This is a genomic window from Pseudomonas sp. X10 (assembly GCF_054889225.1).
The window spans coordinates 2,568,686-2,795,451 of record NZ_CM142677.1 but is presented as its reverse complement, the minus strand read 5'-3'; the positions used below and the strand labels follow the sequence as shown (position 1 = coordinate 2,795,451).

Annotated in this window: 205 protein-coding genes, 1 tRNA gene, 5 pseudogenes and 2 riboswitches (1 of these 213 cut by a window edge); of the genes and pseudogenes, 114 read left to right on the top strand and 97 right to left on the bottom strand. The window is 63.2% G+C overall.

Annotated elements, in window-relative coordinates; genetic code table 11:
* Positions 1–313: 313 nt before the first annotated feature.
* The 4 genes from ACYU03_RS12845 to ACYU03_RS12830 are packed head-to-tail and all read left to right on the top strand — an operon-like array spanning position 314 to position 3,691.
* Positions 314–1,099, top strand: a complete 786-nt coding sequence (locus tag ACYU03_RS12845) for an endonuclease/exonuclease/phosphatase family protein (RefSeq protein ID WP_461891275.1) — start codon at positions 314–316, stop codon at positions 1,097–1,099.
* On the top strand, positions 1,096–2,298 hold the full coding sequence (gene clsB / locus ACYU03_RS12840) for a cardiolipin synthase ClsB (protein ID WP_461891273.1): 1,203 nt from the start codon (positions 1,096–1,098) through the stop codon (positions 2,296–2,298). The genes ACYU03_RS12845 and clsB overlap by 4 nt, the downstream gene beginning before the upstream one ends.
* Positions 2,298–3,257: a lysylphosphatidylglycerol synthase domain-containing protein gene (locus tag ACYU03_RS12835; protein ID WP_461891271.1), complete on the top strand. Its 960-nt coding sequence runs from the start codon at positions 2,298–2,300 to the stop codon at positions 3,255–3,257. Before clsB ends, ACYU03_RS12835 begins: the two co-directional genes overlap by 1 nt.
* A gap of 56 nt (positions 3,258–3,313) precedes the next feature.
* Positions 3,314–3,691 (top strand): Rho termination factor N-terminal domain-containing protein, encoded by a 378-nt coding sequence (locus ACYU03_RS12830; protein ID WP_461891270.1) that lies wholly within the window; start codon positions 3,314–3,316, stop codon positions 3,689–3,691.
* A 29-nt stretch (positions 3,692–3,720) separates the two neighbouring features.
* On the opposite strand, the gene ACYU03_RS12825 is transcribed toward ACYU03_RS12830, so the two are convergent.
* Positions 3,721–3,951 carry a metallothionein gene (locus ACYU03_RS12825; RefSeq protein WP_461891268.1) on the bottom strand — a complete coding sequence of 77 codons (231 nt, stop codon included), beginning with the start codon at positions 3,949–3,951 and terminating at the stop codon, positions 3,721–3,723.
* A 209-nt stretch (positions 3,952–4,160) separates the two neighbouring features.
* Between ACYU03_RS12825 and ACYU03_RS12820 the strand changes: the two are divergent.
* The 6 genes and pseudogenes from ACYU03_RS12820 to ACYU03_RS12795 form a co-directional block, all read left to right on the top strand.
* A pseudogene (locus ACYU03_RS12820) lies at positions 4,161–4,712 on the top strand (DNA polymerase ligase N-terminal domain-containing protein); the annotation flags it as partial.
* Between the two features lie 17 nt (positions 4,713–4,729).
* Positions 4,730–4,996 carry a hypothetical protein gene (locus tag ACYU03_RS12815; protein WP_461891266.1) on the top strand — a complete coding sequence of 89 codons (267 nt, stop codon included), beginning with the start codon at positions 4,730–4,732 and terminating at the stop codon, positions 4,994–4,996.
* Positions 4,993–6,036, top strand: coding sequence for an acyl-CoA dehydrogenase (locus ACYU03_RS12810; protein WP_461891264.1), 1,044 nt, complete (start codon positions 4,993–4,995; stop codon positions 6,034–6,036). Before ACYU03_RS12815 ends, ACYU03_RS12810 begins: the two co-directional genes overlap by 4 nt.
* Positions 6,033–6,788, top strand: a complete 756-nt coding sequence (locus tag ACYU03_RS12805; protein ID WP_461891262.1) for a PIG-L deacetylase family protein — start codon at positions 6,033–6,035, stop codon at positions 6,786–6,788. The genes ACYU03_RS12810 and ACYU03_RS12805 overlap by 4 nt, the downstream gene beginning before the upstream one ends.
* A complete protein-coding gene (locus ACYU03_RS12800; RefSeq protein WP_461891260.1) occupies positions 6,785–7,384 on the top strand; it encodes a class I SAM-dependent methyltransferase in 600 nt (199 codons plus the stop codon). Before ACYU03_RS12805 ends, ACYU03_RS12800 begins: the two co-directional genes overlap by 4 nt.
* A complete protein-coding gene (locus ACYU03_RS12795) occupies positions 7,381–8,094 on the top strand; it encodes a glycosyltransferase family 2 protein (RefSeq protein ID WP_461891258.1) in 714 nt (237 codons plus the stop codon). The genes ACYU03_RS12800 and ACYU03_RS12795 overlap by 4 nt, the downstream gene beginning before the upstream one ends.
* Positions 8,095–8,114: 20 nt before the next feature.
* On the opposite strand, the gene ACYU03_RS12790 is transcribed toward ACYU03_RS12795, so the two are convergent.
* The 3 genes from ACYU03_RS12790 to ACYU03_RS12780 form a co-directional block, all read right to left on the bottom strand.
* A complete protein-coding gene (locus tag ACYU03_RS12790; protein WP_461891256.1) occupies positions 8,115–9,023 on the bottom strand; it encodes an SDR family oxidoreductase in 909 nt (302 codons plus the stop codon).
* A gap of 149 nt (positions 9,024–9,172) precedes the next feature.
* Positions 9,173–9,373, bottom strand: a complete 201-nt coding sequence (locus ACYU03_RS12785) for a PLD nuclease N-terminal domain-containing protein (RefSeq protein WP_461891456.1) — start codon at positions 9,371–9,373, stop codon at positions 9,173–9,175.
* Positions 9,374–9,513: 140 nt separating this feature from the next.
* On the bottom strand, positions 9,514–10,395 hold the full coding sequence (locus ACYU03_RS12780; protein ID WP_461891254.1) for a LysR substrate-binding domain-containing protein: 882 nt from the start codon (positions 10,393–10,395) through the stop codon (positions 9,514–9,516).
* On the opposite strand from ACYU03_RS12780, the pseudogene ACYU03_RS12775 reads away from it, so the two are divergent.
* The 3 genes and pseudogenes from ACYU03_RS12775 (at position 10,396) to thrH (ending at position 12,565) form a co-directional block, all read left to right on the top strand.
* Positions 10,396–11,297, top strand: a pseudogene (locus ACYU03_RS12775) (2OG-Fe dioxygenase family protein).
* Between the two features lie 45 nt (positions 11,298–11,342).
* The gene (locus tag ACYU03_RS12770) at positions 11,343–11,960 is read left to right on the top strand and encodes a LysE family translocator (protein WP_461891252.1); all 618 of its coding nucleotides are present in this window, start codon (positions 11,343–11,345) and stop codon (positions 11,958–11,960) included.
* Positions 11,960–12,565 (top strand): bifunctional phosphoserine phosphatase/homoserine phosphotransferase ThrH, encoded by a 606-nt coding sequence (gene thrH, locus ACYU03_RS12765; protein WP_461891250.1) that lies wholly within the window; start codon positions 11,960–11,962, stop codon positions 12,563–12,565. Before ACYU03_RS12770 ends, thrH begins: the two co-directional genes overlap by 1 nt.
* 472 nt (positions 12,566–13,037) lie before the next feature.
* On the opposite strand, the gene ACYU03_RS12760 is transcribed toward thrH, so the two are convergent.
* The 4 genes from ACYU03_RS12760 to ACYU03_RS12745 are packed head-to-tail and all read right to left on the bottom strand — an operon-like array spanning position 13,038 to position 16,721.
* A complete protein-coding gene (locus ACYU03_RS12760) occupies positions 13,038–14,201 on the bottom strand; it encodes a carboxylate-amine ligase (RefSeq protein ID WP_461891248.1) in 1,164 nt (387 codons plus the stop codon).
* 5 nt (positions 14,202–14,206) lie between these two features.
* The gene (locus ACYU03_RS12755) at positions 14,207–15,160 is read right to left on the bottom strand and encodes a methyltransferase (protein WP_461891246.1); all 954 of its coding nucleotides are present in this window, start codon (positions 15,158–15,160) and stop codon (positions 14,207–14,209) included.
* Positions 15,160–16,491 (bottom strand): iron-containing redox enzyme family protein, encoded by a 1,332-nt coding sequence (locus tag ACYU03_RS12750; protein WP_461891244.1) that lies wholly within the window; start codon positions 16,489–16,491, stop codon positions 15,160–15,162. Before ACYU03_RS12750 ends, ACYU03_RS12755 begins: the two co-directional genes overlap by 1 nt.
* Before the next feature lie 20 nt (positions 16,492–16,511).
* The gene (locus tag ACYU03_RS12745; RefSeq protein ID WP_461891242.1) at positions 16,512–16,721 is read right to left on the bottom strand and encodes a hypothetical protein; all 210 of its coding nucleotides are present in this window, start codon (positions 16,719–16,721) and stop codon (positions 16,512–16,514) included.
* A gap of 366 nt (positions 16,722–17,087) precedes the next feature.
* On the opposite strand from ACYU03_RS12745, the gene ACYU03_RS12740 reads away from it, so the two are divergent.
* Positions 17,088–17,696: a TetR/AcrR family transcriptional regulator gene (locus tag ACYU03_RS12740; protein WP_461891241.1), complete on the top strand. Its 609-nt coding sequence runs from the start codon at positions 17,088–17,090 to the stop codon at positions 17,694–17,696.
* A 4-nt stretch (positions 17,697–17,700) separates the two neighbouring features.
* Here the strand turns inward: ACYU03_RS12740 and hpaR are convergent, their stop codons facing one another.
* Positions 17,701–18,123: a homoprotocatechuate degradation operon regulator HpaR gene (hpaR, locus tag ACYU03_RS12735; RefSeq protein ID WP_461891239.1), complete on the bottom strand. Its 423-nt coding sequence runs from the start codon at positions 18,121–18,123 to the stop codon at positions 17,701–17,703.
* A 233-nt stretch (positions 18,124–18,356) separates the two neighbouring features.
* The gene (gene hpaA / locus ACYU03_RS12730; protein WP_461891237.1) at positions 18,357–19,259 is read right to left on the bottom strand and encodes a 4-hydroxyphenylacetate catabolism regulatory protein HpaA; all 903 of its coding nucleotides are present in this window, start codon (positions 19,257–19,259) and stop codon (positions 18,357–18,359) included.
* 177 nt (positions 19,260–19,436) lie between these two features.
* Here hpaA and ACYU03_RS12725 point away from each other — a divergent pair, with 177 nt between their 5' ends.
* The 10 genes from ACYU03_RS12725 (at position 19,437) to ACYU03_RS12680 (ending at position 28,635) form a co-directional block, all read left to right on the top strand.
* Complete coding sequence (locus ACYU03_RS12725) at positions 19,437–20,096, top strand: fumarylacetoacetate hydrolase family protein (RefSeq protein WP_461891235.1); 660 nt, start codon at positions 19,437–19,439, stop codon at positions 20,094–20,096.
* A gap of 10 nt (positions 20,097–20,106) precedes the next feature.
* Positions 20,107–20,889, top strand: a complete 783-nt coding sequence (locus tag ACYU03_RS12720) for a fumarylacetoacetate hydrolase family protein (protein WP_461891233.1) — start codon at positions 20,107–20,109, stop codon at positions 20,887–20,889.
* Between the two features lie 5 nt (positions 20,890–20,894).
* Entirely contained in the window at positions 20,895–22,355 is a 1,461-nt protein-coding gene (gene hpaE, locus ACYU03_RS12715; RefSeq protein WP_461891455.1) for a 5-carboxymethyl-2-hydroxymuconate semialdehyde dehydrogenase, read from the top strand.
* A gap of 102 nt (positions 22,356–22,457) precedes the next feature.
* Positions 22,458–23,315, top strand: coding sequence for a 3,4-dihydroxyphenylacetate 2,3-dioxygenase (gene hpaD / locus ACYU03_RS12710; RefSeq protein ID WP_461891231.1), 858 nt, complete (start codon positions 22,458–22,460; stop codon positions 23,313–23,315).
* 23 nt (positions 23,316–23,338) lie between these two features.
* Positions 23,339–23,731: a tautomerase family protein gene (locus tag ACYU03_RS12705; protein ID WP_461891229.1), complete on the top strand. Its 393-nt coding sequence runs from the start codon at positions 23,339–23,341 to the stop codon at positions 23,729–23,731.
* Positions 23,732–23,785: 54 nt separating this feature from the next.
* Entirely contained in the window at positions 23,786–25,090 is a 1,305-nt protein-coding gene (locus ACYU03_RS12700) for an MFS transporter (RefSeq protein WP_461891227.1), read from the top strand.
* A gap of 13 nt (positions 25,091–25,103) precedes the next feature.
* On the top strand, positions 25,104–25,907 hold the full coding sequence (gene hpaH / locus ACYU03_RS12695; protein ID WP_461891225.1) for a 2-oxo-hept-4-ene-1,7-dioate hydratase: 804 nt from the start codon (positions 25,104–25,106) through the stop codon (positions 25,905–25,907).
* Between the two features lie 10 nt (positions 25,908–25,917).
* Positions 25,918–26,721, top strand: a complete 804-nt coding sequence (gene hpaI, locus ACYU03_RS12690; protein WP_461891223.1) for a 4-hydroxy-2-oxoheptanedioate aldolase — start codon at positions 25,918–25,920, stop codon at positions 26,719–26,721.
* A 220-nt stretch (positions 26,722–26,941) separates the two neighbouring features.
* A complete protein-coding gene (locus ACYU03_RS12685) occupies positions 26,942–28,240 on the top strand; it encodes an NAD(P)/FAD-dependent oxidoreductase (protein WP_461891221.1) in 1,299 nt (432 codons plus the stop codon).
* 29 nt (positions 28,241–28,269) lie between these two features.
* Positions 28,270–28,635 carry a cupin domain-containing protein gene (locus tag ACYU03_RS12680; protein WP_461891219.1) on the top strand — a complete coding sequence of 122 codons (366 nt, stop codon included), beginning with the start codon at positions 28,270–28,272 and terminating at the stop codon, positions 28,633–28,635.
* Positions 28,636–28,693: 58 nt separating this feature from the next.
* Here the strand turns inward: ACYU03_RS12680 and feaR are convergent, their stop codons facing one another.
* The 3 genes from feaR to ACYU03_RS12665 all read right to left on the bottom strand — a co-directional run bounded on the left by feaR (position 28,694) and on the right by ACYU03_RS12665 (position 31,823).
* On the bottom strand, positions 28,694–29,644 hold the full coding sequence (gene feaR / locus ACYU03_RS12675) for a transcriptional regulator FeaR (protein ID WP_461891217.1): 951 nt from the start codon (positions 29,642–29,644) through the stop codon (positions 28,694–28,696).
* A gap of 114 nt (positions 29,645–29,758) precedes the next feature.
* The gene (locus ACYU03_RS12670) at positions 29,759–30,343 is read right to left on the bottom strand and encodes a DUF3156 family protein (protein WP_461891215.1); all 585 of its coding nucleotides are present in this window, start codon (positions 30,341–30,343) and stop codon (positions 29,759–29,761) included.
* A complete protein-coding gene (locus ACYU03_RS12665) occupies positions 30,324–31,823 on the bottom strand; it encodes an APC family permease (RefSeq protein ID WP_461891213.1) in 1,500 nt (499 codons plus the stop codon). Before ACYU03_RS12665 ends, ACYU03_RS12670 begins: the two co-directional genes overlap by 20 nt.
* Positions 31,824–32,124: 301 nt before the next feature.
* Here ACYU03_RS12665 and ACYU03_RS12660 point away from each other — a divergent pair, with 301 nt between their 5' ends.
* The 4 genes from ACYU03_RS12660 (at position 32,125) to ACYU03_RS12645 (ending at position 36,395) form a co-directional block, all read left to right on the top strand.
* Positions 32,125–33,084: a helix-turn-helix transcriptional regulator gene (locus ACYU03_RS12660; protein WP_461891211.1), complete on the top strand. Its 960-nt coding sequence runs from the start codon at positions 32,125–32,127 to the stop codon at positions 33,082–33,084.
* Positions 33,085–33,253: 169 nt separating this feature from the next.
* Complete coding sequence (locus ACYU03_RS12655; protein WP_461891454.1) at positions 33,254–34,081, top strand: transporter; 828 nt, start codon at positions 33,254–33,256, stop codon at positions 34,079–34,081.
* A 22-nt stretch (positions 34,082–34,103) separates the two neighbouring features.
* Positions 34,104–35,267 carry an MFS transporter gene (locus ACYU03_RS12650; protein WP_461891209.1) on the top strand — a complete coding sequence of 388 codons (1,164 nt, stop codon included), beginning with the start codon at positions 34,104–34,106 and terminating at the stop codon, positions 35,265–35,267.
* A gap of 18 nt (positions 35,268–35,285) precedes the next feature.
* On the top strand, positions 35,286–36,395 hold the full coding sequence (locus ACYU03_RS12645; protein ID WP_461891207.1) for a class II histone deacetylase: 1,110 nt from the start codon (positions 35,286–35,288) through the stop codon (positions 36,393–36,395).
* Positions 36,396–36,487: 92 nt separating this feature from the next.
* Here the strand turns inward: ACYU03_RS12645 and ACYU03_RS12640 are convergent, their stop codons facing one another.
* Positions 36,488–37,426, bottom strand: coding sequence for a p-hydroxyphenylacetate 3-hydroxylase reductase component (locus ACYU03_RS12640; protein WP_461891206.1), 939 nt, complete (start codon positions 37,424–37,426; stop codon positions 36,488–36,490).
* Between the two features lie 68 nt (positions 37,427–37,494).
* Positions 37,495–38,664: a p-hydroxyphenylacetate 3-hydroxylase oxygenase component gene (locus ACYU03_RS12635; protein ID WP_461891204.1), complete on the bottom strand. Its 1,170-nt coding sequence runs from the start codon at positions 38,662–38,664 to the stop codon at positions 37,495–37,497.
* 328 nt (positions 38,665–38,992) lie between these two features.
* Here ACYU03_RS12635 and ACYU03_RS12630 point away from each other — a divergent pair, with 328 nt between their 5' ends.
* Both ACYU03_RS12630 and ACYU03_RS12625 read left to right on the top strand, forming a co-directional pair.
* Positions 38,993–40,480 carry an aldehyde dehydrogenase family protein gene (locus ACYU03_RS12630; RefSeq protein WP_461891202.1) on the top strand — a complete coding sequence of 496 codons (1,488 nt, stop codon included), beginning with the start codon at positions 38,993–38,995 and terminating at the stop codon, positions 40,478–40,480.
* A 262-nt stretch (positions 40,481–40,742) separates the two neighbouring features.
* On the top strand, positions 40,743–42,065 hold the full coding sequence (locus ACYU03_RS12625) for an alginate export family protein (RefSeq protein ID WP_461891200.1): 1,323 nt from the start codon (positions 40,743–40,745) through the stop codon (positions 42,063–42,065).
* Positions 42,066–42,102: 37 nt separating this feature from the next.
* On the opposite strand, the gene ACYU03_RS12620 is transcribed toward ACYU03_RS12625, so the two are convergent.
* From ACYU03_RS12620 to ACYU03_RS12610, 3 genes are all read right to left on the bottom strand, one after another.
* Entirely contained in the window at positions 42,103–43,389 is a 1,287-nt protein-coding gene (locus tag ACYU03_RS12620) for an NTP/NDP exchange transporter (RefSeq protein ID WP_461891198.1), read from the bottom strand.
* Between the two features lie 4 nt (positions 43,390–43,393).
* A complete protein-coding gene (locus ACYU03_RS12615; protein WP_461891196.1) occupies positions 43,394–44,302 on the bottom strand; it encodes an aldo/keto reductase in 909 nt (302 codons plus the stop codon).
* A gap of 89 nt (positions 44,303–44,391) precedes the next feature.
* The gene (locus ACYU03_RS12610; RefSeq protein WP_461891194.1) at positions 44,392–45,273 is read right to left on the bottom strand and encodes a Dyp-type peroxidase; all 882 of its coding nucleotides are present in this window, start codon (positions 45,271–45,273) and stop codon (positions 44,392–44,394) included.
* Between the two features lie 141 nt (positions 45,274–45,414).
* On the opposite strand from ACYU03_RS12610, the gene ACYU03_RS12605 reads away from it, so the two are divergent.
* Positions 45,415–46,320, top strand: a complete 906-nt coding sequence (locus ACYU03_RS12605; RefSeq protein WP_461891192.1) for a bile acid:sodium symporter family protein — start codon at positions 45,415–45,417, stop codon at positions 46,318–46,320.
* Here ACYU03_RS12605 and ACYU03_RS12600 read toward each other — a convergent pair whose 3' ends face one another.
* Positions 46,321–46,785 carry a sterol desaturase family protein gene (locus ACYU03_RS12600; RefSeq protein WP_461891190.1) on the bottom strand — a complete coding sequence of 155 codons (465 nt, stop codon included), beginning with the start codon at positions 46,783–46,785 and terminating at the stop codon, positions 46,321–46,323.
* Between the two features lie 71 nt (positions 46,786–46,856).
* Between ACYU03_RS12600 and ACYU03_RS12595 the strand changes: the two genes are divergently transcribed.
* Both ACYU03_RS12595 and ACYU03_RS12590 read left to right on the top strand, forming a co-directional pair.
* On the top strand, positions 46,857–47,627 hold the full coding sequence (locus tag ACYU03_RS12595; RefSeq protein ID WP_461891188.1) for a class I SAM-dependent methyltransferase: 771 nt from the start codon (positions 46,857–46,859) through the stop codon (positions 47,625–47,627).
* A gap of 369 nt (positions 47,628–47,996) precedes the next feature.
* On the top strand, positions 47,997–48,704 hold the full coding sequence (locus ACYU03_RS12590; protein WP_461891187.1) for an MgtC/SapB family protein: 708 nt from the start codon (positions 47,997–47,999) through the stop codon (positions 48,702–48,704).
* A gap of 3 nt (positions 48,705–48,707) precedes the next feature.
* On the opposite strand, the pseudogene ACYU03_RS12585 reads toward ACYU03_RS12590, so the two are convergent.
* From ACYU03_RS12585 to ACYU03_RS12565, 5 genes and pseudogenes are all read right to left on the bottom strand, one after another.
* Positions 48,708–48,933, bottom strand: a pseudogene (locus ACYU03_RS12585) (TraR/DksA C4-type zinc finger protein); the annotation flags it as partial.
* A 2-nt stretch (positions 48,934–48,935) separates the two neighbouring features.
* Positions 48,936–49,721 (bottom strand): enoyl-CoA hydratase/isomerase family protein, encoded by a 786-nt coding sequence (locus tag ACYU03_RS12580; protein WP_461891185.1) that lies wholly within the window; start codon positions 49,719–49,721, stop codon positions 48,936–48,938.
* Between the two features lie 21 nt (positions 49,722–49,742).
* Complete coding sequence (locus tag ACYU03_RS12575; RefSeq protein ID WP_461891184.1) at positions 49,743–50,393, bottom strand: flavin reductase family protein; 651 nt, start codon at positions 50,391–50,393, stop codon at positions 49,743–49,745.
* Positions 50,394–50,545: 152 nt separating this feature from the next.
* The gene (locus tag ACYU03_RS12570; RefSeq protein WP_461891182.1) at positions 50,546–51,850 is read right to left on the bottom strand and encodes an MFS transporter; all 1,305 of its coding nucleotides are present in this window, start codon (positions 51,848–51,850) and stop codon (positions 50,546–50,548) included.
* A gap of 123 nt (positions 51,851–51,973) precedes the next feature.
* On the bottom strand, positions 51,974–52,375 hold the full coding sequence (locus tag ACYU03_RS12565) for a RidA family protein (RefSeq protein ID WP_461891180.1): 402 nt from the start codon (positions 52,373–52,375) through the stop codon (positions 51,974–51,976).
* Positions 52,376–52,786: 411 nt separating this feature from the next.
* Between ACYU03_RS12565 and ACYU03_RS12560 the strand changes: the two genes are divergently transcribed.
* Complete coding sequence (locus ACYU03_RS12560; RefSeq protein ID WP_461891178.1) at positions 52,787–53,848, top strand: LacI family DNA-binding transcriptional regulator; 1,062 nt, start codon at positions 52,787–52,789, stop codon at positions 53,846–53,848.
* Positions 53,849–53,860: 12 nt separating this feature from the next.
* On the opposite strand, the gene ACYU03_RS12555 is transcribed toward ACYU03_RS12560, so the two are convergent.
* From ACYU03_RS12555 to ACYU03_RS12520, 8 genes are all read right to left on the bottom strand, one after another.
* Positions 53,861–54,793 carry an electron transfer flavoprotein subunit alpha/FixB family protein gene (locus tag ACYU03_RS12555; RefSeq protein WP_461891176.1) on the bottom strand — a complete coding sequence of 311 codons (933 nt, stop codon included), beginning with the start codon at positions 54,791–54,793 and terminating at the stop codon, positions 53,861–53,863.
* Between the two features lie 12 nt (positions 54,794–54,805).
* Positions 54,806–55,552 (bottom strand): electron transfer flavoprotein subunit beta/FixA family protein, encoded by a 747-nt coding sequence (locus ACYU03_RS12550; protein ID WP_461891174.1) that lies wholly within the window; start codon positions 55,550–55,552, stop codon positions 54,806–54,808.
* A 50-nt stretch (positions 55,553–55,602) separates the two neighbouring features.
* Positions 55,603–56,388 (bottom strand): enoyl-CoA hydratase/isomerase family protein, encoded by a 786-nt coding sequence (locus ACYU03_RS12545; protein ID WP_461891172.1) that lies wholly within the window; start codon positions 56,386–56,388, stop codon positions 55,603–55,605.
* 40 nt (positions 56,389–56,428) lie between these two features.
* Positions 56,429–56,893 carry an acyl-CoA thioesterase gene (locus ACYU03_RS12540; RefSeq protein ID WP_461891170.1) on the bottom strand — a complete coding sequence of 155 codons (465 nt, stop codon included), beginning with the start codon at positions 56,891–56,893 and terminating at the stop codon, positions 56,429–56,431.
* Between the two features lie 5 nt (positions 56,894–56,898).
* Positions 56,899–57,675, bottom strand: a complete 777-nt coding sequence (locus tag ACYU03_RS12535; protein WP_461891168.1) for a citryl-CoA lyase — start codon at positions 57,673–57,675, stop codon at positions 56,899–56,901.
* A gap of 31 nt (positions 57,676–57,706) precedes the next feature.
* Positions 57,707–59,266: an AMP-binding protein gene (locus tag ACYU03_RS12530; RefSeq protein WP_461891166.1), complete on the bottom strand. Its 1,560-nt coding sequence runs from the start codon at positions 59,264–59,266 to the stop codon at positions 57,707–57,709.
* Positions 59,267–59,330: 64 nt separating this feature from the next.
* Positions 59,331–60,467, bottom strand: a complete 1,137-nt coding sequence (locus ACYU03_RS12525; RefSeq protein WP_461891164.1) for an acyl-CoA dehydrogenase family protein — start codon at positions 60,465–60,467, stop codon at positions 59,331–59,333.
* Positions 60,468–60,613: 146 nt separating this feature from the next.
* Positions 60,614–61,666 (bottom strand): LacI family DNA-binding transcriptional regulator, encoded by a 1,053-nt coding sequence (locus ACYU03_RS12520; protein WP_461891162.1) that lies wholly within the window; start codon positions 61,664–61,666, stop codon positions 60,614–60,616.
* A 714-nt stretch (positions 61,667–62,380) separates the two neighbouring features.
* On the opposite strand from ACYU03_RS12520, the gene ACYU03_RS12515 reads away from it, so the two are divergent.
* From ACYU03_RS12515 to ACYU03_RS12505, 3 genes are all read left to right on the top strand, one after another.
* On the top strand, positions 62,381–62,980 hold the full coding sequence (locus tag ACYU03_RS12515) for a TetR/AcrR family transcriptional regulator (RefSeq protein WP_461891160.1): 600 nt from the start codon (positions 62,381–62,383) through the stop codon (positions 62,978–62,980).
* A 185-nt stretch (positions 62,981–63,165) separates the two neighbouring features.
* A complete protein-coding gene (locus ACYU03_RS12510) occupies positions 63,166–63,672 on the top strand; it encodes a GNAT family N-acetyltransferase (RefSeq protein WP_461891158.1) in 507 nt (168 codons plus the stop codon).
* Positions 63,673–63,910: 238 nt separating this feature from the next.
* The gene (locus tag ACYU03_RS12505; protein WP_461891156.1) at positions 63,911–64,162 is read left to right on the top strand and encodes a hypothetical protein; all 252 of its coding nucleotides are present in this window, start codon (positions 63,911–63,913) and stop codon (positions 64,160–64,162) included.
* A gap of 97 nt (positions 64,163–64,259) precedes the next feature.
* Here ACYU03_RS12505 and ACYU03_RS12500 read toward each other — a convergent pair whose 3' ends face one another.
* On the bottom strand, positions 64,260–65,264 hold the full coding sequence (locus ACYU03_RS12500) for a DNA-binding protein (protein WP_461891154.1): 1,005 nt from the start codon (positions 65,262–65,264) through the stop codon (positions 64,260–64,262).
* A gap of 177 nt (positions 65,265–65,441) precedes the next feature.
* On the opposite strand from ACYU03_RS12500, the gene ACYU03_RS12495 reads away from it, so the two are divergent.
* Entirely contained in the window at positions 65,442–66,407 is a 966-nt protein-coding gene (locus ACYU03_RS12495) for a site-specific integrase (RefSeq protein WP_461891152.1), read from the top strand.
* Here the strand turns inward: ACYU03_RS12495 and ACYU03_RS12490 are convergent.
* Positions 66,404–67,546, bottom strand: coding sequence for a glycerate kinase (locus tag ACYU03_RS12490; protein WP_461891150.1), 1,143 nt, complete (start codon positions 67,544–67,546; stop codon positions 66,404–66,406). The two genes, ACYU03_RS12495 and ACYU03_RS12490, sit on opposite strands and share 4 nt — an antisense overlap.
* Before the next feature lie 137 nt (positions 67,547–67,683).
* Entirely contained in the window at positions 67,684–68,781 is a 1,098-nt protein-coding gene (locus ACYU03_RS12485) for a sugar diacid recognition domain-containing protein (protein WP_461891148.1), read from the bottom strand.
* 158 nt (positions 68,782–68,939) lie between these two features.
* On the opposite strand from ACYU03_RS12485, the gene ACYU03_RS12480 reads away from it, so the two are divergent.
* Positions 68,940–70,268, top strand: coding sequence for an MFS transporter (locus ACYU03_RS12480; RefSeq protein ID WP_461891146.1), 1,329 nt, complete (start codon positions 68,940–68,942; stop codon positions 70,266–70,268).
* Between the two features lie 180 nt (positions 70,269–70,448).
* Entirely contained in the window at positions 70,449–71,456 is a 1,008-nt protein-coding gene (locus ACYU03_RS12475) for an aldo/keto reductase (protein WP_461891144.1), read from the top strand.
* Here the strand turns inward: ACYU03_RS12475 and ACYU03_RS12470 are convergent.
* The 3 genes from ACYU03_RS12470 to ACYU03_RS12460 form a co-directional block, all read right to left on the bottom strand.
* Entirely contained in the window at positions 71,434–73,692 is a 2,259-nt protein-coding gene (locus ACYU03_RS12470) for a PAS domain-containing hybrid sensor histidine kinase/response regulator (protein ID WP_461891142.1), read from the bottom strand. The genes ACYU03_RS12475 and ACYU03_RS12470 overlap by 23 nt on opposite strands.
* Positions 73,622–74,773, bottom strand: coding sequence for a nitric oxide-sensing protein NosP (nosP, locus tag ACYU03_RS12465; RefSeq protein ID WP_461891140.1), 1,152 nt, complete (start codon positions 74,771–74,773; stop codon positions 73,622–73,624). Before nosP ends, ACYU03_RS12470 begins: the two co-directional genes overlap by 71 nt.
* A gap of 178 nt (positions 74,774–74,951) precedes the next feature.
* Positions 74,952–75,854 carry a LysR substrate-binding domain-containing protein gene (locus ACYU03_RS12460; protein ID WP_461891138.1) on the bottom strand — a complete coding sequence of 301 codons (903 nt, stop codon included), beginning with the start codon at positions 75,852–75,854 and terminating at the stop codon, positions 74,952–74,954.
* A 106-nt stretch (positions 75,855–75,960) separates the two neighbouring features.
* Between ACYU03_RS12460 and ACYU03_RS12455 the strand changes: the two genes are divergently transcribed.
* Together ACYU03_RS12455 and ACYU03_RS12450 are read left to right on the top strand one after the other, a co-directional pair.
* Complete coding sequence (locus ACYU03_RS12455) at positions 75,961–76,536, top strand: nuclear transport factor 2 family protein (RefSeq protein WP_461891136.1); 576 nt, start codon at positions 75,961–75,963, stop codon at positions 76,534–76,536.
* Positions 76,537–76,590: 54 nt separating this feature from the next.
* Positions 76,591–77,481 (top strand): alpha/beta hydrolase, encoded by an 891-nt coding sequence (locus ACYU03_RS12450; protein ID WP_461891134.1) that lies wholly within the window; start codon positions 76,591–76,593, stop codon positions 77,479–77,481.
* Positions 77,482–77,622: 141 nt separating this feature from the next.
* Here ACYU03_RS12450 and ACYU03_RS12445 read toward each other — a convergent pair whose 3' ends face one another.
* From ACYU03_RS12445 to ACYU03_RS12410, 8 genes are all read right to left on the bottom strand, one after another.
* On the bottom strand, positions 77,623–78,975 hold the full coding sequence (locus ACYU03_RS12445; RefSeq protein WP_461891132.1) for an outer membrane beta-barrel protein: 1,353 nt from the start codon (positions 78,973–78,975) through the stop codon (positions 77,623–77,625).
* Between the two features lie 75 nt (positions 78,976–79,050).
* Positions 79,051–79,428 carry a nuclear transport factor 2 family protein gene (locus ACYU03_RS12440; RefSeq protein ID WP_461891131.1) on the bottom strand — a complete coding sequence of 126 codons (378 nt, stop codon included), beginning with the start codon at positions 79,426–79,428 and terminating at the stop codon, positions 79,051–79,053.
* A 26-nt stretch (positions 79,429–79,454) separates the two neighbouring features.
* On the bottom strand, positions 79,455–80,318 hold the full coding sequence (locus ACYU03_RS12435) for a fumarylacetoacetate hydrolase family protein (protein ID WP_461891129.1): 864 nt from the start codon (positions 80,316–80,318) through the stop codon (positions 79,455–79,457).
* 10 nt (positions 80,319–80,328) lie between these two features.
* Positions 80,329–80,922 (bottom strand): VOC family protein, encoded by a 594-nt coding sequence (locus ACYU03_RS12430; RefSeq protein WP_461891127.1) that lies wholly within the window; start codon positions 80,920–80,922, stop codon positions 80,329–80,331.
* 23 nt (positions 80,923–80,945) lie between these two features.
* On the bottom strand, positions 80,946–82,226 hold the full coding sequence (gene aceF, locus ACYU03_RS12425) for a dihydrolipoyllysine-residue acetyltransferase (RefSeq protein ID WP_461891125.1): 1,281 nt from the start codon (positions 82,224–82,226) through the stop codon (positions 80,946–80,948).
* A 12-nt stretch (positions 82,227–82,238) separates the two neighbouring features.
* Complete coding sequence (mdeB, locus tag ACYU03_RS12420) at positions 82,239–84,899, bottom strand: alpha-ketoglutarate dehydrogenase (protein ID WP_461891123.1); 2,661 nt, start codon at positions 84,897–84,899, stop codon at positions 82,239–82,241.
* A gap of 102 nt (positions 84,900–85,001) precedes the next feature.
* Positions 85,002–85,508 (bottom strand): flavin reductase family protein, encoded by a 507-nt coding sequence (locus ACYU03_RS12415; protein ID WP_461891121.1) that lies wholly within the window; start codon positions 85,506–85,508, stop codon positions 85,002–85,004.
* A gap of 16 nt (positions 85,509–85,524) precedes the next feature.
* On the bottom strand, positions 85,525–86,751 hold the full coding sequence (locus tag ACYU03_RS12410; RefSeq protein ID WP_461891120.1) for an acyl-CoA dehydrogenase family protein: 1,227 nt from the start codon (positions 86,749–86,751) through the stop codon (positions 85,525–85,527).
* A gap of 467 nt (positions 86,752–87,218) precedes the next feature.
* Between ACYU03_RS12410 and ACYU03_RS12405 the strand changes: the two genes are divergently transcribed.
* Positions 87,219–87,980: a TetR/AcrR family transcriptional regulator gene (locus ACYU03_RS12405; RefSeq protein WP_461891119.1), complete on the top strand. Its 762-nt coding sequence runs from the start codon at positions 87,219–87,221 to the stop codon at positions 87,978–87,980.
* On the opposite strand, the gene ACYU03_RS12400 is transcribed toward ACYU03_RS12405, so the two are convergent.
* Both ACYU03_RS12400 and ACYU03_RS12395 read right to left on the bottom strand, forming a co-directional pair.
* On the bottom strand, positions 87,959–88,597 hold the full coding sequence (locus tag ACYU03_RS12400; RefSeq protein ID WP_461891118.1) for a TetR family transcriptional regulator: 639 nt from the start codon (positions 88,595–88,597) through the stop codon (positions 87,959–87,961). The genes ACYU03_RS12405 and ACYU03_RS12400 overlap by 22 nt on opposite strands.
* A gap of 17 nt (positions 88,598–88,614) precedes the next feature.
* The gene (locus ACYU03_RS12395; RefSeq protein WP_461891116.1) at positions 88,615–89,385 is read right to left on the bottom strand and encodes an IclR family transcriptional regulator; all 771 of its coding nucleotides are present in this window, start codon (positions 89,383–89,385) and stop codon (positions 88,615–88,617) included.
* A 207-nt stretch (positions 89,386–89,592) separates the two neighbouring features.
* On the opposite strand from ACYU03_RS12395, the gene ACYU03_RS12390 reads away from it, so the two are divergent.
* From ACYU03_RS12390 to ACYU03_RS12375, 4 genes and pseudogenes are all read left to right on the top strand, one after another.
* The gene (locus ACYU03_RS12390) at positions 89,593–90,714 is read left to right on the top strand and encodes an efflux RND transporter periplasmic adaptor subunit (RefSeq protein WP_461891114.1); all 1,122 of its coding nucleotides are present in this window, start codon (positions 89,593–89,595) and stop codon (positions 90,712–90,714) included.
* A gap of 36 nt (positions 90,715–90,750) precedes the next feature.
* Positions 90,751–93,904, top strand: a pseudogene (locus tag ACYU03_RS12385) (efflux RND transporter permease subunit).
* Positions 93,901–95,307 (top strand): efflux transporter outer membrane subunit, encoded by a 1,407-nt coding sequence (locus ACYU03_RS12380; RefSeq protein WP_461891112.1) that lies wholly within the window; start codon positions 93,901–93,903, stop codon positions 95,305–95,307. The pseudogene ACYU03_RS12385 and the gene ACYU03_RS12380 overlap by 4 nt, the downstream one beginning before the upstream one ends.
* 112 nt (positions 95,308–95,419) lie before the next feature.
* On the top strand, positions 95,420–96,403 hold the full coding sequence (locus tag ACYU03_RS12375; RefSeq protein ID WP_461887441.1) for an IS5 family transposase: 984 nt from the start codon (positions 95,420–95,422) through the stop codon (positions 96,401–96,403).
* A gap of 204 nt (positions 96,404–96,607) precedes the next feature.
* Here ACYU03_RS12375 and ACYU03_RS12370 read toward each other — a convergent pair whose 3' ends face one another.
* Both ACYU03_RS12370 and ACYU03_RS12365 read right to left on the bottom strand, forming a co-directional pair.
* Positions 96,608–97,669, bottom strand: a complete 1,062-nt coding sequence (locus ACYU03_RS12370; RefSeq protein ID WP_461891110.1) for an acyltransferase family protein — start codon at positions 97,667–97,669, stop codon at positions 96,608–96,610.
* A gap of 82 nt (positions 97,670–97,751) precedes the next feature.
* The gene (locus ACYU03_RS12365) at positions 97,752–98,888 is read right to left on the bottom strand and encodes an acyltransferase family protein (protein ID WP_461891108.1); all 1,137 of its coding nucleotides are present in this window, start codon (positions 98,886–98,888) and stop codon (positions 97,752–97,754) included.
* A gap of 429 nt (positions 98,889–99,317) precedes the next feature.
* Between ACYU03_RS12365 and ACYU03_RS12360 the strand changes: the two genes are divergently transcribed.
* Positions 99,318–101,267, top strand: a complete 1,950-nt coding sequence (locus ACYU03_RS12360) for a hypothetical protein (protein ID WP_461891106.1) — start codon at positions 99,318–99,320, stop codon at positions 101,265–101,267.
* A 43-nt stretch (positions 101,268–101,310) separates the two neighbouring features.
* On the opposite strand, the gene ACYU03_RS12355 is transcribed toward ACYU03_RS12360, so the two are convergent.
* Positions 101,311–102,594, bottom strand: coding sequence for a Zn-dependent hydrolase (locus tag ACYU03_RS12355; RefSeq protein ID WP_461891104.1), 1,284 nt, complete (start codon positions 102,592–102,594; stop codon positions 101,311–101,313).
* Positions 102,595–102,638: 44 nt separating this feature from the next.
* Positions 102,639–104,126: an NCS1 family nucleobase:cation symporter-1 gene (locus ACYU03_RS12350; RefSeq protein ID WP_461891102.1), complete on the bottom strand. Its 1,488-nt coding sequence runs from the start codon at positions 104,124–104,126 to the stop codon at positions 102,639–102,641.
* 345 nt (positions 104,127–104,471) lie between these two features.
* Here ACYU03_RS12350 and hydA point away from each other — a divergent pair, with 345 nt between their 5' ends.
* The 3 genes from hydA (at position 104,472) to preA (ending at position 108,637) form a co-directional block, all read left to right on the top strand.
* Positions 104,472–105,911: a dihydropyrimidinase gene (gene hydA / locus ACYU03_RS12345; RefSeq protein ID WP_461891100.1), complete on the top strand. Its 1,440-nt coding sequence runs from the start codon at positions 104,472–104,474 to the stop codon at positions 105,909–105,911.
* Positions 105,912–105,995: 84 nt separating this feature from the next.
* Positions 105,996–107,363, top strand: a complete 1,368-nt coding sequence (locus ACYU03_RS12340) for an NAD(P)-dependent oxidoreductase (protein WP_461891098.1) — start codon at positions 105,996–105,998, stop codon at positions 107,361–107,363.
* The gene (preA, locus tag ACYU03_RS12335; protein WP_461891453.1) at positions 107,360–108,637 is read left to right on the top strand and encodes an NAD-dependent dihydropyrimidine dehydrogenase subunit PreA; all 1,278 of its coding nucleotides are present in this window, start codon (positions 107,360–107,362) and stop codon (positions 108,635–108,637) included. The genes ACYU03_RS12340 and preA overlap by 4 nt, the downstream gene beginning before the upstream one ends.
* 63 nt (positions 108,638–108,700) lie before the next feature.
* Here preA and ACYU03_RS12330 read toward each other — a convergent pair whose 3' ends face one another.
* The 6 genes from ACYU03_RS12330 to ACYU03_RS12305 all read right to left on the bottom strand — a co-directional run bounded on the left by ACYU03_RS12330 (position 108,701) and on the right by ACYU03_RS12305 (position 114,361).
* The gene (locus tag ACYU03_RS12330) at positions 108,701–109,321 is read right to left on the bottom strand and encodes a TetR family transcriptional regulator C-terminal domain-containing protein (protein ID WP_461891096.1); all 621 of its coding nucleotides are present in this window, start codon (positions 109,319–109,321) and stop codon (positions 108,701–108,703) included.
* A gap of 104 nt (positions 109,322–109,425) precedes the next feature.
* A complete protein-coding gene (locus tag ACYU03_RS12325) occupies positions 109,426–110,388 on the bottom strand; it encodes a quinone oxidoreductase family protein (protein ID WP_461891094.1) in 963 nt (320 codons plus the stop codon).
* 180 nt (positions 110,389–110,568) lie between these two features.
* Positions 110,569–110,709 carry a hypothetical protein gene (locus tag ACYU03_RS12320; protein WP_461891092.1) on the bottom strand — a complete coding sequence of 47 codons (141 nt, stop codon included), beginning with the start codon at positions 110,707–110,709 and terminating at the stop codon, positions 110,569–110,571.
* A gap of 89 nt (positions 110,710–110,798) precedes the next feature.
* On the bottom strand, positions 110,799–112,427 hold the full coding sequence (gene mhpA, locus ACYU03_RS12315) for a bifunctional 3-(3-hydroxy-phenyl)propionate/3-hydroxycinnamic acid hydroxylase MhpA (RefSeq protein WP_461891090.1): 1,629 nt from the start codon (positions 112,425–112,427) through the stop codon (positions 110,799–110,801).
* Between the two features lie 102 nt (positions 112,428–112,529).
* A complete protein-coding gene (locus tag ACYU03_RS12310) occupies positions 112,530–113,450 on the bottom strand; it encodes a VOC family protein (protein WP_461891088.1) in 921 nt (306 codons plus the stop codon).
* Between the two features lie 77 nt (positions 113,451–113,527).
* Positions 113,528–114,361 carry a fumarylacetoacetate hydrolase family protein gene (locus ACYU03_RS12305; protein WP_461891087.1) on the bottom strand — a complete coding sequence of 278 codons (834 nt, stop codon included), beginning with the start codon at positions 114,359–114,361 and terminating at the stop codon, positions 113,528–113,530.
* A 173-nt stretch (positions 114,362–114,534) separates the two neighbouring features.
* On the opposite strand from ACYU03_RS12305, the gene ACYU03_RS12300 reads away from it, so the two are divergent.
* The 5 genes from ACYU03_RS12300 (at position 114,535) to ACYU03_RS12280 (ending at position 121,037) form a co-directional block, all read left to right on the top strand.
* Entirely contained in the window at positions 114,535–115,239 is a 705-nt protein-coding gene (locus ACYU03_RS12300) for a GntR family transcriptional regulator (protein ID WP_461891085.1), read from the top strand.
* Between the two features lie 217 nt (positions 115,240–115,456).
* On the top strand, positions 115,457–117,112 hold the full coding sequence (locus ACYU03_RS12295) for an MFS transporter (RefSeq protein ID WP_461891083.1): 1,656 nt from the start codon (positions 115,457–115,459) through the stop codon (positions 117,110–117,112).
* Positions 117,109–118,278 (top strand): HlyD family secretion protein, encoded by a 1,170-nt coding sequence (locus ACYU03_RS12290; RefSeq protein ID WP_461891081.1) that lies wholly within the window; start codon positions 117,109–117,111, stop codon positions 118,276–118,278. The genes ACYU03_RS12295 and ACYU03_RS12290 overlap by 4 nt, the downstream gene beginning before the upstream one ends.
* A 266-nt stretch (positions 118,279–118,544) precedes the next feature.
* Positions 118,545–118,925 (top strand): RidA family protein, encoded by a 381-nt coding sequence (locus tag ACYU03_RS12285; RefSeq protein WP_461891079.1) that lies wholly within the window; start codon positions 118,545–118,547, stop codon positions 118,923–118,925.
* A gap of 123 nt (positions 118,926–119,048) precedes the next feature.
* Positions 119,049–121,037 (top strand): peptidase U32 family protein, encoded by a 1,989-nt coding sequence (locus ACYU03_RS12280; RefSeq protein WP_461891077.1) that lies wholly within the window; start codon positions 119,049–119,051, stop codon positions 121,035–121,037.
* Between the two features lie 238 nt (positions 121,038–121,275).
* On the opposite strand, the gene ACYU03_RS12275 is transcribed toward ACYU03_RS12280, so the two are convergent.
* From ACYU03_RS12275 to ACYU03_RS12255, 5 genes are all read right to left on the bottom strand, one after another.
* A tRNA-Gln gene (locus ACYU03_RS12275) sits at positions 121,276–121,350 on the bottom strand.
* 219 nt (positions 121,351–121,569) lie between these two features.
* A complete protein-coding gene (locus ACYU03_RS12270) occupies positions 121,570–122,901 on the bottom strand; it encodes an MFS transporter (RefSeq protein ID WP_461891075.1) in 1,332 nt (443 codons plus the stop codon).
* Between the two features lie 112 nt (positions 122,902–123,013).
* Positions 123,014–123,937: a hydroxymethylglutaryl-CoA lyase gene (locus ACYU03_RS12265; RefSeq protein WP_461891073.1), complete on the bottom strand. Its 924-nt coding sequence runs from the start codon at positions 123,935–123,937 to the stop codon at positions 123,014–123,016.
* Positions 123,934–125,124 (bottom strand): CaiB/BaiF CoA transferase family protein, encoded by a 1,191-nt coding sequence (locus ACYU03_RS12260; protein ID WP_461891071.1) that lies wholly within the window; start codon positions 125,122–125,124, stop codon positions 123,934–123,936. The genes ACYU03_RS12265 and ACYU03_RS12260 overlap by 4 nt, the downstream gene beginning before the upstream one ends.
* Before the next feature lie 119 nt (positions 125,125–125,243).
* Positions 125,244–126,155, bottom strand: coding sequence for a LysR family transcriptional regulator (locus tag ACYU03_RS12255; RefSeq protein ID WP_461891069.1), 912 nt, complete (start codon positions 126,153–126,155; stop codon positions 125,244–125,246).
* Positions 126,156–126,312: 157 nt separating this feature from the next.
* On the opposite strand from ACYU03_RS12255, the gene ACYU03_RS12250 reads away from it, so the two are divergent.
* The 10 genes from ACYU03_RS12250 (at position 126,313) to ACYU03_RS12205 (ending at position 137,371) form a co-directional block, all read left to right on the top strand.
* A complete protein-coding gene (locus ACYU03_RS12250) occupies positions 126,313–126,594 on the top strand; it encodes a peptidylprolyl isomerase (protein ID WP_260271822.1) in 282 nt (93 codons plus the stop codon).
* Between the two features lie 35 nt (positions 126,595–126,629).
* Positions 126,630–128,543 (top strand): extracellular solute-binding protein, encoded by a 1,914-nt coding sequence (locus ACYU03_RS12245; RefSeq protein WP_461891452.1) that lies wholly within the window; start codon positions 126,630–126,632, stop codon positions 128,541–128,543.
* Positions 128,540–129,598, top strand: a complete 1,059-nt coding sequence (locus ACYU03_RS12240) for a microcin C ABC transporter permease YejB (RefSeq protein WP_461891067.1) — start codon at positions 128,540–128,542, stop codon at positions 129,596–129,598. Before ACYU03_RS12245 ends, ACYU03_RS12240 begins: the two co-directional genes overlap by 4 nt.
* On the top strand, positions 129,598–130,614 hold the full coding sequence (locus ACYU03_RS12235) for an ABC transporter permease (protein ID WP_461891451.1): 1,017 nt from the start codon (positions 129,598–129,600) through the stop codon (positions 130,612–130,614). Before ACYU03_RS12240 ends, ACYU03_RS12235 begins: the two co-directional genes overlap by 1 nt.
* Before the next feature lie 43 nt (positions 130,615–130,657).
* Complete coding sequence (locus tag ACYU03_RS12230) at positions 130,658–132,049, top strand: sigma-54 interaction domain-containing protein (RefSeq protein WP_461891065.1); 1,392 nt, start codon at positions 130,658–130,660, stop codon at positions 132,047–132,049.
* Between the two features lie 316 nt (positions 132,050–132,365).
* A complete protein-coding gene (locus tag ACYU03_RS12225) occupies positions 132,366–133,757 on the top strand; it encodes a GntP family permease (RefSeq protein ID WP_461891063.1) in 1,392 nt (463 codons plus the stop codon).
* 12 nt (positions 133,758–133,769) lie between these two features.
* Positions 133,770–134,540 (top strand): 3-hydroxybutyrate dehydrogenase, encoded by a 771-nt coding sequence (gene hbdH / locus ACYU03_RS12220; RefSeq protein WP_461891061.1) that lies wholly within the window; start codon positions 133,770–133,772, stop codon positions 134,538–134,540.
* Between the two features lie 56 nt (positions 134,541–134,596).
* Positions 134,597–135,076 carry a serine protease inhibitor ecotin gene (eco, locus tag ACYU03_RS12215; protein ID WP_461891059.1) on the top strand — a complete coding sequence of 160 codons (480 nt, stop codon included), beginning with the start codon at positions 134,597–134,599 and terminating at the stop codon, positions 135,074–135,076.
* Positions 135,077–135,104: 28 nt separating this feature from the next.
* Positions 135,105–137,063, top strand: a complete 1,959-nt coding sequence (locus tag ACYU03_RS12210) for an acetoacetate--CoA ligase (protein WP_461891057.1) — start codon at positions 135,105–135,107, stop codon at positions 137,061–137,063.
* 32 nt (positions 137,064–137,095) lie between these two features.
* The gene (locus tag ACYU03_RS12205) at positions 137,096–137,371 is read left to right on the top strand and encodes a peptidylprolyl isomerase (protein ID WP_461891055.1); all 276 of its coding nucleotides are present in this window, start codon (positions 137,096–137,098) and stop codon (positions 137,369–137,371) included.
* 7 nt (positions 137,372–137,378) lie between these two features.
* Here ACYU03_RS12205 and ACYU03_RS12200 read toward each other — a convergent pair whose 3' ends face one another.
* Positions 137,379–138,002, bottom strand: coding sequence for a LysE family translocator (locus ACYU03_RS12200; protein ID WP_461891054.1), 624 nt, complete (start codon positions 138,000–138,002; stop codon positions 137,379–137,381).
* A 316-nt stretch (positions 138,003–138,318) separates the two neighbouring features.
* Here ACYU03_RS12200 and ACYU03_RS12195 point away from each other — a divergent pair, with 316 nt between their 5' ends.
* From ACYU03_RS12195 to ACYU03_RS12185, 3 genes and pseudogenes are all read left to right on the top strand, one after another.
* Complete coding sequence (locus ACYU03_RS12195) at positions 138,319–139,050, top strand: hypothetical protein (protein WP_461891052.1); 732 nt, start codon at positions 138,319–138,321, stop codon at positions 139,048–139,050.
* Positions 139,051–139,506: 456 nt separating this feature from the next.
* Positions 139,507–140,331 carry a helix-turn-helix transcriptional regulator gene (locus tag ACYU03_RS12190; RefSeq protein ID WP_461891050.1) on the top strand — a complete coding sequence of 275 codons (825 nt, stop codon included), beginning with the start codon at positions 139,507–139,509 and terminating at the stop codon, positions 140,329–140,331.
* Positions 140,332–140,439: 108 nt separating this feature from the next.
* Positions 140,440–141,043 (top strand): annotated as a pseudogene (locus ACYU03_RS12185) (LysE family translocator).
* On the opposite strand, the gene ACYU03_RS12180 reads toward ACYU03_RS12185, so the two are convergent.
* Positions 141,021–141,716 (bottom strand): metallophosphoesterase, encoded by a 696-nt coding sequence (locus ACYU03_RS12180; RefSeq protein WP_461891048.1) that lies wholly within the window; start codon positions 141,714–141,716, stop codon positions 141,021–141,023. The pseudogene ACYU03_RS12185 and the gene ACYU03_RS12180 sit on opposite strands and share 23 nt — an antisense overlap.
* 76 nt (positions 141,717–141,792) lie before the next feature.
* On the opposite strand from ACYU03_RS12180, the gene ACYU03_RS12175 reads away from it, so the two are divergent.
* The 3 genes from ACYU03_RS12175 to ACYU03_RS12165 all read left to right on the top strand — a co-directional run bounded on the left by ACYU03_RS12175 (position 141,793) and on the right by ACYU03_RS12165 (position 143,370).
* Positions 141,793–142,305 (top strand): DUF3016 domain-containing protein, encoded by a 513-nt coding sequence (locus ACYU03_RS12175; protein ID WP_461891046.1) that lies wholly within the window; start codon positions 141,793–141,795, stop codon positions 142,303–142,305.
* 82 nt (positions 142,306–142,387) lie between these two features.
* On the top strand, positions 142,388–143,131 hold the full coding sequence (locus ACYU03_RS12170) for a carbon-nitrogen hydrolase family protein (RefSeq protein ID WP_461891044.1): 744 nt from the start codon (positions 142,388–142,390) through the stop codon (positions 143,129–143,131).
* Positions 143,128–143,370, top strand: coding sequence for a hypothetical protein (locus ACYU03_RS12165; RefSeq protein WP_461891042.1), 243 nt, complete (start codon positions 143,128–143,130; stop codon positions 143,368–143,370). Before ACYU03_RS12170 ends, ACYU03_RS12165 begins: the two co-directional genes overlap by 4 nt.
* A 91-nt stretch (positions 143,371–143,461) precedes the next feature.
* Here the strand turns inward: ACYU03_RS12165 and ACYU03_RS12160 are convergent, their stop codons facing one another.
* Both ACYU03_RS12160 and ACYU03_RS12155 read right to left on the bottom strand, forming a co-directional pair.
* Entirely contained in the window at positions 143,462–143,824 is a 363-nt protein-coding gene (locus tag ACYU03_RS12160; RefSeq protein WP_461891040.1) for a hypothetical protein, read from the bottom strand.
* 94 nt (positions 143,825–143,918) lie between these two features.
* Positions 143,919–144,419: a methylated-DNA--[protein]-cysteine S-methyltransferase gene (locus tag ACYU03_RS12155; RefSeq protein ID WP_461891038.1), complete on the bottom strand. Its 501-nt coding sequence runs from the start codon at positions 144,417–144,419 to the stop codon at positions 143,919–143,921.
* A 104-nt stretch (positions 144,420–144,523) separates the two neighbouring features.
* On the opposite strand from ACYU03_RS12155, the gene ACYU03_RS12150 reads away from it, so the two are divergent.
* Positions 144,524–144,835, top strand: a complete 312-nt coding sequence (locus ACYU03_RS12150; RefSeq protein ID WP_461891036.1) for a hypothetical protein — start codon at positions 144,524–144,526, stop codon at positions 144,833–144,835.
* Positions 144,836–145,347: 512 nt separating this feature from the next.
* Here ACYU03_RS12150 and ACYU03_RS12145 read toward each other — a convergent pair.
* Positions 145,348–146,049, bottom strand: a complete 702-nt coding sequence (locus ACYU03_RS12145) for a hypothetical protein (RefSeq protein ID WP_461891035.1) — start codon at positions 146,047–146,049, stop codon at positions 145,348–145,350.
* 508 nt (positions 146,050–146,557) lie between these two features.
* Between ACYU03_RS12145 and ACYU03_RS12140 the strand changes: the two genes are divergently transcribed.
* The 5 genes from ACYU03_RS12140 to ACYU03_RS12120 all read left to right on the top strand — a co-directional run bounded on the left by ACYU03_RS12140 (position 146,558) and on the right by ACYU03_RS12120 (position 151,709).
* Positions 146,558–147,781 carry an SfnB family sulfur acquisition oxidoreductase gene (locus ACYU03_RS12140; protein ID WP_461891033.1) on the top strand — a complete coding sequence of 408 codons (1,224 nt, stop codon included), beginning with the start codon at positions 146,558–146,560 and terminating at the stop codon, positions 147,779–147,781.
* A gap of 9 nt (positions 147,782–147,790) precedes the next feature.
* A complete protein-coding gene (locus tag ACYU03_RS12135) occupies positions 147,791–149,164 on the top strand; it encodes an LLM class flavin-dependent oxidoreductase (protein WP_461891031.1) in 1,374 nt (457 codons plus the stop codon).
* On the top strand, positions 149,161–149,826 hold the full coding sequence (locus ACYU03_RS12130) for a methionine ABC transporter permease (RefSeq protein WP_461891029.1): 666 nt from the start codon (positions 149,161–149,163) through the stop codon (positions 149,824–149,826). The genes ACYU03_RS12135 and ACYU03_RS12130 overlap by 4 nt, the downstream gene beginning before the upstream one ends.
* Positions 149,827–149,848: 22 nt before the next feature.
* Positions 149,849–150,619 (top strand): MetQ/NlpA family ABC transporter substrate-binding protein, encoded by a 771-nt coding sequence (locus ACYU03_RS12125; RefSeq protein WP_461891027.1) that lies wholly within the window; start codon positions 149,849–149,851, stop codon positions 150,617–150,619.
* 67 nt (positions 150,620–150,686) lie between these two features.
* Positions 150,687–151,709, top strand: coding sequence for a methionine ABC transporter ATP-binding protein (locus tag ACYU03_RS12120; RefSeq protein WP_461891025.1), 1,023 nt, complete (start codon positions 150,687–150,689; stop codon positions 151,707–151,709).
* 126 nt (positions 151,710–151,835) lie between these two features.
* Here the strand turns inward: ACYU03_RS12120 and ACYU03_RS12115 are convergent, their stop codons facing one another.
* From ACYU03_RS12115 to ACYU03_RS12105, 3 genes are all read right to left on the bottom strand, one after another.
* On the bottom strand, positions 151,836–152,069 hold the full coding sequence (locus tag ACYU03_RS12115; RefSeq protein ID WP_461891023.1) for a hypothetical protein: 234 nt from the start codon (positions 152,067–152,069) through the stop codon (positions 151,836–151,838).
* Between the two features lie 495 nt (positions 152,070–152,564).
* Positions 152,565–152,855 (bottom strand): hypothetical protein, encoded by a 291-nt coding sequence (locus tag ACYU03_RS12110; protein ID WP_461891021.1) that lies wholly within the window; start codon positions 152,853–152,855, stop codon positions 152,565–152,567.
* 250 nt (positions 152,856–153,105) lie between these two features.
* Positions 153,106–153,288 carry a hypothetical protein gene (locus ACYU03_RS12105; protein WP_461891019.1) on the bottom strand — a complete coding sequence of 61 codons (183 nt, stop codon included), beginning with the start codon at positions 153,286–153,288 and terminating at the stop codon, positions 153,106–153,108.
* Between the two features lie 163 nt (positions 153,289–153,451).
* Between ACYU03_RS12105 and ACYU03_RS12100 the strand changes: the two genes are divergently transcribed.
* From ACYU03_RS12100 to ACYU03_RS12090, 3 genes are read left to right on the top strand one after another with little or no spacing between them, the layout of a single operon-like run.
* The gene (locus ACYU03_RS12100) at positions 153,452–153,820 is read left to right on the top strand and encodes a site-specific integrase (protein WP_461891450.1); all 369 of its coding nucleotides are present in this window, start codon (positions 153,452–153,454) and stop codon (positions 153,818–153,820) included.
* 32 nt (positions 153,821–153,852) lie between these two features.
* Positions 153,853–155,439: an ABC-F family ATPase gene (locus ACYU03_RS12095; RefSeq protein ID WP_461891017.1), complete on the top strand. Its 1,587-nt coding sequence runs from the start codon at positions 153,853–153,855 to the stop codon at positions 155,437–155,439.
* A 2-nt stretch (positions 155,440–155,441) separates the two neighbouring features.
* A complete protein-coding gene (locus tag ACYU03_RS12090) occupies positions 155,442–156,803 on the top strand; it encodes an MFS transporter (protein ID WP_461891449.1) in 1,362 nt (453 codons plus the stop codon).
* A 54-nt stretch (positions 156,804–156,857) separates the two neighbouring features.
* On the opposite strand, the gene ACYU03_RS12085 is transcribed toward ACYU03_RS12090, so the two are convergent.
* Complete coding sequence (locus ACYU03_RS12085) at positions 156,858–157,469, bottom strand: FMN-dependent NADH-azoreductase (protein ID WP_461891015.1); 612 nt, start codon at positions 157,467–157,469, stop codon at positions 156,858–156,860.
* Between the two features lie 132 nt (positions 157,470–157,601).
* Here ACYU03_RS12085 and ACYU03_RS12080 point away from each other — a divergent pair, with 132 nt between their 5' ends.
* Positions 157,602–158,504, top strand: a complete 903-nt coding sequence (locus ACYU03_RS12080) for a LysR substrate-binding domain-containing protein (protein ID WP_461891013.1) — start codon at positions 157,602–157,604, stop codon at positions 158,502–158,504.
* Positions 158,497–158,856, top strand: a complete 360-nt coding sequence (locus ACYU03_RS12075; RefSeq protein ID WP_461891011.1) for an MmcQ/YjbR family DNA-binding protein — start codon at positions 158,497–158,499, stop codon at positions 158,854–158,856. The genes ACYU03_RS12080 and ACYU03_RS12075 overlap by 8 nt, the downstream gene beginning before the upstream one ends.
* Here ACYU03_RS12075 and ACYU03_RS12070 read toward each other — a convergent pair.
* Positions 158,849–159,295: a DUF1294 domain-containing protein gene (locus ACYU03_RS12070; RefSeq protein ID WP_461891009.1), complete on the bottom strand. Its 447-nt coding sequence runs from the start codon at positions 159,293–159,295 to the stop codon at positions 158,849–158,851. The two genes, ACYU03_RS12075 and ACYU03_RS12070, sit on opposite strands and share 8 nt — an antisense overlap.
* A gap of 2 nt (positions 159,296–159,297) precedes the next feature.
* A complete protein-coding gene (locus tag ACYU03_RS12065; RefSeq protein WP_461891007.1) occupies positions 159,298–160,128 on the bottom strand; it encodes an undecaprenyl-diphosphate phosphatase in 831 nt (276 codons plus the stop codon).
* 387 nt (positions 160,129–160,515) lie between these two features.
* Here ACYU03_RS12065 and pnuC point away from each other — a divergent pair, with 387 nt between their 5' ends.
* The 9 genes from pnuC (at position 160,516) to ACYU03_RS12020 (ending at position 169,217) form a co-directional block, all read left to right on the top strand.
* Positions 160,516–161,082, top strand: a complete 567-nt coding sequence (gene pnuC / locus ACYU03_RS12060; RefSeq protein WP_461891005.1) for a nicotinamide riboside transporter PnuC — start codon at positions 160,516–160,518, stop codon at positions 161,080–161,082.
* Positions 161,079–161,630 (top strand): AAA family ATPase, encoded by a 552-nt coding sequence (locus ACYU03_RS12055; protein WP_461891003.1) that lies wholly within the window; start codon positions 161,079–161,081, stop codon positions 161,628–161,630. Before pnuC ends, ACYU03_RS12055 begins: the two co-directional genes overlap by 4 nt.
* 333 nt (positions 161,631–161,963) lie before the next feature.
* Complete coding sequence (locus ACYU03_RS12050) at positions 161,964–162,374, top strand: hypothetical protein (RefSeq protein ID WP_461891448.1); 411 nt, start codon at positions 161,964–161,966, stop codon at positions 162,372–162,374.
* A 1-nt stretch (position 162,375) separates the two neighbouring features.
* Complete coding sequence (locus tag ACYU03_RS12045) at positions 162,376–162,945, top strand: adhesin (protein WP_461891001.1); 570 nt, start codon at positions 162,376–162,378, stop codon at positions 162,943–162,945.
* A gap of 50 nt (positions 162,946–162,995) precedes the next feature.
* Entirely contained in the window at positions 162,996–163,952 is a 957-nt protein-coding gene (locus ACYU03_RS12040; protein ID WP_461890999.1) for a heme utilization protein, read from the top strand.
* 60 nt (positions 163,953–164,012) lie between these two features.
* Positions 164,013–164,693 carry a C39 family peptidase gene (locus tag ACYU03_RS12035; protein ID WP_461890998.1) on the top strand — a complete coding sequence of 227 codons (681 nt, stop codon included), beginning with the start codon at positions 164,013–164,015 and terminating at the stop codon, positions 164,691–164,693.
* A 35-nt stretch (positions 164,694–164,728) separates the two neighbouring features.
* The gene (locus tag ACYU03_RS12030) at positions 164,729–165,472 is read left to right on the top strand and encodes a hypothetical protein (protein WP_461890996.1); all 744 of its coding nucleotides are present in this window, start codon (positions 164,729–164,731) and stop codon (positions 165,470–165,472) included.
* 45 nt (positions 165,473–165,517) lie between these two features.
* A complete protein-coding gene (locus ACYU03_RS12025; RefSeq protein ID WP_461890994.1) occupies positions 165,518–166,807 on the top strand; it encodes a hypothetical protein in 1,290 nt (429 codons plus the stop codon).
* Positions 166,808–166,991: 184 nt separating this feature from the next.
* Positions 166,992–169,217 carry an LTA synthase family protein gene (locus tag ACYU03_RS12020; RefSeq protein WP_461890992.1) on the top strand — a complete coding sequence of 742 codons (2,226 nt, stop codon included), beginning with the start codon at positions 166,992–166,994 and terminating at the stop codon, positions 169,215–169,217.
* Between the two features lie 135 nt (positions 169,218–169,352).
* On the opposite strand, the gene ACYU03_RS12015 is transcribed toward ACYU03_RS12020, so the two are convergent.
* Complete coding sequence (locus tag ACYU03_RS12015; RefSeq protein ID WP_461890990.1) at positions 169,353–170,678, bottom strand: sigma-54 dependent transcriptional regulator; 1,326 nt, start codon at positions 170,676–170,678, stop codon at positions 169,353–169,355.
* Positions 170,679–171,009: 331 nt separating this feature from the next.
* Here ACYU03_RS12015 and ACYU03_RS12010 point away from each other — a divergent pair, with 331 nt between their 5' ends.
* Complete coding sequence (locus ACYU03_RS12010) at positions 171,010–171,276, top strand: hypothetical protein (protein ID WP_461890989.1); 267 nt, start codon at positions 171,010–171,012, stop codon at positions 171,274–171,276.
* Positions 171,277–171,400: 124 nt separating this feature from the next.
* Here ACYU03_RS12010 and ACYU03_RS12005 read toward each other — a convergent pair whose 3' ends face one another.
* The 4 genes from ACYU03_RS12005 to cobW are packed head-to-tail and all read right to left on the bottom strand — an operon-like array spanning position 171,401 to position 177,904.
* Positions 171,401–172,015, bottom strand: coding sequence for a vWA domain-containing protein (locus tag ACYU03_RS12005; protein ID WP_461890987.1), 615 nt, complete (start codon positions 172,013–172,015; stop codon positions 171,401–171,403).
* Positions 172,016–172,068: 53 nt separating this feature from the next.
* Positions 172,069–173,070, bottom strand: a complete 1,002-nt coding sequence (locus ACYU03_RS12000; RefSeq protein ID WP_461890985.1) for an ATP-binding protein — start codon at positions 173,068–173,070, stop codon at positions 172,069–172,071.
* A 1-nt stretch (position 173,071) separates the two neighbouring features.
* A complete protein-coding gene (gene cobN / locus ACYU03_RS11995) occupies positions 173,072–176,833 on the bottom strand; it encodes a cobaltochelatase subunit CobN (protein ID WP_461890983.1) in 3,762 nt (1,253 codons plus the stop codon).
* Between the two features lie 3 nt (positions 176,834–176,836).
* Complete coding sequence (cobW, locus tag ACYU03_RS11990; protein WP_461890981.1) at positions 176,837–177,904, bottom strand: cobalamin biosynthesis protein CobW; 1,068 nt, start codon at positions 177,902–177,904, stop codon at positions 176,837–176,839.
* A gap of 98 nt (positions 177,905–178,002) precedes the next feature.
* Positions 178,003–178,211, bottom strand: a riboswitch (cobalamin riboswitch).
* Positions 178,212–178,271: 60 nt separating this feature from the next.
* A riboswitch (cobalamin riboswitch) is annotated at positions 178,272–178,498 on the top strand.
* Positions 178,499–178,595: 97 nt separating this feature from the next.
* Here cobW and ACYU03_RS11985 point away from each other — a divergent pair.
* The 7 genes from ACYU03_RS11985 (at position 178,596) to ACYU03_RS11955 (ending at position 185,213) form a co-directional block, all read left to right on the top strand.
* Positions 178,596–178,781, top strand: coding sequence for a CbtB domain-containing protein (locus ACYU03_RS11985; protein WP_461890979.1), 186 nt, complete (start codon positions 178,596–178,598; stop codon positions 178,779–178,781).
* A 10-nt stretch (positions 178,782–178,791) separates the two neighbouring features.
* The gene (locus ACYU03_RS11980) at positions 178,792–179,484 is read left to right on the top strand and encodes a CbtA family protein (RefSeq protein ID WP_461890977.1); all 693 of its coding nucleotides are present in this window, start codon (positions 178,792–178,794) and stop codon (positions 179,482–179,484) included.
* Positions 179,484–179,906, top strand: coding sequence for a cobalamin biosynthesis protein (locus tag ACYU03_RS11975; RefSeq protein ID WP_461890975.1), 423 nt, complete (start codon positions 179,484–179,486; stop codon positions 179,904–179,906). Before ACYU03_RS11980 ends, ACYU03_RS11975 begins: the two co-directional genes overlap by 1 nt.
* A 28-nt stretch (positions 179,907–179,934) precedes the next feature.
* Positions 179,935–180,681, top strand: a complete 747-nt coding sequence (gene cobM, locus ACYU03_RS11970) for a precorrin-4 C(11)-methyltransferase (RefSeq protein WP_461890973.1) — start codon at positions 179,935–179,937, stop codon at positions 180,679–180,681.
* A gap of 71 nt (positions 180,682–180,752) precedes the next feature.
* On the top strand, positions 180,753–181,013 hold the full coding sequence (locus ACYU03_RS11965; RefSeq protein WP_461890972.1) for a DUF1272 domain-containing protein: 261 nt from the start codon (positions 180,753–180,755) through the stop codon (positions 181,011–181,013).
* A 293-nt stretch (positions 181,014–181,306) separates the two neighbouring features.
* Complete coding sequence (locus tag ACYU03_RS11960) at positions 181,307–181,927, top strand: response regulator (RefSeq protein ID WP_461890970.1); 621 nt, start codon at positions 181,307–181,309, stop codon at positions 181,925–181,927.
* A 7-nt stretch (positions 181,928–181,934) separates the two neighbouring features.
* Positions 181,935–185,213, top strand: coding sequence for a transporter substrate-binding domain-containing protein (locus tag ACYU03_RS11955; RefSeq protein WP_461890968.1), 3,279 nt, complete (start codon positions 181,935–181,937; stop codon positions 185,211–185,213).
* Between the two features lie 41 nt (positions 185,214–185,254).
* Here the strand turns inward: ACYU03_RS11955 and gntR are convergent, their stop codons facing one another.
* The gene (gntR, locus tag ACYU03_RS11950) at positions 185,255–186,274 is read right to left on the bottom strand and encodes an HTH-type transcriptional regulator GntR (protein ID WP_461890966.1); all 1,020 of its coding nucleotides are present in this window, start codon (positions 186,272–186,274) and stop codon (positions 185,255–185,257) included.
* A 210-nt stretch (positions 186,275–186,484) separates the two neighbouring features.
* Here gntR and ACYU03_RS11945 point away from each other — a divergent pair, with 210 nt between their 5' ends.
* The 3 genes from ACYU03_RS11945 (at position 186,485) to ACYU03_RS11935 (ending at position 188,874) form a co-directional block, all read left to right on the top strand.
* A complete protein-coding gene (locus ACYU03_RS11945; protein WP_461890964.1) occupies positions 186,485–187,024 on the top strand; it encodes a gluconokinase in 540 nt (179 codons plus the stop codon).
* A 94-nt stretch (positions 187,025–187,118) separates the two neighbouring features.
* A complete protein-coding gene (locus ACYU03_RS11940) occupies positions 187,119–188,471 on the top strand; it encodes a GntP family permease (protein WP_461890962.1) in 1,353 nt (450 codons plus the stop codon).
* Between the two features lie 85 nt (positions 188,472–188,556).
* On the top strand, positions 188,557–188,874 hold the full coding sequence (locus ACYU03_RS11935; protein ID WP_461890960.1) for a hypothetical protein: 318 nt from the start codon (positions 188,557–188,559) through the stop codon (positions 188,872–188,874).
* Here ACYU03_RS11935 and ACYU03_RS11930 read toward each other — a convergent pair whose 3' ends face one another.
* The 8 genes from ACYU03_RS11930 to peaA all read right to left on the bottom strand — a co-directional run bounded on the left by ACYU03_RS11930 (position 188,875) and on the right by peaA (position 200,014).
* Positions 188,875–190,299 (bottom strand): sigma-54-dependent transcriptional regulator, encoded by a 1,425-nt coding sequence (locus ACYU03_RS11930; RefSeq protein ID WP_461890958.1) that lies wholly within the window; start codon positions 190,297–190,299, stop codon positions 188,875–188,877.
* Positions 190,268–191,761 carry a sensor histidine kinase gene (locus ACYU03_RS11925; RefSeq protein ID WP_461890956.1) on the bottom strand — a complete coding sequence of 498 codons (1,494 nt, stop codon included), beginning with the start codon at positions 191,759–191,761 and terminating at the stop codon, positions 190,268–190,270. Before ACYU03_RS11925 ends, ACYU03_RS11930 begins: the two co-directional genes overlap by 32 nt.
* 303 nt (positions 191,762–192,064) lie before the next feature.
* Positions 192,065–193,507: a sensor histidine kinase gene (locus ACYU03_RS11920; RefSeq protein WP_461890954.1), complete on the bottom strand. Its 1,443-nt coding sequence runs from the start codon at positions 193,505–193,507 to the stop codon at positions 192,065–192,067.
* Positions 193,508–193,701: 194 nt separating this feature from the next.
* Positions 193,702–195,387: an AMP-binding protein gene (locus ACYU03_RS11915; RefSeq protein ID WP_461890952.1), complete on the bottom strand. Its 1,686-nt coding sequence runs from the start codon at positions 195,385–195,387 to the stop codon at positions 193,702–193,704.
* 60 nt (positions 195,388–195,447) lie between these two features.
* Positions 195,448–196,590 (bottom strand): quinohemoprotein amine dehydrogenase subunit beta, encoded by a 1,143-nt coding sequence (peaD, locus tag ACYU03_RS11910; protein ID WP_461890950.1) that lies wholly within the window; start codon positions 196,588–196,590, stop codon positions 195,448–195,450.
* A gap of 31 nt (positions 196,591–196,621) precedes the next feature.
* Complete coding sequence (gene qhpC, locus ACYU03_RS11905; protein WP_461890948.1) at positions 196,622–196,945, bottom strand: quinohemoprotein amine dehydrogenase subunit gamma; 324 nt, start codon at positions 196,943–196,945, stop codon at positions 196,622–196,624.
* 1 nt (position 196,946) lies between these two features.
* The gene (gene peaB / locus ACYU03_RS11900) at positions 196,947–198,377 is read right to left on the bottom strand and encodes a quinohemoprotein amine dehydrogenase maturation protein (RefSeq protein ID WP_461890946.1); all 1,431 of its coding nucleotides are present in this window, start codon (positions 198,375–198,377) and stop codon (positions 196,947–196,949) included.
* Between the two features lie 71 nt (positions 198,378–198,448).
* Positions 198,449–200,014, bottom strand: a complete 1,566-nt coding sequence (peaA, locus tag ACYU03_RS11895) for a quinohemoprotein amine dehydrogenase subunit alpha (protein ID WP_461890944.1) — start codon at positions 200,012–200,014, stop codon at positions 198,449–198,451.
* A gap of 408 nt (positions 200,015–200,422) precedes the next feature.
* Here peaA and ACYU03_RS11890 point away from each other — a divergent pair, with 408 nt between their 5' ends.
* Both ACYU03_RS11890 and ACYU03_RS11885 read left to right on the top strand, forming a co-directional pair.
* Entirely contained in the window at positions 200,423–201,916 is a 1,494-nt protein-coding gene (locus tag ACYU03_RS11890; RefSeq protein WP_461890942.1) for an aldehyde dehydrogenase family protein, read from the top strand.
* 93 nt (positions 201,917–202,009) lie between these two features.
* On the top strand, positions 202,010–203,323 hold the full coding sequence (locus ACYU03_RS11885; RefSeq protein WP_461890940.1) for an alginate export family protein: 1,314 nt from the start codon (positions 202,010–202,012) through the stop codon (positions 203,321–203,323).
* Between the two features lie 4 nt (positions 203,324–203,327).
* On the opposite strand, the gene qhpG is transcribed toward ACYU03_RS11885, so the two are convergent.
* The 4 genes from qhpG to ACYU03_RS11865 are packed head-to-tail and all read right to left on the bottom strand — an operon-like array spanning position 203,328 to position 208,955.
* Entirely contained in the window at positions 203,328–204,632 is a 1,305-nt protein-coding gene (gene qhpG, locus ACYU03_RS11880; protein WP_461890938.1) for a flavin-dependent monooxygenase QhpG, read from the bottom strand.
* Entirely contained in the window at positions 204,625–205,305 is a 681-nt protein-coding gene (qhpE, locus tag ACYU03_RS11875; protein WP_461890937.1) for a subtilisin-like serine protease QhpE, read from the bottom strand. The genes qhpG and qhpE overlap by 8 nt, the downstream gene beginning before the upstream one ends.
* Positions 205,295–207,028 carry an ABC transporter ATP-binding protein gene (locus tag ACYU03_RS11870; RefSeq protein WP_461890935.1) on the bottom strand — a complete coding sequence of 578 codons (1,734 nt, stop codon included), beginning with the start codon at positions 207,026–207,028 and terminating at the stop codon, positions 205,295–205,297. The genes qhpE and ACYU03_RS11870 overlap by 11 nt, the downstream gene beginning before the upstream one ends.
* A gap of 13 nt (positions 207,029–207,041) precedes the next feature.
* The gene (locus tag ACYU03_RS11865; RefSeq protein ID WP_461890933.1) at positions 207,042–208,955 is read right to left on the bottom strand and encodes a sigma-54-dependent Fis family transcriptional regulator; all 1,914 of its coding nucleotides are present in this window, start codon (positions 208,953–208,955) and stop codon (positions 207,042–207,044) included.
* A 437-nt stretch (positions 208,956–209,392) separates the two neighbouring features.
* On the opposite strand from ACYU03_RS11865, the gene ACYU03_RS11860 reads away from it, so the two are divergent.
* Genes ACYU03_RS11860 through ACYU03_RS11845 form a run of 4 tightly spaced genes read left to right on the top strand, consistent with a single transcriptional unit; the run spans position 209,393 to position 214,954 of the window.
* Positions 209,393–210,739, top strand: a complete 1,347-nt coding sequence (locus ACYU03_RS11860; RefSeq protein WP_461890931.1) for a hypothetical protein — start codon at positions 209,393–209,395, stop codon at positions 210,737–210,739.
* Between the two features lie 32 nt (positions 210,740–210,771).
* Positions 210,772–213,003 carry an Ig-like domain-containing protein gene (locus tag ACYU03_RS11855; RefSeq protein ID WP_461890929.1) on the top strand — a complete coding sequence of 744 codons (2,232 nt, stop codon included), beginning with the start codon at positions 210,772–210,774 and terminating at the stop codon, positions 213,001–213,003.
* Between the two features lie 15 nt (positions 213,004–213,018).
* Positions 213,019–213,492 (top strand): curlin, encoded by a 474-nt coding sequence (locus ACYU03_RS11850; protein WP_461890927.1) that lies wholly within the window; start codon positions 213,019–213,021, stop codon positions 213,490–213,492.
* Between the two features lie 16 nt (positions 213,493–213,508).
* Positions 213,509–214,954 carry a curlin gene (locus tag ACYU03_RS11845; protein ID WP_461890925.1) on the top strand — a complete coding sequence of 482 codons (1,446 nt, stop codon included), beginning with the start codon at positions 213,509–213,511 and terminating at the stop codon, positions 214,952–214,954.
* Positions 214,955–215,067: 113 nt separating this feature from the next.
* Here ACYU03_RS11845 and ilvA read toward each other — a convergent pair whose 3' ends face one another.
* Both ilvA and ACYU03_RS11835 read right to left on the bottom strand, forming a co-directional pair.
* Positions 215,068–216,627, bottom strand: a complete 1,560-nt coding sequence (ilvA, locus tag ACYU03_RS11840; RefSeq protein ID WP_461890923.1) for a threonine ammonia-lyase, biosynthetic — start codon at positions 216,625–216,627, stop codon at positions 215,068–215,070.
* A gap of 182 nt (positions 216,628–216,809) precedes the next feature.
* Entirely contained in the window at positions 216,810–217,262 is a 453-nt protein-coding gene (locus ACYU03_RS11835) for a PACE efflux transporter (protein WP_461890922.1), read from the bottom strand.
* A 422-nt stretch (positions 217,263–217,684) separates the two neighbouring features.
* Here ACYU03_RS11835 and ACYU03_RS11830 point away from each other — a divergent pair, with 422 nt between their 5' ends.
* Complete coding sequence (locus ACYU03_RS11830) at positions 217,685–218,764, top strand: GGDEF domain-containing protein (protein WP_461890920.1); 1,080 nt, start codon at positions 217,685–217,687, stop codon at positions 218,762–218,764.
* Positions 218,765–218,812: 48 nt separating this feature from the next.
* Here the strand turns inward: ACYU03_RS11830 and ACYU03_RS11825 are convergent, their stop codons facing one another.
* Both ACYU03_RS11825 and ACYU03_RS11820 read right to left on the bottom strand, forming a co-directional pair.
* Positions 218,813–220,111: an ATP-binding protein gene (locus ACYU03_RS11825; protein ID WP_461890918.1), complete on the bottom strand. Its 1,299-nt coding sequence runs from the start codon at positions 220,109–220,111 to the stop codon at positions 218,813–218,815.
* Between the two features lie 7 nt (positions 220,112–220,118).
* A complete protein-coding gene (locus ACYU03_RS11820) occupies positions 220,119–220,820 on the bottom strand; it encodes a response regulator (protein ID WP_461890916.1) in 702 nt (233 codons plus the stop codon).
* A 157-nt stretch (positions 220,821–220,977) separates the two neighbouring features.
* On the opposite strand from ACYU03_RS11820, the gene ACYU03_RS11815 reads away from it, so the two are divergent.
* The 3 genes from ACYU03_RS11815 to mobA are packed head-to-tail and all read left to right on the top strand — an operon-like array spanning position 220,978 to position 225,950.
* Complete coding sequence (locus tag ACYU03_RS11815) at positions 220,978–222,153, top strand: efflux RND transporter periplasmic adaptor subunit (RefSeq protein ID WP_461890914.1); 1,176 nt, start codon at positions 220,978–220,980, stop codon at positions 222,151–222,153.
* Between the two features lie 11 nt (positions 222,154–222,164).
* Positions 222,165–225,293 (top strand): multidrug efflux RND transporter permease subunit, encoded by a 3,129-nt coding sequence (locus ACYU03_RS11810; RefSeq protein WP_461890912.1) that lies wholly within the window; start codon positions 222,165–222,167, stop codon positions 225,291–225,293.
* 60 nt (positions 225,294–225,353) lie between these two features.
* Entirely contained in the window at positions 225,354–225,950 is a 597-nt protein-coding gene (mobA, locus tag ACYU03_RS11805) for a molybdenum cofactor guanylyltransferase MobA (protein ID WP_461890910.1), read from the top strand.
* A gap of 3 nt (positions 225,951–225,953) precedes the next feature.
* Here the strand turns inward: mobA and ACYU03_RS11800 are convergent, their stop codons facing one another.
* Positions 225,954–226,550, bottom strand: a complete 597-nt coding sequence (locus tag ACYU03_RS11800) for a lytic transglycosylase domain-containing protein (protein ID WP_461890908.1) — start codon at positions 226,548–226,550, stop codon at positions 225,954–225,956.
* 176 nt (positions 226,551–226,726) lie between these two features.
* On the opposite strand from ACYU03_RS11800, the gene gspG reads away from it, so the two are divergent.
* On the top strand, positions 226,727–226,766 hold the 5' portion of the coding sequence (gspG, locus tag ACYU03_RS11795) for a type II secretion system major pseudopilin GspG (protein ID WP_461890906.1). 386 nt of this gene lie beyond the right edge of the window; only the first 40 of its 426 coding nucleotides appear in the window; it begins with the start codon at positions 226,727–226,729; its stop codon lies off the right edge, out of view.

Sequence of the window (226,766 nt, the reverse complement as noted above, 5' to 3'; positions counted from 1 at the left end):
TGCAACGTGCCATGGCCTGATGGACCGAAGTTTTAGTCTTTGTTTGTATGACAGAGGTATCGAGGTGGGCGCAACAAGCCTCCACACAATCTTTCGCCCAGCACCAAGGCTACTGTGGGAGCGGCCTTGTGTCGCGATGCGCCGCGCGGGCGGCGCGGGGTCTTCAGGGCACCGAAGAACCGCCGACATGCACAGCCCACCCGCCACTCGTCAATCTTCCTGAACCCTCGCCAACGGCCTTCAGTCGCAATTGCATCGGCCGCCTGCCACCCGGTTTATAGAGCAGGCCCGGCGTGAAACCAGGAGTGGAACTGTGACCAAGACCATCCCCGCGCCCACCAGCATCATCGATCGCGTCACCGCCGTGCACCGCTTGAACGTACTCACTATCAACGTGCACAAGGGCTTCACCGCGTTCAACCGGCGCTTCATCCTGCCGGAACTGCGTGATGCCGTGCGCACCACCGGCGCCGATCTGGTGTTCCTCCAGGAGGTGCATGGCAGCCATCAGCAGCATGCCTTGCGTCATCCAGCCTGGCCAGCCACCCCGCAGTACGAGTTCCTGGCCGACAGCATGTGGCCGCAGTTCGCCTATGGGCGCAATGCTGTCTATCCCCATGGCGACCATGGCAATGCACTGCTGTCCAAGTTCCCCATCATCGAGTACGACAACCTCGATGTGTCGATCCGCGGCAATGAGCAGCGCGGCCTGCTGCACTGCCGGCTCGACGTACCGGGCCATGAGCAGGTGCACGCCATCTGCGTGCATCTGGGGCTGCGGGAAGGCCACCGCCAGGAGCAGGTACGCTTGCTGCTCGACCTGCTCGACGCCCTGCCGCCCCAGGCGCCGGTGATCATCGCCGGAGACTTCAACGATTGGCGGTTGAAGGCCGATGCGCTGTTGGCCGAGCGCCTGGTCGAAGCCTTCGGCAAGTGCGGCGGCGCCCCTGCGCGCACCTTTCCGGCGCGTCTGCCGCTGTTGCGCCTGGACCGCATCTACCTGCGCAACGCCACGCCCGGTGATGCCCGGGTGCTGTCCAACTGGCCCTGGTCGCACCTATCCGATCATGCCCCTTTGGCGGCAGAGGTGAGCCTGTGAACAGTCCTTGGGTCGCTGGCAATAGCGTGCAACTGCTGATCAATGGCGAGGACTACTACCCACGGGTATTCGAAGCCATTGGCCAAGCGCGTAAAGAGGTTTTGTTGGAGACCTTCATCATCTTCGACGACAAGGTCGGCCAAGCCCTGCGACAGGCGCTGATCGAGGCGGCGCGGCGTGGAGTCCGGGTCGAGATAGCGGTAGATGGCTACGGCACCGCCGACCTGCCGGAAACCTTCATCAGCGCCATGACCTGCGAAGGCATCAAGGTCCATGTGTTCGACCCGCAACCGCGCCTGATCGGCATGCGCACCAACCTGTTCCGCCGGCTGCACCGCAAGATCGTGGTGATCGATGGCGAACGGGCGTTCATCGGCGGCATCAACTACGGCGCCGACCACTTGGGCGACTATGGCCCGATGGCCAAGCAGGATTACGCGGTCGAAGTCAGCGGCCCGGTGGTGGCCCAGATCCACGCTTCCAGCCGACGCATGCTGGCCCCGGTGCTGGACCCGCCCAGCCAGGTCCATCCCGCCTTGCAAACGAGCGGCGGCGCCAGTGCCGCCCTGGTGGAACGCGACAACCAGCGCCAGCGAACAGCCATCGAGGCCCAGTACCTGGAAGCCCTCCGCTCGGCCCGCAAGCGGGTGGTCGTGGCCAACGCCTACTTCTTTCCCGGCTACCGCCTGCTACGTGAACTGCGCAACGCCGCCCGACGTGGCGTGGAGGTCACGCTGATTCTCCAGGGTCAGCCGGACATGCGCTGGGTCAGGGCCCTGTCCCGGCTGTTGTACAACTACCTGCTGCGCGATGGCGTGACCATCTACGAGTACTGCCAGCGGCCCCTGCACGGCAAGGTCGCGCTGGTGGATGACCAATGGTCGACAGTGGGTTCGAGCAACCTCGACCCCTTGAGCCTGTCGCTGAACCTGGAAGCCAACCTGATGATCCGCGACCGGGCCTTCAACGAGCAGCTCTACCAGCACCTCACCGAGCTGGCCCGCCAGCAATGCAAGCCGGTCACCCTGGAGCGGATGGTTCGCGGCTACTGGTGGCGCGCGCCGTTGATCTTTTTGTGCTTCCACATGACCCGGTATTTCCCGGCCGTTGCTGGTTGGTTTCCGGCACACCGCCAGGTGCTGCAGTCACTGCAACCAGACGCCGAGGCCGATACCCATTACCACGAGGGCAAGACCTGATGGAGCGACAGCGCTGGCAAACCTGGGGCAAGCGGCTGCTGACCGTCTTTTTCCTGCTGCTGGTCCCCACCCTGCTCTATCTCCTGGCCCGCAACCTGGATTGGAACGAGGTCAAGCAATCGCTGCTGGCCTATGGCCCGGGTACCCTGCTTGTCGGACTGGCCCTGGCGCTGGGCAGCTTCGCGGTATTCAGCAGCTTCGACCTGCTCGGCCGTGCCTACACCTGCCATCACCTGCCGGCACGCCAAGTGCTGCCCGTGGCCTTTGTCTGCTACGCCTTCAACCTCAACTTCACCACCTGGGTCGGCGGCGTAGCCCTGCGCTACCGCTTGTACAGCCGCCTGGGCCTGGACACGGCAAGCATCACCCGGATCATCAGCCTCGGCATCCTCACCAATTGGGTCGGCTACATGATGCTGGCTGGCGTGGTGTTCGCCCTGCGCCTGGTGAAACTGCCGGAAAGCTGGGCGGTTGGTGTCACCGGCCTGCAACTGATCGGCTTTCTGCTGCTGGCCCTCGCCGCGGGCTACCTCTATGCCTGTGGCTTTGCCAAACGGCGGACCTGGCGCTGGCGCGAGCACGAGGTCACCCTGCCCTCGCTGCGTCTGGCGCTGCTCCAGGTGGGCCTGGGGGCCAGCAACTGGGCGCTGATGGCCGCGCTGCTGTACTGGTTACTGCCCGATGACCTGTTCTACCCCTCGATCCTCGGCATCCTGCTGATCAGTTGCGTCGCTGGGGTGGTGGCGCACATCCCAGCGGGACTGGGGGTGCTGGAGGCAGTATTCCTCACCCTGCTCCAAGGCCAGACCGGCCAAGGCAGCCTGGTGGCCGCGCTGCTGGGTTACCGCACGCTCTATTACCTGGTCCCGTTGCTGTTGGCGGTGGTCGCCTACCTGATCCTGGAAAAGCGCGCCAGGAGCATGCGCCAAAGCAGCAAGGCGGCGCTGCGCAAGTCTTGATTCAGGGGGCGTTGGCCCCATGCGCAATGCGCTTTCTACCTGACGGAGGAATCACCATGCCACGTGGAAGCAAAGACAAATACACCGATAAGCAGAAATGCAAAGCCGAGCACATCGAGGAAAGCTACGAAGCCAAAGGTGTGTCCAAAGAAGAAGCGGAGTCCCGCGCCTGGGCCACGGTGAACAAGCAATCCGGCGGTGGCGAACGCAGCGGCGGGTCCGGCCAGAAGACCAGCAGCCAAGCCAAGGAAAAAGCCCGCAAATCCTCGGCACGCCACGCAGCCGCGACCCGCAAGGGTGTGCCGCGCCCAGGCAACAAACTGGAAGACATGAGCAAGGCCGAGCTACTGGACCGGGCACGCAAACGCAACATCCCTGGCCGCTCGACCATGCGCAAGGCCGAACTGCTCGAGGCGTTACGGCAGGCTACTTAAACGGCCCGGCTTCGGTAGCGTCACCCTTCTCAAGGGGAGATCGGATCGCTGGCGGGAAATGTCTCATCCAGCGCATTGTCGACGTTGCTTTCCTTCGGCTGGACGTTCTCGCTGCAATGGCAGTCCGGCATGCGGCACGGTTCGCCATTGCGGTGTCCGCTGGCGCAGGCTTCGCAGCAGTAGGCCTTGTCATCCTGCGCTTGCGCATTGGCGTCAACGCTGCAGGAGCAATGGGGGCAGGCACAACGTTGGTCAGTCATGGTCATATCCTCCCGGTTTCGGGGCGTTTGGGTGGCTGCTCATGTCGCTTCTCCATCGTATGGGCTCTGCACAGTCGACTGTCCGCCCCCGGCAATGATTCAGAGTTTTTGCCCAATGGCCGCACGCGCCTGGCGAGCAATAGATTGAACTCTCAAGCCAGCGCCTCCCTCCCATTTCTAGAGAGCCGCGAATCGTCCCGGAGCCCGTCATGGCAAAGCCCCTGCAGGAGTACCAGCGCAAGCGTGATTTCGATGCCACTCCCGAGCCGGCCGGCAAATCCCGGGGCGGCAAGCAGGCCCATGCTTTGCAGTTCTGCATCCAGAAACACGACACCAGCCACCTGCACTACGACTTCCGCCTCGAGCTCGACGGCACCCTCAAGAGCTGGGCCATTCCCAAGGGCCCGTCGCTGGACCCCACGGTCCGCCGCTTGGCCGTGCATGTGGAAGACCACCCCCTGGACTACGCCACCTTCGAGGGGCAGATCCCCGCAGGCCACTATGGCGCAGGCGAGGTGATCGTCTGGGACCGGGGTGTCTGGGAGCCGGAGGGCGACCCGCGCCAGGCCTATGCCAAGGGCAAGCTGCGTTTTCGCCTTCGGGGCGAGAAGCTCGGCGGTATCTGGAACCTGTTCCGTACCCACCTGCCGGGCAAGAAGGAGCAGTGGCTGCTGGTCAAGTCCGATGACGCCGAGGCACGCAGTCAAGCCGACTACGACATCGTCGAAGCGCAACCGGACAGCGTGCTCGGCAAGCGCACGCCGCCAGGATTGGCCTGATGGCGCAACTGATCGACCTGCTGCAGTGGCCAGCCATGTTGATGACGGTGCTGGCTGCCTGGTGCATCGGTTCGCGCCAGCCACGGCGCAGGCGCATCGGCTTTTGCTGTTTCATCGCCAGCAACGTGCTCTGGGTGATCTGGGGCTGGCAGGCGCAGGCCTGGGCACTGATCGTGTTGCAGTTCTGCCTGTGCGCCATGAACCTGCGGGGCTGGAAGAAAAACACCAAGGCGGCCCATGGCGGGCCAGAGGAGTCTACGTCATGAGCATCATTCAGGATTTCGACCTGGGCGACCTCGACCGCTTGCTGCGCAGTTTCACCGAGCGCCCTCAAGCCCTTAACCTCGACACCCAGTTGCCGCTGCTGATGCAGGCGCTGCAAGCGGACCACCTGGACCTGCTGCCTCTACCCGGCCGAGGGCACACCCTGCAGCGTTGGCAGACGCTGGCGCGCATCGCTGGCTGCGACCTGGCCCTGGCCAAGCTCTATGAGGGCCATACCGACGCCCTGGCGATCCTGGCCGAATGCGCGGCTCCACATTTGGTGGGCAACGGTATCTGGGGTGTCTGGGCCGCCGAACCGCCAGCGGCTCGCACCCGTATCCTGGCCCGCGACGGCGACCAAGTCCGCTTGGGTGGGCGCAAGGCCTGGTGCTCCGGCGCATTGCAGATCGACCGCGCGCTGCTCACCGCCTGGGCTGATGACGGCCAGCCGCAACTGGTGGCTATCGAGCTGTCGCATCCCAGCCAACAGATCCTGGTGGACCACTGGCAGGCGGTGGGCATGGGCACCACAACGAGCGTGGAGATCGAGTTCGACGACTCGCCTGGCATTGCGGTCGGTCGGCCAGGACAGTACCTGGCGCGGCCAGGCTTCTGGCATGGCGGTGCCGGCATTGCCGCCTGCTGGTATGGCGCGGCGGAGGCCTTGGCCGATTACCTGCGCGAACATTGCCGGCAACCGCGCCAGGATCCTCATGCCGATGCCCACCTTGGCGCTGTCGATGCCGCGTTGTGCGGCGCCCGAGCAGTCTTGCGCGAATGCGCGGCCTGGATCGACCGCCAGCCCGGTGCCGATGCCAGCTTGGAAGTGCGCCGCGCCCGTGCGCAGGTGGAGCAGGCGGTCGAGCAGGTCATCAGTCATGTCGGGCGGGCTCTGGGCGCCACTCCATTCTGTCGCAGCAGCCACTTCGCCCGGCTCAGCGCCGACCTGCCGGTGTACCTGCGCCAGAGTCACGCCGAACGGGACCTGGCGGCCCTGGGGCAGCAAGTGGCCCAAGTGCCTGCCGGAGCCTGGCAGCTATGACCGAGAACCTCATCCGAAGCAGCGCCGGCACACCCTGGGCCGACTGGCAGCACTCCGCGCACCTGGCCCGGGCCACCTGGATCAGCCCAGAACAACTCTGCCCGCCTGGGCAGCGCCTGATCGTGGTGGCGCCACACCCGGATGACGAGATCTTGGCCTGCGGTGGCCTGCTGTGCAGTTTCCGTGGGCGCGAGCATGAGCTGGTGCTGATCTCGGTCACCGATGGCGAAGGCAGCCACCCGGGGTCCGCCCATTGGACAGCGCACCGCCTGCGCCGAAACCGCCCGCAGGAAAGCCGCCACGCCCTGCAGCGTCTGGAGCTGGCGGTGAACCAGGTGGATTGGCGGCGGCTGAACCTGAAGGACGGCGCCGTAGCGCATGACGAAGCCTTTCTGCTCAACCTCCTGAGCCAGTTGCTCAAGCCGGACGACCTACTGTTGACCACCTGGCGTGGCGATGGCCATGCCGACCATGAAGCCGTGGGCCGTGCCTGTGCCCAGGCCGCCCAGGCATGCCGGGCACGCTTGGTGGAAGTACCGGTGTGGGCCTGGCACTGGGCGAGCCCCGAGGACCCGCGATTACCCTGGCCACGGGCGCACCGGGTCCAGCTCGACGAACAACGCCTGACTTGCAAGCGCCAGGCCATCGCCGCCCACGTCAGCCAGATGACCTCGGACGAGGGGCGTCCCCCGGTACTTGCGCCGGCGCTGCTCGAATGTCTCCTGCAACCTTTCGAACTGGTGTTCCTATGAGGCCTGATCCGCAGTATTTCGCCCAGCTCTACGCGGCCAGCGACGACCCTTGGGCGTTCCGCAGCCGCTGGTACGAACGGCGCAAACGCGAACTGGTGATGGCCAGCCTGCCGCGCCAGTGCTACGGGCGGATCTTCGAGCCGGCTTGCGCCAATGGCGAGCTGAGCGCCGCGTTGGCCGAGCGCTGCGCTCAGCTGTTGTGCCAGGACCTCGACGCCACCGCCGTGCGCCTGGCCCGCGAACGCCTGGGCGATGCTCGCCATGCCCGAGTCGAACAAGGGCGCCTGCCTTCGGACTGGCCGGGCGAACGCTTCGACCTGATCGTACTGAGCGAGATCGGTTACTACCTGACCCCGACCCAGTGGCTGCAGGTGATCGAGCAATCAGTGGCGAGCCTGACCTACGACGGCGGCTTGCTCGCCTGCCATTGGTTGCACCCGATCGAGGGTTGCCCGCAGCATGGCCACGAGGTGCATGCCCTGCTTGCCCGGCATTTGCCGCTGTATCCCGTGTTCCGCCACGAGGAAGCGGACTTCCTGCTGGAATACTGGTGCTGCCAGCCCAGCGTCATCGACCTGGACGAGACCTGCCCATGATCGCTGTCATCATTCCTGCTCACAATGAAGCCCGTCGCCTTGGTCGCTGCCTGGCTGCGGTGAAGCTTGCCGCGCGGCAGGCCGAAGACGCTGGGCACCCGGTCCAGACGCTGGTAGTGCTCGATCAGTGCACTGACAGCAGTGAAGCCATCGCCCTGCGCCATGGCGTTGAAACCCTGGTGGTCGATGCTGGGAACGTTGGCCAGGCCCGCCGCGCCGGTGCGGCGCTGATGCTCGAACGTGGCGCGCGCTGGCTGGCCTGTACCGATGCCGATAGCCGGGTGCCAGCGCACTGGTTGTTGTGGCAGTTGGAGTGTGCCGCCGATGCGGTCTGCGGCACCGTGCATATCGAACACTGGCAATCCTGGCAGGATGCCGGATTGCGCCGACGCTACCGCAATGGCTACCGGGCGTGCGAGGACCACCGGCATATCCATGGCGCCAACCTGGGCGTTTGCGCTCAGGCCTACCAACGCGTCGGCGGCTTCCCGCCCCTGCCGACCCATGAGGACGTGCACTTGGTCAATGCCTTGCAGGCCATCGGCGCCCGCATCGTCTGGACCGCCCGCCATAGCGTGGCGACCAGCAGCCGTGGCGACAGCCGGGCGCGTGGCGGATTCGGGGCTCACCTCAAAGCCTTGGCGGGGCTGTGCATGCAAACGTCGAACGAAGAATCGCCTCAACTCTCGCAGCCGACGCAGGGCCTGTAGGAGCCAGCCCTGCATGTTTCCTATGGCAACGGGTTGCCCCCGGTCACACCGAACACTTCGCCGGTGATGTAGCTCGACTCCTGGGAAGCCAGCAGCACATACAAGGGCGCGCATTCGGCCGGCTGGCCGGGACGCTTCATCGGCGTATGGCCGCCGAAATCCGGGATCTTCTCCGGTGGTTGCCCACCGCTGGGCTGCAGCACGGTCCAGATCGGCCCTGGTGCGACAGCGTTGACCCGGATGCCGCGCTCGATCACCTGCTTGGCCAGGGCTTTGCTGAAGGCGACGATGGCGGCCTTGGTGGTGGCGTAGTCGAGCAAGGTCGCCGAAGGTTGGTAAGACTGGATCGACGCGGTGTTGATGATAGTCGCCCCAGCCGGCATCAAGGGCACCGCCGCCTGGCACAGCCAGAACAGCGCATAGACATTGGTCTTCATCGTGGCATCGAACTGTTCGCTGCTGACATGGCCGATGTCCTTGCGCGCCACCTGCTTGCCAGCCACGTTGACCAGGATATCCAGGCCGCCTAGCTGTTCGTGAGCCTGGTCCACCAGTTGCTTGCAGAAGGCTTCGTCCTTGAGGTCGCCAGGCATGGCGATGGCCGTGCGCCCTTCGGCCTCGATCAGCTTGATGACCTTGCGCGCGTCGGTCTGCTCGATCGGCAGGTAGTTGAGCACGATATCCGCCCCTTCACGGGCGAAGGCAATGGCCACGGCCCGGCCGATCCCGGAGTCGGCGCCGGTGATCAGCGCCTTGCGCCCGGCCAGGCGGCCGAAGCCTTTGTAGGTCTGCTCGCCATGGTCCGGCTCCGGGTGCATGTTGGCATCGAGGCCTGGAGGCGCCTGGGTCTGGCCAGGAAATGGCGGATGCGGGTATTGGGTCAGCGGGTTCTGCATGCTGAACTGGTCGCGGGGTTTGCTGTTGGGCATTGGCCACCTCCTCAAGAATGTTTTTCACCGAACGGCGCATTCCTGATGTTCGAGGCTGCGTATCCGCAGAAGGTTTGCCCGGGTCCTGGTACGCGCCGACCGGTGGTTCTCCAGCAGAACGGATGCGCATGCCATGGATGTCAGCATGCCTAGCCCTTGCTGTGCTCCGGCGAGCTGGAACCGGTGCCAGGCTTGACGCCACGGGGGCCGGCAATGCCCCAGATGACCAGGCCGACCAGCGGCAACATCACCAGCAGCAGCGCCCAGAGGATCTTGGTGGCATCGGACTTCTGGCTGCGGAACACACTGACGATGGCCCATAGATCCACCAGTAGGATGATGACCGCTATTAGATTTTGGGAATTAAACCTGTCGCAGGTGGCCGAGGGTGTCAGCCCCGGCTACCGGCTAACAGTGCTGATACTGGCCAGTACCACTTAGCCTGCCTGCGCAGGTAGACAAACGAAGCTCACCCCGTCGCTGGCTATCATTAATCGCCAGACCATTTAATGGTGTCTGCCATCTGCTTGGTGATCCATTTAAGGAATAACCTGCATTTGGAACTCTCATCGAACGGGCGGGGCGACAGTAAGCAATACTTGGAGCCATCCCGCGTGAAGCCGAATGGGGCTATAAGCTGCCTCGACTTCAGCTCATCCTGGACCATGAGCAAGGACGCCATGCCCACACCCAGCCCTGCAGCCGCTGCTTGTATGCAGAGATAGAAATGCTCGTATTCCACTCTTATCGCCCCCGGCGCCGCGACATCCGCCAGCCGCATCCAGTTGTCCCAGGCCAGAGGGCGAGTCGTACTGCGCAGAAGCGACATGTCGTCCAACTTCTGGCCCTCTGGCCACAAAGCCGGAATGCACACTGGACCGATCCATTCTTCACAAATCGTTTCGCAGTGAATCGACTCGTCCCAGTAGAAGTCGTCCCGACGTAGCGCCACGTCTGCGCCTGAACGGGCGAAGTCGATAGGCCCACCGGCAGCCAGCAGTTGCAACTGCAGGTTCGGGTGTGATGCTTGAAAATCGGGCAGACGGGGTATCAGCCATTTCATCGCGATGGTCGGTTCACAAGACACGACCAGTACTTCTTCGCGCGCATCACGCTGCAACTGGTAAAGAGTTCCTTCGAGCTGTTCGAAGAAAGGACGAGTGACGTTGAAAAGTTGCCTGCCAGCGCTGTTCAGGAAAATTGCCCGATTGCGGCGCTCGAACAGTTCGACGCCAATCGCTTCCTCCAACTGCCTCACCTGGCGGCTGACCGCACCATGGGTGACATGCAGCAAGCGTGCGGCTTGAACAAAGCTCTGGGTTTGCGCTGCGACAGTAAAGAAATGGAAGGAGGTCAGAGCGGGTAATTTCATATGCGCGATGAACTCTCACAGATAAAGGGGACTATAAATCGTTTTTCATCAAGCCAGCAACTTGCCATGCTTCGTCCTGCCTGCACCTCATGTGCAATTTTGGCCAACAGGGAGGAGGAAATAATGAACATAATGGAACGTGCCACTACACAGGTCCAGCAACAGGACGTTTATTTTGCCAGCCAGCACAGCATTCAAAATCTGTGTGAAATCGTAGCGCAAAAAGATTTTGCCCTGGTGTCCTCACGCAAGATCGCGAGCCTACTCAGCGCCATCGAGCCAGGCGCAATGGACGATTGGTCCGAATTCCAACAAAGCTGGAATCGCTTGGAACAGGACATGTACATGAGAGACGGTGGCACTTATCGCTTTCGCCGCCATGCGACCTACAGCTGCTCCCCAGGTAGTATCTGCCCTAGGCACGAGGCACACACCAACCGCATTACCAAATGCCTGGACTACAACTCCCTGAACGGCGACATCGTCCGGCACTTTGCCCCCATCGAGCCCAGCATCACGCAAAACAAGGTAATGACCGCAGCACTGGAATTGTGTTGCACCACATTCAGCCGGCTGGCGCCTTATTACACCTGGCACATCGAGGTGCATCAGTTCCGCATCAATGCCTCGCAGCTGGCGGCTTCGCCTACCCCGGAAGGTGTGCACCGCGACGGTGTCAACTTCGTATTCATGATGATGGTCAATCGGGTCAACGTGGTTAATGGTGAAACCAGCATCTACGACCGCCACAAACGTTGAGCCAGTACACCCTCTCCGAGGCGATGGAGGTAGCCATCGTCAACGATGAGCAGACTCTGCATGGGGTTACCCCCATCATCCAGCTCGACCCACTGCAACCCGCTTACCGGGATGTGCTTGTCATTACCTTCAGCAAACGCTGATCCGCTATAGCGGCATGGCTAGCCCATGCCGCATGGAGTCCTCGGATGAACGAATTAATAGCCGTAGCCGCGATCACTATCCTCGCGGTGATCAGCCCAGGTCCTGACTTCGCGATGGTCACCCGTAATAGTTACGCCTATGGGCGTAGCAGCGGGCTCATGGCTGCTTTCGGCATTGCCTGCGGCGTGCAGGTGCATGTGTTCTATACCGTGCTCGGTATCACTTTGGTCATTACCCATTCGCCAATGCTGTTCATGGCGATGAAAGCCCTCGGTGCGGGTTACTTGATCTATCTGGGCTGGAAATCACTGACCAGCAAGTCATCCCTGCAACTGGGCACTGCCACCGGTCCGCGCCCCTCCGCTGGCAAGGCTTTCGCGATGGGCTTTTTGACCAATGCGCTGAACCCGAAAACCATGCTGTTCGTCGTGGCTACCTATAGCCAAGTCGTGCAAGTCAGCAACAGCCTGGCGATTAACTTCGCTTATGGACTGTTCATGTCGTTCTCGCACTGGCTCTGGTTCAGCTTCGTTGCCCTGTTCTTTTCAGCCGAGGCCCTGCGTCAACGCATGCTGGACAGGCAGCATATCGTCGACAAAGTGATCGGCACCATTCTTATCGGACTAGGCGTAAGCCTGGTGCTGCCTGGGATGGGACGCTGATGAGCAGCTTGAGCAAACTGGCCTGTATCGACCTGGAAGGCGTGCTGGTGCCTGAGCTGTGGCCTGCGATTGCGGCACGTACCGGCATTAGTGAGTTGTTCGCCACAACCAGAGAGATCCCTGACTATGATGTGCTCATGGGCCAGCGCATCGCCCTGCTGCGCGAGCATGGAATTACTTTGAGGGATGTCCAGCGGATCCTCAGAGCGGTTGAGCCATTCGAGGGTGCCCTAGCGTTTCTGCAGGCATTGCAAGGCAGAGGCTATCGAGTAAACATCATCTCCGACTGCTTCCACGAGTTGGCAGACTCATTACTGCTTGCACTGGGCAGGCCAGCGACCTTTTGCCACCGCCTAATGACGGATGACCAAGGGTTTGTCTCGGCCTGTGACTATTACCCACGCCAAGGTAAGGTAGAGCATGTCGATAGAGCGCTTGCCGAGGGCCTGCAAGTACTGGCGGTCGGCGATGCCCTCAACGACATCGACATGCTGCGGCGGGCCAGTCAGGGCTTTCTGGTGAACCCTTCTATTTCTACGCTCAACGCCGCATCGGATCTACGTGCGGTGGAAAGCCTGGGGGAGATTCTTGAGCTGATTGCCTGACCTCGCAGGACCTATCAGAACTTAAGCCCTGCACTGGTTTACGACCTACGCTGCATTGCCCTGGCGTGCCGACTCCTGATGAAGACCGTGAGCAGCTCAGCTTCGCGCCATTGGGTGGAAGCTAAGGTGGTGCGAAGGCAGCACTTCGGCATGCCGAACTGGCCGTAAACCTGGCGGGTTCCATGGCTATGTTCTTGCTTGCGACGTGGGAATCCAGATCTAGCAATAACTGAGGTAGGATCACCGCTCAAAGCCGCGTCTTTACTGGGGGGGGCAGTTTTAATTCTCTAGCGCAATCGCCAGAAGCAGCTTTGAGCGGTCTGCGACAGTTTTGCGCTTTCTCCAATCAAGGTCGCAAGCCCCCCGGAATTCGGGCTCCCGTTGCGACAGTGTTAATTCTCTAACTTCACTACACCGATCCAGAAGTAGAGAGCGAGTTCGTTCATGATCATTTCCTCATATGGTTGAGGGCTCAGGCCTGCTCCTGCGTGGAGGCAGCAGGCGCGGCCGTGGGCGTTTGCTGGCAGCGGGTGTCCTCGATCAGGTGATCGATCACCGCGCGCAGGGCCTGGCGGCTGTCCATTCCGTTGCGGCGGGCGCCTTCATGGCAGGCCAATTGCCGGTCTGCGCTGGTGCCCTCGGCCAGGATGCGCCGGGCATGGTGCAACGAGCGCTCGGCATCCAAGGTGTCGCAGCCGAACCGCGCTTCAGCTTGGGCGAGCCAGCCCAAGGCGCTCACTTGCTGCTGGTCGTGTACGCCAATAAAGGTGCCGTGCCGGCCATAGCGCATGGCCCGCCAGTAGTTTTCCTGGGTGATCCAGCGGGTCTCCCGGCTCACCGGCGCGGCATCGTAGTGCGGCACTGCGCAGCACTCGACCCAGTGCCGGAACAACCCGGCGATGCACAGCGCATCCTCCAGGCGCGGACAGGCATCGCTGATACGCAGCTCCACCGTAGGAAAGCGCCGCGAGGGGCGGACGGCCCACCACAGATCGCCGTCCTCGGCCAGCGAGCCGGTGCGCTGCAATAGCGCCCGGTAGCGTTGATAGGCTGCCCAGTCGGCCAGTGGTTCCGGCAGGCCCATGTGCGGCCACTCGCCGCAGACCACCCGGCGGTAGCTCATGTAGCCGGTCGGCTGACCGCCCCAGAAAGGCGATGACGTGCTCAACACCAGCAGCAGTGGCAGCCAGTACAGCAGGCGGTTGATCAGTTGGATGCGGTCACAGCCCGGGGGCACGCCGACATGCACATGCAGGCCAGATAACAGGCTGCGCCGGGCTACATGCTGGTAGTCGTCGAACACCTGCCGGTAATGCGCCGTGGCCCGGGGACGTTGCAGCAGCCATTGGGCCGTCGGGTGGCTGGCGGCGCAGAACAGGCCCACGCCCTCCTCGGCCAATGCCCGAGCCAGGCGCTGGCGGCTGTCACCGAGGAATTCACGCGCCTGGTGCAGATTGCCGAACACCGGCGAGGCGACCTCGATCTGGCTGCGGAACATCTCTTCGGCAAGGTACTTGCCCATCACCTCCCGGCACAGCCTGGCCACCACCAAGGACGGCCTGGCGAGGACCCGGCCATTGTCCAGGCTCACCAGGAGGTACTCCTCCTCGATGCCGAACTCGCAGGGGGCGCTCATGCGCATCAGCTCCCGCGGGTGACGTTCAAGGCGACAGCGGCGATGCGCTCGACCTGCTCGTAGCCGGGCTCGAGCAATTGTTCGCCGAACACGTCGGGGTCCAGCTCGCGGTAGTACCAGTGCCATTGAGGGCCGGCCAGACGCGGGCGGAAGGCTTCGAGGAAAGGGTCCTGCCCGTCGACCACAGCGACGCCGGTGTAGAGCAACAGGGTTCCGCCCGGGCTCAACCGCGGCAGGGCATGTTCGAGGATGCGCAGCGACAGCGCCGCGCCCAACGGACCACCACCGTGGCGGTACAGGCGCTCATGGGCGTCAAGCATATAGGGTGGGTTGGCAACGATCAGATCGAAGGTCCCGCTGACGCCATCGAGGATATCGCTCTGCTCCACCGAGACATTGCCCAGCCCAGCCAGGGCCGCGTTGATGGCGGTGTAGCGCAGGGCCAAGGGGTTGATGTCGACGGCGCTGACCTGTGCATGGCGGGCCGCACTGGCGATCAACAGCGCGCCGACCCCGCTACCGCAACCGATATCCACCGCGTGCTGGACACTGGCGAAGTTGTGCTGCAGGTGTTCACTGATCACCTGGGCGAAACGGTAGCTGTCGGGGCCGAAGAATACGGCGTCCAGCGCCTCGGTGGGATAGCCCGAATGCACCAGCAGCAGGTCGTTCAGGCTCGACCAACGCACCCGGCTGCGCAGCCATTCGCCCTGCTCGTCCAGCACCTGGGCCTCACGCATCTGTTCCAGCTCGTCCGCCGACAGCAGCGACGCCGGAAACGGCCGGCTCCAGCCGAACACATCGCGCAGGGTACGCGCCCGCTGCGCCGCAGGCCGGGCATTATTGCGGGCGTGGCTGGCGGGGGTCACGCAGATGAACTGGTAACCATCGGCGCGCAGCCGACGGCCCAGTTGCAACAGGGCCTCGTCTGCCACGGCCTGTTCTTCGTTCAGTAGCATCAGCAGGGTCTCCCAGGAGCCAACCCGGTCAGACGGGCATAGGCCTGGGTGGCCCGCAGCCCGTCCGGCAAGGCGTGTCGGTTGCCGGTCATGTGATCGATCAAGGCATCGATATTGGTCGGCAGCGGCTGGCTATCAGTGCTCGGTGGTAGCCTGTCGTCGGTTTCCCAGCGGCCAGGCGGCAGCCGGCGCTGTGGCGGCGCCTGCCAGATGCCTGCGATCCAGTCGTGCCAGAGCTGCCTTTCATAGGGGCTGAATATGCCGAACATGGGCGCGGTCGGTCCTTCGACAAGCGCCCAGAAGCGGCTGTGCGCTGGGTCTTGGTCACGTTTGACCCAACCTTGTGCCTGCAGCGCCTGGAGAAAACCGGCCATGTTGCCGGGCATGGCCAGCCATTGGTTGATGGTGCGCCCTTGCAGACTGCACTGATCGGAGTGCATGCATTGGCCGAAGCTGCGCTTGCGCTCCAAGGTAGCCAGCAACTCGGCCTGCAGATCGAAACCTGCGATCAAGGTCGCGGTAGCGACGCCCAGGTCGTTCAGGCGGTAGCCCCGGGCAACCCGCCGGTAGAAGTCCTGCTCATCAGCGGGTGGACACAGCAGTTGCAGCGCCTGCACCGACTTCTGGGCATGGCCGCTGGCGGCGTTGTCGATGGTCACGTGGAGACGGAAGTAATGGGCATCGATACCCAGCTCCGCCAGTTCATAGGTGGTGACCAGCAGGTGCAGCGGCGGTTGCTCATAACCCAGGTTGTAACCGACCACCTCGGGCAGGAAGGCCTCGGTATTCAGGCCCAGGGCCAGTTGCAGGCACCCCTGCAGGTAACGCTCGTCGGTCAACGGCACAGGTTCCAGGCATCCCAGGCGGCTGAGCAAGCGCTGGTAGACGAGCACATGGTTGCTGCGCGGGTCGCCATCGCCCAGCTCTTCCAGATAGGTACGGATCAGGCCGTGAAAACGCGGATCCCGCCAATGGCGCAAGGTCCCTTGCAACCAGGCACCGTCGACTGCCTTGGTCGGCGCTACCTGCTGCAGGAAGTAGAGAGCCTGGGACCGGTTGGCGAAGAACCGACGTGACTCCCCCTGCCGACGCGCCTCCAAATAAGCGGCATAGTCGTGGGCGGTCCGTGAAGCGGCTTGCGCACTCCAGTGCGCCAGCACCGAGGGTGACGACGGCAGGTCGTCGGACAGGCCATCGGCCCGCTCCAGTTGTTCGGCGAGCCAGTGTGCGCTGTCTGCGCAACGGCCCTCCAGCAGCAAGCGATAGCGGCCCTCCAGACTACCTGCCGGGGGCAAGGTCACAGACGCGGCCTTGGGGGTCAGGAACCTCATGCCTCGACCCTCCGCTGCACTCAGTTGTCTTGCTCAAGCGGCGTCAGTGGCTGCTGCGGTGGCTGCGGCGGCTGCACTGGCTCGGCCGGAATCACCGACTCATCGGGTTTCTGCATCTGCAGCGACGGTTTGCTGGGGTCGGCATCCTTGGCCGGGTGATCATCGCGGTCAAAGCAGCCACCTAGCATCAACAGGCTGCCGAGCAAGCAGAACAAGGGGGCAAGTCTCATAGGTCATCCTCTTGGTCGAGCTGCCGCGCATCTGGCATTACGGGCCGTGGTGACCAACGCCCCCTTGTTGCGCGGCCAGCGTTTCTGTCCCAGTCATTGGCGGGGGCATTACTGATGCCATGCATAGTGTCGAGTGCCCAGACGCTGGTGAGATTCGCTTTATTTCACGCCGTCCGGACCGGTGGCATTAAATAGCCTGGCCAAGGCATTTGGCGCGCCAAGCAATGGTGTTGCAGGAGCGCCGCCAATATTGGCGTGGGCCTTGTGGGCGGCTGTGCGTTGACCCTTTCGGGCAAGGGGCTTATTCTGCGCCACTCGAAGCCTACCTTCCGGTAGGTTATGGTGTAAGCCTGGCATGAGCATGGAGTGACGATCTTGAAAACCCTGACCCCGTCCGCCAGCCGGATTTGCGATGCCGCCGCCGGGCACTTTGCCGAGCACGGCTACGATGCCTCGTCGTTGAGCGAAATCGCGGCCCAGGCCGGTATGCGCAAGGCGTCGTTATACGCGCACTTCGCCAACAAGGATGCCTTGTACCTGCAGACCTTCCAGCGCGCCTTGGCCGAGGAAGGCGCCTACGTCGAGGCCGGTTTGCGCCTGGAAGCGGCCGAGGCTGTACCAGCGGGCCACTGGCATCCGCTGCACCTGGCCGAGCGCTACGCGACGTCAGCCAACCTGCGCTTCATCCTGCGCGCCGCCTTCATGCCGCCGGCAGGGATCAGGCCGGCCATCACACGTGGCTTCGAACATTACCTGGAACAGATTCGCCAGGGCTTCTGCCAGGCCCTGTGCAAGCACTACGCCTGGGCCCGGGACGATGGCACCCGCCTGGAACTGTATGGCGACGCGTACCTGGGGATCATCGACAGCCTGCATGTAGAGTTGATGTACGCCAGCCCTGACGTCTATGCCCGGCGGGCGGCATCGCTGCTGAAGATCCTCGACGACTCGCTACAGGCCACGCAGCAGGCCTGAGCCCTCAGGGCTTGATCTTCTTCAGGTCATTGAGCAGCGCCATGAGTTGCTCGAGCTTGTCTTCGCCGAACTGGCGCTGGATTTCCTGGTAGTTGCGTTCCATTTGCTCGCTCATGGCCAGGAAGCACTGCTGGCCGCGCACGGTCAGGCTGATGAAGACACGCCGCTGATCTTCCGGCGACTTGCGCCGAGCCACCAGGCCATCGCGCTCCAGGCGCTTGAGCACACCGCTCATGCTCGGCTTGAGAATGCAGGCCAGGTGGGCGAGTTGGTGGCTTTCCAGCTCACCTTGCTGGCGCAGGATACGGATCACCCGCCACTGCTGCTCGGTCAGGTCCTGGGCGTTCAAGGAGGGACGGAAGAACGCCATGGTGGCTTCTCGCGCCTGCAGCAGCATGAGGGTCAGGGAAGGTCTTGGAGTTGCCATGGTCATCACGAAAGTCGGAAAGGCCGGGAGTCTAGAGGACAGGCATCGTCGGCGACAAGGCGCCTGCCGGTCGGTTATTAAGATATTAACAAAGTGAAATACATTTCCCCTGCCCTGTCCACCCGCCCCGCTTTGGAAAGTGCAATCGATCGTCCGAAAAGGCCATTTGCCTATGATCCGCCGCGCCGCACCATCGACCAAGAGCCATTCAAAGGGGCGCGAACATGCACGTATCAGCGCGAGATCGCCTGGCGCAGGCGGTATTCACCTGGGGTCATCTGCGCATGGCGCTGGAAGAAACGGCTGAAATAGGCCGGGTCCTTGAAGCCCAGTTGGTAACAGATTTCGTTGGCCGAACCACCGGTGAACAGCAGCAGGCGCTTGGCCTCCTGCATCAGCCGCTCGAACACCAAGCGCTTGGACGGCAGGTCGGCGATGCGCCGGCAAACATCGTTCAGCCGCGCTTCGGTCACACCCAGGGCCGAGGCGTAGGCCGGCAAGGTCCAGTGCTCCAGGTAATGGGCTTCGATCAATTCATTGAAGCGGTGGAACACCTGCAGGTCTTCGTGGCGTGCCGGCGTCGCCTCCAGCGAATTGGCACACAGCCGCAGCAGGCTGATCATCACCAGGCGGGTCAGGCCCAGCAAGGCCGAACCCTGCCCCGGCAGGGCCTGGCTGATCTCGGCACCGAGCATGTCGAACAGTTGCGCCAGGCGCTGCGCCTCCTCGGCGTGGGGCGCTTGCAAGCGACCGAGGGCCACGCAAGCCGGCTGCAGGCGTGGGCCTGGCATCAACGTAGGCTCGGCCTGGAGCAGTTGCCAGACCAGTTGCTGGCGCACGGTCAGCACATGGCCATCGGCATCGGCCTCGGTGACGAAGGCGTGGGCGATGGTCGGCGGCGTGAGGAAGAACATCGGCCCCGACTCCACGTACTGCTGGTCATCCAGGTAAACGCGCACAGTGCCGGTCTTGACGTAATGCACCTGGACGAAACGGTCGTGCCGGTGCACAGGCATGTTGCGCCCGAAGAAACCAGCGAGGTTGCCAAGCCGGTCGTAATGCACCTCGCTGTCGCTGTAGCGCTGGTCGTAGACCTGCCCGATGTTGATGTTGGGAATCGGCTGACGATCTTTCATCGCAATACTCATTCCGGTTGGGATACGGACCGGGCGTTCCATGGTAGCACCGCCTGCTGGCCGGGCTCACACCGGGAGATACCTTGACGGTCGTTAACATATTAATTATAACGTTAACACATTAACGAGTTTCCACGCGCAGCGCCTCCAGCGCTCCGTCACTGCCAGGAGAAAAGCATGAGTCGTGCCTTGCATGAGGTGGCCACCGGCACCTTGTTCGGCGTTGCCCTGAACTACCAGGGCCTGCTGAGCCAACACCTCGAAGCCTTCAATGCGCCGCCCTACAAGCAGCCGCCGGTCAAGCCGGTGCTGTTCATCAAGACCCCGAACACCCGCAACCAGCATGAGCAGGCCGTGGTCTATCCGACCGGTGTCGAGCGCCTGCAGCCCGGCCCGGCCCTGGGCGTGGTGATCGGTAAGGACGCCAGCCGTGTCAGCGCCGAGCAGGCCCTGGCCCATGTGGCGGGCTACACCATCGTCAACGAGTTCAGCCTGCCTGAAGACAGCTACTACCGCCCCGCCGTCAAAGCCAAGTGCCGTGATGGCTTCTGCGCCCTTGGCCCTGAACTGGTGCCCGCTGGGCAAGTCGCCAACCCCCAGGCCCTGGACATCCGCCTCTGGGTCAATGGCGAACTGCGCCAGCAGAACAGCACCGCCAACTGCGTGCGTTCGGTAGCCCAACTGATCGCCGAGATCAGCGAGTTCATGACCCTGCATGCCGGCGACGTGCTGATCACCGGCACCCCGGAAGGTCGTGTCGATGTCCTGCCTGGTGACCGTGTCGCCGTCGAGATCAGTGGCCTGGGTCGCCTGGTCAACCACATCGTGGCCGAGTGAGAGAACCTTTATGAAACACGCCCGTATTCAATTCGATGGCCAGGTCCATGCGGTCACCGTCGAAGACAACCAGCTGCTGCGCCTGGCCGATGGGAGCCTGGTCGGCCAGGACCAGGTGCAATGGCTGCCACCAGCCACCGGAACCATGTTCGCCCTGGGCCTGAACTATGCCGACCACGCCGCTGAGTTGGCCTTCACGCCACCAACCGAGCCGCTGGCCTTCATCAAGTCGCCCGGCACCTACACCGGCCATGAGCAAGTGACCTGGCGCCCGGACAACGTCGCCTACATGCACTACGAGTGCGAGCTGGTGGCGGTGATCGGCAAGCCGGCGCGCAACGTCAAGCGCGAAGACGCGCTCAGCTACCTGGCCGGCTACACCGTCTGCAACGACTACGCCATCCGCGACTACCTGGAGAACTACTACCGCCCCAACCTGCGGGTGAAGAACCGCGATGCCACCACCCCGGTCGGCCCGTGGATCGTCGATGTGGCGGATGTACCCGACCCGTCCAACCTGACCCTGCGTACCTGGATCAACGGTGAGCTGAAGCAGGAAGGCAGCACCCGCGACATGATTTTCGATATCCCCTACCTGATCGAGTACTTCTCCAGCTTCATGACCCTGCAGCCGGGCGACATGATCGCCACCGGCACGCCGGAAGGCCTGGCCGACGTGGTCCCGGGCGATGAAGTGGTGGTCGAGGTCGAGGGCGTCGGGCGCCTGGTCAATCGTATCGTCAGCGAAGCTGCGTTTTTCGAAGAAAAATCGCCCCAGAACAACAAGGCATGAACAGCATGATCAAGCACTGGATCAACGGCCGCGAGGTCGAAAGCAAAGATACCTTCACCAACTACAACCCGGCCACCGGCGAGGCCATCGGCGAAGTGGCCAGCGGTGGCGCCGAGGAAGTCGCCCAGGCCGTGGCCGCAGCCAAGGAAGCCTTCCCAAAATGGGCCAACACCCCGGCCAAGGAGCGTGCCCGGCTGATGCGCAGGCTCGGTGAACTGATCGAGCAGAACGTGCCGCAACTGGCAGAGCTGGAGACCCTCGACACCGGCCTGCCGATCCACCAGACCCGGAACGTGCTGATCCCGCGTGCCTCGCATAATTTCGACTTCTTCGCCGAAGTCTGCACGCGCATGGATGGCCACACCTATCCGGTCGACGACCAGATGCTCAACTACACCCTGTACCAGCCGGTCGGCGTGTGTGGCCTGGTGTCGCCGTGGAACGTACCGTTCATGACCGCCACCTGGAAGACCGCGCCCTGCCTGGCCCTGGGCAACACCGCGGTGCTGAAGATGAGCGAACTGTCACCGCTGACCGCCAACGAGCTTGGCCGCCTGGCCGTCGAAGCCGGCATCCCCAATGGCGTGCTCAATGTCATTCAGGGCTATGGCGCCACTGCGGGCGACGCCTTGGTCCGCCATCCAGACGTGCGTGCGATCTCCTTCACCGGCGGCACCGCCACTGGCCGCAAGATCATGCAGACTGCGGGCCTGAAGAAGTACTCCATGGAGCTGGGCGGCAAGTCGCCGGTACTGATCTTCGAAGACGCCGACCTGGAGCGCGCCCTGGACGCGGCGCTGTTCACCATCTTCTCGCTCAACGGCGAACGCTGCACCGCCGGTAGCCGCATCTTCATCCAGGAGAGCGTCTATCCGCAGTTCGTCACCGAGTTCGCGGCACGGGCCAAGCGCCTGATCGTCGGCGACCCGACCGACCCGAAAACCCAGGTCGGCTCGATGATCACCCAACAGCACTACGACAAAGTCACCGGCTATATCCGCATCGGCATCGAGGAAGGCGCGAGCCTGCTCGCCGGCGGCCTGGAGCGTCCGGCCAACCTGCCGGCGCACCTGGCCAAGGGGCAGTTCATCCAACCGACCGTGTTCGCTGATGTGAACAACAAGATGCGCATCGCCCAGGAAGAAATCTTCGGCCCAGTGGTCTGCCTGATCCCGTTCAAGGACGAAGCCGAGGCCCTGCAACTGGCCAACGACACCGAGTACGGCCTGGCCTCCTATATCTGGACCCAGGACATTGGCAAGGCCCATCGCCTGGCACGTGGCATCGAGGCCGGGATGGTCTTCATCAACAGCCAGAACGTGCGCGACCTGCGCCAGCCGTTCGGTGGCGTGAAAGGCTCGGGCACCGGTCGCGAAGGTGGCCAGTACAGCTTCGAGGTGTTCGCCGAGATCAAGAACGTGTGCGTTTCCATGGGCAGCCACCACATTCCGCGCTGGGGCGTCTGACGCTGCAGTGGCCCTGCTCCTGCCGGCAAGGTGGGAGCGGGTGTGCCCCTCGCTAGCCACACACCTGCAGACCACAAGAACAACAGATCCAGGAGTTTGATCATGGGCGAAGTCGTCCTCGCAGCGAAAGTCTGCCACGTCCCCTCGATGTACCTGTCCGAACTGCCGGGCAAGCACCACGGCTGCCGCGAGGCGGCCATTGCCGGACACAAGGAAATCGGCCGCCGTGCCCGTGCGCTGGGCGCCGATAGCGCAGTGGTGTTCGATGTGCACTGGCTGGTCAACAGCGGTTACCACATCAACTGCGGCGAGCACTTCAAGGGCGTGTACACCAGCAACGAACTGCCGCACTTCATCAAAGACATGCACTTCGAGTACCCCGGCTGCCCTGGATTGGGTGAGCTGATCGGCGTCGAAGCCAACGAAGCTGGGGTGCGTACCCTGGCGCACAACATCCCCAGCCTGGAGTTGGAATACGGCACCCTGGTGCCCATGCGCTACATGCACATGGAGGTGCCAGCCGCCGAGCGCCTGCAGGTGGTGTCGATCGCCGCCTGGTGCGCCTGGCACCGCCTGGAAGACAGCTTCACCTTCGGCGCCGCCGTACGCCGCGCCATCGAGAAGAGCGACCGCAAGGTCCTGGTGCTGGCCTCCGGGTCCCTGTCGCACCGCTTCTCCGACGACCGCAACGCCGAAGCCAACATCCACAACTGGACCCGCGAGTTCGACAAGCAGATGGACCTGCGTGTGGTCGAGCTGTGGCGGCAAGGCCGCTTCAAGGAGTTCTGCGCCATGCTCCCCGACTACGCCGCGCACTGTTACGGCGAAGGCGGCATGCATGACACGGCGATGCTGCTTGGCCTGCTCGGCGGTGCCGAGTACGACAAGCCGGTCGAGGTGCTCACCGAACCTTTCGGCAGCTCCGGCACCGGCCAGATCAACGCTATTTTCCCGCTCTGACCCTGCCCTGCGAGGAATTGCCAATGCCGCATTTCATAGCCGAATACACCGACAACATCGAACAGCAGGCCGACCTGCCCGGCTTGTTCGAGAAAGTCCACGCCTGCCTGGGCGCCACCGGCGTGTTTCCCCTGGGCGGCATCCGCAGCCGTGCCGTGCGCCTGGACACCTGGCGCATGGCCGACGGCAAGCATGACTACGCCTTTGTCCACATGACCCTGAAGGTCGGCCACGGCCGTGACCTGGCGACCCGCCAGCAGGTGGCCGAAACCTTGTTCGAGGTGATCCAGGAGCACTTCGCCGCGCTGCAACGCGAGCGGTTGCTGGCGCTGTCGTTCGAGATGAGCGAGTTGCACGACACCCTGAACTTCAAGGCAAACAACGTGCACGCCTTTCTCGACGCCCAAAGCCGCTGACGCCGCCCTCAGGACGGCCCCGCTGATCACTCACCCAATAAAAAGTACAAGATCATGAGCACAGCCCCCCGCGTACAAGCCATCGCCACTGCCGCCCAGGACCACACCCACGCCAGGGTCACCTGGCGGTTGATGCCCCTGTTGTTGATCTGCTACCTGTTCGCCCACCTGGACCGGATCAACATTGGCTTCGCCAAGGTGCAGATGGCGGCCGACCTCCAGTTCAGCGACACCGTCTACGGCTTTGGCGCCGGCCTGTTCTTCATCGCCTATGCCCTGTTCGGCGTGCCGAGCAACCTGGCCCTGGACCGGGTCGGGCCACGGCGTTGGATCGCCACCTTGATGGTGGTCTGGGGGCTGATGTCGACCAGCATGCTCTGGATCGAAAGCGCCAGCGGCTTCTATGTGTTGCGCTTTCTCCTGGGCGTGGCCGAGGCCGGTTTCTTTCCCGGCATCCTGGTCTACCTCAACCGCTGGTACCCGGCCGGGCGCCGCGCCCAAGTGACCGCGCTGTTCGCCATCGCCGTGCCGATGGCAGGCGTGATCGGCGGGCCATTGTCCGGGCTGATCCTCGAGCGCTTCCATGAGCTGGGCGGGCTGCGCGGCTGGCAGTGGATGTTCCTGCTCGAAGGTGCGCCGGTGGTATTGCTGGGCCTGGTGGTGCTCAAGTGCCTGCCCGATCACTTCGAGACCGTGCACTGGCTCGATGACGCCCAGAAGCGCGGCCTGCGCGAGCAACTGGCGCAGGAAGAGCAACGCAAGGCCATCACCTCTTTCGCCGGCATCCTCGCCGATGCCCAGGTCTGGCTGCTGGTCTCCGTGTATTTCGCGGTGATGCTGGCGGTCAATACCCTGGCGTTCTGGATGCCGACCCTGATCCACGGCGCCGGCATCGCCAGCGACAGCCGCGTCGGCCTGCTCAGCGCCGTGCCCTACCTGGCCGGCTGCCTGTTCATGATCGCTTGCGGGCGTTCCTCCGACCGCCACCGCGAACGCCGCTGGCACCTGTGCGTGCCGCTGCTGATGGCGGCGCTGGGCATCGCCCTGGCCGGCCTGCAACCCGGCAACCCGCTGTTGGTGCTCGGCGGCCTGGTGGTCGCCGGCATGGGGGCCAGCGCGGCGTTGCCGATGTTCTGGCAACTGCCGCCGGCCTTCCTGGCCAACAGCACCCAGGCGGCCGGCATTGCCCTGATCAGCTCGTTCGGCAGCGTCGCCTCGTTCCTCGCGCCTTACCTGATCGGTTGGATGCGCGATGCCACCCACAGCGCCAGCCTGGCGCTGTACGTCCTGGCCCTGCTGATCGCCCTCGGCGGCCTCCTGGTGCTGCGCACCCAAGCCGCCATCGTCAACCCTCACTGAGAGATTCATCGCCATGCTTGACCACAGCCTGATCCTGCAAGCCGCCGCCCGCCTCGACCAGGCCGAGCGCTCGCGCGAACAAGTGCGCCAGTTCTCCCTGGAGCACCCGGCCATCACCCTCGAAGACGCCTATGCCATCCAGCGCGCCTGGGTCGAACAGAAGATCCGCGACGGTCGCAAGCTGGTCGGCCACAAGATCGGCCTGACCTCGCGGGCCATGCAGGTGTCCTCGAACATCACCGAACCGGACTATGGCGCCCTGCTCGACGACATGTTCTTCGACGAGGGTAGCGACATCCCCTTCCAGCGCTTCATCGTGCCACGGGTCGAAGTGGAGCTGGCCTTCATTCTTGGCAAACCGCTCAAGGGGCCGAACGTGAGCCTGTTCGATGTGCTCGATGCCACCGAATGGGTGATCCCCGCGCTGGAGATCATCGATGCACGGATCCAGCAGGTCGACCCTGCCACCCAGGCGACCCGCAAGGTCTTCGACACCATCTCCGACAACGCCGCCAACGCCGGCGTGGTCATGGGCGGACGCGCCGTGCGTCCCCACGATGTCGACCTGCGCAAGGTGCCGGCAGTGTTGTACCGCAACGGTGTGATCGAGGAGTCCGGGGTCTCGGCCGCGGTGCTCAACCATCCGGCCAAGGGCGTGGCCTGGTTGGCCAACAAGCTGGCGGCCTATGACGTCGGCCTGGAAGCCGGTCAGGTGGTCCTTGGCGGCTCATTTACCCGCCCGGTGGCCGCCAGCCCGGGCGATACCTTCCATGTCGACTACGACATGCTCGGTTCCATTGCCTGCCGGTTCGTCTGAGGAGTCGCCCATGGACATGCCTGTCAACCACTTCAAGCAACGCCTGCGCAGCGGCCAGGCGCAGATCGGCCTGTGGCTCGGCCTGGCCGACGCCTACTGCGCGGAGCTGGCCGCCAATGCCGGTTTCGACTGGCTGCTGATCGATGGCGAACACGCGCCAAACGACCTGCGCGGCATGCTCGGCCAACTGCAGGCCATCGCCCCCTACCCTAGCCAGGCGGTGATCCGCCCGGTGACCGGCGATACCGCACTGATCAAGCAGGTGCTGGACATCGGCGCGCAGACGTTGTTGGTGCCCATGGTCGAAAGCGCCGAACAGGCGTGTCAGTTGGTCCGTGCCGTACATTACCCGCCCAGCGGGGTGCGGGGTGTCGGCAGCGCGCTGGCGCGGGCCTCGCGTTGGAACACCATCCCCGGCTACCTCGACCGGGCCGATGAACAGATGTGCCTGCTGGTGCAGATCGAGAACCGCCAAGGCCTGGACAACCTCGACGCCATCACGGCGGTGGACGGTGTCGATGGCGTGTTCATCGGCCCAGCGGACCTCAGTGCTGCCATGGGACACCGGGGCAACCCCGGCCACCCCGAGGTACAGGCGGCCATCGAAGACGCCATCGTGCGCATCCGCCAAGCGGGCAAGGCCGCGGGGATTCTCAGCGCCGATGAGCAACTGGCGCGCCGCTACATCGAACTGGGGGCGGCCTTCGTCGCGGTCGGCGTCGACACCACGGTATTGATGCGTGGCTTGCAGGCGCTGCTGGGCAAGTTCAAGGACGGGGCTGGCGCACCGACCAGCGCCGGCGGCGTCTACTGAGACGGCCGCGGGGTAAGCCTCAACCCTTGGCGACCATCGCCAGCGAGCGCTGCCCCCGACCTCTCGACGCCCCTCCAACCGAGCCAGATGGCAGGCTCGGTCAAAACCAGCGGCACCCTGGGGCAAGACACCTACCGCCCGTTAGGTGCTCAATACGGGCCAAGAGTCAGCGCTTGTGCAAGCCCTGTCGCCTAACAACTCCAACCGTTCAGGCTGCGCCATGATCAACATCGAAACGCCTACCTACTACTCGGCAACCAAGAAGTACAACCTGAGCTTCCCGACGCTGGAAAGCGATATCGAGGCGGACGTCGTCATCATTGGTGGCGGCTTCTCAGGTATCAACACCGCGCTGGAACTGGCTGAAAAAGGCATCACCAACACCGTGGTGCTGGAGGCCCGCTACCTGGGCTTCGGCGGCACCGGGCGCAACGGCGGGCAGATCATGGCCGGTATCGGCCACGACCTGGAAAGGATCAAGGGCAGCGTCGGCGAACAGGGACTGCGCGAGATCTTCGAGATCAGCGAACTGGGCGCCGGCATCATCAAGGACCGCATCGCCAGGTACAACATCGATGCCGACTTCTGCCACGGCTATGGCTACATGGGCTTCAACGCCCGTCAGGAAAAGACCCTGCGTGCCTGGGAGAAAGAGTTCAAGGCGATCAACAGCAAGGACGAAATCCGCTTTCTCGGCGGCTCCGACGTCAAGCAGATCATCGGCTCCGATGCCTACAGCAGCGCTCTGCTGCACATGGGCGGAGGCCACGTGCACTCGCTCAACCTGCTGCTCGGCGAGGCCAAGGCGCTGGTCGGCCACGGTGCCCGCATCTTCGAACACAGCCCGGCGCTGGAGGTCAGCTATGGCGAGCGCATCACCGTGCGCACCGGCCGTGGCTCGGTCAAGGCCAGCAAGCTGCTGTGGGCCTGCGACAGCTTCCTCAACAAGCTCGAACCCGAACTGCATGCCCGCACCATCAACACCTACGCCTTCCAGCTGATGACCGAGCCGCTGGCGGATGAACTCATCCAGCGCATCAGCCCGATCCGCGGGGCCTATAGCGACATACGCCCGGTCATCGACTACTACCGGGTGACCCGCGAGAACCGTCTGCTGTTCGGCGCAGCCACGCCTTTCATCGAGCACATTCCCAAGGACCTCAAGGCCTGGAACCGGGCCCTGATGCTGAAGATCTTCCCCTACCTCAAGGACGTGCGCATCGACCTGGCCTGGGGCGGTCCGATGGCCACCAGTGCCAACCTGTTCCCGCAGATCGGCACCCTGAGCAACCGCCCCAACGCCTTCTATGTCCAGGGTTACTCGGGCTTCGGTGTCACGCCTAGCCACATCATCTGCAAGATCCTCGCCGAAGGCATGCACGAAGGCTCCTCGCGCTACGACCTGATCAGTTCGGTCAAGCATGCCCGCATCCTCGGCAAGGACCACATTCGCCCTCTGCTGCTCAGTGCCGGCAAAACCGTGCACCAGCTGTCCGGTTTCTTCAACGGCCGCCGTTGATTTCCACCCTCACTCACTGGAGAACTGCCATGACCCTCACCGCCGTCAAACACGGTATTCAACTGTCCGAACTCGACGCCTGGGGCACCGTTGCCGACCTGGGCTCGGAAATCCTCGAAGGCGAAGTCAAGGCTTTCGGCAAAATGACCCACGGCGCGCCGACCGACCCGGTCAGCAGCGCCTACTTCGGCACCACCCAGGGCAAGTTCCGCATGGTCTACCCGTTCAGCGAACAGGCGGTGATCGTCACTGGGGAGATCCAGCTGACCGACGAATCCACCGGTCAGGTCACCCGTTACAAGGCCGGCGACAGCTGGTTCGTCACCAAGGGCACAGCGGTGCTGTGGGAAGTGCTGAGCGAGACCTTCGTCAAGCACTACCTTGCCGTGGCCTGAGCCAGCGAGGGAACACCGAGCCACTGGGGCCTCAAGGCTCCAGTGGTTTTTTTTATGGCTAGGCGCTGGCAAGCACCTGGGCGCGGTAATCCTTGGGTGACTGGTCGAACTGCTTCTTGAACGAACGACTGAAGTGCGCCGAGTCGGTGAAGCCCCACTTGTAGGCGATGGCGGTGATGGATTCGCTCTTGAGGAAGGGATTGGCCAGATCATCGGCGCTGCGCTTGAGGCGGGCGCGCTGGATGTAGCGGCAAACGCTGTCGCCGTCTTCTTCGAACAGGCGGTAGAGGTGGCGCACCGAGATGTGCAGGCGGCTGGCCAGGCTGGCGGGGGTCAGCCCGGGCTGGCCAAGGGATTCGTCGATGACCTTTTGTACATAACTGCGCAGGTTGGCGCCGCTGAGGCTCGCCAGATTGCCAGGCAGATCCTCGGCACGCTCGAAACCGGGGCTGAGCAAGGCGATGAAGGCCGCCTGCAGGGCTTCTCCCTGGGTCGAAGCACTGCCACCCTCGTCGCCCTCCCGGCACAACTGGTCCATCAATACGTGCAACATGCGTCCGCAAGCGTTGCTCGCGGAGATCTTGCCGAACACGGCGCCCTGCCCTGGGACGTGCTGGCGCACATGGGCCCGGGAGAGCGACAGCGAGGTGTGCTCGATCAGGCCGAAGGGGGTGATTTCGCAGGGGCCCACCGAATCCATCAGCAGCATGTCACCCGGCGACAATTGGATGCTCACCCCGCCCTGGGTCACCTGGGAGTAGCCCATGCGCTGGCTGACCAGGAAGCAATGTTGGTCGTCGTCGCGGTCGGCGTTGTCGCCCAAGCGCTTGATGTTGCCGGCGTTGGTGCGCAGGTTCGCCAGTGCCAGCCCGGCTCGGGAAAAGGTCGAGATTTCACCGATGAACAGCGAGCGATTGAATGCCAGCTCGGTTTCGAAACGGCCGCAGACCTGTTGCATGGCCGTGGTCCAGCGCTCCAGTCCGTTAGGAATAGCCTGAGGGATCGACATGAGTACCTCCACACGCGAGCATTGTTTTTATGCGCCAATTGTTAACATGTTATCAATGAGCGCACAACTGTCATTCTTCGCGTGTAGAGGGGGCAGTATTCATGCCAGCGTTGCTCAGGCGGCGAGCAAGGCCTGTTCCAGAGCTGCCAGTGAGCGTTGCAGCGAAACCCGCTGGCCAGCACTAAGCGCAATGTAGCGACGAAAGGACGGCACCCGGTTGACCACCTCGCTGCCGCCTATGTGCTCCAGGGTCACCTGCCACTGAGCGTCCCGGCATTCGACCAGCAGCCGCTTGAAGTCCAGCGGCATCAGCGCGGCCTGCAGCGTCGAGTCTTGCAGCAGCCGTGCAGTGACCTGCTCGAACAACGCCCTGTCCCCGCCCCGATAGGCACAGGCCAGGCCGTTGCGCTTGAGTGCGCCGGTATGGCGCACCTCGAACCGTACCCTGCCCTGCTGGCGGGCAGGTACGGTCAGCTGGAACTCGGTCATCACCAAGTGCATCAGCAACTGGGCTTCGGTGCGCTCGCTGACTTGGATGGTGCGGCCACCGGCCTCGAAGACGAGTTCGGCACGGGCGGCGTCCAGCATATGGAAGCGCTCCAGCCCCAGGTTGCGGCGCAGCCGCTGCAACGTCACCCCGGGTCGGTAGCCCGCCGGCGCGCGGCGGGCGCTGAACAGTTCACGCCAGTTTGCCAACATGCGGCACCTGTACGCTGTGTGAGTGACCGGGCTGACTGGCGAACTCTTGCTCCAGCACTGCTTCGACCACGGCAGGCTTGAACGGGTTGACCTTCTGCACGCACAGGGTCCAGAACAATGCGTAGGCCGCAGTGCCGCCGAGCATGATGGCGAACGGCACATAGATGTCGGCCGGGCTCATGCCAGGCGGCGTGATGAACCACATGCCCAGCAGGATGCCGATGCTGGAGACGATCTGCGGCAGTGGAAACAGCGGTGAGCGGTAGGCACGCGGCAGGTCCGGGCGGCGGATGCGCAGGCTGACCACCGATAGGGTCACCAGCAGGTAGGCAGTGCTCCAGGCGCAAACCGCAGCCAGCACCAGGTGCAGGATGTTGTCGGTGTTGCCGCCCAGGTACCAGGCATGCAGGCACGGGATCAGGACGGCGACCAGAATGCACAGCAACGGCGTCTTGAAACGCGGATGCAGGTAGGTGAAGACCTTGGGCAAGGCGCCGTCCACGGCCATACCGTAGAGGATGCGCGGTACCCCGGCCATCAGGGTGTTGATGGTGGCGGCGCCGGCAAAGAGGAAGCCGATGCCCAGCCAGACCGGGCCGATGTCACCCATGACCTGGGTGGCGAACTGCGGGATGGCCATCGGCGTGTCCAGCAGGTGCACGCCGCTGGCCGCGTCCAGCACGACGTTCTCGACCTGGCGCTTCATCGCCGCGCCATAGATGAACATGCAACTGGCGACACCCAGCAGACCGAGGGCCATGGCCCTTGGCATTACCTTGGCCGACTGGCGCAGGTCCGGAGCCAGCGGCGTGACGAACTCGCAGCCAACGAACATGAACATCGCCATGCCGACCAGCGAGAGGATGGTGACCAGGTCGGTGCCGACCATGGACTCGCCGAACAGCCCATCCAACTCCACCGCCGGTGCAGCGATCAGGCCGAGCACGCCGAATACCATCAGGGTGGTCCACATGCCAAAGGTCAGCACCACTTCGGCGCGCCCAAAGGCGCTGACGCCAAAGGCGTTGAGTACGCCGAACACCACCACGAAAGCGACGCCCAGCAGCCAGGAGCCACCGGCGGACTCAGCCAAGGTATTGAGGTGTTCGAAATTCACCAGGGCCATCACACCAGCGAGGATGGTCTCGGCGGTGCCGGCAAAGACATGCACGATCAGGTAGGCCGACAGGGTGCCAGTAATGGCGAAGAAACGGCCCAGGCCGCAGTTGATGTAGTCGTAGACCGAGCCCGTGGTCGGCAGGATCGACGCCGCCTCGGCGAAGGTGGTCGCTTGCGCCAGCATCATCACTGCGGCGATCACCATGGCCACGGCAAAGGCGCTGCCGCCGATGCCGAAGCCCATGGTCGCAGTGAGGATAACCGGGCTTGCCATGATCAGGCCGACGGTACTGGCGAGCGCGGTGGGGAACCCAACGCTGCCACGGTTCAGGTGCTCTGTGAGCTTATTGTTGATTGACATCTGGATCATGCCCTTGGCTTCAGTGTGTGGCGTAGAGGGCAGCAAGCGGACGCGGGCCCGGCGTGCCGCCGTGTAGGCCCACTGTGCGCCCAGCACTGGCCCCCGTCTTGCCAATGGCTGCCGCCTACCTTGTTGCAGGCTGCCACAGCGCCTGAATGCGGGCATCATCCTGCATCTGTAGGATGGTGATCTCGGGAGAGTGCGCGAATACTTCAAACCACAGGCCCTGCCAACGCGACCCCGTCAGGCCCCAACGATTCCGCGTCCAGAACAATAAGAAAGTCGCCTGGAGAGACACCGCATGAGCGATGAGCACAACCGCTTGCTGAGCGTGTTCAGTAATACCGTTCTCGAGATCCAGCGCCTGGCCCAGACCCGGAGCATCGAGCACTTCCACGGCTGCATGATTGAACGCCTTACCGCACTGATCGGCTTCGACAAAGCCTGGTGGGGGCTCGCCGCGCTGATCGATGGCCTGCCGGTCGACCACAGCTCGCAGCTGTTCAAGCTGCCCGGCCAGTACCTGCTGGACTGGCAGTCGATCCGCCATGACGATGTCACCATCGACAGCGTGTACCGCCAGCCTGGCCGTGCGGTCATCATCGACATGGACACCACCGGCGGCCTGGCCTGGCTGGGTCGCCGGCATGGGATCGGGCAACTGATGTGCATCATTGTGACCGACCCGGTCACCCGCCTTTCCGAGCACCTGACGCTGTACCGGAAACCGCAGGCCGAGCCCTTCAGCCAGCAGGATTGCGTGCTCCTGGAAAACGTCATGCCGCACTTATCGGCCGCAGTCGCGGCCAACCGGATCCGCACCCTGATCGCTACCCGCGAGACCTTGAGCAATCCGCACAACCTGGCCCTGGCCGTGTGTGACCATCACGGTACGCTGCACTGCGCCGAGCGCGGCTTCATCGAGTTGCTGCTGAGCAACTGGCCGCGCTGGAGCGGCCCGACCCTGCCCGTGGCCATCGAGCCGGGTGAGCAGGTGTTCGACCGGTTGCACCTGAGCATTTCCAGGGCCAGCGACCTCTACCTGATTGCCGGGCGCCGGCAGAACATCCTGCAAACCCTCAGCCCTCGTGAATATGACGTGGCCCAAGGCTTCGGCGAAGGCAAGACCTACAAAGAGGTCGCCCGCGAGCTGGGGCTGGCCCCCAACACCGTGCGCCACCATATCCGCACGATCTACAGCAAGCTCGGCGTCAGGGACAAGACCGGCATCGCTCAACTGCTGCGCAACGCCTCTGGCTGAGGCTCGCTGAACCTGCATTGACCTTTTATCGCTGCTCGGCTTGAGCGGCCTGGGCACGCTCGTGCCCGAAACCTGCCCTGAACCTCAGTTCCATAACCATAAGAGAACGCACGTGATGAAACAGGCGAATTGGCTGGACAGCGCGCTGAAGCTCACCCTGACCGCCGGGATGGCAACCGGCACTTGCAATGCAGCCGACCTCAATGCGAGGGACTTTTTCAGTGCCCCGGTCGGCACCACTCTCGGCGTGTTCTACCTGCCGATGACACGCAACAACGATTATCACGGCGCTGCCGACACCACTGGCAAGGCAGACCTCAAGGTCAACGCCTTCGCCTGGCGCCAACTGGTTTTCACCGACATCTGCGGCACCCTGTGCACACCCCAATTCATCGTGCCCGTGGTGGATATCGACGCGCGCCTGCCCGGCGCCACTCGGCGCACGGGTGAAAGTGGCGTCGGCGACCCACAGGTCGGTGGCACACTGTTCTTCATCAACGACCCGGCCACCCGCACCTACAGTGGCCTGCTCAGCCTCATCAGCTTGCCGGTGGGTGAGTACCACAGCCACAACCCCGACGTGTCGCCCGGCGCCAACCGCTGGGCAGGACACTTTGTGTACAACTACACCCAAGGCGTCGGCGAGAAATGGGTGCTGGAAGCCAACCTTGAAGCCCAGGTCTACGGCAAGAACGACGACTACTTCGGCGGCGACCTCAAACAAGCCCCCCTCTACCGCCTGCAGGCCTTTGCCTCCTATGACTTCAGCCAGGCGACCTACGCGGCCCTGCGCTTGATCCATGCCGATGGCGGCGAACTGCGGATCAACGGCAAGCGCATCGACGACACCCACAAGCGCGTGAGCCAGGTAGGCGTCGAGGTCGGCCACTGGTTCGACAAACAGAACCAGGCGCTGGTCGCCTTCACCCAAGACGTGGACAGCGACAACAGCTACCACGGCAGCCAGGCATTGCTGCGCCTGGTCCACGTGTTCTGACCCTTGCACCGGAGCCTTGCCCATGACGCTATCACTGGATACGCAAGCCGCCTTACCCGCTAGCACACCCCGGGCGCGGGCACGTTTGGCCGCGATCGTGCTGTTCGCCGCCATCACCCCATCGGTGCTGATGACCGCCCCGGTGGTCGCCGCGCAACTGGCCGGACAGTGGGGCCTGACGCCGACGCAGATCGGCAACCTGTTCATGGTCGAGCTGGGCGCCATGAGCCTGGCGACGTTGCCGGCGGCGTTCTGGCTCAAGCGGGTCGACCTGCGCAAAGCCGCCTTGATTGCCGGACTGATGTTCATCCTCGGCAACCTGCTGTCGACCCGTGTCGACGGCTACAGCCAGTTGATATTGTTGCGCGCCGTCACGGCACTTGGCGGCGGATCGCTGATGATCATCTGCATGAGCAGCGCAGCGCCACTGCCCAACGCCAGCCGTGTTTACGCTCTGTGGGTGTTGGGCCAACTGGTACTGGGCGCCGTCGGCTTGCACGTACTGCCCGGGCTGTTCGCGCAGTACGGCCTGGGCGCGTGCTACCTGACCCTGGCAGGCTTGATGATGCTGGCATTGCCGTTGGCGCGAGCCTTTCCCGCTCACCTCGACCAAGGCACGAGCAACCCCAGCCAGCGGCTACGCACGGGTAAGGCGCTGCTCGGGCTAACGGCGATTTTCTGCTTTTACCTGAGCCTGAGCGGTGTCTGGACCTTCATCGGCTCGCTGGGCGAAGCCGCCTCGATCAGCGCGCAGGACAGCGGGCAAGTCCTGGCCATCGCCACCTTGATGGGCATCCTCGGTGCCGGACTGGCCTCGTTGATCGGCAACCGCCTGCCGCGCAACCTGTTGCTGCTGCTCGGCTATGGCCTGATGGTCACCGCCGTGTTGCTGCTGCAAGACCAACCCGGCCTGCAGCGTTTCGCCCTCGCCGCACTGACCTTCAAGTTCACTTGGACCTTTGTGCTGCCCATGGTCCTGGCCTGCATGGCCGATCTCGACCCCAGCGGTCGCCTGATGAATGTCTCCAACCTGGTGATCGGCGGCGGCCTGGCGGCAGGCCCCGGCATCGCCGGGCAGTTGATCCAGAGCAGCGGCGATTACCAGTCCACCCTCCTCGGTGCAGCCACCCTGACCTTCGTGTCATTGCTGCTTGCCCTGGCCTGCCGTATCCGCAACCCACACTGATCCCTACAGAGAACGATCATGACCCACACCACTGCTTTCTTTTTCGATGAACTGAGCCTTTGGCACAGCGCCGGGCCGCACGCCCTCATCCTGCCGGTCGGCGGCTGGGTGCAACCACCCGCTGCCGCGGGGCACGCCGAATCTCCCGAGACCAAGCGACGCCTGAAAAACCTCATGGACATTTCAGGGCTGACACGACAACTGGACGTCAGGACCGCGACGCCGGCCAGCGAAGAGGACCTGCTCAGGGTGCATACGCCCAGGTACCTGGAGCAGTTCAAAGCGATGAGCGATGCAGGCGGTGGTTTGCTGGGGCCTCACGCCCCGATCGGCCCAGGCAGCTATGAAATCGCCAAGCTCTCGGCCGGCCTTGCGATCGCAGCGGTGGAGGCGGTGCTGCTGGGCGAAGCCAGCAACGCTTACTCGCTGTCGCGTCCGCCGGGGCACCATTGCCTGGCCGACCAGGCGATGGGTTTCTGCTTGCTGGCCAACATCCCCATCGCCATCGAAGCGGCCAAGGCGCGACACGGGCTGGGCAAGGTGGCGGTGCTGGACTGGGATGTCCACCATGGCAACGGTACTCAATCGATCTATGAGCAACGAGGCGACGTCCTCACCCTGTCCTTGCATCAGCAAGGCTGCTTCCCTGCCGGCTACAGCGGCGAGGCGGATCGGGGCCGTGGGGATGGTCAGGGTGCCAACCTGAACATTCCGCTGTTGCCTGGCGCCGGTGACGATGCCTACCTGTATGCGCTCGACACCCTGGTGGTCCCAGCGCTTGAGCGCTTCGAACCGGAACTGATCATCGTCGCCTGTGGCTACGATGCCAACGCCGTCGATCCGTTGGCGCGCATGCTGTTGCACAGTGACTCGTTCCGGGCCATGACCCAGCGCATGCGCGATCTCGCCGAACGCCTGTGCGGTGGCCGGCTGGTATTGGTGCATGAGGGCGGCTACTCGGAGGCCTATGTACCCTTTTGTGGCCTGGCGACACTGGAGGCCCTGTCCGGAGTGCGTACCGAGGTGACCGACCCGATGCTGGAGTTCATCCAGGCGCAGCAACCTGATGCGCGATTGCGCGCATTCCAGCGCGGCCTACTCGACGAACAGGCCCGCTGCCTGGCGTGAGCCCAGCCCTGCGGTCGGCGAATCGAGGCATCGATCGCGCCGGCCGCATGGGGAACAAGCTAGATTGCCAACTGGCGAGTGCAGGCAGGCTCTCAGTTTCTGATGACCGCCTTGAGCACGGTCTTGAAGGTCTCGATCTGCGCTTCGCTGAACTGGCCGAAGACCTTGGCCTGTTGTTCACCGGCTATGCTCCACAAGGCCTCGGTTTCCTCGATGCCCTTGGCGGTCAGGCACACCCGGCCATTGTCATCGGCGACCAACCCCTTGCGCGAGAGGTTGGCGATGGCCTCGACGATTTCCCGTTCGGGCATGGCCACTTCGCGCAGCAGGTCCGGCAGCGCCAGGCCGGCATCGTTCTCCAGCACCATCAGCATGCGCGCTTCACTGGTACGCAGGCCGGTGGACAGTTGGCGTGGCTGGTAGCTGGCCTGGTAGGCCCGCAACGCCTGGGTCATGAGGTAGTAGAGGTTGTGGCTCAAGCGACCCTGGAAGTGGCTGCTCGGGGGCTGGCCTTCCTCGCGCCGGGTCAGGCGCGTGTGCGGCAGTACCATGGAGTAGGCGCCCTGGTGATAGAGCAGTGGCGAGCGACCCAGGTCGTCGAAGGCCAGCACCCTGCCGACGAGTATCCAGTGGTCGCCGCCATCGAGCTGCTGGTACTTCTGGCAGCGAAAGCGCGCCGAGCAGTCGGCCAGCAGAGGCGCCCCGCCCTCGCCTGTCTCGTGCTCGATGCCGGCGAAGCGGTCCTCGCTGGGACGGGCGAAGGTGTTGGACACATCGATCTGGTCGGCCGCCAGAACATTCACCGCGAAATGCCCCGCAGCCTCGAACACTTCAAAGCTGCTCGAACGTTTGTCGATGCTCCAGAGGATCAGCGGCGGGTCGAGGGATACTGAGTTGAAGCTGTTGGCGGTGACACCGACCTTGCGTCCGCTGGCATCAGCGGCGGTGATCACAGTGACGCCAGTGGCGAAGTTGCCCAAGGCACGACGGAAGGCGCGTGCGTCGAATGGGGTTTCAGTTGGGATGGACATGCAAGACTCCCAGGGGCTGCCGCAACGGCAACCCTGTTGTTATGGGGGATGGAGAACGCTGATGCGGCTCAAACCATCGACGGGTCCGGCTCCAGGCCCATCAGCTCACGGCCCAGAATCTGCGCGCAGACGTCATAGTCGGTGTAGGCATGGGCACCGGTCAGGTGCGCGTCGCGGAACAGCCGCTGCATTTCGTTGCTCTCGAACCAGGCTCCGCCACCGGCGGCCTCCATCAAGCGATCGACCGCCTGGATGCACATCTTGGTGGCATAGCCCTGGTTGGTGCGCCAGAACGCCAGTTCCGTGCGAGTCGGGTACTGGTGCAGCGCGCTGTATTCGGCGATCTCTTGCCAGCTCTTCTCCAGCAGAGCCCGGGCGGCGGCCACCTGGTGGGTCGACTCGGCCAGGCGCATCAGCGCCGGAGTCGCGGCGCCGACGGCAGCGCCGGTATAGGCACGTACGCGGTTACGGGTCTTCTCGCGGAATGCCTCGAGCATGCGCTCGGCAATGCCCAGGCTGACAGTGGAAAAACCACTGGCGAAGTACGGACGGTACGGTGCGAAGTAGATCTTGCTGTCCGGATACAGGCCAAACCCGGCGGACTTGCCCTCCATCATGTCCTTAGCCTTCTGGATGCGGTGTTCGGGCACGAAGACCTTGTCGATGATCAGGGAGCGGCTGCCACTGGCGCGCATACCGACTGCATACCAGTCGTCGCGAATGCTGTAGTCGCTGCGCGGCAACACCGCGAAGCAGTAGTCCTGGGTACCTTCGGCATTGCCACGGCGGAAGCCGACGATGGCCCATTCGGCGTGGTCGCAACCGCTGCTCCAACCCATTTCACCGCTGAAGGTCACACCACCCTCGACTTCCTCGGTACGCCCGAACGGCGCGATGCTGCTGCTGGCGGTAGCGTCCGGGTCTGTGCCCCAGATTTCCTCCTGCAGCTTGGCCGGAAACATCGCCAACTGATGGCTGTGGGTGCACAACAAGCTCATGGCCCAGGCAGTACTGGCACAGGAGCCGGCCAGCAAGGCGATGCACTCGGCGAACTCGGGGAGGGAGATTTCCAAACCGCCATAGTGTTTGGGCAGGAACGCACGGTGCAGGCCGATCCCCTTGAGCAGGGCGATGTTCTCGGCCGGGACGGTGCGGTCGCGCTCGGCCTGGTCGGCGTTGGCAGCAATGGCTGGGAGGATGGACTTGAGGTCTTCGAGCAGGGAGTTTGGCTTTTTCATGGTCTGGCTCTTTATTATTGGACCCTGGTGGGCTGGTCGTCCGGAGCCCTGTCGCAGGCAGAAAAAGCCTGGCTCTTCTGGACAATCCGGCAGCTCACTGATGAATGCCAGGCCAGTATGGGTGCCGCTGATACACAGGAAAATGCACCTTCCACAGCCAAGATTGCACTTTTCATGAAGCTCGCTAGCCCCCGCACGGCTGGCACGCTCAGACATGCGGTTGTCAGGGAAAAGCAAGATTGCAATTGCAGCGCACCGTTAAGCTCGGGCTATACGTCCATCGCAGTGCGGCTTCTTGCGCCGTCTGCCCCGCCCGGAGTCCCCCCCAATGAGCGATATCACCCTGCTGCCCTCGGTCACGGCCTTCCTGGCCCGCGACCACGGCTTGTACATTCATGGCGAAAACGTCGCCAGCCAGTCTTCGACACGCATCCAGGTCTTCAACCCGGCCAACGGCGAAAGCATTGCCCAGGTCAGCGACGCCAGTCCCTCGGATGTGGACCATGCGGTGGACTCGGCGCGCCAAGGCTTCAGGACCTGGTCGCGGACCAGCCCGGCCGGTCGGGCTGCGGTGCTGTTCAAGCTGGCCGATCTTCTGGAGCAACACCGCGAGGAGTTGGCGCAACTGGAAACCTGCCAGTCCGGCAAACTGATCGGCATCGCCCGTGCCTTCGAGGTCGACCAGGCCGCGCACTTCCTGCGCTACTACGCCGGCTGGGCGACCAAGATCACCGGTCAGACCATCACCCCGTCGCTGCCCTCCTTCGCCGGTGAGCGCTACAGCGCCTTCACCCTGCGCGAGCCGGTCGGCGTGGTGGCCGGGATCGTGCCGTGGAACTTCTCGACCATGATCGCCATCTGGAAGCTGGCCTCGGCGCTGACCACCGGTTGCAGCATCATCATCAAGCCTAGCGAGTTCACGCCGCTGACCATCCTGCGCATCGCCGAACTGGCGACCCAGGCCGGGCTGCCGGCCGGCGCGCTCAATGTCCTGACCGGCAGCGGCCTGGTAGGCAAGGCTCTGGTCGAGCACCCGGGCACCAACAAGGTCTCGTTCACCGGCTCCGTGCCCACCGGCATCGCCGTGGGTCAGGCGGCCATGGGCGCCAAGCTGACCCGCGCCACCCTCGAACTGGGCGGCAAGAACTCGGTGGCCTTCCTGCCCGATATCAGCCTGGACAAGGCCGTAGAGGGCGTGATCGAGGCAGGCTTCCTGCATTCGGGGCAGATCTGCGCCGCCGGTGAGCGGTTCTTCGCCCACCGCTCGCAAATCGAGCCGTTGCTGGACGCCCTGTCCAAGCGCCTGGGCCAATTGAAGATCGGCTCGCCGCTGGACGAAAGCACCCAGTTCGGCCCGGTGGCCAACAAACCGCACCAACGCAAGCTCGGCGAACTGTTCGCCACCGCTCGTGCCGAAGGCAATCGCATTGTCCACGGCGGGCAGATCGGTGATGGTCCCGGCTGCTACGTGGAACCAACGGTCATCCTCGCCAACGCCATCGAGGACACCCTGCTCAACCAGGAAACCTTCGGCCCGGTCGCGACCTTCTTCCCCTATGACAGCGAAGACGAACTGCTGCAGTTGATGAACAACACGCCGTTCGGCCTCAGTGCCAGCCTCTGGACTAACGACCTGTCCAAGGCCCTGCGCCTGGTGCCGGAGATCGAGGCCGGGACCTTGTGGGTCAACATGCATACCCTGCTCGACCCGGCGGTCCCCTTCGGCGGCATCAAGGCCTCGGGTATCGGCCGCGAGTTCGGCGGCGCTTTCATCGACGACTTCACCGAGCTGAAGTCGGTGATGATCCGTTACTGACGGCCGCACACGGTCAATGACCGCCACTGAGGGTGACCGCCGCTGGGTCACTCTCAATCCCCCATCTCCCAAACGTCCCTTGGGCTGTCCCTCTCCATCAACGCCAGCAATCAAGCACTGGCGATGGCGGACAACGCCTTGGCAGCCACGGGCAAGACTTGCCACGGCGTTCCGGGCGCTAATGGCATGTTGCTGGCCAACACCCAATGGCGAAACCGCCGCAACAGCCAGGCAGCCCTAATAACAAAACAGAGACGGTGCAATGGGAAGAACGCAATCACACTCTTCAAGAACCCTCGCCCTCGGCCTGGCCTTGTTGACCGCCAGCCAGGCGAGCATGGCTTATGAGCTGTACGCCGACGAGGACACTCACCTGAACGCCGACATGCTTGCGGTCTGGGGCATGTTCAACAGCCGCAAGAACTACGACGGCAGCACCGGCGGCTCGACCTGGCGCGAAGGCTTCATCCAGTACGGCGTCAGCGGCGACCAGGCCCTGGGGGGTAATGGCACGCTCTATGGCAAGTTCAACTGGGTCAGCTCCGCGACCTGGGGCGACGGAGATGCCGGCGGCAACACCGATGGTTCCGAACGCACCACCAAGATCGAGGACGCCTACCTGGGCTGGCGTTCGGGCGACCTGCTGCCGTTACTGGGCAAGGACGGCGTGGATATCTCGGCCGGCCGCCAGGTGGTGACGATCGGCCGTGGCTTCCTGATCAACGATGACGGCCCCAACCTCGGCAACGGCCCAGCCGATGGCGCGCTGGACCGTGGTGGTGCCTACTACCTCGCCGCGCGTCATGCGTTCGACCGCAGCGCCGTGCTGCGCCTGGGCGGCGAGGATGGCCTGCACGGCAGCGTGCTGTGGCTGAAATCGGATAACCGGGCGCAAGCGGAGACCGAGCTGGCCGCAGCCACCCTGGACTATACCCACGCCCTCGGCACCCTGGGCCTGACCTGGGTGCACGGTATAGATGTCAGTGACGAATGGGCCAGCGAGTTTCAGAAGGAGCGCGAAGGCATGGATGTCTACAGCCTGCGGGGCGAAGGCAATGCTGGTATCGACAATGCCAGCTTCGCCTTCGAGTACGCCTGGCAGGACAAGGACAGCGGCCCCGAGAAGGCCTGGTACGCCGAGGCTGGCTACACCTTCGCCGGCTTGCCCTGGGCGCCGACGCTGACCTACCGCTATACCCGCTACTCGGCGGGCTGGGATTCACTGTTCACCGGACTGAGCAATGGTTATGGCACCTGGTTCCAGGGTGAAGTGGCGTCCAACTACGCCGGCCCGTTCAACAGCAATACTGGCATTCACCATGTGGGCCTGAAGGCTACGCCGTTGGAGAACCTTACGGTCGGCGCGCTGTACTTCGACTTCGACACCGTGCGTACCCGCGACAGCCTTAACCTCGACGCCCGGGAGCTGGACTTCTACGTGGAATGGGCGATCAGCGATCATTTGATCGTCAGCCCGCTGGTAGGTCTGTACCAACCGCGCAAGGATGAGCGCAACGGCGGCAACCAGGTGGGCGGCAATGGCACCAACGTCTACAGTCAGCTGACCGTAGCAGTGCCGTTCTGAGTGTATCGCCCGTTCGCTGGCTTGCCCGCGAACGGGCTCAGACGTGCTCCTCCTTGCTCTCCATCCGCCGCTGCCGCCGCCCCAGCCAACCACCGGTCACGCCCCAGGCCAGGGCGATCACGGCGCCGATCAGCATTGCCAGCTGCGGATGCTCCCCCATCACGTCCAGGGCGCGCTTGACCCAGCCACTGAGGGCATCGCCGCCGCGATAGACCACGGTGTCGATGAAGTTCTTGGCTTTGTACTTGTCCTCGGCCGGCAGCACGGTGAAGAGCATTTCCCGGCCGGGGCGAACCAGGGCGTATTCGCCAGCGCGGCGCACCACCATGACCACCACGAAGACAGCGAACACCGGCGCCAAGGCCAGCCAGATGAAACCGACCGCCATCACCAGCGGCACCGCCACCAGCAGCACGCCGACGCCCAGGCGCCGGGCCAGGCGGCCGGTGACGAAGACCTGGGTCAGGATGGCCAGGGCCTGGACCACGGCGTCGATCAAGCCGAATACCTGGGTCTGGCGGGTACGGTCGGTGAAGGTTTCGCTGACGATGCGCGCCTGCTCGAAATACAGGAAGGTGCTGACGCTGGCCAGCAGCACCACGAACAGCGCGATGCCCAGCAGGTAAGGCGAGCGCAGCACCGCCGTAGCACCGGCAAAGGGATTGCCGCCCAGTGGCCGGGAGCGCGGGTGCTCGGTGTAGGCCGGCAGCGGGCGCTGATCACGCCACCGTTGCAGGCCCAGGGTCGCGCCAATGCTGCCAAGGAGGAACAAGCCCGCCAGCACCAGCAATCCCGAATGGCCAATGGGCCCCACCAGCAGGGCGCCAAGGATCGGACCGGTGAGCCCGCCCAGGCTGGCACCGGCCGCCAGCAAACCGAACAGGCGCTTGCCCTGCTCACTGGAGAACAGGTCGGCCAACACGCTCCAGGCCAGGGAAATGCTCAGCAGGTTGAACACCGACAACCAGATGTAGAAGACCCGCGCACTCCAGAGGTTGTCTGGGTCGCGTGCGAAGAGCGCGGCGAACAGCAGCAGGTTGCTGACGAAGAACCCATAGGTCCAGGGCAGGATGCGCCGTCGCTGGACCTTTGAAGCCAGCCAGCCGAACAGCGGCAGGCAAATCAGGGTGACGATGAAGGTGCCGGTGAACAGCCACTGGAGGTTGTCCACCCCACCGGCCACGCCCATGGTCTCGCGTACCGGGCGCAGCATGAAGTAACCGGTGAACAGCAGGTAGAACAGGGCCAGGCCACCCAGCACGGCCGGCCCCTCGCCCGCGTTCAGGTTGAAGCCCTTGTTCAGCCGCTGTCGCCAGCTGTTCATGCGTTCACGCGAACTGTTTGATCAGCGCTTGCTGCTGCGCCTCGGTGAGCAACGGCCCGCTGCCGGCCTTGAGCTGGTCGAGCTGGCGCTCCGGCCGGCTGGTGGCGGGAATCACGGTGGTCACCGCCTCGTGGCTGAGGGCGAACTTGAGAAACACCTGTGCCCAGCTGTCGATCCCGGCTTCCTTGACCCAGTCCGGCAACGGCTGGTCCTTGACCCTGGCGAATAGTCGGCCGTCGTCGAAGGCCCGGTTGATCAGCACCGCCACGCCCTTGTCCTTGGCCAGTGGCAATATCTCGCGCGCCGCCTCGGGGGCGTTCACCGAGTAATTGATCTGGATGAAGTCCAAGGGCTCGCTACGCAGGATCTTTGCCAACTCCGCATGGCCACCGGCGACATAGTGGGTGATACCCACGTAGCGGGTCTTGCCCTCGGCCTTGAGTTCACGGGCATAGGGCAACTGGCGCTGCCAGTCGCGCAGGTTGTGGATCTGCAGCAGGTCGACTTTGTCGGTGCGCAGGCTTTTCAGGCTTCCGGCCCATTGGGCCTCGGCGGCGGCGCGGCTGTCGGCGGCAATCTTGGTGGCCAGGAAGCATTGGTGATGCCAGCCACCCTCTTCGAGCAGCTGGCCCAGAATGGCATCGGCACCGCCATAGTTGGGCGACGTGTCGATGACCTTGCCGCCATGCTGGAAGAACAGCTGCAGCACCTGCTTGAGTTGCTGGTACTGCTCGGAGCCGGCCCTCACTTCGAAGCTGCCGGAGGTGCCGGCCCCTATCACCGGCAGATCCTCGCCGGTGGAGGGAATCTTCCGGGTCAGCAAACCGATCGGCGTTTCCGCCCGCAGCCACGGGCTGGCGGCCAGCAGGCCCAAGGCCGCGCCGGCGCGTAGGACATCGCGACGTCCATACATAGGAAAGCTCCCGTAACAATTTGGAAACTTTTTAGGCTAGCCTCTGTGCCTCGTACCGCCGGGTGATTCTGTTTCTGGATGTTAAGTGCTCAGGCCCCGACCAGCAAGCGCAGGTCCAGGCGGCCCTCTGTCATGGGCGGGCACCAGTAGTAACCGCCCGTCAGGGGACGGCTAAAGCGGTACAAGGCATCGACCACGCCGTCTTCCAGGCCGCTCATGCGCCGCAACTGGACTTCGAAGGCCTCGAAGGAATGGCCGAAGGCCAGGAAGGCCAGCCCGGCGCCACGCTCGTCGGCCCAGGCCAGGGAGCGGCGGACCATGAAGGCCTCCGGCTCGAAACTCTCCTGGGCGGTGCGCTTGACGTGGGCCGAGGTCGGTGCCTCGTCGAGCTCTTCGTTGTCGCTCAGGCGGCGGCCGATGATGTCGTCCTGTTCGGCTTGTGGCAGCCCCTTGAAGTAGCCAAGGTCATGGGCCCACAACTGGAAAGCGGCGAAGCTGGAGCCGCTCAGGCCCGGAACATCACCAGGTACGATGGCCGCGTCGACAGCGTCTGCGTCCACCGGGTTCTCAGTGCCATCCTCGTACCCGCTCAAGTCATGGCCGCCCTGGTGCAGGAAGGCGTCGGTGCTGTCCACCAGGCGCAACGCCGGGGCCAGGGCCTGCTGCAGGGCCTGGGCACGCAGGAACAGGTCGCCGCGCTGCTCGCCACGCAACCAGATCCACAGCGCATGCTGGGTACTGGGGTTTTCGACGCTGGCATCGAGTTGCGGGAAAGCACGCAGGCCCGGGATCTCACGCCCCAGTGCCTTGGCCAGCGGTGCGCCGACGCCCAGTATCAGGCCCTGGCCATCCGCCTGCGGCAACAGCAGGTCCAGCGCAGCCGGCAGGGCGTCGCTCGACTCGATGGCGAAGAACAGGTGACGGCCATGAGCTGGCGCGGGGGTGGCAAGAATACCTTGCTGGAACGGCATGACAGGCAAATCCTCGGCAAAAGCGCGAATGCTACCTCAGCCGCAGGCTTCAGGCCAAACGCCACAGGCCCCTGGGTAGCGCAGCTTGCAGCTGGAAACTTGCAGCTACACTCGCAGGGATCCTTTACCGCGAGAATGCCCATGACCGCCTCTCCCCTGCTCACCGCCTTCCTGCCCATCGCCCTGGGCATCATCATGCTCGGTTTGGGGTTGTCGCTGACCCTGGCTGACTTCGCCCGTGTGGTGAAATACCCCAAGCCGGTGGTGATCGGCCTGGCCTGCCAGATCCTGCTGCTGCCCTTCATTTGCTTCCTGATCGCCAATGGCTTCGGCCTGGCGCCAGCCCTGGCGGTGGGCCTGATGCTGCTGGCCGCGTCGCCGGGCGGCACCACCGCCAACCTGTTCAGCCACCTGGCCCACGGCGACGTGGCATTGAACATCACCCTGACGGCGGTCAACTCGCTGATCGCCATCCTCACCATGCCGTTGCTGGTCAACCTGTCGCTGGCTTGGTTCATGGCCTCGGACCAGGCCATTCCACTGCAGTTCACCAAAGTCCTTCAGGTGTTCGCCATCGTCTTGCTGCCAGTGGCCCTGGGCATGCTCATCCGGCATTGGGCGCCTGGTTTCGCCACGCGCATGGAGCGGCCGATGAAACTGGTGGCGGCGCTGTTCCTGGCGTTCACCATCGTCCTGGCGCTGGTCAAGGATTGGCAAACGGTGGTCGAGTATGCTCCGCTGGTTGGCCTGGCCGCCCTACTCTTCAACCTGCTCAGCCTGAGCATCGGCTACTGGGTGCCACGGCTGCTGAACATCCCCAAACGCCAGGCCATCGCCATCGGCATGGAGATCGGTATCCACAACGGCACCCTGGCCATCGCCCTGGCCCTGAGCCCGACCTTGCTGAACAACGCGACCATGGCGGTGCCTGCGGCGATCTACAGCCTGATCATGTTCTTCACCGCCGCCGCGTTCGGTTGGTGGGTCAGCCGTGGCCACGCGGCCGCAGACACGGCCAGCAAGAGCGAAACCGCGAACGGGGGATGATCAGCCGCGCCGCCGGGCACGCAACTGGCGCTTGAGCACGTGCAAAGGCGGGGCATAGAAGAAACCGAAGGACACGCTGTTGCTGCGCCCCTTGATCGCATGGTGCAGCCGGTGCGCGCGGTACAGGCGCTTGAAGTAGCGATTGCCCGGCCGTGGCTTGGTAGGCCAGTGGCGGTGAAAGAAACCATCATGGGCAATCACGTAGAGTACGCCGTAGCCGGCGACTCCGGCGCCGACCCACTGCAGCGGCGCGTGCCCGGCCTTGCCCAGGGCTACCAGGGCCGCTGCGATCAGCGCCAGGGCCACTAGGTAGAAGTCGTTGGTTTCCAGCATGCCCAGGTGCGGTTCATGGTGGGAGCGGTGCAGCCACCAGCCCCAGCCATGCATGATGTACTTGTGGGCGAGCGTACCGACGCCTTCCATGGCCACCAGGGTGCCGAACAGGATGGCGAGATTGAACAGCATGTAACGGTCCGGGTTTGGCAAGAAGGTGCGCAAGATTACCATTGCCAAAAGGCCTTCAGGAGGGGTTTTTGATGAACGATGTGCACACGTCCGCCAGCGCTGGCTATGCCATGCAGTCCGATACCTACGAGCAGGGCCGTCCCGGTTATCCGCCTGCGCTGCAGGCCTGGCTGCGCGATGGACTGGGGGTGGGAGCGGGCCGACCGGTGCTCGACCTGGGGGCCGGCACCGGCAAGTTCACCCGCTTGCTGAGCACCTTGGGGGCACAGGTCACCGCCGTGGAGCCAGTGGCGCAGATGCGTCAGCAATTCAGCGCGCGCTTGCCCGGGGTCGCGGTGCTCGAAGGAACCGCCCAGCATTTGCCGGTGGCCTCCGCCAGCCAGGATGCCGTGGTCTGCGCCCAGGCCTTCCACTGGTTCGCCGAGGCGGCATCGCTGGCGGAAATCCACCGGGTACTCAAGCCCGGCGGACGCCTCGGGCTGGTCTGGAACGTGCGCGACGAGTCGGTCGACTGGGTGGCGCAGGTCACCCGTATCATCACGCCCTACGAGGGCGACACGCCGCGCTTCCATACCGGCAGGTGGCGCCAAGCCTTCGATGGTCGCTATTTCGACGAGCCGCAAGTGACGTACCTGCCCCATGCCCATGAGGGCAGCCCGCAGACGGTGATCATCGAGCGCTGCCTTTCGGTCAGCTTCATCGCCGCCCTGCCCGCCGAGCAGCAGGCCGACGTGCTGGCGCAACTGCAGGAACTGATCGCCCAGCACCCCGATCTGCGAGGCCGCGAGCGCATCGCCTTCCCTTACCAAACCCAGGCCTACCTGTGCCGGCGCCGGGATTGAACGGGCCCCAGGAGGTGCCGGAACGGCAATTGTCATGTTTCTGCCCTTGACCCATCCGACAAGCGGCGTTACCTTGCGCGACGCATTTTTGCATGCCTGAACAGGAGTCCTGCATTGGACAGTAGCCCCAGTCGATTGCGACAGGCCCACACGGCGAGCTAGTCCGGCAGTTCTCCTGCCACTGTCTCGCCGAACACGGTAGACGGTGGTCTTTTCCAGCCTTAGCGGGCTGACGTCCCCCTTCTCTCTTCCCGTTGCCTCGCCCCCTCTGGCGGACGAGCGCGTGGTCCTGCGCATTCTCGGTTTTCGTCAACCGCGCCGTCAGGTGGCGGCGCTCGTACGGGCCCATGCCCGTGGAAGAGGTTTGCTATGGATTGGAAAGTATTTCTGCTGCGCGTCAGCATCGCCCTCCTGCTCGGTGCCCTGATTGGCGCTGAGCGTCAGTTGCGCCAGCGCCTCACCGGCCTGCGCACCAACGCGCTGGTCAGCACCGGTGCCTGCTTGTTCGTGCTCATGACCCAGGCCGTGCCGGGCATGGAACCCACCGATGCCTCGCGCATCGCCGCCTACGTGGTCTCCGGAATCGGCTTTCTCGGCGGCGGCGTGATCATGCGCGATGGTTTCAATGTGCGCGGCCTGAATACCGCCGCCACGCTCTGGTGCACCGCGGCCATTGGTGTGTTGTGCAGCTTGGGCCTGTTGCTCGAAGCCACACTGGGCAGCCTGGTGGTGTTGTGCGCCAACATCCTGCTACGTGACATCGCCCAGCGCCTGGACCAACAACAGGTGGTGCCCGCCAGTGAGGTCGAACAGCGTTTCGAGGTCCGCATCACCTGCCGTGCCGAAGACGAGATCCAGGTGCGCAGCCTGATGTTGCACAGCCTCAGCGACCCCGGGCTGCGCCTGCAATCGCTGCACAGCGAAGACCTGGCCGACCCGGCGCGCCTGGAGGTTCGGGCGCAACTGCTGGGTACTCCGGAAGCCCCGGCCCAGCTGGAGCGCCTGGTGAGCCGGGTAAGCCTGGAAAAAGGCGTCAGTTCGGTGCGCTGGCAGTTGCAGGCATTGGCCGTGGATTAATGCTCAGGCATCGCGCAGGTGTCTCTCTTTCTTCTCCTGCCGCTCCTTGGCCGCGATGCACAGGGTTGCGGTGGGCCTGAGCAACAGGCGGCGCAGGCCGCTGGGTTCACCGGTTTCCTCGCACCCCCCGTATTCGCCACCACTGCCGCTGTTCCTCGGCGCTGCCGATATCCGCGGGATCGCTCTGCGGCTCTTGCTCACGCAGCGCTTCGAACGCATGAGAAAAGCGAGTTAACGTCCACGGTAATGTGGATAACGTTTTTCCGAAAAAGCGGCCACCCCTTCGGCAGCATCATGAGTCAGCAATAACTGGCCCTGCAACTCAGACTCTTTGGCCAAGCCTGCCTCCATAGTTAGTTCAAAGCTGGCAAGCAGTGCATGCCGAGCGGCTGCCACGGCCAAAGGCGCATTTTTTATAATCCGATTCGCGATGGCGACTGCCGTATTTTCGAGCTCGGACTTTTCAGTCAGATCCGTTACCAAGCCATAGGCCAAAGCAGTATCGGCGCTTATTTCATCTCCGGTAAGAACCATTCTCATCGCAGCACCAAGACCGATGACTTTACCGAGCCGCTGCGTGCCACCGCCTCCAGGCATGATTCCCCACCGGACCTCCGGCAGGCCAAAACGTGCAGTCGGCGTTGCGATACGGATGTCGCACGCCAGGGCCAATTCCAACCCCCCCGCGATACAGAACCCGTCAATAGCAGCAATGGTCGGTTTTGCGACTTCTCGATCCGCCGTAAGCCCACCGAAGCTGACGGTGCCCTGGTAACCCTGGCTTTCGGCAATCCTTCGTCGATACGGAAGGTAATCCAGGATATCGGCCCCCGTACAGAACGCACGCCCACCCGCCCCCATCAGAATGGCCACTTTTAAACTTGGGTCGCTATCAAAACGTTTCCAGGCCGCCGCCAGTACACGCTCGTGCTCGACATCCAGGGCATTGAGGCGTTCGGGACGATTGATCGTTATGCGGGCGATATGCTGATTGATGATTTCGAAATCTATTGACATTGAAGGTATCTCACTCCGCACTCAAACTTCAGGGCGAAACATTTCGAATTTTTCCCCGATCCGCGCGTAATCACCACGATAGCCAGCCCGCATGATCGGTTGAGCAGCGTATGTATCGAATAGGCCATCTTTCAGATACTGCTTCTGGATGTGCACCCCCACCACCTGGCCCAACACCAGCCAGTTGTCCGTCGGCCTGCCGTCAAGATCGCGCAACTGCACGATTTGCGACAGTTTGCACTCCAGCGCCGACGGCGACTCGCCAACTCGTGGTACCGCCACGTTGTGTCCTGCTACAGGTGTTAATCCTGCTAACTGAAACTCATCGACATCTGACGCGACGATGGCCGAGGTAAGATTCACCTTTTGCGCCAGCGGAAGCGTCGCGAGATTCCAGACAAACTCACCCGTCTGCTCAATATTATGGAGGCTGTCTTTACGACCTTCACTGCAAAAGCCGATGATTGGCGGGAACGCTGCGAACGCACCGCAGAAGCTATAGGGCGCCAGGTTCAAGCGTCCACCCGAAGACATTGTGGATATCCATCCAATCATGCGCGGCGCCACGATCGCCTTGAAAGGATCATGCGGCAGACTGTGACCTGCAGCAGGATTGTAGAACACGACATCCGAACCAAGATCGACTGCGCTGGCCCTGAACTCACTATTCATGCCTATCTCCATTCTGTTTGTATGTGCCATTGAAAAGTCAGTAAGACCTGACGGCTGCGTGCCACGACGCACACGCGATCGTGCCGAGCGACGACTGCGACTCAGAACATCCAGTTTCTCGGTTACGTGGCACACACCCTCAGGCAAGGGCGTTATCTACGGGAAGGATTCGCTTGCTCCATCACATCCACCTGACCGTATAGATCGTCGGAGGAAGCGATGCTCGAAAGATCACGACCGCGGGTTTCCGGCAGAAGTGCCAGGGCAAGCAGTGCAAAGGAATAGCCAATGAAGCAGTACAACGCGATTGAACTCAACAGGCCGATATACTCCGCTGTTGCGCCAACCAATGCGACACTCAATGCGCCAATCGACTTGCCGACGTTGTACGAGAAACCCATGCACGTGGTTCGAATCTGGGTCGGGAAAAGCTCCGACAGCATCGGGCCGAGCCCGGCAAATACGCCGTTGATACCCATTCCTACCGGAAGCCCCAAAAGCGCCAGCACCCATGACTCCATTGGCACAAGCAAGTAAACGCCCGTCAGAAACGCAGAGAACAGACAGAACACCATTGTGGTGAAACGCCGGCCCAGAGAGTCATTCAAGTACGCAAAGCCGACTTGCCCGATAAAGGAGCCGACACTCATCATTGTCACCATCATGGCAACGGATGACGCCGGCAGGCCACGCACCTGGATCAGCATCGTGGGCAGCCAGACCATAATGGCGTAGCTGCTTCCTTGCAGTCCGGTAATCATCAGCGCAGAGAGAAGGCTCGAACGTCGAACGTCCTTGCGAAAGGATGAGCGCCAAGTTGCCACCATCGCTCCGCCCGTCGCGGCTTTCATGTCGCGGAAGATTTCCGGCTCAGGAATATATCGCCGCATCAGCAGCACCACGAGGGCAGGAAGAACACCGACCCAGAACGCCATCCTCCATGCTATCGACTCCGGGAAATAAGCCAACAGCAAGCCTGTCACCATGGCGGCAAACGCCCAGCCTACAGAAAACCCACTTTGCACCAAGCCCAAGGCTTTGCCTCGATGCTCCGGGTTGATGACTTCCGCCATCAGTGCCGCACCTACGGCCCACTCGGCACCGAAACCGAGGCCCTGCAGCGCTCGCACCACCATCAACTGGTTATACGAATTTGTGCATCCGGCAACGACACTGAAGGTGGTGAACCAGATGATGGCCCACGTCAAAATACGCACACGCCCATAACGGTCGCTCAGAATGCCAGCAATCCATCCTCCTAAAGCGGCAGATAGCAAAGACGACGTCACGATCAGACCTGCCTCCGGCTTGGAGAAGTGCCACGTCGCCATCAGGACAGGCAAGAGAAACGCCAACACCTGATTGTCAAACGTATCCAGAGTCCAACCGCCGAAGCACCCCCAAAATGTCCTTCTTCCTACCGGGGTGGCCTCTCTATACCAGTCAAACATCTTCATATCGATCATCCTCTTGGGAGGAGGCATTCTGCACTCGCAGTGATGCCTCAACGGCATGTCCTCAGGGCAGCGCGACGTACTGACACTACTGTTCGCGCGACATTCATTTAATTGTTGTTTTCGTTATGAAACGTCACTGCATAAGGCGATCGCACTGATCTCCAGCAGCGCTCCGTAATGGAGTGCACCACAGGGCACGACCGTTCGAGCCGGCGCCGGCTCGCCTATAAATTCCCGATAGAGCTCGTTTACCCGAGGCCAGTCATCGATGTTCGACACATAGATTTGTACGCTCACAAGCGACCCGACATCAGTACCTGCCGCGAGCAGTACTTCACGCATGTTTGTAAGGGCTTGATGAACCTGCGCATCGAGCCCTTGCGCGAGGGTGAGTTGGGGGTCGGTTGTCAGCGGCAACTGACCCGACACGAAGACAAAGCCGTTTGCCTTGGTTGCTTGCGCATAGTGACCCCGCGGCAAAGGGGCATTTTGAGTCAGGATATGTTCTATCAAAGCGTTCTCCACTTATAGACCTGCGGGGATTTTCGCTCCGTCGTGCTCGCAACACTCAAGGTTCTCGATGCTCGATGGATTGTTGTTATTTTCGAAATCGATTTCGATAAAACATACCACCACAGATTCAGCACTTCAACGGCACATTTAGATTTTTCAAAACCGTTTACAGAAAAAAATCACCTAGAACGATCTATACAAAAAATCCATGAAAATCTTATATTTTCTGGAAAATTCACAAAAATATGGATTTCAGAAGATTCAAGGCGGTGATGATCGACTGACCAACCACGTCATCGGTGAAGCATCCAGAAAAACTACAAAGTCGTTTTTATAAAAAATGGGCTCACCGTCGCGCGAAACGCCACGCGCTGATAAAATCGTTTTCGGTGTGGAAGCCGGGACAGTCCAAGAGAAGGTGAAATGAATATCCAGGAATTTGCAGCCACGCTCAGCCTTTCCATTAGCACGGTGTCTAAGGCGCTGAACGGCCGGGAAGATGTAAGCCCAGAAACACGCAAGCGCGTGCTCCAGGCGGCGACGGCGCTCGGCTTTTCTGCGGACCCTTCCGCGCGGCGCTTGCGCCGGCAATCGACCGACACCATCGCGTTCGTCTTGTCCCCTCCCCAGACTTCATTCGCCCACCCCTTCTTTCTGGACATGCTGATGGGTGTGAATGAAGCGATGGAAAACAGTGGATACCAGGTCATTTTCGCTTCTGCACAAAGCGTGGAAACGGAGATAGACCTCTTCAAGCGCCTGATCAAACGTCAGCGCGTCAACGCGTTACTCTTTGCACGCACGCGTCGACAGGATGAACGCATCGCCTACCTGCTCGAACAGGACATTCCTTTCGTCGCATTCGGCAGAAGCGAGACCTCCAATGCCTACCCCTATGTCGATATCGATCATCACGTTGTGGGGCGATCCGGTTGTGCTCGCTTCATCGCCCTGGGGCATCGGCGTATTGCGCTGGTCCATGCCCCCGAATACCTCATGTTCAGCCACCTGGAAAATACCGGGTACGCCGAAGCTTTACGTAACGCAGGGATACCCTTCGACGAAACACTCTGTGTAGAAGCAGCTATTTCTGAAGAAGGTGGCGCTGAAGCGGCCCGCCGACTGCTGGCGCTCCCGACCCCACCCACGGCTATCGTCTGCGGCCACGATTTGATCGCACTGGGCGTGTTACGAGGCATCGCCGAAACAGGAAAGGCGCCGGGCCGTGATGTTGGCGTGATCGGCGGAGACAATCATCCAATCGGTCGTTTCGTGCAACCTTCGCTGACCACTTTTTCTGCGCAGACACATCGCGCGGGTAAACGGATGGCGCAAATGCTGCTCGAGCGATTGGCCGGCAGGCCTCCCCAGGAACTTCAGGAGATATGGGTTCCGGAGCTAATCATTCGCGCTTCCGACGGCCCTAATCGTGTTCAGCCCCCTTCTCCTTCACTTCGCCATGATTCGGATGCAGGGCAGCTATGAGCCCTCATGCAATCAGAGGGCCGCTGTCAGCTCCGGCACCATCTCGAAGAGATCCCCAACAAGACCGTAGTCCGCCACCCCGAATATCGGTGCCTCCGGATCCTTGTTGATCGCGACGATCACCTTGCTATCCTTCATGCCGGCCAAGTGCTGAATCGCTCCCGAAATACCTATTGCAAAATAGATGTCAGGCGCAACGATCTTTCCCGTTTGCCCCACCTGATAATCATTCGGTACAAAGCCGGCATCCACGGCAGCACGCGAGGCCCCTAGCGCAGCCCCCAACTTGTCCGCGAGCGGCTGCAGAATGTCCTGGTAATGCTCGCCACTGCCCAAGCCACGCCCGCCTGAAACGATGATCCGTGCCGCCGTCAGTTCTGGCCGATCCATTTTCGCGACCTCCCGGCATACGAATGCAGAGTTGTGTTGGCCCGGCGCAACCTCGACTCGTGTAATCGTCGCGTTTCCACCCGTCGCGCAGACGGGGTCAAAAGCAGTCGCACGAACCGTTATGACTTTCTGGCTATCTTCGGACTGCACCGTCGCGATCAGGCTCCCCGCGTAAATGGGACGCTTGAAGGTGTCTGAACTCTCGACCTCGATCACCTCACTGATCTGCGCGACGTCCAGCGCAGCCGCAACCCGCGGAGCGACGTTCTTTCCGAACGCAGTCGCGGGGGCCAAAATGTGGGAGTAGTCCTTCGCCAGTGTCATGACGGTAGCCTGGACATTCTCTGCCAAATGATCGGCAAGGTGGGCAGCCTCTGCTACCAGGACCTGCCGCACGCCCATTACTTTCGACGCCTCATCGACCGCAGGCTGCATAGCATCGCCCAGCATAAGTAAATCGATATCACCGCCAATCATCTGTGCGGCGGCAAGCGTATTCAACGTTGCGGGCTTGACCGCCATGTTGTCATGTTCAGCAATTACCAAAATAGTCATGTCATACCCGCCCTATAGGACCTTGGTTTCATTCAACTTTTCGAGCAGGGTCCGAACATCCGGCACCTTGATGCCGGCGGCTCGATTCGTCGGCGCCGCGACATGCAACGTCTTCAACCGTGGCGCCACCTCAACGTTAAGCACTTCGGGCGTCAGAACCTCCAAAGGCTTCTTCTTTGCCTTCATGATGTTAGGCAGCGTGGCGTAGCGAGGCACGTTGAGTCGAAGGTCAGTGGTCACGACACCCGGGAGCGTCAAGGACAGCGTTTCAAGGCCGCCGTCGACCTCGCGGATCACTTGAACTCGATCGCCCTGGATGGATACCTTCGAAGCAAAAGTCGCTTGCGCAAGCCCGGACAGAGCGGCGAGCATTTGCCCGGTCTGGTTACTATCGTCGTCAATGGCCTGCTTGCCCAAAATGATCAGCTGCGGGGCCTCGCGGCTTACCAGCGCGTGAAGAAGTTTCGCCACGGCCAGCGGTTGTAGCTCGACAGAGGTTTCGACAAGTATTGCCCGGTCGGCCCCCATCGCTAACGCTACTCGCAGGGTCTCCTGGCATTGCGTCGGCCCACACGAGACGACGACCACTTCAGTCACCTCACCCGACTCTTTCAGTCGAACGGCCTCCTCCACCGCGATTTCGTCAAATGGATTCATGGACATTTTTACGTTGGCGAGTTCGACACCACTGCCGTCGGCTTTTGGCCGGACTTTCACGTTGTAGTCGGCAACACGCTTAACTGAGACTAATACTTTCAATGCGCTCTGCTCCGCAAAATAAACAACCGATGTGCTCTGGGCCCGGATTGTCAGACCGACCGGATAGCACGCCAGAACGGTTCGAAATCCGGGGCGCGCTTTTCCGTGAACGCATCCAACCCTTCCTGCCATTCAGCACGCGGAACATCGGTCACCGACCGTTGCACGCGCGCCCAGTCATATCCAGCGTGGGCATGCAGATTGCGCTTCGCGGCAGAAAGTGCGACGGGGGGCGCCTTGGAAACAATTTCCTGCGCCCATGACACCGCTCTTTCGACAACGGAGTCACGAGGAACCACCGCGTTGACCAGGCCTCTGGCAGCGCCTTCGGCGCTATCGACACGCCTGCCGCTCAAGACCAACTCCAGAGCGAGTCGTGAACCCACCATCGACTGCAAAAGTGCCAGGCCGGTATTGGGAATAACCCCGCGCGAGACTTCCGGCAGGCTGAACCATGCCTCCTCAGCAGCGACGACCAGGTCACAAGACAGCGAAAGCTCGAAACCGCCGCCCAATGCCCCGCCTTGAACGGCGGCAATGACAATACGAGGGTCCTCGACCAGCCGCTTGAACAGTAGCGCCGGGTCGGTCGCCGGATCAGCGCGCTCCATCCAGCCATCACGCAAATCGTCGATATTCGCCCCCGCGCAAAACGCGACTCCAGTCGAAGCAATCACGATCGCTCGCGCCGCTGCGGCAGTGCTGAGTTCAAGGGCCTCAAACACTTCGCTGACGATGCGGCGGGATAATGCATTGCGCCGCTGCGGATCGTTCAACGTGATGATGGCAACGCCATCGCGTATTTCGAAGAGAATTTTCGTGAAGTTCCCAGACATTTTCGTTACCTCGCAGGTGCAGTAGAAACCGGCGCAAAGCTCACGCCTCTTTGAGCAGGTGAGCTCGAATCACGTCCGAAATGGCCGTGGGTTCACGACGCTCAACGTCGATGAGCACGCAGGTCGCCTGCGCGGACGCGCAGCATTGAGAGCCTACGAACAGTCCTTGCGCCAATTCAAAAGATGTGCGGCCCACCCTGAGGGTGCAGGACCCGATCTCGACGACCCCAGGGAAGTACACTTCGCTCAAGAAATCGATCGACAGATGAGCGACCACCACGAGCTTGCCGGCCATCGAAGCTTTCAACCCCTCACCCGCGAGAATCTCCATTCGCGCAGCTTCGAGCAGTGTCGATATCACCGCGTTGTTCACATGGTGGAACTGGTCGGTATCGGCGTTACGAAGTTTCTCCTGGGTCCAGAAACTGCAGGCGTTACGTGCCAGAGGCAGTTTTCGAGCGGCGGATCTCGCGGGGTTTGAGGCTGATGAAGATGCGGTTGACATACCGATCACTCCTCGACCATGTGTACCGTCGCTTCATGCTCGGTTCGCAGATAGAGCGTTTCGGCAATGGGTTGGCGCATTTCTTCCAACACATGCCCGACCAATCCGACCGCTCGCGCCGCAACCGCCAGACCGCGGCAGATTTTCCATGTGATGCCCATTTCTGAAGCGACAGCGGCCATGGCTCCCGTCACATTCAAGGGCAGCGGACGGCCGGCCTGGAGCGTCGCTTGCTCAGCGATCGCATCCATCAATGCGACGTAGGGCCCGTAATAGCCGGTTTCTTTCGCAACTTCGAACAGCGCGACACTGCGCGGATCAATCGGCTTGTGGAACGGGTGCCCGATACCCGGGATGATTTCCTTACGGGAACGGTACCCCGCGACAATCTCCGCCGCCTTCACCTGTGGATCTGCAAGTGTTGCATTGGCGGGAATCGTTTCCTGCAGCAACTTGGCGGCGTTGTCGAGCGAGCCGACAAATACCGACCCAAGACCGAGCAGCCCTGCAGCGACCGCTGCCTGAACGGCCTCTGGCGCGCCACAATAGGTAAATCGCGTGGCCAGGGACGAGGGCGTAATACCATGTTCAACCAAAATGACCATCATTGCGTTGAACATCCGCAACTCACGCGCTTCAGGCAGTCGGCCAAACAACTGCAAGAACGTCATTTGGCCAAAATCAATCTTCCCTACGATTTCGTTACAGAGATCGAGCCCGTGAATAACCACTTTTGAAGGGGTGGCCCAGGCGATATCAGACCGTACCTGAGTGTCTTTCATTCGTTCGCTCCTTATTGTTGTCTTGCGGCAATTACACAGACAGCTCAGCCGCTGCCATTTCGCGCAATGCGGTTTTGAGGATCTTCACACCGTTGGGCCCCGGTTTTTCGGGAAACCTATCGACGAAGACAACGCGCTTCGGCACTTTGTAGTTGGCAATCCCGGCTTTGCAGTAAGCGAGCAATTCTGTTTCTGAAAGATCGCTGTCTTTTGCCATGACAAAAGCAACCGCGACGTCGCCTGTACCTGGTTTTTTCACGGCCACCACCTGGGCGCCGAGCACGCCCTCGTGCTGCGTCAGAAACCGCTCGATTTCCGAAGGGTCGACAAGGTAACCGCCAAGGCGCATGCCATCGTTAAGGCGTGCCAGGTAAATAAACCCATCGGCTGTACGTCGCACCAAATCACCGGTCTTGAACCAACCATCGGCGGTGAACGCGGCAGCGCTGGCGGCCTCATTGTTCAAGTAACCCGTCATGAGGTTGTAACCGATCATCTGCAACTCACCTTGCTCACCCTCGGCAACTTCGAGGCCACTGTCGCAGTCCACGACACGTATGCGAATCTGCGCAGAGACCGGCGAGCCACCTCCGAGCGCTCGCACCCCTGGGTCGTCATGTGGGTAGCGTGTCGCCGCGATGGCAAGACATTCCGACATGCCATACAAGCCGGTGAGCAATAGATTCAGATCCTGCTCGGCTTTATCACAGATGGCGCGCCCTAGCCCCGCGAACTCGGTGAACCCCGCGCGGCGCCAGGACGCAAGCGAGTATTGGGTGGTGGCAAAGATCCGCTCGAAAAGCCCGTCGGAGCCAAAACTGTGCGTGACGCCGTGGCGTTCGATCGCGCGCGCGGCATCCTCGCCCTTGAAGACAGGCATCAGGACGCAAGCTGCGCCAGCGGCAAGCGCAGCGACGGCCTGCCCGAACCCCAGAACGCCGTACAACGGCAGCGCGCACAACATCACATCGCCCGCGCCCACCTCCAGCGCCCGTGCGACATTCAGCGCATGCTTGGCAATTCCCAGCTGTGTGTGCAGTGCAAGTTTCGGATGCCCAGTGGTTCCCGAGGTGCTGAAGGTGATCAGCGGGAGCTGAGCAGGCACCGTTGCAACGTTCGCACGAGCGTTCGCATCATGGCGGATGAGGCCCGCCTGTATATCGACGTCGATGACATATTCAAGGGTTGAATGGCTCGACCTTAGAGAGGCAGCGGCGCCTTGATAGTCGTAATCGAGAAACGCCGTCGCGATCACCAGCCCTTTTGCGCAACTCTGGCCAATCACGTGATCCGCTTCCGCCACCTTGTAACGGGTGCTAATCGGTACGATGATCACACCAATCGATGCCGCCGCGAACAGCAACTGCAACCAGGCGGGGCTGTCTGGAAGCCACACAGCCAGTACGTCACCAGGTTTGAACCCCAACGACAACAAATAACGTGCCGAAGCACAGGCACCAGCGCTGAGTTCAGCTCGGCTTACTGACAACTCTCCAAAGTGGCAAGCGGGCAGTTCAGGATTGTGCGCGAGCAGATCAGCAAATGCCTGAACAGGGCTATCTGTATGGGAGGCAGCGTCGTATTGAGCCAAGACACTCGTCCTGGACTCGTTCAATGCAGAAGTCGTTTTCAAGATGATGGCCTTCCATGCAGTCTTAAACGGAAAGCGCATATCGCGCGATTTGCAGGCGTTGCATTTCCGAGGTGCCCTCCCCGATACGGAAGGCACGAGCGTCACGGTAAAAACGCTCGATCGGAAGTTCGCACATGTAGCCCATGCCCCCGAAGATCTGTAACACCCGGTCCGCTACACGGCACCCCATTTCGCTGGCATACAACTTGGCTCGTGCGGTCGCAATCCTGGCCTCGGGCACGCCAGCCTCGACAAGCTCGGCAGCTCGCTGAATGAGCAGTCGCGCAGCTTCGACCTCGACATCGTTGTCCGCGATCATCAACTGGATCGCTTGATGATTGGCGATCGCTGTACCGGAAGCCATGCGTTCATTCGCGTATTCACAAGACATCGCGTGGGCGCGGCTTGCGAGGCTGGTCGAACGACACGCAGAAAGAATCCGGTCATGGTTGATCGACTCCATCATGACCAGGAAGCCATCCCCTGGCTCGCCGAGCACGTCCGCATCCGGGACGAAGCAGTCTTCCAGGGAGAAACCGTTGAGGTGGTAACCGCGCCACCCCATCTTTTTGTAGCGCGTCATCCCGACGATACCCGGGTTGCTTCTCTCAACAATAAACGTTGTCAGCTTACGCTTGAGAGGCGCGTCGGCATCGGTGACGGCCAGTACGATGATGTAGTCCGACGTTTCGGCATGCGAAATGAAGTGTTTGCTACCGGTGAGCAACCAGCCACCTTCCGTCTTGGTGGCCCGCGTACGCAGATTGCTTAGGTCCGAGCCGGCATTCGGTTCGGTCAGTGCGTAGGTCAGGATTTTTTTGCCCGTCAGCAGGTCCGGGAGTACCCGGGCTTGCTGCTCCGCATTGCAACGCCCCAGCGAGAGCGGAAGATGGCCGAACACTTCGCTCAGAGGCACAGAGGTGTACGTCATTTCCTCCAGAATGGCCAGCTTGGCCGCGGCGTTGAGGCCAGGGCCACCAATCGACTCGGGCAGGTTGAAGCCATACAGGCCCAGCGCCGCGACTTCAGCGCGCAGTTGAGCAAGCAGCGTTTCACTGACATCGTCTGCCGCCTCGATTTCTTCTTCCAGAGGAACCAGGCGCGACCGTACAAAACGACGCGTGGTTGTACGGAGCATTTCGATATCTTCACTGTCCATTATTATTCTCCAATCGGTTTTTTCGAAAACGATTTCGAATCAATATAGACAGCCATAATTTGAATTGCAAGAGAGCGTTGAGGGTTTTTCGAAAACGATTTCGACAAGCGGTCAACGTCACGCCTCTTGCCAGCGCGTGACGGAAATCAGTCGTGGGGGTTGATCAATGGCATACCGTGGGAGGAGCGAAGGATCAGCTCAGGGGTCCAGACTTCTTGCAACTGCTCGGGTGCTTGGCCACCCATCAGCGCCAATAGCAAGTCGACCATGCGCTGCCCTGCGGCAACAGTCGGGGCGGAAAACGTGGTCAGCGGAGGGGTCAGGTATGGGCCCAACGGGTGATCGTCACAGCCGATGATTCCGATGTCCCGACCTGGGCGCCGACCCGTTTCAAGAATGGCCTGGATCGCTCCAGCAGCCATCAGGTCATGCCCGCACATGATGGCCGTGGGAGGGTTCTTCAGTGCCAGCAATTGGCGAGCGCCAGTCAGTCCGCCCTCCTCGCTCATCGGCGCTTCGATCACCAGCGCCGGATCGAATGGCAGCCGGGCGGCATCGAGCGCCGCGCGGCTGCCGTCCTGCAAGTGCTTGCTCATCATCAGTTCATGTGGCGGGCTCAGTAGGCCAATGCGCTGATGCCCCATTGCGATAAAGCGCGCCGTCCCATTGCGCCCAGCTACCGTACGGTCGATGTCCACGTACGGAAAAGGCTCGCCTACTTCACTCCTTCCCAAGGTAGCGAAGGGCATTTTTCGCTCCTGGAGGTAGCGGATTCGCGGATCGTCACGGCGGGTGCGCCCGAACATCACCGCATCGACCCGATGGCGCTCGACAAGGCGCCGGAAGGCTTCAAGTTCGCCCTCAGGGGTTCGCCCTGAGACAATGACCAATTGAAACGGCGTTTTCTCCAGGGCTTGGTCGATACCCATGAGCAGATCGAGAAAGAACGGGTGAGCGAAGTGAGTCTGCGGAGGCGACAGTACAAAGCCGATGGCCTCGGAGCTCTGAGTACGCAATCGTCGGCCGGCAGGGTCGACCACAAAACCAAACTCCTGCGCAGCTTCAAGCACCCGTTTCCGGGTAGCGGCGCCCACGTCCGGACGGTTGTTGAGCGCTTTTGAAACAGTGGAGACCGATAAGCCCAAACGACGAGCGAGCCCTGCGATGTTGATTCGTTGTTCCAATGGAAACTCCGCCATAGTCCCTCTGACATAAGGGACTACTCTACCATTGCTATAGCATGCAACGAATTCGTTTTAGGCCTGAGCGGCGCTTGAGGGCACGAAGCAGGCCAGACTTTTCATCACTTATCGAAAAAGCTGTGATCACCATTGACAGTAGAGTAAGAAGCCACTGCCTACCGGGCGTCAACATCACCCTGAACGCCACCTCCCCCATCATCCGCTCGTAAGCTTCTACCGTGCAGGACAAAGGGAACTCCTCAATGGGGTGCAATGACACAGCACCGTAGCTTGCGGCGCTCCCTTGATCATGTACCGAACCGCGCCGCACAATCGCTGCACGCCGCGAAAAACGGCACGCTCTTGCGCTCGCTCTGACAGGCTGCATTCTCAAAATGTGAGCCTGGCGACACCCCGAGTGCACATGAGGCCGCTGCCGCTGTGCCCCCTTGCCTCGAACCCTGTTCGGCGTGATAGTATGCATGGACCGATCGAAAACGATTTCGATAACGAAATTTTGTCAACGGAAACGCAAATCGTCGTGCGTGATTGGAGGCTGGGGATGGTATTGACAGAACCCTCAACTGTGGCCTGAGGTTTTCGCGTCAACTTGAGAAGAGCAGCGTGCTCTCATAGCAATCCGATCGCGATGCCAGAAGGCGTCATGCTCGTTGACAACCGCAAACGGCGCAGATCAATACAAACCATCACGCTTTCTTTGGTGGAGCCATCATGCTTACAGTCGACGCACCATCCGTTTCGTCACTCAGCGCTCGCGACCGGCTCATCCGCGCCGCAGTTGAGCTGTTCGCAACACGCGGGTTCCAGGCCATCGGCTTACGTGATTTGGCTGGTTGCGCAGGACTGCAAGCCGGCTCGCTGTATTATCATATTGAGAACAAACAATCTTTGTTGTTCGAACTCATCGAGTCCGCGCTGTCGGACCTCTTAGTCATTACAAGACGTCGCCTGAATGGCGCTCGGACACATTCGGAAAAGATACATCGATTCGTTCAGGCCTTTGTCAGTTTTGCACTGAATGAAAAATACCGATTAGCATTGATAACCCGCGAGTTCATTAGCCTCACCGAAGAGCATAAACAGCACGCAGACCAACTAAAAAACAACCACAGCAAATTACTGTACAACATCATTGCGGACAAGCATGGCGTAAAAAACAGCTCTGATGAAAAGACCTGTCTGATCACTAATGCCATAATCGGAATGCTCTATGGACAATCACAATGGGACATGGGAAACATTTCGGAGCAGCACCTAGCAGATCTACTATCCGAGTGTGTATTGCGCATGATCGCAAGCGATAAGGAATGAAGCGTCAGATCGTCTCCAAAGTCACATGCAGGCTCAGTTCGTCTGAGTGATACAGCCACGTTACTGCAAGACGACCAGAAACCTTTTGAAGCGCAGCCGAGAGCTGCGCTTTCTTCCCTCCAACCTCTTGCGCCCCTCGCCTTCCCTGCCACAGACTGCCGACTCATCCATTGCACAGTCCTGCCATGCATATCCGCCTCACCCTGCCCGCCGACATCCCTCTCTTGCCTGCCATCGAACGTTCCGCTGCCCGGGCGTTTGAGCGTATCCCTGGCCTGGCCTGGCTCAGCGATGATTCAGTCATGAACGAAGCTCAGCACTTAGCCTTTCTCCAAACGGGCTGCAGTTGGGTCGTGGCCGACGGGCAGGATCGTCCAGTGGGTTTTCTCTGCGCCCGGCGCGTGGGCCGCGAGCTGCACATCCATGAACTGTCGGTCCGCCAGGAGGCCCAGGGCCAGGGGCTCGGACGGCGTTTGCTCGCAGAGGCCGTGACCTGGGCGCGGCAACAGGGCTTGACGGCACTGACCCTCACCACCTTCGCAGATGTGCCTTGGAACGCGCCCTTCTATGCCCGCTTTGGCTTCCAGAGCTTGGATGCCCGGCAACTGGATGAACGCTTATACGCGATCCTGGATGAAGAACGGCGTCACGGCCTGGACGGCCGCTGTGCAATGCGTCTGACCCTGGGTTGAGCGGGGCCAGGCCGCTCCCCCTTCAACCGCAATCGCCGACTGTCCGTCCGGCGTGGCGCATGCGTAAAAAATCAAACCTTTGCCACGCTCATGGCTCAACCGTAACGCGGCACTGATGTCGCCAACGCAACCCTTCCCAAACTCGAACAGTACCTGGGCATGGGCGAGCGGTTGCAGGCCCAGCGCGGCAAGTGACCGGCCTGCCTCTACTTCCCGGCGCCACCCAAGAGGCCAGACAATGAGCAATCAAGCACTGCAATCAGAAATCCTCACCCGCCTGCTGCATGCCCACCCCGAAGGGCTGGGCAAGGAGGTCTTGGACAACTACCGTGGCGAGAAGGCCGTAGCCGGCATTCTCAAGACCCTGCAGGACCAAGGCCTGATCCAGGACGGCAGCGTCAGCATCGCCGCCGACCACGAAATCAGCATCACCTACCCGATCAAACTGTCGGCATCAGGTGTGGAGCAAGCGAAGAAAGTGGACAGTTGAGCGACGGCAAAGTCCCGCTGTAGAGGTAAGGCTGTTCGCTTAAGTGGGCTGCTGAGCAGTCCATCGCGGCACAAGGCCGCGCCTACACGGTCTGCGATTATGGCGTTGCAGGCTTGGGGTCATCGTCGTTGGGCGGCTCGCCCTGCCGCTCACGCAATGCTGCCGTGCTCGCTTGCAGCTCAGCCTGCGCCTGGTGCAGTTGGCGGGCCAGGCCTTCGTTGACCCCACGCTGTTGCTCCAGTTGCTCGCGCCACTCGGCAAGCTGACGCAACAGCTCCTCGCGCGCGCCCTGGGCCTGGGCCAGCGTGCCGCTGAGGGCCTGTACTTCGCCCGTGCGCTGTTCGAGCTGACCCTGCAACTGGCGCTGGTCGCGCCCATGCTGGCGTGCTTCCACCACTAGCCGCTCGTTGTCCCGGTGCAGGCGGGTCAATTCGTCCTGTTTGACGATCAGCCCCTGCTGCAACTGGCGCAATTCGACCTGCAACTGCTGCATTTGGGCTTCATGACGGCGTTGCTCCTGTTCGCGTTGCTCACGGCTGGCCGCGCGGTAGTGCTCCAGAGCGTCGCGGGCATGCTGGTGCTTGTCTTCCAGCGAGCGGACCTGTTCGTCCTTGTCGGCCAGACGTAATTGCAGTTCGCCCAACGACTGGTTGAGGCTGGCATTGCGCAACTGCTCGCTCTGCAAGGCGCTGCGGGCAGTGGCCAGTTCGGCGGATTCGGACGCCAGGGCGCTGGCCTGGATCTGCTGTTGCTGATGCGCCGCCGCCAGTGCCTGCTGGGCGAGGTGTAATTGCGCCTGCAACTGCTCTCGCTCTTCTGCGAAAGCCGCCTCGACTGCATCGATACGGGCTTGGCCCTCTTCTTCAAGCTGTCCGGCCAACTGCTCAACCAGGCTGCTCAACTGCGCGCTGAGGGTCGGTGCGTTGAGCGGTGCTGCCGATTGCTGGCCTTCCAGCTCCTTCAGATAGCGGTGGATGGTGGTTTTCGAGCCAGTATTGCCCAGCTCGATCCGTACCGCATCGATGCTAGGGTGTTCGCCACGGGCCAGCAGCGCCTGACGGGCCTGCTGCACCACCACCTTGTTGATTCCGCCACGGGCCATGTTTGCTCCTACGATTTTGTACCGTATTACGTACTATGTATTTACGTACTAGTATCGCTTGTAGATGTTCACATTAACAGAGTCTTCTAAGATTAAATAATCACGGCTTATCGCATCTGATAGGTTAAAATCGCGGTGAAGCCGTCACCAGGTAGTACGCCAAGCCGGATATCCGCCATGAGCAGCATCGAACGCTACGTAAAGGCCGCCACACGCGAAAACACCCGTCGCAGCTATCAGGCAGCGGTGGAGCACTTCGAGGTCCATTGGGGCGGCTTTCTCCCGGCTACGGCCGACAGCATCTCCCGCTATCTGGCCGAGCACGCCGAACGTCATGCAATCAGCACCCTCAAGCAGCGGTTGGCCGCACTGAGCCAATGGCATGTCAGCCAGGGCTTCCCCGACCCGACCAAGGCACCAGTGGTGCGCCAGGTGTTGCGTGGCATCCGCACCCTGCACCCGGCGCAACCGAAACAGGCGGCGCCGTTGTTGCTGCAACACCTGCGGGCAGCAGCGACGGCGTTCGAGTACGAAGCACAGCTTGCCCGCGAGCAACAGGACCTCCCCGCCCTGCTCCGCGCCCGCCGCGATGCAGCCTTGTTGTTGCTGGGGTTCTGGCGTGGCTTTCGAGGCGATGAACTGGCGCGGCTGCGCGTCGAACATATCCAGGCCCAAGCGGGCGTGGGCTTGTCGATCTTCCTGCCACTGAGCAAGGGTGACCGCCAGGCGCAAGGTGTGCAGCACCGCGCGCCGGCGCTCAAGGCGCTGTGCCCGGTCAATGCTTACCTGCAATGGATAGAGGTGGCGGGTATCGCCCGTGGTCCGGTGTTCCGCAAGATCGACCGCTGGGGCAACCTGGGTGAGGCGGCGCTCAACAGCAACAGCCTGATCGGCCTGCTGCGGCGTATGCTGGAGCGCGCTGGCGTGCCGGCGGCGCTGTACACCGGGCACTCGCTGCGCCGTGGCTTCGCGACTTGGGCGACCGCCAACGGCTGGGAACTGAAAGCATTGATGAGCTATGTGGGCTGGAAGGATGCCAAGTCAGCCCTGCGCTACATCGATGCGGCGCAGAGCTTCGGCGATCTGGCGGTGTTGCCCTCCGGCCCAGTGGCCAGTCTTGAAGAAGATCGCGGCTTGCCTTAACGAGCGTTGCGCGCACAGCACCACAGCCGCACGATATCGCCCGCCCGCGCTTGCAGCAGGTCAGCGGCGTTCGTGCAGGCCTGTTCCAGGCTCATGGGACCGCTTGCCAGGGCGAAGGCAGCGTCGATGCCGTGGCGATATAGCTGCTCGTATCCAGCACCCAAGGTGCCGGCGATCACGACCACTGGCACGCCATGGCGCTTGGCGACACGGGCCACGCCCAGTGGCGTCTTGCCGCGCAAGGTCTGGGCGTCGAAACGCCCCTCACCGGTGATCACCAGGTCGGCACCTTGTACCAAGGCATCCAGCCCGGCCAGCTCGGCCACCACTTCTACGCCGGGGCGAAAGCGCGCCCCCATGAAGGCCTTGGCGGCGAAACCCATGCCACCGGCTGCGCCGCAGCCAGGAAAATCCCGCACATCCTCACCCAACAGTTGCGCACAGTGGTCGGCGAAGTGCCCGAGGGCCTGGTCCAGCGCCACGACCTGCTCCGGGCTCGCGCCCTTCTGCGGGCCGAAGATCGCCGAAGCGCCGTTGGGGCCGCACAACGGGTTGTCGACATCGGCAGCCACTTCCACTTGCACGTCAGCCAAACGCGGGTCGAGGCCACTGGCGTCCAGGGTCGCCAAGCGCGACAAGGCCAGGCCGCCCTCTTCCAGGGCTTGCCCCTCGGCGTCCAGCAGACGCAGGCCGAGGGCGCGCAACATGCCACTGCCGCCGTCGTTGGTGGCGCTGCCACCGATGGCCAGGACAATGCGCTGCGCACCGGCGTCCAGCGCCGCGCTTATCAGTTGGCCGGTGCCCCAAGTGCTGCTGCGGCAAGCATCGCGCTGCGCCGTCGCGACCAGTTGCAGGCCGCTGGCCTGGGCCATCTCGATGATCGCCGTGCGGCTCTCGGGCAGCCACCCCCAACCGGCCTCGACGGCCTCGCCCAGCGGGCCGCGTACGACCTGGCGGCGCAGTTCACCCTGGCTGGCAGCGAGGATGGCGTCCATGGTGCCTTCGCCGCCATCGGCCATGGGGCATTCGATACGCTCGGCGTCTGGCAGCACCCCGGCCAGGCCAAGGGCAATGGCGTGGGCGACACCGGCAGCATCGAGGCTGTCCTTGAACGAGTCGGGGGCGATGACGATTTTCATGGGGATTCTCCTGATCCAGATACCCGCATGCTGACAGTTGTCACGCTAGCGGACCTCGGTCGGATGCACAAAGCAGCCCCCGCGTTGTTTGGGCAAATGCTTCGCCGCTGCTGGCAAGCACCGTAATGATCAGGGCATTACTGAGCCGGCAGCAGTTGCAGCCCCAAGTAGAGGCTGAGCATTCCCTCCAGCCGCAGCGGGTCCACCTCGCCCAGTTCGGCGATCCGCTCCAGGCGATAGCGCAGGCTGTTGCGGTGGATACCCAAAGCATCGGCACAGGCCTGGCTCTGGCCGTCATAGGCACACCAGGCGCGCAGGGTGGCCAGCAACTGGCCGCTGCTGTCCTTGGCCTGGATGCGTTGCAGGGGTTCGAGCAGTTCATCCAGCGCATCGTCGCTGCGGTGACGCCAGAGCATGGCTGGAAGCCGGTAGCGCGACAGGCTCAGCACCTGCTCGCCCGGCAATACATCACGCCCATAGGCCAGCAGATCACGCACTCGCCGATAGCCTCGGCGCAATTGCTCCAAGCTCTGCGCCGCGCTGCCCATGGCTAGGCGCTGGACCTGCCAGCCGTGACGTTGCAGGCGTTCGAGCAGACGCGCCTCGTCCAGCGCTACGCTGGCCGGGCGGCACCACAGCAGCGACTGCCGGGCCGGGCTGACGCACCAGCTGTCCGGGTAACGGCTCATCAGCCAACCGGCCAGGGCTGGCGCCTCGGGCCCCGCGTCGAGCTCGAACAGACAGGGTATGCGTGGCAACTGTGGTTTGAGGCCGAGCTGTTGCGCTTCGTCCACCAGGCGGGGGGAATCGCCGCTGCCACCCAGAAGCAAGGCCAGCAGGTCGTCGCAGCGTTGGCGGCGCCATTGCTGTTCCACTTGCAGGTGACGCTGGGCCAGGAGCATCTCGGCGGTCATGCGCACCAGTTCGGCATAGGTGCGCAGTTGCTGCGGGTCACCGGTCAGGCCAAGCACGCCGATCAAACGGCCATCGAGCATCAGCGGCAGGTTGACGCCCGGTTGTACGCCCTTCAGGCACTTGGCTGCCTCGGCATCCAGCTCGACGATGCGGCCATTGGCCAAGACCAGTTGCGCACCCTCATGGCGTGTGTTGATGCGCTCTGGCTCGCCGCTGCCGAGGATCAGGCCCTGGCTGTCCATGACATTGACGTTACAGGGCAGGATGGCCATCGCCCGGTCGACGATGTCCTGTGCCAAGTCATGGTCCAGTTCGAACATGAGAGGGTCCTTGGAGTCCTAGGCTTCGTTCCGAGGCACAGCGAGCCACGCCAATGGCTGTGCAAAAGCACAAAGACAGCCGCGACCGGCTCGTCGAGACTCGTCATGGCGGCCGCCAACAGGCGTTGCTGCACACATATAACAACAGAGAGTTCATCATGGCACACAGCCCTGCCCCTGACCAAGGCCGAGACCTCACCCGCGATGCGCTGTACCGGCGCATCACCCTGCGGTTGATTCCATTCATTTTCATCTGCTACCTGTTCAACTACCTGGACCGGGTCAACGTTGGCTTCGCCAAACTGCAGATGCTCGATGCCCTGCAATTCAGCGAAACCGTCTACGGCCTCGGCGCCGGCATCTTCTTCATTGGCTACGTACTCTGTGGCCTGCCCAGCAACCTGGCCCTGAACCGTTTCGGTCCGCGCCGCTGGATCGCGGTGATGATGATCGCCTGGGGCAGTCTCTCGACTTGCCTGCTGTTCGTCACCACGCCGATGGAGTTCTATGCCCTGCGCCTGCTCACCGGCGCCGCCGAAGCAGGCTTCTTCCCGGGCGTGGTGCTTTACCTTTCGCGCTGGTTCCCAGCAGACCGCCGTGGCCGCATCATGGCCCTGTTCATGTCGGCGATCCCGGTTTCCGGCCTACTCGGCGGCCCGTTCTCCGGCTGGATCCTCGAGCACTTCGCCGCTGGCCAGCACGGTCTGGCCGGCTGGCAGTGGATGTTCCTGATCCAGGGCCTGCCCACCGTGTTGCTGGGTTTCCTGGCGGTCGCGCTGCTCAGCGACGGTTATCAGAAGGCCGCCTGGCTGAGCCCAGCCGAGCGCCAGATGGTCGAGTTCGACCTGAAGGCCGACGCCGCCAGCAAGCCGACCCAGGCCGGTGACGGCCTGCTCGCGGTACTGACCAACTCGCTGATCTGGACCTTCGGCTTCATCTACTTCTGCATCCAGAGTGGCGTCTACGCCATCAACTTCTGGCTGCCGTCGATCATCAAGACCCTAGGCTTCGATAGCGCCTTGCTGATCGGCTGGCTGAGCGCCATTCCCTACCTGCTGGCCGGCGTCTTCATGCTGCTGGTCGGACGCTCCGCGGACTTGCGCAACGAGCGCCGCTGGCACCTCGTGGTGCCGATGCTGATGGGTGCCCTTGGCCTGCTGATCGCGGTGAACTTCGCCTACAGCCCAGTGATCGCCATCCTCGGCCTGAGCATCGCCACCATGGGCGCGCTGACTGGCCTGCCGATGTTCTGGCCGATGCCGACAGCCCTGCTTAGCGCCAGCGCCGCCGTTGCGGGCCTGGCGATCATCAACTCAGTCGGGCAGATGGCTGGCTTCCTCAGCCCCTACCTGGTCGGCTTCATCAAGGACCAGACCGGCTCCACCGACGCCGCGCTGTACTCGCTGGCTGCGCTGATCGTGCTGGGCAGCCTGGTGGCGTTGCGAGTCTCGCGCCCGCGGGCGCTCGGCGCGGCCCAGGCGCTGTAGAGGCCAGCGTAAGCTGGCGCTGCAAGGCGAAGCGCGGACTTCATCGTCAGCCAACACTAGCGCCTACCTCAAGACTGCATGCCCTGGCTGGGCTTGCAGTCTTGGCCCACGATGCTTTCAAACCACGCCGGACCTGTGTAAAACGAACCCTCCCCCATCATTGCAAAGGGATGTTCGAGCATGATCTACCGTCCTCTGGGCCAGAGCGGCCTTCAGGTTTCCGCCTTGACGCTGGGCAGCATGATGTTCGGCGAACCCACCAGCACCGAAGAGTCACTGCGCATCATCGACAAGGCCTGGGACCAGGGCATCAACTTCATCGACACTGCCGACGTCTACAACGCTGGGCGCTCCGAGGAGATCGTCGGCGAAGCCATCGCCCGCCACCGCCAGGACTGGATCGTCGCCTCCAAAGTCGGCTTCGGCCCGTCCGAGGGCCTGCCCAACCGCGCCGGCCTGTCACGCAAGCACATCTTCAATGCCATCGAGGCGACCCTGACCCGCATGGGCACCGACTACCTCGATATCTATTACCTGCACCGCGAAGACCACAACGTGCCGCTGGAGGTTACCGTTAGCGCCATCGGCGACCTGCTGCGCCAGGGCAAGATCCGCCACTGGGGCGTGTCCAACTTCCGTGGCTGGCGCATCGCCGAGATCTGCAACCTGGCCGAGCGCCTGGGCGTGGACAAGCCGGTGGTCAGCCAGCCGCTGTACAACATCGTCAACCGCCAGGCCGAACCCGAGCAGTTCAGCGCCGCCGCCCATCATGGTCTGGGCATCGTGCCGTTCAGCCCGCTGGCCCGTGGCGTGCTCAGCGGCAAGTACGCGCCGGGTGCCGCGCCAGACGCCAACACTCGGGCCGGGCGCCAGGACAAGCGCATCCTGGAGACCGAATGGCGCCAGGAATCCCTGGCCATCGCCCAGAAGATCCATGCCTATACCGAGGCCAAGGGCGTCGGCATCGTCGAGTTCGCCATTGCCTGGGTGCTCAACAACCGTCTGGTCAGCTCGGCCATCGTCGGCCCGCGCACCGAGGCGCAGTGGGACACCTACAGCGGCGCCCTGGAGGTGAAGATCACCGCCGAGGACGAAGCCTTCATCGATTCGCTGGTCACCCCGGGCCATGCCTCGACGCCGGGCTACAACGATGTCGCTCACTTCGTCAGCGGGCGCCTGCCGCGCTGAGCAGGTGACTGATCGCAGTCTTCAGCTTCATGGGGCGCACCGGTTTGTGCATCAGGGTGTGCCCCAACTCCCGCACCTGCTGTTTGAGTTCGTTACTGTAGTTGGCGGTGATCATCAGCACCGGCACCGCTGACCGGCGCCGGGCATTGATCGCCGCCACGGCTTCGATGCCGGTACGCTGGTGGTCAAGGTGGTAGTCGGCGATCAGCAGGTCGACAGCCGCCCGGCCGACGGCCAGTTGCGCCTGCAAGTCAGCTTCGCTCAAGGCGGAAACCACCAGGCAGCCCCACTGCTCCAACAGACAGCGCATCCCGGCGCAGATCGCCGGATCATTGTCCAGCACCCAGATCCGCACACCTTCCAGGCGTTCCCGTAAAGGCGCTTCCATCGCTGGCATGCTCTTGCGCGGTGCCCGACGACAGCGCGGCACCTCCACGGCGAATACCGACCCCTTGCCCGGCACGGATCGCAGGTGCACCGGGTGGCCAAGGATACCGGCAATCTTCTCCACGATCGCCAGCCCCAGGCCGAGGCCCCGGTCCTGATCCGGACGCTGGGTGTCGCCACGCTTGAACTCCTGGAAGACTTCCGTGCATTTGTCGGCGGCTATGCCCACACCCGTGTCCCAGACCTCGATCCAGACCTTTTGCCCCCGGCGCCGACAGCCCAGCAGCACGCGGCCTTGCGGTGTGTAGCGGATCGCGTTGCTCAGCAGGTTGCGCAGGATCCGGGCAAGTAGCTGGATATCGCTGCGCACACGCAGACGCGTCGACACATAGGCCAGGCGCAATCCCTCGCTGGCTGCCACCTGAGCGAACTCGACCGCCAGGTTGTCGAGCAGGTCGGCCAGGGCAAAACTGCCGACATCGGCTTTGATCACCCCGGCGTCGAGCTTGGAGATATCGACCAGGGTGCCCAGCAGGTTCTCCACGCCATCCAGTGAGTTGCTGACATTGCGCACCAACGCCGGTTGCAGGCCGGGCTCGCGCTGTTCCAGCAAAGCGCTGGTGAACAGCCGCGCGGCATTGAGCGGCTGTAGCAAGTCATGGCTGACCGCGGCGAGGAATTTGGTCTTGGACAAGTTGGCCTGTTCAGCCTCGGCCTTGGCCTCGCGCAGGCGCGCCTCGACCCGGCGTCGTTGGTCGATCTCACGCAGCAGCTGCTGGTTGAGGCTGGTCAACTCGGCAGTGCGCTCGTGCACCCGCGCCTCCAAGTGCTGGTAGGCCTGGTGCAGGGCCTCGGCGTGGGCATAGCGCTCGGTGATGTCGGTGAAGGTGTTGACGAAGCCGCCCGTGGGCAGCGGATGGGTGCGGATCTCCAGCATGCGGCCGTCGAACAGGCGTTGTTCCAACTCATGCAGGCTATTCCCGGCTTCGTCGCGGCTACCGGGTGTCAGCAGGGCCAACTCGCTGTCAGCGATGACCTCGGCGAAGCGCCGCTGGCTGGCGATCGGGGCCAGGCCACTGAGTTCGAGAAAGCGCCGGTTCCACAGCTCCAGTACACCGTCGGTGTTTACCATGGCCAGGCCCTGGGACAGGTTGTCCACGGCCCGTTGCAGCAAATAGGACTTCTGCGCCAACGCCTGTTCGCGGCGGCGGGTTTCCCGTTGCTTGATCCGGGTGATGTCGGTGAACAGCATCACCCGCCCACCATCGCGGGTCGGCCGTTCGCTGACCTGCAGCCAGCGCTCGTTGCGCAGGCGGTACAAGGGTTGCTCGTCCTGGCTGGCGCGGGGCTCTTCGCGCAGCAGGCTGTGCATCAGGCGCTTGACTTCCATCAGGTGCATGCCGCCGACGATGCGCAGGCGGCTGTTGGCCCAGAAGGCCTTGAAGCGCCGGTTGAACAGCACCACCCGCAGATCCGGGTCGAACAGCACGAAGGCATCGGAAATGCTCTCGATGGCGTCGACCAGCCGCTGGTGCGCGGTCTCCGCACGCTGGTGCGCATCGCTAAGCAGCAGGTTGCTGGCCTTGAGCTCGACCAGTACCTGGTTCAAGGCATCGGTGCGCTCGCGCACCTGCTCGGCCAGCACCACCGAATGCTGGAAGGCCGCGAAGGCGTCGTCCGGCCTCGCTGCGCCGGACTCCAGGCGCTCGATCAACGCGGCGTTGATCCGCTTGAGCTTGTGGTTCTCCCGTTGCAGCTGCGCCAGACGCGCTTGGGTATCAGACATCAGGGAGGTTGCGAGGCCGTCCGATGGCAACGCCGGTAAAGGTCTGGTTGATGTGCATGCCATTGAACTGTTCCCCGTAGGTGTTGAACCCCAGTACCCGCTGCTCACGCAGAAAGTCCCCCACCGGCGTCAAGGCGCCCTCGTCCTCCAGCTCCAGACGCCGCAGGAAGCAGTCGCAGCCGATGGTCAGCAGCAACGGTCCGAGCCGTTGGCGCAGTCCTTGGAACAGCGCCTGGAGATCCGGCAGCAACGCCCCGGGGCGCATGGCAGTGAGGACGATGCCGTTCTCCACCGCGCAGTAGAAGCTCAGGCTGTGGTCCTCGTGCACTTGCTGGATGGCCCGCACGTAGTGGTTCTGGTTGATCCGTACCGCCAGTGGATGGGCGGCGAACAGGCGGTGGTCGAGGGCCTCCACCGGAACACCAATCAGTTGCGCGTACTCTTGCGCAGCCGGTTCGGCATTGAGCTCATAGACCCGGCGCAGTTGCCGGTCAGCGCGGGTCACCACCAGTTTTTCCTGGCGTGGACGGATGTGATGGGTGCTGAACACTTCGAAATCCAGCCAGGTGTTGACCAGCAGCACCACCGCCGCGCCGCTGTGAAAGGCACCCTCGAAGTACACATGGGTGCGGTTGAGGTAATTGTCATCCCCGGCCGAGCCACCGAACTGCGGGATATCACCCAGCGCCGCCGCCAGGGCGGCCAGCACCACTTCCTCACGGCTGGACAGACCATCGAACAGGGTCAGGGCGAAGCTGTGGCCCTTGATCGGCGCCAGACTGGCGCTGCGGCATTCGGCAGCCAGGCGCTCGACCAGGGCCTGGGCGTCGAGCAGGCTGAACGGCGGCATGGAGTCGATCAAGGCGGCGGCAATGGAAAACTGGCGCCGGTCGAAACCCAGCGCCGTGATACAGCCGCGACCATAGCCCTGCGGAGTGATCTCCCCAGCGCTAGTGCAGCCAGCCAGGCGCACACCGGCGAAACACGACTCCAGAGCCTGGGCCAAGGCCGGTAAGTCGTACTCGGCAGAACAGAAGAACAGCACGAAACCCAGTTCCGGGTGCAGGAGCTGGTCGGCCAGCTCACGGGCCGCCTGCCCGGCACTGCTGGCCCGCGAAACCGCGCTAACGACGCCTTCGGCCATGACCCACTCCTGAAAGAGGAAGCAATGGCGGCAGTCTAGAAAGCGCAGGCGGCGGGCCGAATGCTACTTGGGTAGCGGATGGGGGTGACATTGGTTGTAGGTTGAACGTAGCGGCCTGCGATTGACAGCAGCAGCGCCAAATCATCACCGCCAGCCAACGACAATCCGATGCCGCACGCTAGCGCGCGTTGCGCCGTTGGGCCACGGCCTGGCGGACGGCCCCGAGGAAGGCGCGCACGGCGCCACTGCTCTCCTTGTGGCGGCTGACCAAAAGCAGATCAGCCTGCGGCTCCGCTTCGTCGAGGCGGCGGTATACGACCCCTGGAATGGACAATTGCACCAGCGGCTCAGGCACCAGGGCTACCCCCATGCCACAGGCCACCAGTGCCAGGACGCTGAGCGTGCTGCCGGTTCGGTGGACCTTGGGCTCTCGGCCCAGGGCCTGACGCAGGCTATCCAAGATGTTCTCATCGGCACCATGGGCGGCATAGACAATCAGCGGCTGCGCGCCAAGCATCGACACCCGCAGCGGCCGGACATCGACCAGCGGGTGAGTGTCGGGCATGGCCATCAACAACGGCCAGGCGCCGATGCTTTCGAAACACAACGAGGCATCGCTGATCTGCCCACCGTGGCTGGGGGCGTAGCCGACGTCCAGCTGGCCAGCTTGGATCGCCTCCACCTGCAGGTGGGGCGCCATTTCGCGCAACACCACATCTGCCGCCGGGTAAGCGGCATGGAACACCCGTACGTCAGCCATCAACCGGCCACTGAACACGGCATTGCCAGCGAAGCCGATGCGCACCGTCCCCATCTCGCCGCGTATCGTGCGCTGCACCATATGCTTGGCATACGCGGCCTGCTCCAAAGTACGTTCGGCCTCGACACGCAGCGCACGACCAGCTTCGGTCAATTCCACCCGACGACTGGTACGCACGAACAGCGGGCCGCCCAGCTCATCTTCAAGGGCCCGTATCTGCATGCTGAGCGCCGACTGCACGATGTGCAGCCGCTGGGCGGCGCGCCCGAAATGGCCCTCCTCGGCAACGGCAAGGAAGTAACGCAGATGACGCAAGTCCATGAGCAGAACCCTTCAGTTTTTATGATCAATCGTTCATATCAATCTATTTGATTTCGCACCACCGTGGAAAGATGCTGAAGCGCTCACTCACAACACAGAGCACCCCATGCACACCTATCTGCAAGACCGCCTGCAAATCACCGACCTCATCACCGGCTGGATTCACCGCGACCTCGGCCAGTGGGATCAACTGGCCGAGCTGTTCCATCCCGACGGTGTGATCGAGATCACCTGGTACGAGGGCCCGTTCACCGGCTTCATCGAAGGCTCGCGGCGCATGGGCGCCTCCGACTTGCGCACCAAGCACCTGATCGGCGTCCCCGTGGTGCAGATGAAAGGCAGCCGCGCCATCGTCGAGACCAATGCCGTGATCGTTGCCGAGAACGTTAGCCTGGGGCTGGGTTGCAGCGTGCACAACCGCTTCTACGACCTGGCGGAAAAGCGCGACGGCGTCTGGAAGCTGCTCAAGCGCCAGAGCGTCTACGACATGGGCGGATTCAGCTTTCCCCGTGGCCCGCAGCCGATCGATGCCGATGAGCTGCAATGCTATCCCCGTGAGTACGCCCCCCTGGCCTATCTGCTGGAAAAGAGCGGCTTCCCCTTGGGGCGAGTGTTCGCAACCCGCGGCAGCGAGCAGGAGCGTTCCATGAAGCAGGCTGCTCAAGCCTGGCTCAACGCCTGACGTGCCTGGCGCGAGTCGGTCGAAAAAACACAACAAAAAGCAGGAGTGAAACCGATGTGCAAGCAAGCCACGCAACAGGACTACGTCGTCCGTGGGCTAGGCATCCCACTGTCCTGTCGCGCACGAATGCCGGAGTCCGAAAGCACGGATCGGTATCCACTGATCATCGCCATCCATGGCGGCATCTACTCTTCGAAGTATTTCGACATAGAGGGTTATTCGCTTCTGGACAAAGCGCATGAGCAACAGTTGCCCATTTTTGCCATCGATCGTCCGGGATATGGCCTTAGCGCGAGCTACGCCGCCAACGCTCCGAGCATCATGAACAATGCAGAGATCCTCGACTCTGCCATTTACGAGCTCTGGCACAGCTACCGGCACAGCGCCTGCGGTGTTGTGCTCATAGGCCACTCAATCGGTGGCGCCATCAGCATTGCTATCGCCGCGCGCCAACCCACCTGGCCGCTCTTGGGCATCGCCATCTCCGGGGTCGGGCTCGACCCTGTGCCAGCGTCCAAGGACAAATGGAACGATATACCTGCGCAACAGGCACTGGTCAGCATTCCAGCGCAAGCGATGGACGGGTTCTTCTTCGGCCCGCCAGGCACCTACGAGCAGGGCGTCATGCCCCAGGCCAGCTACGCAGCCTGTGCTCCCGCCCCGCGCAGTGAGCTGGTCGACATCGGTATGCACTGGCCAAGGCTTGTCAACCGGCTGGCCGCACGGGTCAATGTTCCGGTGCACTATCGGCAGCCTGAGTTCGAGCAACTCTGGCCTGTCGATGACGCAACCTTGAATCTCTTCGCCCAGGCCTTCATCAACTGTCCGGACATGGATGCGGCGATCTTTCGCGACGCTGGCCATTGCATCGACTTCCACCGTGCAGGCGAAGCCTTCCAACTGCAACAACTGGCCTTCGCCAAGCGCTGCGCTGCTCGCACATAGGCCTTGACCACAACGCCTTGGCGGCGACACCTTTTCATCCCCGCAGACGCCGTGCCTCCCCTGGCACGGCGTCGTCCTTTCCCCTCCCCTATGGACAGTCTCCCGCCCTGGCAGAGGCCGCCAGGGCTTCATCCACAGTTGTCAGAAAGAGAAGAGTGCTTCCACCGTCGCTGTCAATTGATCACGACTCCTGCCGTTTCCAAAGGGACGGTCGTGCTCGCGGGCATCGAACCAGTCATAGCGCAGCTCCGGGCGCAAAGAGAGAAACGTGTTGAAGTCGTAGCGAAAGCCGGTAGTGATTGCATTGAAGTTGCCCCGCGAGGTTGTGGTGGGAAACAAGATGAAACCATCCGGGTCGCGGAAGTGCTCACCGCGTACCGAGAACGACAGGTTCGGTCGGGCTTGATAGGTGACCACTGCATTGGCACCCCACCAATGAGCGCCGTCGAAGCCAGGCCCGGTGAGGATATCGATGGTCGAGGGTTTGCCGTCGCCATCCTGGCGGCCGTAGACCAGCTCCGCCCCCATCGACCATCGCTCATCGAAGCGGTGCCATGCATTGAGCGAGTGTTGCTGCCTGAGCTGGCCACTGGGGGAAACCAGTCGCGACATCGGGACTTGAATATCCTTGACGCTTTCGTTCTCCTGATTGCCCACCATGAACTCGTAGTCGATCCAGGTCTGCAAGTTCGCCGTACGCCAGCGCAAGGCACCGAGCAATAGCTTGTCATCATTGTTATCGCGCAAGTTGCTCCAGCCCTGGGCGACGCCCAACTCTACCCCCAACAGCCCCTGCGGCGAGTCGACCAACCGGCTGCCCACCATCACACCGCTGACGGTTGCCAAGTTACTGATGAACGCGTAAGTGCGGCTGGCGAACGGATTGCGGGCAAGACGGATGTTCGGAGGGATCTCATAGCCTTGGGCGGGACCGAAAACCCCCGCCATGATGGTGAACCCTGGGCCGTAAGGCAGGTAGGCAGTCGCCGCCAGGTTAGGCACGGCGAGGAAATTGGCCTTGTCACGCTGCGCCTTTCCGTTGTCCTGCTCATTGATACCCCAAGCCATGTCCCAGCCGTAGGTACGGGCGAACTGGGCGTTGCGGCCATAGACCACCTCGACCGTAAAACCCACGTCAGCGACCTCGGGCTTGGGTCCCGGCAACGGGGTGATTCGTGGGATGAAGGGAGCCTTCAATGGCTTGTCGATGAACAGGTGCAGGCTACCCAGTTCGAAGTTCTCATCAGAAAATCCGGTCACCGGCAAATTGCTCAGGCCATCCTTGCGTTCATCCGAGGTAGAGCGATTGTTGCGTGAGTAACCAACGTCCAGCAGGCCGGCGACCTTGATGCCGTAGTCGCGTTCCACTCCGTCGCCAAACAGGCCTCGGAATAGCGCACCTTCTCCCTGTGGCTTGGCCTCCTCGGCCTGACCGTTGACAATCGCGAAGGCGGCCAACACCGCACCAAGCGTTTTCACCTTGATGTTGCTCATTATCCGATCTCTTATTGTTGTTTTCGTCGATGAGGCCGGCGTCCCTGCCAGTGCGGCCCTTGCGGGCCGCAGTGTTTAGCGGTTGGTAGCGTGGAAGCTCAACTGGCGCCAGCCATCTTGCCAGCGGCGCCAGACCTGGGTGGTGATCACGTCCATCTCCCGTCGCTCGGCGCTGGCGCGCAGTTCGATGGTCTGCAACAGACGGCCAGTAGCCACTGCCAGGTCGCCATAAACCCGTACATCAAGGTCATGGCGTTCGGCACGAAGGAAGGTGATGGCGTTTTCAACCAGCGCCAGGTAAGCCGGCTTGTCGTCGACCGTCCCGGTTGCGTGGACGTGGACTAGGTCGTCGTCGATCAGCGTTTGCAGCGCCGACAGGTCGGCGTTGACCAAAGCGCGGCAACGGGCGTTTTCCAAGTCGATGATTTGTTGTCTGGCGATATCGCGATGCATGGACTTTCCACCTCGTCGGTCAATGTTCATTGGGGTTCGGCGCGGACGCTGTTTTCAATCGCGCCAAGACCATCGATCTCCACCCGTACCCGGTCGCCCTCGCGCAACCAGCGTGGAGGCTTGAAGCCGCCACCGATACCTCCCGGGGTGCCGGTGTAGATCACGTCGCCCGGCTCCAGGGTCATCACCTTCGACAGGTGCTCGACTTGCTGGTAGCAGTCGAAGATCAGCTCGCGAGTGTTGGAGTCCTGGCGCTTCTCACCGTTGACGAAGCAACGGATTCCCAGTTCGTGTGGATTGCCCACTTCGTCTGGGGTGACCAGCCACGGACCGAAGGGCGCGTGGCTGTCGAAGGACTTGCCGAGGACGAACTGCGAGGTGCTCAGTTGCCAGTCGCGCACGCTGACGTCGTTGCCCACGCAATAACCGAAGATCACCCCTGGGGCCTGCTCGCGGGAGACGTGTCGGCAGCGCTTGCCGATGACGAAGACCAACTCCGCCTCATAGTCCAACTGCTGCGACACCCTTGGCAGGTCGATGGGCGCGAAGGGGCCATTGGCAGAAGTGGCCATCTTGGCGAACCACAGCTGATCAGCGGGCATCGGCATGCCCGATTCGGCGACATGGTCGGCATAATTCAGGCCGATGCCCAGGATCTTGCCCGGACGCAACAGCGGCGCCAGCAGCGTCACCTCGTCAAGGTCGAAGTCTGCTGCCTGGATCTGCGCCAGGCGCCGCAACGGTTCCTGCCACATGCTCCATTCATCGATCAGCTTCGCCATGTCCCGTGGCGCTCCGGAAAGATGGTCGGTCACGCGGATGATGCCGTCGCCGACCTGCAGGCCGATGCCTGTCAGGCCGCCCGGTGTCTTGAACGTACAAAGTCTCATGTGTCGGTCCTCATCCTAGAAGCGTACGGGTGCCGGTTGCGGCGGTGCCCAGTTGGCAGAGTTCGATCTCGCTGGCGCCACTGCGCCACAGCGTGACCATGGCGTCCGGGTCGAACTCCAGGCCGATCGGGTCGTTGGCGAACGTTTCGCTGTGGAAGAAGGCCGCGGCATCGGCCGCGTCGCTGAAATTGTCCACCTGCAATTCGATGTCGTTACCCTCCGGGTCGCGGAAGTACAACGAGGTGGTCGGGCCATGGTTGATGCACCAGTACGGGCGAATGCCCTCCTCTTTCAGGCGCAGGTAGGTGCTGAGTAGATCGGCGATGCTGGCGTAGCTGTAGGCGATATGGTGCACGCCGGTGACCTCATCGGACTTCGGCGGCAGGTGCGGCATATTGAAGAAGGCCAGGCGGTGGTGCTCGTCATCGTAGGTGATGAAAGACAGTATCTCGTCCTCAAACACCAGCTTGGCCTGGAACAAGGTGCGGTACCAGTCAACCATGGCCTTGCGGTCGGCGCAGCGGTACACCAGGTGGGCCATCTTGATTGGCGCGATGCGCTCGCAGTCTGCGAGTTCCGTGGGCTTGGCTTGGGTAGCTGTCATCTCGGTTCTCCTTTTTGTTGTAGTCAGATCAGCACCCGGCGAAAGTCGCCGAGCAACGTCACCAGATAAGCGAGGAAGCGCCCTGCCTCGGCACCGTCCACCGCGCGATGGTCCCAGGACAGCGACAGCGGCAACTGCAAGCGTGGCTGGAAGCTGCTGCCGTCCCAGCGGGGTTGCAGCTCGGCGCGGCCGACGCCGAGGATCGCCACCTCGGGCGCATTGATGATCGGGGTGAAATGGCCGCCGCCGATGCCGCCCAGGGACGAGATGGAGAAACAGCCGCCTTGCATCTGTGCCGGCGACAGCTTGCCGGCGCGCGCTTGCTGCGAGAGCTCGGCCATTTCCGCAGCCAGCGCGGCGATGCCCTTGCGGTCGGCATCACGGATCACCGGCACCACCAGGCCATTGGGCGTGTCGGCGGCAAAACCGATGTGGAAGTAATGCTTTTGCACCACCTCGTCGCCTTCCAGGCTCACGTTGAACTGCGGGAAGCGCTGCAGCGCCGCCACACAGGCCTTGATCAAAAACGCCAGCAGGGAGACCTTGGCCTGGCCGTCGCGCGCTTCCTGGTTGAGCTGCACGCGCAGGGCCTCCAGCTCGGTGATATCGGCCTGGCTGTGGTTGGTGACGTGGGGAATCCGCACCCAGTTACGGTGCAGGTTGGCCGCCGAGAGGCGCTTGATGCGCGACAGCGAACGGCGCTCGACCGGGCCGAACTGGCTGAAGTCCACCTCTGGCCAGGGCAGCAGGTTCAACCCTTCACCACTGCTGGCGGTAGCCGTGGGTCGCTCACGCTGGGCCTTGACGAAGGCCAGCACGTCCTCGCGCAGCAATCGGCCGTTGGGGCCGCTGGCCGGCACCTGGTCGAGGTCTACGGCCAGCTCCCGCGCCAACTTGCGCACGGCCGGGCCGGCCAGGGCCAGTTGTGGTTTGCGTACGTTTTCGCTGGCGGCGGCAGGTGCAGCGCTAGGCGCGGCAACTGCGGCAGCGGAGACCACTGGCTCTGGGCTCGTCACGATCGGCGCGGTTTCGGCAGGCGCAGGCGCCGGAGCAGGTGCGGCAGCCCCCTCCCCAGCCAGCTCGATATCGGCGATCACGCTACCGCGCGACACCTTGTCACCCGGCTTGATCAGCACCTGGCGAATGACGCACTGCATGGTGCTGGGCACGTCCATCACCGCCTTGTCGGACTCGAGCACGATCAATGGTTGCTCCAGCGCGACCATGTCACCGGACTTGATCAGCACCTCGACCACCGGCAGGTCCTTGAAGTCACCGATATCCGGAACCTTCAGTTGTTGCATGGCATTAACTCCTCAACGGTTCCAGGGCGCGGCGGCAGCGCCGTCGATGGCATAGCGTTCGCGGGCCTGGGCATGCTTGTCGCGGTCGATGGCGGCCAACGCCGCCAAGACGATGTGCTGACGGTCCACCTCGAAGAAGCGGCGCAACGCCGGGCGCGTGTCGCTACGGCCGAAGCCGTCAGTGCCAAGGGCGGTGTACGGGGCCTGGAGATAGGGTGCGATCAGTTGCGTGTAACCGCGCACATAGTCGCTGGCGGCCACCACCGGGGTGGTGCCGGGCAGGCAGGCTTGGAGGTGGCTGATTCCGCTGACGTCTGCGCCGAACAGTTGTTGGCGCTCGACCTCGCGGGCTTCGCGGGCCAGCTCCGAGAAGCTGGTGACACTCCAGATCTCGCTGGCCACGCCCCACTCCTCGGCGAGTAGCTCTGCAGCCGCTATCACCTCGCGCAGGATCGCCCCGGACCCGAGCAGGCGCACTGCCGGCTGGCCTTCCCCGCGCTGGCCGTACAAGCGCATGCCCTTGATCACGTCGGCGTGCTGCGCAGCTTGCAGCGGTGCCTGCACATAGTTCTCGTTGGTCACCGTCAGGTAATAGAACTCGTCGTGCTGCACTTCGAGCATGCGCCGGCTGCCATGGTCGATGATTACCGCCGCCTCGGCGGCGAAAGCCGGGTCGTATGCACGGCAGTTCGGCACGGTGGAAGCGATCAACTGGCTGGTGCCGTCCTGGTGCTGCAGGCCTTCCCCGGCCAGGGTGGTGCGTCCAGCAGTGGCGCCGATGAGGAAGCCGCGGGCACGCTGGTCGGCGGCGGCCCAGATAAGGTCGCCGATACGCTGGAAACCGAACATCGAGTAGTAGATGTAGAACGGCAGCATGGCTACGCCATTGACGCTGTAGGAGGTGGCCGCCGCGACCCAGGAAGAGATCGCCCCGGCCTCGGTGATACCCTCCTCCAGCAACTGGCCATCGCGTGCTTCCCGGTAATAGAGCATCGCCCCGGCGTCTTCCGGCTCATAGAGCTGGCCGGCCGGCGAATAGATGCCAATCTGCCGAAACAGGTTGGCCATGCCGAAGGTGCGTGCCTCGTCGGCGACTATGGGCACGATGCGCGGCCCTAGCTGCTTGTCCTTGAGCAGGTTGGAGAACAACCGCACCACGGCCGTGGTGGTCGAGCTTTCGCGCTCGTCCGGCTGCAGGGCGAACTGGGCATAGCTGTCCAGCGCGGGCAGCGTCAGCGGCTCGGCCTGGCCGACGCGACGCGGCAGATAACCACCGAGGGCTTCGCGGCGCGCACGCAGGTAGCGCAGTTCGGCGCTGTCCTCGGCTGGCTTGTAGAAGCGCATTTCTTCCAGTGCGGCATCGTCCAGCGGCAAAGCGAATCGATCGCGAAAAGCCTTGAGCGCATCGAGGTCGAGCTTCTTTTGCTGGTGCGAGGTATTGCGCGACTCGCCTGTCTGGCCCATACCGAAACCTTTCTTGGTCTTGGCCAGGATCACTGTCGGCCTTCCCTGGTGCTGCTGTGCGGCCGCGAACGCTGCATGGAGTTTACGGAAGTCGTGGCCACCACGGCGCAAGCCGTCGATCTCTTCGGGACTCATGTGCGAGACCAGGGCCTGAAGCTCCGGGTCCAAGTCGAAGAAGTGCGCGCGGTTGTAGTTGCCGTCATTGGCCCCCAAGGTCTGGTACTGACCGTCGACGGTGTGGGCGAAGCGGCGCAGCAGCACATGGTTGCGGTCGCGGGCGAACAGCGCGTCCCAGTCCGAGCCCCAGATCACCTTGATCACATTCCAACCGGCACCGCTGAACAGCGCTTCCAGCTCCTGGATGATCTGCCCATTACCCCGTACCGGGCCGTCCAGGCGCTGCAGGTTGCAGTTGATCACGAAGGTCAGGTTGTCGAGCTTCTCGCGGGCGGCCAGAGAAAGGGCGGCGAGAGACTCTGGCTCGTCCATCTCGCCGTCGCCGAACACGCCCCAGACATGGCGCTGGGCGGTGTCGGCGATGCCGCGGTGCTCTAGGTAGCGGAGGAAGCGCGCCTGGTAGATGGCGCTGATCGGGCCGATACCCATGGAACCCGTGGGGAACTGCCAGAAGTCCGGCATCAACCAGGGATGCGGATAGGAACACAGGCCACCGCCATCCACCTCCTGGCGGTAGCGTTGCAGTTGGTCCTCCTCCAGGCGCCCTTCAAGGTAGGCGCGAGCGTAGACGCCAGGTGCCGAGTGCGGTTGAAAATACACCAGGTCACCCTTGCCAGCGGCACTGTCGGCGCGGAAGAAGTGATTGAAGCCGACCTCGAAGATTTCCGCCGCCGAGGCGTAGCTGGCGATGTGACCACCCAGCTCGCCATAGGCCTTGTTGGCCCGCGCCACCATGGCCAGGGCATTCCAGCGAATGATCGAGGTGATGCGTTCCTCCATGGCGAGGTCGCCTGGGAAGGCAGGCTGATCGGCCAGGGCAATGCTGTTCTGGTACAACGAATAGGGATGCGCCATCGGGCGTATGCCCAGATGGCTGGCATGTTCGGCCAGGCGCTGCAGGAGGAAGTCGACGCGCTCGCCACCGGCGCTGCGCGCGACAGCCTCCAGCGCATCGAGCCATTCGTGGGTTTCCTGGCGATCGCTGTCCTGCTCGGTACGATCGCTAGGTATTTCGTTGATCTTGGCAGTCATGACATGTTGCTCAATCAGGTTTCACAGGCGCGATCCGCCTCGATGGCACTCCATTACGGAGCCGCCAATGCGTTCGCGCGCTCAGTCAGGTTGTACAGAGGCCTACCAGCCGTCGCGACAGCCGCTCCACTCCACACTCGGCGAGCGGGCATGCACCTGGTGGTAGCGGCCGCTGTAGAACAGCAACGGCTTGCGCTGCTCGCCGATGCGCAGGTGCTCGACCTCGCCGATGTACAGCTGGTGGTCGCCCGCTGGGTGCACGTCCACCGTGCGTGCCACCAGATGGACCAGGCTGCCTTCGAGCAGCGGCGTGTCGCGGTGGAAGCAATACGGCAGCTCCAAGCCCTCCTCCGGGCGCCCACCGAAATGGGCACTCAACGGTCGCTGGGTTTCGGCGAGGAAGTTGACGCCATAGCACACCCCCTCCTTAACCCACTGGTTGAAGCGCGAAGCATTGCGCACCGAGATAAGGATCAAAGGCGGCTCCAGCGATACCGACATGAAGGCGTTGGCGGTCATGCCCGCCGGCTCGCCGTCAGCGACGAACGTCACCACGGTAACGCCGGTGGCGAACTGGCCCATCACCGAACGCAGAAGTTTGGGGTCCATGGCGTTTTCCTCCCGATCAGATCAGTGGCGTGACGGTGTTTTCCACGCCCAGCAGCGCCTTGCCATACAACTCAAGGCCGATCGCCGGCAGCGCCACGGCATGCCGTGCAGCGGTGTTGGAGTCACGCCACCAGCGCTGCATCGGACTGCTCTCGGCGAAGCTGCCGGCGCCATGAGCGGACAGCAAGATGTTGATGGCGTCGGTGATGTGCGAGTTGACCAGGCCAACATCAGCACGGATGCGTGCGCGGGTGACAAGATCGAGCTTGAGGTCGCGCCGGGCGGCTTCGTCGACCTCATCGGCGCAGCGCATGGCCCGTAGCCAAGCGCTGTCGATCTTTAGCGCTGCCTCGGCGATCTGTGTCTGGAACACCACCGAGTCGGTCTGCTTCTCGAACGAGGTGTAGGCAATGGCGCGGCGTGGAGCCTGGTCGATCACATAGTTCAGGGCTGCCCGGCCCAAGCCCAATTGCGCGCCATTGAGGATCAGTGCGGCGAAAGGTACGAACAGCGGCCGGTAGCAGGCCTCGTCCTTGAACGGGGTAGCGTATTCGCCCTCGATGGCCGCCCCCAGGTTCAGCAGTCGATAATCCGGAACGAACACCTCCTCGGCCACGATGCAGTTGCTGCCGGAAGCGCGCATGCCGGCAGTGAACCAAGTGTCATCGATGCGGTAGTCGGCCTTGGGCATCAATGCCAGGTATTGCGCCACCACCGTGCCGCTGGCGTCACGCTCTTCGGCACCGACGACGGCCCAATCCGAATGCAGGCTGCCGGAAGAGGCATACCACTTGCCGGACACCACCAGGCCACCCTCGACCCGCCGGGTGGTCGGCGATGCATTGAAGACCCCCGCCACCCGGGCGTCCGGGTCAGCGCCGAACACATCGTTCTGGGCGCGCTCGTCGAACAGGCCGAGGAACCAGGCGCACACATTGCTCAGCGCCACCACCCATGCAGTACCGCCGCAGCCTTCGGCCAGCGCCGCGGAAACCTCAAGATGCGAGCGCAGCGTGCCTTGGTGCCCACCGAAACGCTTGGGCACCATCAGACGGAACAGGCCGGCATCGCGGATCGCCTGGATATTCTCTTCGACGGCGCGGCGATTCCTTTCCGACTCGACCGCGTTACGGCTCAACAATGGCTGCAGCGCCTCGGCGCGCTTGACCAGTTCCTCCAGGGTGGGGCCTTGCTCGGCCATTGGTAGCACGCTCACGTCGGACACTTTCATCGCTTCTTTCATGGCTTCAACCTTCTTATTTAACAATGACTAAAATGTCATCTATTTATTCTGGGCGAACGGATCCGGCTACCAAGTGCCGAAGCACGATGGACAGGCGGGTTCCTTACGGGCAAGCGGGCTCACTCTGGCGCTTGGCGACGCCAATTGCTCCCCGATTGACCGGAATGACTGCGGGTAGGGTATGTATCAGGTAAGACGGCGCTTGCGGCGCGGGGGTGGAGGAAGAGGACGAGACAGGCGGGGAGTCAAGGCATGACGGATCATTTTTTCGTCTCCTGTTGTTTTTATGACGAAACTGCCGGGCTGACAAATCAGCAAATATGGAACAAACTTGTCATTCCGACATTGGTATGCAATGTAGGACATAGCGCTCCCGCATTCAAGCATTTCGATCAAATATATTTATCTACCCGACAACCTGCATAGTTTTTCACAATGACGTTTTGTCACTTTCAGAGATGAAGTCCATGCCCGACCACGAACGGCCCTCCCCGCCAGGACGAACCACCCCTGACCATCGCCCGAAGATGGCGGAAAAGAAGCGTCTGCTGATGCGCACACGCCTGCTCGACTCGGCCATGCGCGTGTTTGCCGAGGCGACTGGCGCCACGCCGGTGATCGACGATGTGATTCGCGAAGCCAAGGTGTCTCGCGGCACCTTTTACCGCTACTTCGATTCGCTGGATCAGGTACTGGTCGCGCTTGGCCAGGACCTGAGCAACCAGATGACCACTGACATCCTGCCGCTCTACGACATCCTCGAAGAGCCTTGGAAACGTATCTCGGTAGGTTTTCGGGTATTCCTGGTGCGCGCCCTGCTGGACCGCAAGTGGGCAGGCTTCGTTACCCGCGTCGATGTCTGGCCGCACCATGCGTTGGTCGCCGAATACATGAGCCGCGACTTGGAAAGCGGACGTGCCGCCGGTCTGCTGTCTTTCGAGCGCGCTGACGCTGCCACTGACTTCCTCATGGGCGCCTCGGCCCATTGCATCCAGGCCATCCTGCAAGGTGTGGAAAACGTCAACGCTTACATGGACGCCTGTGTCCACATGGCCATGACCAGCGTGGGTCTTGACCACGCCACATGCCAACGCGGTGTGGACTTCTCGCTGACCTACCTGCAGGAGTGGGGGTCGGGCGCGCTGGAACTGCCACGCCCCGTGTGGGCATTGAATCTGAACTCGCGGGAAGGCCGTGAGTTTCTCGCCTACCGCCGAGGGGCGCACTGAGCAGGATCGGGGCCTCCCAATAACAGCGCTTGCTCCAGCACCGCGGTAAGATGGCTTAGCTCGATGTAGTCCGGGTTGATCAGTGATTCATAGATCACCCCCGTCAACATCGTCTTGACCGAACTGGCCGCCCTCTCGACCCGAGTGCAGGGTGTCCCGGAGCCACTGCCATGGCCTCTACTCAACATCGCCGCAATGTAGATTCTGATCCGCTCCAGGATGCAAGTCAGACGTACATGGATGCGGTGGTTCCCATCCACCAGCTCGGTGGTCTGCAGCAGAATCTGGGATACCCGATACAACCGAGGGTCTTTGATGATCGTCTCGATGCAGTGGACCAGAAATTTCGCAAGCTCGGTGGTCGACAGAGGTGTCTCGATCTCGTCGGGGCGTTGTGGCAAGCCGTCCCATGGCAACTGCGCCCGCTCCAGAATGGCATCCAAGAGCTCGGCCTTGTCTTTGAAGTGCCAGTAGATAGCCCCCCGCGTCATCTGCGCTTGCTGAGCGATGTCATGCAGGGTCGTCTGGGAAAACCCTTTCGAGCTGAACAACTGCTCCGCTGTATCCACTATCAGCTCGTAAGTCTTCAGGCTTTCCTGCTTGGTTTTTCTGGCCATGCCTATTTCCCGCCGCGCTAGGCCTCACCCGCAAGCTGCGAGATGGTCGTCTTGCATTCAACGAGCGCATTGATGAGCTCCTCGGATCGTCTGGCGAACCTTGCCGTAGGCGCAACGATGGCAACGGCATGCGGCCCCATGAACGTCGGGATCAAGATGCAGCAAGCGCTGATACCGCGGGTGTGTTCTTCATTGTCGATGGCGATCCCAGTCTTACGGATAGTGGCCAGTTCGCTAAGCAGCGCATCAAGATCCAAGGTGGTGTCGGTCAATTTAGCCAGCGGTTCGGGCAGAAGGGCCTTCACCTGATCGTCGCTCAGGGTCGACAGCAGCGCCTTTCCATCAGCGGTGGCATGCATTTGCATCGACTGGCCCATGGGGAACACCACCCGCAACTCGCGTTCGGCAATCACCCGGTCAATGACCGCGATCTGGTTACCACTGATGCAGGACAAGGTGACACTTTCCTGCACCTCGTTGCACAGCGTCTCCAACGAACGCCGCGCGATCGAGATGATGTCTCGATGGCTCTGATGGATCAGTTGCGCCAGTGCCGGGCCGAGGCGAAAGCCATTGCCAGGACGGGCAGGCTCTACCAATGCTTCCGCCTCCAGCGCAGCCACGATTCGCTGCACGGTGGAGCGCGCCAAACCGACCTCTTGAGCGATCGAGGCCAGCGACAGCCCCTTCGGATTGGCACCTAGCGTGCGCATGATGGCGCTAGCCCGCGCGATGACCTGGATACCGTTTGCCCGCCCCTCGCCGTCTTTATCGGTTTCGTAACTCATATGCCTTCTCATGATGGGCCGCAGCCCAGAGCGTTCTCCAATTGGCCGCGATTCTACAACGCCTCTCATCGAACTGGCGCTTCGCAGGATGTATTGCGCCACACCAAATAACCGCATTATGATACACCGAATCGCATTACGGGTTTAAAGCCTTTCGATGACCGTCTACAGACGGTTGCGTGCATCTTGTGAAGAGGAAAAGTGGAAATGAGACGTCGACACCTTTTGTATGCGCTGCCAATGGCCGTGCTGGCCTTGTCCGCGTGCAAGGAACAGGAGGCTGCCGCCCCTTCCAACCCCCCGGAAGTGGGCTATGTAACCTTGAAGACGCAAAGGGTGCTGCTCAGCAGCGACCTGCCGGGGCGTACCTCGGCGTTTCGTGTGGCCGAGGTGCGTCCACAGGTCAGCGGCATCATTCACAAGCGCCTGTTTACCGAGGGTGCAGTGGTGAAGAAGGGGCAGCAGCTTTATCAGATCGACCCTTCGACTTATCAGGCAGCTGTCGATAAGGCCCGGGCGACCCTGAACACCACGCGCAACCTGGCCCAACGCTATAAGCACCTGGTCGAGAGCCGCGCGATCAGCCGCCAACAGTACGACGATGCTGTCGCCGCTGCGGAGCAAGCGCAGGCAGATCTCAGGATGGCGCAGATCAATCTGGAGTACACCAAAGTGCTGGCGCCGATCGATGGGCGGATCAGCCGCTCGGCTGTCACCGAAGGGGCGTTGGTCAACCAGAATCAGGCCGAAGCACTGGCCTCGATTCATCAACTCGACCCCATCTACGTAGATGTGACGCAGGCCTCGGTCGACATGCTGAGGCTGCGCAGCGAGATGGAACGGGGTGAGCTCACCATGGCTGGCCCTGACCAAGTCAAGGTCCAGCTGAAGCTTGAGGATGGTTCGACCTATAGTCACCCCGGCGCCATGAAGTTTTCCGAGGTTACCGTCGACCCCACGACCGGTGCCGTCACCATTCGAGCAGCATTCCCCAACCCGGAAAACGTCCTGCTCCCCGGTATGTTCGTGCATGCGAAATTGACCGAGGGCGTGCGGGACAAGGCGCTGCTTGTCCCGCAACAAGGCATCGCCCGCGACCTGAAAGGCCAGGCCACCGCCTTCGTGCTGGATAACAGCGACAAGGTCGAGCTGCGCGAGGTGAAGGTCCTGCGCACCATTGGCAACGAATGGCTCGTGGCATCGGGACTGCAGGCAGGCGAACGGATCGTCACCGAAGGTGTGCAACGCATCAAGGATGGGGTTCTCGTCACTGCCGTTCCTGCGCGAAACATTGAACCCAACCCGGCGATGGCAAGCGCTGCCCAATAGCGCGAGCGGCTTTCCCTGCGAAGGAACTATCGATAAATGTCTAACTTTTTTATCAACAGGCCGATTTTCGCCTGGGTGATCGCCATTGTGCTGATGTTGGCGGGCGGACTGTCGATTCTTAAATTGCCAGTCAACCAGTACCCCAACATCGCCGCTCCGGCCATCATCGTCACCGTCACCTACCCCGGCGCCTCGGCCCAGACCGTACAGGACACCGTGGTCCAGGTCATCGAGCAGCAGCTCAACAACCTTGACGGACTGCGCTACATCACTTCGGAGAGCAACAGCGATGGCAGCCTGAGCATCATCGTCACCTTCGACCAGGGCACCGATGCCGACATCGCCCAGGTCCAAGTGCAGAACAAGCTGCAGCTAGCTACCCCGTTGCTACCGCAAGAAGTGCAGAAGCAAGGCCTGCGCGTGGCCAAGTACCAGGTCAACTTCATGTTGATCGTGGGCCTGTACTCCGAAGACGGCTCGATGGACGATTTCGATATCGGCAACTATATCGTGTCGAACATGAAGGACCCGATCACCCGCACCAAGGGTGTCGGCGACTACCTGATGCTGGGCGCGCAATACGCGATGCGGATATGGGTGGACCCTGAAAAGCTGGTGAGTTACCAGCTGACTCCGCAAGATGTCATCAATGCTGTCCAGTCTGAAAACGTACAGGTTTCCTCGGGCTCGCTCGGTGGCCTGCCGACTCATAAAGGCGTGCAGCTCAATGCCACGATCCTGGGCACCTCCAGGATGCAAACGGCCGAGGAATTCAAAGACATCCTGCTGAAGGTCAATCCGGACGGCTCGCAGGTGCGAGTGAAGGATGTCGCAGAAGTCGGACTGGGCGCGGAAAATTTCTCGATCTCCGGTACCTACAACGGCAAGCCTGCTGCCGCCATTGCCCTGCGCCTGGCGACTGGCGACTGGCGCCAACCTGCTGGAAACCGTCAAGTCCGTCCGCCAGACCGTTGCCGAGATGGAACCCTACTTGCCGAAGGGCCTGAAGGTGGTGTTCCCGTACGACACCTCGCCGGTGGTTTCCGCTTCGATCCATGAGGTCGTGAAAACGCTGTTCGAAGGGATCGTCCTGGTGTTTCTGGTGATGTATCTGTTCATGCAGAACCTGCGTGCAACCCTGATCCCGACGCTAGCCGTACCGGTTGTGCTGCTCGGCACTTTCGGTGTGCTGGCGGCGTTCGGCTTCACGATCAACACATTGACCATGTTCGGCATGGTCCTGGCGATCGGCTTGCTTGTCGACGATGCGATCGTGGTGGTCGAGAACGTCGAGCGCGTCATGGTGGAAAAGGGCTTGTCACCCAAAGAAGCCACGAGACAGTCGATGGGCGAAATCCAAGGCGCACTCATCGGCATCGCCATGGTCTTGTCTGCAGTGTTCGTCCCCATGACATTCTTCGGTGGTGCGACCGGAATCATCTACCGCCAGTTCTCGATCACCATCGTCTCCGCGATGGCGCTCTCGGTCGTGGTGGCGCTGATCTTCACGCCGGCCTTGTGCGCGACCATCCTCAAGCCTGTCAACCATGACCATCACGAAAAAAAGGGGTTCTTCGGCTGGTTCAATAGGATGTTCGACCGCAACGCGGACCGCTATCAGTCCAGCGTTGCCAGTATTCTCAAGCGCAAGGGTCTGTTCTTCGTCGTCTACCTCTGCTTGGTGGGAGCCGTAGCCCTGCTGTTCCCGCGTATCCCGACAGCGTTTCTCCCGGATGAAGACCAGGGCACCATGGTCGTCCAAGTGCAGATGCCGCCGAACGCCAGTGCCGAGCGCAACCAGGTCGTGCTCAATGAAATACGCGATTACCTGCTCGAAGAAGAGGCCGGGGTGGTGGAGTCCGCCTATACCGTGAACGGCTTCAACTTCGCCGGCCGCGGCCAGAACTCGGGCATGCTGTTCGTGGGCCTGAAACCCTGGGAAGCCCGTAGCGGCGACGATACATCCATCTTCTCGCTGGCCGAACGTATACAGGCGCGCGCCTCGCAGATCAAAGACGGTAACGTGATCGCCATCGTTCCGCCGGCCATCCTGGAAATGGGCAACGCCAAAGGCTTCGACATGTACCTGCAGGACCGTACCGGCCTGGGGCACAAGCGATTGATGGAGGCGCGTGACCAGCTCCTCGAACTTGCCGCGAAAGACCCACGGTTGATGAACGTCCGGCCGAACGGCCTGAATGACGAGCCTCAATACCAAGTCAAGATCGATAACGAGAAGGCACGCGCGCTGCAGGTCAGCATTTCCGACATCAACGAGACGATGAGTACCGCGTGGGGTTCGGCCTACGTGAACGACTTCGTCGATCGTGGGCGGGTAAAGAAAGTCTACATCCAGGGCGAGATTCAATCCCGCATCTCACCTGAAGACTTCGAGAAGTGGTATGTGCGCAACGCCAACGGCGAAATGGTCAAGTTCTCGTCGTTCGCCAGTGGCTACTGGACCTACGGTTCGCCGAAATTGGAACGCTACAACGGTGTGCCAGCCGTGCAGATCCAGGGTGAACCTGCGTTCGGGTACAGCTCCGGCGACGCGATGAAGGCGGTGGAAGAGATCGCGGAGCAGTTGCCGGACGGAGTGGGCCTGCAATTCACCGGCATCTCGTATGAAGAACGCTTGTCGGGTTCCCAGGCGGGTGCTCTGTACGCGCTGTCGATCCTGATTGTCTTCCTATGCCTGGCGGCCCTGTACGAAAGCTGGTCGGTTCCGGTTGCAGTCATGATGGTCGTACCGCTCGGTGTAATCGGTGCTGTCATCGCGACCTTGGCCCGTGGCTTGTCCAACGATGTGTTCTTCCAGGTCGGTCTGCTGACGACCGTGGGTTTGTCGGCGAAGAACGCCATTCTCATCGTCGAATTCGCCAAGGCGCTTCATGAGGAACACGGCAAGCCATTGCTGGAAGCGGCCGTCGAAGCGGCCCGACTGCGCCTGCGTCCGATCATCATGACCTCGCTGGCATTCATGCTAGGCGTACTGCCCCTCGCCATTTCCAACGGTGCAGGCTCCGGTAGCCAGCACTCCATCGGTACGGGCGTCATCGGCGGCATGATCACGGCGACCTTCCTCGCGGTGTTCTTCGTGCCGATGTTCTACGTCGTGATCTGCCAGCTTTTCATCAAGAAACCTGCGAAAGATGCCGGCGCGGCCGCTACGCATGAGGCACAGGTATGAAAAAGAAACTACACCATGCAGCAATGGCCGTTGCCTTGCTGTCATTCAGCGGTTGCTCGCTGATACCGAAGTACCACCAGCCGCAAGCACCGATCGAAGCCGCCTACAGCGTGCAGACGAAGGGTGAAGCGTCGAAGATCACCTGGGAGAGGTTTTTCCAGAATGAAGGGTTGAAGGCGCTTATCCAGCAAGCGCTGGCCAATAACCGGGACTACCGCGTGGCCGCCCTGAACATCGAGCGGGCCCAGGCGCTCTACCGCATCCAGCGCTCGGACTTGCTGCCTTCGATCAACGCCAGTGGCTCTGGTGTCGGTCAGCGGATACCTCACGACCTGAGTACCACAGGCCAGACAGAAACGACGCACAGCTATAGTGCCGGGCTTGGCTTCACGTCCTACGAGCTGGATTTCTTCGGCCGGGTTCGTAGCCTCAACCAGCAGGCGTTGGAAACCTATTTTTCCACGATCGAGGCAAAACGTAGCGCCAAGATCGCGTTGATCGCGCAGGTGGCAGCGGCTTATTACCAGCTCCAGGCTGACCAGCAATTGCTTGCCATAGCGCAGCGCACCCTGGCAAGCCAGCAAGAGAGCTACGCCTTGGTCAAGAGCAGTTATGACTACGAAGTTGCGACTGAACTGGACCTGACGCAGGCTGAAAGCACCGTCAGAACTGCCGAGTCCGCCAAGGCTCGCTATCAGCGCCTGGTCGAACAGGACAAGAACGCCCTGGTGCTACTGGTTGGCAAGCCGTTGCCTGACACGGCGTTCACCGCCATTGAACTGGACACACTACAGGTACAGGAAGATCTGCCGGCCGGCATGCCGTCCGAGCTACTCGTTTCCCGACCTGACATCCTCTCAGCGGAGCACCAGCTCAAGGCTGCCAATGCGAACGTCGGTGCGGCTCGGGCAGCGTTCTTCCCGAGCATCACGCTGACCGCGTCCGCTGGCTCGGCCAGCGCCCAGCTGGGCGACCTGTTCGCTGGCGGGCAAGGCGCCTGGTCGTTCATACCCTCCATCAACATTCCGATCTTCAACTACGGTCGTAACAAAGCGAACCTCGATGTAGCCAAGATCCAGACCTCGATTGAAGTCGCGAACTATCAGAAGGCGATCCAGACGGCCTTCCGCGAGGTCTCTGATGGGTTAGTGGCGAAGTCCTATCTGGACGCCCAAGTGATTGCCGAACACCAGCGCGTCCAGGCCAATAGCAAAAGCTATGCGCTGGCGGACAGCCGCTATCGCGAAGGCGTTGATACTTTTCTCAATACACTGGACGCGCAAAGGAGCCTATTCAGCGCTGAACAGGACCTGGTCACGGTGAAACTGGCAAAGGTCAATAACCTGATCTCACTCTATAAGGCGCTGGGCGGCGGAGAAGCGGAAGTACCTGTGGAGCTGTAACAACCCTGCCAGAACTCTTCCTCCCTTTGGGATTCTCCGATCAAGTCAGCACAGGCTGCACGACCTGTGCTGAAATGGCCCTTCGTTTAGCCACCCCAAGCAAGCCTTGCCCATGAGTCAGATGAGCTTCTCCGATTTCGAGTACGCCGGTAAGCGCAAGCAGACCCGCCGAGAGCGTTTCCTGGCCGAAATGGAGCAGGTCGTGCCGTGGAGCGGGTTGGTCGCGTTGATCGAGCCGCACTATCCAAAGGCCGGTGGCGGTCGTAAGCCTTATGCATTGGAAACGATGCTGCGCATTCACTTGTTGCAGAACTGGTTTTCGCTGAGCGATCCGGCGATGGAAGAAGCGTTGTACGAGATCACCTCTATGCGCCAGTTTGCTCGGCTGACGCTAAGCGCGCCGATTCCCGAAGACACGACGATCATGAATTTCCGACACCTCCTGGAGAAGCATCAGCTCGCAGCAGGGATTCTGGAAACCATCAACAACTATCTGCAAGACAAAGGCCTGTCACTGCGCCAGGGCACGATTGTCGATGCCACGATCATCCATGCGCCCAGTTCGACCAAGAACAAGGAAGGCAAGCGCGATCCAGAGATGCATCAAACCAAGAAAGGCAACCAGTACTTCTTCGGCATGAAGGCGCATATCGGCGCCGATGTTGAGTCGGGGCTGGTGCATCACGTTCACGGCACTGCCGCGAACGTCGCAGACGTGACGGAAGTCGCGCAACTGCTGCATGGTGAGGAGAATGTCGTCTGTGCGGATGCGGGTTATACAGGTGTCGAGAAACGACCAGAGCATGAAGGGCGGCAGGTGATCTGGCAGATCGCAGCCCGACGCAGCACCTACAAACGCTTGAGCAAACGCAGCGCGCTGTACAAGGCCAGACGCAAGATCGAAAAGGCCAAAGCCCAGGTACGTGCCAAGGTCGAACACCCATTTCGGGTGATCAAGCGCCAATTCGGCTATGTGAAGACCCGCTTCCGTGGGTTGGCCAAGAACACGGCGCAATTGACCACGTTGTTTGCGCTGTCGAATCTGTGGATGGCGCGCCGGCAGTTATTGAGCCCTGCGGGAGAGGTGCGCCTGTAAGGTGCGATAACCAGGGCTGAGCCCTGGCTATCGCAATGATCGGCGGCCGAAATCGAGTCGGCCTGGGTCAAGATGCCGTTCAGTGCTGGTCGCTGAGTAACTTGTTCGGAGTTTCCTTTGGGCTCGGTTTCTACGAGCCCTTTTTTTATCGCCCCCCAGACAAGCATTTCAGCTACCCGTAAGGTTGCCGGTCATTGCCGCCGGTCACTCGCCACTTTCCACCGGCAATGCCGGCGGCTGCCTGGCCAATGTGCGCGGGTCGACGTAAATGCCCCGCAACCACTCGGTCAACGGCAATTCCACCAGGCGATAAATGCCAATCGCCACCAGACAGCACAGGCCAATACTCACAGGGGTCATCACATAAGCGAGGACGCCCGGTGCGTCGAATACATGGAATACCTTGTTGAACACCTTCAATACATAGGGGTGGAACAGGTAAAGGGAATAACTGGCATCGCCGATCAAGACCAGCAACCCGGGCAGGCGGACTCCCGACAATCCATGCACCAGCGCCAGGAAGATCACCGCCGCCGGTATCCCCCAAGCCAGCGAGCGCCCCAGCGATGCGGCCAGTCCGCCGGCAAATGGCATGTAGACCAGGGCCGCGAGGCCGATCAATACCAACGTCGTGCGTATGCCCTTGCCGGGGCGGGAGGCGCGCCATGCAGCCGTACGTGCATACAAGGCATAACAGCCCATGCCCAGGACGAACTCGGCAAGAATCTGCTGGGTATAGAACTTGGCGAGCAGTGTGTCGAAGGTTGCCAGGTGGCCCAACGACACCAACGTCAGCAACAGGCCCGAACAAATCAGCAGGCGGTAACGGTGACTGATGGCCATGGAGATGGCGAACAAGGCATAGAAGAACATTTCGAAGTTCAGGGTCCAGCCCAAGTACAGTAGGGGCTGGACGTACTCGCCCTTCTGGTAGGGAATGAACAACAACGATTTGACCAGGCCAGGTACGTCCGCCGTGGTGTTGTCCAGCAAGTTCGGCAGCAGCAGGGCGACAACGAAGACTCCCAGGGTACCGAGCCAGTAAAGCGGGACGACACGGATTACCCGTTTGCTGAAGAAGTGGCTGCCTGATTGAGCGGTGACCAGAGCCATGATGAAGCCGCTGATCACAAAAAAGATATCCACGCCCCAGTCGCCATTGCGAAACAGTGGGATATGAAAGAAAACCACAGCGAGCGCGGCGATAGCGCGCAGTATCTGAACACTGTCCAGCTTGTCGGCTGGAGCCTGCAGGGCGGAGTTCATGGCGCAGTCCTTTTAGTCTGGCGCGAAAGAGGGAAATCCGTGAGGCAAACGCAGTACCCTGGCCAGCTGGATACAAACCTTGTCAGGACTCGAGCACGGGGCCTTTATGCGTATTTTTGTCAGCAAGCGCCCGGCCAACGGCCTGGCCGGTCATTTCGACATAGCGGTAGGTGAACATCGACACCAGTACCACCAACCCCCCCACCAGCAATGCCATCAGGTTGTTGAACAGTGCATGGCCGGTGTCCAGGTAGCGCGTCCCGTCAATCATCGGCGCGATATCGACGCCCAGAACTTTGCTCCCCACCATGAACGCTGACACCACACAAAACAAAATGGCCGCATGGGTCAGGTAGATGGAATAAGACAACTTGCCAAGAAAACCGAAGCAGCGCCCTGCCAATAACCGCGACAGCGCCCCGCCATCAAAGGCGAATATGAGGATGATCACGCCGAACAACGGGCTGGCCAGCAACGCCTTGGTAGCGAAATCGCTCACCACGAACACCAGCGCCGCGACGACAGCCAGGACCTCAAGCAGCGTCGCCAGCCAGAACCTCGGCTGCCCGGGTTGGGCAAGCTTGTGATACAGGGTGTAGGCGAGGCAGCCGGTAAAGAAGTAGGCCAATCCACGCAACGACTCGATGGTGAAGAAAGTGTTGCCCGTATAAATCAACGCCAGGGTCACCAATACGATGATCGCCCACAGCAATTGCCGGCCGCCCATGAGCATGCTCAGGATCAGTGCGAAAAGCATGTAGGTGTAATATTCGATACTGATGCTCCAGGACGGATAATTGAATGACAATGGATGGGTCAAGTGTGTCCAGGACTGCAGCAGCAGCGCATTCGGCAGAATCTCGGCAGGAGCAAACCTTTCGGTAAATGGCACATTATTGAATACCATGCCCTGCTGGAAAGCCATATATCTGCCGCACTCTAACAGGATGAACACCACCAGCATGAACAGGTGCAACGGCAACAGGCGGAATGTCCGCGCGATGAAAAACCGGCGGAAGTTCAACTGCACGTTATTGCCATAGGCATGCGTCAGCACAAAACCGCTGAGTACAAAGAAGAAAGCAACAAATACTTCGGCATGACGGAAGAATGCCCACTCGGTGAAACTGTCGCTGATGCGCAAGTGATAGAGCACCACCGACACGGCAAACAGCCCCCGGAAACTGTCCAGCGAGTGGAACCGCTTTTCTGCGCTCATGGCGCCCCCCTGCCCTTGCCGATGAACGGCGAATCCGATGTCACATTAGCATCAGCCTTTCAAACAGCAAGTCGGTTTTCAGCGCCGCTGGCAACACAATATTGACGCCGTAATTACGTCAAACATTGGATTAAATGAAGCGATCGCAATAGTTCCGAACAATTAGAAGTTGCGCGACTCGACTTCAAGCAAACAAGACTAAAAAGTTATATGCCGTTTATCGCTTCATCCGGGTGTCTTCGCTGTATAGCTTTCCCTATAACTCTCGCCCTAGAGCGGCTATTGGCAAAAAGCCAAGCTGCCGGGCGTCTGCTATGCGCCGAGCAAGGTGGCAATTCATTGGCGCAGCGTGCTACGACTGATCTATACCCTTTGTAACCGTCTCACCACCTTTACAATTTTCCGGCAGCTACCGACGCGAAGGAACGTATGAAACGATCGCTTTTGGTATTGATGCTTGTCTCCAGCAGCCTGGCCCATGCCGCGCCCATGCGTTGGGGCGACATTCGCGATGGCAGCCTGTACCTGCAGCCGGGTCGCGACGATAAGGTGCGCGTCAGTTGGGTACCGGCCTGGCAAACCAGCGCCAACGAAGAGCGCATCTACCTGCTTGACGGCAAGGGGCAACTGCGAGGCGAGCGCTTCATTGCATCCCGCGAAGGCCGCGGCCAGCAAACCTGGCCATTGCCCGCCAGTGCCGCCAGTTACCGTGTGGAAGTGCCGGGCTACAGTTTCAGGCGCTACCGCTTTGAACATGACGACAACACGGTCGCCCTGTTCGCGCCGACCAAAGTGCATTTCAGCGCCGAAACCGCGAACGATACCGAGCTTTACTTCAAGGTCCGCGGCGGTGAACAGGCCATCCTCTCGGGCAAGTATTTCGGTGGTGTCAAAGCCCTGCAGGCCGAGCGCCTGAGCGATGGCACCAAGGTTGTACTGACGCTCGCCGCCCACCGGGATTACCCACGCTTCGACCAGGTTGCCCTGCCAATTGCCGACACCGACCAAGCCTGGCGCTTGCGCCTGCAAGGCAGTGGCAAGGCCGCCTTCTGGCTGGACGGCACGGCCAACCTGTTCGCCCAACGCCCGCAGCATCTGCAACCGCTGCGCCAGGACAGCGGCCGCACCGAACTCAACCTGCATAGCGACGTGCTCGGTCCCACGCCGCGCCTGGGCATCGCCATGCCCTACCTGCTGCCGCCACCGGCAAGCCATGCCGCGCTCGATGCCCTCAAGCCACGCGCAGCCGGTTTCTACAGCGTCGTCGACATCATGGCCAGCCGGCCCCATTACGAAGATGCCTTCCGGCGCTTTTACCAGGACCGCGCCGGTATCGACATGAATGTCACTTTGCTCGGCGGTAGCCATCGCAAGGCCGACCTGCAAGCCAACAGCCAGAGCATCGCCGGTCTCGACGCCTGGCTGGCAGCCACCGTAGCCCTGGGAGGCAAAGGCACCCACTATCTGTCATTTGCCGACGAACCCAATTACAACTACCGCGACTACGCCACCTACAAGCGCTTCTTCGACACCATGGACCGCCAGGTGCGCGAGTACCCAGGCGCACGCGAAGCCGGTGTACGCATTGCCATGCCCGCGAGTTCGCGCCTGGTCAACGGGCCGTTCACGCCACAAGGGGCCCAGCGCCGCGGCATCGATTGGGCCCGACGCTTGCTCGCTGAGTCGGGGCCGCAGATCGATGCCCTGGCCTGGCACGAGTGGATGATCCGCGACCTGCTGGCCACCCGGGTCTACCGCGACCATGTGCGCCAAGCGGCCGAGGTGGTTGGCTTGCAAGCCAACGGCCGGCCACGCAAGGCACTCTTGCTGGACCAGACCAATATCTCCAGTGGTTCGAGCGTGAGCCCCTACGAACAGGAGACGCACTTCGCCTCCTTGTGGTGGGCCTCGGTCGCCATCAACTCAGCCCAGGATGGCCTGCTCGATGTGCTCAACTGGTTCCAGGCTGCCGACGATCCCGACCACCTCAAAGGCATGATCCGCCTGCCAGGCCCAGACCGCTTCGAACTCAAGCCGGTGGGCCTTGCGCAACAATTCATGCAGGCGCACTGGCTCGATCAGGTCCAGCGCCTGGACAACAGCGCGTTCGAAGTCGATGCCCTGGCCATGGCTCGGGGCCAACAGCGCAGCGTGCTGGGCGTGAACAAGGGCGAACGCCTGCAGCAGGTCAGCCTGCAGGGCGCAGGCAGCGCTTGCCCGTCCCTCACCCTCTTCGGCCCCGACAGCCGGAGCCGCGAGGCCGCGATCGATTGCCGGAGCGGTCGTATCCATTTTGCAGTGCCTGGCGAAACCCTGTTCGCCTTGACCTGGAACGCCCCTGAAAGCGGCCATGCCAGGTCGATGACGGCGATGCCATAGCCACTAAGGCGCAGCGATCGAGCGCGGCGCCCGCCCTGTGGGGCTACGCGGCTTCCCTTCCCTGCGCCACCGCCTGGGCAGCCACCAACATCGCGCGCAACAGCACCGCACAGCCATCGGCCAGGTCCTCTGGCGCGGCATTCTCGATTTCGTTGTGGCTGATCCCGCCTTCACAGGGCACGAAGATCATCCCCGCCGGCCCCAGGTCGGCCAGGAAGATCGCGTCATGCCCGGCACCGCTGACGATGTCCATGTGCGACAAGCCCAACCCCTGGGCCGCACTGCGCACCGCCTCGACACAACCCTGGTCGAAATACAACGGCGGGAAGTCGGCGGTCGGTATCAGGGTGTGGCTCAGCCCATGCTGCTGGCAGGTGCTGCTGATCACCTCGCGTACCTGGGCGATCATCGAGTCTAGCCGCGCCGGCTCCAAGTGACGGAAGTCCAGCGTCATGCGCACCTCGCCCGGAATCACGTTGCGCGAACCCGGATAGGCCTGCAGGCAACCCACCGTGCCACAGGCATGGGGCTGGTGCTCCAGTGCCACGCGGTTGACCGCCGCCACTACCGCGCTGGCACCGACCAGGGCGTCCTTGCGCAGGTGCATCGGCGTTGGCCCGGCATGGGCCTCGACGCCGCGCAGGGTCAGGTCGAACCACTTCTGGCCGAGGGCGCCGAGGACTACGCCGATGGTCTTGTGTTGATCTTCGAGGATCGGCCCCTGCTCGATATGGGCTTCAAAGTAGGCCCCCACCGGATGCCCACTGACCGCCCGCGGCCCGGCATAGCCGATGGCATCGAGCGCCTCGCCTACCGTGACACCCTCGGCGTCGGTCTTGGCCAGGGTTTCCTCCAGGGTGAACTTTTCCGCGAACACCCCTGAGCCCATCATGCACGGCGCAAAGCGCGAGCCCTCTTCGTTGGTCCAGACCACCACCTCCAATGGCGCCTCGGTTTCGATCCCCAGGTCATTGAGGGTACGCATGACCTCAAGCCCCGCCAGTACCCCGAAGCAACCGTCGAATTTGCCGCCGGTGGGCTGGGTGTCGATATGGCTGCCGGTCATCACTGGTGGCAGTTGCGGGTTGCGCCCTGGGCGGCGGGCGAAGATGTTGCCGACCCCGTCGATGCTCACACTGCACCCCGCTTCCTGGGTCCATTTGACGAACAGGTCTCGGGCCTGGCGGTCCAGGTCGGTCAGGGCCAGGCGGCACACCCCGCCCTTGGCCGTGGCCCCCAGTTGGGCCAGTTCCATCAGCGACTGCCACAGCCGTTCACCGTTGATATGACGCAGGTTCGATTGCAGAACGTCCTGAGTGCTTTGCATGGGGTTCTCCTCATCAGGTTTCCGGCCTCTGCGGGCCATGAACGTCACACAGTGGGTTTGAGGCTGGCGCTGCGCGCAGCCTTCAGGCTGCCCAGGGCGTAATAGATCAGGCCACCGAGGGCGGAGCCGGTGAACCAGCCGAAGTCGTAGAACCAACTGAAAGCCTGGCTGTGCAACGACAGAAGGGTCAGCACCACCGGTACGCCGAAGGCGATGAAACCGTCGATGTTCCATGCCGGGTAGGTGTCGTCGCGGTAGAGGCCGGCCAGGTCCAGGGTCTGCTTGCGGATCAGGAAGTAGTCCACCACCATGATGCCGGCGATGGGCCCAAGCAGGCTCGAATAGCCCAGGAGCCAGTTGGAATAGACGCTTTCCAGGCTTACGTCGCTGACGATCCAGCCGAGCTTCTTCAGCAGCTCATGGCCCATCAGCAGCAGCCCAACCAGGCCGGTCAGCAGCACCGCCGTCTTGCGCCCGATCCACTTCGGCGCCAGGTTCTGGAAGTCATTGGTGGGCGAGACAATGTTCGCCGCGGTGTTGGTCGACAGTGTGGCGATGATGATCAAGGCCATGGCCAGGGCCACCCACACCGGGCTCTGGATATGCCCGATCAGGCTGACCGGGTCGGATACCGTCTCGCCGACCAGCGACGCCGACGCGGCCGTAAGCACCACGCCCAGGGCGGCGAACAGGAACATGGTCAGCGGCAGGCCGAGAATCTGCCCGAGTATCTGGTCCTTCTGGCTTTTGGCGAAGCGGCTGAAGTCGGGAATGTTCAGCGACAGGGTGGCCCAGAAGCCGACCATCGCCGTCAGCCCGGCGAAGAAGTAGCCCGCCACGCTGGCCCCTTCCGGACGCTTGGGAGGCTGGGCCATCAGCTCGCTGATCGAGACGTTGGGCAAGGCCCACACCAGCAGCCCCGCACCAACCAATACCAGCAAGGGCGCCGAGAGGACTTCCAGCCACTTGATCGACTCGGCGCCACGCAGCACCACCCACAGGTTCAGGCACCAGAACAGGACGAAGCCAATCACCTCGCCGGTCCCGCCCAAGGCCTTCCAGTCCGCCGACAGCGAGCCGAGGAACAGGTGGATGGCCAGGCCGCCGAACAGGGTCTGGATGCCGAACCAGCCACAGGCCACCAGGGCGCGGATCAGGCACGGCACGTTGGAGCCGATGATACCGAACGAGGAGCGCAGCAATACCGGAAAGGGAATGCCGTACTTGGTGCCGGGAAAGGCATTGAGGGTCAAGGGGATCAGCACCACGGTGTTGGCAAGGAGGATCGCCAACAGCGCCTCGCCCACCGTCAGGCCGAAATAGGCGGTCAGCACACCGCCCAAGGTGTAGGTCGGCACGCAGATCGACATGCCGACCCAGAGTGCGGTGATGTGCCACTTGTTCCAAGTACGCTCCTGAACCTTGGTCGGGGCGATGTCGTGGTTGTACCGGGGGCTGTCGAGAACGTCGCTGCCGGCGTCGAGTTCATACAAGCCGTCGCGTTCGCTCACCTGCGATCTGGTCTGCTGCATGGCTGCTCCACTTTGTTGTGTTTTTTTTGCTCATCGAAACGATGGCTGGAGTACTTGCACGGGCATAAGGGCTATCACGGTTACCCCTGAGAAATCTTGACCATTTCCACAACCTGTCAAGAACGACAGGACCACTGGTCATGCTGACAAAGCACTTAAAATTCAATTTATTACTTATTTTTCAATCAGTTAAATTGGATATAAGTTTATAAATTAATTATTTGCCCTAACCGGTAACAGCTACTAAATTCAATTCCTGACAGCGGTGACAGGTTTTCTCCTGCGCTGCAATCAGTACAAAACCTAGAACCGGCAATAACCGGTCAAGCCTGCGAGGAGCCTCTGATGACGCTTATGATTCGTGGCGCCACCCTGATTACCCATGAGGAAAGTTTCCGCGCCGACGTGCTTTGTGCCGACGGCGTGATCAAGGCCATCGGCACTGACCTCGACGTTCCCACCGGCTGCGAAATACTCGATGGCAGCGGCCAGTACCTGATGCCCGGCGGTATCGACCCGCACACCCACATGCAACTGCCCTTCATGGGCACGGTGGCCAGCGAGGACTTCTACAGCGGCACCGCCGCAGGTCTTGCCGGCGGCACCACCTCGATCATCGACTTCGTCATTCCCAACCCGCAGCAATCGCTTCTGGAGGCCTTCCACCAGTGGCGCGGCTGGGCCGAGAAATCGGCCTCCGACTACGGCTTCCACGTCGCCATCACCTGGTGGAGCGAGCAAGTGCGCGAGGAGATGGGCGAGTTGGTCAGCCAGCACGGCATCAACAGTTTCAAGCACTTCATGGCCTACAAGAACGCGATCATGGCCGCCGACGACACCCTGGTCGCCAGCTTCGAGCGCTGCCTGGAACTGGGCGCGGTGCCCACCGTGCATGCCGAGAACGGCGAGCTGGTCTACCACCTGCAACGCAAGCTGCTCGCCCAAGGCATCACCGGCCCCGAGGCGCATCCGCTGTCGCGCCCGGCGCAGGTCGAAGGCGAAGCCGCCAGCCGTGCCATCCGGATCGCCGAGACCCTGGGCACGCCGTTGTACCTGGTGCATGTCTCGACCCGCGAAGCACTGGATGAAATCAGCTATGCCCGGGGCAAGGGCCAGCCGGTGTACGGTGAAGTGCTGGCCGGCCACCTGTTGCTCGACGACAGCGTCTACCGTCATCCCGACTGGCAGACCGCAGCCGGTTACGTCATGAGCCCGCCCTTCCGCCCACGCGGCCATCAGGAGGCGCTGTGGCACGGCCTGCAGTCAGGCAACCTGCACACCACCGCCACTGACCACTGCTGCTTCTGCGCCGAACAGAAAACCGCCGGGCGCGACGACTTCAGCCGCATCCCCAACGGCACCGCCGGTATCGAGGACCGCATGGCCGTGCTCTGGGACGAAGGGGTCAACAGCGGCAAGTTGTCGATGCAGGATTTCGTCGCCCTGACCTCCACCAATACGGCGAAGATCTTCAACCTGTTCCCGCGCAAGGGCGCCCTGCGCGCGGGCGCCGATGCCGACCTGGTGCTGTGGGACCCGCAAGGCACCAGGACCATCTCGGCCGCCACCCACCATCAACAGGTGGACTTCAACATCTTCGAAGGCAAGACCGTGCGTGGCATCCCCAGCCACACCATCAGCCAGGGCAAGCTGGTCTGGGCCAATGGCGATTTGCGCGCCGAGCGCGGCGCCGGGCGCTATATCGAGCGGCCGGCGTATCCAGCGGTGTTCGACCTGCTCAACAAGCGGGCCGAGCAGCAGCGCCCCAGCGCCGTCAAGCGCTGAGAAAAGCGCCACGCGCGCTCCGGCCGCCAGGGAAGGCAAAGCCTTCCCGACAGCCCCCACAATAAGAAACCTGAGGAAACCACCGTGATCGAGTCCCTCAACCACCTCCCCCGGCCGAGTGCCGACAACGCCACCCTGGCCGAGCACTTCAGCGACCTCGTCCCTGCGCTAAACGCCCGCCAGGCCGCCCTGGAAGCCTCGCGCTGCCTGTACTGCTACGACGCCCCCTGCGTCAACGCCTGTCCCAGCGACATCGATATCCCCTCGTTCATCCGCAACATCCACCAGGAGAACGTCCAAGGCGCAGCGCAGAAGATTCTTTCGGCCAACATCCTCGGCGGCAGCTGTGCGCGGGTCTGTCCGACCGAGATCCTCTGTGAGCAGGCCTGCGTGCGCAACCATCACCAGGAGTGCGCGCCAGTGCTGATCGGCCAGTTGCAGCGCTATGCCCTGGACCATGCCGAATTCACCGAGCACCCATTCCAGCGCGCGGCCAGCACCGGCAAGCGCATTGCAGTGGTCGGCGCCGGCCCCGCCGGCTTGTCGTGCGCCCACCGCCTGGCCTGGCACGGCCATGATGTGGTGATCTTCGAAGCCCGGCCCAAGGCCGGCGGACTCAACGAATACGGCATCGCCAAGTACAAGGTGGTCGACGACTTCGCCCAGCGCGAAGTGGACTTCGTCCTGCAGATCGGCGGTATCGAGATCCGCCACGGCCAGGTGCTGGGTGACAACCTGAGCCTGGGCGACTTGCAGCAGCAGTTCGATGCGGTGTTCCTCGGCCTGGGGCTGAACGCCAGCCGCCAACTGGCGCTGGCCGATGAAAGCGCTCCCGGCATACTGGCCGCCACCAACTACATCCGCGAACTGCGCCAGGCCGAGGACCTCACCGCCCTGCCCCTGGCCGATCGCTGCATCGTACTGGGCGCTGGCAATACCGCCATCGACATGGCCGTGCAGATGGCCCGCCTCGGCGCCCGCGATGTCAACCTGGTGTACCGGCGAGGCCTCGAAGACATGGGCGCCACCGAGCACGAACAACACATCGCCAAGGAAAACCAGGTACGCCTGCTGACCTGGGCCCAGCCCGAACAAGTGCTGCTGGACGACCAGGGCCGGGTGCGGGGCATGCGCTTTGCCCGTACGCGCAATGTCGACGGTCGCCTGCAAACCACCGGGGAAAGCTTCGAGCTGGCCGCCGATGCGATCTTCAAGGCCATCGGCCAGGCCTTCGACGACCAGGCCCTGAGCGACAGCAGCGCACAAACCCTGGCCCGCGACGGTGAACGCATTCGTGTCGACGAGCAGATGCGCACCAGCCTCCCCGGCGTATATGCCGGGGGTGACTGCACCCACCTGGGCCAGGACCTCACGGTCCAGGCCGTGCAACACGGCAAGCTGGCCGCCGAGGCCATCCATGCCCAACTGATGCTCAATGTGGAGGCCGCATAATGGCTGACCTGTCGATCGAATTCGCTGGCATCAAGGCCCCCAACCCCTTCTGGCTGGCTTCAGCGCCGCCCACCGACAAAGCCTACAACGTCGTCCGTGCCTTCCAGGCCGGCTGGGGCGGCGTGGTCTGGAAGACCCTTGGCGAGGACCCGGCCGCCGTCAACGTCTCATCGCGCTACTCGGCCCACTATGGGGTCAACCGCGAGGTCATGGGCATCAACAACATCGAGCTGATCACCGACCGCTCGCTGGAGATCAACCTGCGTGAAATCACCCAGGTGAAAAAGGACTGGCCCGACCGGGCGCTGATCGTGTCGCTGATGGTGCCCTGCGTCGAAGCGTCCTGGAAGGCCATCCTGCCACTAGTGGAGGCCACCGGCGCCGACGGTATCGAGCTGAACTTCGGCTGCCCCCACGGCATGCCCGAGCGCGGCATGGGCGCGGCGGTCGGCCAGGTGCCGGAGTACGTCGAGCAAGTGACGCGCTGGTGCAAGCAGTACTGCTCGTTGCCGGTCATCGTCAAGCTCACCCCCAACATCACCGACATCCGCCAGTCCGCCCGCGCCGCCCACCGTGGCGGTGCCGATGCGGTGTCGCTGATCAACACCATCAACTCCATCACCAGCGTCGACCTGGAGCGCATGGTCGCCCTGCCGATCGTCGGCGACATGAGCACCCATGGCGGCTACTGCGGCTCGGCGGTCAAGCCGATCGCCCTGAACATGGTCGCCGAGATCGCCCGCGACCCTGCCACCCATGGCCTGCCGATCTGCGGCATCGGTGGCATCGGCAGCTGGCGCGATGCCGCCGAATTCATCGCCTTGGGCTGCGGTGCCGTGCAAGTCTGCACGGCGGCCATGCTTCATGGTTTTCGCATCGTCGAAGACATGAAAGATGGCCTCTCGCGCTGGATGGACAGCCAGGGCTACCGCAGCCTGCAAGACTTCAGCGGCCGCGCCGTGGGCCACACCACCGACTGGAAGTACCTGGACATCAACTACCAGGTCATCGCCAGGATCGACCAGGAGGCCTGCATCGGTTGCGGACGTTGCCATATCGCCTGCGAAGACACCTCGCACCAGGCCATCGCCAACCTCAAGCAGCCCGACGGCAGCCACCGCTACGAGGTGATCGATGCCGAATGCGTAGGCTGCAACCTGTGCCAGATCACCTGCCCGGTGCAGGACTGCATCGAGATGGTGCCCCAGGACACCGGTAAGCCGTTCCTCGACTGGCTGCATGATCCACGCAACCCCTACCGCGAAGCATCCTGAACGGTAGGCAAAAACAACGAGGGGGATCGTCGATCCCCCTCGTCGCATTCCCCTCAGTACAGGTCAGGGCTCCAGCCCGATCCCCCGTAAGATCACGCTGGTCACCGTCTGCACCGCCCGCTCGAACTGCAGGTCGGTCAACGGTTGGTGATCGTTGAGCAAGCCGACCTGGTGGCTGAAATCGGCATAGTGCTGGGTCGAGGCCCAGATCATGTAGAGCAGACCCGACGGTTCCACCGGCAAGATGCGGCCATCGTCGATCCACTGGCGGATCTTGGCCTCCTTCATCTTCGCCCAGTCGTACAACGGGTCGTCCAGGGCCGCCCCGAGGTTGGGCGCGCCGTGAATGATTTCGTTGGCCCAGACCTTGGAACCATAGGGTCGGGTCCGTGAATGGTTCATCTTGGCGCGGATATAGCTGGAGAGAACGATCCGTGGGTCATCGTAGAGTTCGAAGCACAACGCGTCCTGCTTCCACACTTCGAGCAAGCCGAACAGCACCGCCTGGTACAGCTCGGCCTTGGTACTGAAGTAGTAATGCACGTTGCTGCGCGGCAACTGCACCGCCTCGGCGATATCGGCCATGGCCGCGCCGGCGAAGCCTTTTTCTGCGAAGACCTGTTCGGCCGCCAGGAGGATGTTGTCGACGTTGCGTTGGCGAATACTGAGCTTGTGCCGGGTCATACCCAAATCCATTGCGGGTCACCCTGCAAGACTACCACCAGCACCCACGGATTCGAGCAACGCAGGGCAAAAAGAGTGCATGCAGGGCATGCCCGCTGGCGACATCACGGCAAGGTGAACACGATGCGCTCGCGGGCGTTGCGTTGCCAGGCCGATTCGACCTCGCTCAACGGCACCGCTTCGGCCTCCACTTCAAGTCCAGCGGTGCCTATCGCCTGCAACAGTTGCCCCACCACCTTCACCAGGCCTTCGTTAGACACACTGCCCAAGCCGCTGCCAAGCATTTCCAGGCCAGAGCTGCGCAGCGCTCCCGGGCTCATCGACAAGTGAGCGCCCGCCAGCGCGCCAATATTGACGAAGCGCAGCCGTGGCGCGGCCTCGCCGCTGCCATGGCTGACGACCGCATCGAGGATGCACGCGGCGGGCGGCCCCCAGAGGTAGTCGAGGACGACATCGATACCGTGGCCATGGATTTGCTCACGCAGCGCGGCAGTCAACTGTTCGGCCGGTTGGTCGAGACAGATGAACTCATCCGCGCCCAGTTCACGCAGTTCCGCCTCCACCGTCCGGTTGCGCGCGGTAGCGACCACCCGCGAAGCGCCCAGGTGCTTGGCCACCTGTATGGCCAGACGCCCGGAGGTGCCAGCGGCACCGTTGATCAGCACCCGCTCGCCGGGTTCGAAGCGCGCCCGCTCCTGCAGCGCTGCCCAGGACGACATGCCGGGATTGGCGATCGCCGCAGCGGTGATGTCATCGACGGCATCAGGTACAGGCACGCAATAGCGCGCGTCCACCGCCACGGTCTCGGCCATGGCGCCGATGGGCGTGCGGGGAAAGGCGAAGTACACCCGGGTGCCATCTTCCAACAGGCCGACGCCATCGGCGCCAGGCACTACCGGCAGGGTCTTGCCACTGCTGTAATGCTTGCCACTGGCCTGGGCGCGCACCAGTTGGCTGAGCGCGGCGGCGCGGACCCGCACCAACACTTCGCCAGGCGCGGCCTGCGGCGGGTCGATCTCGCCATAGCGTGGTGGCTGGTCAAAGGAATGGACAATGGCAGCTCTCATGGTGTTACTCCGATCATTCAGGGTCATTGGGGCTGGTAGCGGGTAGACAGGTCTAATGGAGCATTGGCTCCCGACAGTGCTGGAGTGGAAACAGGATAGTCGCGGCCAATTATGAAGTAGAACAGCGCTTCGATCATGGTGGTCAGTTGCAAGCGATCTCGACCGTTGCCGTAGGGACGGTCATGAGTGCAGGCTGCCCCACTCCAGGCCTTCATCGGACATGCCGGTGAGCGGCAGATTGCTCAGGCCCTCCTTGCGTTCATCATGCTTGGAACGGTTGTTGCGCGCGTAACCAAGCCAGGACGGCCAGGACCGCACCAAGGCACTTTCACCTTGATGCTATGCATCGATCTGTCTCTTGTTGTTTTCAGAACGACGCCGCGAAGGCATGTCCCCCGCGGCATCTGGACCTACACCTGGGCCGCGAGCGGCTGGTTCTGCCGTGGGGTACCCCCACGGGCCTCCTGGATGTCGAGGTCGCGGCGCAGCGCATCGAGCAATTGCGGCAGTTCGCCGAGGTCGCTAACGCCGCCATAGATGTAGAAGTCCGGGCGCACCAGCACTGCTTGCAACCCTGCGTCATCGAAGAAGCGGTGATATTTGCCGGACAGGTCGCGGCAAGTGCCCGGGGCACCGTCCAGACTCAGGCGCACGGCTTGGACCTGCAGATGCTCGAGTACCGCCTTGTGCGCCGCGTCCAGGCCGGTCAGTGGGTCGTCACCGATGCTCAGCAGATGGAAGCCTCGGCCGAAAATATCGTCATAACGCTGGCGACGCCCGTCATGCTCGATTTCGCCATGTACGCCCAGGCAACCCGCCGGAGCACAGACAGCCCCCGTGCGCGGCTCCTTGTGCACCGCGCCACCGGTCAGGCCAGGGAACGGCGGCAAAGGCGGCACTTCACCGGCGAGGAACGCCGCATCACGCTCGGCGGCTTTTTGCGGGTCAGCCACGCAAACGACCTTGCCCATCTCGACCGAAGCATCGATCACTGCGCGGATCTGGGGTTTGCGTTCTAGGGTGTAGCTGTCCAACAGTCGTTCGGAGCACAGGCCTTTGAAGACCAGGTCCAGGCGCCAGGACAGGTTCCAGGCGTCACGGATCCCTGAGCACATCCCTTGCCCCATGAACGGCGGCATCAGGTGCGCGGCGTCGCCTGCCAGCAGTACTCGACCGTGGCGCCAGGTCTCGGCGATACGCGAGCGGAACTGATAAACCGCATGGCGCACCAGGGTGGCGGTGTCCGGGGTGACCCAGGGCGACAGCAACTCCCAGACCTTGTCCGGGTTCTGCAGGTCCTCCATGGTCTCGTGGGGCAGGCGCATGAACTCCCAACGGCGATATCCAGGCCCTCCAGGCACCATGGTGGTCGGCCGCGCCGGGTTGCACCACTGACCGATATCCGGCACGTCCAGTTCGACGCCTGGCTTAGGTTGCAGATCGACCACCAACCAGTCTTCCTGGAAGCCCAGGTCCTGCCAGTCGATGCCGCATTGTTGACGTATCAGGCTGTTGGCGCCGTCGGCACCGATCACATAGCGTGCCCGTACCTGGCATTCTTCGCCAGGCTGCGGCTGGCCCTCCCGCTGGGTACGGCGCATACGCAGTTCGCAGCCCCGGGCATCCTGGCTCAGCTCCAGCACCTCCCAGCCCTGGTGGATCTGGACGTTGCCAATGGCTTTAGCGGTGCGGTCGAGGATGGCTTCCAGGCCCGGTTGGTTGAACAGGTAACCAAAGGGGCCGTCACTGATCGACTCGGCAGACCAGTCGATCTCCACCAGCACTTTCCAATCGGCGTTGAACCACTGGTAGCACGCGGAAGGCTGGGAAATCTTTTGCAGCTCTTGCTCCAGCCCCATCATGCGAAAGACGCGGCGAATCTCATGGTCGTGGAATACCGCGCGCGGCAGTGGGTAAAGGGATTGCCAGCGCTCATACACGGCAACGTTGTAGCCCATGCGTCCGAGGAGGATGGCAAGGGTCTGCCCGACGGGGCCGTAACCGACGATGGCTACGTCATGAATCTTGTTTTCGTTCATCTGTGCTGACCTGAAACCGGGTGGGTTTTAGGCAAGCCGCTCCCCGCCTCCCTCTGGATGCAGGGAGGTGTCCGGGCCAGAGCGGCCTGCTTCGCTGGGGCGTTAGCCCTTGACGGGCGCGCTGTCCGTCTCGGTGTTGAGGACGAAGTACTCGGGGACATTCGGCCCCCACAGGTACAACGAGTTCTCTGGCGGGAAGTCGCCCGCCGGCCATTGACTGCCCGCGGCGATGAAGTCCATGTCCGCCGAGTACTCGCAGAACGATCCCCAGGGATCACGGACGTAATGGAAGTAGTTGGAGCCCAGGCAATGCCGCCCGGTGCCCCAACCTTCCCGGAAGCCTGCGTTGGCCATCTGCTCGGCACCGTTGCCGACGTCGTCGACGCTGTCGACTTCCCAGGCAGCGTGATGGAAGCCCTTGGCGCTGCTCTTGCAGAAAGCCATCAGGTGGTGATCGCAGCCATGGGGGGCGTGGGTGAACGCAATGATGTCCTGGGAGTGGTCGGACAGCCGCAGGCCCAAGGCGTGGGCGTAGAATTCGACGGCGCGAGGCACGTCGGGACTGAACAGCAGTACATGGGACAAGCGCCGCGGACGCACCTGAGCCACCGCATCGCGGGTGCAGGCGCCGCGCACGGCCGCTTGCGGTACAGCCAGCGGATGCTTGTGGTCGGGCATATGCTTGGCGCCAGTCTTTACCTGTAGCAGGTTGCCGTCAGGGTCATGGAACCAGAAGCCCTCGCCGTCGCCCTCCACGAATGTGGCACCGGCGGCTTCGGCTTGCTGGCGCAAGGCGTCATAGTCCTCGGCAAAGCAGTTCAAGCTGAGGTAAGCCAAGCTCTTGCGCTGGCCGGGCAATATCCTTGCCCAGCGGTGGCCATCGGCGGCCCTGAGCTCCAGGCCGTCCGGGGTTTCGCCAACGTCCAGGCCGAAGCTGGCGAAAAATGCCCGCGCATCGGCTAGCGAAGGCACGAACAGAGCGTAATGATCGATCGAATGCACACCACGGGTCGTGATATTCATGATCGCCTCCATTGTTGTTCTTTCGTCGAAGCCTCGGAGCGGGAGGCTTCGATCTGGCCGGGAATGCCCGGAATCAATCAAGCTTCGTCGACGATGGGGTTGACCAGGGTGCCGATACCTTCGATGGACACTTCAACGACATCACCCGCCTTCAGGTAGACCTTCGGATCCATGCCGAAACCAACGCCGGCCGGGGTACCGCTGACGATCACATCGCCCGCTTCCAAGGTCACCGCCTCACTGAGGGTGGAGATGATGGTGGCCACGTCGAACAGCATGTCGTCCGTGTTGGCCGACTGCACCACCTTGCCGTTGACGCGGGTCTGCAACAGCAGGCCCTTGCCGCCCGCCGGCAGTTCATCCGCCGTCACCAGGTCCGGGCCGAAAGCGCCGGTGTCGTCGAAGTTCTTGCCGACTGTCCACTGCGGCGACTTGAACTGGTACTCGCGCACCGAACCTTCGTTGAACAACGCATAGCCAGCCACATGCTGCAGTGCCTGCTCTTTTGCAATATGGCGACCACCGCTCTTGAGTACCACCGCCATCTCGCCCTCGTAATCCAAGGTGTCGGAGATACGCGGGCGGATCAGCGGCTTGTTGTGCGCGGTGAGGCTGCTGTTGAAGCGCGGGAACAGCGTCGGATAGTCCGGCTGGGCGTAAGGCGATTCCTTGGTGTGGTCGGCGTAGTTCAGGCCGACGCAGATGATCTTGCCGGGTTTGCTCATCAACGGAAGGTAGTCCTGCTCGCCAACCTCGACCAGCTCGCCCTGCGCCTCGGCGCCGTATGTTGCCAGGTCCACGCCACGTGCCAGCAACGACTCCAGCGATTCCTCGCCGAGCACCCTGACGCCTTCGGCAGTACGAACGCCCAGCACCGGGCGACCTTGATGGGAGAAACGAACGTAACGCATGGAACTCACCTCTTGTTGTGATTCGTGACGGCCGCCAGGCAGAGCGGCATGGGCCCTAAGCTAATCCGAGTAAAATATGTCGTCAACGATAAAATATATTTTTTAAAGAATTATCGACAAAGCGCTTCATTGTGTATGATTTGCTCCATCAACCCTCATCCGTGGTACAGCCCATGAACCGAGCCGAACGCTGGGCGCCGCAGCCCGTAGCCTCGGAAAAACGCACCATGGCCTCGCAACTGGAGGCCCGGGTCCGCGAAGACATCATCAACGGCCGCCTGGCACCGGGCAGCCGCCTGCGCCTCAAGGAACTGGCCGAGCACTACGACGCCGGGGTGATCCCATTGCGTGAGGCGCTATCGCGCCTGGCCACCAGCGGCTTCGTGTCCTCGGAAGACCAGAAAGGCTTCAGTGTCGGCCGCATCTCCGCAGAAGAAATTCTCGACATCACCAGAACGCGCCTGCTCATCGAATGCCAGGCGCTGGCCGAGTCCATCCGCCATGGCGACCTGGAGTGGGAAAGCCAACTGATCGCCGCCCACCACCGCCTTGACCGCCTGCCCATCGTCGAAGGCCCCGAACGGCTGATGAAGCCGGAGTGGGAAAGCGCCCATGAGGCTTTTCACCAGGCGTTGATCGCCAACTGCCGCTCCCCGTGGCTATTGCGCCTGTCGCACATGCTGCGCGACCAGACCTCGCGCTACCGCATGCTCTCGGTGCATTACGCGGACAGCGCCGAGCGTGATGTGCCTGGTGAACACCGCGCTCTGCTCGATGCCGCCCTGGCGCGCGACGTCGACAAAGCCTGCGCCCTGCTCGCCCAGCATTACGAGACCACCACCCGCAGCGTGCTCAGCCATCACGCGCTCAAGTGCTGAGCCTCCCGCTCCCGTACTTCGCATGCCCGGCCCATCGCGGGCCCCACTCCGAGTCGAGCGGGCCCGCGCCTACCACAGGAATACTGGCCTGTATCCGCTGGCGCTGAGCCTTTGCGCTTGCAAGCATGTGACGACAGTGGACGCCTGGTTGTCGCACAGGAAGGTGTAATCACGAAGATTGGCATTGTTATGATTGCCAAAACGATCAGGCGAACGAATGGATAAGTTCACACCGCGCGAATGGCTGCCCCATGAAAAGCCCGCAATGCCAGGGTCGCCGTCCACGCCCTTGCACCCGCCGGCAAAACGACTTGCCTACGGGGTGGTCGGCCTGCTGGTCGCGATCACCGGTGGCCTGGGCAATGCGCTGGTTACGGCAAATCTGCAATTCCTGCAAGGGGCCCTGGGGGCGACCACGGCGGAAATGGCCTGGCTGCCGGCGGCCTTCGTGATGACCAACGTCTCGATGAACCTGTTGCTGGTGAAGTTCCGCCAGGAGTTCGGGTTACGGGCGTTCACTGAGGTCTTTCTGGTGTTGTATGCGCTGGTGACCTTCGCCCACCTGTTCGTCAACGACCTGAATTCGGCCATCGCGGTGCGCGCGGCCCACGGCATGGTGGGTGCAGCGCTGAGTTCGCTGGGTCTTTACTACATGATCCAGGCATTCCCGGCCAAATGGCGCTTGAAAGCCCTGGTCCTGGGCCTGGGCGCCTCGCAGTTGGCGCTGCCGCTGGCACGGATCTTCTCTGATGACCTGCTGCAGATCGCCGAATGGCGAGGCTTGTACCTGTTCGAGCTGGGCCTGGCGCTGACCGCATTGGGCTGCGTGCTCATGCTCAAGCTACCGCCGGGTGACCGCTTCAAGACCTTCGAGCCCCTGGACTTCCTGACATTCGCCATCCTCGCCAGCGGCGTTGCCTTGTTGTGCGCGGTGCTGTCCCTTGGGCGCATCGACTGGTGGCTGGAGGCACCGTGGATAGGCATCGCCCTGGCAGCGTCGATTGCCCTGATCATCGGCGGCCTGGCCGTCGAGCACAACCGCAGCAACCCTTTGCTCATGACCCGCTGGCTGGGCAGCGGCGTGGCCATCCGCCTGGCGCTGTGCGTGATCCTGATCCGCATGGTCACCTCCGAGCAGTCCACCGGCGCAGTGGGGTTCCTGCAAGCGTTGAACATGAGCAGCGAGCAGATGCGCAGCCTGTATTTCGTCATGCTGCTCGGCGCGGTTTCAGGGCTGGTGGTCAGCGCGTTGACGATCAATCCGCAGCACCTGGTGCTGCCGCTGTTCATTGCCTTGGCGCTGATGGCCACCGGCGCGTTCATGGACAACAGCTCCAGCAACCTGACCCGGCCAGCGCAGATGTACCTCAGCCAGTTCCTCCTGGCCTTTGGCAGCACCTTCTTTCTCGGACCGACCATGGTCCTGGGCATCAGCCATGTCCGGGCCAACCCGCGCAACCTGATCAGCTTCTCGGTGATGTTCGGCATCTGCAACAACCTTGGCGGCCTGATCGGCGCAGCCTTGCTAGGCACTTACCAGATCGTGCGGGAGAAGTACCATTCCAGCCATATCGTCGAGCAGTTGACCTTGCTCGACCCACTTGTACTGAGCCGTGTGCAGGGTGGCGGCGCTGGCTACGCGGGCGTGATCGGCGACCCATCGCTGCGCACCGATGTCGGCATCCGCCTGCTGGCCAACGCCGCGACACGCGAAGCGAACATCATGGCCTACAACGATGTCTTCACCCTGATCGGCTGCATCGCCATACTGACCATGGTCTGGATCTTCATCCGTAGCCTGTGGCTGCGGTACAACGCTCGCACCGCCGACCTGACCGCGACTTCCAACCCTAGTGGCGCTTCCGCTCAATGACCGAACCGACTACCACGACCACCACCGCCATCGCCGAAACCCCCGAAGGGGTGGCGCCGCCCTCCTCGCCTACCAGCCAATCGCGCTCGACACGGATGAAGGTCCTGTCCTCGCTGATCTTCACCAGCGTGGCGGTCGTCGGCGTATTGGTGGTGCTCTATGCCTGGCAACTGCCACCGTTCAGCAGCGCCATCGAGTCGACCGAAAACGCGCTGGTGCGCGGCCAGGTCACCATCATCGGCCCGCAGCTCAGTGGCTATGTGTTCGAAGTGCCGGTGCAGGACTTTCAGTTCGTCAAGGCCGGTGACCTGCTGGTGCGCCTCGATGACCGCATCTACAAGCAGCGCCTGCACCAGGCGCAAGCGCAACTCGAACAACAGCAGGCGGCACTGGCCAATAACCTGCAACAGCGCAAGAGCGCCGAGGCCACCATCGTGCAACGCCAGGCAGCGATCAACGACAGCGCTGCCCAAGCGCAGAAGAGCCGCGCCGACCTGCGCCGCAATGAGGAACTGGTGCGCGACGGCTCGGTCTCGCGCAGTGACCTGGACATCACCCGCGCCGCCTATGCCAAGGCCATCGCCGCTCTGGAACAGGCCAAGGCGGCACTGGAAATCGCCAGGCAGGACTTGCAGACCGTAATCGTCAACCGCGCCTCGCTGGAGGCTTCGGTCGAAAATGCCCGGGCCGCGCTGGAAATGGCGCGCATCGACCTGGACAACACCCGCGTCACTGCGCCACGCGACGGGCAGTTGGGGCAGATCGGCGTGCGCCTGGGCGCCTATGTCAATTCAGGTGCCCAGTTGATGGCCCTGGTGCCCGATACGCTCTGGGTGATCGCCAACATGAAGGAAACCCAGATGGACAAGGTGCGCGTCGGCCAACCGGTGACCTTCACCGTCGACGCCCTCAACCACCTCAAGCTGCGCGGCCATGTGCAGCGCATCTCCCCGGCCACCGGCTCCGAGTTCGCCCTGCTGCAGGCGGACAACGCCACCGGCAACTTCGTCAAGATCGCCCAGCGCATTCCGGTACGCATCAGCGTCGACCCTGAGCAACCGCAGGCGCAGCGCTTGCGGCCGGGCATGTCGGTGGTCGTCAGCATCGATACCCAGTACATCGTGGAAAGCGATCGCGAGGGCTCGGCCACGCCAGTGCAGGACTGAAGTTGTCATATTCACGCGGCGCCCTTCAGAATGCCCCGCGCCGTAATGCTGTTCACTCAAGCTGGAGAGCCTTCAGGTGGGGCTGCTATGTAGTCCATCGTGACACAAGGCCGCTCCCACAAAGAGCTTTGCAAGCGGCCTTGTGTCGCGATGGGACGCGCAACGGCCCCAAACCATACGACAGATGTCTTGAGTGAACTGCATTACCCGCGCGCCGGCCATTCAGCGCCGACGCTTTCATTGTTAACCACGAGCAAAAGATCACCATGGCAAATCAGGACATCACTTTCATTCCCGACCCCGATCCGGCGTCCATCTCCTCCGACGTCGCCGGTTTCGGCGGCCTGCTGGTCTCCACCCAGATCCCCACCCGCGCCGATGGCAACCTGGAGCTTGGCGGCATCGTCGAACAGTCCGAGTGCACGCTACAGGCCCTCAAGGTCGCCCTGGAGAAAGCCGGCAGCTCCATGGACCGGGTCCTGCACTTGACCATCTACCTCACCGACATGGCCGACCGCGCCGCCTTCAACGAGGTTTACCAGCGCTTCTTCAGCAAGCCCTGGCCAGTGCGCGCCGCCGTTGGCGTGGCCTCCCTGGCGGTCGAAGGCATGCGTGTGGAAGTCACGGCGATGGCGGCCAAGGGCTGAGCCACTGTTGCAGGCGGCGGCCCTGCTCGGGCAGCGGCCGCCACCGGGCAGCATACGGATGCCCCCCAGGCGTTTCACGGCTACAATGCGCGCCTTGACCGTGACCAGCCTGACCAAAAGAATATGTCCCTGCCCAAACATCACCTGGAATTGCTCAGCCCTGCGCGCGACGTGAACATCGCCCGCGAGGCTATCCTGCACGGCGCCGACGCCGTGTACATCGGTGGCCCGAGCTTCGGCGCGCGCCACAACGCCTGCAACGACGTCAGCGATATCGCCCAGTTGGTGGAATTCGCCCGGCGCTACCACGCACGGGTGTTCACCACCATCAACACCATCCTCCACGACAACGAGCTGGAACCGGCGCGCGCGCTGATCCACCAGTTGTACGACGCCGGTGTCGACGCGCTGATCGTCCAGGACCTGGGGGTCATGGAGCTGGACATCCCGCCGATCGAACTGCACGCCAGCACCCAGACCGACATCCGCACCCTGGCGCGGGCCAAGTTCCTCGACCAGGCTGGCTTCTCCCAACTGGTGCTGGCCCGCGAGCTGAACCTCAAGGAAATCCGCGCCATCGCCGACGAGACCGACGCGGCGATCGAGTTCTTCATCCATGGCGCGCTGTGCGTGGCCTTCTCCGGCCAGTGCAACATCTCCCACGCCCAGACCGGCCGCAGCGCCAACCGTGGCGACTGCTCCCAGGCCTGCCGCTTGCCCTATACCCTCAAGGATGACCAGGGCCGTGTGGTCGCCTACGAAAAGCACCTGCTGTCGATGAAGGACAACAACCAGAGCGCCAACCTGCGCGCCTTGGTCGATGCCGGCGTGCGCTCGTTCAAGATCGAGGGGCGCTACAAGGACATGGGCTACGTGAAGAACATCACCGCCTACTACCGCCAGCGCCTGGACGAGATCCTCGAAGACCGTCCCGACCTGTCCCGCGCTTCCAGCGGCCGCACCGCGCACTTCTTCGTGCCCGATCCAGACAAGACCTTCCACCGCGGCAGCACCGACTACTTCGTCAGCGAGCGCAAGATCGACATCGGTGCCTTCGACTCACCGACCTTCACCGGCCTGCCGGTGGGTGTGGTCGAAAAGGCCGGCAAGCGCGACCTCATGGTGGTGACCCATGAGCCGCTGTCCAACGGCGACGGCCTCAATGTGCTGGTCAAACGCGAGGTGGTCGGGTTCCGCGCCAACATCGCCGAGCCTAAGGGCGAGTTCGAGGAAGACGGCGCCAAGCGCTACCGCTATCGCGTCGAGCCCAACGAGATGCCGGACGGCCTGCACCGCCTGCGCCCCAACCACCCGCTGAGCCGCAACCTGGACCACAACTGGCAGCAGGCCCTGCTCAAGACCTCCGCCGAGCGCCGTGTCGGCCTGGCCTGGACCGCCCGCCTGCGTGAGGACCGCCTGGAGCTGACCGCCACCAGCGAAGAAGGAGTCAGCGCCAGAGTTGCCTTGGACGGCCCGTTCGGCCTGGCCAACAAGCCACAACAAGCGCTGGAGCAACTGCACGACCTGCTCGGCCAGCTGGGCACCACCCAGTACCACGCCACCGCCATCGAACTGGATGCGCCGCAGGCGTACTTCATCCCCAACTCGCAGCTCAAGGCCTTGCGCCGTGAAGTCATCGAGGCCTTGACCGCCGCGCGTGTCGCGGCCCACCCACGCGGCAGCCGCAAGGCCGAGACCGACCCTGCGCCGGTGTACCCGGAGTCGCACCTGTCGTTCTTGGCCAACGTCTACAACCAGAAGGCCCGCGACTTCTACCACCGCCACGGGGTCAAGCTGATCGACGCGGCCTTCGAGGCCCACGAGGAAACCGGCGAAGTGCCGGTGATGATCACCAAGCACTGCCTGCGCTTCTCCTTCAACCTCTGCCCCAAGCAGGCCAAGGGCGTCACGGGCGTGCGCACCAAAGTGGCGCCGATGCAACTGGTGCATGGCGACGAGGTGCTGACACTGAAGTTCGACTGCAAGCCTTGCGAGATGCATGTGATCGGCAAGATGAAAGGCCACATCCTCGACCTGCCGCAACCTGGCAGCGTGGTGGGGCACATCAGCCCCGAAGACCTGCTCAAGACCATTCCCCGGGCGCCGCACTGAATGGCGCAACGGGGCTTGCCTTGGCCCTGAGATAGAGCGCCGCCTGTGCGGCGCATTTGTCGACCTTATGTCGCGATGCGACGCTCGGGCGGCGCGGGGTCTTGAGGGCACCACAAAACTCTCGACATGCACAGCGCTGCACCGCGCGGGCAGCGCAGGATCTTGAGGACACTGGAAAAACCAAGGCATACACCGCGATGCGACGCGGAACCTTGAGGACACTGGCTAAGATGAGAAATGGCAGGGGCGGCTGGATTCGAACCAACGCATGGCAGGATCAAAACCTGCTGCCTTACCGCTTGGCGACGCCCCTGTAGTGTTGCGGGTGATCTTGCAGTGTGGCGGAGATTGCCTCGCTGCTACACGCCTCTGGGAGGCCCTGTGCAAGAATGCGCGACAATTTATCAGCCATTCTTGCGTCTGTGAAGCCCCAGTCGCAAAAAAATGATTTGAAAACAGCTGCTTACTCAAATATCGGCGGCTCTGCGGGCGCCCGACGACTGCCGTCGGGCCCCCATAGGTCCTTAGAGCCTCAACGGCCAGGCTGGTCCTTGGTCCGCAGGCGCTCAGGCAGGCCCCAGTACAACAACGCCGCAGCCAACAAGCTGGACACGCCGATCACATAGAGCGCAGGGGTGGTGCTACCGGTCAGGTCCTTGATCTGGCCGACCATCACCGGGCTGATGATGCCGCCGAATTGCCCCATGGTGTTGATCAGGGCAATCCCACCGGCAGCCCCCGCCCCGGCACCGGCCAGCAACTTCGGCGGCAACGCCCAGAATGCCGGGATAGAGGCGATGATGCCCGCTCCAAGCAGCGCCAGCGCTACGATCAGGAAGGTGGTGTGCTCGGCGAAGATCCCGGCGCAGAAGAAGCCGATGGCGCCGGCCACCACCAGGCCGCTGACGTACTTGCGGCGCTCGCCACTGGCATCGGACAAACGGCCGATCACCACCATGCTGATGGCCCCACAGATGTATGGCACCGAAGTCAGCAGGCCAATGATCACCGGGCTTTCGGTGCCAGCGCTGCGTATCAGCTGTGGCGCCCAGAAGTTCAGGCCATAGGACGCCACCTGAATGAGGAAGTAGATCAATCCCAGCATCATGAACCCGGGCAACCTCAAGGCGCTGAGCAGCGAACCATGCTTGTTCGGCTCATGGCCGGCGATGCGGCTGGCGAGGTAGGTCTTTTCATCGGCGCTGAGCCAAGGCGCATCCTGAACCCGGTCCTTGAGCACGAACAGTACCGCCAGCCCCAGCGCGACACAGGGCACGCCGCCCAGTAGGAACAACCAGTGCCAGCCGCGCATGCCCATCACGCCGTCCAGGTGGCCCAGCACCAACCCGGAGACCGGCGCGCCGATCAGGCCGGCGAAGGCTGACGCCAGGAACAGGGTCGAGGTGATGCGCCCACGGTAGTTCTGCGGAAACCACAGCGTCAGGTAGTAGAGGACGCCAGGTGCGAAGCCCGCTTCCATCGCCCCGATCAGAAAGCGCAGCACGTAGAACTGCCATTCGGCCGTGACGAACACCATCAGCGCCGTCGCCAGGCCCCAGGACATCATGATCCGGGCGATCCAGCGACGTGCTCCGACTTTGTACAGCATCATGTTGCTCGGCACTTCGAAGAGGACGTAACCGACCACGAACAGGCCGGCGCCCAGCCCATAGGCGGTGTCGCTCAGGCTCAGGTCAGCCTGCAGCTGGAACTTGGCGAAGCTGATGTTGATACGATCGAAAAAGGCGAACAGGTAGCAGACCATGATCAGCGGCATCAGCCGCCAGGCCACCTTGCGGATCAATGCTTTTTCCTGGGTGACCTCGTCGAAGGTACTGCCGAGGTGAGTAGCAGACAGGCTCATGTATGTTCTCCAGACGGGCCTCCCCCACGGGGAACCCGATTGTTTTTGTTATCTGGACGGCAACCCGGGTTGCCGTGATCGTGCCCGGGTTCCGGGCACAGGCCACTAGGTGCTACGGCACCGGGTGCAGGTCGCAGTTGCGCCCCGCCTTGGCCACCTGGCCAGGCATTTCGTGGCCCAGCAACGCAGGCAGGCGCCGGGACAGGCGGAGCAACAGCGGCAGGTCGATCCCGGTCTCGATGCCCATTTCATCGCACAGGTTGACCAGGTCCTCGGTGCAGATGTTGCCGGAAGCCCCCGGCGCGAAAGGACAGCCACCCAGCCCCCCGAGCGACGCATCGAAACGCCTGGCGCCGGCCTCGTATGCCGCCAGCACGTTGCACAAGCCCAGGCCACGGGTATTGTGGAAGTGCAGCGTCAGCGCCGTCGCCGGCAGCTGCTCCAGCACACGCTGCACCAGGCGGTGGACCTGGCGGGGGTTGGCCATCCCCGTCGTGTCGGCCAGGGTGATGCCGTCCACGCCCAGTTCCAGGTAGGCCTCGACGATCTGCAGCACCCGATCCTCGCTGACCACACCTTCGAAGGGGCAGCCGAACGTGGTGGCAATGGAGGCGTTGAGGCTGAGCGATGTGCCACGCGCCAAAGCCACGATGTCGGTAAAAGCCGCCAGGGACTGTTCGCAGCTCATGCGCATGTTGGCCTGGTTGTGGGTCTGGCTGGCCGACATCACCAGGTTCAGCTCGTCCGCGCCTGCGCCCAGGGCGCGCTGCGCGCCTTTGAGGTTGGGCACCAAGGCCACGTAGATGACACCCGGCTGGCGCCGGATGCCGGTGAACACCTGCTCGCCATCCCGCAAGGCGGGAATGGCCTTGGGCGAAACGAAGGAACCCGCCTCGATACGCGAGAAGCCGGCCAGGGACAACTGGTCGATCAACTCGATCTTGTCGGCGGTCTCGACCCACACCGGCTCGATCTGCAGACCATCACGGGGCGAAACCTCCTGGACGATCAGGCGCTCGGAAAAGTCGGTGATCATTGCACCACTCCTTCAGTTTTCAGGCGCTGGATATCCGCCCCGGTCCAGCCCAGGTCGTGCAGCAGACCGTCGGTGTGCTGGCCCAGCGCCGGCCCTTGCCAGTTGACCTGGCCAGGGGTGGCGGAAAGCTTGGGCACGATGCCCGGCATTTTGGTCACGGCCCCACCCGGCAGTTGCGCGTCGAGCAGCATGTCGCGTGCTTGGTAGTGCGGATCGGCGACGATATCGGCCACCGAGTAGATGCGCCCCGCCGGCACTTCGGCCTGCTCCAGCGCCTGCAGCACGCTGTCGATGGGCTGGCTGGAGGTCCACTGGGTGATCGCATCGTCCAACAGTTCGCTCTGCGCGGCACGCCCGTCGTTCTGGGCGAAGTCCGGCCGCTCGGCGAGGTCAGGGCGGCCGATCACCTGCATCAGGCGCTTGAAGATGGGGTCGCTGTTACCGGCAATGACCACGTAGGCACCGTCCGCCGTCGGGTAGGTGTTGGACGGTGCAATGCCTGGCAGCGCGCCGCCGGTACGCTCGCGGACGTGGCCGAGCATGGCGTACTCCGGCACCAGGCTTTCCATGACGTTGAACACGCTCTCTACCAGGGACACATCGACCACCTGCCCCTCGCCCTGTCCCGTCTTGACCCGCAGCACCGACATCAGCGCGCCGATCACCGCGTGCATCGAGGCCAGCGAATCGCCCAGGCTGACGCCCACGCGAGCCGGCGGGATGCCAGGGGTGCCGGTGGTGTAGCGGATGCCGCCCATGGCCTCGCCGATCGCGCCAAAGCCCGGACGGTCGCGGTACGGGCCGGTCTGGCCGTAGCCGGAGATGCGCACCAGGGTCAGCTTGGGGTTCAGCGCATGCAGCACGTCCCAGCCCAACCCCAGCTTCTCCAGAGCGCCCGGGCGCAAGTTCTCGATCAAGACATCTGCGCTCTCGGCCAGTTGCTTGACGATGGCAACGCCTTCGGCGGATTTCAGGTTCAGTGCCAGGGACTTCTTGTTACGCGACTGCAGGTACCACCACAGCGAAGTGCCCTCGTGCAACTTTCGCCATTTGCGAAGTGGGTCACCCTGGCCCATCGATTCGATCTTGATCACTTCGGCACCGAACTCGGCCATCAGCCGCGCGGCGAAGGGCGCCGCGATCAGGGTACCGATCTCAATGACTCTCAGGCCGCTCAGCGCCGTCATCGTGATTACCTCTGGTTTTGTTTCTTGGAATTTGGTCCAAGCCTAGAGGACAGGCCGATGCGATTTCCAACCGTAAGATGGCAAGCACCGTTCGCGAAACGCGAACGCCTGGCCGGACGTCAGCCCGCCGGGCCTTGCAGGTGCTCGAACAGCATCCGGCTGCTGGGCGACAGCGATGCCTGGTCACGAACGACGATCAGCAAGCTGCGCGCGGCCCACTCATCCACCAGCGCCACGGCGGTCAGCCCCAGGGACCTGCCGAACAGCTCGAAAGCTTTGTGTGGCAGCAGGCCAATGCCCATGTTGGCCTGCACCATGCGGCACACGGCATCGAAACCGGGAACATGGATACGCGTACGCATGACCTTGCCGCCACTGCGCGCAGCGGTGTGCGCACGCATGTTGATCGAGCTGGCGGCATGCAGGCCGATATGGTCGTAATCCAGGGTATCGGCGAACGCCACCTGCGCATGGCTGGCCAGCGGGTGTTCGGCCCGCATCGCCACCACCAAGCGGTCCTGGCGATAAGGCACGCTGAACAATCCCTTGATGTCGGCATCGGCCGAACACAGACCGATATCGGCCTCGCCGTCGAGGATGCCCTGGACCACGCCACCGCTGGGACGCTCCTCCAGATCCACCTTGACCTGCTGGTGGCTGTTGCTGAAGGCATGCAGGTCCTCGGGTAGGAACTCGATGATCGCCGACAGGTTGGCCAGCATCCGCACGTAACCGCGTACCCCCTGCAGGTGCTCGCCGACGTCGACGCCAACCTTCTCGACCTCCGCCAGAATGCGCTTGGCGTAGTGGAGCAAGGTCTCCCCCGCCGGGGTCAGCGCCATGCCCTTGGCATTGCGCGCGAACACAGCAATGCCAAGGGCTTGCTCCAGGTCGTTCATGCGCTTGCTGGCCGCCGACGCCGCGATCATTTCACGCAATGCCGCACGGGTCAGCGTGCCTTCCTCATGAATGGCGACAAAGAGCTGCAGGGACACCAGGTCCAGGCGGCGCAGAAGCTGTTTGTGAGACATGTGGCGGCGTCTTCATGCTGTGGGATCACGAAAGCATACAGGCTCCGGACTTGTGGTGGCGGCCAACAAAACCCTCGTCTGGCGGAGGGTGGCCGTTACACGAGACACCGCCTGCGCATTTGCGCTAGGCTTGGCCTTTTCCCAAGGAGTACTTCCCATGGCACGCGCCACTGCCCGCCACATCCTGGTTGCCACCGAAGACAAGTGCAACGAACTCAAGGCCCAGATCGAGGCCGGTGCCGATTTCGCTGAAGTCGCCAAGGCCAACTCCACCTGCCCATCCAGCCGCCAGGGCGGTGACCTGGGCTCGTTCGGCCCAGGCCAGATGGTCAAGGAATTCGACACCGTGGTCTTCAGCGCCCCGCTGAACGTGGTCCAAGGCCCGGTCAAGACCCAGTTCGGCTACCACCTGCTGGAAGTGACCAGCCGCCAGGACTGAGCCAGCCTTTGTTCGCCCGCCCCTGCACGGCAGCTGTGGGAGCGGGCTCGCCCGCGAAGGCGTCTGCAGGCACCTCCTCGCTGCCTGGTCAGGCCAGTTCGAGGGCAAGCCCGCTCCTGCTGGCTCTGCGTTGCCTTGCATTGCTGTGCCTGACCTTCAGCGCACACGCCGCTTCCACTCACGCTCTCACCGTCTACGGCGAAGCTCCGCGCTATCCCGCCGACTTCCGCCACTTCGACTACGTCAACCCGGACGCCCCCAAGGGCGGCAGCCTGCGCCGCTCGGCCATCGAGATCGGCCAGTTCGACCATGTGTTGCCCTACATCGACAAAGGCACCGGCGTCAGCGAGGTCAATGGTTGGCTCTATGCGCCGCTGGCGGTTCGATCCTTCGACGAACCCTATACCGTCTATGGGCTGATCGCCCGGCGCATGGAGCGCGGCCCCGGCGATGCCTGGCTGCGTTTCGAGCTCGACCCCCGCGCCCGCTTCGCCGACGGCAAGCCCGTGCGCGCCGAGGACGTGCGCTTCACCTTCGAACTGCTGATGCGCCAAGGCAGCCTCACCTACCGTACCCAGTTCGCCGATGTCGCTGGGGTGGTGGTCGAGGGGCCACACCGGGTACGGTTCGATTTCAAGCAACCGCACAGCCGCACCCTGGCGCTGGATCTGGCCAGCCTGCCGGTGCTGCCCGAGCACGATTGGCACGAGCGTGATTTCGCCAGCGGCGCCGGCTTCAGCAAACCGGTAGGCAGCGGCCCCTACCGCATCGGCCGCATCGACAATGGCCGCAGCATCACCTTCGAACGCGACCCGCAGTGGTGGGCCCGGGACCTGCCAGTCAACCGTGGCCGTTTCAACTTCGAGCGTATCCGTGTCGAGTACTTCGGCGATACCGAGGTGGCCCGCCAGGTGCTGCGCGGTGGCGGCTACGACTACAACCGCGAGTTCTCCGCCACCGCCTACACCCTCGGCTACAACGGTGCCGCCCTGGACGATGGCCGCCTGCAACGCGCCCACCTGGGCAGCCAAAAGCCGCAGAACGCCCAGGGCTTCGTGTTCAACCTGGAGCGCCCGGTGTTCAAGGACCGGCGTGTACGCCAGGCCCTGGCGCTGCTGTGGGACTTCGAGTGGAGCAACCGGCAGATGATGCGCAATATGTACATCCGCCAGCAGAGTTTCTTCTCCAACACGCCCCTGGCCGCCCGCGAACTGCCCGATGCCGACGAGCTGAAGCTGCTGGAGCCGTTGCGCGGTCAAGTGCCGGACGAAGTCTTCGACCAGGTGTTCATGGCCCCGGTCAGCGACGGCTCTGGCATCATCCGCGCCCAGCAATTGCAGGCCCTGGCCTTGCTCCAGGCCGCCGGTTGGCGCCCTGAGGGCGACCAGTTGGTCAACGCCCAGGGCGAGCCGTTGACCTTCACCTTCCTCAATGGCCAGGCCGGCCTGGAGCGCCTGGTGTTGCCCTGGAAGCGCAACCTGGCACAGATCGGCATCACCCTGCAGATCCGCAATGTCGACTCAGCGCAGTACATCAATCGGCTCATGGACCGCGACTACGACATGATCGTCACCGGTTATCCGGTGACGCTTTCGCCCGGTACCGAGCTGTACAACTACTTCGGCTCGGCCGCAGCCAAGGACCCCGGCTCGAACAACCTGATGGTGCTGCAGGACCCGGCCGTCGACAAACTGCTCGATGGCCTGGTGCGCGCCGAAAGCCAGGCCGACATGCAACGCCATGCCCATGCCCTGGACCGGGTGCTGCAATGGAACTACTACTGGATTCCCAACTACTACCCGCCCGGCAGTTCCACGGTCTGGTGGAATCGCTTCGGCATACCCGAGGTCCAGGCCGCCTATGACGAAGGCCTGGACACCTGGTGGGAAATCAGCCCGAAGGCGCTGACCAACACCCAGATGGCCGAGCGTCTGGAGCGTAAGCCATGACCGCCTACATCCTCCGCCGTCTGCTGCTGATCATCCCGACCCTGCTGGCGATCCTGCTGGTCAACTTCGCCATCGTCCAGGCCGCCCCCGGCGGGCCGGTCGAACAGGCCATGGCCCGCCTGCAAGGCATCGCCTCAGGCGCACCTGGGGCGCGGGTCGAGATACAACATGGCGACTCGCGGGCCAGCCGGGGCCTGGACCCCAAGCTCATCGAGGAGATCAAGCGCCAGTACGGCTTCGACAAGTCCGCCCCCGAACGCCTGTGGTTGATGCTTGGCCAGTATGCGCGCCTGGACTTCGGCAACAGCTTCTTCCGCGGCGCCAAAGTCACTGACCTGATCCTCGATAAATTGCCGGTGACCCTGTCCCTTGGCTTCTGGGCCACCTTGATCACCTACCTGGTGTCCATCCCTCTGGGGATCCGCAAGGCGGTGCGCCACGGCAGCCATTTCGACGCCTGGAGCAGTGCGCTGATCGTGATCGGCTACGCCCTGCCCTCGTTCCTCTTCGCACTGCTACTGATCGTGCTGTTCGCCGGCGGCACTTCGCTGAACTGGTTCCCGGTGCGCGGCCTGGTTTCCGATAACTTCGACCAGCTCAGCTTGCTGGGCAAGGTGGCGGACTACTTCTGGCACTTGGTGCTGCCGGTCAGCGCCCTGGTGATCGGCGGCTTCGCCACCCTGACCTTGCTGACCAAGAACGCCTTCCTCGACGAGATCGCCCGCCAGTACGTGGTCACGGCCCGGGCCAAGGGCCTGAGCGAACGCCGCGTGCTCTACGGCCATGTGCTGCGCAACGCCATGCTGCTGGTGGTGGCGGGCGTACCCCAGGCCCTGATCACGGTGTTCTTCGCAGGCTCCCTGCTGATCGAGGTGATTTTCTCCCTCGACGGCCTGGGACGCATGAGCTACGAGGCCGCGGTGTCGCGGGACTACCCGGTGGTGTTCGGCACCCTGTTCATCTTCACCCTGGCTGGCTTGCTGATCCGCCTGCTCGGCGACCTTTGCTACACCCTGCTCGATCCGCGCATCGACTTCGACACGAGGGCACAATGATGCTCTCGCCCCTGTCCCGTCGCCGCCTGCAACGCTTTCGCCGCAACCGCCTCGGTTGGGTCTCGCTGTGGCTGTTCGCCGTGCTGTTGCTGCTGAGCCTGGGGGCCGAGCTGGTGGCCAACGACAAACCGCTGCTGCTCGGCTACAAGGGCGAGCTCTACGTGCCGGCGCTCAAGCGCTACACCGAGCAGGAGTTCGGCGGCCAACTGCCATTCCAGCCGGACTACCGCAGCCAGTACGTACGCCAGCTGATTGCCGACCAAGGTGGCTGGATGCTGTTCGCACCAATCCCGTTCAGCGCCGACACGCCCAACTACGACCTGCAGGTGCCGACGCCCAGCCCGCCCTCGGCGAGCAACTGGCTGGGCACCGACGACCAAGGCCGCGACGTGCTGGCGCGGGTGCTTTACGGCACGCGGGTATCGCTGCTGTTCGCCTTTGCCCTGACCGTCATCAGCGTCCTGATCGGCGTCACCGCTGGTGCTCTGCAGGGCTACCACGGAGGCTGGGTCGACCTGCTCGGCCAGCGCCTGCTGGAGGTCTGGTCGGGCTTGCCGGTGCTCTACCTGCTGATCATCCTCAGCGGCTTCGTCGAGCCGAACTTCTGGTGGCTGCTGGGGATCATGGCGCTGTTCTCCTGGCTGACGCTGGTGGATGTGGTGCGCGCCGAGTTCCTGCGCGGGCGCAACCTGGAATACGTCAAGGCGGCGCGTGCCCTCGGGCTGCCGGACAGCCAGGTGATCCTGCGGCACATCCTGCCCAATGCGATGAACGCCACCCTGACCTACGTGCCGTTCATGCTCACCGGCGCCATCACCACCCTCACCGCCCTGGACTTCCTCGGCTTCGGCATGCCGGCCGGCAGTGCCTCGCTGGGCGAGCTGGTGACCCAAGGCAAGCAACACCTGGAAGCGCCCTGGCTGGGCTTCACCGCCTTCTTCGCCCTGGCCCTGATCCTCTCGCTGCTGGTGTTCATCGGCGATGCCCTGCGCGAGGCCTTCGATCCGCGTGCCTGATCCGGGCATAATCCCAGCCTTGTCCGGCCACAGGCGCAACCCCATGCACGATAGCGACAGCCTCAAGGATTACCCGCAGGTACGGCAACTGGCGATCCGTTCGCTGTTCGAGATCATCGAACAATCCAGCGAAGGCACGGTGATCGTCGACCGTCAGGCGCGCATCGTCTGGATGAACGAGCGCTATGCCCGGCGCTTCGGCCTGAGCGATGCTGCCAGCGCCATCGGCCAGCCCTGCGAAGCGGTGATCCCCGGCAGCTTGATGCGCGAGGTGGTGAGCAACGGCCGGCCGATCCTGCTGGACATGCTCGATACGCCGAACGAGCCCTTGGTGGTCATGCGCCTACCGATCCATGACGCCCGCGGCGAACTGATCGGCGCCATTGGTTTTGCCCTGTTCGATGAGCTGCGCAGCCTGTCGCCCTTGCTCAAGCGCTATTCGAGCATGCAGCAGGAGCTGGCCTCGACCCGTTCGCAGTTGCGTGCGCGCCAAGCCAAGTACAGCTTCGCCCAGTTCGTCGGCAGCAGTGCCGCAAGCCTCGAAGCCAAGCGCCGCGCCCGCCGTGGCGCGGCCAGCGATTCGCCAGTGCTGCTGCTCGGTGAGACAGGCACCGGCAAGGAGCTGTTGGCCCATGCCATCCATGCTGCTTCGCCACGGGCGCACAAGGCTTTTGTCAGTATCAACAGCGCGGCCATTCCCGAAACCCTGCTCGAAGCCGAGTTCTTCGGCACGGCCCCAGGCGCCTTCACCGGTGCCGAGCGCAAGGGCCGTGCCGGCAAGCTGCAACTGGCCGAAGGCGGCACGCTGTTCCTCGACGAGATCGGCGACATGCCCCTGGCGCTGCAGAGCAAGCTGCTGCGCGTCCTGCAGGAGAAGGAATACGAGCCGGTGGGTTCCAACCAGATGCTGCGCAGCGACGTGCGCGTCATCGCCGCCACCTCCATCGACCTGGAATCGGCCATGGCCCAGGGGCGCTTCCGGGCGGACCTGTACTACCGGCTCAATGTCCTGCCGATCCATGTGCCGCCCCTGCGTGAGCGCCTGGATGACCTGCCGGCCCTGAGCGAGGCGATCCTCGAGGAACTGGGCGCGCAGTACGAGCTGGAAGCCGACGCCCAAGCCCTGCTCACGCGCCACGCCTGGCCCGGGAACATCCGCGAGCTGCGCAACGTACTGGAGCGGGCGACCTTGCTGGCCGACCAGCCGCGGCTGACCGCAGCGGACCTGCAAGCCGCGCTGGGGCCGCTCAGCCCGCTGGCGGCCGACCCCGTGCAATTGGGCTATCGCGAGGCTTGCGAGCAGTTCGAGCGCAAGCTGATCGAAAATGCCCTGGCGCGCGCTGCCGGCAAGGTGCCGGAGGCTGCCCAGGCATTGGGATTGGGGCGGTCGACCTTGTACAAGAAAATGGCGGCGCTGGGGATTATGTCTCAATAAAGAGATAAAAGTCTCAATCTAGAGACAGCCCAAATGTTCCTCTCCATATACATGACCTGGAGGAGCGGGCTTGTCCGCGATGCGCCAGCGCAGACAATACCCAGGCCAAGGCGACAGCGTTGCCCTCGTTTCGCGGGCAAGCCCGCTCCTACAGGCCTTCGGTCATGCATGACCCAGGCGTCAAGTCTCAGATCAGAGACAAGTAAGTTTCATTACACAATAAATTCTTTATAAATCAATAAGTTATTAACATGGCATGATTCCCGCTATCTCCCGGCACCCATAACAACAAGATTCACCCAGGAGATCCCCCCGGATGACCGTGCTCATCGCCCTGGCAGCCTTGACGCTGCTGATGCTGGCTGCCTACCGCGGCTACAGCGTGATCCTTTTTGCCCCTATCGCCGCCCTCGGCGCGGTGCTGCTGACCGACCCTTCTGCCGTTGCTCCAGCCTTCACCGGCGTGTTCATGGACAAGATGGTCGGCTTCATCAAGCTTTACTTCCCGGTATTTCTGCTCGGCGCCGTATTCGGCAAGCTCATCGAATTGTCGGGTTTCTCGCGCTCGATCGTCGCCGCCGCCATCCGTCTGCTCGGCACCCGCCAAGCCATGCTGGTGATCGTGCTGGTCTGTGCCCTGCTCACCTACGGCGGTGTCTCGCTGTTCGTGGTTGTGTTCGCTGTCTACCCCTTCGCCGCCGAGATGTTCCGCCAGAGCGACATTCCCAAGCGCCTGATCCCGGCGACCATCGCCTTGGGCGCGTTTTCCTTCACCATGGACGCCCTGCCTGGCACGCCGCAAATCCAGAACATCATCCCCAGCACCTTCTTCAACACCACGGCCTGGGCCGCACCCTGGCTGGGGCTGATCGGCGCCCTGTTCGTGTTCGGCGCCGGGATGCTCTACCTGCAGCGCCAGCGCAACAAGGCCCAACGGGCTGGCGAGGGCTATGGGCACAACCTGCGCAACGAACCGGAAACCGCTGAAGACCTGACCCTGCCAAACCCGCTGCTGGCCCTCTCGCCCCTGCTGCTGGTGGGCGTGATGAACCTGCTGTTCACCCACTGGATCCCCCAGTGGTATGGCGCCAGCCACAGCCTGCAATTGCCCGGCATGGGCGCCCCGGTGGAGAGCGATGTGACTAAGCTCACAGCGATCTGGGCGGTGCAGGCGGCGTTGCTGGTGGGCATCCTGATGGTGCTGGTCTGTGCTTTCGGTACGATCCGCAGCCGCCTGGCCGAGGGCAGCAAGAGTGCGGTCAGCGGTGCCCTGCTGGCCGCCATGAACACCGCCTCCGAGTACGGTTTCGGCGCGGTGATCGCTTCTCTGCCGGGCTTTCTGGTGCTGGCCGATGCCCTGCGCGGCATCCCCAATCCGCTGGTGAACGAAGCAATCACCGTGACCTTGCTGGCGGGCATCACCGGTTCCGCCTCCGGGGGCATGAGCATCGCCTTGGCGGCCATGGCCGACAGCTTCATCGCCGCAGCCAATGCCGCCGGCATTCCCCTCGAAGTACTGCACCGGGTCGCCGCCATGGCCAGTGGCGGCATGGACACCCTGCCGCACAATGGCGCGGTGATCACCCTGCTGGCCGTCACCGGCCTGACCCACCGCGAGGCATACAAAGACATTTTCGGTATTACCCTGATCAAGACCCTGGCCGTGTTCGTGGTCATCGCCACGTTCTACGCCACCGGTATCGTCTAGAAGGAGCGCTGCATGAATCTCAACGGCAAGACAGCTGTGGTCACCGGTTCCACCAGCGGCATCGGCCTGGGCATTGCCCTGGTGCTGGCCAGGGCGGGTGCCAACCTTGTGCTCAATGGCTTTGGCGATGCTCAGGCCGCCATCGACGAAGTCGCCCGGCATGGCGTCAAGGTTGGCCATCATCCCGCCGACCTCAGCGACGCGGCCCAGATCGAAGCCCTGTTCGCCTACGCCGAGAGCACGTTCGGCGGCGTCGACATCCTGGTCAACAACGCTGGCATCCAGCACGTGGCGCCGGTGGAGCAGTTCCCGGTCGAGGCCTGGGACAGGATCATCGCCCTCAACCTCTCGGCGGTGTTCCACGGCACCCAGCGTGTATTGCCAGGCATGCGGGCGCGCAACTGGGGGCGGATCGTCAACATCGCCTCGGTGCACGGCCTGGTCGGTTCGACCGGCAAGGCCGCCTATGTGGCGGCCAAGCACGGCGTGGTCGGCCTGACCAAGGTGGTCGGCCTGGAAACCGCCACCAGCAATGTCACCTGCAACGCCATCTGCCCCGGCTGGGTACTCACCCCGCTGGTGCAGAAACAGATCGACAACCGTGCTGCCGGCGGGGTCGGGGCGCAACAGGCGCAACAGGAACTGCTGGCCGAGAAGCAGCCCTCCTTGGCCTTCGTCACCCCCGAACACCTCGGTGAACTGGTATTGTTCCTCTGCAGCGAGGCCGGTAGCCAGGTCCGTGGTGCCGCCTGGAACGTCGATGGCGGTTGGCTGGCCCAGTGAGGGCCCGTCCGGGGCCTGGCAGTACGCTCGCGATTTATCATCTGCAAGGAGGCCCTATGCGCCCACGCTCCATCACCGCGTTGTTCACCCTGTCCCTGGCCGCCGCCGTTCCGGCGATGGCGGCCAGCCTCAAGGATGTCGCGCCCTACCCCGAGGCTGAAAAAGGCTTCACCCGCCAGGTCATCCACCTGCCCGAACAGGCCGACGAGTCGGCCTACAAGCTCGAAGTCCTGGCCGGCAAGACCCTGGAGGTCGACTGCAACCGCCAGCGCCTGGGCGGTACGCTCGAGGAACACACCCTGCAAGGCTGGGGCTACAACTACTATCGCCTTGAAAAGGTCGCCGGCCCGGCCAGCACCCTGATGGCCTGCCCGGACAACAAGAAGACCGAGGCCTTCGTGCCGGTGGTCGGCGACGGCTTCCTGCTGCGCTACAACAGCAAGCTGCCGGTGGTGGTCTATGTGCCTGAGGGCGTAGAGGTCCGCTACCGCATCTGGTCCGCCTCCGCCGACGTGCAACAGGCTAAAGTGGAGTAAGACAGCCCTGTAAAAAGAGGAGCGCGGCATGAATGATGTCCTCTGGCATCCCTCTGCGGCGCAGGTCGAATCCAGCCGGATGGAGGCCTTCCGCCGCTGGGTCAACCTGCGCTTCAACCTGGAGCTGAACGACTACCCGGCGTTGCACCGCTGGAGCATCGAACAGCCCGCCGCGTTCTGGCAGTCCCTGGTCGAGTATTTCCAAGTGCGCTGGCACACGCCAGCCACCCAGGTGCTCGACGAGGGGCTGCACATGCCCGATGCGCGCTGGTTCGCCGGCGCCACCTTGAATTTCGCCGAGCACCTGCTGCTGCGCCGCGATGGCCGCCCGGCCCTGATCGCGCTGCGTGAAGACGGTACCCGTCAGGTGCTCAGCCATACCGATCTGGCCCGCCATGTCGCCGGTCTGCAGCGCGCGCTGGAGGCCGCCGGTATCCAGGCCGGCGACCGTGTGGCGGCGGTGATGCCCAATACCTGGCAGACCCTGGTGGCCATGCTTGCCTGCGCCAGCCTCGGCGCCATCTGGTCATGCTCGTCACCGGAGTTCGGCACCCATGGCATCATCGACCGCTTCGGCCAGATCGAACCTAAGCTACTGATCGTCTGCGCTGGCTATCAGTACGCTGGCAAGTCCATCGACCAGGTGGACAAGATCAACCAAGTGCTGGAGCAACTCCCTAGCCTGGAACACCTGGTGGTAGTGCCTTATACCCGCCTGGACACCCGCGCCGAGGCCTTCAACGCCCCACGGGTCAGCCTGTGGGACGACTTCTACCAGGCCGGTGGCGAGCCACGCTTCAAGGCGCTGCCGTTCGACCACCCCCTGTATATCCTCTATTCCAGCGGCACCACCGGCGTGCCCAAGTGCATCGTCCACCGCGCCGGCGGCGTGCTGTTGCAACACCTCAAAGAGCACGGCCTGCACAACGATCTCAAGGCCGACGATGTGTTGTTCTACTACACCACTTGCGGTTGGATGATGTGGAACTGGCTGGCCAGCGGCCTCGCCGTGGGCGCGACCTTGGTCCTGTACGATGGCTCGCCTTTTCACCCTGGCCCCGAGCGTCTGATCGACCTGATCGACGCCGAAGGCATCCAGGCCTTCGGCACCAGCGCCAAGTACCTGGCCGCCCTCGAACAGGAAGGCCTGGTGCCGCGCCAGAGCCACCGCCTGGACAGCCTGCGGCTGCTCATGTCCACCGGTTCGCCGCTGTCACCGCACAGCTATGACTACGTCTACCGGCAGATCAAGCCCGAGCTGTGCCTGGCCTCGATGTCCGGCGGCACAGATATCGTCTCCTGCTTCGTGCTCGGTAACCCGACCCTGCCAGTGCGACGTGGCCAGATCCAGTGCAAGGGCCTGGGCATGGCCGTCGAAGTCTGGGATGAGCACGGCAAGCCGTTGATCGGCGAGAAAGGCGAGCTGGTCTGCACCCGCCCCTTCCCGGCCATGCCCTTGGGCTTCTGGGGCGACAGCGACGGGGCGCGCTACCGTGACGCCTACTTCAGCCAGTTTCCCGGCGTCTGGGCCCAAGGCGACTACGCCGAAGAAAGCCCGGAAGGCGGGCTGGCGATCCATGGCCGCTCCGACGCCGTGCTCAACCCCGGCGGCGTGCGCATTGGTACGGCGGAGATCTACCGCCAAGTGGAAAAGATCGAGGAAGTGCTGGAGAGCATCGCCATCGGCCAGCAATGGCAGAACGATGTGCGTGTGGTGCTGTTCGTGCGCCTGCGCGACGGTTTGCAACTGGATGACGCCCTGCAAACCCGTATCCGCCAGGTCATCCGCCAGTACACCTCGCCACGCCATGTGCCGGCAGTGATCGCCCAGGTCGATGACATCCCACGCACCATCAGCGGCAAGCTGGTGGAACTGGCGGTGCGCAACGTGGTGCACGGCCTGCCGGTGAAGAACACCGATGCCCTGGCCAACCCCGAGGCGCTGGAGCAGTTCCGTGACCGCGCGGAGCTGCGCGATCAGGCATAATGGCGGCTTTTGCCCCGTCGTACAGGTACATCATGAAAACACAAGCCCGCCATATCCTGGTCAAGACCGCTGCCGAGGCCGAACAGCTCAAACAGCGCATCGCCAAGGGCGAAGCCTTCGACGTGCTGGCGAAGAAGTTCTCCACCTGCCCATCCGGCAAACGCGGCGGCGACCTGGGTGAGGTCCGCCCCGGGCAGATGGTCGGCGCCATCGACCAGGTGATCTTCAAGAAGCCGCTGCGCGTGGTGCACGGGCCGATCAAGACAAAATTCGGTTTCCACCTGGTCCAGGTGTTCTACCGCGATTGAGCGTGCGCTAACGGCGTGCCGCCAACAGCCCGACCCCGGCACAACCCAGCAGCGACGCACTGACCCGGTTGAACACCCGGCGCGGTCCCGGGTGGTTGAACCAACGCTGCAAGTAGGCGCCGAGCGCGCCGTAGAGGGCAATCGCCGCCCACTCTAGCAGCAGGAACAACGCGCCCAGCCAAAGGAACTGCTCAGCCACCGGCGTGGCGCTGCCGACCGAGACGAACTGCGGCAGGAACGCGGTGAATATCAATATCGCTTTAGGATTGCCTGCCGCGACCCAGAACTCCTGCCGCGCCAGCCGCCAGGTGCCGCGCGGCTGGTCGGCGGCTTCGGCCACCTCGCCCACGGGGGCGTGCCACAGCTGCCAGGCGATGTAAAACAGGTAGGCAGCGCCCAGCACCTTGATCACCAGGAACAGGTATTCACTGGTGTGCAGCACCACCGCCAGGCCCATGGCTGCCAGGGCAATCATGCCGCTGAACGCAAGGAGCCGCCCGCCACCGGCCACGCACGCGGTGCGCAAGCCATAACGGCTGGCATTGTGCAGCGACAACAGGTTGTTCGGCCCCGGCGCCATGTTCAAGGCAAAGCAGGCAGGGATGAACAGCAGAAGGCTTGAGAGGTCCATGGCGTTTCTCCGATGACAACAGGCGCCACTCTCTCGCCAGGCCAAGGCAAGCGTCAAGGTACAGTCAAAGCAAAAAACTGTATTCCCAGCGCCCCCTCCAACTCTTGCACAACAACGGCTTAAGGCCCGGCTAGAGCCAATCGCTTTTTGCTGCACCACGTTGATAGCAACTCAATATCACCCCGACTGGAAAGCGCATCGACCCTGGGGCTATACCTGCTGTTGGCACTTCAGTGCCCAGGTGCATGGAGCCCTGCATCCGGAGGCAGCGTTACCGCACCTGTACCGTCAAACCTCTCGGAAAAGGAAATTCCACATGGATAGCATCGGAGTCAGCGCCGCCCAGATCAACTGGAACGGCGGTCAACGCATCACCCTCAAGTCCGGTGATACGGCCACCTGCACCACGCTACGCCCTGGTCAGCTGTATGGCGTATTCATCTACAACTCGGCTCAGAACGATAACAACGCCATCGTCAATGTGGTCTGGAGCAACAGCCAGCCGCCCTGTCAGATCACGGTGCCTGGCACCACGGCCGATGCCGGTCTGGCGTCGTTGGGCTTCGTCTCGGGTACCGATACCCAGACCGTGTCGTTGTCGGTTCCACCCAACAGTGGCATCGCCCAGATCGAGGCTTGGCTCGGCAGCGTCAGCATGCCGACCAACACCGCCGGCTTGAACAACCAACCTCTGCAAGCCAATGGCGAGCAGGTGCCGTTCAACAAATACACCCGCTACTACAGCGTGCCCCCGTCAAAGTGGATGAGCCTGACCATCGTCAGCACTATCAACCAGTTCATTTCCTGCCAGTTCCGCCAGGACAAAGCGGTGGTCTTCGTGGTCAACGAAACCTCCAATGGTCTGCTGTCCGGTCAGGTCACGGCCATGGGCCCGACAGCCAGTGAACAGGGCGTGGTGACGATCAGTACCTCGCAGATCCAAAGCATCTCGGAGAACCTGCAAGGCGATGGCAGCCAATGGGTGTGGATGGACGCCGATAGCCAGCAGAACTCGCAAACCGCCAGCATTGCCTTGCAGTCCCTGTAGCAGCAGGTACGCAAGGTCTTTTGAAGGCCCCAGTCGGGGCCTTCTTTTTTATGGCCAGCGGGTGCATGCCTTGAGTCCTGTGGCACTCTTCAGATCCCGCGCCGGCGCATCGCGACACAAGGCCGCTCCTACATGTGTTGCAACGTGCCATGGCCTGACAGACCGAAGTTTTAAGCCCTTGTTTGTTCGACAAAGATATTGAGGTGGTCGCAACAGCCCCCATCCCATCTTTCGCCTTGCGCCAAGGCTGACAACACCTATCTCACAGACCATGGTGTGGGAGCGGCCTTGTGTCGCGATGCGCCGGCGCGGGATCTGAAGAGCGCCACAGGACTCAAGGCAGGCACCTGGTGTGTCATCACACAATCCCAATCCCCCAGTAATCCGTGAAGAACCTTCTTTTTGCGGCGCCGGGCCGGCCCTTGCTAAGCTGCCAACCTGATCGAGGAAGCCGCCATGCCCCCTACCAGCGCCAACCCACAACAGGCATTCTGGCGCGACCCTGCCCTTCCCTTCGTGGAGAGCCGCCGCGCTTGCCATAGCCGCGCCTGTTACAAGGCCCACAGTCATCCGACCTTCTCCATCGGCGCAGTGGATGCTGGCCTCAGCCGTTTCAGTGGCGCCGGCCCAGGCCAGGAGCAGCTGATGCCCGGCACCCTGGTGTGGGTGCCGCCGCACCGGGTGCATGCCTGCAACCCCGAACCAGGGCAGGCCTGGAGCTACCAGATGCTTCACCTGGATGCCGAATGGCTACGGCGCCTGCGCCTGGAGTCCGGCATCGAGGCGAACGAACAGCGCGCCCCGGCGCGGATCAGCCGTCAGCCACAGCTTTACCGGCAGTTCTGCCGCCTCAACGAACTGCTGTTCTCCAGCGCCAAGCCCACCGAGAAGGAAGCTGCGCTGATCGAGTTCATCGGCGACCAGGACCTACAACACTACCCTGCGCTGGCTTGCGCGCCAGCACCGAGCTTGAACGCCCCGGCCCTGAAAGGCTTGATCGAGCAGGTCGCCGCAGCCGACCCCGCGGAGCTGTCCCTGGAACGATTGGCCGCCTGGGCAGGCCTGGGCCGCTACCCGTTGATCCGGGTTTTCCGCACCGCCACCGGCCTGACGCCTCACGCCTACCTGCTCAACGCACGGATCAATCAGGCACGACGCTGGTTACGCCAGGGCCAGGCGCTGGCCGATATCGCCTATCGCCTGGGCTTTGCCGACCAGAGCCACTTCCAACGGGTGTTCAAGGCTCATACCGGAGTGACGCCGGGACACTACCGGTTGTAGTGATCACACCCCCCATCAGGGGTCGCTGCCCACGCAATATTCTTCAATACCACCGGATGACAACGGCGCAGACTCGCGGCTTCTTTCGTGCTGGAGAAGTGCCGTCCCATGGAGCAGTTCCTGATCGTTGCCGCCGCCCATTTCCTTGCCTTGCTGTCTCCCGGGCCGGATTTCTTCCTGGTCGCCCGCACCTCGATCAGCGCCGGATGGCGGGTGGCGAGCGGCGCCTGCCTGGGCATCGCCCTGGCCAATGGCGTGTTCATCCTTGCCGCGTTTACCGGCGTGTCGGCCCTGCTCCCCGACAGCGGCCTGTTCATCACGCTGCAACTGACTGGCTGTGCCTATCTGCTATACCTCGGCGTGCTGTTCATCCGCCACGCCGGCAGCAGTAGCCTCGCGCCGGTCGACAGCCGACGCGCGCAGCCAGGTCATGGGCGTGCTCTCGGCCATCCTCAATCCGAAGAACGCGTTGTTCTATGTCAGCCTGGCCAGCATGGTCGCTGCCAGCCATACCGGCCTGGGCTGGAAGCTGCTGTACGGTGGCTGGATGTTCTTCATGGTGCTGCTCTGGGACCTGCTGGTGGCCGTGGCCATTGGCAACCGCCGCGTGCTGCGACGCTTCTCCCAGGCCCTGCCATGGCTGGAGCGCTGCTCAGGCGCGGTATTGATCCTGCTGGCCCTGGGCGTGCTCATGCACCTGGCGTGGGGCTGAGCAAAGTCAGGCTACGCAGATCGAGCAGACTGAAGTGACCACTGGCCCAGCCTCCCGTGTCGAGGTGCCAGACATTGCCCAGCACCTTTACCCGATGCACCGGCGTATGCCCCACCAGCAATGCGCGCAAACCCTCGATGCCACGGCTGTCGTCCTGCTGCAGCCGCCGCCGGGACCATTGGCAGACCTCCTGGACCTCGCTGTCCGGCCCCTCCTGCAGTTGCCGACGCAACTCGGCCCAATCGGCAAACGGGCAATCGGCATGCAGCAGACCGATCAGACCCTCCGCGCTTTCCACCTCCAGGGCGATCGGCAGGGTGGCGAATACCTCGACGAAACGCTGCTGCTCCGCCTCCGGCAGGTCAAGGAACCAGGCGCCACCTGCCGAGCGGTACAGGGCACGGTCCAGCCGCCCACCGCAGACATGGTTGACCGCCAGCGCCTCATGGTTGCCCTGCACCGCGAAGAACCACGGCCGTGCCAGCCACTCCAGCGCCTGCTCGCTGTCCGGCCCACGGTCCACCAGGTCGCCGACACTGAACAGGCGGTCGCAGTGCGGATCGAAGCCGATACGGTCCAGGCACTGCTGCAAGCGCTGGAAATGGCCATGGATATCGCCCACGGCCAGGTCACGTCCTCTGGAATTGGCGGCTATCCGTTCGATCCGGCTCATGGCAACGCCCCTCTGCTGCTGCTCGTGCAACAGGCGTAGAATGGACGGGCAAGCAGTCCCCCTCTGGAGGTGCATCATGCGTCCCGTTCTGACCTGTGCCGTGCTGATGGTGCTGGCATTCGACAGCATGGCACAAACCGCCCCGACATCGCAGGTCGAGGTCCGTTTCGACCATCCCGAGAAATTCCGCGATGCTAGCCTGAACAGCCCTGGCTACGAGCGTGGCGCTGACGCAGAAGTGATGAAGGCGCTCACCCAGCACTTGCAGAAGCTCGGCCAGCGCTACCTGCAGCCCGGCCAGCAACTGCAAATCGACATCCGCGACATTGACCTGGCTGGACGCTATGAGCCCTGGCACAGCCGCGCCTATAACGTGCGCTTCATGCGTGACATCACTTGGCCGACCATCGACCTGCACTACACCCTGTCGCAGCCGGGTCAACCCCAACAAGAGGCCGCGGACCGTGTCAGCGACAAGATGTACCTGAGCCGGCCAGGACGCCAGACCAGCAGCGACCGCCTCTTTGCGGAAAAAGCCATGCTCAACGACTGGTTCCGCCAGCGCTTCGCGCCACAGCCCGCATCCTGACGCGCTCTCCTCGGACAGGCGCTGGCCGGGCTATCGCGCGGGGTAGTATCCTCGCCAGAACCCTAGCCAAGGATGACCATTCGTGAAGATCTGCGCCGTACAACTGGGCTCGCTCAAGGGCGACCTGCAAGGCAACCTCGAACGGCACCTGCGGACAGTCCGCCAGGCTGTGCGCCTGGGAGCGGGCCTGGTCTTCTTCCCCGAGCTGTCCTTGAGCGGCTACGAGCCCACGCTCGCCCGTGAACTGGCCGAGCCAGGCCAAACACCCCTGCTCGATCCGCTGCAGCGGCTGTGTGACCAGCATGGCATCACCGTTGCCCTCGGCCTGCCATTGGCCACAGAGCACGGCGTACGCATCGGCATGCCGGTCCTGCGGCCGGGGGCGCCACGATTGATCTATGCCAAGCAGCGCCTACACCCCGACGAACTGCCGTGGTTCTCTGCGGGCAACCAGCTTCTGGTATTCCAGGCTGCAGAACTGCGCCTGGCCCCCGCCATCTGCTACGAATCGATGTTCGACAGCCACGCCGAACAGGTACGGGCGCTGGGAGCGGATATCTACCTGGCCAGCGTCGCCAAGAGCGCCAGAGGCGTCGAACAGGGTTTCGAGCATTACCCCGAGGTCGCCCGCCGTTTCGGCATGCCCGTGCTGATGGCCAACTGCGTTGGTGCGGCGGACAATTTCATCGGCGCGGGCCGCTCCGCCGCCTGGGATCACCAAGGCCGGCTGCTGGCTGCATTGGGTGCCGAAGAAGAAGGCCTGGTGCTGCTCGATACCTTGGAGCGAAGCGCCAGCGCCCTGCCCCTCGCCGGCCCGGCGTCATGAAATACCTGCTGCTGGCGCTGGCCAGCTATGCCCTGACCTATTACCTGGTCGGCCTGCTGATCCAGGGGCGGCTGAACGATGTCGCCGAAGGCCTGCGCCATCGCCCGGACGCACCGCCTCCGGGGCAGTATCTACGGGAAGTGGCGGCCCAGGCCCGACGCGCCCGCCTCGAGTACACGGCGCTCGCCGGAAGCCTGTTGGCCGTCGTCTTGGGGTTGCTGGCCTGGCTGTTTGGCTGAGCCTGGGCGCGGCCCAGAGCCACTTCATCAAAGCCCCAGTACTTTCCTCTCAAGCGGTATTTGAGTGAACAGTATCAGGGCTTGTGTCGAATCAGTTGGAAGAAGGTCGACTGTTGCGCCAGAACAGGTAAGCCAACCCCACCGGCGCGATAAAAATCGCGAAGGACCAGCACATGGCCATGCTCATTAGCTTGACAAATAGCATCAGCAAAGCGTTCACGAAGAACACATTGTTGCCCATGATGTAGCCAACGATGCTTTCGTAGACAAAACGCGAATAGGGGTACAACAGAGTATTAATGAGCGCGAACCCCACCATACCCAGCTTGACGCCCGATGGGTTGTTCAGTGCCATAGCGACGATGAGCACTGCGAAGATCAATCCGAACAGGAATTGGCGGACATAATAGCTGGTGGTCAGGCCACCGAAAGTCTTGGCGAAAAATGAGTGCATAAGCTCCCTCTCTACACTGGATGTGAAAAAGGGGGGCACCATAACAAGATGTTTCCAGGTAGACCAGCCAGGTATGGCCAACCCGTTCACAGGTTCAGAAATCCAACGCCAGGCTCTGCCTGCCTTCCAATGCCAACAGGTACTGCTTGGCCTGAAGGCCGCCGGCAAAGCCCGTGAGGCTGCCCGAGGCGCCGATCACCCGGTGGCACGGAGCAATGATCGAGATTGGGTTGCGGCCGTTGGCCGCGCCTACCGCACGCACCGCGGACGGATTGCCGATCTGTCGGGCGATGTCGCTGTAGCTGCGGGTTTCACCGAAGGGGATGGTCAGCAACGCGGCCCAGACCTGGCGCTGGAAGTCCGTGCCGAGAAAGTCCAGCTCAAGGTCGAAACGCTGGCGCCGGCCGGCGAAATACTCACCCAACTGACGTGCGGTTTCCTGCAGGACGGGATGGCCTTCGTCCCGGTGCAACTCGCCCAGGCGCACGCGGTTGGCCCGTTCGTTCTCCCACAGCACCGCCGCCAGTTTGTCGCCCCGCGCCACCAAGGTGAGCGCGCCGACAGGTGAAGGGAGGATGGCAAAGGCATGAGACATACACGCAGTCCGACAGTAGTTGGATGAAACCGAACTCTACGCACAACACTACGTGCGTGCATCCGCTTTCTTGCGCTGCACAATGCCAGGGAAAAGCCCGCAACATGGCCGGCAACGAGCGAACTGTCTGCCGGGCCGGGCCCCATCCCAGTGCCCGCCACCTTGCGGATACCCTGATTTGCCCCTACAACTTAGGTTTTCTGGAGGTGCAACAAATGCGAGCGCGATTCGTGACTGTACCTGCCGTCCCCATACTGAAAGAAAGCTCTCTCAGCGGCGCCCGCTTTCGCGCGAGAACCGAGCCGGGCAGCTTCGATATCTACGATAACCAAGAAAAAGTACGCCTCACGATAACTTTCAAAAGTCGCGCCGAGGCTCAAGCCGAATGCGATAGAAAGAACAGCGAACTCAAATGAAGAACCCGGCCTATGCCGTAATGTTGTTCACTTAAGGCATCTGTCGTATGGTTTGGGGCCGCTGCGCGCCCCATCGCGACACAAGGCCGCTCCCACAAGGGGCTTGCCGATACGTAAATATATTATGGCTTGCAAGCCCTCTGTGGGAGCGGCCTTGTGTCGCGATGGGCTGCGTAGCAGCCCCACCATGTCAGTTGCGTCGAGATGGCAGCTCATCCCGGTAGCTGTACCTTTCGGCATTTGAAGCGCCCAGTGCGCTGTTGCCCTTGGACGGCGCCTGCTCATCTACATCAGGAGTGCACTGTTCCGCGGGTCGGGGCTGCGACTGATGGCCCTCGGCAGCCGATGCAGCATCCTTCTCATCGATGCCCTTGCCCCCAGGACCATTCCCTACGCCATTCTTTTCATTGGTCATACACACCTCTCAAGTGCTCAGGATCCCTGAGCTTCCTGGAGTATGCGCGCCATGACCCAGGAGAAAGCACCTATCGGACCGCCGGAGAACCCGCCCATCAATGATGCGGAGGCGGCTCCTGCTGGCCGCCGCCATGCAGGCCTATACCAAGGCCCTGGCCTCCCCCACCGGCACCACCTCCGCCACCACCTTTTCCTCCGCCGCCTTTGGCCCCATCCTTCTCACCCTTGCCGCCACGGGCAGAGGATGGACGGACCGGCCCCTGCCGGGGAATCGCAAGCTGCGTAGGCACCGGATCCAGGTTCAGCACGCTGCGGATGAAGTCACGCAAGGAAATGACCAGCTCTGCCGTATGTATCGGACGGCCCGCGACCAGTTCCGACGCGGCCTGGGCGGCCAACCGCACTTGTTCCTCGGTGCCCAGCAGAATGATGTCGGACAACGCGGCCTCGACGGCATCACGCATCCGCCGTGCCCGATCACTGCCCGCCACTTCACTATCGGGCTCGACGACAGCCCCCTGCGTCTCGGTGACCTTTTCGCTTTCCTTTCTGCGGAGCAGATCACGCAGGTGGGTCGGATCGACTTCAAGGTTCCCGGTGAAGGAGCCGCCCAGCGTCTTGTAGGCCGCGATGAGGGTGCGCAAGCGTTCATTGATCTGCCGGTTTTCACGCTCTCGCCGCTGCTGGATCGTCTGCATGGCAAGCAGACGAATGCCGACGCCGATCACCGTGATCACTGCCAGTCCAAACAGCGTTGAAAGAATCCCTTCCCAGGAACTGAAGTCCAGATTGCGCATGCACAAGCTCCAAAGACACAAATATTCAAGCAGTTGGCCCAGGTTTGCGGCCAAGAGTCAGCACTCTATCATCACAATGCAAAAGCCTCCCCTTGCTACCTCAACGATTCAAACCTCACAATTAATGGCCATATGACATCGCCCTGACTATACTTGGACCTGCTGAAGGATCAGCACCCATCGTAAAAAGCCCGCCTTTGTGCGTAATGCCAGTCAGTTAAGGCCAATGGGGCCGCTCTGCGCCTTAACTGACAGGCATTAGCCTCCGTGCGGGCTTTTTTTCGTCTTGCGATCCGCCGCACCTCCTGAACAGACCTGAACGCAAACCCTGCCACCAACTGCCCCTCAGGCAACTGTTCACCAAGAAACACCCGGCCAACACCTTGCTGTTCACAGCCGAACACCCACATCTAAAACCAATTGCAACTTATTGAATTAAAAGGAATAACCAGCATGGCATGGTTCATGCTCAGGCGTTCTGTGTTTTCGCACAGCCCCTGAGGAACCCATGTCCACTCCTGCCGTATCCGCCCACTACGACATCCGCCAGCCGGATGCCCATGTCATTCGCGACGATGCCGAAGCCATCGCCGTCGCGCACCGTATCGCTGCGCTGTTGCGCGAAGGGGCTGCCGAGCGTGACCGGCGCCGCGAGGTGCCTGCCGAGGTGGTCGATGCCTTTTCCAACAGCGGCTTATGGGGCATCACCGTCCCTCGCGCGTACGGCGGCGCGCAGGTGTCCTTCGCCACCCTGGCGCAGGTGATCGCCATCGTTTCTGCCGCCGACCCATCGCTCGGCCAAATTCCGCAAAACCATTACTGCCTCTTGGAAGACATCCGCTTGCAGGGCACCGAGGAGCAGAAGCGTTTCTTCTTCGACCTGGTGCTCAAGGGCCATCGCTTCGCCAATGCGCTGTCGGAAACCGGCGGCAAGACCGTACAGGACATCCGCACGCGCCTGGTCGCCGAGGGTGACGGTTACCGCATCGACGGGCGCAAGGGCTATTGCACCGGGTCGCTGTACGCCCACTGGATCGGTGTGCTGGCGCTGGATGATCAAGGCCGCGCGCAGTTGGCCTTCGCACAGCGTGGCACACCTGGCCTGGTGGTAGTCGATGACTGGAGCAGCATGGGCCAACGCACCACCTCCAGCGGCACCGTACTGCTGGACGGCCTGCGCGTGCCAGCCTTCAACCTGTTTCCGAGCTACCGCTCCTACGAGAGCCCGACCCTGGCCGGCCCCTTCGCCCAGCTGACCACCGCCGCCATCGACGCCGGCATCGGCCGCGCGGCGCTGGACGACACCATCACCTTTGTCCGTGAGCACGCCCGCCCCTGGATCGACGCCGGCGTGGAAAAAGCCAGCGAGGACCCGCTGACCATCATCCAGATCGGCTCGCTGGAGATCCGCCAGGAGGCCGCAGAGGCCCTGCTGGAACGCGCCGGGCGCGTGCTGGATGCCGCCAGACCGGCACCGGACGAGGATAACGTCGCCGCGGCTTCGGTCGCGGTGGCCAAGGCCAAAGTGCTGACGACCGAAGTCGCCATCGAGGCCAGCAACCGTCTGTTCGAACTGGGCGGCACGCGTTCCTCGCTGGTGCATCACAACTTCGACCGGCACTGGCGCAACGCCCGCGTGCACACCCTGCACGACCCCGTGCGCTGGAAGTACCACTTGGTCGGCAACTGGGCCCTGAACGGCATCAAGCCGACGCGCCACGACTGGAACTGAGGCCGTGTCATGACCAAGCAGATACGTCTCAACGCCTTCGCCATGAACACCGTAGGCCACCTCTCACCCGGCCTGTGGCGGCATCCGCGCGACCAGGCGACGCGCTACACCGATATCCACTACTGGATCGAACTGGCCAAGACCCTGGAACGGGGCTGCATCGACGGTCTGTTCATTGCCGACGTGCTAGGCGTGTACGACGTCTATGGCGGCAACGCCGACGCGGCGTTGAGCAGCGGCGCCCAGGTGCCGGTCAACGACCCGTTGCAACTGGTTCCGGCCATGGCCGCCGCGACCCAGCACCTGGGCTTCGGTGTCACGGCATCAGTGTCTTTCGAGCATCCATTCCCCTTCGCCCGGCGCATGAGCACCCTTGACCACCTGACCGGGGGCCGCGCCGGCTGGAACATCGTTACCTCCTACCTGGCCAGCGGCGCACGCAATCTCGGCCAGCGCGACCAGTTGTCCCACGACCAGCGCTATGCGATGGCCGAGGAATACTTGCAGGTCTGCTACAAGCTGTGGGAGACCAGCTGGGAAGAAGATGCGGTGCGCGCCGACCGTGCAAGCGGTGTCTACGCCGATCCGCGCAAAGTGCATGGCATCGGTCATGAAGGCACCTATTTCAAGGTGCCCGGCTTCCATCTGAGCGAGCCTTCGCCGCAGCGCACGCCGGTGCTCTATCAGGCGGGCGCCTCAAGCCGTGGCCGGGGCTTCGCCGCCGCCAACGCCGAGTGCGTATTCGTCGCCGCGCCAAGCAAGACCGTACTGAAGAAGCAGGTCGCCGACGTGCGCGCCGCTGCCATCGCTGCCGGACGCAGCGCCAGCGATATCCTGGTCCTCGAACAGCTCACGGTGATCGTCGCGCAAACCGATGAAGCCGCCCTGGCGCGCCTGCGCGAATACCGCGAGTACGCCAGTGCCAGCGGCGCCCTGGCGTTGATGTCCGGCTGGACCGGCATCGACTTCGCCCGCTATACACCGGACCAGGTGCTGCGCGAAGTGCCCAGCGAAGCCATTCAGTCCGCCGTCGAGGCCTTTACCCGTGCCGACCCGACGCGCACCTGGACCACTGCCGAGATCGCCGATTATTGCGCCATCGGCGGTGATGGCCCGGTACTGGTCGGCTCGGCCAAGACCGTTGCCGACCAGTTGCAGGAGTGGGTCGAGGAGACTGGCGTGGATGGTTTCAACCTGTCCAGCGTGGTCGCCCCGGAAACCTTCGTCGCCGTGGTCGAGCTGTTGGTGCCGGAGCTGCAGGCACGTGGCCTGTTCAAACGTGAATACGCCGAAGGCACCCTTCGCAACAAGCTGTTCGGCCAGGGCGACCGCCTGCGCGCACCGCATCCGGTGGCAGCGCTGCGCCAGGAGACCGGACGATGAACGAACTGCTCGCCAACCTCGACTGGGGAGAAATCGGCCAGGCCTGCGTGGACACCCTGAGCATGCTCGGCGCCGCCCTGGGCTTCACCGTGCTGCTCGGCCTGCCGCTTGGCGTGCTGCTGTACCTCACCGGGCAACGTCAGCTACTGGCCAACGCACCGCTGTACCGCAGCCTGTCAGTGGTGGTGAACGTGCTGCGCTCGCTGCCGTTCATCATCCTGCTGATCGTGCTTATCCCCTTGACCACCCTGATCACCGGCACATCGCTGGGGGTGCGCGGGACCATCCCGCCACTGGTGATCGGTTGTACGCCGTTCTTCGCCCGCTTGGTGGAAACCGCGCTGCGCGAGGTGGATCGCGGCCTGGTGGAAGCCGGCCAGTCGATGGGCGGCAGCACCGGGCAGATCATCTGGTACACCTTGCTGCCAGAGGCCCGCACCGGGTTGATCGCCGCAGTCACGGTCACGGCCATCGTGCTGGTGGACTACACCGCGATGGCCGGTGTGATCGGCGGCGGCGGCCTTGGCGACCTGGCGATCCGCTTTGGCTACCAGCGTTTCCAAACCGACGTGATGGTGGTCACCGTGCTGTTGCTGATCCTGCTGGTACAGGCCCTGCAGATGAGCGGCGACCGCCTGGTCCGACATTTCACCCGACGCTGACCCTACTTTTTGGAGCCTCCCTATGAAACGAATCCTGACCGCCCTGGCCGCTGTCATTGCGCTCAACGCTCACGCCAACGAGCATTTGGTCGTCGGCGCCACCCCCGTCCCGCATGCCGAGATCCTCGAGTTCGTCAAACCAGCCCTGGCCAAGGAAGGGGTCGACCTGGACATCAAGGTGTTCAACGACTTCATCCAACCCAACCTGCAACTGGCGCAAAAGAACCTCGATGCCAACTACTACCAGTACCGGCCCTTCCTCGACGACTTCAACAAGACCCGCCATACCGACCTAGTGCCAGTGGTCGGCGTGCACATCGAGCCCTTCGGCGCCTACTCGGCCAAGTACAAGGACCTCGCCGAGCTGCCCGACGGCGCCAGCGTGGCCATCCCTAACGATCCGGTGAACACCGGCCGCGCCTTGGTACTGCTGGCCGAAGCCGGATTGATCACACTCAAGGACGCGGGCAACCCACAGTCGACCCAGCGCGACATTACCGGCAACCCGCGCCACCTGAAGATCCGTGAGCTCGAAGGCGCCATGCTGGCCCGCTCAGTGAAGCAGGTCGACCTGGCCTTCGTGTTCGCTAACTACGCGCTGGAGGCCGGCATCGACACCAGCAGCGCCCTGATCGTCGAAAAAGGCAAGGATCTTTATGTCGAGTTCCTGGTAGCGCGTCCGGACAACCTCCAGGCCCCCGGCATCCAGAAGCTGGCCAAGGCCCTCAACTCACCGCAAGTACGCGAGTTCATCCTGACCCGCTACAAGGGCCAGATCGCACCGGGGTTCTGACCCCTCTCTAGCAGGCGCCGGAATGCTCCGGCGTTCTTTAACTTCGACACATTGGGGCGCTCCGATCGTGACCCGCTTTTCCCAAGAAATCCTTGCTAGTACCGCACAGCTGCAACTACGCGGCGTCACCAAGCGTTATGGTTCGCTGACGGCCCTGCAGGGCATCGACCTGCACGTCCAGCAGGGCGAAATATTCGGCATCATTGGCCGCAGCGGCGCCGGCAAATCATCGCTGTTGCGCCTGATCAACCGCCTGGAAACACCCAGCGAAGGCCAGGTACTGATCGATGGCCAAGACATCGCCAACTTCGCCGGCTCGCGCCTGCGTGAGCTACGCCGCAAGGTGGCCATGATCTTCCAGCATTTCAATCTGATGGCTACCCGCAGCGTGGCCGAGAATATCGAGCTGCCCCTGCGCATGGCCGGCGTACCCCGTGACGAACGCGTCCGTCGCGTCGATGAGCTCCTGCAACTGGTCGGCCTGAGCGAGCGGCGCAACGCCTATCCGGCACAATTGTCCGGCGGCCAGAAGCAACGAGTAGGCATTGCCCGGGCGCTGGTGCTGCAACCACAGATCCTCTTGTGCGACGAAGCCACCTCCGCACTCGACCCGGAAAGCACCCAGGCTATCCTCGACCTGCTGCGCGACATCAACCGCCGCCTGGGCCTGACCATCGTACTGATCACCCACGAAATGGAAGTCATCCGCGACCTGTGCCACCGCGTGGCCGTGCTCGAACGTGGGCACGTGGTGGAACAGGGTGAAGTCTGGCAAGTGTTCGGCGATCCGCATCACGCCGTCAGCCAGATACTCCTGCGCGGCCCTTCCAGAGCCGGCCAGGCCCCGGACAGTGCGGGTGACGAGTTATGGCTGGAGTTGCACTACACCGGCGAACGGGCACTGGAACCCGACCTTGCCGGCATCTCGGCAGCGCTGGGACGGCAAGTGCGCCTGCTGCACGGCGGTATCGACCGCATCCAGGGCCGCGCACTCGGCCGGCTGCGCGTGGCCGTGCCGCTCGACGGCTCCCCTGAAGCGCTGCTGGAACGAGCACGCCAAGTGGCCGACCGGGTCGAACGGATTCGATAGCGGGCTTTATGTGTTGGCCAGCCTCGAACGGTCAGTGACGCGCTGCTCAAGCGGGTGTATCGCAGTGATCCGAAACACAATGGTTCTGCTTCACGGGCTTATAAGGACTTGAAAGTACCGCCTCTCCTAGCTTTGACCATTCTGTACAGTGACCCTCACCCCCGTAGCCACAATCTCGTACTCGGTTTCGGAAATCTTCTTCACGTCACCACCAAACTGCATTTCGAAATGCTTCAGGCCTTCATGTCGAACCATGCCGTCTGGCGAGCGCTCGACGATCTCGTCCTGATATATGTTAATCACGTAGTCCAAGTTATCCGTGCCAACGCCAATTATTTTTCCAACATATTTATCTGCCATGTCCGAACTCCTTGCGTGAAATATCAAGGTAACGGGTACTGGCAGATCAATCCAGAACATTGAATAGTTCAGTCCACCATAATGTTGGTCTGCGCGCGCAATAGACTGACGATCAGACCCTATGGCAGCCCCGGCCGATTGCTCTCAGTCATGGCATTGCAAGCGCCTTATCCCGTCGCTCAGCGGCAGCTCGTGGCGAATTAGGGAGGGCGCTGCTCATGCCGGGGTGGCGAATACGTTGCCGTCGATGCCCAGGGCGACCAAAACCGGCTATTCAACCTCAAAGAGAGATCCATGACCGAAGTAGCCGAAAAGCAGCTCGACCTGCTCTGGCACAACCTGAGCATACGACCCGAGCACCGCAACCGTCGCAAGATCAGCCGCAACGACTTCCTGATCGGCCCTGGAAATTGAGGTACCGAAGGTTGAATACCGATCCAAAAACTTTGGTGCGGCAGTTACCAGACCTTGGGGTCAGACCTTTTATAGGGTTGATCACCGCAGGTTAAGGGTGCGGATCAACAGCTGGGCATCATCAATGTTTCGAATATCGACCGCCCAATGCTCGTCGTCCTTATGCGATGAATCGTCGAAGCTATCGAAGACTCTCTTGATCTCTTTCTTCTGGTAAATCCCGTCCCTAAGCACCGGAGGACGGAAGTGGAAATTGATCACGCCACCCTGGCGAGGGCGGCGCCTGTCTTGAAGATACCCATGAGCACAGTCGCAGTCGTTGGCATGACCGCCAACATGGCGCTGGCCGGGGCGCACGACCACCAAGAACAAGCAGAGCAGTTGGCATCGACGCAGCAGACCAGCTTGTCTTGGAGAACCGTACGGGGATTAACCTGACACTGTCCGTAACGCTGATGACCGGAAACTAAGCCGCTAGGAGAACTGGCCGTCGGCGAGGTGAATAGCGATGAGGTCACGGGGCTAACCCGCTACCTCGGCCATGGATTTGGCCCACATATAGCTCGCAAACGGCTAAGGGGTGTATTCGTACTCCGCCCAGCTGTAGCCCCTCCCTTACAACTCAAGCCCGCCGGCGATTCCGGCAGGCGCCAACGATCAGCAAGGCAACGCCGGGGATCATCAGCCCTGCAGCTGTCCAGCCGAACGCGGGCTGGCCGCTAGCCCCCACTGCGGCGAAAGCCGCGCCAACGGCGATCATTGGTGCACCAGCGATGTAGAACGTTTTTTTTGCAGCCTTGCTCATATCGATCCTCCTGCAGGACAGCCATTTAAACATACCTGCCGCCACCGACAGCAATGCATGGTCGAATTACTCAACCGCTCCCCAGGAACGAACAAAGACCACGCATCACAGGGTTATCCGGCTCAATGAGCGAGCCTTCAACACCATCAGTCAAGCCACGCGGATGGCGACTCTCCGCCGGAGAGCCTCAAAGTCGGCGTACCCGGTCAGCCCTTTCGTGTTCCAACCGAGCAAAGGTGGGCTGTGGATCAACGAGCCAAGTGTTACAATCCGCCACTTCAAATCGGCGCTGAAGGCGCTGAACATCCGTGAACGCCGGCAGTACGATACCCGCCACACTTACGCGACCATGTGCCTGATGGCTGGGATGAACCTCGTGTTCATCGCGAACCAGCTCGGCCACAGCGTCGAGATGTTGCTCTCTACCTACGCGAAATGGATCAGCTCCTCCTCGGACTGGAGGGAGCTGGAGAAGCTGCCGCCTCGAGTCGAATTGGCCCAAAATTGGCCCAAAACTGACGCAAGGGCCTAAATACACCTCTGGAATCCCCGCAGGACAAGCACTTGATTTCTACCGCTAACATCACCATGCAATTCGGCGCCAAGCCGCTGTTCGAGAACGTCTCGGTCAAGTTCAACAACGGCAACCGCTATGGCCTGATCGGCGCCAACGGCTGCGGCAAGTCGACCTTCATGAAGATCCTCGGCGGCGACCTGGAGCCGTCTGCCGGCCAGGTGATGCTCGAGCCGAACACCCGCCTGGGCAAGCTGCGCCAGGACCAGTTCGCCTATGAGGAATTCACCGTGATCGATACGGTGATCATGGGCCATGAGCAGCTGTGGAAGGTCAAGGCCGAGCGTGACCGCATCTACTCGCTGCCAGAGATGACCGAAGAAGACGGCATGGCCGTCGCCGAGCTGGAAACCGAGTTCGCCGAGATGGACGGCTACACCGCCGAGTCCCGCGCCGGTGAGTTGCTGCTGGGCCTGGGTATTCCGCTGGAGCAACACTTCGGTCCGATGAGCGAAGTCGCCCCGGGCTGGAAGCTGCGGGTGCTGCTGGCCCAGGCGTTGTTCTCCGACCCGGACGTGCTGCTGCTCGACGAGCCGACCAACCACCTGGACATCAACACCATCCGCTGGCTGGAAAACGTGCTCACGGCGCGCAACAGCACCATGATCATCATTTCCCACGACCGTCACTTCCTCAACAGTGTCTGCACCCACATGGCCGACCTGGACTATGGCGAGCTGCGCCTGTTCCCGGGCAACTACGACGAGTACATGACTGCGGCCACCCAGTCCCGTGAGCAGTTGCTGGCCGATAACGCCAAGAAGAAGGCGCAGATCGCTGAGCTGCAGACTTTCGTCAGCCGCTTCTCGGCCAATGCCTCGAAGGCCAAGCAGGCCACGTCACGTGCCAAGCAGATCGACAAGATCCAGCTGGCCGAGGTCAAGCCGTCGAGCCGGGTCAGCCCGTTCATTCGCTTCGAGCAGAACAAGAAGCTGCACCGCCAGGCGGTGACCCTGGAGAAGGTGTCCAAGGCGTTCGATGACAAGGTCCTGTTCAAGGACTTCAGCTTTACCATCGAAGCCGGCGAACGCGTGGCGGTCATCGGCCCCAACGGGATCGGCAAGACCACCCTGCTGCGTACCCTGGTCGGTGAGATGACCCCAGACAGCGGCGCGGTGAAATGGACCGACAGCGCCGAGGTTGGCTACTACGCCCAGGACCATGCCCATGACTTCGAGGAGGACCTGAGCCTGTTCGACTGGATGGGCCAGTGGACCCAGGGCGAGCAACTGATCCGCGGCACCCTCGGGCGCATGCTGTTCTCCAACGATGAGATCCAGAAGTCGGTCAAGGTGATCTCCGGTGGTGAGCAAGGCCGCATGCTGTTTGGCAAGCTGATCCTGCAGAAGCCCAACGTGCTGGTGATGGACGAACCGACCAACCACCTGGACATGGAATCGATCGAAGCACTGAACCTGGCTCTGGAGAACTATCCAGGCACACTGCTTTTCGTCAGCCACGACCGCGAGTTCGTGTCGTCCCTGGCCACCCGCATCATCGAGCTGAGCGCTGATGGTGTGGTGGACTTCAGCGGAACCTATGACGACTACCTGCGCAGCCAGGGTGTGTTGATCTAAGCATCGGACGCGGGGCAGGTCCTGCCTGCCCTGCGTTTTCGGCGTATTTTGCGGACGACGCGGGCAAGCATCTACCCCGTCCCCGGACGAATAATTCGTTAGCCTGCTTTCTTTTCTTTCGCGCAGCAGCCATCATGGCCCCACGCCCAACCGCCTGCCCGCGAACGAGCCCCATGACCGCGCAACAACCCGCCCCCGTCAGTACCTTTTCGATCACCCTGCAGATCTTGTCGATCGTTTTCTATACCTTCATCGCCTTCCTCTGCATCGGCCTGCCGATCGCGGTGCTGCCCGGCTACGTGCACGATCAACTGGGTTTTGGCGCGGTCGTCGCAGGTGTGACCATCGGCCTGCAGTACCTCGCCACCCTGCTCAGCCGGCCCTTCGCCGGACGCGTGGCGGACAGCCTTGGCGGCAAGCGGGCGATCCGCTATGGCCTTTATGGCATCGCCGGATGTGGTGTGCTGACCCTGTTTTCAGCCTGGACCCTCAATTTGCCGCTGCTCAGCCTGGCACTGCTGCTCGGCGGCCGCTTGCTGCTGGGCATCGCCCAGGGCCTGATCGGTGTCGCCACCTTGAGCTGGGGCATCGGCCAGGTCGGGGCCGAGCACACGGCACGGGTGATCTCCTGGAACGGCATCGCCTCCTATGGCGCCATCGCCATTGGCGCGCCCGTCGGTGTGCTGATGGTGGATGGGCTGGACTTCAGCGTACTCGGCCCGGCGTTGCTGGTCCTTGCACTGCTCGCCCTCCTGGTGCTGCGCAAGCGCCCTGACGTGACGGTGGTGCGGGGCGAACGCCTGCCGTTCTGGGCCGCCTTCGCCCGGGTCGCTCCTTGTGGCCTGGGCCTGACCCTGGCATCGATCGGCTATGGCACCTTGACCACATTCGTCACCCTCTATTACCTCGAGCGCGGCTGGATTGGCGCGGCCTGGTGCCTGAGCGCCTTCGGGCTGTGCTTCATCCTTTCCCGGCTGCTGTTCGTCAACGCGGTCAACCGCTTCGGCGGCTACTCGGTGGCTATCGCGTGCATGAGTACCGAGGTTCTGGGCCTTGCCCTGCTCTGGCTGGCACCTTCGCCGCCCTGGGCGCTGCTGGGTGCCGGCCTGACCGGGTTCGGGCTGTCGCTGGTGTATCCGGCACTGGGGGTGGAAGCGATCAAGCAGGTGCCCAGCAGCAGTCGCGGGGCGGGGCTTGGTGCTTATGCGGTGTTCTTCGACCTGGCCCTGGCCATCGCCGGCCCGGTGATGGGCGCGCTGGCCGCGCACCTGGGCTATGCCTCGATCTTCTGCGCCGCGGCCCTGCTCGCCCTGATCGGTGTCGGCCTGACTCTGCTGTTGGCCCGCCGTGCACGCAGCTACTGAACGAAAAAAGCCGGCTGCCACCCGAGGCGACAGCCGGCTTGTCGAACCTCAGGTTCAGGCGGCGGCGAACAGCTCGTTGTCGATCCGCGCCTGGGCAGCGTCGATGGCTTGGCTGCGATGTTCCGGGCTATAAGCCAGGCCATGGGCACGGACGATCTCCAGGTCGGTGATGCCGATGAAACCGAGGAAGACCTTGAGGAAATCCTCATGGCCAGCAGCAGTCGGCTGGTCCGCATGCAAACCACCGGCAGTGGATACCAAGACCACCTTCTTGTCACCGCACAGGCCTTCAGGGCCGGCTTCGCTGTAGCGGAAGGTCTTGCCAGCGATGGCGACGCGGTCGATCCAGGCCTTGAGCTGGGTCGGCACGGCGAAGTTGTACATCGGCGCGCCAATGACCACGGCATCGGCGGCCAGGAACTCTTCCAGGGTCTCGCTGCTCAGGCGCGCCTCAAAAGCCTGGGCGGCATCGCGCATTTCTTCCGGGGTGCCAGCGGCGACCAAGGTCGCGGCGGAGAAATGGCTGATGGCATCGGCAGCCAGGTCACGGTAGGTCACTTCAATGCTCGGATCGGCGGCCTTCCAGGCCTCGACAACGCTGCGGCTCAGCTGGCGGGAGGCGGAATTGTCGCCCAGGATGCTCGAATCGATATGCAACAGTTTCATGGGGTCTCTCCTGTGAATGAAGACCGCGGCTTGGGCGATCACGATGGAGAGAATCCTACAGACCCAGCGAATAGCTGATAAGTCAGCAAAAATGCATTACTTTGTCCCACAGATAGGACAATGGATATTCAAATGCAAGATCTCAACGACCTGTTCTACTTCGCCCGGGTAGTCGAGGCCGGTGGCTTCGCAGCGGCCGGCCGCTTGCTGGGCGTTCCCAAGTCGCGCCTGTCACGGCGCATTGCCGAGTTGGAGGAACGTCTGGGCACACGCCTGCTGCAACGCACCACCCGGCAACTGAAGCTCACCGCTGTGGGAGAACGCTACCTGCGTCACTGCCAGGCCATGCTGCTGGAAGCGGAGATGGCTGACGAAGCGGTGGCCAGCATGACCAGCGAGCCTCGCGGGCGCTTGCGGGTGTCCTGCCCGGTGGCCCTGGCCAACGCCTTCCTGCCCGAGGTGATCACGCGCTTTCTCACGCAATACCCGCAGGTGCACCTGGACATGGTCCTGCTCAACCGCAGGGTCGACCTGGTCGGCGAAGGCATCGACGTGGCCCTGCGGGTGCGCGAACTCGGCGACGAAGACCCTGCTCTGGTCACCCGTCGCCTGCGCCAGGCGCAGATGCAACTGGTGGCGGCACCAGGCTTCGCTGACCATCTGGAGGACCCTGCGCAACTCGCCGGACTGCCGGCGCTGGGCGCCGTCGAGGAGGACCGCCTGATGCACTTGCGCCTGCACGGCCCCAAGGGAGGACAGCACGAGTTGGTGGTGGAGCCGCGCCTGGCCATCGATGATTTCGTGGTGCGCAAGACCGCCGCCCTCGCCGGGCTAGGCTTCACTGCGCTGCCGATCATGCACTGCGAGCAGGAGCTGGAGCGCGGTGAACTGGTGCGCTTGCTGCCGCAATGGTCGTTGCCAGGCGGCTACCTGCAAGCGGTGTACACCCACCGGCGCGGTGTATTGCCTGCCGTGCGGGTCTGGATCGATCATCTGGTCGCCTCGTTCGAGGCTTGTGGAGACCGTTATGTCTGAAAAAAGGATGAGCCCCGAGCAGGTGGTGGAGCTGTGCCTGAGCCTGCCCGGTGCTCGGGAAGACTACAAATGGGGTGGCGTGCGAGTGTTCTCGGTGGCAGGCAACAAGATGTTCGCCGTGCTCGACCTGGCCGGTGCTGGCCTGTCGTTCAAGGTCGACAGCGAGCTGTTCCTGGGCTACGCCGACCGCCCCGGAATTCGTCCTGCACCCTACCTGGCCCGGGCTCACTGGATCAGCATGGTGCCGCCCTACCCCATGGGCCGTGAAGAGTTGAGCGACCTGCTGCGACGCTCGCACCAACTGGTGGTGCGGCGCCTGCCCAAGCGCTTGCAGCCGGCGTTGCTTATCTGAGCAAGAACTCCGGCAGCATGCCCAGCCAATGCCCGTCAAACAGCAGGTAGTCGGTCCAGAACAGCTGGTGCACAGCGACTATCCCCCAGAAGGTCAACTGGTAGGACGCTTTGCGCGTCTTGTGTCGGAACAACTGCTGGGCCAACAAAGCTCCGGGCCAGCCACCGCAGAGTTCGCTGGCGTGCAATATCTTCTCCGGCGTCCGTCTGGCCTGGGCACGGGCCTGGCGCTTGTCCTGCCGATACAGCAGGAAGCTCAGTAGGCTGACCAGCGGATACGCCAACAATGGCAGCCAGGCGTGCCCACCCAGCGCCATCTGCATCGAGCCGGCCACCGGCAACAGGCACAGCCCCGCGAAGGCCAGCAGTTTGCGGCGGGGATGGCGCACCAGCGCCTCATTGCTAGCGGCACGGCGCATGGTCGATGGGTTGCGGGACATGCTCAACCTTGCGCCGTGGCCCAGTCGACCCAGCCGAACAGCCAGGTGGCCAGGATCAACAGGCCAAAGGCGATGCGGTACCAGGCAAACACGGCATAGCTGTGATTAGCGATGAACTTGAGCAGGCCACGCACTGCGATCATGGCGAAGATGAACGACACCACGAAACCAATGGCGAACACTGGAAAGTCACTGGGCTCGAACAGATCCCGATACTTGTAGCCCGAGTAGACCGCCGCGCCAACCATGGTCGGCATGGCCAGGAAAAAGGAAAACTCGGTGGCAGCCTTGCGCGACAGACCGAACAACAAGCCGCCAATGATGGTCGAGCCGGAGCGCGAAGTCCCCGGAATCATCGCCAGGCATTGCACGAAGCCGATCTTCAAAGCATGGCTCCAGCGCATCTCGTCGACGTGGTCCACCTCGATGCGGTGTTCGCGGCGTTCGGCCCAGAGCATGATCACACCGCCAACCACCAGGGCCGCCGCCACGGTGATTGGATTGAACAGGTATTCGTGGATCAGGTCAGCGAACAGCACCCCCAGCACCACCGCCGGCATGAAGGCGATCAGCAGATTAGACGTGAAGCGCTGCGCGGTGCGTTCGCGTGGCAGCCCCAATGTCACCTCGAAGATCTTGCCGCGAAACTCCCAGACTACCGCGAGGATTGCGCCCAATTGGATGATGATGTTGAAGGCCATGGCCCGCTCACCACCGAAGTTGATCAGGTCGGCCACAATGATCTGGTGACCGGTACTGGATATCGGCAAGAACTCAGTCAAGCCCTCGACGATACCCAGTATGACTGCCTGTAAGGCGCTCCAAAAATCCATCACTCCCCCATGAAACGCTGCTCTCTGCAGGTTCCTTATTCTTTGATTTGCATGCTGGTGCCCAAAACGGCCCGGCTGTTTTACAGCGACACTTGGTCGCAAAGCCAGCTGAAAAGTTCAGGCCGCCTAAAGGTTTCATCTTGCGAGGGCGAAATCCTATCAGAGCAGCCCGGCAAAGGCCCCAGGCTGTCTCAACATAAATGAAGACTGTGAGAGTGTTGTTGCGAGCGTGGTCTAAGCGTCGGACTCTCCCATCAATGCCTATCGGTTGCGTGCACAGCCCCGAGCGACTCCAGCCCGACGGCCCCGCGCGCCTAGCTTCTGCTTGAAGCTGCAAGCCTGAAGCTTGTAGCATCGCGCCCTTCCCTTCAGTGCCAAGGATCGCCGATGTCCGGCCTCGAACTCTTCGCCGCCGTACTCGGCGTCATCGCCGTGTGGCTCACGGTCAAGCAGAACCCCTGGTGCTGGCCGATCGGGCTGGTGATGGTGCTGCTCTACAGTTGGGTCTTCTTTGAGGTGCGCCTGTACTCGGACATGCTCCTGCAAGTGGTCTATGCCGCCCTGCAACTCTATGGCTGGTGGCAGTGGACACGGCCGGACCGGGTCGAGGATGCGCGGCGGGTCACTCGCCTGGGGACCACGCCCTTATTGGCCGGCCTGGGCGCCGGCTTGTTGCTGAGCCTGGCCCTGGGCTCGGCCATGGCAACCTGGACCGATGCCGCCCAGCCCTGGCTGGATGCCGCCCTGACCGGCTTCAGCCTGGTGGCGCAGCTATGGATGGCGCAAAAGCGCCTGCAGTGCTGGCCCCTGTGGGTGGTGCTGGACGTCTTGTTTGTCGGGCTGTTCCTGTACAAGGCGATGTACCTGACCGCCGCCCTCTACGCCTTGTTCACGGTGATCGCGGTGCGCGGCTGGCTGGAGTGGCGACGTGACCCGGCATTGGTGAGCGCATGAAGGTCCTGGTGCTGTGCGGTCCGGAGTCCAGCGGCAAGAGCTGGCTCAGCGGCGAAATCCAGGCGCATTTCGGCGGCGAGGTGGTGGGTGAATATGTGCGTCATTTTATTGACCAGGAGCAGCGCGACACATGCTACGCCGATATTCCCACAATCGCCCGGGGCCAGTTGGCCTGGGAGGATCGGGCCCGGCAGCATGCGCCCCGGCTGCTGATCCTCGACACCCACCTGCTCAGTAATATTCTCTGGAGCCGCGTGCTGTTCGGTGACTGCCCCGCATGGATCGAGCAGGCATTGCTGGACAGGCACTACAACCTGCACCTGCTGCTCAGCCCGCAAGGGGTGGACTGGGTGGGCGACGGCCAGCGTTGCCAACCGCTGCTGGGCGAACGCCAGGCTTTTTTCGACGACAGCCTGGGTTGGCTGCAACAGCACCGGCAAGCGGTCCAGGTCATCGAGGGCAGTTGGCCGCAACGACGCGCCCAGGCCCTGGCCGCCGTGGCGCGGCTGCTCGGCGATCAGGCAGCGGACTGTGCCACGCAATGTTAAGCCACTGAAACACAGTGGGGCTCCACAGCCCCCGGTCTTGGGGCTATTCGCGCATCAATGGGGCAAGTGTTTCAAGCGTGATACAGACCTCTTCGCCTCCCCCCAGGCACGATTCTTGGCGCCTTGACGAGCATCAGAGCGCGCAGTTGTATCAGCGCTGATACAACGATAGGCCGCTATTTCCAGGTAATATCCGCAACGCTTTGATTTACCGATAAAAAGCAAAACAGGCACGGCTCCTGCTCTCCTCCTCGCAACGCTGAAGGGCCAGCGCACAGGAAAGGGAGCATTGCCGTGGGGAATCTCAAGAACACTCTGCCAGCGCTATTGATCATGGGTTGCCTCAGCGTCGCAACCCTGCCCATTCCGGTCTATGCCCAGGGCAATGGTGTCGTGGTCCTGACCCGTGATGTCCAGGCCCGCCAAGCCGCCCGCAAGACCGGTACCCCCGACCCCTACCCGACCACGGTCAACACCAATCCATCAGAACGCGTCATGGCCCAGACCAATGAGCTGAGCGACGGCGACTTCGCCAATGTCGCCAGCGGCTCGACGGTCAACCGGGTGATCATGCCAGACGCCTCGGGCAACATTCGCGGCCTGGGCACCGCCCAAACGCAACTACCCGGCATGGCCGGTGGTTCGGGCCCTGGCGCCGCCAGCGGCAACAACATATCCAACACGGTCAATCAGAACGTCCAGCGCGGCCTGGCGCCGCTGCAGATCCTCACCCGGGGCCAATGACATGAAGATTTCATTGCTCTGCCTGACCCTGTGCTGCGGTACCGCCTTGGCGGGCTCCCCGGTGGTCGACACCGCCACTCTGGATGCCAGCGCACGCAACTACCAGGGCAACCTGTCGATCAACCAGGCTGCCGGCGACGGTCAGCAGCAGAACAACAGCCGGGCCATCGCCATTGGCACCGAAGCCCGCGCCACTACCCACATACAGCAGAGGATCGATAGCCCGGCCAGCCGGGCCATCGATGCCAGCGCCGGTATCCACGGCACCTCCTTCAGCAACGGCAGCGGCATTCTGGGTATCAACCAGTCGGCTGGCGCCGCGACACAACAGGCCAACGCCGTGCGGGTCGGCATCAGTGCCATCCCGCAAAGCATCGACGACAGCATTCTCAGCCAGCAGAACGTGGCGCTGGCAAACGGCTCCGACGCAACTGATCACACTCCCGGCAGCCGCCAGGTCACGACCAGTGACCAGGCCTTCACCGGCAGCCGTGGCGTGATCCAGTTGAATCAGAGCGCCGGGGTGGGCAACCGAATGGCCAACACCCTGAGCGTGCGGGTTGCGGACTGACCCGATTGGCAACACAACACTTAACAACTCAAAAAATGCGGAGAAACACCATGAAACCAAAAATGGCACTCAAGCCTCTGGTATTCGCCCTCGCTGCGGTCATGGCGGTTGCTGCACAAGCTGGCGGACCTGGCAAGGGCGGGCACCATGGCGGCCATCAAAACAACGACCCAAGCCCACTGCTGGCCCTGCTGGTCAACGCTGGCGCCGCCGCCACCGTGATCGACACCCAAAACAATGCTGGCAACCGGGTCCTGAACGAAGCTACCGAGAACAACGCATGGATGGACTCCTCGGCCAACGGTTCCCAAGGCAACCTGGGTGCGAACGTGGCCGCCGGTGACGGCAACCAGCAGGACAACGTCGCCGCCATCGCAACCGCCGACGAGCACTTCATCTTCGGCAGCGCGATCGCTATCTCCAGCGCCACCCAGAACAACATGGGCAACAACGTCAAGAACTACTCGACACAGAACAACGCCGCGCTCAACAACTCCGCCAACGGCAGCTCGGGCAACATTGGCATCAACGTCACCGCTGGCGACTTCAACCAACAGAAAAACAACCTGGCCATCGCCGTGTCCGGCGGCCGTATTGCCACCGCTAGCGCTTCAGCCAACCAGAACGTTGGCGGCCTGACCGTGGATAACAAAGCCGACCGTACCTACAGCAAGGAAACCCTGTACTCCTCCTTTGCTGCCTATGGCCAATACCAAGGCAACGGTACGGGCTATGTCGAACACGAAACCCGTGACAACAAAGGCAAGCCAAAAATCGAAAAAGACCCGCTCAAGTTCCACGAAGAGGGTTCCTTCGGTCTGGCTGGGGTAGCCTCCTATCAAGTGCTGACTCCGAGCGGCTGGAAAAACCCTGTGACCAACAACGCCTCGCTGACCAACTCGCTCAACGGCGTGTCGGGCAACGTCGGCGCCAACGTCTCGGCGGGCTCGGGCAACCAGCAAAGCAACTCGCTGTCCATCGCCGCAGGTTGCAAAGCCTGCATGTAAACCCTGTCGATCGGGGCCCTTCGGGGCCCCTTTCCCTGTTCAGACAGGGTGGAGAAGGTCATGCGCGTTGCTCTGTTAGCCGCACTCATGTTCCTCGCCGGCGTTATCGAAGCCGCCCAGATGCCGATTGCGGCATTGCCTGGCGGCACACTCGTCTACAAGCCCGTGCAAAGTCTGCGCGAACGGCGTTTCGCCGACCTGGTGCAACAGAGAACCGATTTCAGCTGCGGCGCCGCCGCCCTGGCGACCATCCTCAAGCAGGCCTACTGGCTGGATGTGGATGAGGCCCAGGTCATCGAAGGCATGCTGGCCAACTCCGACCATGACATCGTCAAGGTCCAGGGCTTCTCCATGCTCGACATGAAGCGCTACGTGGAAAGCATTGGCATGCGCGCCCGCGGTTACCGGGTCGATGCCGAAAGCCTGCACCGGGTCTCCATCCCGGTGGTGGTGTTGATGGACATCCGTGGCTACAAGCACTTTGTCGTGCTACAGCGCATCGACAACGGCTGGGTCTACATCGGTGACCCGGTGCTGGGCCACAAACGCTACAAATTCGACGATTTCGTCAACGGCTGGAACGGCATCATCTTCGCCGTCATCGGCCCCGGCTACGACAAGGCCAATGCCTTGCTCGACCCGCCAGCCCCCCTGACCGCCAGGAACCGCGTCAACGGTTTCTACCCGGTCGATGACGCACAGTTGATGGAGTTCGGGTTCATCCAAAGCGATTTCTTCTAATGACTACAAGGAGCAGGAAGCTCCGGGGAGCAGCGATGAAAACAACCACCTGGCTAGTCGCCGCATGCCTGGCGACCAGCCTTCCCGCTCAAGCGCAGTTGTTCAAGCCCGTCGAGATCAAGGACCAGGAACTGGCCGAGCTGCGCGGGCGTTACGTGATGCCGGGACGGATCATCAGTTTCGGCGTGGTCATGAGCAGCACCTGGCAAAACGCCGCCGGCGACCGCATCGGCGCCACGGCCACCCTGCAGGTCCAGCAGAACAGCTTCAAACCCCAATTCTACGTGTCGATGACCGGGGAGAATGGCGCAGGTGCTGCGCCCGGACGCGGCAATGGCCTGGTCAACGGCGGTGCCGGCCTGGTCAACACCCAGGGCGTGAGCCAGTCGGTGCGCGCCGCCGGCGACAACAACAGCGCCTACAACAACGTCGATATCAATGTCAGCGAAGCCAGCAAAGCACCCCAGGCGCAAGTGCCGCAAGGCCAAGTACTGGCCGCCGGTACCACGCTGACCAACACCAACAACGCCGGCACCCTGAGCGTCACGAACAACGGCAAGGGGATCCAGATGGCCATCCAGGCCAACAACAACCAGGGCGCGTCGATGCAACGCCTAGCCAATGGCGGCCTGGTCCAAGCCACCACGCTGCTGGGCGGACGTAATGCCGTCAACAACCTGACGCAGCTCAATGTGGTGTTGCGCGACAACCTGCCCACCGCCGGTGCACTGAACTGCAATCTTGATCAACTCAAGGGCCTACGTATTTCAGGATATTGATCTACGCTTCGTCTCAAACATCGCAGTGGAAGGGACGGCTACCCCATGCAACGATCCTTGTCTCTAAAGACATTCGTGTGCTTGAGCGCCCTGGTTCCGTCGACGGTGCTGTACGCGGCCGCCGACCCGCAGGTCGAAGCCCTGAAACAGGAGCTACAGGCGCTCAAGCAACGCTATGAAGCGCAGCAACAAGCCTTGATGGTGCTGGAACAGCGGGTACGGCAAGTCGAGGAACAACCCGCAACCCCTCCCCCCCAGCGCCTGACCCGCTCACCGGCTTCGCAGCCGCGCAACAACCAGGCCATCGCCGCCTCCGGCGAGGGCGCAACCAGTGGTTCTTCCTACGGTGAATCGCTCAGGGACGATTCAGAACCGGCACAGAGTGTTTCCAACCTGTATGACGAGGCCAGCGGCTTCTTCGGCGGCGGCAAATTCAGCGTCGAGACCGGCATCACCTATGCCCGCTACGACACCCGCCAGTTGATCCTCAACGGATTCCTGGCGCTGGACTCAATCTTCCTCGGCAACATCAACCTGGACCGGATCAAGGCCGACAACTGGACCTTGGACTTGACCGCCCGCTACAACCTGGACCAACGCTGGCAGTTCGACGTCAACGTGCCGATCGTCTACCGCGAATCGACCTACCAGTCCGGTGGCGTCGGAGGCAACGCCCAGGGCGTCTCCGAACGCACCATCACCCGCGACCCGACCCTGGGCGACGTCAACTTCGGCGTGGCCTACAAGTTCCTCGACGAGTCGGAGAACATGCCGGATGCAGTGGTCAGCCTGCGGGTCAAGGCGCCCACCGGCAAGGACCCATTCGGCATCAAGCTGCTGCGCGACACGGAGAACGACAGCCTCAGCTATCCCGAAGACCTGCCCACCGGCAATGGTGTCTGGTCGATCACCCCGGGCATCTCGCTGGTCAAGACCTTCGATCCGGCGGTACTGTTCGGCAGCCTCTCCTACACCCATACCTTCGAGGACTCGTTCAGCGACGTCAGCTCGACCATCAACCAAAAGGTCCCGGGCAAAGTGAAGATCGGCGACAGTTTCCAGATCGGCGCCGGTATCGCCTTCGCCCTGAACGAGAAGATGAGCATGTCGTTCTCGATCTCCGACCTGATCGCCCGGCGTTCGCGGATCAAGTCGGCGGAAACCGACAACAGATGGGCCGACGTCAAGAGCAGCGACGCCAACGCCGCCTACTTCAACGTCGGCATGACCCTGGCGGCCACCGATAATCTGACCATCGTCCCGAACCTCTCGATCGGCCTGACCGACGATGCGCCTGATTTCACCTTCAGTCTGAAATTCCCCTACTACTTCTAAGCGAGCCTGGCTCCTCCAGATCAGGCCCCCGCATCGCGGGGGCCTTGTCTTTGCGGGACCGGACAAGAGCCTCTACCCCCTGCCGCCCGCGCGCGCCGCGGGCCCGGAACCCCCGCGCCCCCGCAATACGCCCGCCATCCTGCCCGACGCCTGATATCATGGATCACATTTCTGTGATGTTTTGATGGCAATAAGGGATTTTTTTGTGAAGGTCATCCTTGGCTGGTTTCAACAACCCCGTGCACGTCTCGTGACCCTGGCCTGCCTGGTACTGGTACTGCCCCTGTGCCTGCGCGCAGCGCTGGGCTGGTCGAACCCACTCGGCTACCTGTCGGACCTCGGGATCGGCAGCCTGCTGGTGCTGCTCCTGCACCGCCGTCCCTGGTGGCTCGCGCTGCCTGTCCTGTTGGTCTGGGGCATCTTCATGGTGGCCACCGCCGAACTGGTCAGCGCAGTCGGCAGACTGCCGAACACCGCAGACCTGCATTACCTGTTCGACCCACAATTCGTGGAGAACTCCACCGGCGGCGGTTTTGCCCAACCTTGGGTAGGCGGTGTCCTGGCACTGGGGCTGCTGGCCTGGCTGGCCGCGCGCTGGGCCAACCGCTCCCGGCCTCTCGAAGCATTGCCGCGCGCAGCATGGGCGGCCCCTGCACTGCTGTTGACCGTTCACTGGGGCGCGCAGCAGCTTGTGCCAACCGATGCAGACCAGTGGCGCCTGTTCAACCTGCCGCACCAGTTGCTGTCGGCAGGTGTCGGCGACATGCAACGGCAGGCGCAGACCTGGTGGGAAGGCGATGTGGTGGAAGCGGCCCCGGAGATGGCCGGCCTGACCCAGTCGGACCTCAATGGCCAGCCCCTGCTCGCTGCCCCCGGGCAGGCACGCAACCTGTTGATCATCACACTCGAAGGTATTCCCGGTGCCTATGTCCGGGCCAATCGCGAAGCCCTGCACAGCAGCTACCACGAAGACCTCATGCCCAATCTCAGCCGCTGGGCAGAGCGCGGCATGAATACCCCGGACTATGTGCTGCATACCCACCAGACCATCCGGGGCCTGTACGCCATGCTCTGTGGCGATTACGACAAGCTCGCCAACGGCACCCCCAAAGGTGTCGAGATGCTGACCCAGCAAGACCGCAACCAGGACTGCCTGCCGGCCCAGTTGCGCCAGCACGGTTTTGCCACGCACTTCCTCCAGGGTGCCGGCCTGCGTTTCATGGCCAAGGACATGATCATGCCGCACATTGGCTTTGACGCCACCCACGGCCTGGAATGGTTCACCAACGACAACTACCTGGAATTCCCCTGGGGCAAGGATGACAAGGCCTTCTTCGAAGGCGCCCTGAAGTATGTCGGGCAGATCGACAAGCAGGACAAGCCCTGGATGCTGACCCTGCTCACCGTAGGCACCCACCAACCCTATTCGGCCCCCGAGGACTACCTCAAGCGCTACGGCAGCACCAAGCAGGCCGCTGTCGCCTACCTGGACGATGCGCTCGGCCAATTCCTCGACGGCCTGGAGCGCCAGGGAGTCCTTAAAGACACCCTGGTGGTCATCACCTCGGACGAATCCCACGGTCTCGATGGCGTGCGCCTGGCCTCGTCCTGGGGTTTCAACCTGATGCTCGCCCCGGAACAGCAGCAGTTGCCTCACCTGAAGTCCGGCGTGTACGGCCATGTCGACCTGAGCGCTTCGATACTCGACTATTTCGCCTTCCCGGTACCCTCATCCTTGAGCGGCCGCTCGCTGCTGCGCGACTATCAAACCGGCCGTGAAATCATATCGTTCACCAATGGCAAGCTGCGCTATCACGATGGCCGGGGCACCTTCACTGAATGCGACTTCCAGGAACGTTGCCAGGTGTACGCCAGTGAGGGATTCATCACCGAACGCGCGACCTTCACCGGCCGGGCCGACAGCAAGGAGGCCCGGCTCGTCACGGCAAGAGCCACGGCCCTGGACCACTCCTTGCTCCGCACGCCGCTGAACCAGCATTACCAGTTCGGCAGCACCGCCATCATCGCGCTTCACCCGAGCGTCAGGAATGACTGGGTCGATAACCTGATCGGAGCGCAATACCTTGAGATGCCCGAGGGCTCGCACACCCGCGTGCGCCTGAAGGTACGCCCCATCGACCTGCAGCAGGATGCGTACATCCAACTCAAGGCCAAGGAGTTCGAAAAAGACGTTCCTCTGGACCTGCCGCCAGGAATGGTCGTGACGGCTGACGAACCGCTGGAAGTGGAGTTCGGCTTCGACAACCCGAAAGAGCGCAAGGCCTTCTCCTTCCACCTGCTGGGCTATGGGAGCGGATCGGTGGAAGTGATCGACTTCAGCGTGGTGACCGAGGCGCCGGGGAAAGGTAATTCGCTGGACGCGCACCCCAAGGCCAAGCATTCCAGCTGAGGCGGATGAAACCCGCTTCACCTGGCTGGTCGGCAAGACGACATCGCTGTCTGGATAATCGCTATCGCGGGCAAGCCCGCCCCTGCAGGTCCTTGCACTGCCTCAACGTCAGGGGCAGGCAGGCCTAATGCGGGCTCAACGGATCTGATGCTTGTGCAGCAGCCGGTAGAACGTCGGCCGCGATACGCCCAGAACCTTGGCGGCAATGCTCAGGTTGTCGCTGTGGCGGTTGAGCACATCGCACAGCGCCTGGCGCTCGGCGCGGTGCTTGTAGTCTTCCAGGGTGCCCATGGGCGCTGCTTCCTCGTCCTGCACCTGCAGGCCGAGGTCCTGGGCCTCGATCTGACGCCCCTCGGCCAGCACCAGCCCCCGCCGCACGCGGTTGGCCAGTTCACGGACATTACCTGGCCAATCGTGCCGCCCCATCGCGGCTAAGGCGTTGTCACTGAACGAGCGCGGCCGCCGACCAGTCTCCAGGCTGTAGAAATGGGAGAAGTGATTGGCCAGCATCGACAGATCGCCGTGGCGGTCGCGCAACGGCGCCGTCACCACCTGCAGCACATTGAGCCGGTAGTACAGGTCTTCGCGGAAGCGCCCACTGTCGATGGCCTTTTCCAAATCCACATGGGTCGCCGCCAGCACCCGCACATCCACCGGTATCGGCTGGCTGCCGCCGACCCGCTCGATATGCTTTTCCTGAAGAAAGCGCAACAAGTTGGCCTGCAGTTCCAGGGGCAGGTCACCGATCTCGTCGAGGAACAGCGTGCCACCGTTGGCAGCCTCGATGCGCCCGATCTTGCGCTGGTGCGCCCCGGTGAAGGCGCCCTTCTCGTGGCCGAACAGCTCCGACTGGATCAGATGTTCAGGGATGGCCCCGCAGTTGATGGCGATGAAAGGCTTGTCCTGGCGTTGCGACTGGCGGTGCAGCGTCCGCGCCACCAGCTCCTTGCCCGTGCCGCTCTCGCCGCGGATCAGTACCGGTGATTCAGTAGGCGCCAATTTACTGAGCAACTTGCGCAGATCGCGGATCGGCCTGCTGTCACCCAGCAGTTCGTGTTCCGGCTGGTCCACATGGACGTTGCCCTTGCCACGCAAGCGCGCCATGCCAAAGGCCCGGCCCAGGGTGACCTGGACCCGCGACACATCGAACGGCAGGGTGTGGAAGTCGAAAAACCATTCGCAAACGAAATCCCCCACGTTCTGTGTACGCAGTTCTTCGGCGCTGAGCACGGCGATCCACTCGGTATTGCTGCGACTGATCAGGTCCTTGACCGCATCCGGGTGCCGCAGGTGCGATGCCTGCAGGCGCAGGAGTCCGACATCGCAGGGATATTCAAGCGCCGCGCCCAAGGTACAACTGCTCACGTCCCAGCCGGCGCTGCGTAGGCCGGGCAGTAGACGATGGCAGTCGTCGCAGGGGTCGACGATCAGCAGACGGCGGTGAGGTGCAGGTTCAAGCATGACCTTTCCTTGGCGCCAATTATTTGTTTTTCAAATAGAAACAGTAACTTGGCGAGCCCGATTTAACAGTAGCAACGAACTAAACAAGGCCCACTACCGTTTGTCTGTCAATTGCCCTGCGGACAGCGAGCCGGGGGGTGTTTTCAAAAGCGATCGACGGCACAGGCGACGATGGTTGAATGCCCTTTTTGATTATTTTCAAAAAAATTTCAGGAACTGTGTGACTTCACCCACTACTTGGAGCATCAGTACGAATAACCCCGCGATGCATTTCTTTCCTATCAGGCGCCGCGGACTTTTTCGCTGTTTGGGACCATAGAGAGACCGAACCATGAATGCCCCGCTCCGTGTCAACGAAGCACTGCTGATCGCCGACCACGCCTTTGAACCTTTCCAGTGCGTTGCCTGGGATCTACCCAACGGTACTGGAGAGTTGAGCCTGGCAGTGATCGACCGGACCAGCACACGCATCGGCAGCAAGCAGGTATCGTCCAGCACCTACTCCGACCCGGCCCAGTGGGCCAGCTTCATCGAGGAAGTGCGCGCCGAACTCTGCGAAAAAGGTTACAACCTGCAGCCTTGGTCGATGCCCAAGTAAGTCATCTGCATTGCCAAGTTCAAAGTGCGCGCCTCGCGCGCACTTTTGAAACTTTCCCGATCGCCCGGGCGGCAACTTTCTTATTGCGGCCTATTGTCGCACTTCGTACTTTCCCTTCTTCGCTTCAACCCAAAACCTTGAATTGATCGATATGCCGGTAATCGGCCTGCAGCTGTTCGGCCAATTGCCGCGCCCGGCCTAGACGCACCGGCGCGCTCTCCATGTCCACCAGCAGGCTCGTGCAAGGCAGGGGTGTCAATTCGGGCCAGCGTTGCAGGCGTCCGTCCGTCAGCAACAGGCAGCGCTGGACTTCCTGGGGGTAGCGCTTGCGCCGCGCCAGCAACCAGTGCCGGGCCTCTTCCAGGGCCGCAAGCAAGGGGGTGCCGCCACCAGCACCCAGGGTCTGGAGCCAGGGCTGCAGGGCGGCGGAGGCCTTCAGCCCGTGGCGCTGCCAACATGGTGTGCGGCCGCTGGCGGTGAGCAGGGCCAAACGGGCGCGTTGGCGGTAGGCCTGATCGAAGAACTCGGCCAGCAGCCCCTTGGCCCGGCTCAGGGCCTGGTAGCGGCGGGTCGAGGCTGAAGCGTCGACGATCACCAGCCACAGCTCCGGTGCCTGGGCCCGACGCTGCTGCCAGCACAGGTCCTGGCGCTGCCGTGGCTTGCCCTTGAGCAGGCTCGGCAGCCAGGCTACCCGCCCGGTCGCGGCTGTCCGCGGGCGGCCTCGAGGGCCGCCTGTCATGTGACCGACACGGGGTCGGGCATCCGCCGCCAAGGCGCCTTGCTGACGGATGCTCAGGGCTTTTTTGCCCAGTTTGGGACCTCGCGGCGGGCACCGCTGGCAACAGCCTGGGGCGGCAGCGCGCCCCAGTCACCCTGCCCGGCCTGGTCACTGGCGTGATCGCTGCCTCCTTGCGGGGGCGCCGGTGAAGTCGCCGCCGCTGGCGACTCACGCCGCCGATGGCGCAAGGCGAACTCAGCCACCGCATCCAGGTCTTCCTCCTCTATTGCCGCCCCACCGCGCCAGGCAGCATGGGCCCGGGCGGCGCGCAGCCAGACCAGATCGGCCCGCAGGCCATCCACGCCGGCGACAAAACAACGCTCGGTGATCCACGCCAGGGCCTGGTCATCCAAGGGAATCTGCTGCAGCCGCTCACGCGCCGCCTGGCAGCGCTCGCGTAGCTCCGCCTGGGCCTCGGCCCAGTGCACACAGAAGGCTTGCGGGTCGCTATCGAATGCCAGGCGCCGGCGGATGATCTGTTGCCGCGCCTCAGGCGCAGGCTGCCCCTCAAGGGCGACATTCAAGCCAAAACGGTCGAGCAACTGCGGGCGCAGCTCGCCCTCTTCCGGGTTCATGGTGCCGATCAGCACGAAGCGCGCACTGTGCCGGTGGGAAATGCCATCGCGCTCGATACGGTTAGTGCCACTGGCCGCGACATCGAGCAGCAGATCGACCAGATGATCGGGCAACAGGTTTACCTCGTCGACATAGAGCACGCCACCATCGGCCTGGGCCAGCACGCCTGGCGAAAACTGCGCCTTGCCCTGGCCCAGTGCGGCGTCCAGGTCGAGCGTGCCTACCAGGCGCTCTTCCGTGGCTCCCAGCGGCAGCGTGACAAATGGCCCTTCGCCTAGCAGATCAGCCAGCCCCCGGGCCAGGGTGCTCTTGGCCATGCCACGCGGGCCTTCGATCAGCACGCCGCCGATCCTGGGGTCGATGGCGGTCAGGCACAGGGCCAGCTTGAGTGGTTCTGCGCCGACCACGGCGGCCAGGGGGAATTGTACGGGTTCGGTCATCTCATGCCTCTTCTTCGCCTTCGAGCAACTGCTCCTCGAGCGCCTCGCGGTAACTGCCCGGCTGCTGCCACAAGCCGCGCTGCTGGGCTTCCAGCAGCCGCTCGGTGATGTCGCGCAAGGCTTCGGGGTTGTGCTGGCGAATGAATTCGCGGGTCGCGGCGTCGAGCACATAGGCATCGGCCAGCGACTGGTAATGGTGGTCGTCGATCAGGTGGGTGGTGGCATCGAAGGCGAACAGGTTGTCGACCGTGGCCGCCAGCTCGAAGGCTCCCTTGTAGCCGTGGCGCTTGATGCCATCGATCCACTTGGGATTGAGGGCACGGGCACGGATCACACGGTTCAGCTCTTCCTTGAGGGTACGGATACGCGGCCGGTCGGCCTGGCTGTGGTCGCCGTGATAGCTGGCCACGGACGTATCGGCCAGGGTCTCGGCCGCCGCCAGCATCCCGCCCTGGAACTGGTAATAGTCGTTGGAATCGAGCAGGTCGTGCTCGTGGTTGTCCTGATTCTGCAGCACCGCCTGTACCTGGCCCAGGCGCCGGGCGAACTCGGCGCGCGCCGGGGTGCCGTCATCGGTCGCGCCATAAGCGTAGCCACCGTGGTTCAGGTAGACCTCGGCGAGGTCTTCGCGGTTGTGCCACAGGCGCCCGTCGATAGCATTCTGCACCCCAGCCCCGTAGGCCCCTGGCTTGGCCCCGAAAATCCGCCAACCCGCCTGGCGCGCCGCCTGTTCCGCGTCCAGCCCTGCGGCCAGTAACGCCGCACGCTCGGCGCGCACCTTGGCGGCCAGGGGGTTGAGCTCGTCCGGCTCGTCCAGGGCAGCCACTGCCTGAACGGCAGCATCGAACAGGCGAATCAGATTGCCGAAGGCGTCACGGAAGAAACCGGAGACCCGCAGCGTCACGTCCACACGCGGGCGATCGAGCAGGCTCAGCGGCAGGATCTCGAAGTCATCGACCCGCTGACTGCCGCTGGCCCACACCGGGCGCACACCCAGCAGGGCCATGGCCTGAGCAATGTCGTCGCCACCGGTGCGCATGGTCGCCGTGCCCCAGACCGAAAGGCCGAGCTGGCGCAGGTGATCGCCATGGTCCTGCAGGTGGCGTTCGAGGATCAGGTTGGCCGAGGCGAACCCCAGGCGCCATGCCGTGGTGGTCGGCAGATTGCGCACGTCGACGGTATAGAAGTTGCGCCCGGTGGGCAGCACCTCCAGACGACCACGACTGGGCGCTCCGCTAGGCCCGGCGGGCACGAAGCGCCCTTGCAGGGCAGCCAGCAAGCCTTGGATCTCCGCCTGGCCGCAAGCATCCAGGCTGGGGGCGACCTCGGCGACCAAAGCCTGCAGCACCGCCTGTACCGGCTGCCAGGCGCTGCCCTCCGGCAGGACCGCACGGTCCTCCAGGCAGGCCTCGATCAAGCGCACGGCATGCAGCTCCAAGCGTTCGCGGGTATCGCCGTGGGTGCGCCAGGGCTCGTCGCTGACGCCTTGCAGCAGGGTTGGACGCGGGCCGTTCCAGGGCTGGCCGAGGTCGCAGTCGAGTGGGTCGAAGCCCAGGCCGAACGCCTTGGCCATGGCCCGGATCAAGCTGGCGTTGCCCCCCCGGCCATCGCCCCGCTCCACCCGCAACAAGGCCAGCAGGGTGTCCAGGCGCAGGCGCCCTTCGGGCGACTGGCCGAACACATGCAGGCCGTCACGAATCTGCGACTCCTTGAGGTCGCATAGGTAAGTGTCCAGGCGCGGTAACCAGATGGCCGCGTCGTCCAGCGCACCTTCGAGCTGCAGTTCGCGGTCAATGTGGTTGGCCTTCACCAGTTCGAGGATGTCGCGCTGCAGCTCGCGGGCACGACGCGGATCGAGTAACTGGGCTTCGTAGTACTCATCGGCCAGGCGTTCCAGATGACGCAGCGGGCCGTAGGTCTCGGCGCGGGTCAGCGGCGGCATGAGGTGGTCGATGATCACCGCCTGGGTGCGCCGCTTGGCCTGGGCGCCCTCGCCCGGGTCGTTGACGATGAAGGGGTAGATATTGGGTAACGGCCCGAGCAACGCATCCGGCCAGCACTGTTCGCTGAGCCCGACGCCCTTGCCGGGCAGCCATTCGAGGTTGCCATGCTTGCCGACATGGATCAGCGCATCGGCGGCATAGCCGTGGCGCAGCCAGAAGTAGAAGGCCAGGTAACCATGGGGTGGCACCAGGTCCGGGTCGTGGTAGACCGAGCTGGGGTCCAACTGGTAGCCACGGGCCGGCTGGATGCCGACGAAGGTCAGGCCCAAGCGCAGGCCGGCGATCATCATCCGCCCGCTACGGAACATCGGGTCCTGCTGCGGCGCGCCCCAGCGCTCCAGCACGGCCTGCTGGTTGGCCAGCGGCAGCGCGGCGAAGGCCGCCTGGTAATCGGCCAAGCTCATGCTCTGGGCACAGGGGCGCTGATCGAGGTTGTCCAAGTCATTGGTCACGCCGCCGAGCAGGTCGTGGATCAGCGCGGTACCGCTGTCAGGCAGTTGGGCCACTGGGTAGCCCTCGGCACGCAGGGCCTTGAGGATGTTCAGCGCGGCGCCCGGCGTGTCCAGGCCTACGCCATTGCCGATACGTCCGTCACGGGTCGGGTAGTTGGCCAGTACCAGGGCCACGCGTTTCTGCGCGTTGGGCAGACGCGCCAGCTCGACCCAACACCGCGCCAGCTCGGCGACGAAATCCATACGTTCCCGATGCGGGCGATAGCAGACCACGTCCGACTGGCTGCGCTCGCTGCGCCAGGCCAGGTCCTTGAAGCTGATCGGCCGGGTGATGATCCGCCCGTCCAGCTCCGGCAGAGCAATATGCATGGCCAGGTCACGGGCGCCCAGACCTTGCTCGCTGGCTTCCCAGCCCGGCTGGTTATCCTGGGCACAGATGGCCTGCAGCACCGGGATATCCCGGCGAAACGGCCGCAGATTGGGCTGCTCCGGACTGGACAGGGCAAAACCGGTGGTGTTGAGGATCACCTCGGCACCAACCTCGTCCAACCAATCCTCGACCTGGGCCAGGCAGGCGCTTTCCTTGAGGCTGGCCACCGCGATCGGCAACGGGTTGAGCCCGGCCGCCTGCAAGCGCTCGCAGAAGGCGTCGATAAAAGCGGTATTGGCGGCCTGCAGGTGCGAGCGGTAGAACAGCAGCGGCGCCACCGGTCGCTCGGGATGCCACTGGCCGTACCAGTCCGCTAGGCAAGCATTGCCCTTTTGCGGGTGGTAGACGGCGGTGCGCGGCAGTTGTACCGGCTCATCCCAGGAATAGTCACGCCCCAGCCACTGGCTGGCCAGGCAATTGAACAGGTTCAGGGCATTGCCCTTGCCACCCTGGCGCAGGAAGTGCCAGAGCCGCTCGGCCTGCTCATCCGACACGCTGCCCAGACTCATCAGTTCAGGGTCCGGACGATCGTCACCAGGTACCAAGATCAGCTGTATGCCCTGCTCGGCCAGGGCGACCAATTGCTCGACGCCATAGCGCCAGTAGCCGACGCCGCCGTGCAGCGACACCAGGATGACCTTGGCGTGGCGCAATACCTGATCGACATAAAGGTCGACCGAGGCATGGTTCTGCACCTGCATCGGGTTGGCCAGGCGCAGGCTGGGGTAATCGTCCGGCAACTGCTGGGCAGTTTCGGCCAGCAGCGCCAAGTGCGAATCGCCGCTGCAGAGGATCACCAGGTCGGCGGGGGTCTGGCCGAGGTCGGCGATGCTGTCGTCCGGCACGAAACCGCCGGGCTGGGTCCGCAGCAGGTGCATGGATCAGGCGCCCAGGGCCTGGCGCAGGCGCGCTTCCAATTGCGCCGCGTCTAGCTCCTGGCCAATCAGCACCAGGCGCGTGACGCGTGGCTCGTCGGCGCGCCAGGCGCGGTCGAAGTGCTTGTCGAAACGCGTGCCCACGCCCTGGATCAGCAGGCGCATCGGTTTACCCGGTATGGCGGCGAAACCCTTGGCGCGCAGAATGCCGAATTCGACCACCAGTTGGGTCAGGGCATCGAGCAGCAGACTTTCGTCAGCTTCCGGCAGGTCGATGGAGATCGAATCGAAGGCATCGTGATCGTGGTCGTCGTGGTCATCACCGTCGTGATGGCTGTCATGGTGGGTACGGCGGCCATCGATGTGCGCCTCTGACTCGGCGCCCACGCCCAACAGGACCTCCAACGGCAGGCGGCCGCTGCTCGCTTCGATCACCTTGACTGCCGGCGGCAGCTCTTCGAGCACTTCGGCGCGCACCTTGGCAAGACCGTCGGCGGCGATCAGATCGGCCTTGTTCAACACCACCAGGTCAGCGCTGGCCAACTGGTCGGCGAACAGCTCGTGCAGGGGCGACTCATGGTCAAGGTTGGGGTCGAGCTTGCGCTGGGCATCGACCTGCTCGGGGTAGGCAGCGAAGGTGCCCGCGGCCACGGCCGGGCTGTCGACCACGGTGATCACCGCGTCGACGGTGCAGGCGTTGCGGATTTCCGGCCATTGGAAGGCTTGCACCAACGGCTTGGGCAGGGCCAGGCCGCTGGTCTCGATAAGGATGTGGTCCAGGTCGCCACGGCGTGCGACCAGCTCGCGCATCACCGGGAAGAACTCTTCCTGCACGGTGCAGCACAGGCAGCCATTGGCCAGTTCGTAGACGCGGCCGCTGGCCTCTTCCTCGGTACAGCCGATGCTGCACTGCTTGAGGATCTCACCGTCGATGCCCAGCTCGCCGAACTCATTGACGATGACGGCAATGCGCCGCCCTTGGGCGTTGTCGAGCATGTGCCGGAGCAAGGTGGTCTTGCCCGAGCCGAGGAAGCCGGTAACGATGGTGACGGGGAGCTTGGCCAGTGTTTTCATGTCGATGCCCTTGGCAGGATGGCGGGCATGCAGGACGAGGACCGCCAGCCGGACAAGGCCTGGGCGCGTTCGCCACCGGATCACCCCGCCCGGTTGAAAGTCGAAATCGGAACGAGGCAGGTCTCCTGGCTTGCACCTTGCCGGCCTCGGCCGGGTCGGACGACGCCTTCCCGCGCCTCGGCGCAGTGGCTGTGTCGTTCCTTTCAGTGCTTACAGTTGCGGGGGCAGCCGCGGCTTCACCGCGTTCCCGTCTTAGCTTCGCCTGGCACGGATGCCATTGCGAAGAACCTCGAAGCGGCTAGGCTACGCAGTGCCCTGCAGGCGGTCAACCGCTGCCTGTGATTGACGGGGAAACGGCCCCGTGATTTGCTAGCAACCTGCGTTCAGGTGCCCCTTCGGGGGTGAAACGGGAAACCGGTGCGTCGCAGGCCCTGACCGGGCCGGACAAAGCCGGTGCTGCCCCCGCAACGGTAAGCGAGAAAAGCGTCAAGACCACTGCGCCCGTCGTATGGCATGGGAAGGTGACGCCTCTGACAGTGCGTCCACTGCCCTGTCCTCGTCAGCCCGGAGACCGGCCTGTCGTCGATTGAACACCCCGCGGTGGGCGGGCGTTGTCGCAAACCCCGGCGGGCCGCGTCCGGGGTTTCGTCGCGCTTGCCTGTTGCCCCTAAACAAGCAAGAGGAAAGCGTCATGCCCATCACGACCGCCAAGCACAGCGTCGCCACCCCCGCCAGCCTCAGCCAGCGTGTACTGATCGCCGCCGGTGCCAGCCTGCTGGGCCTGTGCCTGATCTACTTCGCCGGTTTCTCGCACATCGACGCGGTGCACAATGCCGCTCACGACACCCGCCACAGCGCCGCCTTCCCTTGCCACTGAGTACGCCCGCATGATCAAGCGCATTGCCCGTACCGCCGGCTTCAGCGGACTACTCGCCGCCCTGTTACTGACCCTGTTGCAGAGCCTTTGGGTCACTCCACTGATCCTCCAGGCGGAAACCTATGAAAGCGCGGCCCCCGCCGGCGAGCACCACGAGCATGGCGGCGAAGCCGTTGCCGCCCATGAGCACGACGACGAGGTCTGGGCGCCGGAAGATGGCTGGCAGCGCCTGCTTTCCACCACCGGTGGCAACCTGGTGGTCGCGGTCGGCTTCGCCCTGATCCTCGCCGCCCTCTATAGCCTGCGCGAACCAGGCCGGGTCACCACTGGCGCGCTCTGGGGCCTGGCGGGCTTCGCCGTGTTCTGCCTGGCGCCGACCTTGGGCTTGCCGCCGGAGCTGCCAGGCACCGCTGCTGCCGACCTAGGCCAGCGCCAGGGCTGGTGGATCGCTACCGCCGCCGCCACGGCCGTGGGCCTAGCACTGCTGGTGTTTGCCCATCACTGGCTGTTCAAGGTACTTGGCGCAGCGCTGTTGGTCGTGCCCCACCTGATCGGCGCCCCGCAGCCCGAGGTGCATGAAAGCCTGGCTCCCGAGGCCCTCGGCAAGCAGTTCGTGATCGCCTCCTGGCTGACCAACGCGGCCTTCTGGGTAGCCCTCGGCCTGATCACCGCCTGGCTGTACCGGCGTGGCAACCACGCCTGATGCGCACAGCAGGCTGCAGCCCGGCCCTGTACGCTGGCATCGGCTGCCGCCGTGGTTGCCCGGCCAGCGAGCTGGGCGACCTGCTCCATCAGGCCCTTGACACCCATGGCTTGCCCCTGGCAGCGCTCAAGGGCCTGGCCAGTATCGACCTGAAGTCGGATGAGGTCGGGTTACGGCAACTGGCCGATGAACTCGGCCTGCCCCTGGTATTCTTCAGCGCCGCGCAACTGGCCCACTTCGAAGCGCGGTTGAGCCACCGCTCCACCACGGCCTGGCGACACAGCGGTTGCTGGGGCGTCGCCGAAAGCGCGGCGCTGGCCATGGCCACCCGCCATGAAGGCCATGCCATCTTGCAGGTTCCTCGCCGCGTACAGGGCCAGGCGACCCTGGCATTGGCCTGCGGCACCGGGTTTGACGGATAATCGCCGTTTTACCCAGCAAGGATTCCCCATGACGGTCTATTTCATCGGCGCAGGCCCCGGCGACCCGGAGCTGATCACGGTCAAAGGCCAACGCCTGATCCGCCAATGCCCGGTGATCATCTATGCTGGCTCGCTGGTCCCGGCCGCCGTGCTCGAGGGCCATACGGCCCGGACCGTGATCAACAGTGCCGAACTGCACCTGGAACAAATCATCGCAGCCATCCGTGACGCCCATGCAAAAGGCTTGGACGTCGCCCGTGTCCACAGTGGCGACCCGAGCCTGTATGGCGCCATCGGCGAGCAGATCCGCCACTTGCGCGAGCTCGACATCGACTACCAGATCATCCCCGGCGTTACTGCCACGGCCGCCAGCGCGGCCCTGCTCGGCTGCGAGCTGACCCTACCCGACGTGGCGCAGACCGTGATCCTCACGCGTTATGGCGATAGCTCGCCGATGCCGGCTGGCGAACAGTTGGCCGACCTCGCACGCCACCGCTGCACCCTGGCCATCCACCTGGGGGTCAAGCACCTGGACAAGATCGTTGCGGACCTACTGCCCCATTACGGTACCGACTGCCCGATCGCCGTGATCCATCGTGCCACCTGGCCGGATCAGGACTGGGTACAGGGCACCCTGCAGGACATCGTCGAACGCGCCCGGGAAAAGGGCTTTCGCCGCACCGCGCTGATTCTGGTCGGCCATGTGCTGGGCGATGCGCCCTTCGCCGAGTCGGCGCTGTACCGCGCTGGCCATGCCCACCTCTATCGGCCCTGAGCAGGCGAGCTTGCCAGCCCAGCCCTGGCAGTTGCAGACTCGACAGTCCCTCTCCACCCGAGGCCCCCGCCATGCTTGAGCTACGCCCTAACTGTGAATGCTGTGGCACCGATCTGCCGGGAGACAGCCCGGATGTCCTGATCTGCTCGTTCGAGTGCACCTTCTGCCGCGCTTGCAATGACAGCCAGTTCAAAGGGCATTGCCCGAACTGCGCAGGCACCCTGGTCGCTCGTCCGGCCCGCGTCGGTGCGGCCCTGGCGCGCAATCCAGCATCCACCGAACGTATTCTCAAGGCTCATGAAGGTTGCCACGGCATGCGTTCGAACACCTGACCTGGGCAAGCCCCTGATACTGCGCCTGTAAGCACCACGCTCACAGGCCCATCAGCGGCCTGAGCCTGCGTATACTCGCCGTTCCCTCGCTCATAGCAGCAACACCCTCCTCAAAGACAGCCATGCCTGTAGGCCTTTTCAACAGGCCGTCCTTGTTTTTTCAACACCCCTATACTCCCTGTACTAAAACGCCAGGATTCGACGTATTGTTCGCGCGCCGCCCGCTCATCCAGCGCCGAACTGTTCCTGAGTAATACAGGAAACGGACCACATTCCGAAAAGGAGTTCTCCTAATGACTAAGACCACAGTCCTGTTGGTCGACGATCACCCCACGATTCGCCTTGCTGTACGCGTGCTCCTTGAACGCGAACGATTCATCGTCGTGGGAGAAACCGGTGATGGTACAGAGGCAGTGCAACTGGCCCGGAAACTGGCCCCGGACATCGTCATCCTCGATATCGGACTGCCCAGCCTGGACGGCATGGAAGTCATCCGCCGGCTGAAGCTTTTCGATCACCCGCCACGCATCATGGTCCTGACAGGGCAGCCCACCGACCTCTACGTGCGCCGCTGCATGGAAGCGAAGATTTCCGCGTTCGTGCACAAAGACGAGGACCTCGAAGCACTGATGTTCGCCGCCAAGGCCATGGTCAAGGGCTATTCGACCTTTCCAGACATGACGGTCAGCCGTAATACGTTAGACAGCGAAGCCGCGCGCCTGGCCAGCCTGTCCAACCGCGAAATGGAAGTGCTGCGGCGCTTGAGCGGCGGAGAGAGCAACAAATCCATTGGCCAGACCATGAAGCTGAGCGCCAAGACCATCAGTACCTACAAGGGCAGGATCATGGAAAAACTCAAGACCGAATCCCTGGTGGAACTGGTGGACCTGGCCAAACGCAACAATGTGATCTGACCCGTCGATGAAAGCGCCCGCCCTGCTCCTGCTGCTGTTCGTCAGCCTGATGGGGTCGTTGGCCCAAGGCGGGCAAGACGCCGAGCTACGACAGTTGCTGGCGCGCTCACTCAGCGCCACGCCGCCCTTGCAGTTGCCGGCCGACGACCGCCGATGGCTGAAAAGCAGGCAGACGCTGCTGCTGGGCGTTTCGAAGCCCGACTATCCCCCGTTCGACATCAATACCAGCCAGGCGGACTACGAGGGATTGAGCGCAGACTACGCCGGGCTGATCAGCGAGCTGCTGGATATCCCCATACAGGTACGGCGCTTTGCCAGTCGCCAGCAAGCCATCGCGGCGCTGCATGAGGGGCGCATCGACCTGCTGGGCAGCTCCAATGGCTTCGAAGCCGCAGATGCCCAACTGACGCTCAGCCAGTCCTATGCCGACGATCAGCCCGTGATCGTCACCGCACAGCACAATATCTTGCGCAGCAACGATCTGACTGGCATGCGGCTGATCATGGTCGACCACTACCTGCCAAGCGAAACCGTCCGCCGACTGTATCCTGGCGCCCAACTGATCCTCTGCCACTCGACCCTGGCCGGCCTGTCGGCGGTCGCCCTCGGCCAGGCCGACGCTTACCTGGGCGATGCCATCAGCAGCGACTTCCTGATCGGCAAGAACTTCCGTGGCCGGGTCAAGATCAATCATTTCGTACAAGTGCCGCGGGAAACCTTCGCCTTTGCCATCAGCCGCAATAACCCACGGCTGCGCCGCCTGGTCGACCTGGCCCTGGAGCAAATCAGCGACAATGAGCGCCTGAACATCCTGCGCCGCTGGTCCAGCGGCAACACCAGCATCCTCCTGGAACGCAGCTTGGCCGCCCTGACCGATGAGGAACGACGCTGGGCCGAGCAACACCCGCTGGTGCGGGTGATGATCACGCCTTCGCTGGCCCCCCTGACCTTCAACGATGAGCAGCAGAAACTGCGAGGCATCACCGCCGATGTCCTGGAGCAGATCAGCCTGCGGACCGGTTTGCGCTTCCAGATCCTGCAGAGCGACTCGGTCCAGGCCATGATCGAGCAGGTGAGCGAAGGCAAGGCTGATGTGGTCGGTGCCCTGGGATATGGCCAGGAGCGCGAAGAACGCCTGCTCTACACCCGCCCCTACCTGGTCAGCCCTCGGGTGCTGGTGACACGCGCCACACAGACACTGGACTCCCCCGCCCAACTCGCTGGCAAGCGCCTGGCCATCATCCGTAGCTACCCGCTCAAGGCCCGCCTGCTGGAACAGTACCCAGACCTGCGCCTGGTCGAAGTGGACAACCCGTTGCAGCTCATGGAAGCCGTGACTCAGGATAAAGCCGACGTGGCGCTGAGCTCGATGATCAACGCGACCTACTTCATCAGCCGTCTATTCAAGGAGCAATTGCAGGTAGCTTCGCTCTATGGCGACGAACCGGCTACCGCGGCCTTTGCCACGGCTAGCGACAAACCACAACTGCAGGCCATCCTCAACAAGGCCCTGTTGAGCATCCCTCCAGAAGAAATGGACCAACTGATCAACCGCTGGCGGGTCAATGCCGTGATCAGTGACAGCCCCTGGCGCAACTACCGCTCGTTGGTATTGAAGATCCTCGGGCTATCAGCACTGCTGATTCTCGGCGTGATCTTCTGGAACGGTTACCTGCGCAAGCTGATCCATCAACGCACCGAGGCGCAACAGGCGCTCCAGGCACAGTTGGCGCTGTCCCGGGGTCTGCTGGAGCAGTTGCGCCAGGCCAAGGACGACGCCGAGCAGGCCAACCAGGCGAAAAGCACCTTTCTGGCCACCATGAGCCATGAAATCCGCACGCCCATGAACGCGGTGATCGGCCTGCTCGAACTGTCCCTGGAAGACAACGCCCACGGCCGCTACGACCAAGCCTCCCTGAAAACCGCCTACGACTCGGCCGTTGGCCTGCTCGCGCTGATCGGCGACATCCTCGATATTTCCAGGATCGAGTCCGGGCGCATGACGCTCCAGCCCGCCGCCACCGACCTTGTCGCCCTGGTGCAGGCAACGGTCCGGGTATTCGAGGGCAATGTGCGCATCAAGGGGCTGCGCCTGCACACCGAGCTGCCTTCGACTGCGGCCTGGGTGATGATCGACCCGCTGCGCTTCAAGCAGGTCCTCTCCAACCTGTTGAGCAATGCCATCAAGTTCACCGAACGTGGCCAGATCACCGTCAGGCTGACGCTCAATCAGCCCCACCCGACCGTCCCTCGGCAGGTACGCTTGCTGGTCCAGGACAGCGGCGTGGGCATCAGTGCCGCAGACCAGGCCCGGCTGTTCAGCGCCTTTTCCCAAGTCGATGGTCCTCACGCACGCCAGGGTGCGGGCCTGGGCCTGGTCATTTGTCGCACCCTGTGCGAATTGATGGGAGGTGAGCTCACGTTGCAGAGCCTGGAAGGTGTCGGTACCCAGGTAACCGTGCGGATGGACCTGCCAACTGCCGAGGCGCCCGCCGCGCCTGCGCAACCCCAAGCCAGCGGTAATCCGGACGCCCGGCCCCTGGATGTGCTGGTCGTCGATGACTACCCTGCCAACCTGATGCTCCTGGCCAAACAACTGAGCACCCTCGGCCACCGGGTCACCCAGGCCGAAGATGGCCAGGCCGCCCTGGAGCTCTGGCAACGCGGCGCGTTCGATGTGGTGATCACCGACTGCAGCATGCCCATGATGGATGGCCACGAACTGGCCCGGCGCATTCGCAGGCTGGAACAGCTGCGCCAAGGGCAGGATGCCTGCCGCATCCTCGGTCTGACCGCCAACGCCCAGGCCGAGGAGCGTGAGCGCTGCCTGGCCAGTGGCATGGATGACTGCCTGTTCAAGCCGATCAGCCTGCAGACCTTGCGCGCACACCTGTCCCAGGCAGACGAAGCCCTGCTGCCGCCCCCGGCGGAGGTCAAGCAAGACGGCGCCTGCAACTTCACGCTGGACAACCTCCACCACCTGACCCTGGGTGACGAGCGCCTGATCCTGCGCCTGGTCGAACAACTGGCCAAGAGCAACGCCGAAGACCTACAGGCCCTGCGTGCATTGGGTGCCACACCCGACAGCAAGGCGCTCAAGGACCTGGTCCACCGCATCAAGGGCGGTGCGAAGATGTTCAAGGTCAGGGATGTCGTGCAGCTTTGCGAAGCGATCGAACAGGCAGCCCCCGCCACAGCCACCGAGCCACTACTCCGGGCACTGGAGACCAAGCTGCTTGCCCTGCAGAGCGAACTGCAGCGCTGCGCCAGTACAGTCGCCCCCTGAGCCCCGCTGGCAACGCCAAACTGAAGCTTACAACCTGCGCTTCACGTGCTCTCCCGCACCATCAATTCGAAGCCCAGGTCCTGCTGCTGCTTGACTACCCGCTTGCCATCGAGCAGCGCCAGCAACGCCTGGGCCGCTCCGTGCCCGACCGCAGCCCGTGGGGTGCGGATGGAGGTCAGGCGCGGGACCATATGCGCCGAAGCCGGCAGGTCGTTGAAGCCGACCATGGCCACCTGCCGCGGCACTTCGATGCCCTGGCGCAAAGCCTGGAGCACCGCGCCCTGGGCCAAGTCGTCGTTGCAGAAGAAGATCCCGTCGACATCCGGCGCCTGCGCCAACAACTGGCTGAACAACTCGCTGCCCAGGCCGATCGACGACGGTTGCGGCGCCAGCACTTCCAGCTCCGACGCCTGCAAGCCCGCGTCGGCCAGTACCTGGCGGAAGCCCTCGGCACGCTGCATCACCCGGGGGTCGAGCTGCGCGGCAATGAAGCCGAGCCGCCGGCGGCCGCGCTCGATCAGATGCCGGGCAGCCGCGCGCCCCGCTTCATGCTGCGAGAACCCTACCGACACCGCGTGCTCATCGCCCCCCAACTCCATCATGTGCACGCAGGGCACGCCGCTGGCGGCGAGCATCTGCCGCGAGGCGTCACTGCGGTCGAAGCCAGTGAGCAACATGCCGCAGGGCTGGTAGGCGAGATAGTTGCGGATCAGGTTTTCTTCCTCGGCGATATCGTAGTGATAATTGCCGATCAGCACCTCGAGCCCACGCGGACGCATGACCGTGTGAATGGCCTCGAGCGTGTCGATGAACAGTTGGTTGGAGAGCGAAGGGATCAGCACCACCACTGACTGGCTCCGCGCCGAAGCCAGGGCCCGTGCCGCCGGATTGGCGACATAGCCCAGGGCGGCGGCGGCCGCCTGGACCTTCTCGACCAGCTCCGGGGCAACCGTGCTGACACCGCGCAGCGCGCGCGAGGCGGTGATCGGGGAAACCCCGGAGAGCCTGGCCACTTCAGCCAGAGTGGGACGACCGGTAGTACGGGAGCCAGTGCGGGTCATGAGGGTATTGTATTTTTTCGACTTGCCAGGACAGGGAATGGGCACTAAGGTAGCGCTGTCTCGGAGCACAGGCAATGTATCTTTACTAGCAAGCCTGTCCTGGGCATCCATACTGCGTTAGACAAAATCAATAACAGCCGGGAAAGTAGCGTCCGTGATTCAGGTTCGTGCAGCCAAAGACAGCGCTATCTCACCCCGCAGGAGGTACTGATGAACTCTCCCCTGTCCGCGATTGTGGTAATGGGCGTGGCTGGCTGCGGCAAGAGCTGCGTCGGTGCCGCCATTGCCGCCAAGAGCGGCGGCCGCCTGATCGAAGGCGATGCCTTTCACCCTGCTGCCAATATCGAGAAGATGAGCGCCGGCATTCCCCTCAATGATGACGACCGTGCCGGCTGGCTGGTGCGCCTCGGCGAGGAGCTGCAAGCCATCCTCCTGGCCGGCGAGCGCCCTATCCTCACCTGCTCGGCACTCAAGCGCCGCTACCGCGACAGCCTGCGCCAGGCCGTACCGGGGCTGGCCTTCGTCTTTCTCGAGCTGAGCCCTGCCGAAGCCGAACGTCGGGTCCTTGCGCGTCCCGGCCACTTCATGCCGGCCAGCCTGATCGACAGCCAGTTCGCCACCCTCGAGCCGCCCCACGGCGAGCCGCTGACGCTGGCGCTGGATGCCACTCAAGCGATCGAGCAACTTGCCGAGACGGTCGACGATTGGCTAAAGCCCCACGGTGAACCGAGGCTGGCGCGGACCGCCTGACCCGGCGGTCTTCAGTTCACCAAAGACAGCGCTGTCTTGGCGCCCTGTGGCGCCAAAAGCTCCGCCAAAACAATAAAATCGAGGCATAAGAACGATGTTCGGACTGGCTACTGATACCTACCTGCTGCTCGACGCCCTGGTCACCATCGTGGGCCTGGTGCTACTAATCACCCACTTCAAGGTCCACCCCTTTGTCGCCCTGACCCTGGCGGCCGGCTTCCTCGGCCTGACCTCGGGCATGGAGGTGGCCAAGGTCATGAAATCCTTCCAGGACGGCTTCGGCGGTGTGCTCGGTTTCGTCGGCATCGTCCTGGCCCTGGGCACCATGCTCGGCAAGCTGATGGCCGACTCCGGTGGCGCCGACCAGATCGCCCAGACACTGATCCGCGCCTTCGGTGCGCGACGCGTGCACTGGGCGATGATGTTCGCCGCCTTCTTGGTCGGCATCCCGCTGTTCTTCGAGATCGGTTTCGTCCTGCTGATCCCGCTGGTGTTCATCGTCGCCCGACGCTCCGGCGTGTCGTTGATCAAGATCGGCATACCGCTGCTGGCCGGCTTGTCCGTGGTCCACGGGCTGGTACCGCCGCACCCGGGTCCGCTGCTGGCGATCGGCATCTTCAATGCCGACATCGGCAAAACCATCTTCTACGGCCTGCTGGTCGCCCTGCCCACGGCGGTGATCGCCGGCCCGATGTTCGGCAACTTCATCTCCCGCTACATCCCGGGCACGCCGTCCCAGGAGCTGATGGACCAGATCGCACGCGAGTCGGACCAGAAGAACCTGCCCAGCTTCAGCGTCACCCTCATCACCGTGCTGCTACCGGTGTTCCTGATGCTGCTCAAGACCTTCGCTGACGTGGTGCTGCCCGCCGAGCACATCGTGCGCCAGTGGATGGACCTGATCGGCCACCCCATCACCGCCCTGCTCGCCGCCCTGTTGCTGGCGTTCTACACCTTTGGCGCGGCCCGCGGCTTCTCTCGCCAGCAGATCATGAAACTGCTCGACCAGAGCCTGGCCCCCACCGCCGCGATCATTCTCATCGTCGGCGCCGGCGGTGGCTTCAAGCAAATGTTGGTGGACACCGGGGTCGGCAACGTCATCGGGCAAATGGCCGTGCAAGCGCAAATCTCGCCCATTCTCCTGGCTTGGCTGGTGGCTGCGGTGATCCGCATCGCCACCGGTTCGGCGACAGTCGCCACCATCACCGGCGCCGGCATCGTCGCGCCAGTGGTCGATATGGTCCCCGGGGTCAACCGCGAGCTGCTGGTGCTGGCCACCGGTGCCGGCTCGCTGATCCTCTCCCACGTCAATGACGCCGGCTTCTGGCTGGTGAAGCAGTACTTCAACATGACCGTGGCAGAGACCTTCAAGACCTGGAGCATGATGGAAACCCTCCTTTCGGTGGTTGGCATCATCTTCATCATGCTGTTGTCGCTAGTGGTCTGACCGTTTGTCGAACAGAGGGCACCCAGGACGGGTGCCCTGCGCCTATATGGGTAAGCACCTGCTTTCCATCAAAAGGAGTTTGACGATGAAACGCTCCCTGCCCTACGGCCTGTTCCTGGCAGCGGCCCTAGCCGCCCCGTTCTCTCTGGCGGCTGGCACCGGCCCGACCTACCCCGATGACCCACACAGCACGGCCCCGGAACCGGGTGCCGACAGCACTCTCAACCCGATAGAGCGCCCGATGCCCCGCGATACCGACCCGCGCATCCAGGGCAACGACCCTGACAGCCCGCCTGCCGACCAGACCGACGACCGTCGTCTGCCCGGCATGGACGGCAGTGGCTCAGAAGGCACCGGGAGCCAGGGTGATGGCAGCAGCAACGACGGCAATAGCCAGCCCTGATCACCACTGGCGCTTGTCGGGCCGGGTCAGGCCGAGTTTCTCGATGCGGTAGCGCAGCATGTCGCGGCTCAGGCCCAGCAAGCGCGCCGACTTGGTGACATTCCAATCCGTGCGATCCAGGGTTTTGCACACCAAGTCACGCTCCATGTCCGGCAGGCTGGTGCCATGGTCGGGCTCATGGCGCGGCGCCTCGAAGGTTTGTGCCGAGGGAGGCGCCACAGGCTCCTCGACAAGGCCCATGCACAGGTTGAGCTGGTGCGCGGCAATCACCTCGTTCGGCGCCAGCAGCACCGTCTGCTCCAGCATGTTGCGCAGTTCGCGGACATTGCCCGGCCAACTGTAGCCGAGCATCAAGGCCTCGGCCTCGGCGGAAAAACGCAGGTTCGGCTTGCCGTAACGCCGCCCATGATGGGCGAGGAAGTGTCGTGCCAGTATCAGGATGTCCTGGCCCCGGGCATACAAGCGCGGCACCTTGAGGGCGATGATGCGCAGGCGGAAGAACAGGTCTCGACGGAACTTACCCTGCTGCACCATCTGCTCCAGATTGCAATTGGTCGCGCTGATGATGCGCAGGTCGACCTTGCGCTCCTTGACCGCGCCGATCCGGCGAATGCAGCGGTCTTCCAGCAGCTTGAGCAACTTGGCCTGCAACACCAGGTCCATCTCGCCGATTTCATCGAGGAACAGCGTGCCGCCATCGGCCGCCTCGACCAGCCCGACCCGACGCTCCTTGGCATCGGTGAAAGCGCCCTTCTCATGGCCGAACAACTCGGCCTCCAGCAAGTTGGCGGGGATCGAGGCGCAGTTGAACTCGATGAACGGCCCCTTGCTGCGTAAACCGTCGAAATGCAGCGCACGGGCCACTAGCTCCTTGCCAGTACCGGTCTCGCCTTCGACCAGCACCGGTGGCAGGTCATCGCTGGCCATACGCCGCTCGGCATCGAGCAACTGCCGTAACGTGTGCTTGAGACCCAACATGGCCGGGGATTCGCCAATCAGCGCCTGCAACCCGGACTTCTGCGCTTCGCGCTCCTGATAGAACGACAGGGTGCGCTCCATCCGCTCGGTGGCCAGGGCCTTGTCGAGCATCAGCTTGAGCTCGGCCAGCACCACCGGTTTGGTGAGATAGTGAAAGGCCCCCTCCTTCATCGCCAGCACGGCGTCTTCCACATTGCCGTAGCCCGTCATCATGATCACCTTGAGCGCCGGAGCCTGGGCCACCAGGGTGCGCAACAGGTCATGGCCGCTCATGCCAGGCAGTGAGTTGTCGGTCAGCACTGCGTCCGGCTGGCCGCGCTGCAGGTGCTCCAGAGCCAGCTCGGCACTGTGGCAGACCGTGACCTCGAAGCCCTTGAGGCTCAAGTAGGTACGGATGTTGTCGGCAAGAATCTCATCATCCTCGACGACCAGTATGCTGTGCTCCATGGTCCCCTCCCGCTGCAATTTTGAAGATCAGGCAGACGCGGGTTCCTTCCTCTTCTCGGCTGCTCAGGCTGACCGAGCCACCAAAACGTTCCATGATGCGCTTGACCAATACCAGGCCAACGCCAAGGCCACCCTGCTTGGTGGTGAAAAACGGCTTGAAAACCATCCGTTCCTGCTGGCGGGTCATGCCTTTGCCCGTGTCGCTCACGGTCAATTGCACCCGCTGCCCGTCCATGATCTGGACCTGCGCCAACAACCGCCCCCCCTTGGGCATGGCCTCCAGAGCGTTGGCAAACAGGCTGTTGAGAATCTGCGTCAGTTGCAATGGCTGGCTGACCACCCACTGCTGCGCCGGTGCGTCGAGCTCGAAGTGCACCCCATGGCGCTCGGCCTGTTGGGCAAAGGCGTGCCGGGTATCCTCCAGGGCCGCCACCAGTTCCACCGCTTCGGCCTCCTCGTTGGCCGGGCGCAACGACGTCAGCAAATCACGCACCCAGCGCGACATGCGATCGACCTGGCAAATGATGTCGCCAATGTTCTTCTGCGCCCCAGGGCTGGCGATCTCCTGGGCCAGTTCGGCACTGGAACGGATATTGGCCAAGGGGTTGCGCAAACTATGGGCCACCGCCGAAGACATTTCGCCCAAGGCGACGAAGGTTTCTCCGGCCACCAGACGGTTCTGCTGGTTGTGCAGCAGGCTGGCGGCACGGCGCACGATCCAGAACAGGCCGAAATAAATCAGCGTGCCGCCGATCAGGGTCGAGGTCCAGATCAGCACATAACCGCGCTGAATGCGCCGGACCAGGTCCTGGGGCTCCTTGTAGATCTCCACCATCGACAACACCTCTTCGCCCAGGCTGTCGAACATGGGGATGTAGTTTTCGATGAACAGGTACTTGGGCTCACGCAGGAACTTCTGTTCCTCGCGCTCCTCGGCGACCTTGTGATAGCTGGCCGACACCGGCTCGCGCAAGGTGAAGGCCTGGTCCAGGTCGCCATCGCCGAGGATGCGCAGGCCGACCAGCAGCGGATTGGTCGACCAGACGATGGTGCGGTCCCTGCCGTAGACATTGGCCAGCAAGGTATCGGGCAGGTGCTCGACATGGTCGAGGAACTCGGAGCGTGTGGCTTCGGCCAATTCGGGGCTGACCAAGGCGTGCAAGCCGTCCAGGCGTGGGTCGAGCAGTTCACCCATCGTGGTGCCCGGCGGAAGCTGCGAGTGGCGGACCTCGGCCTGGGCCATGGCCTGGATGAACTGGGCGGTGAGCATGGCATCGCGCTCGACGCTGTCGATGACCACGAAGCGCGTCGAGACATAACCCAGTCCGCCGGCCACCGATGCAATGATCAACAGGCTGACCAGAGAGAACCAGCGCAGCAGGTTGAATTCGCGCAGCGGCGCAGCCAGTGCACTGGAAGGCGCTGAAGCCTTGTCGGAGACATCGTTTTCCAGCGTCTGCATCGCGTCGATTCCGCCTGGATGCCTGTCATGGGCCTTGCTGTGCAACCGTTACCAGCTGTAGCAGGTTGATAGCACTTTGCCAAAGCTGCCGCCGCTTCCGTTTGTCGCAATGGTCAAAGCAAGTTTCTGGCCATCGCATTACAAAAAATAAATATTGTTTATTTTCAATTGGTTAAAAACACAACATGATCCTTTATCTAGGATCAATCCCCACCTTTGGGGTACATTTCACCCACCCCTGGCTACTTCTTTCATATCAATAAGTTAGGAGTAATTTTTACTGCTCTACCTCATGATGAGGTTTCAACGAGCCAAGCGAAAGCTCAGCAGCACGCTGGTACCACTGCCCTCCCGGCTGTGCAGACGGACAGACCCGCCGAAACGCTCCATGATCCGCTTGACCAGCATCAGCCCAACGCCCAGGCCACCCTGTTTGGTGGTGAAGAACGGCCGGAAGGCCAAGCGTTGCTGCTGTTCGCTCATGCCCCGGCCGCTGTCGGACAAGCGCAGCGTCAGGTTGCGGCGGTCCTGCCGCACCAGCTCGACGCGCAGGCGGCCACCCTGTTCCATCGCCTCCAGGGCATTGGCAATCAGGCTGTTGAAGATTTGCGCCAACAGCGCCGGCTGGCCAAGCACCTGGACCGCTGGCAGCTTCTCCAGCTCCAGTTGCACGCCTGCGCGCACCAGCGGTACGGCGAAGGCCTGCAGGCTCTCCTGCAAGGCCAGCGGCAGGTCCACCGGCACGGCGTCGTCGTTGAGCGGGCGCAATGACTGCAGCAGTTGCCGCACCCAGTGCGACATGCGGTCGACCTGATTGATGATGTCGCTGATGTTCTTTTGCGCCGGTCCCTCGTCGAAGGCCTGGGCCAGCTCGGCGCTGGAGCGGATGCTGGCCAGCGGGTTGCGCAGGCTGTGGGCCACCGCCGAAGACATTTCGCCCAAGGCGACGAAGGTTTCATTGTTGATCAGGGTTCTCTGCTGCACCGCCAGCAGCCGTGCGGCACGCCGCATGATGCCGTACAGCCCGATATAGACCAGGCCCGCACCCAGGGCGATGGCCAGCCAGATCATCAAAAGCCCGTGTTCGATGCGCACGATCAGGTCATGGGGCTCCTTGTAGATCTCCACCATGGCCGTGACCCGCTCGTCGTCAGCATCGAACAGCGGGATATAGTTCTCGATGAACAAGTGCTCCGGCGGCGTCACGAACTTCTGTTCGCTGCGCGCATCGTCCACATTGTGGTAACTGGCCGAGACCCGCATCTTGTGCTCGAAGGCCCGCTCCAGGTCTTCATCGGAGTCGATCATCTTGCCGGTCAAGGCCGGGTTGCTCGACCAGATCACCGTACGGTCAGGAGCGTAGATGTTGGCCAGCAGCACATCCGGCAGGTGGGCGATGTGATCGAGGAACTCACCGCGCGCCTTGCGCCGGGCCTCGGGGTCGACATCCGGCATGGCCTGATCCATGCGCGGATCGAGCAATTCGCCCATGCTGCGCACATCGGGGATCGATACATGGCGCACTTCGGCGTCGGCGATGGACTGGATGAACTGGGCAGTGAGCAAAGCGTCGCGCTCGACGCTCTCGTTGATGACGAAGCGGCTGGACACCAGTCCCAGCCCAATGGCCACGGAAAAGATGATGGCCAGGCTGACCCAGGCATACCAGCGCAACAGGTTGAACGGCTTGCGTGCCACCCCCGGATCGATCAACCGGAAGCTTGCGGAACTCGGTACAAGGTCCATGACTGACTCCGGGGCGTTCGCCTTAGAAGGTTATAGCCCAGAGTTGGGGAAAGCATGGCCCCGGTGTGGGAAATGAGGAACTGCTTTGTGCCGAGATGGGGCACGCAGCGGCCCCAAACCATACGGCAGATGCCTTGAGTGAACAGCATGACGCTCCTGCCGGGCCCGGCATCACTCGGTTTCTGCGACCGACGCTAGCCCTCTCCCTGCCGGCCGGTCAGCTCCGCGATGCTGATTTCACGCATGCGGAACTTCTGGATCTTGCCGGTTACGGTCATGGGAAAGGCCTCAACGAAGCGGAAGTAGCGTGGCACCTTGAAATGAGCGATCCGCGCCTTGGCCCAGCTGCGCAGTTCATCTTCGCTGACGCTGTGTCCGGGATGGAGCCTGACCCAGGCCACGATTTCCTCGCCGTAGCGGCTGCAGGGAATGCCGATCACCTGCACATCGGCCACCGCCGGGTGGGTGAAGAAAAACTCTTCCAACTCACGGGGATAGATGTTCTCGCCACCGCGAATGATCATGTCCTTGCTGCGCCCGACGATGCGCACATAGCCCTGCTCATCCATCACCGCCAGGTCGCCGGTATGCATCCAGCCATCCTCGTCGATGCTAGCGGCGGTCGCCTCGGGGTTGTTCCAGTAGCCAAGCATGACGCTATAGCCTCGGGTACAGAGTTCGCCGATCTCGCCACGTGGCACGGTACGGCCTTCGCTGTCGATGACCTTGCTCTCCAGGCAGGGTTGGGTGCGGCCGACCGAAGTGACGCGTACCTCCAGCCCATCCTCGGCCGCCGTTTGCAGAGACACCGGACTGGTCTCGGTCATGCCGTAGGCGATCTGCACCTCGCGCATATGCAACTCGTCGATCACCCGGCGCATCACCTCGATCGGACACGTGGCGCCGGCCATGATGCCGGTGCGCAGGCTCGACAGGTCGAATTCGCCACGCTGGGGGTGATCCAGCTCGGCGATGAACATGGTCGGCACCCCGTACAGCGCGGTGGCCCGCTCCTCGGCTACCGCACGCAAGGTGGCCAAGGGGTCGAAGGCATCCCCCGGGTAGATCAGGGTGGAGCCGTGGGTCAGGCAGCCGAGGTTGGCCATGACCATGCCAAAGCAGTGGTACAGCGGCACCGGCACCACCAGCCGGTCATGCTCGGTCAGGCCGAGGCTCTCGCCGACCATGTAGCCGTTGTTGAGGATGTTGTGGTGGCTGAGGGTCGCCCCCTTCGGAAAGCCGGTGGTGCCTGAGGTGTACTGGATATTGATCGGGTCCTCGCAACGCAGGCTGGCCTGGCGCGCGGCCAGCGCCTCGGCGCTGACTTCGTCGGCCCGGGCCTGCAGCGCTTGCCACGACAGGAAGCCCGCCGGCGGCTGGGCGGCCAGGCTGACCACCCCGCGCAGCTCAGGCAAGCGTTCACAGGCGAGTTCGCCCGGTACGCTCGCCGCGAGCCCCGGCACCAGATCCAGCAGCATCGCGTGGTAGTCGGAGGTCTTGAAGGCATCGGCGCAAATCACCCAGCGGCAACCGGACTGGGTCAGTGCATAGTCCAGCTCGCTGCTGCGGTACGCTGGGTTGATATTGACCAGGATGGCGCCGATCTTGGCGCTGGCGAACTGGGTGATGCACCACTCGGCGCAGTTGGGCGCCCAGATGCCCAGGCGATCGCCGCTATTGACGCCCAGGGCGAGCAAAGCCCGGGCTTGGCGCTCGACGGCCTCGGCCAACGTCCGCCAGCTATAGCGCAGCGCCTGGTGACGGACGACCAGCGCCTCGCGCTCGGCAAAGCGGGACACCGTCGCGTCGAAGGCATCCCCGATGGTCATGTTGAGCAGGGCCTTGTCCTGCCGGCCTTGGGTGTAGCTCTGCTGGTTCATGGCGGTCTCTTGTTCTGGTTGTACCGGGAACCTTGGGGCGCCTGGGCGCCCCGTGTTGATTTACCTGACGAACACCTGGGTGGTGGTGATCGACATGTCGCCACCGGGCAGCTTGATGTTCTTCACCTTCTCCAGGCTGTTGGGGTCGAACACCGCGATGTCGTTGAAGGTGCCGGCCAAGTAGAGCTTGCTGCCCTGCTTGTTGAAGGCGATGCAGTAGTAAGTGTGGTCCAGGTTGGCAGCCTTGATCAGCTTGCGCTCCTTGATGTCGTAGCGGGCCAGGCGGTTGAGCACGCCGTACATCTGGTTCGGGTCTTTGGGCGAGCGCAAGCCGGTGAAGTACAGCTCGATCAACGGCGCAAACTCACGATAGCTGCTCTTGCCGGTCTTCAGGTCGATGCTGAGATGGCCGTACATCAGGTCGGCGGTGTCCGGGTCCTCCTTTTCGTCCTTGAACTTGGCCACGGTGTAGAGCATCGAGAAGTCGTGCTGCGCGGTCTGGTGCGGCCAGAAGTACAGCACATCAGGTGCGCTGTAGCCCGGGCGCTGCCAATTGCGCAACGGCAGCGCGACCTCGTACTTGCCGGTCTGCACATCCATCTTGTAGATGTCCGGCCCGGCCACGAACAGGCTACCGTCATCGGCCGCCCGCATCAGGTACACCTGGCGTGGCATGGGGAAGTTGCGCACCGGCTTGGCGCCGACCCCGTCGGCGGTACGGAATACTTCCAAGCGCGGTTGCTTGACCACATAGTGATCGTTCAGCCGCTGGGTCGGGTTGACCGTAGCGTAGAGCTCCTTGCCATCTGGGCTGAGGGCGAAGGAGAACATCGAACGCCCTAGTTCGCCGGGTGTGTTCGACAGGTTGGCGTGGAACACCGTCTTGCAGCTATCCAGGTCGATGCCGTAGAGGTCGCCGAAGTGGTTGTTGAGCAGGTACGCGGTGCGGTTGTCCGGCGCCATCATCGCGGTGCCGGGGCCAAAAGCGTCTGGCAGGCGGCAGGTCTTGTAGACCTCGTCGCTGGCCAGGTCCACCACGTGCAGGTTGTTCGGGTAGTTGGTGGCGATCATGTATTCGTGGCCCGGCTTGAGCGCAGGCGCTTGCCCAGCAGCAGCGGTGCTGTCGTCGGCGGCCCAGGCCGCCAGGGTGCCGGCACAGGCGGCAACAGTGAGCGCAAGCTTGGCGAAGACTCCAGGTTTCATGCGGTTTCCCCTTGTTGTTCTTGTCGGCCGGTCACTTGTCTTTCGGGAAGACAGTGCCGAGGTTGCGCCAATCCTCTTGCGAGTTGCTCGCCTGGGCGTTCCAGTCCTGGTAAGTGCTCATCATGTCGGGCACCTGGGCCGGCCACCAGCAAGGGTCCGCGCAACCATAGAGGTCGGCTTCCATCGGCTGGCAGAGCGAGGTCACGCCACCAAAGGCATCCACTTCCCAACCCGGGTCGGTGGTCGCGGTGCAGCCGGCAACGGCGCTCATGGCCACCACTTCCTCGATGCGGTCCTCGGCAGCGGCCTGTTCGAGTATTTGTGCTTTGTTGTTCAGGGGCTTGAGGTGCTTCATGTCAGTGCGCCTTCCTGGGAGTGATGTAGCGGCTGATGAAGGCCGGGTTCGCGGCCATGATGCGGCTGTAGACCTCGATGCCGAAGTCCACCCAGTCGCGCATCAACTCGCAGTAGTGGTAAGTCGGGTGGGTGGGATCGCCGTAGCGCGCATAGCTTTCGTGGTAGCAGCCACCGGAACACAGATTGCGGATGCGGCAGCTGTCGCACCCTGTGCCGCTGCGGTCCAGGCGCTGGGACAGGAAGTCGTTCAGCTCCACCTGTTTCACGCCGCTCTCCACATTGCCGAAGGTCGGCAGGCTGGAGCCGGTGAAGCGGTGGCACAGGTTCAGCTCGCCCTTGTGGTCGACCGCCAGCATCTTCAGACCGGCACCGCACGGCAGGGCCTTCTTGTGGCCCTCATGGATGTCAGTGATCAGTTGATGCAGATTGGAAAAGCCGATGTTGCGGTGTTCCAGCGCCGCCTCCAGGTAGCGGCGGCCCAGGGCCTTCATGTTGGCGAAGACCTCGACCAGTTCATCTCCGGTCAGGTTGAAGTCGGCCAGATCACCCGAAGTCACCGGGGCAAAGCCCACCTCGGCGAAGCCCAATTCATTGAACAGGTGGTCCCAGATGGTCTCCACGTCGGTGATGCCGCGGGTCAGGGTCACTCGCGCGCCCACTGGGCGGCTGTCGTAGCGTGACAGCAACATGCTGGCCTTGCGCCGGACCACATCGTAGGTGCCCTGCCCGCCCACCGTGATGCGGTTGCGGTCATGGACCGTCTTGGGCCCGTCGATGCTCACCGACAGCCCGAAACGGTGGGCATTGAGCCAATCGACGATCTCCTCGGTGAGCAGCGTGGCATTGGTGGTCATGATGAATTCCACCTGCTTGCCCGCTTCGGCGAAGCGTCGCTCGCAGTAATCCACCATATGCTCGATCAATGGCCGGTTGGACAGCGGCTCGCCGCCGAAGAACACCACGCTGTAGCGCGTCTCGTCCGGCGACTCCTTGAGCAGCATCTCCACCGAGGCTTCGGCGGTCGCCGTGCTCATCTTCTTGCCCGCCGAGGGCTTGTCCAGGTCTTCCTTGTAGCAGTAGGTGCAGCTCAGGTTGCAGCCGGTGTTGACGTTCAACACCACGGTGTTGAGCGCCGTGCGCTCGACCCGCTTCAGGCCGATCTCTGGGGTCAGCGGCGAACCGTCGCTGACCACTTCCAGGGCGATCAGCTCGTGCAGGGTCTCCTGGATGTCCTGGCCGGTGAAACGCTGGCCCAGTCGCTGCACCAACTCCTCAGGCGAGCAGCCCTGCTGGCGCAAGGCATCGATGATGCCGCCCGTGACCTCGTCGGTGGCGAACAGCGAACTGCTGGGGATATGGAACAACATGCGGTCGGCATCCACCCGCACCTCGTGCAGGTTACGTTCGACCAGATTCAATAATGCGCCCATGGCGACCTCCGATATTCATCCCGTTCAACGATGGAAACCGGGCGCCGCGGCGCCCGCTCGGCCCCTGCCGGTCACGGCAAGGGTGGGTTGTTCCAGCGCTGGACGGTGACGATCAGATGGCCTTCGCCCTTCTGCCCACCGTCCTCGAGCTCGGCAATCACCTTCAGATTGCCGGCATTGTTGGTCATCATCTTGCGTTCGGGGTTCGGCCCGGCACCGCTGGGCATGAACACGCCGTTCTCCAGCATCTGTCCGGCGAACTTCACGTCTTCATCCTCCTGGGCGCGCTCGTCATACGGCTGCACGGACCACTTGGCCGGCAGGTAGCCGATGCGCAGCGGCTTGCCTTGGGCATCCTTGCCCCAGGCTTCGGCCTCGAAGCGACCTTGCACCTTGGGCGTGGAACCGCCGTTCTCACCGATACGGGCAATGGAGAACGCTGGCACCACCTTCACTTCCTCGACCTTGTCGTACACCGTCAGGGTCACGCCCTTGAGTGCACCTTGGCTGACTTCGCGAACGCCGGGTGCTGCGTCCGCTGCTGCCCGCGCCTTGACCCGGACCTGGCCGGGGCTCGACTCCAGGACCTGGGTGACTTCAATCCCCGCGCCCAGGTCCGGCGTGCCGGACAGGCCACTGCCCACCAGGGTGAACTCAGCTTCGCTGCCCGCCTTGATGAAGGACGGCTGCACGGCCAACAGCTTGGCCTGGCCTTGCTTGACCGCGCTGAAGTCCAGGCCGCGCTCATCGTGCTCGGCCTCGAACATGCGCCCTTTCATCTCACCCTCGAGCGCCGCGAAGACCTGGCGCATCGAGGCATCGCCAACCTTAACGTTGCCGCGCCACTCATAACCGTTGTAGAGGATCGCCGAGCCCGTGCCCTCGAAAGGCGTGCCGTCGGCGTACTGGCCCTTGACCTCGACCTTGAAGGTATCGCCTTGCTCGGCGCTGACCGTCATCACCCCGCGCACGTCGCCCTTGGCCAGCATGTGGCCGCTGAAGGTCCATTGCCCGGGCAGCACGTCGGCAGCGGGACGGGCTTTCTGCCAGTCGGCCCAGGCCTGGGTTTCCAGGCCGAAGCGCTTGGCCAGGTCCGGCACCACCTGCTTGAGGGCGATGTCCAGCCAGTCGCGGTCGCGGGACTGGGCCTGGTACTCGAGCGATGGCCACTGCCCCAGGTGGAAGTTGACCAAGTGCTCCCACTCCTTGGCCGGTCGCCGTTGCAGGGCGACCCGCGCCCCGGAGTGACAGCGCCCACACATCTGGCTCAAGGAATCGTCGAACTGCTCGACGGTGTTCAGCCGGCGCTCCATGGCGTAACGCACGCCGTCGGTCTCGCTGGGCGCCAGGCCCTGCTTGTCCGCCAGGTACTTGACCAGGGTGCGGCGATCGTCATCGCTGATCTGAAGGCCATGCATGACCTGCATGCGGGCGATGCTCATCAACCAGCCCTCGGGCGTCTTGCGTTGATGACTGATGCGGCTGTAGCTGTCGTTGCCTTCCGGAATATGGCAACCCATGCACTTGGATTGCAGCAGGCTGGGGCCCTGTTCTGCAGCCTGGGCCTGGGTGCATAGCAAGGCGGCGGCGATCAGTGCCAGGCTGCCCGTATGCCGCCGGAGTCGAGTCGTCTTCAAGGTCAGACCTCCACGGTGTTGTTCTTATCGTTGTTGCACGCTGGGTGCCGGGTGCATCTGACAACGGTGGATACAGGATCTGTGCCAGTCTCGGTAAAATCCTTTCTTTTCAGCCAGTTGATGGCTTCAAGGGCGGCCATGGCAGGGTTTGGCCACGGGCCTGAACGTCTAATTTCGCGACAGCCTGTTCCACCTTGAGACACCACCTTGCCCACTCCAGGAAAAGGTAGCTCCAGATCTGTTCCAGCGCTGTCTCAGCCCGTCTCAAACTGCAACAACAGCGCTTGAGCCTGTGGCTCCAAAAATTCGGCAAACCCCTTTCCCATCAGTCAATTACCCCTGTTTCGTGGCGTTGGCACGCGGGTTGCGAAAGCCCCTCGCACATCCAATGACAAGAGGCACAGCCCCATGCTTTCCGACCTGCCCGTACTGCCCGCCACCAAAGCCTTTCTCGCCCGCAAGCTGAAGATGCGCATCGGCGCCGACTGGCAGGACGCGGCGAGTGGCCGGACCTTGAATTTCCGCAACCCAGCCAGCGGCGAGATCCTCGGCGAAGTCCCCAGCGCCGACAGTGAAGACGTGGACCGCGCCGTACAGGCTGCGCGCCAGGCCTTCGACGACTCCGCCTGGAGCCGCATGCGTCCCCGCGAGCGGCAGAACCTGCTGTGGCGCCTGGCCGACCTGATGGAGCGCGACGCCCAGCAACTGGCCGAGCTGGAATGCCTGAACAACGGTAAGAGCGCCAGCGTGGCCAAGGTCATGGACGTGCAGTTGGCCATCGACTTCCTGCGCTACATGGCCGGTTGGGCGACCAAGATCGAAGGCTCGACGGTAGACCCTTCGATGCCACTGATGCCCAACGATCAGTTCCACGGTTTCATCCGTCGCGAGGCCGTTGGCGTGGTGGGCGCCATCGTCGCCTGGAACTTTCCGCTCCTGCTGGCCTGCTGGAAGCTCGGCCCGGCCCTGGCCACCGGCTGCACCATGGTGCTCAAGCCGGCGGACGAAACCCCGCTGACCGCCTTGAAGCTGGCTGAGTTGGTCCAGGAGGCCGGCTACCCGGACGGCGTATTCAACGTCATCACCGGCACCGGTCTGAATGCCGGTGCCGCCCTGACCCGCCACCCCGGCGTGGACAAGCTGACCTTCACCGGCTCCACCGAGGTCGGCAAGCAGATCGGCAAGGCCGCCATGGACAACATGACTCGCGTCACCCTCGAACTGGGTGGCAAGTCACCGACCATCGTCATGCCCGACGCCAACCTGCAGGACGCCGCCGCGGGCGCCGCCACCGCCATCTTCTTCAACCAGGGCCAGGTGTGCTGCGCCGGCTCCCGCCTCTATGTGCACCGCAAGCATTTCGACAATGTGGTGGCCGACATTGCCGGCATCGCCAATGGCATGAAGCTTGGCAATGGCCTGGACCCAGCGGTGCAGATGGGGCCGCTGATATCGGCCAAGCAGCAAGACCGCGTCACCGGCTACATCGACCTGGGCCGCGAACTGGGCGCGACCATTGCCTGTGGTGGCGAAGGCTTCGGCCCGGGCTACTTCGTCAAGCCGACCGTGATCGTCGACGTCGACCAGCGCCACCGGCTGGTCCAGGAAGAGATCTTCGGCCCCGTGCTGGTGGCCATGCCCTTCGATGACATCGACGAAGTGGTGCGCCTGGCCAACGACAACCCCTACGGCCTGGGCGCGAGCATCTGGTCCAACGACCTGGCGGCAGTCCACCGGATGATCCCGAAGATCAAGTCCGGCTCGGTCTGGGTGAACTGCCACAGCGCCCTGGACCCGGCGCTGCCGTTCGGCGGCTACAAGCTGTCGGGCGTGGGCCGGGAAATGGGCGCGGCGGCGATCGAGCACTACACCGAGCTCAAATCGGTGCTGATCAAGCTCTGACCCCCGGCATCGAACCCGGTGCTGCACCTGCGGGGCCTGGCTTGCCGGCTCCCGGGTGCTGCACCGGCCATAACAAAAACAAGGAGCACCCCGATGATCCGTACCCTGCGTACTCCCTTGGCCCTGGCCCTGTTGCTCGGCACCGCGCACGCCCACGAGCTCTACAACCAGGACGGCAGCGTCCTCAATGCCGACCTCGAAGCCCTCTTCGGCATTTTCCACAGCGATGAAAGCTACGACGTGGCCGGCAACCGCCAGCCCGGCAGCAGCGCCTGGCGCGAGGGCTACATCAAGTACGGCCTGAGCGGCAGCCAGGCCCTGGCCGGCAACGGCACCCTGTATGGCGCCTTCAACCTGCTCAGTTCTGGCACTTGGGGCGACGGTGACGCCGCCGGGCTAACGCTGGGCAGCGAACGCCGTACCGCCATCGAGGATGCCTACCTGGGCTGGCGCTCAGGCAACCTGTTCCCAGCCTTGGGCGAAGACGGCATCGATATCTCCGGCGGCCGCCAGGTGCTCACCCTCGGCGATGGCTTCCTCATCCAGGGCGACCCGGTGAACCTCGGCGATGTCGACCTGGGCGCCAACTTCGACCGTGGCGGAGCTTACTACCTGGCGGCGCGACAGGCCTTCGACCGCACGGCGGTGCTGCGCCTGGGCGGCAGCGAGGGCTGGCGTGGCGACCTGATCTGGCTGAAATCGGACAACCACTACCAAGCCGACACCGCCCTGGCCATCGGCAATCTGGAACACATCAGCGAAGCCGGCACCTTCGGCCTGAGCTGGATACACGGCCTGGATGTAGACCAGCGCTACGCCGCGATCATGGGCCTGGAGGAGCGCGACGGCATGGACACCGTAAGCCTGCGCGGGCGCAGTAGCCTGGGCGTGAAGAACCTGGAAGTGGCGGCCGAATACGTGACCCAGGACAAAGACAGCGGGCGTGAGAACGCCTGGTATCTGGAGGGCGCCTGGACCTTCTCCGAGATGCCCTGGACACCCACCGCCACCTACCGCTACAGCCGCTTCTCCGAAGCCTTCGACCCGCTGTTCTACGGCGCCAGCCGCGGCTATGGCACCTGGTTCCAGGGCGAAGTGGCGGCCAACTACGCCGGCCCCTTCAACAGCAACAGCCAGGTCCACCACCTGGGCCTGAAGGCCACGCCACGCGAGAACCTGACCCTGGGCGCGCTGTACTTCGACTTCGCCACCCTGGACAAGGACCGCGGCAACCTGGGAGGACGGGAGCTGGACCTGTACCTGGAATGGATGGTCAACGACCACCTGCTGATCAGTCCGCTGATTGGCTTCTACAAGCCCGAGCGCAGTGCCGACAACGGCGGGCTGCAACTGGGCAGCCGCGACACCGGCACCTACCTGCAACTGCTGGTGGGGACCTTCTTCTAACCCTTCAAGCGCCATGCCCCTGCGCGGCCAGCCAGCCGCGCAGCATGGCCTGCTCACTGGCTGGCCTGTCCCGCAACAGCTCATCCACGCCTTGCCCCGCCTGCAGCCCACGCACCAGGGGCGCCAGGGCGACACCCTGCAAGTGCCAGATGCCCAGGGGCTGGTCAGGGCTGACCACCACCTCGGCTTCATCGATGAGGCCCTCACGGATGACCGGCCGGCGCTCCACCCGCAATTGCTGGAAGTCAGCCGCACCGTGGACCGGTTGGGCGTCCGGCCATGTCCTGCGCTTGTCCCAGAACGGGCGCCCGGCCCGACCTTGCTCCTGGGCGTAGAAGTCCCGGCCGATGCGGGCGAAGCGCAGGAACAGCTGTTCGATACGGGCTTGGTGAAAGCCCTGCGCCAGCTCCCCACGCTCAGGATGGCGCAACAAGGTGTTGATCACCGCCGGGGCCTGCAGCGCCGAGGACAGCGACTGGAAGATACCGTTGCCCGACAGCGGGTCCACAGCCATGGCGGCATCGCCAATGCGCAACCAGTTGGTGCCCGCGCACTGCCCTGCAAGAACCGCTGTGCTGCTGCGCGCATGCACTTCGGCGGGCTGGCAGGCGCCCGCACCGAACAGTTCGGCCACCAGCGCGGATTGCTGGCGGCGTTCGGCGCAATAGTCGGGCAACTGCGCCCTCGGCGGCAGACCAGCGGCGCCGGCATCCAGGCTGACCTGCCAATAGCAACGGCCATCCGCCAGTCGCGCCATCCAGGCCCAGCCGTCATCCAGGCTCTCCACCGCCGACACCGGCTCGCCTGGGGACGACCGCCAGAGATTGAGCAGGCTAACGCTTTCTGGCCCACGCAGGCGGTCTGCCGCCAGAGGGGCCTGGCGGCCGCGGGCCTCGACCAGGAAGTCCGCGCTCAGCCTCCTACCGTTGTCCAGCTCCACGTAATGCCCATCGGCGCCGCTGCGCACCTCCCGTACACGGCCTTCGATCACACCGGCGCCGGCTTGGCGCAAGTCTTCGCGCAAGGCCTGGTCGAACAGGCTGCGGTCCAGCAGGCACTCCTGGTTGATCCGCTGGCTGTCACCGTTCCAGACCACCCGGCGCCGTGAAGGCATGGTGGCCTGGGCCAGGGCCCTGGCCAACCCCGCATGGCGCAAGCCCTCCAGCACACGCTGGGAGACGCCCTCCACCGCCGCGAAACGGCGCCAGTCGGAGACCACCTCGACCGCATAGCCCAGCCGCCGCAGGCCGATGGCACAAGCAACGCCGGCGGGGCCGGCGCCCAGCACCAGGATGCGTGGTTCAGGCATGCTCACCTCGACGCTGCTGCGGGCCGACGAAGGCGGCGTTGTCGCGCAGGTACGCCAGCACCTGTTCACGCTTGGCACCCGGATGCCCACGCAAAAACGCCCAGACCTGGCTGCTCAGGGCCGCGCAAGCCAGGCTCGCCCCTGCGGTTCCCCCGGCCGGACTTACGGGGGCGCCGAAATCGGCCTGCGCGCTGTCCAGCCAGGACCACTGCCCCGGCCCGCAACGGGCATCACCGGTGACGCGGATAACCCCTGGGTAGCTGGCCGGATACACCGGCCCACCACGCGCCGGACTCGACGCACATAGCAGCACGCCGGCTTCCACCGCCGTGGCACAGGCCTGGCGCAGCACGTGCCGGTCCTGTTGCAAGCCGAGGCTCATGTTCACCAGCGCCGCACCCTGCTCCACCAACCAGAACAACGCGGCACTGACCTGCAAGGCCGTGGTCGCCCACTGCCCGCCGAACACCTGGGCCACCAGCACCTCGCCGGCGTCGCCGCGTTCCAGCAGGGTGTCGAGTACGGTGCTTCCGTGTCCCAGGGCGTCCGCCTGCAGGTCGCCTTCACGAAGCGCCTCCTGCTCCAGCCAGAAGCGCCGTCCGCCAGCTGAGCGCGCAGCCTGCTGCAACGAGCAGCCCGAGTCGATCAGGCCAATGCGCAATTCACCGGCCATGGCGCAAAGGCTCCTGCTGCAGGCTGCGCAACTGGCCACTTTCCAGGTGCAGGTGGAAATCGGCATCGGCCAGGGTTGCCGCGCGGTGACTGATCAGAATCCGGGTACGGCCAGCGAACAGTTGGTCGATCGCCGCGATCACTTCCCGCTCGGTGGCCTCGTCCACGGCAGAGGTGGCTTCGTCCAGCACCAGGATCAACGGGTCCTGCAACAGCGCCCGGGCAATGGCGATACGCTGCTTCTGCCCGCCGGACAACTGCTGGCCACGTTCGCCCAAGGGTCCGTCCAGGCCCATGGGCAAGGACTCGACCAGGCGGTCCAGGCGGGTCAGCGCCACGACCCGCTCCAGTGCCTCGCGGCTGGCTTCCGGCACGCTGTAGGCGAGGTTTTCCGCCAGGGTGCCGCGAAACAGCACGATGTCCTGGCTGACCACCGCGATGCGTCGGCGTAGGGCCAGCAGGTCGAGGTCGCGCAGGTCCACGCCATCGAGCAGGATGCGCCCGGCATCGGGGTCGTAGAAGCGTTGCAGCAGGTCGATCAGAGTCGACTTGCCCACGCCCGATGCGCCGCTGATGGCCACCTTGAGGCCGGCGGGGATACACACCTGCACGTCGCGCAAGACTTCGCCCCGACGTTGCTCATGGGCGAAATGCACGCCCTCCAAGCGCAACTCACCCCGCCCCTGGGGCATGGGCGCCGGCGTATCGGGCTGGCGCACCGCGACCGGCTCTTGCTGCAACTCCATGACCCGTCCCAGGCTGACGGCCATGCGCTGCACCGCTACATACAGGCCCAGCAGGCTCTGTACCGGGCCGACGGCCATGCCCAGGTAAGTGGAAAAAGCGATCAGCGCGCCCAACTGCCAAGTGCCCTGGATCACCCAGTAACCGCCAACCAGAAAGGCAGCGGCACGACACAGGGACGTCAGGGTGCCAGGCACGGCCTGGGTGAAGAATTCCGTGACCTGCACCTTGAGCAACTGGCCCATATACCCCTGCCCCAGCCGTCCCAGGCGCGCGGACTCGCGCTGCTGCTGGCCGGCCGCCTGGATGAACTTCATCGCCGGCAGGGTCTCGACCAGGAACGACGAGACATCCGCCGAGCGCTCGCGCAGGTTGCGCACCTCGCGCTCGACCTTGCGCCGCATCCAGCGCAGCCAGAGCACCTCGATGGGAATCAGCACGGCCAGCAACAGGGACAACTCCCAGGACAGCATGAGCATCAGGGTCACCGCACCGACCAGTCCGATCAGGCTGGAGACCGCGGAAAACAGCGAGTCCACGGCAAAACGCTGGATTTCCGCCACGTCGCCATCGAGCCGCGAAAGGATGTCACCGAGCCGCTTGCGCCCATAGAACGCCGGCGAAAGCTGTTGCAGGTGGCCATAGAGGTCATCGCGCAGGGCAAACAGGATTCGCCCGGACAAGCGGGTGTGCAGGTAGCGGTTGATCCCCGATAACAGCGTGCCCAGCAGGCCTGCGACGATCATGATCGCCGCCATGTGCCACAAGGTCTGGAAGTCCTTGGCGAGCAGGCCCTCGTCGATCAGGGTCTTGACCAGCCAGGGTTGCGCCAGCACCAGCAACGAGGCGGCCAGGGACAGCCCCAGCAGCGAGGCGATCGCCCGCCAGTGGGGACGCACGAAGCCATACAGCCAGGCCAGGGCGCGGCGCATGAGGTCCGGGTCGGTGGAGTCGACCAGCTTCAGGAAAAGACCACGCATCGCGATCAGCCACTCATCCGCGCAATTGCTTGAGTTTTCGGTACAGGGTCGCGCGGCTGATGCCCAGCGAGTCCGCCGCCGCCGTGACATTGCCCTGGTGCCGCGCCAGGGCCCCGCGGATCAGTTCCACCTCGTTTTCGCGAATGCTGCCGGGCTGCTGCACACTGCCGCTCAATTCGTCGAGCAGGCAGTCGGTGAGGTGTTCCAGGCCCAACACCTGCTCGCCTTCCTCGCGCATGGCCAGGGCCGAGCGCAACACCATCTCCAGTTGGCGGATGTTGCCCGGCCAATCGAAGTTGCCGAGCAGTTCGCTCAGGTCTTTGTCCAGTCTGACGCCCTCGGCGCCGAACTTGCTCAGCAGGTTGTCGATGACGCCGCTCAAATCCTCGCGATCGCGCAGCGGCGGCAAGCGCAAGCTGACGCCGTTGATACGGTAGTAGAGGTCTTCGCGAAAGTGCTTGTCGTGCACCAAGCGCTTGAGATCGCGGTGAGTGGCGCAGATCACCGCCACGTCGATGTCCTGTTCCTCGCCCGCGCCCAGCGGCGCCACCCGGCGTTCCTGCAGCACCCGGAGCAGGCGCGCCTGCAAGGCCAGCGGCATGTCGCCAATCTCGTCGAGGAACAGGGTGCCGCCATGGGCCTGCATCAGCCGCCCGACCATGCCGCCACGGCGCGAGCCGGTGAAAGCCCCCTCGCGGTAGCCGAACAGTTCGGACTCGATCAGGCCTTCAGGAATGGCCGCGCAGTTCACCGCGACAAAGGGTTTGTCCGCTCGCGCGCTGGACTGGTGCAGGGCCCGGGCCACCACCTCCTTGCCGGTGCCGGTTTCGCCCAGCAACAGCACAGGCAGGTCGTTGCCCAGACCCTGGCGCGCCATGCGCAAGGACCGGGCGAAGCGCGGGTCGCGGCCGGCCAGTGCTTCCAACTCCGGGGACTTCTGTGCCACCGGCACCCTACTGCTGGGCTGCGGGGTGCCCAGGCCGGTGTGGCGAGGCAGGTGCAGGGCCCGGAAGAAGAATTCGCCCTTGGCGGTCTGCACGCTGCTCACCCCGCCCTGCCACAGGCGTGCGATGAAAGCCGAAGAACGCTCGCCCATCAGGTCGCTGCAACGCCGCCCGATCAAGGCTTGGCGCGAGACCTGCAACAACTCGCAGGCACGTTCGTTGGCGGCCAGCACTTCCCCGCCCAGGCTCAACGCCAGCAGGCCATGCCAAGCGCTGGCCAGGTATTGCGGGCGGCTGTGGAAAGCCAGCACCAGTTGTTCCGGATAACACAAGCCGAACATGCGGCTCTCGATATTGCCCGCCGCCAGCATCAAGGTGGAGAGGTTGTCTTGCGGTTGGGCCATGATCCCTTCGCGGGTCAGGTCGAGCACGCCGATCACTTCGCCCCGTGGATCGCGCAAGGGCACGGACGTGCAGGAAAACGGGCTCAGCCGGTCGAGGTAGTGTTCGCCGCAGTTGATCAGCGTCGGACGCCCCTCCACCACGGCCGTGCCGATGGCGTTGGTGCCTCGCCGCGACTCGCTCCAGCAACTGCCGGGGCGCAGGTCGCGCAGGCCGAATTGCTTGAGGACGTCCGTCTGGCCCTCGATGGCCAGGACATTGGCTTGGGCATCGCCAAGGATGATGATCCCGCCCTTGCCCTGGCGGGCGACCAGATACTCCAACTCCGGGGTGGCGGCGTCGATCAACAGGCGGTTGCTGTCCAGCAGCGTCTGCAGGTCACTGCGCTGTTGCACTGCCAGCTCGACTTGCTCGCCTTCCAGGCAGTTCAGGCCATGGCCGAGGCTGCGCCGCCAGGAGGCATCGATCTCCTCGCGCAGCATGCCCAGGGGCAGCTCACCGTCGCTGGCCAGCTTCAAACGGACCTGCCGTGACTCATGCAATGGATCAGCGGCGTTTGTTATTGGTAGGTATCGCGCCATCTCTTACTCCAGGCCTATCGGACGCAACGGGCTCAGGGAAACGCAACTCCTGGCAGTTTGCTTGAGATTCGCCGGGCCGTCATCAACTGGTGCCGAGGTTCGGCAAGGCAGAGTGGCATATGGTGCCGCTTACGTAAAGGTAAGGATGGACGTTGAATCCACTGGCTTATCGCGGGCAAGCCCGCTCCTACAGGCACCTGCATACCTCAATATCTTGAAACCGACGCAGGCGCTGTATTCCCACATTATCCACCCCCAATCACCCCCAACCCTGGGGCTGCAAGCCCGCCCCCACTGCCGGGCAAGGTATTGCCCTGGACAACGCCAGGCCTTGCCCCGCAAGGCTTGCAGGCCACCAATCAATGGTTGGTACGGATGTTGCCGAACCCTGCTCAGACGCCCCAAGTCCATGGGCCCGTTTGCAAGAGGGATTTCTCATGCACCGACCAACACCCCACCCACTGGCGCTCGCCATTTTCGCCAGCCTTCTCCAGGTCCCGGTCCAGGCCGCGCTGTTCGACGTCGACCCGGGCCCCTACCTACCCGAAAACGGCCACTTCGCCGCCTGGTATCAAGACAGCCACGGCCGAGTCCTCGACCTGTGCCTGTCCAAGGCGCTCAGCTCCCGCGCCGCCGGCGAGCCGGGCGAGCCTGCATACATGTGCTCCCTGACACCGACCCCCGACATCTTCGATGACACCCAGCCGATCCAGTTTCCCAGCAACTTCCCGGATGAAGCCTTCTGGTTCACCGCCGACGCCGAGATCGTCGATGCCGCCAGCGGCATCGAGCTGAGATACGGCACGGCCATCGAGGCGGCGTTCTCTGTCGACGAGCCCATCGACGGCGACCAGATCAGCTTCGCCCGCGTGCGTATCCGCGTCGACATCCCCGTCGCCGGCACCTACGTGGTCACCCACCCCTATGGCGTGGAGGTGTTCGATGTGCAGGAGCCAGGACGCCGGGCCATCAACATGACTCGCGACATGGGCATCGGCTCGCCGAAAACCTACACCGGCGCACTCAAGGGCGATGTCGGCCCGTTCCTGCGCAGCGTCAACGGCCCCTACACCGAGACCAACCCGGACACCGGCGCCATCGAGCGCTACATCGGTGACCCCAACCTGGAAGAGCCAGTGACCGGCAGCCCGTTCAACACCAACTTCGTGCGTATCGAAGGGCCCAATGGCCTGGACCTGCGTACCGAGCTGTTCGAGGTCTCCGGCAAGCTCTCCGAGGTGAACCGCCCGACGCCGCTGATCCCGCTGCGCAGCACCTACTCGCGGCACACCGAGGGCGGCGACCTGCGTGCCCAGCAGGATGTCTTCGTCATGGCGCCACCGCCTCCGGCAACGGTCAGCCTGGTCAGCCAGTCGCCCAACCTGGCCCTGAGCGAAGCCGATAGTACCGGTGCCTGGTACGCCCAGTCGGCACTCAACCCGAGCTTGCCGCAGACCCTCCAGGTCACCGCAGACAACAGCCCGGCCATCCCCAGCAGCAGCCCGACCACCGCCAACCTTCCACTCGTCGACCTGGTGACCATCCAACGCGCCGAGTACAGCCTGGCCAGCGGCGTGCTGACCCTGGTGGTCAGCACCAGCGACGAAGTCAGCCCGCCTGCACTGACCGCCACCACCGGCAACGGTGCGTTGATCGGCAGCCTCAACGGCAACGGCGCGCTGAAGACATTGACCACCGGGCTCTCGCCGATCCCGCCGGCCACGGTCCGAGTGACCAGTGCCCACGGCGGCAGCGACAGCGAAGACGTGGTGCTGGTGCCATGAACAGTCAAAGGCTCCGCCTTCAAGGAGGCAGCATGAACAATTGGCCACGCCAGGCGCTATTGGCCGCCGGGCTCACTTTCACTCTCACCGGCACTGCCTGGGCAGGCCTCGCCGAGGTCGACCCCGGCCCCTACACCCTGGCCACCGGGCGCTACCCGATGTGGTACAAGGACACCGCCGGAGTGTCGCTGGAACTCTGCCAGTCACGGGCCGTCAGTTCCCGCTCCCCCGGTACGCCGGCGTCGCCGAACTACATGTGCGTACTGGAAACCGAACCGGGTATATTCGACGACAAACTGCCCTTGGTCTTCCCGGACAACTGGCCGTCGGAGCTGTTCTGGTTCCTGGCCGAGGCCGAGATTCCCCAGGTGGGCAACAACGGCTACGAGCTGGAAGTCTACGTCGCGGGTGTCGAAGCGGCCTTCGCCGACGAGAACCCGGTCGATGGCGACCAGCAGAGTTTCGCCAGGATCCGCATCCGCGCGTCGATCCCGACACCTGGCGTCTACACCGTCACCCACCCCTATGGGGTGGAAACGATCAACGTGACCTCTCGCGGCCGCCGCGCCATCAACATGACCCGCGACATCGGCATCGGCGGCCCAGGGGATTTCAGCGGTGTGCTCAACGGCAACATCGGCCCCTTCCTGCAGAGCGTCAACGGCCCCTACACCGAGATCAACCCGGACACCGGCGCCACCGAGACCTACATCGGCGACCCGAGCCGCAGCGAAGCAGTGACCGGTAGCCCGTTCAACACCAACTTCGTACGCATCGAAGGCCCTGCCGGAACCATCCAGACCAACACCTTCACCCTCACCGGCAAGCTCCTTGATCCACGGGCCCAGACGCCGGTGGAACTGGAGCGCGCTACCTACCAGCGCAACAGCGCGGGGACCCGCGTCGAAGTGTTCGCCAAAGCACCGAACAGCGCCAGCCTGTGCATGCGCAACGGCATTGACCTGATCGGCACACCGCCCTCGCCGTGCCAGTTCAACCTGCTGTCGGACAACAACGGCCTGTTCTTCGCCCATCAGTTGAACAGCGCCCCGCCACCGGAGGTGGTGGTGGTCACGGCCAGCAGCCCGACCGGCGACACCCGTCCGACCGCCCTGTCGAGCAAGCTCAATGATGTGGTGAAAGTCAGCACCGCACGCTATGACTGGGCCAACAAGCGCCTGCTGATCGAGGCCCGGTCCAGCGATGAAGTGCAAGTCCCGGACCTGGTCGCCCAAGGCTATGGCCGCCTGTCCAAAGCGGGCACTCTGCAAAGCCTGACCGTCACCGACCTGGCCCAGCCTCCAGCCACTGTCACGGTCAAGTCCGCGGCCGGCGGTAGCGACACCGAACCGGTGATCGTGGTCGGCACAGCACCGGTGGAAGCCGAGAACCAACCGCCAGTGGCCCAGGCCGACGTCGGCAGCACCAGCATCGGCGTGCCACTGACCCTCAACCTGCTGGCCAACGACAGTGACCCAGACGGCCACCTGCCACTGACCATCACCGACCTCACCCAACCCGGCACGGGCCTGGGCAGCGTAGTGCTCAATGGCAGCAGCTCGGTGACCTACACCCCGCCAGCCGGTGCCAGCTCGCCACTGGTGGCAATCTTCAGCTACCGCGCCCAGGACAACAAAGGACTCAAGTCGGCTCCGGCCACGGTGACCATCAACGTCGCCCCGAACCAGCCGCCGACAGCCGTCGCCGATACGGCCGCCACCCTCGGTGTGCCGCTGGTGATCAACGTCCTGGCCAACGACACCGATCCGGAAGGCAACCTGCCGCTGGTCGTGGACAGCGTCACCCAGCCACCGGCCGGCCGCGGCACGGTCAGCACCGACGGTAGCCAGGTCACCTACACGCCGCCGGCCTCGGTCACCACACCGTTCACCACCACCTTCACCTACATTGTGCGCGACGCCCTGGGGGCCCTGTCCGCCCCCGCCACGGTCACCGTACAGGTGTCGCCACAGCCGGCCCAGGAGACCTTCGCGGTCACCGCCGCGACGGTCACGGCGCGTTCCAACAACCGCTTCAACTGGGACTTCAGCGGCACCTCGTCAGTGACCACCGGCAACACCATCACGGTGCAGGTGACCACCCCGAACGGCCTGGTGACCCTGGGCAGCACTCCGGTACCGCTGACCGGCCGCTGGCGCCTGTCGATCAGCAACAGCACCACGGTGATCCCATCGGCCAACCCGACGGCGACCATCACCAGCAGCCAGGGCACCGTGCGCACCGTGCCGGTCAACGTGCAGTAGGCCCTGGAGGACGCCATGAAGAACCTCTTCGCACTGCTGCTCAGCCTGGCCCTGGCGGGCCAGGCCGCCCATGCCGACGACCTGATGGACAACGGCGACCTGGCCGCCGGTTCCGACCTGGGCGACCCCATCACCCTGACCCTGCTGCCCATTGGCAGTGGCCAGCAGGCGGTGATCGAGCAGCAAGGCGCGGGCAACCGTGCCGCCATCGACCAGAACGGCCAGGCCCTGCTAGGCCGCATCGTCCAGGCCGGTGGCGTGCAGGAGGCGTTCATCCTGCAAGAAGGCAGCGACCTGATGGCCTTGATCAACCAGCAGGGCTACGGCAACAACGCCTCGATCCGCCAGAGCGGCAGCAGCAACTACGCGCAGATCGAGCAGATCGGCAACGCCAACAACGCCAGCATCGAGCAGTCCGGCACGGGGCTTTCCAGCGCCGTGACCCAGGCCGGCAACGGCCAACACGTTCAGATCATCCAATACCGTTAGACCTGGAGGCACCACCATGTTCAAGCTCGCTCCCCTAAGCGCCGCCATTGTCCTGGCCCTTGCCGGTCAGGTCATGGCCGACGACAGCACCTCGACCCAGAACCAACTGGGCAACGAGAACATCGCTGAGGTCCAGCAGTTCGGCGCGCCCTATGCCAACGCCACCCAGACCCAGACCGGCCTGGGCCACAACCACCTCGCCGTGCAGGAAGGCAGCACCAGCCAGATCCAGCAAACCGTCACTGGCGAGTACAACGCCGGCTACGCCGAACAGCTGTACGAGAACGGCAGCAGCATCACCCAACAGGCCAGCGGCAGCTTCAACAACACCCATGCCAGCCAGTCACTGGGCTACGACAACGAGGTCCACCAGACCCAGCAAGGCGCTGGCAACTTCTCGTTCGTCTACCAGGACAGCCAGGAAGGCAGCCAGGGCACCACCCTGCAGTGGGGCGAGCGTAACGAGGCCAATGTCGAGCAGCTCTTCGGCGGCGTCGGCAACCGTGGCCTGAGCGTGCAGGCCGGTAAAGACAACTTCAGCGCCGCTGAACACCTCAGCCACCAGAACGGCCTGATCGAGATCTACCAGGACGGCAGCGGCAACTGGGCCTACGGCGACCAGCGCGACGGTCTCGCCGGGACCATCGGCATCCAGCAGGCCGGCATCGGCAACTCGGTGGAAGTCTGGCAAGACAGCCAGATCGATAGCCAAGCCACCGTGATCCAGTACGGCCAGGCCAACGAAGGCATCCTCGACCAGAGCTTCGGCCAGGACAACATCGCCCTTCTCATGCAGAACGGTCAACGCAACGCCACCTGGGCTGACCAATACGAAACCACGCAGTCGGTCACCAGCATCATCCAGGACGGCAAGGACAACCTGCACTTCACCTACCAAACCGGCGACAACCACAGCCTGAGCATCACCACCACGGGCAACGAAAACAAAATCATGGCCAGCAACTGGAAAGGCGACAAACCGGGTGGCCAGTTCGGCAGCAGCCAGCGCGCCGAGATCAACCAGACCGGAGTCGACAATAGCGTCAACCTGACCCAGGACGGTGTGGCACAACTGGCGCGGTTGAACCAGAAAGGCACCGGCAACGAGATGCAGACCAACCAGGTCGACAGCAACAACGAGCTGTACTTCGAACAGAACGGCACCGACAACCTGCTCATCGCCGACCAGCGCGGCATCGACAACTACGCCACCGGCAGCAGCATGGGCACCGCCAACACTATCCAGCTGGAGCAGTCCGGCGCTGGCAACCAGAGCTACACCTGGCAGCTCTATGGCAGCGGCAACCTGGCCAGCATCAAGCAGACCGACGGCGTCAACGTCGCTTACGTGACCCAAGGCGGCAATGCCAACCAGGCCCTGGTCGACCAGAGCGGCGCCAACATGAACGCCGCCATCACCCAGTTCGGCAATGCCAACCAGGCCATCGTCCTGCAGCAGTAGCCTCCCCCTTGGACCGTGGTTGCCTCCGGGCGCCACGGTCACTTTTTCAGCGATGCCCTATTCCACCGCAGGCCGTCGGCCACTGGAACGCGGTGCGCAAGATCAGCTCGATCTCAGCCGAGGAACAGGCGGTAGGCCGGGTTGTCGGTCTCATCCCAGTAGCGGTAGCCCATTTCGTCCAGCGCCTGGGGCAGACCCGGCAGTTCGTCGCCCGGCACCTCCAAGGCGGCGAACACTCGCGCCTCGGCCGCGCCGTGGTTGCGGTAGTGAAACAGGCTGATGTTCCAGCGCTTGCCCAGGCGCTCGAGAAAGCCCAGCAAGGCGCCAGGACGCTCAGGGAACTCGAAGCGCAGCACCCGCTCTTCAGTGCCCGGTGCAGCGTGGCCGCCCACGGTATGGCGCACGTGCAGCTTGGCCAGTTCGTTGTCGGTCAGGTCGAGCACGCTGTAGCCCTGCTCCCTTAGGCTGGCCAGCAGTTGCTCGCGCGGGTCGTGCTGGGGGTGCGTTTGTACGCCGACGAACAAACGCGCCTCCTTGCCCGCGTAGTAGCGGTAGTTGAACTCGGTGATCTGGCGCTTGCCCAGTGCCTGGCAAAAGGCGCGGAAACTACCGGGATGCTCGGGGATGGTGACCGCGATGACCGCCTCGCGCTGCTCGCCCAACTCAGCGCGTTCGGCCACATGGCGCAGGCGGTCGAAATTGACGTTGGCCCCCGAATCGATGGCCACCAGGGTCTGGCCCTTGACGCCTTCCCGGGCCACGTACCGCTTGATCCCGGCCACGGCCAGGGCACCGGATGGCTCGGTGATCGAGCGGGTGTCGTCATAGATGTCCTTGATCGCCGCGCAGATCTCATCGTTGCTAACGGTCAGCACCTCATCCACATAGTGGCGGCACAGCTCGAAACAGTGGGCGCCGACCTGCGCCACCGCCACGCCATCGGCGAAGCTGCCGACCTGCGGCAAGACTACCCGCTCGCCAGCCGCCATGGCAGCCTGCAGGCAGTTGGCATCATGCGGTTCGACGCCGATGACCTTGACCTGCGGACGCAGGTACTTGACGTAGGCCGCGATACCGGCGATCAAGCCACCGCCACCGACCGGCACGAAGATCGCGTCCAGCGCACCCGGTTGCTGGCGCAGGATCTCCATCGCCACGGTGCCTTGGCCGGCGATCACATCCGGATCGTCGAACGGTGGCACGAAGGTCGCGCCTTGGCTGTCGGCCAGCTTCAGGGCATGGGCCAGCGCATGGGGAAAGCTCTCGCCATGCAGCACCACATGACCGCCACGCGAGCGCACGCCCGTGACCTTCAGCTCCGGGGTGGTGGTCGGCATGACGATGGTCGCGCGCATGCCCAGGGTGGCAGCGGCAAGGGCCACGCCCTGGGCATGGTTGCCCGCCGAGGCGGTGATCACCCCGCGTTCGCGCTGGGCCGGGCTGAGCCGGGAGAGACGGGTGTAGGCGCCACGAATCTTGAAGGAAAAGGTCGGTTGCAAGTCCTCGCGCTTGAGCAGCACCTGGTTGCCCAATACCGCCGACAGGGCCGGTGCGGCCTGCAACGGGGTTTCGATGGCCAGGTCGTAGACGGGCGCTGCGAGGATGCGCCGTACCTGCTCCGACAGCAATTGCTGCGGGCTGGTGGCGCGGGGGGTGACGGCAAGACTGGTCATCGATGACTCCTGGTTGTTTTCACAGTGCCCGGGAGTCAGAGAGAAAAAACCCGCCTCCAGGGCGGGTTCGGTGCAAGTGCGCGCTAGCCCGCCAATCCGATAATGGCGGTAATAATGCTGAGGGCGTGCGACTGCGGGAAAGTATTCATGGGGTGGAACTTATCCTGGCCAAGCCGGTGAAGTCAACACTTCGCCGCACCGTGGTCCTTGTGGTCCTCTTGGGCGGAAACCGGAACATCGAACACCTTGTCGAAGCCCCACTGGAAGACGAAGGCATAGACGAAGAAGAACAGGAACAGCGCCAGGTTGGTCAGCAGCGCCGCCCACAGGCTGATGTCCAGCCAGAACGCCACCAGCGGCAGCAGGATCAGCACCAGCCCACCCTCGAACCCCAGGGCATGCAGCAAACGGCGCAGCAGCGTGCGGGAACGACTGCGCTGACGCGCCTCCCAGCGCTCGAAGGCCCAGTTGTAGCCCATGTTCCAGCTCATGGCGATGCCCGACATCAGGATCGACAGCACCGTCGAATGGGCCATACCGGCATCGAACATCAATGACAGGGCCGGGGCCACGCACGCCACTGCGATGACTTCGTAGAGAATGGCTTGGACGATCTTGCGGGCCTTGCCTTGCATGACGCCTCCTCGAAAAAGGCTACAAGCTACAAGCAATGGGCCACAAGTAAAAGCCCGAACGTCGCCTGTCGCTGTTCACTTGAGCTGAAGGGCCTTCAGTTGGGGCTGCTACGTAAATGCGTGGCCTGCCCTCTGTGGGCCTTGTATCGCGATGGGGCGCGCAGCGGCCCCAAACCAGAAGTGAACAGCATTACGCTTGCACAGGGGCTTGCAAACCACGCATTTACGTACCGGCAAGCCCATGCACCGGCTATTGGACAACCCCTCCATTGGCTGCTTGTATCTATTTCGCGCCGCCCCCAACACTCCGGCGCTCGACGGCGGTTGTCATGCCGAGTGTTCGATTTGCGCTATCGCCCTTGGGCGCGAGGCATACTGCTGCTGGATTGAGTTTGTCGACGCCAAGGAGCCGCCACCCCTCCATGTTCAAGACCATCGAAGAACATGTCCGCAAGCAGGTCGCTCCAGCCGCGCTGCGCGCAGAGTTCCGCCAGTACGAATTCGAGACCCTGCGCCCGTTCTGCCTGCTGATCTTCTGCGTGAGCACGGGCATCTGGCTGATCTTCGACCTGATCGTCAGCTACTTGGGCGGCCAGGGCCTGACCTACCTGTCGGCGATCTTCCTCGCCGCACTCGTCGCCCTCACGGTGATACTCGGCTTCGTGCACAAGAGCCATCACTTCGACGTGCTCAACCTGCTGTTCATCGCCGTGATCACCTTGGGCATGCGCCTGGTGATCGAGGGCCTCCCCATCGCCATGCGCCCGGTCTGGCTGGTGTTGGGCGTCTCGACCGTGCTGTACAGCGCCTCGGTGTTGCCGGTGCGACGCTGGTCGTTCTTCTGCGCCATGACCATCACCTGGCTGGTGCTCAACCCCTTCTACCATACGCGCATCGACCCGCTCGACCTCGAGGGCTGCCTGTTGCTGAGCTACGCCGTGTTTCTCAGCGGCCTGATCATCTATAGCTACCTGACCATGCGCCAGGCCAAGCTGCACAACTTCTACATGTCCAAGGTCCTGCTCGACCAAGCCTATGTCGATGTGCTGACCGAAATTCCCAACCGCCGCGCCTTCATGACCAAGGCCGAACGCCAGTTGCAACTGGCCAGGCCCGGGCTATACCTGGCGATGATCGACATCGACAACTTCAAGCGCGTCAACGATCAGTTCGGCCATGATATCGGCGACCTGGTGCTCAAGCGCGTGGCCGCGCACATCAAGGCATCCATGGGCGAGTTCGAATACGCCCGGCTCGGCGGCGAGGAGTTCGCCATTTTCTTCCAGGGCCTGGATCAGCAAGGTGCCGAACAGCGGGTTGCCAGCCTCTGCCGTCGCGTGCGCGAGGACCTGGACGAGCACCCGGTGACCGTCAGCATCGGCCTGACCCGGATCGACGCCGGCGACACCCTGAGCATGGCCCTGGTACGGGCGGACAAGGCGCTGTACGAAGCCAAGCGCAGCGGCAAGGACCGCTTCGTTCTGTGGCACTCGCCGATCTGAGGTTGCCTGAGCACGCCCTGCGACCGGCGATGGGCGCCGGCTACATCATCAGGCTGCTGGCAGGTGGATGCGGAACTGGGCGCCACCCAACGCCGACTGGGCCACCGTTAGCGTACCGCCCTGCCCCTCGATGGCGCGTCGGCTGATCGCCAGGCCCAGGCCGAAGCCACCGGTATTACGGTCACGACTGCGGTCCAGGCGGTAGAACGGCTGGAAGATCCGCTCGCGCTCCTCGACCGGAATGCCAATGCCGTCGTCTTCCACGGTCAGCAGGCAGGCGCCGTCGTCTTCCCGGCGCAAACGCAGCATCAGGCTTTCATCGCAATAGCGCATGGCATTGCGCACCAGGTTTTGCACAGCGCGCGCGGTCAACCGCGGGTCGAGAATGAAGCGCGGCAGCTCGCTGTCGGCGCGCACCTCCCAACGGATACCGCGGCTGTCGAGCTCTTCGGCGAAACCGCCGAGCACGCTGTCGACCAACTCCAACAACGACACCTCGACCCGCTCGCGCGCCTGGTCGGCATTCTGCAAGCGGCTGTAGGAGAGCAACTCCAGCACCAGTTCGTCCAGTTCGCGCACATGCCCGACCAGTTCCAGCAAGCGCTTGCGGCTCGCCGGCGGCACTTCGTCGAACAGCAGCACCAGGCCGAAGTCCAGGCGCGTCAAGGGCGTGCGCAGTTCGTGGGAGACCGCATTGAGCAGTTCGTGCTGGTGGTTGAGATGACGCTCCAGGTCACTGGCCATGGTGTCGAACACACCGGCCAGTTCGCCGATGTTCGAGCGTGGGGAAATCTGCGTACGCTCCGACAATTGCCCTTGCCCCAGGCGCCGGGCGGTTTCCTTCAAACGCTCCAGGTCGCGCCAGTGCGGCCATACCCATAGCAACAGGCAACCGAGCATGGCCGCGCCGATCAGCACAGTCACGCCCCAGGACAACAGGTTGATGTCCAACGGGTCCGGCGGGTTGTGTAGCGTCACCAGCCAGTTCCGGTCCAACGGCGCCATCGCCGTCTGGTAGTAGCCCCAGTCGCCGATGCGGATCACGCTCAATCCATGCTCCAGGCGTGCCCGCTCTGCGCTGGACAGGTCGGCTTGATCCATGCGTACCAATTGAACCTGCAGCGGCGCGAAACTGTCGGCCAGGGCTTGCTCGACGGCCGGCCATTGCTCGGCCGGCGCCTGGCGGAACTGCTTGACGATCAGCGACTGCACCCCCTTGGCCTGGTCCAGGTTGTAGGCCTGGAAGCGTTCGTGGAAGGCGCCGACGATGGCATCGGGAATCAGCAGCAAGGCGCCGGCATAGGCGACGATGATCACCAGGTACAGGCGCACGAGGATCTTCAGCATGGCGCCGTCAGAACTCCCATTCGACGCGGCTGAACAGGTACCCCTTGCCCCAGACCGTCTTGATCTTGCGCGCTTCGCCAGCGTTGTCGTCGAACTTGCGGCGCAACTTGGAGATGGCCACGTCCACGGAACGGTCGGTGCCATTGAACTCAATGCCCCGCAACTGCTGGAGGATGCGGTCGCGGCTGAGCACCTCGCCGGCATTGCGCGCCAGCACCACCAGCAGGTTGTATTCGCCGCTGGACAGCTCCACCTCCTCGTCGCGCCAGGTCACCGTGCGCTCGGTCAGGTCGATGCGCAGGCCACCGACCACGATCAGGTCGCTGTCCAGGCGTGGTTCGTTGATGCTGCTGCGGCGCAACAGCGTGCGCACCCGCGCCAGCAACACCCGTGGCTCGCAGGGTTTGGTCACGTAGTCATCGGCGCCCATCTCCAAGCCCAGCACCTGGTCATGGCTGTCGTCGCGCGCGGTCAGCATGAGGATCGGCAGGCTTCGCGACTCATGGCGCAGCAGGCGGCACACCTGCAGGCCGTCCAGGCCAGGCAGCATCAAGTCGAGGATGACCAGGTCCGGCTTGTTGCGCCGCGCCTCCTCCAGCACATGGTCGCCACGGGCGATCACGCGAACGTAGAAGTCATTGCGTTGCAGGTAGCTGGCGATCAATTCGGACAAGGCGCTGTCGTCTTCGACCAGGAGAATGTTCGGCATGGGCAGTTTGACGGACGAGGAAAGTCAGGCAGGATATAGAATCCTACGCGCAGCCAGCGCAATTCTTAACACTTTTTCACACTCGCCCTACAGTGCTTAACAGCCGCTGCGCTGTTGGCTGCCTTAGCATACGGCCGGTCATTTTCGGAAGATCCGTATGTCTATTTCAACTCCATTTCGCCTGCGCCTATTGGCGCTCCTCGCGCTTATGCCCCTCGCCCTGGCTGGCTGCGGCGACGGTGCCGAGCCGGACGAACAAGCACCGCCACCCCAGGTCAGGATCGAGACCGTCCGCGTCCAGCCATTGGCCATCAGCACCGAGCTCAGCGGGCGCATCCTCGCGCCACGCACCGCAGAGGTCCGCGCCCGTGTGGCTGGCGTGGTGCTCAAGCGCGTGTACCGCGAAGGCAGCGACGTCAAGCAGGGCGATGTGCTGTTCCTGATCGACCCGGCGCCGTTCAAGGCCGACTACGACAGCGCCCGCGCCACCCTGGCCAAGGCCGAGGCCACGCGCTTCCAGGCACGCCTGCAAGATGAGCGCTACCGCGAACTGATCGGTATCAATGCGGTCAGCCGCCAGGAGCACGACAACGCCCGCGCCGCCTTCCTCCAGGCCGATGCCGAGGTCGCCGAAGCCAGGGCCGTACTGGAACGGGCACGCCTGAACCTGGGCTATGCCACGGTCACCGCGCCGATCTCCGGACGCATCGGCCGCGCCTTGGTCACCGAGGGCGCTCTGGTCGGGCAGAACGAGAGCACTGCCCTGGCGACCATCCAGCAACTGGACCCGATCCACGCCGATGTCACCCAGTCGACCCGTGAGCTCAACGCCTTGCGCCGTTCACTGCGGGCGGGTGAGTTGCAGCAGGTCGGCCAGGATCAGGCCATGGCCACCCTGATCCAGGATGACGGCACGCCCTACCCGCTGCCGGGCAAGCTGCTGTTCTCCGATATCAGTGTCGACCCGAGCACCGGCCAAATCACCCTGCGCAGCGAGTTCCCCAACCCCGACCTCGACCTGCTGCCGGGCAGCTTCATCCGCGTGCGCCTGGAGCAGGCAGTCAAGCCAGAGGGCATCAGCGTGCCGCAGCGCGCCATCCTGCGCGACAGCGCAGGCGTGCCCAAGGTGCTGCTGGTGGACAGCCAGGAAACCATCAGCGAACGCCAGGTGGAACTGGGCAGCGCCCAGGGCGATCGCTGGATCGTCAGCGAGGGCCTGGCCCCCGGCGACCGGGTGGTGGTCGAGGGCCTGCAGCACGTCAAGGCTGGCGACCAGGTCCAGGTCGACCCAGGCCAGGACAGCCTCCCCATCGTCAAGCACACCGGCCAGTGAGGGCCTGAGTCATGCCGCAGTTTTTCATTGACCGTCCGGTGTTCGCCTGGGTGGTCGCCCTGTTCATCCTGCTCGCCGGTGCCCTGGCGATCCCGCAGCTGCCCGTGGCCCAGTACCCCAACGTGGCGCCGCCACAGGTGGAGATCTACGCGGTCTACCCCGGCGCGTCGGCGGCGACCATGGACGAGAGCGTGGTCAGCCTCATCGAGCAGGAACTCAACGGTGCCGACAACCTGCTCTACTTCGAGTCGCAGAGCAGCCTGGGCAGCGCCACCATCACCGCGACCTTCGAGCCAGGCACCAACCCCGACCTGGCCCAGGTCGATGTACAGAACCGACTGAAGGTGGTCGAGTCCCGCCTGCCACGCCCGGTCACCCAGCAGGGCCTGCAGGTGGAGAAGGTGTCCACCGGCTTCCTTCTGCTGGTGACCCTGACCGCCGAGGACGGCACCCTCGACGAGACCGCCTTGAGCGACTACCTTGCGCGCAACGTGATGAACGAGATCCGCCGCCTCAAGGGCGTGGGTAAGGCCCAGCTGTATGGTTCGGAACGGGCCATGCGCATCTGGATCGACCCGCAGAAGCTGATCGGATTCAACCTCACGCCCAGCGACGTGGCCGACGCCATCGCCGCCCAGAACGCCCAGGTCGCACCCGGCAGCATCGGCGACCTGCCCGGCCGCCCGACCCAGGAAATCACCGCCAACGTGGTGGTCAAGGGGCAACTGAGCACGCCGCAGGAGTTCGCCGACATCGTCCTGCGCGCCAATCCGGACGGTTCCACCGTGACCATCGGCGACGTCGCCCGGGTGGAAATCGGCAGCCAGGAGTACCAGTACGGCACGCGCCTGAACGGCAAGCCTTCAACCGCCTTCAGCGTGCAGCTGTCGCCTGGCGCCAATGCCATGGAAACCGCGACCCTGGTGCGAGAAAAGCTCGAAGACCTGTCGCGCTACTTCCCGGCCGGCGCCAAATACGACATCCCCTATGACACCTCGCCCTTCGTCAAGGTCTCGATCCAGCAGGTGATCAACACCCTGTTCGAAGCCATGCTGCTGGTGTTTGCGGTGATGTTCCTGTTCCTGCAGAACATCCGCTACACCCTGATCCCTACCCTGGTGGTGCCAGTCGCGCTGATGGGCACCTTCGCCGTGATGATGGCCATGGGCTTCTCGGTCAACGTGCTGACCCTGTTCGGCATGGTCCTGGCCATCGGCATCCTGGTGGACGACGCCATCGTGGTGGTGGAAAACGTCGAGCGGATCATGACCGAGGAAGGCCTGCCGCCCAAGGAGGCCACACGCAAGGCTATGGGCCAGATCAGCGGCGCCATCGTCGGTATCACCCTGGTGCTGGTGGCGGTGTTCCTGCCGATGGCCTTCATGAAGGGCTCGGTGGGGGTCATCTACCAGCAGTTTTCGCTGTCCATGGCTGTCTCGATCCTGTTCTCGGCCTTCCTCGCCCTGAGCCTGACCCCAGCCCTCTGCGCCACCTTGCTCAAGCCGGTGGCCAAGGGCGGGCATCACGCGCGCGGTGGCTTCTTCGGCGGCTTCAACCGCCGCTTCGAGAACATGAGCAACGGCTACCAGCGCTGGGTGGCGCATGCCCTCAAGCGCAGCGGTCGCTACCTGCTGGTCTATGCCGTGCTGGTGGCGGTGCTGGCTTATGGTTTCAGCCAGTTGCCCTCCTCCTTCCTGCCCACCGAGGACCAGGGCTACACCATCACCGACATCCAACTGCCGCCGGGCGCCAGCCGCGTACGCACCGAACAGGTGGCGGCGCAGATCGAGGCGCACAATGCCCAGGAGCCAGGCGTGGGCAATACCACATTGATCCTTGGCTTCAGCTTCTCCGGCAGCGGCCAGAACGCCGCCCTGGCCTTTACCACGCTCAAGGACTGGTCCGAGCGCGGTGCCGAGGACAGCGCCCAGTCGATCGCAGATCGGGCCTCGATGGCCTTCTCCCAGCTCAAGGATGCCGTGGCCTATTCAGTGCTACCGCCACCAGTGGATGGGCTCGGCGAGTCCACTGGCTTCGAATTCCGCCTGCAGGATCGTGGCGGCATGGGCCATGCGGCGCTGATGGCGGCGCGTGACGAACTGCTGTCCAACGCGCGCAAGAGTCCGCTGCTGGTGAACGTGCGCGAGTCGTCACTGGCCGAAAGCCCGCAGGTGCAACTGGAAATCGACCGGCGCCAGGCCAATGCCTTGGGCGTGTCCTTTGCCGACATCGGTGCGGTACTCGACACCGCCGTGGGCTCCAGCTATGTCAACGACTTCCCCAACCAGGGACGGATGCAACGGGTGGTGGTGCAAGCCGAAGGCGACCAGCGCAGCCAGGTCGAGGACCTGCTGAAGATCCACGTGCGCAACAGCACGGGCAAGATGGTGCCCCTGGGGGCCTTCGTCCAGGCCAAATGGGTCAGCGGCCCGGTGCAACTGACCCGCTACAACGGCTACCCGGCCGTGTCCATCTCCGGTGAGCCGGCGGCGGGCTACAGCTCAGGCGAAGCGATGGCCGAGATCCAGCGCCTGGTCGACCACCTGCCGGCCGGCGCCGGCCTGGAATGGACCGGCCTGTCGCTGCAGGAGCGCCTGTCCGGCAGCCAGGCGCCGATCCTCATGGCCCTTTCGCTGCTGGTGGTGTTCCTCTGCCTGGCGGCACTGTACGAGAGCTGGTCGATTCCTACCGCGGTGCTGCTGGTCGTGCCCTTGGGCGTGCTGGGTGCGGTGCTTGCGGTGACCCTGCGCGGCATGCCCAACGACGTGTTCTTCAAGGTCGGTCTGATCACCCTGATCGGCCTCTCGGCGAAGAACGCCATCCTGATCATCGAGTTCGCCAAGAGCCTGGTGGACCAGGAGCACGACCTGGTGGACGCCGCGATCCAGGCCGCACGCCTGCGCCTGCGGCCGATCGTCATGACCTCGCTGGCCTTCATTCTCGGCGTGGTGCCATTGGCCATCGCCAGCGGTGCCAGCTCGGCCAGCCAGCAGGCGATTGGCACCGGGGTGATCGGCGGCATGCTCAGCGCCACCCTGGCCGTGGTGTTCGTGCCAGTGTTCTTCGTCGTGGTCATGCGCCTGGCCGGCCATGGCCGCGCCAAGGCCGACGCCCCGGCGCCAGCGGCCAGCGAAGGCTGACTGGACAAGCGCCCGCCGACATGGGAGGGTTCCTGGCCTGATAGCCAGGAGCCCTTTTCCATGCCTGCTTCCCTCCCCCCTTGCTCTGTTCTCATCCTCGCCGGCGGCCGTGGCCAGCGCATGGGCGGCCGCGACAAAGGCCTGGTCACCTGGCAAGGCCAACCCTTGGTCGCCCATGTGCATGCGGTCGTGCAGCCACTGACCGACGACCTGATCATCTCCTGCAACCGCAACCTGGAAGACTACCGGCGCTATGCCGATCGATTGGTCAGCGACAGCGAACCTGGCTTTCCCGGACCGCTGGCGGGCGTCCTGGCCGGGCTGGCGGCAGCACGACACGACTGGGTGCTGGTCCTGGCCTGCGACGCGCCTCGGATCGACCAGGCCCTACTGGACAATCTGCGGCATGCGGCCTGCGACCACGACAGCCCAGCCATGGTGCGCCAGGGTGGGCATTGGCAACCGATGTTCAGCCTACTGCCCCGCCGCCTGCTGCCTGCGCTCCAGCAAGCCTGGGAGCAAGGTGAGCGCAGCCTGCAGCGGGCGCTGACAGCCCATGCGGTGCAAGCCGTGGAATGCGGGGAGGAGGATGTGCGGTTGAGCAACTTCAACAGTCCGCAGTGGTTGGAGCAAGGACACGGCCGAGGCCTGGCCTGACGCTCACAGCGGCGCATCCACCCCCAGCCCCTGCAGCCGCCGATATTCGCGCAGCACATTCGGCACATACCGCTGCGTCTCGGCGAACGGCGGCACTACCCGCCCCCGGCTGAGCACAGCATCAGGCCCGGCGTTATAGGCCGCCACCGCCAGGGTGACGTCGTTGTCGAAAAGCTTGAGCATGCGCTTGAGATAGCGTGCCCCGCCGTGCAGGTTGGCGGCGGGGTCAAGCACATCCTCGACCCCCATCTCCCGCGCCGTATCCGGCATCAATTGCATCAAGCCCGCCGCGCCCTTGGGTGAACGCGCCTTGGGGTTGTAGCCCGACTCGGCCTGGATCAAGGCATGCAGCAGTGCCTGGGGTACGTCGTGGGCCTGGGCCGCAGCAGCCACCAGGTCAGCGTAGGGCCGGCCGGTGATTAACTGGGCGTTGGCCGGGCCGGCATGCAGCGACGGCTCACTGATGATCTTCTCGTAATGACGCCCCGGCCGATGCACATTGGACAGCACATAACCGCCGTTGGCGTCGATGGATATATAGACCTCCGCCTGCACCGGCGCCGCCAGCCAGGCCATTAACCCCAGGGTGATCCAGCGCATGTCGTCCGCCTCCCCGCCGTTACCCCCGAAGTGGGGGAAATGCCCCGGAAAACCCGGGCTTTCAGGCTATGACGCAAGCACTGTGCCGCCGGCCATGGCGCATGCTGCAAGGGCCCTGGCTGGCGCGCACGGCTCTTGCATGAGCCCCTGCCAGACGCACCCCGGAGGGCTTCACCATGCAGCGCAAATCCATGACCCAACGCGGCTTCACCCTGC

Bases quoted from the DNA above. Each gene is read 5' to 3' on its own strand.
- hpaR (WP_461891239.1), bottom strand. From the start codon at position 18,123: ATGGCAACTCCAAGACCTTCCCTGACCCTCATGCTGCTGCAGGCGCGA.
- ACYU03_RS12630 (WP_461891202.1), top strand. From the start codon at position 38,993: ATGAGCGATATCACCCTGCTGCCCTCGGTCACGGCCTTCCTGGCCCGC.
- ACYU03_RS12225 (WP_461891063.1), top strand. From the start codon at position 132,366: ATGACCGTGCTCATCGCCCTGGCAGCCTTGACGCTGCTGATGCTGGCT.
- ACYU03_RS12435 (WP_461891129.1), bottom strand. From the start codon at position 80,318: ATGAGACTTTGTACGTTCAAGACACCGGGCGGCCTGACAGGCATCGGC.
- pnuC (WP_461891005.1), top strand. From the start codon at position 160,516: ATGTCCGGCCTCGAACTCTTCGCCGCCGTACTCGGCGTCATCGCCGTG.
- ACYU03_RS12540 (WP_461891170.1), bottom strand. From the start codon at position 56,893: ATGTCAACCGCATCTTCATCAGCCTCAAACCCCGCGAGATCCGCCGCT.
- ACYU03_RS12190 (WP_461891050.1), top strand. From the start codon at position 139,507: ATGCCCCCTACCAGCGCCAACCCACAACAGGCATTCTGGCGCGACCCT.
- ACYU03_RS12745 (WP_461891242.1), bottom strand. From the start codon at position 16,721: ATGAGACTTGCCCCCTTGTTCTGCTTGCTCGGCAGCCTGTTGATGCTA.
- feaR (WP_461891217.1), bottom strand. From the start codon at position 29,644: ATGTCGATCCCTCAGGCTATTCCTAACGGACTGGAGCGCTGGACCACG.
- ACYU03_RS12240 (WP_461891067.1), top strand. From the start codon at position 128,540: ATGACCGCCTACATCCTCCGCCGTCTGCTGCTGATCATCCCGACCCTG.
- qhpG (WP_461890938.1), bottom strand. From the start codon at position 204,632: ATGCCTGAACCACGCATCCTGGTGCTGGGCGCCGGCCCCGCCGGCGTT.
- ACYU03_RS11930 (WP_461890958.1), bottom strand. From the start codon at position 190,299: ATGGAGCACAGCATACTGGTCGTCGAGGATGATGAGATTCTTGCCGAC.
- ACYU03_RS11855 (WP_461890929.1), top strand. From the start codon at position 210,772: ATGAACAATTGGCCACGCCAGGCGCTATTGGCCGCCGGGCTCACTTTC.
- ACYU03_RS11810 (WP_461890912.1), top strand. From the start codon at position 222,165: ATGCCGCAGTTTTTCATTGACCGTCCGGTGTTCGCCTGGGTGGTCGCC.
- ACYU03_RS12255 (WP_461891069.1), bottom strand. From the start codon at position 126,155: ATGTCTCACAAACAGCTTCTGCGCCGCCTGGACCTGGTGTCCCTGCAG.
- cobN (WP_461890983.1), bottom strand. From the start codon at position 176,833: ATGCACCTGCTGCGGACCCAGCCCGGCGGTTTCGTGCCGGACGACAGC.
- ACYU03_RS11860 (WP_461890931.1), top strand. From the start codon at position 209,393: ATGCACCGACCAACACCCCACCCACTGGCGCTCGCCATTTTCGCCAGC.
- ACYU03_RS11960 (WP_461890970.1), top strand. From the start codon at position 181,307: ATGACTAAGACCACAGTCCTGTTGGTCGACGATCACCCCACGATTCGC.
- ACYU03_RS11925 (WP_461890956.1), bottom strand. From the start codon at position 191,761: ATGCAGACGCTGGAAAACGATGTCTCCGACAAGGCTTCAGCGCCTTCC.
- ACYU03_RS12195 (WP_461891052.1), top strand. From the start codon at position 138,319: ATGGATAGCATCGGAGTCAGCGCCGCCCAGATCAACTGGAACGGCGGT.
- hbdH (WP_461891061.1), top strand. From the start codon at position 133,770: ATGAATCTCAACGGCAAGACAGCTGTGGTCACCGGTTCCACCAGCGGC.
- ACYU03_RS12625 (WP_461891200.1), top strand. From the start codon at position 40,743: ATGGGAAGAACGCAATCACACTCTTCAAGAACCCTCGCCCTCGGCCTG.
- ACYU03_RS12180 (WP_461891048.1), bottom strand. From the start codon at position 141,716: ATGAGCCGGATCGAACGGATAGCCGCCAATTCCAGAGGACGTGACCTG.
- ACYU03_RS12205 (WP_461891055.1), top strand. From the start codon at position 137,096: ATGAAAACACAAGCCCGCCATATCCTGGTCAAGACCGCTGCCGAGGCC.
- ACYU03_RS11845 (WP_461890925.1), top strand. From the start codon at position 213,509: ATGTTCAAGCTCGCTCCCCTAAGCGCCGCCATTGTCCTGGCCCTTGCC.
- ACYU03_RS12545 (WP_461891172.1), bottom strand. From the start codon at position 56,388: ATGTCTGGGAACTTCACGAAAATTCTCTTCGAAATACGCGATGGCGTT.
- ACYU03_RS12685 (WP_461891221.1), top strand. From the start codon at position 26,942: ATGATCAACATCGAAACGCCTACCTACTACTCGGCAACCAAGAAGTAC.
- ACYU03_RS12350 (WP_461891102.1), bottom strand. From the start codon at position 104,126: ATGCAGCAGACCAGATCGCAGGTGAGCGAACGCGACGGCTTGTATGAA.
- ACYU03_RS12580 (WP_461891185.1), bottom strand. From the start codon at position 49,721: ATGTCAATAGATTTCGAAATCATCAATCAGCATATCGCCCGCATAACG.
- ACYU03_RS12460 (WP_461891138.1), bottom strand. From the start codon at position 75,854: ATGGACTTGCGTCATCTGCGTTACTTCCTTGCCGTTGCCGAGGAGGGC.
- ACYU03_RS12440 (WP_461891131.1), bottom strand. From the start codon at position 79,428: ATGCATCGCGATATCGCCAGACAACAAATCATCGACTTGGAAAACGCC.
- ACYU03_RS12830 (WP_461891270.1), top strand. From the start codon at position 3,314: ATGCCACGTGGAAGCAAAGACAAATACACCGATAAGCAGAAATGCAAA.
- ACYU03_RS12780 (WP_461891254.1), bottom strand. From the start codon at position 10,395: ATGAAATTACCCGCTCTGACCTCCTTCCATTTCTTTACTGTCGCAGCG.
- ACYU03_RS12100 (WP_461891450.1), top strand. From the start codon at position 153,452: ATGGCGACTCTCCGCCGGAGAGCCTCAAAGTCGGCGTACCCGGTCAGC.
- aceF (WP_461891125.1), bottom strand. From the start codon at position 82,226: ATGCAACAACTGAAGGTTCCGGATATCGGTGACTTCAAGGACCTGCCG.
- ACYU03_RS11975 (WP_461890975.1), top strand. From the start codon at position 179,484: ATGCGCACAGCAGGCTGCAGCCCGGCCCTGTACGCTGGCATCGGCTGC.
- ACYU03_RS12000 (WP_461890985.1), bottom strand. From the start codon at position 173,070: ATGACCGAACCCGTACAATTCCCCCTGGCCGCCGTGGTCGGCGCAGAA.
- ACYU03_RS12515 (WP_461891160.1), top strand. From the start codon at position 62,381: ATGCTTACAGTCGACGCACCATCCGTTTCGTCACTCAGCGCTCGCGAC.
- ACYU03_RS12330 (WP_461891096.1), bottom strand. From the start codon at position 109,321: ATGACCCGGCACAAGCTCAGTATTCGCCAACGCAACGTCGACAACATC.
- ACYU03_RS12230 (WP_461891065.1), top strand. From the start codon at position 130,658: ATGCACGATAGCGACAGCCTCAAGGATTACCCGCAGGTACGGCAACTG.
- ACYU03_RS12795 (WP_461891258.1), top strand. From the start codon at position 7,381: ATGATCGCTGTCATCATTCCTGCTCACAATGAAGCCCGTCGCCTTGGT.
- ACYU03_RS12590 (WP_461891187.1), top strand. From the start codon at position 47,997: ATGGATTGGAAAGTATTTCTGCTGCGCGTCAGCATCGCCCTCCTGCTC.
- ACYU03_RS12035 (WP_461890998.1), top strand. From the start codon at position 164,013: ATGCGCGTTGCTCTGTTAGCCGCACTCATGTTCCTCGCCGGCGTTATC.
- ACYU03_RS12650 (WP_461891209.1), top strand. From the start codon at position 34,104: ATGACGCTATCACTGGATACGCAAGCCGCCTTACCCGCTAGCACACCC.
- ACYU03_RS12415 (WP_461891121.1), bottom strand. From the start codon at position 85,508: ATGGACCCCAAACTTCTGCGTTCGGTGATGGGCCAGTTCGCCACCGGC.
- ACYU03_RS12680 (WP_461891219.1), top strand. From the start codon at position 28,270: ATGACCCTCACCGCCGTCAAACACGGTATTCAACTGTCCGAACTCGAC.
- ACYU03_RS12250 (WP_260271822.1), top strand. From the start codon at position 126,313: ATGGCACGCGCCACTGCCCGCCACATCCTGGTTGCCACCGAAGACAAG.
- ACYU03_RS12080 (WP_461891013.1), top strand. From the start codon at position 157,602: ATGCAAGATCTCAACGACCTGTTCTACTTCGCCCGGGTAGTCGAGGCC.
- ACYU03_RS11985 (WP_461890979.1), top strand. From the start codon at position 178,596: ATGCCCATCACGACCGCCAAGCACAGCGTCGCCACCCCCGCCAGCCTC.
- ACYU03_RS12285 (WP_461891079.1), top strand. From the start codon at position 118,545: ATGGCAAATCAGGACATCACTTTCATTCCCGACCCCGATCCGGCGTCC.
- ilvA (WP_461890923.1), bottom strand. From the start codon at position 216,627: ATGACCAGTCTTGCCGTCACCCCCCGCGCCACCAGCCCGCAGCAATTG.
- ACYU03_RS12210 (WP_461891057.1), top strand. From the start codon at position 135,105: ATGAATGATGTCCTCTGGCATCCCTCTGCGGCGCAGGTCGAATCCAGC.
- ACYU03_RS12400 (WP_461891118.1), bottom strand. From the start codon at position 88,597: ATGGCCAGAAAAACCAAGCAGGAAAGCCTGAAGACTTACGAGCTGATA.
- ACYU03_RS12525 (WP_461891164.1), bottom strand. From the start codon at position 60,467: ATGGACAGTGAAGATATCGAAATGCTCCGTACAACCACGCGTCGTTTT.
- ACYU03_RS12065 (WP_461891007.1), bottom strand. From the start codon at position 160,128: ATGGATTTTTGGAGCGCCTTACAGGCAGTCATACTGGGTATCGTCGAG.
- ACYU03_RS12665 (WP_461891213.1), bottom strand. From the start codon at position 31,823: ATGTCAATCAACAATAAGCTCACAGAGCACCTGAACCGTGGCAGCGTT.
- ACYU03_RS11835 (WP_461890922.1), bottom strand. From the start codon at position 217,262: ATGCAAGGCAAGGCCCGCAAGATCGTCCAAGCCATTCTCTACGAAGTC.
- ACYU03_RS12445 (WP_461891132.1), bottom strand. From the start codon at position 78,975: ATGAGCAACATCAAGGTGAAAACGCTTGGTGCGGTGTTGGCCGCCTTC.
- ACYU03_RS12700 (WP_461891227.1), top strand. From the start codon at position 23,786: ATGAGCACAGCCCCCCGCGTACAAGCCATCGCCACTGCCGCCCAGGAC.
- ACYU03_RS11800 (WP_461890908.1), bottom strand. From the start codon at position 226,550: ATGCGCTGGATCACCCTGGGGTTAATGGCCTGGCTGGCGGCGCCGGTG.
- ACYU03_RS12325 (WP_461891094.1), bottom strand. From the start codon at position 110,388: ATGAGAGCTGCCATTGTCCATTCCTTTGACCAGCCACCACGCTATGGC.
- ACYU03_RS12140 (WP_461891033.1), top strand. From the start codon at position 146,558: ATGTCCACTCCTGCCGTATCCGCCCACTACGACATCCGCCAGCCGGAT.
- hpaH (WP_461891225.1), top strand. From the start codon at position 25,104: ATGCTTGACCACAGCCTGATCCTGCAAGCCGCCGCCCGCCTCGACCAG.
- ACYU03_RS12155 (WP_461891038.1), bottom strand. From the start codon at position 144,419: ATGTCTCATGCCTTTGCCATCCTCCCTTCACCTGTCGGCGCGCTCACC.
- ACYU03_RS12260 (WP_461891071.1), bottom strand. From the start codon at position 125,124: ATGACGGCGCTGAGCGGCCTGAGAGTCATTGAGATCGGTACCCTGATC.
- ACYU03_RS12450 (WP_461891134.1), top strand. From the start codon at position 76,591: ATGTGCAAGCAAGCCACGCAACAGGACTACGTCGTCCGTGGGCTAGGC.
- ACYU03_RS12655 (WP_461891454.1), top strand. From the start codon at position 33,254: ATGGCAACCGGCACTTGCAATGCAGCCGACCTCAATGCGAGGGACTTT.
- ACYU03_RS12560 (WP_461891178.1), top strand. From the start codon at position 52,787: ATGAATATCCAGGAATTTGCAGCCACGCTCAGCCTTTCCATTAGCACG.
- ACYU03_RS12660 (WP_461891211.1), top strand. From the start codon at position 32,125: ATGAGCGATGAGCACAACCGCTTGCTGAGCGTGTTCAGTAATACCGTT.
- hpaI (WP_461891223.1), top strand. From the start codon at position 25,918: ATGGACATGCCTGTCAACCACTTCAAGCAACGCCTGCGCAGCGGCCAG.
- ACYU03_RS12570 (WP_461891182.1), bottom strand. From the start codon at position 51,850: ATGAAGATGTTTGACTGGTATAGAGAGGCCACCCCGGTAGGAAGAAGG.
- ACYU03_RS12620 (WP_461891198.1), bottom strand. From the start codon at position 43,389: ATGAACAGCTGGCGACAGCGGCTGAACAAGGGCTTCAACCTGAACGCG.
- ACYU03_RS12265 (WP_461891073.1), bottom strand. From the start codon at position 123,937: ATGATCACCGACTTTTCCGAGCGCCTGATCGTCCAGGAGGTTTCGCCC.
- ACYU03_RS12355 (WP_461891104.1), bottom strand. From the start codon at position 102,594: ATGCAAAGCACTCAGGACGTTCTGCAATCGAACCTGCGTCATATCAAC.
- ACYU03_RS12555 (WP_461891176.1), bottom strand. From the start codon at position 54,793: ATGACTATTTTGGTAATTGCTGAACATGACAACATGGCGGTCAAGCCC.
- ACYU03_RS12280 (WP_461891077.1), top strand. From the start codon at position 119,049: ATGTCCCTGCCCAAACATCACCTGGAATTGCTCAGCCCTGCGCGCGAC.
- ACYU03_RS11820 (WP_461890916.1), bottom strand. From the start codon at position 220,820: ATGCCGAACATTCTCCTGGTCGAAGACGACAGCGCCTTGTCCGAATTG.
- ACYU03_RS12290 (WP_461891081.1), top strand. From the start codon at position 117,109: ATGACCGAACCGACTACCACGACCACCACCGCCATCGCCGAAACCCCC.
- ACYU03_RS12300 (WP_461891085.1), top strand. From the start codon at position 114,535: ATGAACCGAGCCGAACGCTGGGCGCCGCAGCCCGTAGCCTCGGAAAAA.
- gntR (WP_461890966.1), bottom strand. From the start codon at position 186,274: ATGACCCGCACTGGCTCCCGTACTACCGGTCGTCCCACTCTGGCTGAA.
- ACYU03_RS12600 (WP_461891190.1), bottom strand. From the start codon at position 46,785: ATGCTGTTCAATCTCGCCATCCTGTTCGGCACCCTGGTGGCCATGGAA.
- ACYU03_RS12130 (WP_461891029.1), top strand. From the start codon at position 149,161: ATGAACGAACTGCTCGCCAACCTCGACTGGGGAGAAATCGGCCAGGCC.
- ACYU03_RS12495 (WP_461891152.1), top strand. From the start codon at position 65,442: ATGAGCAGCATCGAACGCTACGTAAAGGCCGCCACACGCGAAAACACC.
- hpaA (WP_461891237.1), bottom strand. From the start codon at position 19,259: ATGAAAGATCGTCAGCCGATTCCCAACATCAACATCGGGCAGGTCTAC.
- ACYU03_RS12270 (WP_461891075.1), bottom strand. From the start codon at position 122,901: ATGAGCCTGTCTGCTACTCACCTCGGCAGTACCTTCGACGAGGTCACC.
- ACYU03_RS12705 (WP_461891229.1), top strand. From the start codon at position 23,339: ATGCCGCATTTCATAGCCGAATACACCGACAACATCGAACAGCAGGCC.
- ACYU03_RS12390 (WP_461891114.1), top strand. From the start codon at position 89,593: ATGAGACGTCGACACCTTTTGTATGCGCTGCCAATGGCCGTGCTGGCC.
- ACYU03_RS12835 (WP_461891271.1), top strand. From the start codon at position 2,298: ATGGAGCGACAGCGCTGGCAAACCTGGGGCAAGCGGCTGCTGACCGTC.
- ACYU03_RS12455 (WP_461891136.1), top strand. From the start codon at position 75,961: ATGCACACCTATCTGCAAGACCGCCTGCAAATCACCGACCTCATCACC.
- ACYU03_RS12105 (WP_461891019.1), bottom strand. From the start codon at position 153,288: ATGAGCAAGGCTGCAAAAAAAACGTTCTACATCGCTGGTGCACCAATG.
- ACYU03_RS12005 (WP_461890987.1), bottom strand. From the start codon at position 172,015: ATGACAGGCGGCCCTCGAGGCCGCCCGCGGACAGCCGCGACCGGGCGG.
- ACYU03_RS12510 (WP_461891158.1), top strand. From the start codon at position 63,166: ATGCATATCCGCCTCACCCTGCCCGCCGACATCCCTCTCTTGCCTGCC.
- ACYU03_RS12085 (WP_461891015.1), bottom strand. From the start codon at position 157,469: ATGAAACTGTTGCATATCGATTCGAGCATCCTGGGCGACAATTCCGCC.
- ACYU03_RS12115 (WP_461891023.1), bottom strand. From the start codon at position 152,069: ATGGCAGATAAATATGTTGGAAAAATAATTGGCGTTGGCACGGATAAC.
- ACYU03_RS12165 (WP_461891042.1), top strand. From the start codon at position 143,128: ATGAAATACCTGCTGCTGGCGCTGGCCAGCTATGCCCTGACCTATTAC.
- ACYU03_RS12770 (WP_461891252.1), top strand. From the start codon at position 11,343: ATGAACGAATTAATAGCCGTAGCCGCGATCACTATCCTCGCGGTGATC.
- ACYU03_RS12595 (WP_461891188.1), top strand. From the start codon at position 46,857: ATGAACGATGTGCACACGTCCGCCAGCGCTGGCTATGCCATGCAGTCC.
- ACYU03_RS11890 (WP_461890942.1), top strand. From the start codon at position 200,423: ATGCTTTCCGACCTGCCCGTACTGCCCGCCACCAAAGCCTTTCTCGCC.
- ACYU03_RS12305 (WP_461891087.1), bottom strand. From the start codon at position 114,361: ATGCGTTACGTTCGTTTCTCCCATCAAGGTCGCCCGGTGCTGGGCGTT.
- mobA (WP_461890910.1), top strand. From the start codon at position 225,354: ATGCCTGCTTCCCTCCCCCCTTGCTCTGTTCTCATCCTCGCCGGCGGC.
- ACYU03_RS11980 (WP_461890977.1), top strand. From the start codon at position 178,792: ATGATCAAGCGCATTGCCCGTACCGCCGGCTTCAGCGGACTACTCGCC.
- ACYU03_RS12800 (WP_461891260.1), top strand. From the start codon at position 6,785: ATGAGGCCTGATCCGCAGTATTTCGCCCAGCTCTACGCGGCCAGCGAC.
- hydA (WP_461891100.1), top strand. From the start codon at position 104,472: ATGACGCTTATGATTCGTGGCGCCACCCTGATTACCCATGAGGAAAGT.
- ACYU03_RS12755 (WP_461891246.1), bottom strand. From the start codon at position 15,160: ATGCTACTGAACGAAGAACAGGCCGTGGCAGACGAGGCCCTGTTGCAA.
- mhpA (WP_461891090.1), bottom strand. From the start codon at position 112,427: ATGAACGAAAACAAGATTCATGACGTAGCCATCGTCGGTTACGGCCCC.
- ACYU03_RS12175 (WP_461891046.1), top strand. From the start codon at position 141,793: ATGCGTCCCGTTCTGACCTGTGCCGTGCTGATGGTGCTGGCATTCGAC.
- ACYU03_RS12490 (WP_461891150.1), bottom strand. From the start codon at position 67,546: ATGAAAATCGTCATCGCCCCCGACTCGTTCAAGGACAGCCTCGATGCT.
- ACYU03_RS12160 (WP_461891040.1), bottom strand. From the start codon at position 143,824: ATGCACTCATTTTTCGCCAAGACTTTCGGTGGCCTGACCACCAGCTAT.
- eco (WP_461891059.1), top strand. From the start codon at position 134,597: ATGCGCCCACGCTCCATCACCGCGTTGTTCACCCTGTCCCTGGCCGCC.
- ACYU03_RS12615 (WP_461891196.1), bottom strand. From the start codon at position 44,302: ATGTATGGACGTCGCGATGTCCTACGCGCCGGCGCGGCCTTGGGCCTG.
- ACYU03_RS11935 (WP_461890960.1), top strand. From the start codon at position 188,557: ATGAAACGCTCCCTGCCCTACGGCCTGTTCCTGGCAGCGGCCCTAGCC.
- ACYU03_RS12360 (WP_461891106.1), top strand. From the start codon at position 99,318: ATGAAACGATCGCTTTTGGTATTGATGCTTGTCTCCAGCAGCCTGGCC.
- ACYU03_RS11920 (WP_461890954.1), bottom strand. From the start codon at position 193,507: ATGGACCTTGTACCGAGTTCCGCAAGCTTCCGGTTGATCGATCCGGGG.
- ACYU03_RS12200 (WP_461891054.1), bottom strand. From the start codon at position 138,002: ATGGACCTCTCAAGCCTTCTGCTGTTCATCCCTGCCTGCTTTGCCTTG.
- ACYU03_RS12635 (WP_461891204.1), bottom strand. From the start codon at position 38,664: ATGAAAAAGCCAAACTCCCTGCTCGAAGACCTCAAGTCCATCCTCCCA.
- ACYU03_RS12010 (WP_461890989.1), top strand. From the start codon at position 171,010: ATGAATGCCCCGCTCCGTGTCAACGAAGCACTGCTGATCGCCGACCAC.
- ACYU03_RS11915 (WP_461890952.1), bottom strand. From the start codon at position 195,387: ATGAACCAGCAGAGCTACACCCAAGGCCGGCAGGACAAGGCCCTGCTC.
- ACYU03_RS12235 (WP_461891451.1), top strand. From the start codon at position 129,598: ATGCTCTCGCCCCTGTCCCGTCGCCGCCTGCAACGCTTTCGCCGCAAC.
- ACYU03_RS12365 (WP_461891108.1), bottom strand. From the start codon at position 98,888: ATGAGCGCAGAAAAGCGGTTCCACTCGCTGGACAGTTTCCGGGGGCTG.
- ACYU03_RS12720 (WP_461891233.1), top strand. From the start codon at position 20,107: ATGAAACACGCCCGTATTCAATTCGATGGCCAGGTCCATGCGGTCACC.
- ACYU03_RS12470 (WP_461891142.1), bottom strand. From the start codon at position 73,692: ATGGCATGCACATCAACCAGACCTTTACCGGCGTTGCCATCGGACGGC.
- peaD (WP_461890950.1), bottom strand. From the start codon at position 196,590: ATGAAACCTGGAGTCTTCGCCAAGCTTGCGCTCACTGTTGCCGCCTGT.
- ACYU03_RS12670 (WP_461891215.1), bottom strand. From the start codon at position 30,343: ATGTTGGCAAACTGGCGTGAACTGTTCAGCGCCCGCCGCGCGCCGGCG.
- ACYU03_RS12050 (WP_461891448.1), top strand. From the start codon at position 161,964: ATGGGTTGCCTCAGCGTCGCAACCCTGCCCATTCCGGTCTATGCCCAG.
- ACYU03_RS12500 (WP_461891154.1), bottom strand. From the start codon at position 65,264: ATGGCCCGTGGCGGAATCAACAAGGTGGTGGTGCAGCAGGCCCGTCAG.
- ACYU03_RS12480 (WP_461891146.1), top strand. From the start codon at position 68,940: ATGGCACACAGCCCTGCCCCTGACCAAGGCCGAGACCTCACCCGCGAT.
- ACYU03_RS11825 (WP_461890918.1), bottom strand. From the start codon at position 220,111: ATGCTGAAGATCCTCGTGCGCCTGTACCTGGTGATCATCGTCGCCTAT.
- ACYU03_RS12375 (WP_461887441.1), top strand. From the start codon at position 95,420: ATGAGTCAGATGAGCTTCTCCGATTTCGAGTACGCCGGTAAGCGCAAG.
- ACYU03_RS12760 (WP_461891248.1), bottom strand. From the start codon at position 14,201: ATGAGCGCCCCCTGCGAGTTCGGCATCGAGGAGGAGTACCTCCTGGTG.
- ACYU03_RS11885 (WP_461890940.1), top strand. From the start codon at position 202,010: ATGATCCGTACCCTGCGTACTCCCTTGGCCCTGGCCCTGTTGCTCGGC.
- ACYU03_RS12645 (WP_461891207.1), top strand. From the start codon at position 35,286: ATGACCCACACCACTGCTTTCTTTTTCGATGAACTGAGCCTTTGGCAC.
- ACYU03_RS12815 (WP_461891266.1), top strand. From the start codon at position 4,730: ATGGCGCAACTGATCGACCTGCTGCAGTGGCCAGCCATGTTGATGACG.
- ACYU03_RS12125 (WP_461891027.1), top strand. From the start codon at position 149,849: ATGAAACGAATCCTGACCGCCCTGGCCGCTGTCATTGCGCTCAACGCT.
- thrH (WP_461891250.1), top strand. From the start codon at position 11,960: ATGAGCAGCTTGAGCAAACTGGCCTGTATCGACCTGGAAGGCGTGCTG.
- ACYU03_RS12380 (WP_461891112.1), top strand. From the start codon at position 93,901: ATGAAAAAGAAACTACACCATGCAGCAATGGCCGTTGCCTTGCTGTCA.
- ACYU03_RS12505 (WP_461891156.1), top strand. From the start codon at position 63,911: ATGAGCAATCAAGCACTGCAATCAGAAATCCTCACCCGCCTGCTGCAT.
- ACYU03_RS11945 (WP_461890964.1), top strand. From the start codon at position 186,485: ATGAACTCTCCCCTGTCCGCGATTGTGGTAATGGGCGTGGCTGGCTGC.
- qhpC (WP_461890948.1), bottom strand. From the start codon at position 196,945: ATGAAGCACCTCAAGCCCCTGAACAACAAAGCACAAATACTCGAACAG.
- ACYU03_RS12135 (WP_461891031.1), top strand. From the start codon at position 147,791: ATGACCAAGCAGATACGTCTCAACGCCTTCGCCATGAACACCGTAGGC.
- ACYU03_RS12430 (WP_461891127.1), bottom strand. From the start codon at position 80,922: ATGACAGCTACCCAAGCCAAGCCCACGGAACTCGCAGACTGCGAGCGC.
- ACYU03_RS12605 (WP_461891192.1), top strand. From the start codon at position 45,415: ATGACCGCCTCTCCCCTGCTCACCGCCTTCCTGCCCATCGCCCTGGGC.
- ACYU03_RS12575 (WP_461891184.1), bottom strand. From the start codon at position 50,393: ATGAATAGTGAGTTCAGGGCCAGCGCAGTCGATCTTGGTTCGGATGTC.
- hpaE (WP_461891455.1), top strand. From the start codon at position 20,895: ATGATCAAGCACTGGATCAACGGCCGCGAGGTCGAAAGCAAAGATACC.
- ACYU03_RS12040 (WP_461890999.1), top strand. From the start codon at position 162,996: ATGAAACCAAAAATGGCACTCAAGCCTCTGGTATTCGCCCTCGCTGCG.
- ACYU03_RS12520 (WP_461891162.1), bottom strand. From the start codon at position 61,666: ATGGCGGAGTTTCCATTGGAACAACGAATCAACATCGCAGGGCTCGCT.
- ACYU03_RS12015 (WP_461890990.1), bottom strand. From the start codon at position 170,678: ATGCTTGAACCTGCACCTCACCGCCGTCTGCTGATCGTCGACCCCTGC.
- ACYU03_RS12410 (WP_461891120.1), bottom strand. From the start codon at position 86,751: ATGAAAGAAGCGATGAAAGTGTCCGACGTGAGCGTGCTACCAATGGCC.
- ACYU03_RS12640 (WP_461891206.1), bottom strand. From the start codon at position 37,426: ATGTCCATCCCAACTGAAACCCCATTCGACGCACGCGCCTTCCGTCGT.
- ACYU03_RS12725 (WP_461891235.1), top strand. From the start codon at position 19,437: ATGAGTCGTGCCTTGCATGAGGTGGCCACCGGCACCTTGTTCGGCGTT.
- ACYU03_RS12145 (WP_461891035.1), bottom strand. From the start codon at position 146,049: ATGCGCAATCTGGACTTCAGTTCCTGGGAAGGGATTCTTTCAACGCTG.
- ACYU03_RS12395 (WP_461891116.1), bottom strand. From the start codon at position 89,385: ATGAGTTACGAAACCGATAAAGACGGCGAGGGGCGGGCAAACGGTATC.
- ACYU03_RS12475 (WP_461891144.1), top strand. From the start codon at position 70,449: ATGATCTACCGTCCTCTGGGCCAGAGCGGCCTTCAGGTTTCCGCCTTG.
- ACYU03_RS12790 (WP_461891256.1), bottom strand. From the start codon at position 9,023: ATGCCCAACAGCAAACCCCGCGACCAGTTCAGCATGCAGAACCCGCTG.
- ACYU03_RS11870 (WP_461890935.1), bottom strand. From the start codon at position 207,028: ATGCGTGGTCTTTTCCTGAAGCTGGTCGACTCCACCGACCCGGACCTC.
- qhpE (WP_461890937.1), bottom strand. From the start codon at position 205,305: ATGGCCGGTGAATTGCGCATTGGCCTGATCGACTCGGGCTGCTCGTTG.
- nosP (WP_461891140.1), bottom strand. From the start codon at position 74,773: ATGGCCGAAGGCGTCGTTAGCGCGGTTTCGCGGGCCAGCAGTGCCGGG.
- ACYU03_RS12150 (WP_461891036.1), top strand. From the start codon at position 144,524: ATGGCCGGCAACGAGCGAACTGTCTGCCGGGCCGGGCCCCATCCCAGT.
- ACYU03_RS12370 (WP_461891110.1), bottom strand. From the start codon at position 97,669: ATGAACTCCGCCCTGCAGGCTCCAGCCGACAAGCTGGACAGTGTTCAG.
- mdeB (WP_461891123.1), bottom strand. From the start codon at position 84,899: ATGACTGCCAAGATCAACGAAATACCTAGCGATCGTACCGAGCAGGAC.
- ACYU03_RS11815 (WP_461890914.1), top strand. From the start codon at position 220,978: ATGTCTATTTCAACTCCATTTCGCCTGCGCCTATTGGCGCTCCTCGCG.
- ACYU03_RS11850 (WP_461890927.1), top strand. From the start codon at position 213,019: ATGAAGAACCTCTTCGCACTGCTGCTCAGCCTGGCCCTGGCGGGCCAG.
- ACYU03_RS12825 (WP_461891268.1), bottom strand. From the start codon at position 3,951: ATGACTGACCAACGTTGTGCCTGCCCCCATTGCTCCTGCAGCGTTGAC.
- ACYU03_RS12405 (WP_461891119.1), top strand. From the start codon at position 87,219: ATGCCCGACCACGAACGGCCCTCCCCGCCAGGACGAACCACCCCTGAC.
- cobM (WP_461890973.1), top strand. From the start codon at position 179,935: ATGACGGTCTATTTCATCGGCGCAGGCCCCGGCGACCCGGAGCTGATC.
- ACYU03_RS12020 (WP_461890992.1), top strand. From the start codon at position 166,992: ATGGCAATAAGGGATTTTTTTGTGAAGGTCATCCTTGGCTGGTTTCAA.
- ACYU03_RS12045 (WP_461891001.1), top strand. From the start codon at position 162,376: ATGAAGATTTCATTGCTCTGCCTGACCCTGTGCTGCGGTACCGCCTTG.
- hpaD (WP_461891231.1), top strand. From the start codon at position 22,458: ATGGGCGAAGTCGTCCTCGCAGCGAAAGTCTGCCACGTCCCCTCGATG.
- ACYU03_RS11865 (WP_461890933.1), bottom strand. From the start codon at position 208,955: ATGGCGCGATACCTACCAATAACAAACGCCGCTGATCCATTGCATGAG.
- ACYU03_RS12025 (WP_461890994.1), top strand. From the start codon at position 165,518: ATGCAACGATCCTTGTCTCTAAAGACATTCGTGTGCTTGAGCGCCCTG.
- ACYU03_RS11965 (WP_461890972.1), top strand. From the start codon at position 180,753: ATGCTTGAGCTACGCCCTAACTGTGAATGCTGTGGCACCGATCTGCCG.
- cobW (WP_461890981.1), bottom strand. From the start codon at position 177,904: ATGAAAACACTGGCCAAGCTCCCCGTCACCATCGTTACCGGCTTCCTC.
- ACYU03_RS12610 (WP_461891194.1), bottom strand. From the start codon at position 45,273: ATGCCGTTCCAGCAAGGTATTCTTGCCACCCCCGCGCCAGCTCATGGC.
- ACYU03_RS12485 (WP_461891148.1), bottom strand. From the start codon at position 68,781: ATGTTCGAACTGGACCATGACTTGGCACAGGACATCGTCGACCGGGCG.
- ACYU03_RS11940 (WP_461890962.1), top strand. From the start codon at position 187,119: ATGTTCGGACTGGCTACTGATACCTACCTGCTGCTCGACGCCCTGGTC.
- ACYU03_RS12055 (WP_461891003.1), top strand. From the start codon at position 161,079: ATGAAGGTCCTGGTGCTGTGCGGTCCGGAGTCCAGCGGCAAGAGCTGG.
- ACYU03_RS11955 (WP_461890968.1), top strand. From the start codon at position 181,935: ATGAAAGCGCCCGCCCTGCTCCTGCTGCTGTTCGTCAGCCTGATGGGG.
- ACYU03_RS12310 (WP_461891088.1), bottom strand. From the start codon at position 113,450: ATGAATATCACGACCCGTGGTGTGCATTCGATCGATCATTACGCTCTG.
- ACYU03_RS12535 (WP_461891168.1), bottom strand. From the start codon at position 57,675: ATGAAAGACACTCAGGTACGGTCTGATATCGCCTGGGCCACCCCTTCA.
- ACYU03_RS12295 (WP_461891083.1), top strand. From the start codon at position 115,457: ATGGATAAGTTCACACCGCGCGAATGGCTGCCCCATGAAAAGCCCGCA.
- ACYU03_RS12030 (WP_461890996.1), top strand. From the start codon at position 164,729: ATGAAAACAACCACCTGGCTAGTCGCCGCATGCCTGGCGACCAGCCTT.
- peaB (WP_461890946.1), bottom strand. From the start codon at position 198,377: ATGGGCGCATTATTGAATCTGGTCGAACGTAACCTGCACGAGGTGCGG.
- ACYU03_RS12805 (WP_461891262.1), top strand. From the start codon at position 6,033: ATGACCGAGAACCTCATCCGAAGCAGCGCCGGCACACCCTGGGCCGAC.
- ACYU03_RS11830 (WP_461890920.1), top strand. From the start codon at position 217,685: ATGTTCAAGACCATCGAAGAACATGTCCGCAAGCAGGTCGCTCCAGCC.
- ACYU03_RS12075 (WP_461891011.1), top strand. From the start codon at position 158,497: ATGTCTGAAAAAAGGATGAGCCCCGAGCAGGTGGTGGAGCTGTGCCTG.
- ACYU03_RS12070 (WP_461891009.1), bottom strand. From the start codon at position 159,295: ATGTCCCGCAACCCATCGACCATGCGCCGTGCCGCTAGCAATGAGGCG.
- ACYU03_RS12810 (WP_461891264.1), top strand. From the start codon at position 4,993: ATGAGCATCATTCAGGATTTCGACCTGGGCGACCTCGACCGCTTGCTG.
- ACYU03_RS12750 (WP_461891244.1), bottom strand. From the start codon at position 16,491: ATGAGGTTCCTGACCCCCAAGGCCGCGTCTGTGACCTTGCCCCCGGCA.